Annotated in this window: 212 protein-coding genes and 2 pseudogenes (2 of these 214 cut by a window edge); 104 read left to right on the top strand and 110 right to left on the bottom strand. The window is 73.6% G+C overall.

What is annotated here, in order from left to right:
- Window positions 1–637: the 5' portion of a serine hydrolase domain-containing protein gene (locus ACQEVU_RS26805; protein ID WP_433328142.1), read on the bottom strand. 428 nt of this gene lie to the left of the window's left edge; 637 of the gene's 1,065 nt are visible here — the first part of the coding sequence; it begins with the start codon at window positions 635–637; its stop codon lies off the left edge, out of view.
- 94 nt (window positions 638–731) lie between these two features.
- Between ACQEVU_RS26805 and ACQEVU_RS26800 the strand changes: the two genes are divergently transcribed.
- Window positions 732–1,301 (top strand): GNAT family N-acetyltransferase, encoded by a 570-nt coding sequence (locus tag ACQEVU_RS26800; protein WP_433328140.1) that lies wholly within the window; start codon window positions 732–734, stop codon window positions 1,299–1,301.
- Here ACQEVU_RS26800 and ACQEVU_RS26795 read toward each other — a convergent pair.
- From ACQEVU_RS26795 to ACQEVU_RS26770, 6 genes are all read right to left on the bottom strand, one after another.
- Complete coding sequence (locus tag ACQEVU_RS26795; protein ID WP_433328138.1) at window positions 1,291–3,132, bottom strand: protein kinase domain-containing protein; 1,842 nt, start codon at window positions 3,130–3,132, stop codon at window positions 1,291–1,293. The two genes, ACQEVU_RS26800 and ACQEVU_RS26795, sit on opposite strands and share 11 nt — an antisense overlap.
- A 6-nt stretch (window positions 3,133–3,138) precedes the next feature.
- Window positions 3,139–4,938 (bottom strand): VWA domain-containing protein, encoded by a 1,800-nt coding sequence (locus ACQEVU_RS26790; RefSeq protein WP_433328136.1) that lies wholly within the window; start codon window positions 4,936–4,938, stop codon window positions 3,139–3,141.
- Window positions 4,935–6,260 carry a hypothetical protein gene (locus tag ACQEVU_RS26785; RefSeq protein WP_433328134.1) on the bottom strand — a complete coding sequence of 442 codons (1,326 nt, stop codon included), beginning with the start codon at window positions 6,258–6,260 and terminating at the stop codon, window positions 4,935–4,937. The genes ACQEVU_RS26790 and ACQEVU_RS26785 overlap by 4 nt, the downstream gene beginning before the upstream one ends.
- A complete protein-coding gene (locus tag ACQEVU_RS26780; RefSeq protein ID WP_433328132.1) occupies window positions 6,257–7,573 on the bottom strand; it encodes a hypothetical protein in 1,317 nt (438 codons plus the stop codon). The genes ACQEVU_RS26785 and ACQEVU_RS26780 overlap by 4 nt, the downstream gene beginning before the upstream one ends.
- The gene (locus tag ACQEVU_RS26775) at window positions 7,564–8,718 is read right to left on the bottom strand and encodes a hypothetical protein (protein ID WP_433328130.1); all 1,155 of its coding nucleotides are present in this window, start codon (window positions 8,716–8,718) and stop codon (window positions 7,564–7,566) included. The genes ACQEVU_RS26780 and ACQEVU_RS26775 overlap by 10 nt, the downstream gene beginning before the upstream one ends.
- A gap of 375 nt (window positions 8,719–9,093) precedes the next feature.
- Window positions 9,094–9,420, bottom strand: a complete 327-nt coding sequence (locus ACQEVU_RS26770; RefSeq protein ID WP_433328128.1) for a hypothetical protein — start codon at window positions 9,418–9,420, stop codon at window positions 9,094–9,096.
- A gap of 113 nt (window positions 9,421–9,533) precedes the next feature.
- On the opposite strand from ACQEVU_RS26770, the gene ACQEVU_RS26765 reads away from it, so the two are divergent.
- Window positions 9,534–10,187: a response regulator transcription factor gene (locus tag ACQEVU_RS26765; protein ID WP_433328126.1), complete on the top strand. Its 654-nt coding sequence runs from the start codon at window positions 9,534–9,536 to the stop codon at window positions 10,185–10,187.
- Window positions 10,184–11,269: a sensor histidine kinase gene (locus ACQEVU_RS26760; protein WP_433328124.1), complete on the top strand. Its 1,086-nt coding sequence runs from the start codon at window positions 10,184–10,186 to the stop codon at window positions 11,267–11,269. Before ACQEVU_RS26765 ends, ACQEVU_RS26760 begins: the two co-directional genes overlap by 4 nt.
- 183 nt (window positions 11,270–11,452) lie before the next feature.
- Here the strand turns inward: ACQEVU_RS26760 and ACQEVU_RS26755 are convergent, their stop codons facing one another.
- From ACQEVU_RS26755 to ACQEVU_RS26745, 3 genes are all read right to left on the bottom strand, one after another.
- The gene (locus ACQEVU_RS26755; protein ID WP_433328122.1) at window positions 11,453–12,142 is read right to left on the bottom strand and encodes a DUF4386 domain-containing protein; all 690 of its coding nucleotides are present in this window, start codon (window positions 12,140–12,142) and stop codon (window positions 11,453–11,455) included.
- A 1-nt stretch (window position 12,143) separates the two neighbouring features.
- Window positions 12,144–12,362, bottom strand: a complete 219-nt coding sequence (locus ACQEVU_RS26750) for a hypothetical protein (RefSeq protein WP_433328120.1) — start codon at window positions 12,360–12,362, stop codon at window positions 12,144–12,146.
- A gap of 80 nt (window positions 12,363–12,442) precedes the next feature.
- Complete coding sequence (locus ACQEVU_RS26745) at window positions 12,443–15,052, bottom strand: LuxR C-terminal-related transcriptional regulator (RefSeq protein ID WP_433328118.1); 2,610 nt, start codon at window positions 15,050–15,052, stop codon at window positions 12,443–12,445.
- A 116-nt stretch (window positions 15,053–15,168) separates the two neighbouring features.
- On the opposite strand from ACQEVU_RS26745, the gene ACQEVU_RS26740 reads away from it, so the two are divergent.
- On the top strand, window positions 15,169–15,537 hold the full coding sequence (locus ACQEVU_RS26740) for a hypothetical protein (protein ID WP_433328116.1): 369 nt from the start codon (window positions 15,169–15,171) through the stop codon (window positions 15,535–15,537).
- A gap of 32 nt (window positions 15,538–15,569) precedes the next feature.
- Window positions 15,570–16,445 carry a class I SAM-dependent DNA methyltransferase gene (locus ACQEVU_RS26735; RefSeq protein ID WP_433328114.1) on the top strand — a complete coding sequence of 292 codons (876 nt, stop codon included), beginning with the start codon at window positions 15,570–15,572 and terminating at the stop codon, window positions 16,443–16,445.
- Here the strand turns inward: ACQEVU_RS26735 and ACQEVU_RS26730 are convergent.
- Genes ACQEVU_RS26730 through ACQEVU_RS26715 form a run of 4 tightly spaced genes read right to left on the bottom strand, consistent with a single transcriptional unit; the run spans window position 16,442 to window position 20,579 of the window.
- The gene (locus ACQEVU_RS26730; protein WP_433328112.1) at window positions 16,442–16,873 is read right to left on the bottom strand and encodes a hypothetical protein; all 432 of its coding nucleotides are present in this window, start codon (window positions 16,871–16,873) and stop codon (window positions 16,442–16,444) included. The two genes, ACQEVU_RS26735 and ACQEVU_RS26730, sit on opposite strands and share 4 nt — an antisense overlap.
- A 51-nt stretch (window positions 16,874–16,924) precedes the next feature.
- Window positions 16,925–19,129 (bottom strand): xanthine dehydrogenase family protein molybdopterin-binding subunit, encoded by a 2,205-nt coding sequence (locus tag ACQEVU_RS26725; RefSeq protein ID WP_433328110.1) that lies wholly within the window; start codon window positions 19,127–19,129, stop codon window positions 16,925–16,927.
- Window positions 19,126–20,127: an FAD binding domain-containing protein gene (locus ACQEVU_RS26720; RefSeq protein ID WP_433328108.1), complete on the bottom strand. Its 1,002-nt coding sequence runs from the start codon at window positions 20,125–20,127 to the stop codon at window positions 19,126–19,128. Before ACQEVU_RS26720 ends, ACQEVU_RS26725 begins: the two co-directional genes overlap by 4 nt.
- Window positions 20,124–20,579: a (2Fe-2S)-binding protein gene (locus tag ACQEVU_RS26715; protein WP_433328106.1), complete on the bottom strand. Its 456-nt coding sequence runs from the start codon at window positions 20,577–20,579 to the stop codon at window positions 20,124–20,126. Before ACQEVU_RS26715 ends, ACQEVU_RS26720 begins: the two co-directional genes overlap by 4 nt.
- Window positions 20,580–20,641: 62 nt before the next feature.
- On the opposite strand from ACQEVU_RS26715, the gene ACQEVU_RS26710 reads away from it, so the two are divergent.
- Both ACQEVU_RS26710 and ACQEVU_RS26705 read left to right on the top strand, forming a co-directional pair.
- Window positions 20,642–22,033 (top strand): AAA family ATPase, encoded by a 1,392-nt coding sequence (locus ACQEVU_RS26710; RefSeq protein ID WP_433328104.1) that lies wholly within the window; start codon window positions 20,642–20,644, stop codon window positions 22,031–22,033.
- 55 nt (window positions 22,034–22,088) lie between these two features.
- A complete protein-coding gene (locus tag ACQEVU_RS26705; RefSeq protein ID WP_433328102.1) occupies window positions 22,089–22,817 on the top strand; it encodes an EcsC family protein in 729 nt (242 codons plus the stop codon).
- A gap of 315 nt (window positions 22,818–23,132) precedes the next feature.
- Here ACQEVU_RS26705 and ACQEVU_RS26700 read toward each other — a convergent pair whose 3' ends face one another.
- Window positions 23,133–23,786, bottom strand: a complete 654-nt coding sequence (locus ACQEVU_RS26700) for a hypothetical protein (protein WP_433328100.1) — start codon at window positions 23,784–23,786, stop codon at window positions 23,133–23,135.
- 715 nt (window positions 23,787–24,501) lie between these two features.
- Here ACQEVU_RS26700 and ACQEVU_RS26695 point away from each other — a divergent pair.
- Both ACQEVU_RS26695 and ACQEVU_RS26690 read left to right on the top strand, forming a co-directional pair.
- Window positions 24,502–25,791, top strand: coding sequence for a M20/M25/M40 family metallo-hydrolase (locus ACQEVU_RS26695; RefSeq protein ID WP_433328098.1), 1,290 nt, complete (start codon window positions 24,502–24,504; stop codon window positions 25,789–25,791).
- A 57-nt stretch (window positions 25,792–25,848) separates the two neighbouring features.
- Window positions 25,849–26,001 carry a hypothetical protein gene (locus ACQEVU_RS26690; protein ID WP_433328096.1) on the top strand — a complete coding sequence of 51 codons (153 nt, stop codon included), beginning with the start codon at window positions 25,849–25,851 and terminating at the stop codon, window positions 25,999–26,001.
- Window positions 26,002–26,213: 212 nt separating this feature from the next.
- On the opposite strand, the gene ACQEVU_RS26685 is transcribed toward ACQEVU_RS26690, so the two are convergent.
- Window positions 26,214–26,885 carry an FhaA domain-containing protein gene (locus ACQEVU_RS26685; protein ID WP_433328094.1) on the bottom strand — a complete coding sequence of 224 codons (672 nt, stop codon included), beginning with the start codon at window positions 26,883–26,885 and terminating at the stop codon, window positions 26,214–26,216.
- A gap of 363 nt (window positions 26,886–27,248) precedes the next feature.
- The gene (locus tag ACQEVU_RS26680; protein ID WP_433328092.1) at window positions 27,249–28,472 is read right to left on the bottom strand and encodes an MFS transporter; all 1,224 of its coding nucleotides are present in this window, start codon (window positions 28,470–28,472) and stop codon (window positions 27,249–27,251) included.
- Window positions 28,473–28,558: 86 nt separating this feature from the next.
- Between ACQEVU_RS26680 and ACQEVU_RS26675 the strand changes: the two genes are divergently transcribed.
- From ACQEVU_RS26675 to ACQEVU_RS26655, 5 genes are all read left to right on the top strand, one after another.
- Window positions 28,559–29,566 carry an ArsR/SmtB family transcription factor gene (locus ACQEVU_RS26675; RefSeq protein ID WP_433328090.1) on the top strand — a complete coding sequence of 336 codons (1,008 nt, stop codon included), beginning with the start codon at window positions 28,559–28,561 and terminating at the stop codon, window positions 29,564–29,566.
- A 106-nt stretch (window positions 29,567–29,672) separates the two neighbouring features.
- Window positions 29,673–30,839: an LCP family protein gene (locus ACQEVU_RS26670; RefSeq protein ID WP_433328088.1), complete on the top strand. Its 1,167-nt coding sequence runs from the start codon at window positions 29,673–29,675 to the stop codon at window positions 30,837–30,839.
- 55 nt (window positions 30,840–30,894) lie between these two features.
- Window positions 30,895–31,122 carry a hypothetical protein gene (locus ACQEVU_RS26665; protein ID WP_433328086.1) on the top strand — a complete coding sequence of 76 codons (228 nt, stop codon included), beginning with the start codon at window positions 30,895–30,897 and terminating at the stop codon, window positions 31,120–31,122.
- A 19-nt stretch (window positions 31,123–31,141) separates the two neighbouring features.
- Window positions 31,142–33,544 carry a SpoIIE family protein phosphatase gene (locus ACQEVU_RS26660; RefSeq protein WP_433328084.1) on the top strand — a complete coding sequence of 801 codons (2,403 nt, stop codon included), beginning with the start codon at window positions 31,142–31,144 and terminating at the stop codon, window positions 33,542–33,544.
- Window positions 33,545–33,582: 38 nt separating this feature from the next.
- Complete coding sequence (locus tag ACQEVU_RS26655; RefSeq protein ID WP_433328082.1) at window positions 33,583–34,242, top strand: hypothetical protein; 660 nt, start codon at window positions 33,583–33,585, stop codon at window positions 34,240–34,242.
- 197 nt (window positions 34,243–34,439) lie between these two features.
- Here ACQEVU_RS26655 and ACQEVU_RS26650 read toward each other — a convergent pair whose 3' ends face one another.
- The gene (locus tag ACQEVU_RS26650; RefSeq protein ID WP_433328080.1) at window positions 34,440–35,096 is read right to left on the bottom strand and encodes a TetR/AcrR family transcriptional regulator; all 657 of its coding nucleotides are present in this window, start codon (window positions 35,094–35,096) and stop codon (window positions 34,440–34,442) included.
- Window positions 35,097–35,179: 83 nt separating this feature from the next.
- Between ACQEVU_RS26650 and ACQEVU_RS26645 the strand changes: the two genes are divergently transcribed.
- A complete protein-coding gene (locus tag ACQEVU_RS26645; RefSeq protein WP_433328078.1) occupies window positions 35,180–36,496 on the top strand; it encodes a serine hydrolase domain-containing protein in 1,317 nt (438 codons plus the stop codon).
- On the opposite strand, the gene ACQEVU_RS26640 is transcribed toward ACQEVU_RS26645, so the two are convergent.
- Window positions 36,483–36,659 carry a hypothetical protein gene (locus tag ACQEVU_RS26640; protein ID WP_433328076.1) on the bottom strand — a complete coding sequence of 59 codons (177 nt, stop codon included), beginning with the start codon at window positions 36,657–36,659 and terminating at the stop codon, window positions 36,483–36,485. The genes ACQEVU_RS26645 and ACQEVU_RS26640 overlap by 14 nt on opposite strands.
- An 87-nt stretch (window positions 36,660–36,746) precedes the next feature.
- Here ACQEVU_RS26640 and ACQEVU_RS26635 point away from each other — a divergent pair, with 87 nt between their 5' ends.
- Window positions 36,747–37,556: an SAM-dependent methyltransferase gene (locus ACQEVU_RS26635; RefSeq protein ID WP_433328074.1), complete on the top strand. Its 810-nt coding sequence runs from the start codon at window positions 36,747–36,749 to the stop codon at window positions 37,554–37,556.
- A 30-nt stretch (window positions 37,557–37,586) separates the two neighbouring features.
- On the top strand, window positions 37,587–37,838 hold the full coding sequence (locus ACQEVU_RS26630; protein ID WP_433328072.1) for a hypothetical protein: 252 nt from the start codon (window positions 37,587–37,589) through the stop codon (window positions 37,836–37,838).
- On the opposite strand, the gene ACQEVU_RS26625 is transcribed toward ACQEVU_RS26630, so the two are convergent.
- The 6 genes from ACQEVU_RS26625 to ACQEVU_RS26600 all read right to left on the bottom strand — a co-directional run bounded on the left by ACQEVU_RS26625 (window position 37,835) and on the right by ACQEVU_RS26600 (window position 45,167).
- The gene (locus ACQEVU_RS26625; protein ID WP_433328070.1) at window positions 37,835–39,325 is read right to left on the bottom strand and encodes an ankyrin repeat domain-containing protein; all 1,491 of its coding nucleotides are present in this window, start codon (window positions 39,323–39,325) and stop codon (window positions 37,835–37,837) included. The two genes, ACQEVU_RS26630 and ACQEVU_RS26625, sit on opposite strands and share 4 nt — an antisense overlap.
- Before the next feature lie 747 nt (window positions 39,326–40,072).
- Window positions 40,073–40,972 carry a Ppx/GppA phosphatase family protein gene (locus ACQEVU_RS26620; RefSeq protein WP_433335098.1) on the bottom strand — a complete coding sequence of 300 codons (900 nt, stop codon included), beginning with the start codon at window positions 40,970–40,972 and terminating at the stop codon, window positions 40,073–40,075.
- Window positions 40,973–41,129: 157 nt separating this feature from the next.
- Complete coding sequence (locus tag ACQEVU_RS26615) at window positions 41,130–43,064, bottom strand: elongation factor G (protein WP_433328069.1); 1,935 nt, start codon at window positions 43,062–43,064, stop codon at window positions 41,130–41,132.
- 258 nt (window positions 43,065–43,322) lie between these two features.
- The gene (locus ACQEVU_RS26610) at window positions 43,323–43,781 is read right to left on the bottom strand and encodes an SRPBCC family protein (RefSeq protein WP_433328068.1); all 459 of its coding nucleotides are present in this window, start codon (window positions 43,779–43,781) and stop codon (window positions 43,323–43,325) included.
- A 108-nt stretch (window positions 43,782–43,889) separates the two neighbouring features.
- Window positions 43,890–44,207: an STAS domain-containing protein gene (locus tag ACQEVU_RS26605; protein ID WP_433328067.1), complete on the bottom strand. Its 318-nt coding sequence runs from the start codon at window positions 44,205–44,207 to the stop codon at window positions 43,890–43,892.
- A 204-nt stretch (window positions 44,208–44,411) separates the two neighbouring features.
- The gene (locus tag ACQEVU_RS26600) at window positions 44,412–45,167 is read right to left on the bottom strand and encodes an AraC family transcriptional regulator (protein ID WP_433328066.1); all 756 of its coding nucleotides are present in this window, start codon (window positions 45,165–45,167) and stop codon (window positions 44,412–44,414) included.
- 55 nt (window positions 45,168–45,222) lie between these two features.
- Here ACQEVU_RS26600 and ACQEVU_RS26595 point away from each other — a divergent pair, with 55 nt between their 5' ends.
- Window positions 45,223–45,783 carry a class I SAM-dependent methyltransferase gene (locus ACQEVU_RS26595; protein ID WP_433328064.1) on the top strand — a complete coding sequence of 187 codons (561 nt, stop codon included), beginning with the start codon at window positions 45,223–45,225 and terminating at the stop codon, window positions 45,781–45,783.
- On the opposite strand, the gene ACQEVU_RS26590 is transcribed toward ACQEVU_RS26595, so the two are convergent.
- Window positions 45,758–47,059 carry an NAD(P)/FAD-dependent oxidoreductase gene (locus tag ACQEVU_RS26590; protein WP_433328063.1) on the bottom strand — a complete coding sequence of 434 codons (1,302 nt, stop codon included), beginning with the start codon at window positions 47,057–47,059 and terminating at the stop codon, window positions 45,758–45,760. The two genes, ACQEVU_RS26595 and ACQEVU_RS26590, sit on opposite strands and share 26 nt — an antisense overlap.
- Before the next feature lie 100 nt (window positions 47,060–47,159).
- Between ACQEVU_RS26590 and ACQEVU_RS26585 the strand changes: the two genes are divergently transcribed.
- Complete coding sequence (locus ACQEVU_RS26585) at window positions 47,160–49,037, top strand: ricin-type beta-trefoil lectin domain protein (protein ID WP_433328062.1); 1,878 nt, start codon at window positions 47,160–47,162, stop codon at window positions 49,035–49,037.
- A gap of 115 nt (window positions 49,038–49,152) precedes the next feature.
- Here the strand turns inward: ACQEVU_RS26585 and ACQEVU_RS26580 are convergent, their stop codons facing one another.
- Together ACQEVU_RS26580 and ACQEVU_RS26575 are read right to left on the bottom strand one after the other, a co-directional pair.
- Window positions 49,153–49,608, bottom strand: coding sequence for a flagellar basal body-associated FliL family protein (locus tag ACQEVU_RS26580; RefSeq protein ID WP_433328061.1), 456 nt, complete (start codon window positions 49,606–49,608; stop codon window positions 49,153–49,155).
- 18 nt (window positions 49,609–49,626) lie between these two features.
- The gene (locus ACQEVU_RS26575) at window positions 49,627–50,529 is read right to left on the bottom strand and encodes an OmpA/MotB family protein (RefSeq protein ID WP_433328060.1); all 903 of its coding nucleotides are present in this window, start codon (window positions 50,527–50,529) and stop codon (window positions 49,627–49,629) included.
- Window positions 50,530–50,683: 154 nt separating this feature from the next.
- Here ACQEVU_RS26575 and ACQEVU_RS26570 point away from each other — a divergent pair, with 154 nt between their 5' ends.
- On the top strand, window positions 50,684–54,454 hold the full coding sequence (locus tag ACQEVU_RS26570; RefSeq protein ID WP_433328058.1) for a tetratricopeptide repeat protein: 3,771 nt from the start codon (window positions 50,684–50,686) through the stop codon (window positions 54,452–54,454).
- A gap of 32 nt (window positions 54,455–54,486) precedes the next feature.
- On the opposite strand, the gene ACQEVU_RS26565 is transcribed toward ACQEVU_RS26570, so the two are convergent.
- Window positions 54,487–55,761: an MFS transporter gene (locus tag ACQEVU_RS26565; RefSeq protein ID WP_433328056.1), complete on the bottom strand. Its 1,275-nt coding sequence runs from the start codon at window positions 55,759–55,761 to the stop codon at window positions 54,487–54,489.
- 166 nt (window positions 55,762–55,927) lie between these two features.
- Here ACQEVU_RS26565 and ACQEVU_RS26560 point away from each other — a divergent pair, with 166 nt between their 5' ends.
- On the top strand, window positions 55,928–57,253 hold the full coding sequence (locus ACQEVU_RS26560) for a pectate lyase family protein (RefSeq protein ID WP_433328054.1): 1,326 nt from the start codon (window positions 55,928–55,930) through the stop codon (window positions 57,251–57,253).
- A 21-nt stretch (window positions 57,254–57,274) separates the two neighbouring features.
- Here the strand turns inward: ACQEVU_RS26560 and ACQEVU_RS26555 are convergent, their stop codons facing one another.
- Together ACQEVU_RS26555 and ACQEVU_RS26550 are read right to left on the bottom strand one after the other, a co-directional pair.
- Entirely contained in the window at window positions 57,275–57,832 is a 558-nt protein-coding gene (locus tag ACQEVU_RS26555; RefSeq protein ID WP_433328052.1) for a helix-turn-helix domain-containing protein, read from the bottom strand.
- Window positions 57,833–58,241: 409 nt separating this feature from the next.
- Window positions 58,242–58,982, bottom strand: a complete 741-nt coding sequence (locus ACQEVU_RS26550; RefSeq protein ID WP_433335096.1) for an SDR family oxidoreductase — start codon at window positions 58,980–58,982, stop codon at window positions 58,242–58,244.
- A 50-nt stretch (window positions 58,983–59,032) separates the two neighbouring features.
- On the opposite strand from ACQEVU_RS26550, the gene ACQEVU_RS26545 reads away from it, so the two are divergent.
- The 4 genes from ACQEVU_RS26545 (at window position 59,033) to ACQEVU_RS26530 (ending at window position 62,355) form a co-directional block, all read left to right on the top strand.
- The gene (locus ACQEVU_RS26545; RefSeq protein ID WP_433328050.1) at window positions 59,033–59,719 is read left to right on the top strand and encodes a TetR/AcrR family transcriptional regulator; all 687 of its coding nucleotides are present in this window, start codon (window positions 59,033–59,035) and stop codon (window positions 59,717–59,719) included.
- Entirely contained in the window at window positions 59,716–60,459 is a 744-nt protein-coding gene (locus tag ACQEVU_RS26540) for an aminoglycoside adenylyltransferase domain-containing protein (protein WP_433328048.1), read from the top strand. Before ACQEVU_RS26545 ends, ACQEVU_RS26540 begins: the two co-directional genes overlap by 4 nt.
- A gap of 76 nt (window positions 60,460–60,535) precedes the next feature.
- Complete coding sequence (locus ACQEVU_RS26535) at window positions 60,536–61,702, top strand: sensor histidine kinase (protein WP_433328046.1); 1,167 nt, start codon at window positions 60,536–60,538, stop codon at window positions 61,700–61,702.
- Window positions 61,699–62,355: a response regulator gene (locus ACQEVU_RS26530; protein ID WP_433328044.1), complete on the top strand. Its 657-nt coding sequence runs from the start codon at window positions 61,699–61,701 to the stop codon at window positions 62,353–62,355. Before ACQEVU_RS26535 ends, ACQEVU_RS26530 begins: the two co-directional genes overlap by 4 nt.
- A gap of 129 nt (window positions 62,356–62,484) precedes the next feature.
- On the opposite strand, the gene ACQEVU_RS26525 is transcribed toward ACQEVU_RS26530, so the two are convergent.
- Window positions 62,485–63,243: a class I SAM-dependent methyltransferase gene (locus tag ACQEVU_RS26525; protein ID WP_433328042.1), complete on the bottom strand. Its 759-nt coding sequence runs from the start codon at window positions 63,241–63,243 to the stop codon at window positions 62,485–62,487.
- 107 nt (window positions 63,244–63,350) lie between these two features.
- Between ACQEVU_RS26525 and ACQEVU_RS26520 the strand changes: the two genes are divergently transcribed.
- Genes ACQEVU_RS26520 through ACQEVU_RS26510 form a run of 3 tightly spaced genes read left to right on the top strand, consistent with a single transcriptional unit; the run spans window position 63,351 to window position 66,540 of the window.
- Window positions 63,351–64,031 (top strand): helix-turn-helix domain-containing protein, encoded by a 681-nt coding sequence (locus tag ACQEVU_RS26520; RefSeq protein ID WP_433328040.1) that lies wholly within the window; start codon window positions 63,351–63,353, stop codon window positions 64,029–64,031.
- Complete coding sequence (locus ACQEVU_RS26515; protein WP_433328038.1) at window positions 64,028–64,954, top strand: ABC transporter ATP-binding protein; 927 nt, start codon at window positions 64,028–64,030, stop codon at window positions 64,952–64,954. The genes ACQEVU_RS26520 and ACQEVU_RS26515 overlap by 4 nt, the downstream gene beginning before the upstream one ends.
- Window positions 64,951–66,540 (top strand): ABC transporter permease, encoded by a 1,590-nt coding sequence (locus ACQEVU_RS26510; protein WP_433328036.1) that lies wholly within the window; start codon window positions 64,951–64,953, stop codon window positions 66,538–66,540. The genes ACQEVU_RS26515 and ACQEVU_RS26510 overlap by 4 nt, the downstream gene beginning before the upstream one ends.
- A 20-nt stretch (window positions 66,541–66,560) precedes the next feature.
- Here the strand turns inward: ACQEVU_RS26510 and ACQEVU_RS26505 are convergent, their stop codons facing one another.
- Genes ACQEVU_RS26505 through ACQEVU_RS26495 form a run of 3 tightly spaced genes read right to left on the bottom strand, consistent with a single transcriptional unit; the run spans window position 66,561 to window position 67,855 of the window.
- The gene (locus ACQEVU_RS26505) at window positions 66,561–66,971 is read right to left on the bottom strand and encodes a VOC family protein (RefSeq protein ID WP_433328034.1); all 411 of its coding nucleotides are present in this window, start codon (window positions 66,969–66,971) and stop codon (window positions 66,561–66,563) included.
- Window positions 66,972–66,981: 10 nt separating this feature from the next.
- Entirely contained in the window at window positions 66,982–67,401 is a 420-nt protein-coding gene (locus tag ACQEVU_RS26500; RefSeq protein ID WP_433328032.1) for a helix-turn-helix transcriptional regulator, read from the bottom strand.
- Between the two features lie 52 nt (window positions 67,402–67,453).
- A complete protein-coding gene (locus tag ACQEVU_RS26495; protein WP_433328030.1) occupies window positions 67,454–67,855 on the bottom strand; it encodes a MerR family transcriptional regulator in 402 nt (133 codons plus the stop codon).
- 57 nt (window positions 67,856–67,912) lie between these two features.
- On the opposite strand from ACQEVU_RS26495, the gene ACQEVU_RS26490 reads away from it, so the two are divergent.
- Together ACQEVU_RS26490 and ACQEVU_RS26485 are read left to right on the top strand one after the other, a co-directional pair.
- Window positions 67,913–68,764, top strand: a complete 852-nt coding sequence (locus ACQEVU_RS26490; RefSeq protein ID WP_433328028.1) for an SDR family NAD(P)-dependent oxidoreductase — start codon at window positions 67,913–67,915, stop codon at window positions 68,762–68,764.
- A 60-nt stretch (window positions 68,765–68,824) separates the two neighbouring features.
- Window positions 68,825–70,048 (top strand): MFS transporter, encoded by a 1,224-nt coding sequence (locus tag ACQEVU_RS26485; RefSeq protein ID WP_433328026.1) that lies wholly within the window; start codon window positions 68,825–68,827, stop codon window positions 70,046–70,048.
- A gap of 61 nt (window positions 70,049–70,109) precedes the next feature.
- Here the strand turns inward: ACQEVU_RS26485 and ACQEVU_RS26480 are convergent, their stop codons facing one another.
- Window positions 70,110–70,646 carry a barstar family protein gene (locus ACQEVU_RS26480; RefSeq protein WP_433328024.1) on the bottom strand — a complete coding sequence of 179 codons (537 nt, stop codon included), beginning with the start codon at window positions 70,644–70,646 and terminating at the stop codon, window positions 70,110–70,112.
- A 46-nt stretch (window positions 70,647–70,692) separates the two neighbouring features.
- Here ACQEVU_RS26480 and ACQEVU_RS26475 point away from each other — a divergent pair, with 46 nt between their 5' ends.
- Window positions 70,693–71,217, top strand: coding sequence for an O-acetyl-ADP-ribose deacetylase (locus ACQEVU_RS26475; protein WP_433328022.1), 525 nt, complete (start codon window positions 70,693–70,695; stop codon window positions 71,215–71,217).
- A 39-nt stretch (window positions 71,218–71,256) separates the two neighbouring features.
- Here ACQEVU_RS26475 and ACQEVU_RS26470 read toward each other — a convergent pair whose 3' ends face one another.
- Complete coding sequence (locus ACQEVU_RS26470; protein WP_433328020.1) at window positions 71,257–72,348, bottom strand: sensor histidine kinase; 1,092 nt, start codon at window positions 72,346–72,348, stop codon at window positions 71,257–71,259.
- A complete protein-coding gene (locus ACQEVU_RS26465; RefSeq protein WP_433328018.1) occupies window positions 72,348–73,010 on the bottom strand; it encodes a response regulator transcription factor in 663 nt (220 codons plus the stop codon). Before ACQEVU_RS26465 ends, ACQEVU_RS26470 begins: the two co-directional genes overlap by 1 nt.
- Before the next feature lie 65 nt (window positions 73,011–73,075).
- On the opposite strand from ACQEVU_RS26465, the gene ACQEVU_RS26460 reads away from it, so the two are divergent.
- The 3 genes from ACQEVU_RS26460 to ACQEVU_RS26450 are packed head-to-tail and all read left to right on the top strand — an operon-like array spanning window position 73,076 to window position 76,262.
- Window positions 73,076–73,984 carry an ATP-binding cassette domain-containing protein gene (locus tag ACQEVU_RS26460; protein WP_433328016.1) on the top strand — a complete coding sequence of 303 codons (909 nt, stop codon included), beginning with the start codon at window positions 73,076–73,078 and terminating at the stop codon, window positions 73,982–73,984.
- A 26-nt stretch (window positions 73,985–74,010) separates the two neighbouring features.
- Entirely contained in the window at window positions 74,011–75,510 is a 1,500-nt protein-coding gene (locus ACQEVU_RS26455; RefSeq protein WP_433328014.1) for an ABC transporter permease subunit, read from the top strand.
- Entirely contained in the window at window positions 75,507–76,262 is a 756-nt protein-coding gene (locus ACQEVU_RS26450; protein ID WP_433328012.1) for an ABC transporter permease, read from the top strand. Before ACQEVU_RS26455 ends, ACQEVU_RS26450 begins: the two co-directional genes overlap by 4 nt.
- On the opposite strand, the gene ACQEVU_RS26445 is transcribed toward ACQEVU_RS26450, so the two are convergent.
- On the bottom strand, window positions 76,239–77,075 hold the full coding sequence (locus ACQEVU_RS26445; RefSeq protein WP_433328010.1) for an alpha/beta hydrolase: 837 nt from the start codon (window positions 77,073–77,075) through the stop codon (window positions 76,239–76,241). The genes ACQEVU_RS26450 and ACQEVU_RS26445 overlap by 24 nt on opposite strands.
- Before the next feature lie 73 nt (window positions 77,076–77,148).
- On the opposite strand from ACQEVU_RS26445, the gene ACQEVU_RS26440 reads away from it, so the two are divergent.
- Window positions 77,149–77,493: a winged helix-turn-helix transcriptional regulator gene (locus ACQEVU_RS26440; RefSeq protein ID WP_433328008.1), complete on the top strand. Its 345-nt coding sequence runs from the start codon at window positions 77,149–77,151 to the stop codon at window positions 77,491–77,493.
- A 59-nt stretch (window positions 77,494–77,552) separates the two neighbouring features.
- Complete coding sequence (locus tag ACQEVU_RS26435; RefSeq protein WP_433328006.1) at window positions 77,553–79,970, top strand: glycoside hydrolase family 3 N-terminal domain-containing protein; 2,418 nt, start codon at window positions 77,553–77,555, stop codon at window positions 79,968–79,970.
- Window positions 79,971–80,059: 89 nt separating this feature from the next.
- Here ACQEVU_RS26435 and ACQEVU_RS26430 read toward each other — a convergent pair whose 3' ends face one another.
- The 5 genes and pseudogenes from ACQEVU_RS26430 to ACQEVU_RS26410 form a co-directional block, all read right to left on the bottom strand.
- Window positions 80,060–80,278, bottom strand: coding sequence for a hypothetical protein (locus ACQEVU_RS26430; RefSeq protein WP_433328004.1), 219 nt, complete (start codon window positions 80,276–80,278; stop codon window positions 80,060–80,062).
- Window positions 80,279–80,409: 131 nt separating this feature from the next.
- Entirely contained in the window at window positions 80,410–80,634 is a 225-nt protein-coding gene (locus ACQEVU_RS26425; protein WP_433328002.1) for a hypothetical protein, read from the bottom strand.
- Window positions 80,635–80,673: 39 nt separating this feature from the next.
- Complete coding sequence (locus ACQEVU_RS26420; RefSeq protein WP_433328000.1) at window positions 80,674–81,384, bottom strand: hypothetical protein; 711 nt, start codon at window positions 81,382–81,384, stop codon at window positions 80,674–80,676.
- Between the two features lie 376 nt (window positions 81,385–81,760).
- A pseudogene (locus ACQEVU_RS26415) lies at window positions 81,761–82,015 on the bottom strand (hypothetical protein); the annotation flags it as partial.
- 540 nt (window positions 82,016–82,555) lie between these two features.
- A complete protein-coding gene (locus tag ACQEVU_RS26410; protein WP_433327998.1) occupies window positions 82,556–83,749 on the bottom strand; it encodes an ROK family protein in 1,194 nt (397 codons plus the stop codon).
- Window positions 83,750–83,843: 94 nt separating this feature from the next.
- Between ACQEVU_RS26410 and ACQEVU_RS26405 the strand changes: the two genes are divergently transcribed.
- The 8 genes from ACQEVU_RS26405 to ACQEVU_RS26370 all read left to right on the top strand — a co-directional run bounded on the left by ACQEVU_RS26405 (window position 83,844) and on the right by ACQEVU_RS26370 (window position 92,315).
- Entirely contained in the window at window positions 83,844–84,914 is a 1,071-nt protein-coding gene (locus ACQEVU_RS26405) for a sugar ABC transporter substrate-binding protein (protein ID WP_433327996.1), read from the top strand.
- On the top strand, window positions 84,914–85,633 hold the full coding sequence (locus ACQEVU_RS26400) for an ATP-binding cassette domain-containing protein (protein ID WP_433327994.1): 720 nt from the start codon (window positions 84,914–84,916) through the stop codon (window positions 85,631–85,633). Before ACQEVU_RS26405 ends, ACQEVU_RS26400 begins: the two co-directional genes overlap by 1 nt.
- Window positions 85,630–86,781 (top strand): sugar ABC transporter permease, encoded by a 1,152-nt coding sequence (locus tag ACQEVU_RS26395; protein WP_433327992.1) that lies wholly within the window; start codon window positions 85,630–85,632, stop codon window positions 86,779–86,781. The genes ACQEVU_RS26400 and ACQEVU_RS26395 overlap by 4 nt, the downstream gene beginning before the upstream one ends.
- Window positions 86,778–87,665, top strand: a complete 888-nt coding sequence (locus tag ACQEVU_RS26390) for an ROK family protein (RefSeq protein ID WP_433327990.1) — start codon at window positions 86,778–86,780, stop codon at window positions 87,663–87,665. The genes ACQEVU_RS26395 and ACQEVU_RS26390 overlap by 4 nt, the downstream gene beginning before the upstream one ends.
- Before the next feature lie 136 nt (window positions 87,666–87,801).
- Window positions 87,802–88,473 (top strand): sporangiospore maturation cell wall hydrolase GsmA, encoded by a 672-nt coding sequence (gene gsmA, locus ACQEVU_RS26385; protein WP_433327988.1) that lies wholly within the window; start codon window positions 87,802–87,804, stop codon window positions 88,471–88,473.
- A gap of 9 nt (window positions 88,474–88,482) precedes the next feature.
- Window positions 88,483–89,073 carry a hypothetical protein gene (locus tag ACQEVU_RS26380; protein ID WP_433327986.1) on the top strand — a complete coding sequence of 197 codons (591 nt, stop codon included), beginning with the start codon at window positions 88,483–88,485 and terminating at the stop codon, window positions 89,071–89,073.
- 9 nt (window positions 89,074–89,082) lie between these two features.
- Window positions 89,083–90,657, top strand: coding sequence for a sugar ABC transporter permease (locus tag ACQEVU_RS26375; protein ID WP_433327984.1), 1,575 nt, complete (start codon window positions 89,083–89,085; stop codon window positions 90,655–90,657).
- Window positions 90,658–90,707: 50 nt separating this feature from the next.
- On the top strand, window positions 90,708–92,315 hold the full coding sequence (locus tag ACQEVU_RS26370; protein WP_433327982.1) for a sugar ABC transporter permease: 1,608 nt from the start codon (window positions 90,708–90,710) through the stop codon (window positions 92,313–92,315).
- 94 nt (window positions 92,316–92,409) lie between these two features.
- Here ACQEVU_RS26370 and ACQEVU_RS26365 read toward each other — a convergent pair whose 3' ends face one another.
- Together ACQEVU_RS26365 and ACQEVU_RS26360 are read right to left on the bottom strand one after the other, a co-directional pair.
- Window positions 92,410–92,991: a dihydrofolate reductase family protein gene (locus ACQEVU_RS26365; RefSeq protein ID WP_433327980.1), complete on the bottom strand. Its 582-nt coding sequence runs from the start codon at window positions 92,989–92,991 to the stop codon at window positions 92,410–92,412.
- A gap of 66 nt (window positions 92,992–93,057) precedes the next feature.
- A complete protein-coding gene (locus tag ACQEVU_RS26360) occupies window positions 93,058–93,897 on the bottom strand; it encodes a helix-turn-helix domain-containing protein (RefSeq protein ID WP_433327978.1) in 840 nt (279 codons plus the stop codon).
- A 330-nt stretch (window positions 93,898–94,227) separates the two neighbouring features.
- Here ACQEVU_RS26360 and ACQEVU_RS26355 point away from each other — a divergent pair, with 330 nt between their 5' ends.
- Both ACQEVU_RS26355 and ACQEVU_RS26350 read left to right on the top strand, forming a co-directional pair.
- Window positions 94,228–94,995: a hypothetical protein gene (locus tag ACQEVU_RS26355; RefSeq protein WP_433327976.1), complete on the top strand. Its 768-nt coding sequence runs from the start codon at window positions 94,228–94,230 to the stop codon at window positions 94,993–94,995.
- A gap of 3 nt (window positions 94,996–94,998) precedes the next feature.
- Entirely contained in the window at window positions 94,999–96,846 is a 1,848-nt protein-coding gene (locus ACQEVU_RS26350) for a caspase family protein (protein ID WP_433327974.1), read from the top strand.
- Here the strand turns inward: ACQEVU_RS26350 and ACQEVU_RS26345 are convergent.
- Window positions 96,843–97,820 carry a sugar phosphate isomerase/epimerase family protein gene (locus ACQEVU_RS26345; protein ID WP_433327972.1) on the bottom strand — a complete coding sequence of 326 codons (978 nt, stop codon included), beginning with the start codon at window positions 97,818–97,820 and terminating at the stop codon, window positions 96,843–96,845. The genes ACQEVU_RS26350 and ACQEVU_RS26345 overlap by 4 nt on opposite strands.
- A gap of 400 nt (window positions 97,821–98,220) precedes the next feature.
- Here ACQEVU_RS26345 and ACQEVU_RS26340 point away from each other — a divergent pair, with 400 nt between their 5' ends.
- The 3 genes from ACQEVU_RS26340 (at window position 98,221) to ACQEVU_RS26330 (ending at window position 101,758) form a co-directional block, all read left to right on the top strand.
- Complete coding sequence (locus ACQEVU_RS26340; RefSeq protein WP_433327970.1) at window positions 98,221–99,996, top strand: hypothetical protein; 1,776 nt, start codon at window positions 98,221–98,223, stop codon at window positions 99,994–99,996.
- Window positions 99,997–100,133: 137 nt separating this feature from the next.
- Window positions 100,134–100,565, top strand: a complete 432-nt coding sequence (locus ACQEVU_RS26335; RefSeq protein WP_433327968.1) for a MarR family winged helix-turn-helix transcriptional regulator — start codon at window positions 100,134–100,136, stop codon at window positions 100,563–100,565.
- Window positions 100,562–101,758, top strand: coding sequence for an epoxide hydrolase family protein (locus ACQEVU_RS26330; RefSeq protein ID WP_433327966.1), 1,197 nt, complete (start codon window positions 100,562–100,564; stop codon window positions 101,756–101,758). Before ACQEVU_RS26335 ends, ACQEVU_RS26330 begins: the two co-directional genes overlap by 4 nt.
- On the opposite strand, the gene ACQEVU_RS26325 is transcribed toward ACQEVU_RS26330, so the two are convergent.
- Window positions 101,673–104,204 carry a hypothetical protein gene (locus ACQEVU_RS26325; RefSeq protein ID WP_433327964.1) on the bottom strand — a complete coding sequence of 844 codons (2,532 nt, stop codon included), beginning with the start codon at window positions 104,202–104,204 and terminating at the stop codon, window positions 101,673–101,675. The genes ACQEVU_RS26330 and ACQEVU_RS26325 overlap by 86 nt on opposite strands.
- 181 nt (window positions 104,205–104,385) lie before the next feature.
- Here ACQEVU_RS26325 and ACQEVU_RS26320 point away from each other — a divergent pair, with 181 nt between their 5' ends.
- The 4 genes from ACQEVU_RS26320 to ACQEVU_RS26305 all read left to right on the top strand — a co-directional run bounded on the left by ACQEVU_RS26320 (window position 104,386) and on the right by ACQEVU_RS26305 (window position 106,689).
- Window positions 104,386–104,682 (top strand): ArsR/SmtB family transcription factor, encoded by a 297-nt coding sequence (locus ACQEVU_RS26320; RefSeq protein ID WP_433335094.1) that lies wholly within the window; start codon window positions 104,386–104,388, stop codon window positions 104,680–104,682.
- The gene (locus ACQEVU_RS26315; RefSeq protein WP_433327962.1) at window positions 104,679–105,065 is read left to right on the top strand and encodes a VOC family protein; all 387 of its coding nucleotides are present in this window, start codon (window positions 104,679–104,681) and stop codon (window positions 105,063–105,065) included. Before ACQEVU_RS26320 ends, ACQEVU_RS26315 begins: the two co-directional genes overlap by 4 nt.
- Before the next feature lie 159 nt (window positions 105,066–105,224).
- Window positions 105,225–106,301 carry an anthranilate phosphoribosyltransferase gene (gene trpD, locus ACQEVU_RS26310; RefSeq protein ID WP_433327960.1) on the top strand — a complete coding sequence of 359 codons (1,077 nt, stop codon included), beginning with the start codon at window positions 105,225–105,227 and terminating at the stop codon, window positions 106,299–106,301.
- Entirely contained in the window at window positions 106,270–106,689 is a 420-nt protein-coding gene (locus ACQEVU_RS26305) for a hypothetical protein (RefSeq protein WP_433327958.1), read from the top strand. The genes trpD and ACQEVU_RS26305 overlap by 32 nt, the downstream gene beginning before the upstream one ends.
- Window positions 106,690–107,246: 557 nt before the next feature.
- Here ACQEVU_RS26305 and ACQEVU_RS26300 read toward each other — a convergent pair.
- Complete coding sequence (locus ACQEVU_RS26300; protein ID WP_433335092.1) at window positions 107,247–108,122, bottom strand: alpha/beta fold hydrolase; 876 nt, start codon at window positions 108,120–108,122, stop codon at window positions 107,247–107,249.
- 407 nt (window positions 108,123–108,529) lie between these two features.
- Between ACQEVU_RS26300 and ACQEVU_RS26295 the strand changes: the two genes are divergently transcribed.
- Window positions 108,530–109,252 carry a laminin G domain-containing protein gene (locus ACQEVU_RS26295; RefSeq protein WP_433327956.1) on the top strand — a complete coding sequence of 241 codons (723 nt, stop codon included), beginning with the start codon at window positions 108,530–108,532 and terminating at the stop codon, window positions 109,250–109,252.
- An 11-nt stretch (window positions 109,253–109,263) separates the two neighbouring features.
- On the opposite strand, the gene ACQEVU_RS26290 is transcribed toward ACQEVU_RS26295, so the two are convergent.
- Complete coding sequence (locus tag ACQEVU_RS26290; RefSeq protein ID WP_433327954.1) at window positions 109,264–109,941, bottom strand: response regulator; 678 nt, start codon at window positions 109,939–109,941, stop codon at window positions 109,264–109,266.
- A complete protein-coding gene (locus ACQEVU_RS26285) occupies window positions 109,938–111,236 on the bottom strand; it encodes a sensor histidine kinase (protein ID WP_433327952.1) in 1,299 nt (432 codons plus the stop codon). The genes ACQEVU_RS26290 and ACQEVU_RS26285 overlap by 4 nt, the downstream gene beginning before the upstream one ends.
- Window positions 111,237–111,389: 153 nt before the next feature.
- Here ACQEVU_RS26285 and ACQEVU_RS26280 point away from each other — a divergent pair, with 153 nt between their 5' ends.
- The 5 genes from ACQEVU_RS26280 (at window position 111,390) to ACQEVU_RS26260 (ending at window position 117,011) form a co-directional block, all read left to right on the top strand.
- A complete protein-coding gene (locus tag ACQEVU_RS26280; protein ID WP_433327950.1) occupies window positions 111,390–112,079 on the top strand; it encodes an ABC transporter ATP-binding protein in 690 nt (229 codons plus the stop codon).
- Window positions 112,076–114,469 carry an ABC transporter permease gene (locus ACQEVU_RS26275; RefSeq protein WP_433327948.1) on the top strand — a complete coding sequence of 798 codons (2,394 nt, stop codon included), beginning with the start codon at window positions 112,076–112,078 and terminating at the stop codon, window positions 114,467–114,469. The genes ACQEVU_RS26280 and ACQEVU_RS26275 overlap by 4 nt, the downstream gene beginning before the upstream one ends.
- Before the next feature lie 73 nt (window positions 114,470–114,542).
- Window positions 114,543–115,469: an NAD-dependent epimerase/dehydratase family protein gene (locus tag ACQEVU_RS26270; protein ID WP_433327946.1), complete on the top strand. Its 927-nt coding sequence runs from the start codon at window positions 114,543–114,545 to the stop codon at window positions 115,467–115,469.
- Entirely contained in the window at window positions 115,450–116,349 is a 900-nt protein-coding gene (gene sigJ, locus ACQEVU_RS26265) for an RNA polymerase sigma factor SigJ (protein ID WP_433327944.1), read from the top strand. Before ACQEVU_RS26270 ends, sigJ begins: the two co-directional genes overlap by 20 nt.
- Before the next feature lie 11 nt (window positions 116,350–116,360).
- A complete protein-coding gene (locus tag ACQEVU_RS26260) occupies window positions 116,361–117,011 on the top strand; it encodes a hypothetical protein (protein WP_433327942.1) in 651 nt (216 codons plus the stop codon).
- Between the two features lie 23 nt (window positions 117,012–117,034).
- Here the strand turns inward: ACQEVU_RS26260 and ACQEVU_RS26255 are convergent, their stop codons facing one another.
- The 4 genes from ACQEVU_RS26255 to ACQEVU_RS26240 form a co-directional block, all read right to left on the bottom strand.
- On the bottom strand, window positions 117,035–117,472 hold the full coding sequence (locus ACQEVU_RS26255) for a hypothetical protein (protein WP_433327940.1): 438 nt from the start codon (window positions 117,470–117,472) through the stop codon (window positions 117,035–117,037).
- 80 nt (window positions 117,473–117,552) lie between these two features.
- Window positions 117,553–118,089: a hypothetical protein gene (locus ACQEVU_RS26250; RefSeq protein ID WP_433327938.1), complete on the bottom strand. Its 537-nt coding sequence runs from the start codon at window positions 118,087–118,089 to the stop codon at window positions 117,553–117,555.
- 10 nt (window positions 118,090–118,099) lie between these two features.
- Window positions 118,100–118,444, bottom strand: coding sequence for a winged helix-turn-helix domain-containing protein (locus ACQEVU_RS26245; RefSeq protein WP_433327936.1), 345 nt, complete (start codon window positions 118,442–118,444; stop codon window positions 118,100–118,102).
- Complete coding sequence (locus ACQEVU_RS26240; RefSeq protein ID WP_433327934.1) at window positions 118,441–118,806, bottom strand: hypothetical protein; 366 nt, start codon at window positions 118,804–118,806, stop codon at window positions 118,441–118,443. Before ACQEVU_RS26240 ends, ACQEVU_RS26245 begins: the two co-directional genes overlap by 4 nt.
- 369 nt (window positions 118,807–119,175) lie before the next feature.
- Between ACQEVU_RS26240 and ACQEVU_RS26235 the strand changes: the two genes are divergently transcribed.
- The gene (locus tag ACQEVU_RS26235; protein WP_433327932.1) at window positions 119,176–119,559 is read left to right on the top strand and encodes a histone-like nucleoid-structuring protein Lsr2; all 384 of its coding nucleotides are present in this window, start codon (window positions 119,176–119,178) and stop codon (window positions 119,557–119,559) included.
- 102 nt (window positions 119,560–119,661) lie between these two features.
- Here the strand turns inward: ACQEVU_RS26235 and ACQEVU_RS26230 are convergent, their stop codons facing one another.
- From ACQEVU_RS26230 to ACQEVU_RS26220, 3 genes are all read right to left on the bottom strand, one after another.
- Complete coding sequence (locus tag ACQEVU_RS26230) at window positions 119,662–119,928, bottom strand: hypothetical protein (protein WP_433327930.1); 267 nt, start codon at window positions 119,926–119,928, stop codon at window positions 119,662–119,664.
- A 76-nt stretch (window positions 119,929–120,004) separates the two neighbouring features.
- Window positions 120,005–120,811 (bottom strand): hypothetical protein, encoded by an 807-nt coding sequence (locus tag ACQEVU_RS26225; protein ID WP_433327928.1) that lies wholly within the window; start codon window positions 120,809–120,811, stop codon window positions 120,005–120,007.
- A 98-nt stretch (window positions 120,812–120,909) separates the two neighbouring features.
- Entirely contained in the window at window positions 120,910–121,071 is a 162-nt protein-coding gene (locus tag ACQEVU_RS26220) for a hypothetical protein (protein WP_433327926.1), read from the bottom strand.
- 186 nt (window positions 121,072–121,257) lie between these two features.
- Here ACQEVU_RS26220 and ACQEVU_RS26215 point away from each other — a divergent pair, with 186 nt between their 5' ends.
- The 3 genes from ACQEVU_RS26215 (at window position 121,258) to ACQEVU_RS26205 (ending at window position 124,679) form a co-directional block, all read left to right on the top strand.
- Window positions 121,258–121,695: a septum formation family protein gene (locus tag ACQEVU_RS26215; protein WP_433327924.1), complete on the top strand. Its 438-nt coding sequence runs from the start codon at window positions 121,258–121,260 to the stop codon at window positions 121,693–121,695.
- A gap of 298 nt (window positions 121,696–121,993) precedes the next feature.
- Window positions 121,994–123,463, top strand: a complete 1,470-nt coding sequence (locus tag ACQEVU_RS26210) for a DUF1996 domain-containing protein (RefSeq protein ID WP_433327922.1) — start codon at window positions 121,994–121,996, stop codon at window positions 123,461–123,463.
- A 196-nt stretch (window positions 123,464–123,659) separates the two neighbouring features.
- On the top strand, window positions 123,660–124,679 hold the full coding sequence (locus tag ACQEVU_RS26205; RefSeq protein ID WP_433327920.1) for a hypothetical protein: 1,020 nt from the start codon (window positions 123,660–123,662) through the stop codon (window positions 124,677–124,679).
- Here ACQEVU_RS26205 and ACQEVU_RS26200 read toward each other — a convergent pair.
- Complete coding sequence (locus ACQEVU_RS26200) at window positions 124,657–124,971, bottom strand: hypothetical protein (protein WP_433327918.1); 315 nt, start codon at window positions 124,969–124,971, stop codon at window positions 124,657–124,659. The genes ACQEVU_RS26205 and ACQEVU_RS26200 overlap by 23 nt on opposite strands.
- Window positions 124,972–124,989: 18 nt before the next feature.
- Window positions 124,990–125,709, bottom strand: a complete 720-nt coding sequence (locus ACQEVU_RS26195) for an HD domain-containing protein (RefSeq protein WP_433327916.1) — start codon at window positions 125,707–125,709, stop codon at window positions 124,990–124,992.
- A gap of 66 nt (window positions 125,710–125,775) precedes the next feature.
- On the opposite strand from ACQEVU_RS26195, the gene ACQEVU_RS26190 reads away from it, so the two are divergent.
- Window positions 125,776–126,570, top strand: coding sequence for an expansin EXLX1 family cellulose-binding protein (locus tag ACQEVU_RS26190; RefSeq protein WP_433327914.1), 795 nt, complete (start codon window positions 125,776–125,778; stop codon window positions 126,568–126,570).
- On the opposite strand, the gene ACQEVU_RS26185 is transcribed toward ACQEVU_RS26190, so the two are convergent.
- The 4 genes from ACQEVU_RS26185 to ACQEVU_RS26170 all read right to left on the bottom strand — a co-directional run bounded on the left by ACQEVU_RS26185 (window position 126,550) and on the right by ACQEVU_RS26170 (window position 128,961).
- A complete protein-coding gene (locus ACQEVU_RS26185) occupies window positions 126,550–127,128 on the bottom strand; it encodes a suppressor of fused domain protein (RefSeq protein ID WP_433327912.1) in 579 nt (192 codons plus the stop codon). The two genes, ACQEVU_RS26190 and ACQEVU_RS26185, sit on opposite strands and share 21 nt — an antisense overlap.
- Before the next feature lie 218 nt (window positions 127,129–127,346).
- Window positions 127,347–127,706, bottom strand: coding sequence for a fluoride efflux transporter CrcB (gene crcB, locus ACQEVU_RS26180; RefSeq protein ID WP_433327910.1), 360 nt, complete (start codon window positions 127,704–127,706; stop codon window positions 127,347–127,349).
- Window positions 127,703–128,179, bottom strand: coding sequence for a fluoride efflux transporter CrcB (crcB, locus tag ACQEVU_RS26175; RefSeq protein ID WP_433335090.1), 477 nt, complete (start codon window positions 128,177–128,179; stop codon window positions 127,703–127,705). Before crcB (ACQEVU_RS26175) ends, crcB (ACQEVU_RS26180) begins: the two co-directional genes overlap by 4 nt.
- Before the next feature lie 482 nt (window positions 128,180–128,661).
- Window positions 128,662–128,961: an SCO0607 family lipoprotein gene (locus ACQEVU_RS26170; protein ID WP_433327908.1), complete on the bottom strand. Its 300-nt coding sequence runs from the start codon at window positions 128,959–128,961 to the stop codon at window positions 128,662–128,664.
- Between the two features lie 19 nt (window positions 128,962–128,980).
- On the opposite strand from ACQEVU_RS26170, the gene ACQEVU_RS26165 reads away from it, so the two are divergent.
- Window positions 128,981–130,528, top strand: a complete 1,548-nt coding sequence (locus ACQEVU_RS26165) for a HEAT repeat domain-containing protein (protein WP_433327906.1) — start codon at window positions 128,981–128,983, stop codon at window positions 130,526–130,528.
- Between the two features lie 107 nt (window positions 130,529–130,635).
- On the opposite strand, the gene ACQEVU_RS26160 is transcribed toward ACQEVU_RS26165, so the two are convergent.
- Window positions 130,636–131,199: a hypothetical protein gene (locus ACQEVU_RS26160; RefSeq protein ID WP_433327904.1), complete on the bottom strand. Its 564-nt coding sequence runs from the start codon at window positions 131,197–131,199 to the stop codon at window positions 130,636–130,638.
- A 49-nt stretch (window positions 131,200–131,248) separates the two neighbouring features.
- Between ACQEVU_RS26160 and ACQEVU_RS26155 the strand changes: the two genes are divergently transcribed.
- Window positions 131,249–131,683 (top strand): VOC family protein, encoded by a 435-nt coding sequence (locus tag ACQEVU_RS26155; RefSeq protein ID WP_433327902.1) that lies wholly within the window; start codon window positions 131,249–131,251, stop codon window positions 131,681–131,683.
- A gap of 10 nt (window positions 131,684–131,693) precedes the next feature.
- On the opposite strand, the gene ACQEVU_RS26150 is transcribed toward ACQEVU_RS26155, so the two are convergent.
- The 3 genes from ACQEVU_RS26150 to ACQEVU_RS26140 all read right to left on the bottom strand — a co-directional run bounded on the left by ACQEVU_RS26150 (window position 131,694) and on the right by ACQEVU_RS26140 (window position 135,089).
- The gene (locus ACQEVU_RS26150) at window positions 131,694–133,082 is read right to left on the bottom strand and encodes a GH1 family beta-glucosidase (RefSeq protein ID WP_433327900.1); all 1,389 of its coding nucleotides are present in this window, start codon (window positions 133,080–133,082) and stop codon (window positions 131,694–131,696) included.
- 88 nt (window positions 133,083–133,170) lie between these two features.
- Window positions 133,171–134,562 carry a DHA2 family efflux MFS transporter permease subunit gene (locus ACQEVU_RS26145; protein WP_433327898.1) on the bottom strand — a complete coding sequence of 464 codons (1,392 nt, stop codon included), beginning with the start codon at window positions 134,560–134,562 and terminating at the stop codon, window positions 133,171–133,173.
- Window positions 134,559–135,089 carry a PadR family transcriptional regulator gene (locus tag ACQEVU_RS26140; protein ID WP_433327896.1) on the bottom strand — a complete coding sequence of 177 codons (531 nt, stop codon included), beginning with the start codon at window positions 135,087–135,089 and terminating at the stop codon, window positions 134,559–134,561. The genes ACQEVU_RS26145 and ACQEVU_RS26140 overlap by 4 nt, the downstream gene beginning before the upstream one ends.
- A gap of 77 nt (window positions 135,090–135,166) precedes the next feature.
- Here ACQEVU_RS26140 and ACQEVU_RS26135 point away from each other — a divergent pair, with 77 nt between their 5' ends.
- A complete protein-coding gene (locus tag ACQEVU_RS26135; protein ID WP_433327894.1) occupies window positions 135,167–135,403 on the top strand; it encodes a hypothetical protein in 237 nt (78 codons plus the stop codon).
- On the opposite strand, the gene ACQEVU_RS26130 is transcribed toward ACQEVU_RS26135, so the two are convergent.
- The 3 genes and pseudogenes from ACQEVU_RS26130 to ACQEVU_RS26120 form a co-directional block, all read right to left on the bottom strand.
- The gene (locus ACQEVU_RS26130) at window positions 135,390–135,809 is read right to left on the bottom strand and encodes a DUF1810 domain-containing protein (RefSeq protein ID WP_433327892.1); all 420 of its coding nucleotides are present in this window, start codon (window positions 135,807–135,809) and stop codon (window positions 135,390–135,392) included. The genes ACQEVU_RS26135 and ACQEVU_RS26130 overlap by 14 nt on opposite strands.
- A gap of 95 nt (window positions 135,810–135,904) precedes the next feature.
- Window positions 135,905–136,162 (bottom strand): annotated as a pseudogene (locus ACQEVU_RS26125) (nuclear transport factor 2 family protein); the annotation flags it as partial.
- A 32-nt stretch (window positions 136,163–136,194) separates the two neighbouring features.
- On the bottom strand, window positions 136,195–136,992 hold the full coding sequence (locus tag ACQEVU_RS26120; protein WP_433327890.1) for a hypothetical protein: 798 nt from the start codon (window positions 136,990–136,992) through the stop codon (window positions 136,195–136,197).
- A gap of 57 nt (window positions 136,993–137,049) precedes the next feature.
- Between ACQEVU_RS26120 and ACQEVU_RS26115 the strand changes: the two genes are divergently transcribed.
- Window positions 137,050–137,571, top strand: coding sequence for a MarR family winged helix-turn-helix transcriptional regulator (locus tag ACQEVU_RS26115; RefSeq protein WP_433327888.1), 522 nt, complete (start codon window positions 137,050–137,052; stop codon window positions 137,569–137,571).
- Here ACQEVU_RS26115 and ACQEVU_RS26110 read toward each other — a convergent pair.
- From ACQEVU_RS26110 to ACQEVU_RS26100, 3 genes are all read right to left on the bottom strand, one after another.
- On the bottom strand, window positions 137,552–139,663 hold the full coding sequence (locus ACQEVU_RS26110; protein WP_433327886.1) for a carbohydrate-binding module family 20 domain-containing protein: 2,112 nt from the start codon (window positions 139,661–139,663) through the stop codon (window positions 137,552–137,554). The genes ACQEVU_RS26115 and ACQEVU_RS26110 overlap by 20 nt on opposite strands.
- A 133-nt stretch (window positions 139,664–139,796) precedes the next feature.
- Window positions 139,797–141,338: a glycoside hydrolase family 13 protein gene (locus ACQEVU_RS26105; protein ID WP_433327884.1), complete on the bottom strand. Its 1,542-nt coding sequence runs from the start codon at window positions 141,336–141,338 to the stop codon at window positions 139,797–139,799.
- A gap of 47 nt (window positions 141,339–141,385) precedes the next feature.
- Entirely contained in the window at window positions 141,386–142,390 is a 1,005-nt protein-coding gene (locus ACQEVU_RS26100; RefSeq protein ID WP_433335088.1) for a LacI family DNA-binding transcriptional regulator, read from the bottom strand.
- Window positions 142,391–142,549: 159 nt separating this feature from the next.
- Here ACQEVU_RS26100 and ACQEVU_RS26095 point away from each other — a divergent pair, with 159 nt between their 5' ends.
- Genes ACQEVU_RS26095 through ACQEVU_RS26080 form a run of 4 tightly spaced genes read left to right on the top strand, consistent with a single transcriptional unit; the run spans window position 142,550 to window position 147,816 of the window.
- A complete protein-coding gene (locus ACQEVU_RS26095) occupies window positions 142,550–143,791 on the top strand; it encodes a sugar ABC transporter substrate-binding protein (RefSeq protein ID WP_433335086.1) in 1,242 nt (413 codons plus the stop codon).
- Window positions 143,775–145,292 (top strand): ABC transporter permease subunit, encoded by a 1,518-nt coding sequence (locus ACQEVU_RS26090; RefSeq protein ID WP_433327882.1) that lies wholly within the window; start codon window positions 143,775–143,777, stop codon window positions 145,290–145,292. Before ACQEVU_RS26095 ends, ACQEVU_RS26090 begins: the two co-directional genes overlap by 17 nt.
- Window positions 145,292–146,134, top strand: coding sequence for a sugar ABC transporter permease (locus tag ACQEVU_RS26085; RefSeq protein WP_433335084.1), 843 nt, complete (start codon window positions 145,292–145,294; stop codon window positions 146,132–146,134). Before ACQEVU_RS26090 ends, ACQEVU_RS26085 begins: the two co-directional genes overlap by 1 nt.
- The gene (locus tag ACQEVU_RS26080) at window positions 146,131–147,816 is read left to right on the top strand and encodes a glycoside hydrolase family 13 protein (protein WP_433327880.1); all 1,686 of its coding nucleotides are present in this window, start codon (window positions 146,131–146,133) and stop codon (window positions 147,814–147,816) included. The genes ACQEVU_RS26085 and ACQEVU_RS26080 overlap by 4 nt, the downstream gene beginning before the upstream one ends.
- A 20-nt stretch (window positions 147,817–147,836) precedes the next feature.
- Here the strand turns inward: ACQEVU_RS26080 and ACQEVU_RS26075 are convergent, their stop codons facing one another.
- Window positions 147,837–149,294, bottom strand: coding sequence for an MFS transporter (locus ACQEVU_RS26075; protein ID WP_433327878.1), 1,458 nt, complete (start codon window positions 149,292–149,294; stop codon window positions 147,837–147,839).
- A gap of 915 nt (window positions 149,295–150,209) precedes the next feature.
- Here ACQEVU_RS26075 and ACQEVU_RS26070 point away from each other — a divergent pair.
- Both ACQEVU_RS26070 and ACQEVU_RS26065 read left to right on the top strand, forming a co-directional pair.
- Window positions 150,210–150,899 carry an RraA family protein gene (locus ACQEVU_RS26070; protein WP_433327876.1) on the top strand — a complete coding sequence of 230 codons (690 nt, stop codon included), beginning with the start codon at window positions 150,210–150,212 and terminating at the stop codon, window positions 150,897–150,899.
- Window positions 150,900–151,030: 131 nt separating this feature from the next.
- Window positions 151,031–152,599 carry a putative Ig domain-containing protein gene (locus ACQEVU_RS26065; protein ID WP_433327874.1) on the top strand — a complete coding sequence of 523 codons (1,569 nt, stop codon included), beginning with the start codon at window positions 151,031–151,033 and terminating at the stop codon, window positions 152,597–152,599.
- A gap of 61 nt (window positions 152,600–152,660) precedes the next feature.
- Here the strand turns inward: ACQEVU_RS26065 and ACQEVU_RS26060 are convergent, their stop codons facing one another.
- From ACQEVU_RS26060 to ACQEVU_RS26045, 4 genes are read right to left on the bottom strand one after another with little or no spacing between them, the layout of a single operon-like run.
- Window positions 152,661–153,668, bottom strand: coding sequence for an ABC transporter permease (locus ACQEVU_RS26060; RefSeq protein WP_433327872.1), 1,008 nt, complete (start codon window positions 153,666–153,668; stop codon window positions 152,661–152,663).
- Entirely contained in the window at window positions 153,665–155,137 is a 1,473-nt protein-coding gene (locus tag ACQEVU_RS26055; protein ID WP_433327870.1) for a sugar ABC transporter ATP-binding protein, read from the bottom strand. Before ACQEVU_RS26055 ends, ACQEVU_RS26060 begins: the two co-directional genes overlap by 4 nt.
- 20 nt (window positions 155,138–155,157) lie before the next feature.
- Window positions 155,158–156,192 (bottom strand): sugar ABC transporter substrate-binding protein, encoded by a 1,035-nt coding sequence (locus tag ACQEVU_RS26050; protein ID WP_433327868.1) that lies wholly within the window; start codon window positions 156,190–156,192, stop codon window positions 155,158–155,160.
- A 7-nt stretch (window positions 156,193–156,199) separates the two neighbouring features.
- Window positions 156,200–157,546, bottom strand: a complete 1,347-nt coding sequence (locus ACQEVU_RS26045; protein WP_433327866.1) for an enolase C-terminal domain-like protein — start codon at window positions 157,544–157,546, stop codon at window positions 156,200–156,202.
- Between the two features lie 344 nt (window positions 157,547–157,890).
- On the opposite strand from ACQEVU_RS26045, the gene ACQEVU_RS26040 reads away from it, so the two are divergent.
- Complete coding sequence (locus tag ACQEVU_RS26040; RefSeq protein WP_433327864.1) at window positions 157,891–158,220, top strand: hypothetical protein; 330 nt, start codon at window positions 157,891–157,893, stop codon at window positions 158,218–158,220.
- A gap of 325 nt (window positions 158,221–158,545) precedes the next feature.
- Here ACQEVU_RS26040 and ACQEVU_RS26035 read toward each other — a convergent pair whose 3' ends face one another.
- Window positions 158,546–158,908 carry a winged helix-turn-helix domain-containing protein gene (locus ACQEVU_RS26035; protein ID WP_433327862.1) on the bottom strand — a complete coding sequence of 121 codons (363 nt, stop codon included), beginning with the start codon at window positions 158,906–158,908 and terminating at the stop codon, window positions 158,546–158,548.
- On the bottom strand, window positions 158,908–159,381 hold the full coding sequence (locus tag ACQEVU_RS26030; protein ID WP_433327860.1) for a hypothetical protein: 474 nt from the start codon (window positions 159,379–159,381) through the stop codon (window positions 158,908–158,910). Before ACQEVU_RS26030 ends, ACQEVU_RS26035 begins: the two co-directional genes overlap by 1 nt.
- Window positions 159,382–159,564: 183 nt before the next feature.
- Between ACQEVU_RS26030 and ACQEVU_RS26025 the strand changes: the two genes are divergently transcribed.
- The 11 genes from ACQEVU_RS26025 (at window position 159,565) to ptsP (ending at window position 170,049) form a co-directional block, all read left to right on the top strand.
- The gene (locus ACQEVU_RS26025; protein WP_433327858.1) at window positions 159,565–159,885 is read left to right on the top strand and encodes an ArsR/SmtB family transcription factor; all 321 of its coding nucleotides are present in this window, start codon (window positions 159,565–159,567) and stop codon (window positions 159,883–159,885) included.
- Window positions 159,882–160,364 carry an SRPBCC family protein gene (locus tag ACQEVU_RS26020; RefSeq protein WP_433327857.1) on the top strand — a complete coding sequence of 161 codons (483 nt, stop codon included), beginning with the start codon at window positions 159,882–159,884 and terminating at the stop codon, window positions 160,362–160,364. The genes ACQEVU_RS26025 and ACQEVU_RS26020 overlap by 4 nt, the downstream gene beginning before the upstream one ends.
- A 30-nt stretch (window positions 160,365–160,394) precedes the next feature.
- A complete protein-coding gene (locus ACQEVU_RS26015; RefSeq protein WP_433327856.1) occupies window positions 160,395–163,112 on the top strand; it encodes a carbohydrate-binding protein in 2,718 nt (905 codons plus the stop codon).
- Between the two features lie 379 nt (window positions 163,113–163,491).
- Entirely contained in the window at window positions 163,492–164,253 is a 762-nt protein-coding gene (locus ACQEVU_RS26010; RefSeq protein ID WP_433327855.1) for a DeoR/GlpR family DNA-binding transcription regulator, read from the top strand.
- Complete coding sequence (gene pfkB / locus ACQEVU_RS26005) at window positions 164,250–165,197, top strand: 1-phosphofructokinase (RefSeq protein ID WP_433327854.1); 948 nt, start codon at window positions 164,250–164,252, stop codon at window positions 165,195–165,197. Before ACQEVU_RS26010 ends, pfkB begins: the two co-directional genes overlap by 4 nt.
- Window positions 165,194–166,333: a mannitol-specific PTS transporter subunit IIC gene (gene mtlA, locus ACQEVU_RS26000; protein ID WP_433327851.1), complete on the top strand. Its 1,140-nt coding sequence runs from the start codon at window positions 165,194–165,196 to the stop codon at window positions 166,331–166,333. The genes pfkB and mtlA overlap by 4 nt, the downstream gene beginning before the upstream one ends.
- 4 nt (window positions 166,334–166,337) lie before the next feature.
- Window positions 166,338–166,646, top strand: coding sequence for a PTS lactose transporter subunit IIB (locus tag ACQEVU_RS25995; protein WP_433327849.1), 309 nt, complete (start codon window positions 166,338–166,340; stop codon window positions 166,644–166,646).
- Window positions 166,639–167,076, top strand: coding sequence for a PTS sugar transporter subunit IIA (locus ACQEVU_RS25990; protein ID WP_433327847.1), 438 nt, complete (start codon window positions 166,639–166,641; stop codon window positions 167,074–167,076). Before ACQEVU_RS25995 ends, ACQEVU_RS25990 begins: the two co-directional genes overlap by 8 nt.
- Before the next feature lie 11 nt (window positions 167,077–167,087).
- Window positions 167,088–168,128: a zinc-dependent dehydrogenase gene (locus ACQEVU_RS25985; RefSeq protein WP_433327845.1), complete on the top strand. Its 1,041-nt coding sequence runs from the start codon at window positions 167,088–167,090 to the stop codon at window positions 168,126–168,128.
- A 9-nt stretch (window positions 168,129–168,137) separates the two neighbouring features.
- Window positions 168,138–168,416 (top strand): HPr family phosphocarrier protein, encoded by a 279-nt coding sequence (locus tag ACQEVU_RS25980; RefSeq protein ID WP_433327843.1) that lies wholly within the window; start codon window positions 168,138–168,140, stop codon window positions 168,414–168,416.
- The gene (gene ptsP, locus ACQEVU_RS25975) at window positions 168,409–170,049 is read left to right on the top strand and encodes a phosphoenolpyruvate--protein phosphotransferase (RefSeq protein WP_433327841.1); all 1,641 of its coding nucleotides are present in this window, start codon (window positions 168,409–168,411) and stop codon (window positions 170,047–170,049) included. Before ACQEVU_RS25980 ends, ptsP begins: the two co-directional genes overlap by 8 nt.
- Before the next feature lie 45 nt (window positions 170,050–170,094).
- Here the strand turns inward: ptsP and ACQEVU_RS25970 are convergent, their stop codons facing one another.
- Window positions 170,095–171,309, bottom strand: a complete 1,215-nt coding sequence (locus ACQEVU_RS25970; protein WP_433327839.1) for an RNA polymerase sigma factor — start codon at window positions 171,307–171,309, stop codon at window positions 170,095–170,097.
- Entirely contained in the window at window positions 171,306–171,662 is a 357-nt protein-coding gene (locus tag ACQEVU_RS25965) for a YciI family protein (protein ID WP_433327837.1), read from the bottom strand. The genes ACQEVU_RS25970 and ACQEVU_RS25965 overlap by 4 nt, the downstream gene beginning before the upstream one ends.
- Window positions 171,663–171,768: 106 nt before the next feature.
- On the opposite strand from ACQEVU_RS25965, the gene ACQEVU_RS25960 reads away from it, so the two are divergent.
- Window positions 171,769–172,878 carry a PQQ-binding-like beta-propeller repeat protein gene (locus ACQEVU_RS25960; RefSeq protein ID WP_433327835.1) on the top strand — a complete coding sequence of 370 codons (1,110 nt, stop codon included), beginning with the start codon at window positions 171,769–171,771 and terminating at the stop codon, window positions 172,876–172,878.
- A gap of 10 nt (window positions 172,879–172,888) precedes the next feature.
- On the opposite strand, the gene ACQEVU_RS25955 is transcribed toward ACQEVU_RS25960, so the two are convergent.
- From ACQEVU_RS25955 to ACQEVU_RS25940, 4 genes are all read right to left on the bottom strand, one after another.
- On the bottom strand, window positions 172,889–173,227 hold the full coding sequence (locus ACQEVU_RS25955; RefSeq protein WP_433327833.1) for an MmcQ/YjbR family DNA-binding protein: 339 nt from the start codon (window positions 173,225–173,227) through the stop codon (window positions 172,889–172,891).
- A gap of 11 nt (window positions 173,228–173,238) precedes the next feature.
- Complete coding sequence (locus tag ACQEVU_RS25950) at window positions 173,239–173,838, bottom strand: TIGR03086 family metal-binding protein (RefSeq protein WP_433327831.1); 600 nt, start codon at window positions 173,836–173,838, stop codon at window positions 173,239–173,241.
- A complete protein-coding gene (locus ACQEVU_RS25945; RefSeq protein ID WP_433327829.1) occupies window positions 173,828–174,154 on the bottom strand; it encodes an ArsR/SmtB family transcription factor in 327 nt (108 codons plus the stop codon). Before ACQEVU_RS25945 ends, ACQEVU_RS25950 begins: the two co-directional genes overlap by 11 nt.
- Before the next feature lie 102 nt (window positions 174,155–174,256).
- Window positions 174,257–177,196, bottom strand: coding sequence for a glycoside hydrolase family 48 protein (locus tag ACQEVU_RS25940; protein ID WP_433327827.1), 2,940 nt, complete (start codon window positions 177,194–177,196; stop codon window positions 174,257–174,259).
- Window positions 177,197–177,544: 348 nt separating this feature from the next.
- On the opposite strand from ACQEVU_RS25940, the gene ACQEVU_RS25935 reads away from it, so the two are divergent.
- Window positions 177,545–177,976: an SPW repeat protein gene (locus tag ACQEVU_RS25935; protein ID WP_433327825.1), complete on the top strand. Its 432-nt coding sequence runs from the start codon at window positions 177,545–177,547 to the stop codon at window positions 177,974–177,976.
- A 102-nt stretch (window positions 177,977–178,078) separates the two neighbouring features.
- Here ACQEVU_RS25935 and ACQEVU_RS25930 read toward each other — a convergent pair whose 3' ends face one another.
- Window positions 178,079–178,594, bottom strand: coding sequence for a DinB family protein (locus ACQEVU_RS25930; protein WP_433327823.1), 516 nt, complete (start codon window positions 178,592–178,594; stop codon window positions 178,079–178,081).
- Between the two features lie 61 nt (window positions 178,595–178,655).
- On the opposite strand from ACQEVU_RS25930, the gene pgm reads away from it, so the two are divergent.
- Window positions 178,656–180,287, top strand: coding sequence for a phosphoglucomutase (alpha-D-glucose-1,6-bisphosphate-dependent) (gene pgm / locus ACQEVU_RS25925; protein WP_433327821.1), 1,632 nt, complete (start codon window positions 178,656–178,658; stop codon window positions 180,285–180,287).
- A 12-nt stretch (window positions 180,288–180,299) separates the two neighbouring features.
- On the opposite strand, the gene ACQEVU_RS25920 is transcribed toward pgm, so the two are convergent.
- Together ACQEVU_RS25920 and ACQEVU_RS25915 are read right to left on the bottom strand one after the other, a co-directional pair.
- Window positions 180,300–180,953: an adenylate kinase gene (locus ACQEVU_RS25920; protein ID WP_433327819.1), complete on the bottom strand. Its 654-nt coding sequence runs from the start codon at window positions 180,951–180,953 to the stop codon at window positions 180,300–180,302.
- 173 nt (window positions 180,954–181,126) lie between these two features.
- A complete protein-coding gene (locus ACQEVU_RS25915) occupies window positions 181,127–181,501 on the bottom strand; it encodes an FKBP-type peptidyl-prolyl cis-trans isomerase (RefSeq protein ID WP_433327817.1) in 375 nt (124 codons plus the stop codon).
- A 64-nt stretch (window positions 181,502–181,565) separates the two neighbouring features.
- Between ACQEVU_RS25915 and ACQEVU_RS25910 the strand changes: the two genes are divergently transcribed.
- Window positions 181,566–182,120: a hypothetical protein gene (locus ACQEVU_RS25910; protein WP_433327815.1), complete on the top strand. Its 555-nt coding sequence runs from the start codon at window positions 181,566–181,568 to the stop codon at window positions 182,118–182,120.
- Between the two features lie 46 nt (window positions 182,121–182,166).
- On the top strand, window positions 182,167–183,705 hold the full coding sequence (locus ACQEVU_RS25905) for an MFS transporter (RefSeq protein ID WP_433327813.1): 1,539 nt from the start codon (window positions 182,167–182,169) through the stop codon (window positions 183,703–183,705).
- A gap of 375 nt (window positions 183,706–184,080) precedes the next feature.
- Here the strand turns inward: ACQEVU_RS25905 and ACQEVU_RS25900 are convergent, their stop codons facing one another.
- A complete protein-coding gene (locus ACQEVU_RS25900) occupies window positions 184,081–184,710 on the bottom strand; it encodes a type 1 glutamine amidotransferase domain-containing protein (protein WP_433327811.1) in 630 nt (209 codons plus the stop codon).
- A gap of 71 nt (window positions 184,711–184,781) precedes the next feature.
- Between ACQEVU_RS25900 and ACQEVU_RS25895 the strand changes: the two genes are divergently transcribed.
- The 4 genes from ACQEVU_RS25895 (at window position 184,782) to ACQEVU_RS25880 (ending at window position 189,675) form a co-directional block, all read left to right on the top strand.
- Window positions 184,782–185,633: a LysR family transcriptional regulator gene (locus tag ACQEVU_RS25895; RefSeq protein ID WP_433327809.1), complete on the top strand. Its 852-nt coding sequence runs from the start codon at window positions 184,782–184,784 to the stop codon at window positions 185,631–185,633.
- A 430-nt stretch (window positions 185,634–186,063) separates the two neighbouring features.
- Window positions 186,064–187,473 (top strand): sigma 54-interacting transcriptional regulator, encoded by a 1,410-nt coding sequence (locus ACQEVU_RS25890; protein WP_433327807.1) that lies wholly within the window; start codon window positions 186,064–186,066, stop codon window positions 187,471–187,473.
- 1 nt (window position 187,474) lies between these two features.
- Entirely contained in the window at window positions 187,475–189,445 is a 1,971-nt protein-coding gene (locus tag ACQEVU_RS25885) for a VWA domain-containing protein (RefSeq protein ID WP_433327805.1), read from the top strand.
- 74 nt (window positions 189,446–189,519) lie between these two features.
- Entirely contained in the window at window positions 189,520–189,675 is a 156-nt protein-coding gene (locus ACQEVU_RS25880; RefSeq protein ID WP_433327803.1) for a DUF6131 family protein, read from the top strand.
- 3 nt (window positions 189,676–189,678) lie between these two features.
- Here ACQEVU_RS25880 and ACQEVU_RS25875 read toward each other — a convergent pair whose 3' ends face one another.
- Window positions 189,679–191,529: a tetratricopeptide repeat protein gene (locus ACQEVU_RS25875; protein ID WP_433327801.1), complete on the bottom strand. Its 1,851-nt coding sequence runs from the start codon at window positions 191,527–191,529 to the stop codon at window positions 189,679–189,681.
- Window positions 191,530–191,627: 98 nt separating this feature from the next.
- Between ACQEVU_RS25875 and ACQEVU_RS25870 the strand changes: the two genes are divergently transcribed.
- Window positions 191,628–192,887: a hypothetical protein gene (locus ACQEVU_RS25870; RefSeq protein ID WP_433327799.1), complete on the top strand. Its 1,260-nt coding sequence runs from the start codon at window positions 191,628–191,630 to the stop codon at window positions 192,885–192,887.
- On the opposite strand, the gene ACQEVU_RS25865 is transcribed toward ACQEVU_RS25870, so the two are convergent.
- The 6 genes from ACQEVU_RS25865 to ACQEVU_RS25840 all read right to left on the bottom strand — a co-directional run bounded on the left by ACQEVU_RS25865 (window position 192,832) and on the right by ACQEVU_RS25840 (window position 198,844).
- Entirely contained in the window at window positions 192,832–193,917 is a 1,086-nt protein-coding gene (locus ACQEVU_RS25865) for an ABC transporter ATP-binding protein (RefSeq protein WP_433327797.1), read from the bottom strand. The two genes, ACQEVU_RS25870 and ACQEVU_RS25865, sit on opposite strands and share 56 nt — an antisense overlap.
- A complete protein-coding gene (locus ACQEVU_RS25860; protein ID WP_433327795.1) occupies window positions 193,914–194,777 on the bottom strand; it encodes an ABC transporter permease in 864 nt (287 codons plus the stop codon). Before ACQEVU_RS25860 ends, ACQEVU_RS25865 begins: the two co-directional genes overlap by 4 nt.
- Window positions 194,774–195,547, bottom strand: a complete 774-nt coding sequence (locus tag ACQEVU_RS25855) for an ABC transporter permease (RefSeq protein WP_433335082.1) — start codon at window positions 195,545–195,547, stop codon at window positions 194,774–194,776. The genes ACQEVU_RS25860 and ACQEVU_RS25855 overlap by 4 nt, the downstream gene beginning before the upstream one ends.
- Before the next feature lie 95 nt (window positions 195,548–195,642).
- Window positions 195,643–196,791 carry an ABC transporter substrate-binding protein gene (locus ACQEVU_RS25850; protein ID WP_433327793.1) on the bottom strand — a complete coding sequence of 383 codons (1,149 nt, stop codon included), beginning with the start codon at window positions 196,789–196,791 and terminating at the stop codon, window positions 195,643–195,645.
- Window positions 196,792–196,838: 47 nt separating this feature from the next.
- Complete coding sequence (locus tag ACQEVU_RS25845; RefSeq protein ID WP_433327791.1) at window positions 196,839–197,210, bottom strand: PPOX class F420-dependent oxidoreductase; 372 nt, start codon at window positions 197,208–197,210, stop codon at window positions 196,839–196,841.
- Complete coding sequence (locus ACQEVU_RS25840) at window positions 197,207–198,844, bottom strand: ABC-F family ATP-binding cassette domain-containing protein (RefSeq protein WP_433327789.1); 1,638 nt, start codon at window positions 198,842–198,844, stop codon at window positions 197,207–197,209. Before ACQEVU_RS25840 ends, ACQEVU_RS25845 begins: the two co-directional genes overlap by 4 nt.
- Window positions 198,845–198,960: 116 nt before the next feature.
- Between ACQEVU_RS25840 and ACQEVU_RS25835 the strand changes: the two genes are divergently transcribed.
- The gene (locus ACQEVU_RS25835) at window positions 198,961–201,108 is read left to right on the top strand and encodes an MDR family MFS transporter (RefSeq protein ID WP_433327787.1); all 2,148 of its coding nucleotides are present in this window, start codon (window positions 198,961–198,963) and stop codon (window positions 201,106–201,108) included.
- 927 nt (window positions 201,109–202,035) lie between these two features.
- Window positions 202,036–202,461, top strand: a complete 426-nt coding sequence (locus ACQEVU_RS25830) for a MarR family winged helix-turn-helix transcriptional regulator (RefSeq protein WP_433327784.1) — start codon at window positions 202,036–202,038, stop codon at window positions 202,459–202,461.
- 105 nt (window positions 202,462–202,566) lie between these two features.
- Here ACQEVU_RS25830 and ACQEVU_RS25825 read toward each other — a convergent pair whose 3' ends face one another.
- Window positions 202,567–203,043, bottom strand: a complete 477-nt coding sequence (locus ACQEVU_RS25825; protein WP_433335080.1) for a general stress protein — start codon at window positions 203,041–203,043, stop codon at window positions 202,567–202,569.
- A gap of 653 nt (window positions 203,044–203,696) precedes the next feature.
- Between ACQEVU_RS25825 and ACQEVU_RS25820 the strand changes: the two genes are divergently transcribed.
- The 3 genes from ACQEVU_RS25820 (at window position 203,697) to ACQEVU_RS25810 (ending at window position 206,231) form a co-directional block, all read left to right on the top strand.
- Complete coding sequence (locus ACQEVU_RS25820; protein ID WP_433327782.1) at window positions 203,697–203,939, top strand: PspC domain-containing protein; 243 nt, start codon at window positions 203,697–203,699, stop codon at window positions 203,937–203,939.
- The gene (locus tag ACQEVU_RS25815; protein ID WP_433327780.1) at window positions 203,940–204,611 is read left to right on the top strand and encodes an alpha/beta hydrolase; all 672 of its coding nucleotides are present in this window, start codon (window positions 203,940–203,942) and stop codon (window positions 204,609–204,611) included. It abuts the gene before it with no gap.
- A gap of 390 nt (window positions 204,612–205,001) precedes the next feature.
- On the top strand, window positions 205,002–206,231 hold the full coding sequence (locus ACQEVU_RS25810) for an ATP-grasp domain-containing protein (protein ID WP_433327778.1): 1,230 nt from the start codon (window positions 205,002–205,004) through the stop codon (window positions 206,229–206,231).
- Between the two features lies 1 nt (window position 206,232).
- Here ACQEVU_RS25810 and ACQEVU_RS25805 read toward each other — a convergent pair whose 3' ends face one another.
- From ACQEVU_RS25805 to ACQEVU_RS25790, 4 genes are all read right to left on the bottom strand, one after another.
- Window positions 206,233–207,117: a GNAT family N-acetyltransferase gene (locus ACQEVU_RS25805; protein WP_433327776.1), complete on the bottom strand. Its 885-nt coding sequence runs from the start codon at window positions 207,115–207,117 to the stop codon at window positions 206,233–206,235.
- 141 nt (window positions 207,118–207,258) lie between these two features.
- On the bottom strand, window positions 207,259–207,894 hold the full coding sequence (locus ACQEVU_RS25800; protein ID WP_433327774.1) for a nucleotidyl transferase AbiEii/AbiGii toxin family protein: 636 nt from the start codon (window positions 207,892–207,894) through the stop codon (window positions 207,259–207,261).
- 25 nt (window positions 207,895–207,919) lie between these two features.
- On the bottom strand, window positions 207,920–208,258 hold the full coding sequence (locus ACQEVU_RS25795; protein WP_433327772.1) for a hypothetical protein: 339 nt from the start codon (window positions 208,256–208,258) through the stop codon (window positions 207,920–207,922).
- A gap of 147 nt (window positions 208,259–208,405) precedes the next feature.
- Window positions 208,406–209,575, bottom strand: a complete 1,170-nt coding sequence (locus ACQEVU_RS25790; RefSeq protein WP_433327770.1) for an AI-2E family transporter — start codon at window positions 209,573–209,575, stop codon at window positions 208,406–208,408.
- A gap of 77 nt (window positions 209,576–209,652) precedes the next feature.
- Between ACQEVU_RS25790 and ACQEVU_RS25785 the strand changes: the two genes are divergently transcribed.
- From ACQEVU_RS25785 to ACQEVU_RS25775, 3 genes are all read left to right on the top strand, one after another.
- Window positions 209,653–210,378 (top strand): lysophospholipid acyltransferase family protein, encoded by a 726-nt coding sequence (locus ACQEVU_RS25785; RefSeq protein ID WP_433327768.1) that lies wholly within the window; start codon window positions 209,653–209,655, stop codon window positions 210,376–210,378.
- Window positions 210,375–211,307: an acyl-ACP desaturase gene (locus ACQEVU_RS25780; protein ID WP_433327766.1), complete on the top strand. Its 933-nt coding sequence runs from the start codon at window positions 210,375–210,377 to the stop codon at window positions 211,305–211,307. The genes ACQEVU_RS25785 and ACQEVU_RS25780 overlap by 4 nt, the downstream gene beginning before the upstream one ends.
- A gap of 913 nt (window positions 211,308–212,220) precedes the next feature.
- Window positions 212,221–212,583 (top strand): histone-like nucleoid-structuring protein Lsr2, encoded by a 363-nt coding sequence (locus ACQEVU_RS25775; RefSeq protein WP_433327764.1) that lies wholly within the window; start codon window positions 212,221–212,223, stop codon window positions 212,581–212,583.
- Window positions 212,584–213,066: 483 nt separating this feature from the next.
- Here ACQEVU_RS25775 and ACQEVU_RS25770 read toward each other — a convergent pair whose 3' ends face one another.
- From ACQEVU_RS25770 to ACQEVU_RS25740, 7 genes are all read right to left on the bottom strand, one after another.
- On the bottom strand, window positions 213,067–214,557 hold the full coding sequence (locus tag ACQEVU_RS25770; RefSeq protein WP_433327762.1) for a hypothetical protein: 1,491 nt from the start codon (window positions 214,555–214,557) through the stop codon (window positions 213,067–213,069).
- A complete protein-coding gene (locus ACQEVU_RS25765; protein WP_433327760.1) occupies window positions 214,557–216,095 on the bottom strand; it encodes a type III PLP-dependent enzyme in 1,539 nt (512 codons plus the stop codon). The genes ACQEVU_RS25770 and ACQEVU_RS25765 overlap by 1 nt, the downstream gene beginning before the upstream one ends.
- A gap of 335 nt (window positions 216,096–216,430) precedes the next feature.
- A complete protein-coding gene (locus tag ACQEVU_RS25760) occupies window positions 216,431–219,154 on the bottom strand; it encodes a putative bifunctional diguanylate cyclase/phosphodiesterase (protein WP_433327758.1) in 2,724 nt (907 codons plus the stop codon).
- Between the two features lie 453 nt (window positions 219,155–219,607).
- Window positions 219,608–220,801 carry an ROK family protein gene (locus ACQEVU_RS25755; protein ID WP_433327756.1) on the bottom strand — a complete coding sequence of 398 codons (1,194 nt, stop codon included), beginning with the start codon at window positions 220,799–220,801 and terminating at the stop codon, window positions 219,608–219,610.
- A gap of 46 nt (window positions 220,802–220,847) precedes the next feature.
- The gene (locus ACQEVU_RS25750; RefSeq protein ID WP_433335078.1) at window positions 220,848–222,002 is read right to left on the bottom strand and encodes a sugar ABC transporter permease; all 1,155 of its coding nucleotides are present in this window, start codon (window positions 222,000–222,002) and stop codon (window positions 220,848–220,850) included.
- 190 nt (window positions 222,003–222,192) lie between these two features.
- Window positions 222,193–222,966, bottom strand: coding sequence for an ATP-binding cassette domain-containing protein (locus tag ACQEVU_RS25745; protein ID WP_433327754.1), 774 nt, complete (start codon window positions 222,964–222,966; stop codon window positions 222,193–222,195).
- Between the two features lie 121 nt (window positions 222,967–223,087).
- A protein-coding gene (locus ACQEVU_RS25740; protein ID WP_433327752.1) for a sugar ABC transporter substrate-binding protein crosses the window boundary here: on the bottom strand, window positions 223,088–223,972 show its 3' portion. It continues 195 nt past the right edge of the window; the window shows 885 of its 1,080 coding nt (coding positions 196–1,080); its start codon lies beyond the right edge, outside the window — the gene reads right to left on this strand; its stop codon occupies window positions 223,088–223,090.

Here is a 223,972-nt window from a genome sequence, read left to right as displayed (position 1 = left end):
GGCGGATGATCATGCCGGCGAGGACGTAGTTGGTGTTGGAGTACGACCAGTGGGTGCCCGGCGCGAACAGCGGCTCGTGGCGCATCGCCAGGGCGACGAGGGCGGCCGGGTCGTAGTGGTCGTAGCGGTGGCGCAGGTACTCCTGCGCGGTCTGCACGGCGGCGATGTCCTGGATGTAGTTGTACAGGCCGCTGGTGTGCTGCAGCAGCTGGCGGATCGTGATGCGGCGGCCGTCGTTGCCGTTGCCGGTGACCACGCCGGGCAGCCGGCGCTCGACGGTGTCGTCGAGGGACAGCCTGCCCTCGCCGGCCAGTTGCAGTACCACCGCGGAGACGAAGGGCTTCGTGTTGCTGCCGATGCGGAACCGGCCCCCGGCCGGCATCGGCGCCGGGGCGCCCAGGCTCGCCGCGCCCGCGCGGGCCACCACGTCGCGGGGGCCGGCCGAGACCTGGCCCTGCGCGCCGACGACGCCGAGGGCGTGCATGTGCCCGAGCGTGCCCCGCAGCTCGTCGCCGAGCCGGTCGCGGGCCGGGGCCTCGCCGGCCCAGGCGCGCCCGGCCGGGGCCGTCATCGTCGCGGCGACCGCGGCCGCCCCGGCCTTCGGCAGTGTCCGGCGGTTCGAGATGCGCTCCTGCATGGGCTCCAGCCTCGGCGAACGCCGGTGCGCAGGGCATCCCGCGGGCAGGCCGGTCGGGGGTGGGGTTGTCCCCACCACCGGGCATGATGGGCCGATGCAGCAGATGACGTACCGCACCGCCGCGGCCGACGACGTGCCGGCGCTCGTCGACCTCGTCCAGTCCGCGTACCGCGGCGATCGCAGCCGGGCCGGCTGGACCACCGAGGCCGACCTGCTCGACGGGCAGCGCACCGACGCGCAGATGGTGGCCGCCGCGATCGCCGACCCGCGCGGCGCCGTCCTCGTCGCCGAGTCCGCCGGCGCCCCGATCGCCTGCTGCCAGGTCGAGCGCCGCGACGGCTACGCCTACTTCGGCATGTTCGCCGCCGACCCCGGCCGCCAGCGCGGCGGTCTCGGCGCGGGGCTGCTGGCCGAGGCGGAGCGGTACGCCCGCGCGCAGTGGGGCACCGCCGAGATGCGCATGACGGTGATCGTGCAGCGCGAGGAGCTCATCGCCTGGTATGTGCGCCGCGGCTACCGGCGCACCGGCGAGCTCAGCCCGTTCCCGTACGGCGACGAGCGCTTCGGCCGGCCCCGCCGCGCCGACCTGGCGTTCGAGACCCTGGTCAAGCCGCTGTCCGGCGAGCCGGCGGGACGGCCGTCCGAGGCGGGCGTCAGCCGCTGACCGCGACGGCCGCCTCCGGCCAGCTGCCGGCGCCGGCCTCCTCGCACAGCACCGGGTCGGGCTGCGCCACCGCGGCCACCTGGACCCGCCACCCGGGGCCGCACGCGGCGACGACGCGCTCGGTGGGCTCCGCCCAGCGCCGCGTCAGCCCGGCGACGTCGTCGGGCCGGCCGACCCACAGGCCGCTGGCCGCCGCGACCGCGAGCGTCACGCCGTTGCGGTGGCCGGTGCAGGCCACGTCGGCGGACTCCGCGGGCGCCGGCGACCACCGCGGCTCCTCCCACTCCCCGGCGATGGTCTCGGCGACCGCGATGCGGTTGTCGGCGCGGCGCAGGGCCACGCACACCAGCTCGCCCCAGTCGTTGCCGGCGATGTCGGCCGCGTCGACGCCGCACAGGCCGACGTCGAGCAGGCGGCCCGGGGTGCCGCTGACGACGTCGCCGCCGGCGGTCTCGGCGAGCACGACCGGCGCGCCGTCCGGGCCCTCGCAGGCGGCGAGCACGCGGCGCAGGCCGGCGTCGAAGCGGGCGACGGTGGCCGCGCCGGCGAGCGGGATCGTGACCGCCGCCAGCCGGTCGCGGTCGTCGACGACGAAGGCGCGCACCGAACCGTCGCCGCACCCGGCCAGCCGCACGGGTCCGGCGGCGACGATCCCGTCGACCCGCAGCCAGCAGTCGTCGGGCCGCAGCCACAGCTCGCCGCCGTCGGTGCCGGCGGCCAGGGCGACGGTGCCGTTGCCGCGGCGCGCCGCCGACACCGCGGCGACCCCCGTGGGCCCGGCGGTGTCGCGGCGCAGGGCCGGGTACATCGTCGGCGAGAGCCGCCCGGTCGCCACCGCGCCGCCGCCGGCGCCGGCCAGCACCGTGCCGCCGTAGGCGTCGGCGGCCAGCGCGAGGTCGCGGTACGTGGCCCGCTCGGCGGGCGCGTCGAGCAGCTGCGCGAACGTGCCGGCCCAGTCCGACAGCGGGGCGGGCCGGGCGGCCGGTTCGGCGTCCAGCAGCCGGGTCACGTGCTCGGCCAGCGCGGGGGAGAAGCCGCGGTCGACGAGCTGGCGCCGCGCGGATGCGGGCGCGGCCCGGCCGGCCGCGGGCGCGGCGCCGGTCAGCAGGTGGTGGACGACGGCGCCGACCGAGTACCGGTCGTTGGCGGGGTCGATGTCGAGCTCCGGGGCCGTGAAGCCCTCGGTGGCGATGCGGCGGGTGACCGCGCCGGTGGGGCGCATGAACGCGAAGTCGACGAGGTTGACGCGGCCGTCGGCGCCGACCATGACGTTGCCGGGGGAGATGTCGCGGTGTACCAGGCCCGCCGCGGCGACGTCGTCGACCAGCCGGCACAGCTGCACCACGACGTCGCGCACCTCCTGCGGGGCGCGCCGGTCGCTGCGCCGCCACTCGGCGAGGTTCTGGCCGTCGACCCAGGGCGTCACGAGGTACAGGGTCAGCGGCGAGCCCGGCGGGGCCTGCCGGAAGCGGTGCGGGACCGGCCCGATCAGGACGCGGACCACTGGCACGATCCCGGGGATCGAGCGCAGCGCGACGGTCCGCTCGATGGTCTCGTCCCAGGTGCGGTGCCAGCGCTCCAGCGACTGGCGGCGCGTCTCGTCGTCGGTGCGGTCGATGTGCTCGGCGAGCAGCACCTTGACCGCCCAGGGCCGAGACGCGCCGTCCTGGGTGCGGGTCGCCTGCCACAGCACCCCCTCGCCGCCGCTGTGCACCCGCCGGACGAGCTGGTACTGCGACACCTCGGACTCCCCGACGTACCACCCGGGCCGGCCGGCCGGGTCGAGGTCGGGCGGGTCGGGCGCCGGTTCGGTGCGCGGCGGCGGCGTCATCGCCGATCAGTCCCGCACCGTGAAGCCGACCTCGGTCGGCGCCGGCCGGCGCGGCGGCGGGGCGGCGCCGGCGCCGCCCGCCTCGCGGGCCGGCATCCGCTCCAGCTCCTCGGCCACCCGCTGCAGCAGGGCGGTGAGCGTGACGGCGACGGCGGTCACCAGCGCGCCGGGCGCGGTGCCGCGGGCGGCGCAGACCCGCGCGACGCCGTCGAGGTCGGCCGGGTCCGCGGCGAGCATGGCCTGCAGCTGCTCGAGCAGCGCCTCCAGCTCGCGGACCGCGCCGGGCTGCGGCGACTGCGCCATGGGCCGCAGCAGCCGCGGCACCCGGCGCATCCGGGTCAGGAACTCGCCCTCCGACGTCGCCGACTGCAGCTCCCGCATCGCCCGCATGCCGCTGTCGCGCCGGGTCAGCAGCGACGCGGCCAGCACCCGCGGCGCGGCCGCCTCGGCCCGGGTGAGCGCCCGGCCGAAGGCCTCGACGTGCTCGAGCACGCCGGTCGCGGGCACGCCGGCGCGGCCGCTGTCGTGCAGGATGCGCCGCGCCTGCTCGTCCAGGACCATGCGCGGCGGCGTGGACAGCGCCCGGCGCACCCGGTGGGTGATGCCGGCGCCGACGCCGGAGAAGTACTCGGCGAGCACCTCCAGGCCGCCGATCGTGGTGGGGTCCCCGCCGCCGACCTTCACCAGCTCCTCGAGCAGCTCGTGGTCGGGGGTGATGCCGGGCCGGTGGGCGTAGCGGCGCAGGAACAGCTCGCGGGTGCTCAGGCCGATCGCGTGCAGCCGGATGCCCATCTGCGTGTGCAGGTGCTCCATCATGCTGACCGGCTCGGACTCCGCGTCGATGATCTCGCCGGTGCCGAGGTCGCCGGTCGGCGCCCACTCGGCGCCGTCGCTGACCAGCACCACGAGCCGCTCGTTGCCCTGGTGCCCGTGCTGGTACAGCAGGTCGCCGGCCGCGTGCAGGGCGTTGCCGATGGCGGTGCCGCCGCGGGGCCGCAGCAGGCTGACGGCCTCGCGGAACTGGCTGATGACCTCGGGCGGCGCGCTGGCGTCGAGCTGGGCCATGCCGCCGCCGCGGGGGAAGCGGACCTCCGTCGTGTGCTCGAACGACACCAGCGCGATGCGCGAGATCCGCCCGGCGACCTGCAGCCGCACCGCGAGCAGGTCCAGCAGCGCCTCCTGCAGCGCCTCCATCCGGGTCATGTGCTGCTGCCCGCGCAGCGCCCGCATCGACTCCCGGGGCACGGGGATGTCGTCGACCTGCATCGAGCCGCTGCAGTCGGCCAGGACCACGATGTCGACGCCGGCCCGCACGCCCGGCGCGAAGAGCTCCACGACGGTGCGCGGCCCGATGCGCGCCAGGACGTTGCGCGCGGGCGCGACGTCGACCTGCAGCACCCGGTACGGCACGTCGGCGACGTCCAGCCACAGGTCGTCCTCGGCCGCCGGCACCCACAGCACGGTGCCGACCAGGCCGGCGCCGGCGATGTCGTCGGCGACGTCCTCGGGCCGGCGCTCGGTCGACAGCTCCAGCACGATTCGGCCCGCGTCGACGGCGGCCCGCGGTTCGAGCCGCCACTGCGTCCCCTCCTGCAGGTTCGCCTCGTCGCGCAGGTCCTCGCCGACGGCCAGCACCCCGGCCGGGACGTCGAGCTGCCGGTGCGCGACGACGGCCAGCGTGCGGCCGCCGGCGACGCTCAGCACGGCGGGACCGTCCGGCCCGGCCGCGGGCACGCCGACGTGCTGGCCGCGCACCAGGCCGCGGGGCGGCACGGCGACGACGCGATGGTCCTGCGAGCTCATCATCGGCGACCGCCTCGCATGTCCCCCTCGATCCGGATCATGACCCCGCCGGGCTCGTGCGCCGACAGCGACTCGGCGAACTGCCGGCTGTGCGCCTTGAACAGGCCGCGGTAGTGCTCCGGCAGCCGCACGAACAGCAGGGCCGGGCGCATCTGGCCGCGCACCTCCCGGGCCGGGTTGAAGTCCGCCAGCTCCAGCGCCGCCGCGATCGCCGGGCCGTCACGCCGCAGCGTCCAGCGCACCAGCTCGCGCAGCCGCTCGACCAGCTGCCGGCCGCGGCCCTCGCCGATCTCGATCTCGCCGAGCTCGGCGTCCCAGCCCTTGCGGGTGCGGTACCGCCCGGCGCCCTGCCGCCGCTCCTGCAGCGCCTGGGCGTAGGGGCCCGCCGCCCGCTCCAGCCCGCCGAGCGTCCGGTGGATCCACCGGAAGTTCAGCGCCAGCTCCTCGTGCCCACGCCGGCGCAGGCTGTGCGCGAAGCCGCGCAGGCTCGGCAGCGGCTCGGCGTCGCGGCGGCGGGTCGCCGCGCGGACGCACGCGCCCGCGACGATCTGTTCGATCAGCCAGTCGGGCGGGTAGCCGGGCAGCGCCTGCGCGTGCCGGCGGCACAGCCCGAGCCCGAGCCGCTCGCCCCCGAACACCTGCCAGCGCCGGATGTGCAGGCCGCACGCGCGGGCGCCGCAGGCGTTGTGCCGCTCGTCGGTGATCTCGCAGCGGGCCACGCCGACGTTCGTGCAGCCGGGCCGCTCGCAGCTGGGGAACTGCACGTCGTAGCACTCGGGGCAGTAGCTCACGTCCGGGTCGTGCGGGTGGGCGCGGCGGTGGCTGTCGCAGTGGGCCCGGCGGCGCTGGCAGCGCTGGCCGCCGCACCGGAAGGTGGCCGCCCGCCCGCATTCGGCGCAGGCGGGCGCGTGCTGCGCGCAGGTGGCGATCAGGGCGCCGTCGAGGATGCGCACGTGGTCGTCGCACAGCCGGTTGTCGCGCTCGGCCGAGCCGCAGTCGCGGCAGGTGAACGCGCCGTACTCGGTCCGGCCCGCCGCGGCGCACTCCTTGCAGCGGTACCGGATCCGGGGCCGCTCCATGAGGTTGACGATCTGGAACGTCGTGTCCGGGCCGACCACCGGGCGGCCGCCGAGGCGGCTCCACACCAGCCCGACCCGCACCGCGCCGTCGGGATGGTCGAGCGTGAGCGTGGGCCCGTCACCGAGGTCGCGGCCCCGGATCGCGTCCTCGATCATCGTCCACAGCTCGCCGATCCGCTTCGGCTCGGCGAGGTCGACCGGCCACTGCCGCGCGTCGACGACCACGTCGAGGTCCGGCATCGTCATCGCGCCGCACTCCCGTTCTGGTTCGAGGGCGCCCGGCCGGTGCGCCCGGGCCGGCTTCGGCGGTCTGGGGTTCGCTGGCTCGGGGCCCGGCTCGGCGGGTTGTCGCCGGCGCCGCGGCGGGCCGCGACGATGGCCGCCCACTCGTCCAGCAGCAGGCCGGTGCGGCCGGGCGCGACCTGCCGGGCGGCCTGCAGCAGCGGGCCGCCGGCGCCCGGGTCGAGCAGGGCCCGCGCGGCCGTGCCGGCGAACCCGGCCCGCTGCTGCGCCGCCCACGCGCGCAGCAGCGAGTCCTCGGTGGCGATGTGCGACAGGCCCAGGTCGGGCAGGTCGATCGGGGCCACGACGGGGAAGAGCTCCTCGGGCGTGGCGCCGAGGTTGTCCAGCTCGATCGAGAGCGTCTGCTCCAGGAACCGGCGCAGCTGGGTCCGGGCCGGCACCGGCTCGGGGGCGGCGGCCTCGCGCGGCGGCGCGCCGCGCTGGCCCCGCTCCCGCGGCCCGGCGGGCGGCGCGTCGACCGCGAGCCGCGCGCGCAGGCCGCGGGCGATCACGCGGACACGGTTGCGCTCCAGCAGCTCCTGGGGGACGTTGCCCAGCCGGCGCCCGTCGCGCACCAGCCGCCGGGCCCGCAGCGCCAGCGCGCCGACGAGGACGGCGTGGGCCCGCGTGGTGGCCAGGCTCGCGGCCGCGTCGACGCACCGCACGGTCACGGTCAGCGTCCCGTCCGGCTCGCGGCCCGGGAACACGTCCATCCACGCGATCTGGGCGATCCCGTCGGCGCGGCGCAGCTCGGCCTCGACCCGCGAGAGGTGCCGCGGCGACGTCGAGGCGAGGTAGCGGGCGGCGATGTGCTCGCGCGACCCGGCGAGCCGGTGCGACCCGTCGACCGCCGAGCCGCCCGGATCGGCCCGCCCGGCCAGCGCGATGAGCAGCGGGACGTGCTCCCGGACCAGGTTGCACAGCACCTCCTGCTCGCCGGTCGAGGCGACCTCGACGACGTGGACGTCGTCGCCGGTCGGCGCGACCACCCGGGCGCCGCCGATCTCGGTGGTCGTGGCCGCCGGCAGCAGCACGGCGCGGCGCGCCGCCTCGCTCAGGGCGCCCGCCAGGCTGCCGGCCCACCGGGCGCGGCTCTCCTGGCTGCCGAGCCAGGTCAGCGGCGTGCTCGCGTGCCACAGGCCGGGCGGCGCGCCGGGCCGGGTGTGCAGCGTCACGCCGTGGTGGCCGGAGGCCGGGGCGGGATCGCCCTCCACGACCGCGAAGCCCTTGTGGACCAGCTGGCGCAGCGCGCCGATCCGCGTGACGTTCAGGAGCACGGGCTGTCCTCTCCACCGGCCGCCGGGCCGATCTCGGTCACCTTGGTCGCGCCGGCCGTGGCGTGTGCCGGTGGCTCCTGCCCGGTCTCGAGCGCGCCGGTCTCGCCGGCGGCCAGGAACCGGCGGCCCGACAGGTAGACCCGCAGCACCCCGGCGAGCAGGAGATGGTCGGTGCCGCCGACGACCACCGGCCGGTCGGGGAGCAGCCGCGTGGCGTCGGCGCGCATGCGCACCAGCGTCGTGCCGTTGGTCGCGCCGAGGTCCACCGCGCTCAGCCCGCCGGAGCCGTCGAGGCTGAGCAGCAGGTGCTGCCGGCTCAGCCGGCCGATCCGCGGCGGCGGCTCCGGCATGCTCTCCAGGTCGACGCCCGGGCTGCGGCCGCGCCCGAGCAGCAGGGGAGCGTCGGCCTCGATCGGCAGCCGCAGCAGCTCCGCGCCGCCGTCGGCGGTGCCGATCACGAGCTGCCGGACCAGGGCCCGCGGGCCGAGCGGCACCAGCGTGCTCTCGCACACCGGGCAGTGCGCCCCGCCGGCCCGGTCGACCGCCGGCCACAGCAGCAGCTCGCCGAGCGGATGCTCGCCCTGCGCGCAGCCCCCGGTGGCGCAGCGCCACCGGGTCCGCAGCACGTCGCGGTGCCGGCGCGGGTCGAGCCCGGCGCACTGCAGGTGCTTGAGCTCCCGCATGCGCGACACGACCTGGCGCGCCTCGGGGCGCACGCCGGACGGCACGAAGGCCAGCCCGCCGGCCCCCCACCGCCAGCTCAGGAACCGCTCCGGATGCCGTTCGATCCACGGGTGCTCGGGGCGGTGGTCCAGGAACCGGTCGCGGCTGAGCACCGTCCAGCCGTTCGCCTCGGCCTCGCGCAGGATCAGCTCGTCGGCGACCGGCACGGAGGTGATCTCGAACTCCCGCGCGAGCCGCGGCCAGCGCCGCCGGTCGGCCGCCGACAGGTAGTGCGGCAGCGACCGGTCGGCGACCAGCCGCAGCGGCGCCGCCGCCCCGTGCGCCGCGCGCCAGGCGCGCACCACCGCGTCGAGACGGTCGAGATTCGGCCGGGCCCTCCCTGGATCGGCGGGCGGAATTTCGGCTGACCAGCAGACGTTCGAGACGTCGACTATTGCGCCGCCACCGGCGGTCGTACCCATTCGCCGACCGTATCCCGATGGCATAGCCGGAACGAATGAGACGTTCGGCGCAAGAATTTCACCGGCTGGCATCCGGCCTGGCGAAAGGCCGGAAGCTCATGCTGCGGCGATGCCGGGCGCCAATGCCGGGGTATTCCCCGCGTATTTCGTCACCGACGTGTGCACGACCCGAATGAAAGCGTCAGACAATTGCACGAGACGCTTCACGTCAATCCCGAGGTGGTGTGCGCAGCAGGATCATTGCATTGCCGGGGTAACTGCTGGTCACGGCGGTGACGAGGTCGCGCGGGCGGCGGTTGGTGCGTCGGGTGGGGCGCGGCGGGTTGCGGTTCTGAGCGCCGCCGCAGCGGCGGCGCGTTGGCGCGGGCGTCCCTGTTACGGCAGCGAAGGGGCAACCGGCGCTGCGGGCGCGCCCGGCAGCCTGGTGCCGTCGGGCAGCAGCGACTGGCACGCGTTGACCGCCGCGCCGTACTTCTCGGACCGGGCATCGACCCGCTCATTCCTGATGTCGAAATTGACCAACCCGTCGGAGGAGACGGTGACCTCGGGAAAGTCGGGCAGGCCGTGTGAGCGCATGCAGGCGACGAACGGCCGGGTGTCCTGTGTGCTCGCGTCGGCGGCGGTCTTGCACCCACCCAACCCGAGACCGGCGGCGAGCAATGCCGAGGCGAGGATGGAGTTCCTGATCGTTGAGCCGCGCATAGTGGTTTCCTCTCTGTCGGTGACTGCCGCCAGCGAATCAGAGGTCCGGTTGCGGGACGGGAACAGCGGCGGTTACCTCGCTGTAACCGGGAACCGAGCATGATGAGGGGATCATGAGGGTGCTGATCGTCGAGGACCACGAGGAACTGGCCCACACGGTAGCCGCGGGGCTGCGCCGCGAGGGCATGGCCGTCGACGTGGTGCTCGACGGTCACGCCGCGCTGCAGCGAACCTCGGTGAACCATTACGACGTCGTGATTCTCGACCGGGACCTACCCGGCCGGCACGGCGATGAGGTGTGCAGATCGCTGGTCGACCGGGGCTATCCGGCGCGGGTGCTGATGCTCACCGCGGCGGGAACGACCGACGACAAGGTGACCGGGCTGGGCATCGGCGCCGATGACTACCTGTCCAAGCCGTTCGCCTTTGCTGAACTGGTCGCTCGCATCCGGGCACTGGCAAGACGATCGCAGACGGCGGTCCCGCCGGTACTCGTCCACAGCGACCTGCGCCTGGACCCAGCGACCCGAGTGGCCACCCGCGACGGCCACCGGCTGCCGTTGACTCCCAAGGAGTTCGCCGTATTGGAGCTGCTGCTGGCCGCCGGGGGTGCCGTGATCTCCGCCGAGCAACTGCTGGAGCAGTGTTGGGACGAGTTCGCCGACCCATTCACCCAGACGGTGAAGGTGACGATCAGCCGGCTACGCCGCAAGCTCGGCGACCCCCCGCTGATCGAAACGGTCCCGCAGGCGGGGTACCGGATATGAGACAGTCGATACGGCTGCGGCTTGCGCTGATCTACGGCGGCCTGTTCCTGGCGGCCGGGGTCCTGCTGGTTGCCCTCATCTACGTCCTGGTCGCGTACTCGCCCTTCCCGACGCCACCGGCCGCTCCGGCGCCGCCCGGCGCATCCGCATCGCCGGAGGTCGCAGCGCATGGGCAGCAGGCCGAGACATTGCGTCGGCTGCTGGTCAATTCGCTGGTTGCGTTGGCGGTCATGGCGTCGGCCGCGATATGCATCGGCTGGGTGATGGCGGGGCGAGCACTGCGGCCGGTGGCTGACATGACGGCCACCGTCCGGCGGATTTCGGCCGACCGGCTCGACCGGCGTCTGGCCGTGTCCGGGCCCGACGACGAGCTCAAGAAGCTGGCCGATACCTTCGACGAGTTGCTGGATCGACTGCAGGCCGCGTTCACCGCGCAGCGGCGGTTCATCGCCAACGCTTCCCATGAGTTGCGCACGCCGTTGACGCTGCAGCACACCTTGGCGGAGGTCGCCCTCGCCGACCCGCAGGCCGACGCCCCGTCGCTGCGGGCCGTCCTGGGACGCGTGCTGGTCGCCGGCAGGCAGCAGGAGCACCTCATCGAGGCGTTGCTGACCCTGGCACGAAGTCAGCAGGGCCTGCACCAGCGGCAGCGGGTCGACTTGGCGACGGTCACCAGGCACACCCTCACCCAGGGCGGCGATCCCGGCCTCCGGATCGAATCCGCACTGCATCCGGCAGCCACGTCCGGCGACCGAGCCCTGATCGAGCGCCTCGTCGAGAACCTGCTGGACAACGCCGTGCGGCACAACGTCCCCGACGGCTGGATCAGCGTGACTACCGGCGTGCAGTCCGGCCGGCCCACCCTGAGGATCTCCAACAGCGGCCCGGTGATCCCGCCCGCCCAGGTACCAATGCTTCTGGAGCCCTTTCAACGCTTGGGCAATGACAGAAGGTCCACCAGTGACGGCCTCGGGCTCGGCCTGTCGATCGTTGCCGCGATCATCGATGCTCACCACGGCGCTCTGGACGTCCGGCCCCTCCCACAGGGCGGACTCGACGTGACCGTCACGTTCACATCGTGACGTGATACGCAGACTTCGTTGACGCATCCACGCCGCCGCGTTCGCCGGGAAGGCGGGCCTCACCGCCGCCCAGGTCGCCTGGACGACCGGCGGCGGGGACCCGTCCGACGCGTGCTGGACGGACCCGGCCGACGCCGTCCTCGCCCGCCGCCCGGCTGCCGCCGGAGGCGTGCCCGGCCGCGATCAGGCCGGGGCGAGGACCGGCGAGGAGGGGCGGAAGCCCTTGAAGGTCAGGTACACGCCGACCGACAGCTCCCACGCGGCCACCGGCAGGGTCGCGACCGCCGAGATCGGGGAGACCTGATCGAAGGCGCCGAACAGGACCGCGATTGTGGACAGCAGCAGCAGCGGCCCGCCGATCAGGCCCATTGTGGGGATGAAGCGCGGCACCAGCCGGGAGCGGTACATCAGCGACCCCAGCAGCAGCGCGTTCAGCGACGCCATGAGGCTCGGGCCGAGCAGGAACGTCCAGTTGCGCACCGTCACCAGGGCGCGGCCGGTGCCGACCAGGGCGTCGGCCTCGGCGCCGGTGGCGGTGTGCAGGTCCTGGCGCAGCGAGATGACGGCCAGCAGCGCGATGACGCCGATCATGATGGTCGCCGCCTCGAGGACGCGGGACGTGACGAAGCCGAGCGCCGTCGCCTCGTCCTGGCGGCGGACCACCGGGAACAGCGACACGGCGGTGCCGACGCAGGCCAGGGCGTTGACGATGTCGAGGACCGCGCCGAGGGTCACCCGGCCGTCGGCGCCGGCGCTCAGGATGTACCGGGGGTCGTCCAGGATCGGGCCGAGCAGGAACAGGGCCGGGAACGACGCGGCGAACGTGACGAGGTAGAAGACGCCGCCGAGCAGCGCGGTCTTTCGCGGGCTCAACTCAGGCTCCTTGCGGTTGGGAGGGATCGGCAGGCACGACGGACAGCAGGGGCAGCCCGATGTCGCGCAGCGTGTGCAGCAGGCCGTACAGCGCGGCCTGGTCCACGACGGGCCCCTCGATGGCGGTGACGCCGTCGGCGCCGGTCGTCAGGGTCATCCCGTCGAACCACGCCTGCCAGCGGGGCTCGAGCCGTCCCTTGACCCGGATCTCGTACCGCATGGCGCTCCCTTCACCGTTGGGTGGGAGCACCGTAGGAATCGAGGTGGTGAGCGGTCATCACCACATGTGGTGAGCGCGCGTCAGCGCCTGAGCAGGCGCAGCTGCGCGGCCTGCCGCACGGCGGCGCGGCGGTTGTTGACGCCGAGCTTGGCGTAGATGTGCTTCGTGTGCGTGCGCAGCGTGTTGAGCGACACGCTCAGCCGGCGGGCGATGTCCGGGCCGTCGAGGTCGGTGCCGAGCAGGCGCAGCACGTCCAGCTCCCGCTCGCTCAGCGGCTCGACCAGGGCGGCCGGTGCCGCGCCGAACCCGTCGAGGAGCCGGCGGGGGTACGCCCACGCCCCCCGCCGCCGGGTCAGGGCCCGCAGCAGGGCGGCCATCGGCTCGCCCTCGGCGGTGAACACCCGCGCGTACCCCTCGGGCTCGGCCAGGCGCAGCGCCCGCGCGAGGGGCTCCAGCGCGCCGCCGGTGTCGCCGCGGGCCTGCGCGGCGAGGGCGAGCAGCGCCAGGATCTCCACGACGCTGCCGCCGCGGCCGCCGGCCTCGGCCGCCGCGAGGAGCCGGCGCAGGAGCGGCTCGGCGTCGCCGCGCTGCGCGAGCAGGACGCGGGCGAGGGTCACGTGTTCGTACTCCCGCAGGTACGACAGCTCGTCATCGGCGCTCAGCCCCAGCTGGGCCGCCCAGCGCGCCGCCTCGCCGGGCCGGCCGGCGGCGGCGAGGACCCGCGCCCGCAGCGCCGGGATCGGGCGCACGTCGGGGGAGAAGTCGCCGGTGTACACCCGCTGGGCCTCGTCGAGCAGCCCGAGCGCGGCGTCGGTCTCGCCCCGGGCGGCGCGCAGCAGCGCGGTGGCGACCCGCCGGCGGTACGGATGCTGCGGCAGCCCGGCGTGCTCGCCGAGCTCCTCGCAGCGGCGCAGGTGCGCGTCGGCGGCCTCGAGGTCGTCGCGCTCGACGGCGAGCAGCGCCAGGCCGGCGTGCATGTCGGCGGTGCCCCGCGGCGCGGCGCCGGACGACTCGGCCAGCCGCAGCCCCTGCTCGTAGGCGCGCCGGGCCTCGCCGAGGCGGCCCTGCGTGGCGCGGATGTCGGCGAGGGTGATGGTGCAGCCGAGGACGTCCGGGACGTACCCGATGCGCCGCAGCCCGTCGATGCACACCAGGTAGGCCGCGTGCGCCGCCTCGAGGTCGCCGATCGCCCAGCGGGCCAGGCCCGACAGGCCCGCCGCGCCGGAGCGCACCAGGTCGTCGTCGGCGACCGCGCGCTCGATGGCCAGCCCGGCGCTGGCCAGGGTGGCCGGGATGTCGCCGCGGGCCAGGGCGAGCGCGGCCCGGTACATCGCGAGCGCCCCCGGCAGCCGCTGCAGCTCCGCCGGGTCGGCCGCGACCGGGTCGCCGGGCGCGTCGAGGCGCCGCTCGGCGTCGCGCAGCCGCTCCTCGACGCCGTCCAGCTCCCCGGCGGCGAGCATCGCCCCGGCCAGGCCGGCGGCGAGGACGGGCCGGTCGCGCACGACCGCGGCCGGCAGCGCGTCGGCCCAGGCGCGGATCGTCGCCTCCTGCCGGCTGCGGCGCAGCGCCGGGATGGCGAGCTCCACCAGCGTCGCGGCGTGCTCGTCGTCGCCGGCGGCGAGGGCGTGGCGGACCGCGGGGACGGGCTCGCCGTGCTTGTCGTACCACTCGGCGGCCCGGCGGTGCAGCCCGTCGACCTCGGCCGGGCGTTCGTCGAGCAGCCGGGCCCGCAGCAGGTCGGCGAACAGGTGGTGGTAGCGGTACCACTGGCGGTTGTCGTCCAGCGGTACCACGAACAGGTTCCCCCGGTCGAGGGCCTCCAGCACGGCCCGGCACCCCGGCTCGCCGGTGACGGCGTCGCACAGCGGCCCGCAGAGCCGGTCGAGCACGGAGGTGCGCAGCAGGAACGCCCGCAGGTCGTCGGGCTGGCGGCCGAGGACCTCCTCGACGAGGTAGTCGACGATGTACCGGTCGTCGCCCGCGAAGCCGGCGATGAACCCGGCGGCGTCGCTTCGCCCCTGCATCGACAGGGCGGCGAGCTGCAGGGCGGCGATCCAGCCCTCGGTACGCCCGGCCAGGGTCGCCACGTCGTCGCCGGACAGCGCCAGCCCGGCCACGTCGCCGAGGTAGGCGCCGGCCTCCTCGGGCGTGAAGCGCAGGTCGGCCGCGCGCACCTCGACGAGCTCGCCGCGGGCCCGCAGCCGCGCCAGGGGAAGCGCCGGGTCGGCGCGGGTGCTGATGACGAGGTGCACCTGGGGCGGGAGGCGCTCGAGGAGGAACGCCAGGCCGTCGCGGACGCCGCCGCCGTCGACGAGGTGGTAGTCGTCGAGGACGAGGTCGACGTCGTGCGGTACCGCCGCAAGCTCATTCACCAGGGTGGCCAGGACGGTCTCGAGGGGCCGCGCGGGGTCGACGGCGAGGTCCGGCACCACGCGTTGCAGGGCGGCGACGACGTACGCCCAGAAGACCTCCGGCCGCCCGTCGCCCTCGTCGAGCGACACCCAGGCGACGGGGCGGTCGCGCCCGGCCAGCCACGAGCTCAGCAGGGTCGTCTTGCCGAAGCCGGCCGGGGCGGACACGAGGGTCAGCTTCGCGTCGCGGGCCAGCCGCTCCCCGAGTCGCGGCCGGGCCACCAGGTCGCGGCGGGGCCGGGGCACGAACAGCTTCGTCTCCACCAGAGGGCTCGCCACGGCCGAATATTAGTCGGCCAGCCGAGTCCGGCCCCCCGGGTCGCCTGGGTGTGGGCGCTGGCATGACGACATGCTAACTTGCAAAGATCTTCAATAATGGGAGGTCGGCGGTCGGGATGCCGGCAGCACAGCGAGCGGCGTGGGACGCCTACCTCACCGTCACCCGCGGGCTGCTGCTGCCCGCCGCCGACGACGAGCCGGGCCGTACGGCGACCGGGCACGGCGACCTGCGCGGGCTCGTCCGGCGGATCGAGTGGTACGCGCCGCTGTGGGGCGAGCACGGCCCGATGCTGCTCGCCGCGGTGCGCAGCGTGCTGGCGATGCAGCTCGGCGGCGATCGAGCCGATCTCACCGATCTGCTGCGGGCCATCGCCGACCGGCTGTACCTGATCTCCGCCGGACCCCGGCCGGCGCGGGGCGACGGCCACGACCGCCGCCGCTGCCCGCGCAACGTGGGCGCGTACCGTACCGATCCACCGCACTGAACAGCAACCGGCTCGACGAAGGAACGACGAACGTGGTCCACGACCAGGATCTTGCCTCGGCCTACGAGCTCATCTACACCGTCGCCGCGGGCAAGGACTATCAGCGTGAGGCCTACGACATCACCGACCTGATCCGGCAGCGCAACCCCACGGCGGACAGCCTGCTCGACGTCGCCTGCGGCACCGGTCTGCACCTGTCCCACTTCCGCCACAGCTTCGCGCACGTCGAGGGGCTGGAGCTGGCCGAGCCGATGCGCAGGGCCGCCATCGACCGCCTCGACGGGGTCACGGTGCACGCCGGCGACATGCGTGACTTCCGGCTGGCCCGCACGTTCAGCGCCGTCACCTGCCTGTTCTCCTCCATCGGCTATGCCCGGTCGGTCGAGGAGCTCAACCAGACCGTGGACTGCCTCGCCGCGCACCTGGAACCGGGCGGCGTCCTGCTGCTCGAGCCGTGGTTCACGCCGAGCCAGTGGGTTTCCGGCCCGGTCGACACCGGCACCGCCGCCGACGGCCGCCGGCACCTCACCCGGATGTGCGTGTCCCGTCATACCGGTACGACCTCGACGCTGACCATGCACTACCTGCTCGGCGAGACGGGCACCGGCATCCGGCACTGGAGCGAGGAGCACACCCTGACGCTGTTCACCGACGAGCAGTACCGCGAGGCGATCCGCCGGGCGCGCCTGCACGACGTGCAGTGGCTTCCCGGCTGGGGCGACCGGCGGCCGCGCATCATCGCCGTCAAGCGCCGGCGGGCCCGCCTCCAGGTGGCGGGCCCGCGCCGGGCCGCCGGCCGGGACGCGGGAGAAGCCCAGGCCCCGCACCAGCGACGCGACGATCTCGACGGCCGCCGTGTCGACGGGCGCGGACGGTGGCGGGATCGGCACGAGTCCCGGTCTGATTAGGCGGCGGGCAGGGCGCGCTCCTCGGCGGACGCCACCAGCTGCTCGGAGTCCTCCGGGCCGAGCCGGCGCTCGCACAGGTACCCCAGCGTCGACCACGTTGTGTCGTTCACCGCCTGGGGCGGGAACGCCTCCAGCAGCGCCGGCTCGCCGAGCTGGGCGCGGATCAGCGCCTCGGCGACCGCCGGGTCGACCTCCACGTCCTGGCGCATCGTGGCCACGAACTCGGCGACCTGGCCGGGCTCGGTGTCCTCGTCGAAGAGGCTGCGCACCGCCAGCTCGATCGCGGCGTCGAGCACGCGCGGGTCCTGCTCGTCCGGCGGCCGCTCGGCCGCCCGTTCCGCTGCGTCCTGGTCGCCCCGCACCAGGGCGACGACCACCGCACCGACCCGGGAACGCGGCTCCCAGGTGGCCCCCTGCTCACTCCCCATCGCCCGAGCGTAGCCAGGGACCGCGCCCAACGGCACAACGTGACGCGTTCGTCACAAGAGGCGGTCGAGGGTGATCGGCAGGTCGCGGATGCGGCGGCCGGTGGCGTGGAAGACCGCGTTGGCGATCGCCGGGGCCACGCCGACCAGCCCGATCTCGCCGACGCCCTTGACGCCGACCGGGTTGAAGCGGTCCGGGCCGCCGACGAAGACGACGTCGAGGTCGGGGATGTCGGCGTTGACCGGGATCAGGTAGTCGGCGAGCGTCGCGTTGACGATCCGGCCGGTGCCGGGGTCGGTGACGGTCTCCTCGAGCAGCGCCATGCCGATGCCGCCGACGGTGCCGCCGATGATCTGGCTGCGGGCCGTCTTCTTGTTGAGGATGCGGCCGGCGTCGACGACCGACACCAGGCGGGCCACGCTGATGCGGCCCAGGTCGGCGTCGACGTGGACCTCGGCGAAGCGGGCCGCGAACGGGCCGGCCGGGGCCAGGCCGAGCTCCTCGGGCTTGGCGGGGGCCGCCTCACCGTCGGCGGTGAGGTCGGTCCGGTCGTGGCGCTCGAGCATGTCGCGGTACGACTCCCCGGAACCCGCATCGTCGCGGCGGTGCAGCCGGCCGTCGGCCGGGACCACGTCGGCGGCCCGCAGGCCGCGCAGCGGGGACGCCACGTCGTCGGCGACGAGGTCCAGGAACGCGTCGATGAGGTTGGCGGCGGCGTCGTGCACGGCGCTGCCCAGCGACGCCGTCATCCCGGACCCGCCCTGCATCGGCGCGGCCGGCAGCTCGGTGTCGCCGAGGCCCGTGCGGACCTGGTCGAGGCGCAGGCCGAGGCGGTCGGCCGCGAGCTGGGTCATCACCGTGTACGTCCCGGTGCCGATGTCGGTCGCCGCCGCCCGCACGAAGGCCCGCCCCTCGTGGTCGATCGTGATGCGGGCCCGGCACGGCTGCTGGAACCAGAAGAAGGTGACGCCGGCCAGGCCGTACCCGATGAGCGTGTCCCCGCTGCGCGTCGCGCCGGGCCGCGGGTCGCGCCGCCACCAGCCGAAGCGCTCCGCCCCGACCTCGAAGCAGCGGCGCAGCGCCTTGCTCGACCACGGCAGGCGCAGGCCGGGGTGCTCGTCGGCGTAGTTCTGCAGGCGCAGCTCGAGCGGGTCCATGCCGAGCTCGTACGACAGCTCGTCCAGGGCGGACTCGAGGGCGAAGTGGCCCTGCGCGTCGCCGGGGCCGCGCATCGACGTCGGCACGGGCACGTTGAGGCGGCGCACCCGGTCGCGGGTGGTGACGTTCGGGCAGGCGTACCCGACGGCGGACACCGCGGTGACCGCCTCGACGATGTTGTCGTCGTCGACCGCCGACGGCTGCAGCGACTCGTGCTCGATCGCCGTGAGCGTGCCGTCGCGGCGGGCGCCGAGGCGGATCCGCTGGACCGTCGCGGGGCGGTGACCGATGCCGGTGAACATCTGCGGGCGGGTCAGCACCAGCCGGACCGGCCGCTCGAGCATCCGGGCGGCCATCGCCGCGAGCACGACGTGCGGCCACACGCGCAGGCCGGCGCCGAAGCCGCCGCCGACGTACGGGGCGAGGACGCGCACATTGTCCTCCGGCACCCCGAACGCGCCGGCCAGCGCCGCCCGGGCCGAGTCCGGCCACTGCGTCGCGTCGTGCACCGTGAGCCGGTCCTCGTCCCACGCCGCGACCGTCGCGAACAGGCCCATCGGGTTGTTCGTCTCGTCCGGCGTCGTGTACCGCGCATCCAGCACCACCTCGGCCTCGGCCAGGGCGGCGGCGGTGTCGCCGCGGGTCTCGTCGGTGCCGTAGGCGTTCTCGAGGATCGGGCCGCGCGGGTCGTCGAGGCGGATCACCGGCTCGGCGGCCTCGTAGGTGACCTCGACGAGCCGGGCCGCCTCGGTGGCGCGCTCGAAGGTCTCGGCGACGACCATCGCCACGTACTGCCCGTGGTGCACGACGTCGTCGCGCTGCAGCGGCGCGGGCGGCTGCTTCCACATGCCCGTCTCGGTGCGCTCGACCCGCAGCGCGTTCTCGTGCGTGACGGTCGCCAGCACGCCGGGCACCGCCTCGGCCCGCGACGCGTCGATCGCGACGATGCGCCCGGCGGCGACGGTGCTGCGGACCAGCGCGGCGTGGACCAGGTCCGGATAGGAGACGTCGGTGGAGTACGGCGCCGCGCCCGACGCCTTCACGGGCCCGTCGACCCGGTCGACGCCGGCGCCGAGGACGCTGCGTTCGACGGTGGTCACCGCGTCGGCTCCGCGATCAGGCCGGTCGTGACGCGCAGCGCCCGCACCAGCGTGCGCCGGGCCAGCTCGACCTTGAACTCGGTGCCGGGCACCGTGAACGGCCGCTGGACGGCGGCGTCGGCCGCCGCCCGGAACGAGTCCTCGGACACGGGCGCGTCGCGCAGCACGTCCTCGGCCTCCCAGGCCCGCCAGGGGATCGTGCCGACGCCGCCGAGCGCGATGCGGGCCGAGACCACGAGCCCGGCCTCCACGACGGTGGACACGGCGGCCGAGACGAGCGCGAACTCGTAGGAGGCGCGGTCGCGCACCTTGATGTAGGTCTGCCGGGCCTGGGGCGGCGGCAGCGGTATCTCCACGTCGGTGACGAGCTCCCCGTGCCAGATGACGTTCTCGCGGTCCGGCGAGCGCCCCGGCAGCCGGTAGAACTCGGTCAGCGGCACCCGGCGCGGGCCGCCGCCCGAACGCAGGTGCACGATGGAGCCGAGGGCGGTCAGCGGTACCGCCAAATCGGACGCATGCAGCGCGATGCACGACGGTGACGCTCCCAGGATGGCGTGCATCCGCGCGCCCCCCTCGATCGCGGCGCAGCCGCTGCCGGCGGTGCGCTTGTTGCAGCGCGGCTCGGCCGGGTCGCGGAAGTACCGGCAGCGGGTGCGCTGCAGCAGGTTCCCGCCGATCGTGGCCATGTTGCGCAGCTGCGGCGACGCGCCCAGCAGCAGCGCCTCGCGCACGGACGGCAGCAGCCGCCCGACCCGCTCGTCGGCGGCCATCTGCGCCATCGTCGTCGTCGCGCCGACCCGCAGCGCGCCGCCGTCGACGGTGATGCCCGACAGCGGCAGCCGGCTGATGTCGACCAGCCGCCGCGGCGCGACCACGCCGTCCTTGAACACCAGGTCGACCTCCGTCGTGCCGCCGGCCAGGAACTGCGCGCCCGGATCGGCGCTGACCTCGGCGATGGCCGCCGCCGGGGTGGTCGCGCGGCTGTACGTCACCGTCATCGCCCGGCCACCTCCCGGATCGCGGCCACGATGTTCGGATAGGCGCCGCATCGGCACAGGTTGCCGCTCATGAACTCCCGGATCTCGGCGTCGGTGCCGCCCCGGCCTTCGTTCAGCAGCGCCACCGCCGACATGATCTGGCCGGGGGTGCAGTACCCGCACTGGAACGCGTCGTGGCGCACGAACGCCTCCTGCATCGGGTGGGTGCCGCCGAGCCCCTCGACGGTGCGCACCTCCCGCCCGTCGGCCTGCACGGCCAGGGTCAGGCAGGACAGCACCCGCCGCCCGTCGACGTGGACCGTGCACGCCCCGCAGGCGCCCTGGTCGCAGCCCTTCTTCGTCCCGGTCAGCCCGAGCCGGTCGCGCAGCGCGTCGAGCAGCGTCACGGCGGCGTCGACCCGCAGGTGCTCGGCCCGGCCGTTGACCGTCGCGTTCACGTTGATCTCGTCCATGATGGCGCTGCGGCTACCCGGCGCCCCCACGGGCAAACGCCGGTGCGGCATGATGCTTCGGTATGGACGAGCGAACGTCGCAGTTCCTGACCTCGTTCAAGACATTCCTCGACGAGGTCGTCAGCCAGCATCACGCCCGCCCCGACGACGCCGACGGCCCGGCGCTGCTGCCGATCCTGCGTGAGCACCTCGGCGCCGACCCGCGCCGGCTGCCCGTGGTCGCCGAGGAGCTCCCGGCCCACCTGTTCGTCGACCTCGACGTCGCCCTCGACGAGGTGCAGCGGCGCTGCGGGACCCACCGGACCGTGGGCGTCGGCGGCGGCGAGCAGCGCCGCCACCAGTCGCTGAGCGAGATCCTGCACCACGCCGGCCGGTTCGGGCAGTTCCCGGCGGCCGCCGTGGACTACGTGAGCATCGCCACCGGCCCCGACACCACGCGCGAGGCGGTCTCGTTCGGCCTGCGGCTGTTCACCCACGACGGCGCCCCCGTCGTCGTGCTGCAGCGCGCCGCCGACGTGCACCGCGGCCAGCTCGCGGCGAAGATGGAGGTCATCACCCCGGACGAGGGCGCCGCCGCCGGGCTCATCGCCGCCGTGCGGGAGCTGATGCTGCTCCGCTCGGTGCTGCGCGGGCAGGTGCTGTCGCTGGGCGGGTCGGCGTACGAGCGCGGCCTCGGCGAGATCACGTTCCACCGCCGCCCCGCCGTCGCCGAGTCCGACATCATCCTGCCGGCGGGCGTCCTGGAGCGCGTGCACCGCCACGTCGCCGGCATCGCCGCCCACCGCGACCGGCTGCGCGCGGCCGGCCAGCACCTCAAGCGCGGCCTGCTGCTCTACGGCCCGCCCGGCACCGGCAAGACGCACACGGTGCGGTACCTCCTCTCGGCCCTGCCCGACCTCACCGTGGTGCTGCTGGCCGGCCCCGCGATCGCCTTCGTCGCCGACGCGGCGCGCCTGGCCCGGGCCCTGCAGCCGGCGATGGTCGTGCTCGAGGACTGCGACCTGGTCGCCGACAGCCGGGTGCGCCACCAGGGCCCGCAGCCGCTGCTGTTCACCGTCCTGGAGACCCTCGACGGCCTCGGCGACGACGCCGACGTGGCGTTCCTGCTCACCACCAACCGCGTCGACGTCCTCGAGCCGGCCCTGGCCCAGCGCCCCGGCCGGGTCGACCTGGCCGTCGAGATCCCGCTGCCCGACGAGCCGGCCCGCCGCCGCCTCATGCGCCTGTATGCCCGCGACCTGCCCTTCACCGCCGCCGCCCTCGACCGCGCGGCCGAGCGCACCGCGGGCGTCACGGCGTCGTTCACGAAGGAGCTGCTGCGCCGCGCGGTGCTCATCGCCGCCGAGGCCGGCCACGCCCCCGCCGACGCCGACCTGGACACGGCCCTCGAGGAGATGCTCTCGCAGGCCGAGACGATCACCCGCTCGCTGCTCGGCGGAAATATGACGGGTTGATGGCAATCCGTCACCAGGCTTCAGTCACTGGCGCCGCTTTCGTACCGTCAATGGCGTGACCGAGCCAGTTGACCTTGCCGCCGACGCCGGGGAAGTCCGCGAGGACGGACCTCCGGCCGGGCTCTGGGCGAAGATGAAGGCCGACCCGGAGTACGCGCCGGAGCACCTCGCCATCGAGGCGGTCACGCGGCTGGGCCCCCGGATGGCCGCCGAGCTGGAGAAGCTCAAGGGCCAGAACCCGGGCGCCCCGGCCGACGCGCTCGCGAGCATGATCGTGTACCGGTACGTCAACCAGTCCCGCCTCTCCGGCGCCGTCGGCGGGGCCGTGCCGGTCGCCGGGGCGCTGCTCGACGTCGGGGTGCTCGCCTGGACGCAGGCGCGCATGGTGCTGATGCTGGCCGCCAACTTCGGCCTCGACCCCGCCCACCCCGACCGGGCCGTGGACCTGCTGGTGCTGCAGGGGATGCACAAGTACACCCAGACCGCCCGCACGGCCCTCGCGGTGGCCCGCGGCCGGGAGCACATCGAGGCGCTGCTGCCGGCGCAGCGGCCGGAGATGCGCAAGGTGCTCGTGCGGCTCGGCCTGAAGCTGGCCCAGATGGCCGGGGTGCGCGCGGTGAAGAAGATGGCCGCGAAGCTCATCCCGGGCGCCGCGATCATCCTCGGCAGCGTCACCAACGGCAACGCGACGCGGGCGCTGGGCGGCCGGGCGATCACGCTGTACCGCCGCCCGCCCATGCCCATTCCGCACCAGCTCCCGCCCGGCGCTGTGCGCAATTCCTGATCAATCGCGGCCCACCTCGGCCACGCTTGGGGTATGGGTCGCGGACCGGCCGGCCGGACGCTGCGGACGAAGCTGCTCGCCGCTCGACCGCCTTGCCTTCCTGGAGTCCGTCATCGCCGGCGGCATCCTCGTGCTGATCCGTTGAGTTCGAACGCACCCCCGGTCGGCGAGGACGCCGAGCGCTTCTACTGGACTGATCCATCGCGGACACGCGCCGCGGGAGGCTCGGGACTGGGCCTGGCCATCGCCGCGTCGATCGTGCAGCCCGCGGCGGCCGGGTCACGCCGGAGACGCCGGCGGGCGCCGGCGCCCGGTTCAGGTGGTGCGGGTCGGCTGCGGCTCGCCGGTCGGCCGCTGGCGGTTGCCGTTGCCGCCGTTGCCCTGGCGAAGCAGGGCGATGTCGGTGATCTCGGTGGCGGTGGCGGTGTCGCCGGAGACCGTACCGATCACCGTCACGCTGTCGCCGGCCTTCACGTCGGAGATCTTCGCCGCGCCGTTGCCGACCTTCGTGTCAGCCCCGACGACGAAGGTGGTGGCGTGCCCGTCCTCGCTCTTCGCGGTGATCGACGTGGCGCTGACGGCGGTGACGGTGCCCGACTGGAGACGCTCCGTGACGTACTGGCCGTTGCCGCTCTTGACGACGAAGTCCCCGTGCAGGGCTCCACCGAGCGCGTTCGCGCCGCCACCGCGGGTGAACGCGCCGCCGCCACCAGGGAATCCCTGGCCGCCCGGGCCGCCTCCGCCGGGGAAGCCCTGGCCGCCGCCCGGCATGTTCTGGCCGTTGCCGCCGCGCCCGCCGCCCGGGAAGCCCGGGGCGCCGTTGCCGCCCGGACCGCGGTTGTCGGTGGAGTTGCTGTCGCTCGCGGCCTGTGCGACGGCCACCCCGCCGCCGATCACGATGATCGCCGACACCGCCGCCACGATGCCGAGCTTGAGCCGCGACGAACGCCGGGCCGCCGCCGGGGGCATCGGCCCGCCGCTCACGGGTGCGGTCGGCGCCCCGACCGCCCAGATCGGCGTCGTCTCGGGCCCGCCGGGTGCCCCGCCGCCCGCCCGGGCGGCCGTTGCCTCGGGTCCGCTGGGCGCGCCGGCACCGGCCCAGGTCGGCGTTGCCTCCGGTCCGCTGGGTGCGCCGCCGCCCGCCCGGGTTGGCGTTGCCTCGGGCCCGCTGGGTGCGCCGCCGCCCGCCCGGGTTGGCGTTGCCTCGGGTCCGCTGGGTGCGCCGCCGCCCGCCCGGGTTGGCGTTGCCTCGGGTCCGCTGGGTGCGCCGCCGCCCGCCCGGGTTGGCGTTGCCTCGGGTCCGCTGGGGGTCGCGCCGACGGCCCAGACCGGCGTCGGGTCTGCTCCGCCGTCGCCGCCCAGCGTGGCGCCGCCACCGTTGGAAGTCGCGCCGCTACCGGACGTTGCGGTGTTTGCGGTGGGCGCCGTGGGTGTTGCCGGCGACGGATCGTTGCCGAGCGGTGACCCACTGTGCGGGCCGGCCGGTGTGGCCGGGCCGGACGTCGGCGCGGAACCCGCCGGTGCCGGATCGACGTTCGGTGCGTCCTCGTGAGCAGAGCTCATCGCGCGTACTCCATCCAGATTCAAACCTGTCCCCGACGACCGTGCCCGTCACAGCTGTGGCCGTTCTCCCGCGAACCTGCCAAGTGGCTGTGAATGATCGAAGGGCGGCTACGGTACGGCGATGAGTGAGGTCGTCAGCCTGGCGCGCGAGTTGATCCGGTTCGACACGACGAACACCGACGACGCGCGCACGGCCACGGGGGAGCGCGCGGTGGCGGAGTTCGTGGCCGAGCGGCTCGAGGACGCCGGGTACGAGCCGATCTACGTCGAGCCGGCTCCCCGGCGCGGCAACGTCGTCGTGCGGCTGCCCGGCGCCGATCCCGGCCGTGGGGCGCTGCTCGTGCACGGGCACCTCGACGTGGTGCCGGCCGACGCGTCCGACTGGTCGGTGCCGCCGTTCGAGGGCGAGATCCGGCAGGGGTACCTCTGGGGTCGCGGCGCCATCGACATGAAGCACATGGTCGCGATGTCCCTCGCCGTCGCCCGGCGGTTCAAGCGTGACGGGATCGTGCCGGAGCGTGACATCGTGTTCGCGTTCCTCGCCGACGAGGAGGCGGGCGGCGGGCTCGGCGCGGGGTGGCTGGTCGATCACCGTCCCGAGTTGTTCGAGGGCGTGACCGAGGCGATCAGCGAGGTCGGCGGCTTCTCGTACACGGTGCGCGACGACGTGCGCGCCTACCTCGTCGAGACGGCGGAGAAGGGCTCCATGTGGCTGCGGCTCAAGGTGCGCGGCGCCGCCGGGCACGGCTCGCTCGTGCATACCGACAACGCCGCGGTCAAGCTCGCGGCCGCGCTGACCCGCCTCGACAGCCACCGCTTCCCGCTCGTGCTGACCGAGCCGGTGCGGGAGTTCCTGACGGGGGTGTCGGAGCTCACGGGGGAACCGCTGGATCCGGACGACCCCGAAACCGCGGTGGCGAGGCTGGGGTCGCTGGCGCGCATGATCGGCGCCACGCTGCGTGACACGGCGAACACGACGATGCTCAGCGCCGGGTACAAGGCGAACGTCGTCCCGGCGGTGGCCGAGGCGACCGTCGACGGGCGGATGCTGCCCGGGCGGGAGGCGGCGTTCGAGCGCGAGCTGGCCGAGGTGCTCGGCCCGGGCGTCGAGATGGAGTGGGACACGCTGCCGCCGGTGCAGACCACGTTCGACGGGCGGCTGGTCGACGCGATGGCCGCCGCGATCGAGGCCGAGGACCCGGGGGCGCGCGTGCTGCCGTACATGCTGGCGGCCGGCACCGACGCGAAGTCGTTCCAGCGCCTCGGCATCCGCCACTTCGGCTTCGCCCCGCTGCGCCTGCCCCCGGACCTGGACTTCACGTCGCTCTTCCACGGCGTCGACGAGCGCGTGCCGATCGACGGCCTCGAGTTCGGCGACCGGGTCCTGGACCGGCTGCTGCGCACCTGCTGACCGCGCCGGCGTGCGCAGCGGCATTGACTGGTATTCCGGTATGAATAGCATGGATGGATGGCCGTGGCCGGGGTGCTGTTCGCCGGGGCGCTCGTCGCGCTCGTCTTCCGGTCGGAGGCGGCGTTCTGGGTGCTGTTCGGGCTCACCATCGTGTGGCAGCTGGTCGCCCTCGACGGCCGGCCCCGCCGGCGCGGGCCGGACGCGGAATGACGGTCGCGCCGTGTCGGGGCGGCCGGACGCGGAGCGACGGCAGCCGAGCCGGCGGTGGTCAGACGCGCAATGACGGAGCGCGTCCGGCCGGTAGCGGTCGGACGCGCAACGACGGACGTGCGGAGCCGGCGGTGGTCAGACGCGCAATGACGGAGCGCGTCCGGCCGGTAGCGGTCGGACGCGCAACGACGGACGTGCGGGGGCGGCGGTGGTCAGACGCGGAATGACAGGCGGGTCGTGCCGATCACGATCTCGTCGCCCGGGTTGAGGGTCACCGAGTCGACGCGGCGGCCGTTGACCATCGAGCCGTTGGCCGAGCCGAGATCGGTCAGCACCGCGCGGTTGCCGTCGTACTCGACGCGGGCGTGCTGGCGGGACGCGCCGACGTCGGCCAGGCGCAGCGAGGCCTGCTCGCCGCGGCCGATGATCGTGGCGCCGCGCGCCAGGGGGTGGTTCTGGCCGTCCTCGGTGACCAGGCGCACACCCTTGCCCTCGCCCGGGGCGATCTGGCCGCCGGTGTACACCTGCGCGGTGACGCGGAACAGGCCCGTGTCGAGGTCGTCGCCGCGCGTGATCTCCACGACGATGTCGCCGTAGACGGCCCAGCCCTGCTCGCCGACGTACTCGGCCTGGGACTGCGCCAGCTCCTGCGCCAGGGCGGCGGCGAACGGGGCCAGGCGGGAGTGGTCGGCGGGGGCCAGGGCGATGACGTACCGGTTGGGGACCAGGATGCGGCCGCCGGTCATCTGGGTCTGGTTCGCGTTCGCCTCGCCCTGCATGGCATTGAGGATCTCGACCGGGTGCACGACGCCCTTGAACACCTTCGCGAAGGTGCCCTCGACCATGCCTTCCAGCCGCTTCTCGAACCGCTGCAGAGCGCCCAACCCGTCCCCCTCAAGTACAACGCGACTAGCCCGCACCGATTGTTTATCACGCTGACCATGCGCCCGCAGTCGTGAGCGCGACGCGGACGGTGATGGTGACTTACGTCATCGCCGGCACGGCGGCGCGTGCTGGTGTCCCAGGTCGTTGCGGGGCCGGCGGCCGCGGCGGCGAGGCTGACCGTGCACCGGGCGGCGCGTGCCGGTGTCCCAGGTCGTCGCGGGGCCGGCGGCCGCGGCGGCGAGGCTGACCATGCACCGGGCGGCGCGTGCCGGTGACCCAGGTCGTCGCGGGGCCCGCGGCCGCGGCGGCGAGGCTGACCATGCGCCCGCAGTCGTGAGCGCGACGCGGACGGTGATGGTGACTTACGTCATCGCCGGGACCGGGCGGCGCGTGCCGGTGACCCAGGCCATCGCGGGGCCCGCCGCCGCGGCGCCGAGCACGAACACGGCCGCGATCGCCAGCCAGCCGAGGCCGCCGCCGTGCATGGCGAGGAACGTCAGCGACGCGGGGCCGAGCATGCTCTGCACGCCGAACGACATCCGGGCGGCGCCCACGTACTCTCCGCGCACGGCCGGGGGCGGCAGCTCCGTCGTCACGCCCCAGTACCCGGCCGACTGCCACAGCTCACCGAGCGTCACGAGCGCGGAGCCGGCGAGCAGCAGGGCGATCGTCGGCCAGCCGGTGGTCGTGCCGGACAGGTACAGCGCGGCGCAGGCGGCGGCGACCGCGAGGCCGCCGCGGCGCAGGGCGCGGGCGATGCCGGCGGGGGAGTCGACGCCGCGGCTGGCGAGGACCTGCAGGGCGACGCACATGGCGGTGTTGGCGCCGAAGAGTACGGCGAGCATCACCCTGGGTGCATCGGTGCGCGCGGTCAGCCACAGCGGGATCACCTCGGTCGTCAGTGACGCATGGCCGGCCAGCACGCTGCACAGCGCGGCCACCGCGAGGAACGGCCGGTCCCGCCACACCGCGCCCCGCCGGGCGGGCTCGGCCGGGTGCGCGGCCGGCACCGCCCGCGGCGGCGACGGCATCCGGCTCACCAGCACCGCGTTGACCAGCAGGCCCAGGGCGTTGCCGAGCACCATCGCCCGGTACGCCCATCCGGTGCCGATCGCCAGTGGGATCGCGGCCAGCGCGCCGCCGGCGAAGAAGCCGATGTTCATCGCCGAGCGCACGAACGCCAGGCTGCGCACCCGGTCCTCGCGGGCGAGCACCTCGGCCTGGTACACCGTGCGGCCGTTGCTGGCCAGGGTCTCGGCGAGCGCGGCCAGCGGCATCAGGACCAGGAACGCCGCGAAGCCGTGCAGCCAGGGGTACCACAGCAGCACCGACGCCTCCGCCAGCACGCCGGCCAGCCACACGCGGCGCCCGCCGAAGCGGTCGGCCAGGGCGCCCAGCGGCACCGACAGCAGCAGTGACACGGCGCCGGCGATCGAGAACCCGACGCCGACCTGCACCGGCGACAGGCCCGCCACGTGCAGGAAGAACACGGCGCTACCCGTGGTGAACACGCCGTTGCCGACGGCGAAGACCAGCGACTGCACGCACAGTGACCGGGCCACGCCCGGTGGTGGCAGGAGACTCATGACGGTCAGTTCAACGGCTCATGGGGTACCGCTGCCAAGGTTTTAGAATCGGCGAAAAGGTCCTCAGTGGACGGACGGGGGCGCGGGTGTCCGAGGTGCGCTTCGAGGTCTCCGACGTGGCGGAGATCCGGTTCTGCGTGTCACCACTGTGGGAGACCGTGACGAGCCTGTGGGCGCTGCAGCAGCCCGGGCGGCACGCGATCCACCTGCCCTGGATCAAGTCGGCGCGGGTGCTGGCGCGGCGGCGGGACCTCGCCGGCGCCGTCGACCTGCTCGGCGCGTTCGTCCGGCCGCACTCCTGGCTGCCCGACTTCCTGACGCCGCCGCCCGCCTCGCCGCTGTCCGACATCGGCGAAGAGCTCGCGACCGTGCTGGCCACGCCGCCGGACGAGGTGCGGCGCGACATCCTCATCACGGAGGAGTACCGGCCGCTGGCGCCGCTCGCGCAGTCGGTCGCCGACGACCCGGACGGGATGCTGCCGCGCCTGGCCGGCGCGATCCAGGTTTGGTACGACGCCGCCCTCCGGCCGCACTGGCCGCGGATGCGGGCGCTGCTGGAGGCCGACATCGCGTACCGGGCGCGGCAGCTCGCCGGCGGCGGGGCCCGGCTGTTGTTCGACACGCTGCACCCGGCGGCGCGCTGGGACGGCGACCGGCTCGTGATCGCCGACAAGTGGACGCAGTCGCTCACCGTGAGCGGGCGTGGCTTTCCGCTCATGCCGTCGGTGTTCGCGGACAAGGCGCCGCTGATCTCGTGCAGTAACGAGGCCGCGCCCAGCGCCATCTATCCGGCCCGGGCGGTCGGCACGCTGTGGGAGGGGCTCGGCCGGCCGGTCGACGACGACCGCGGCGCGGCGCTCGGCGGGGTGCTCGGCCCGGCCCGGGCGCGGCTGCTCGAGCTGCTGCGCGCGCCGGGGACGACATCGGACCTGGCGCACCGCACCGGGCTGTCCCCGGGCGCTGTCAGCCAGCAACTGGGGCTGCTCTACGACGCGCGGCTCGTGCAGCGTAACCGGCAGGGACGGGCCGTGTACTACCTGTGCACGGAGCTCGGGCTGGCCCTGCTGGAAGGCGACATTCTGAGAGGACCCTGAACTGCAACCGATACCCGTCCCAAATCCGTCTTCAGGGACGAAACGTGGCCGCACACTTCGGGGGGATATTGTGGCGCGCCGAGGGACAGTTGGTGCGGGGAGTGGTATGGCGAAGAAGCGTGGGAAGAAAGACCCGTTGTGGGCGCGGTTGTCCCTGATTTTCGGGGCGTTGCTGCTGCTCGTCAGCGGGGGCGCGCTCGTCGGTGGCAATCTGTTGCTGAATCACTACAGCGACCAGATCACCCACGAGGGCGGCCTCGGCGACGCGGCGGCGACCGGCGCGACCATCGACGGGTCGATCAACCTGCTCCTCGTCGGCATCGACGAGCGCACCAACAACGTCGAGATGGGCGCGCGCTCCGACTCGATCATCGTCGCGCACATCCCGGCGTCGCACGACGCGCTGTACCTGATGTCGATCCCCCGGGACACGCGGGTGCAGATCCCGGCGAGCAAGAGCACGAAGTACAACGGCGGCACCGCGAAGATCAATGCGGCGTTCCAGTTCGGCTACCAGAACGGCGGCGGCCGCGACAACGGCCTCAAACTCCTCGCCGAGACCGTCAGCGGGCTGGCCGGCGGCATGCTGTTCAACGGCGCCGCGATCGTCAACTTCGACGGCTTCGCCGGGCTGGTCAAGGCCCTCGGCGGCGTGCACATGTGCGTCGATGAGAAGGTGACGTCGATCCACACCGGCTGGAACTCCAAGACCGGCGCCGAGGGCGTGCCGTACAACTTCAACGCCGACGGCATCCCGACGACCCTCAAACCCAACATGCAGCCGAAGGTGTACAACGTCGGCTGCTACGACTTCGCGGCGTGGGAGGCCCTGGACTACGTCCGCCAGCGCGACAAGCTGGCGAACAACGACGGCGACTACGGCCGCCAGCGCCACCAGCAGCAGTTCATCAAGGCCATGGCGAAGAAGGCCACCAGCGCGGGCGTCGTGACCAACCCGCTGAAGGTCAACGCGGTGCTCAGCTCCGTCGGCCAGGCGGTGTCGTTCTACCGCGGCAACGTCTCCCTGGCCGACTGGATCTTCACGCTGAAGGACATCGACCCGGACCGGATGGTCACGCTGCGGACCAACAACGGCCAGTTCAAGTCCGAGGTCATCAACGGCGAGTCGTTCGAGATCCTCGACCAGACCGCGCTGGACCTGCTCAAGTCGTTCAAGGACGACAGCGTGGCCACCTTCCTCACCGCCCACCCGGACATGATCGCCAACGACGCCGGGACCCCGGTCAGCAGCCCGTCGACCGGCACCCGCTGACCCGCACGTCCTCCGCGCGGCCCCGCCCTGCCCGGGCGGGGCCGCGCTGCGCCACATGCACGAGCGGGTCGGCGAGGGCGACCGGCTCACGCTCAGCGCCCCGTTCGGCGATCTCCGACATCGCCCCGGCCGCGTCGAGCCCGGCCTCATCCCGGTCGGCCCGGACATCGAGGCGTACCTGTGCGGCCGCGTCCCGTTGATGCAGTCGGTGCGGGCGGCGCTGCGCGAACGCGGCGTGCCCGCCGAGCGCATCCACTACGACGTGTTTGGCGCCGCTGCGTAACACCGGCAATGATGTCGTGATGGACGACGTGCTGCCGTCGGCGGACGTGCTCGCCGTCTTCGATGCCGACCCGCAGGGGTGGGCGTTCGCCCGGGCCGTGCGCACGGCGGGCACCGGCGAGATCGAGGACTTCGAGCTGCTGTACCTCAACGACGCCGGCGCCCGCTACCTCGAACGGCCCCGCGCCGAGCTGATCGGCGGGCGCTACCGGCGGCTGTGGCCGGACACGGTCAACGACGCGACGATGCCGCTGTACCGCAAGGTCGTCGACGGCCGCGAACCCGTCTCCCGCACCGTGTACTACGACCGGCCGAGCGTGTCGGGCCACTTCGAGCTGTGGATCGGCCCCAGCGGCGACGGCTTCGTCGTGCGCTTCGTCGACCTGCGCTCGGTCACGCTCGGCCCGCAGTCGGCCGGCGGCACCCGCCTCTATGACGTGCTCGACGCCGCCTTCGACGGCTTCACGCTGCTGCGCGCGACGGGCGGGGACTTCACGTGCGAGTACGTCAACCGGCTCGGCGCCGCCCTGACCGGCCGCTCCGTCGAGGAGACCATCGGGCGGCGCTGGAGCGACCTGGCCGGCGCCGACGAGCACGGGCTCGGCGAGCGCTGGCGCCAGGTCCTGGAGACCGGGCGGCCCTGGCGGGGCCAGCTGCGCTACGCCGACGCCGGGCAGGTCTGGGAGGTCTCCGCCGCCCGGGCCGGCACCGACGCGGTGGCCGTCTCCTTCCGCGACGTCACCGGGCAGGCCCACCAGCAGGAGCGGATCGAGCAGAGCGGGGCCGCCGCCCGCCGCGCCGCCGCCCGCACCGCCGCGCTGCAGGCGGTCACGTCGGCGCTGGTTGCGGCCAGCACGACCGCCGACGTGTACGCCGCGATCGGCGCGGTGCTGCGCCCCTCGGCCGGCGGCCAGGGCCTCGCGCTGCTGCTGCGCCGCGGCCCGAGCCTGGCGCTGGAGTACCACGCCGGCTACGAGCCGCAGGTGGTCGCGCGGTTGCGGGAGGTACCGCTGACGCATCCATATCCGGCGACGGACGTGGCGCGCACCGGCCGGCCGCGCTACCTGTCGAGCCTGGCCGAGTTCGTGGCGGCGCAGGCCGGCGGCCCCGGCGACCCGATGCCCAGCGGCGGGCGCCAGGCGTGGGCGTTCCTGCCGCTGGCCGTCGGCGGCGACGTCCTGGGCACCCTCGTCGTCGGCTACGGCGCCCCGCGCGACTTCGACGACGACGAGCGCGCGAACCTGGCCGCGTTCGCCGGCCTGTGCGCCCAGGCGCTGCAGCGCGCGCTGCTGTTCGAGGCCCAGGCATCGATCGCCGGCGAGTTGCAGCAGGCCCTGCTCCCGGCGGCGCTGCCGGAGATCCCGGGCCTGCGCCACGCCGCCCGCTACCTGCCGTGGACGCGCGGGGCCGACGTCGGCGGCGACTGGTACGACGTGATCCCGCTGGGCCCCGGCGTCGTCGGCGTGGTCATCGGCGACGTCGTCGGCCACAACGCCACCGCGGCGGCGGTCATGGGCCAGGTCCGCAACGCCCTGCGCGCGTACGCCGCCGAGCGGCACAGCCCCGCGGTGGTCATGCAGCGCGTCAACCGCCTGCTGCTGGACCTGCAGCCCGACGCCGTCGCGACCTGCTGCTACCTGGAGCTGCACCTGACGGAGGGCACCGCGACCGCGGTCGTGGCCGGCCACCCGCCGCCGATCCTGCGCGCCGGCGGCCACGTCGAGACGCTGGCGCTGCGCACCGGCCCGCCGCTGGGCGTCACCGCCGAGGCCGGGCTGAGCTTCACCGAGACCACGTTCCTGGTGCCCGCGGGCGCCAACCTGGTGCTGTACACCGACGGGCTGGTCGAGGACCGCCGGTACCACCTGGACCGGGGCCTGGCGGAGCTGCGCTCGGCGGTGCTGGAGGCCCCGTCCGCCGACCCCGCCGACCTGCTGTCGCACGTGCTCAGCGCCGGCGTCGGCCCGCGCCCGCGCACCGACGACGTGGCGCTGGTGTGCCTGCTGGTCGAGGCGGGCGGCGGGCCCGGCCAGTGCGCCCAGCGCCGTTTCCGCGGCGACGCGGTCAGCGCGTCCGCGGCCCGCCGCTTCGCCGCCGACGTCCTCACCGCGTGGGGCGAGCGCGACCTGGTCGACGACACCCTGCTGCTGCTCGACGAGGTCGTCACCAACGCGATCCAGCACACGGTCGGCGCCGTCCACGTGCGCCTGGACCTCGGCCCGTCGCGTCTGCGCGTCTCGGTCGAGGACCGCAGCGAGCGCCTGCCCAACCCGCGCCCGGCCGGCGCCGAGGCCGAGAACGGCCGCGGCCTGCTGATCGTGTCGTCGCTGGCCGCCGCCTGGGGCACGGACGCGATCGCCGGCGGCGGCAAGGAGGTCTGGTTCGAGATCGCGCGTCTGTCGCCGGGCCCCGCGGAGGACTAGTCTGGACCGCAGGCGGATCGATCACGGGGGATGTATCGATGAGCGCGCGGGAGATCGTGGCCGCGCTGCTCGCCGCCCTGATGCGCCCGCCCCGCCCCTTGACGCCCCGCGCGCTGCTGGCCACGGACCGCGGCTGGCGCTACGCGCGCTCGACGACCGAGGCGGGTTTCGGCGCCCTCGCCGGCCGCTGGCGCGCCGCCCGGTTCCGCGGCCTCGACGACCTGGACCCGTCCGACGAGCTCACGGGCACGCTCGGGTTGCCGTTCACGGTGTTCGACGTGGCGGTGCTGGGCGCGCCGGCGCCGTCGCGGCGCACGGTCTGCGTGGTGCACCTGCCCACCGCGCTGCCGCCGGTCGCCGTCGTGCCCGATCCCGACAACGGTGAGCCGGCCGCCGAGGGCCGGGTCGGCCCGGTGCCGCCGTGGGCGCCGCTGGGCTTCCAGCGGCCGCCGGAGCTGGACGGGGCGCCGCCGGCGTCGCATCCGGCGTTCGCCGAGGAGCTGGTCACCGGCGAGGTTCTGGACCTGACGCGGCGCCACGGCCTGACGGGCTGGCGCATCGCCGGTCCCGACCTGCTGTGGGTCTCGCCGCCGCCGGACGGCCCGTTGTCCCCGGATCGCGTGGTGGAGGTGCTGGACGCGCTGCTGGCCTTGGCTCGGGCCCTGCCGTCGGCGGTGGTCGCCCGCTACGCCGGCTGAGCGAGAGCGCGTGCCGCCCGCGCGCGTTGTCGAGGTCTTCGGCACTGGCTCGGGCCTTGCCATCGGCGGTGGTTGCCGCTACGCCGGTTGAGACGACGTCGCGGGCCGCGCCGCCGACCGTTCTCCTGCACGGTATCAAGCCTCACCAAATCGGCCGCCCAACCGTTCGACGGAGCGTGAAATCCCGTCGCGCAGCGTCATCGCGGGCTCGACTCCAGGCCGTCCAGCAGGGCGTTCAGGCCCGTCGTGAAGGTGCCGTCCGGGGACGAAGCATAGTCGGCCGACGCCGTCTCCAGGCGGGCGCGCAGCCTCGGGAACCGCGACGCCACCTCGCGGGCCTGGGTCATCGCCTCGGCCAGGAGGGCCTCGGCGTCCCCGCCGTCGCGGCGCAGGCGTTTCGGCAGCGACGCTGCGGCCGCGGCGCCCAGGGCGTTGCCGAGCACGAACGTGAACACGGCCGCCGACGCCCGGTCGGCCGCCAGGCCCTCGAAGCCGGCCGCCTCGAACACCGCCAGGCTGTGGTCGTCGTGGCGGGCCTTGCCGGCGCCGAACAGCACGTATGAGCCGAAGGCCTGCACCAGCCACGGGTGCTGCGTGAGCATCGTGTGCAGCGATGTCGCCATCTCCGTCGCGGCCCGGCGCCAGCCGACCGCGGACGGATCCGGCAGGGGCAGTTCGCTCCACAGGCCGTCGGCGGCGAGCGCGATCAGGTTCTCCTTGCTGCCCACGTGCCAGTACACCGCGGTCGCGGCCGAGTTGAGGCGCTTGCCCAGGGCGCGCATGTTCAGCCCCTCCAACCCCTCGTCGTCGAGCAGGGCGACGGCGGTTTGCACGATCTGGTCGCGGGTGAGCACCGGCACATCGTACTTGCACATTGTTCAAGTCCGCGCGTACGGTCCCACTTGAACTTAGTTCAAGTGAACCGAGGAGGCGTGCGATGGATCTGCCCGAGTTCGTGCGAGGGGCCGCCGAAGAGTTCCGCGTGCCGGGCGTTGCGGCCGGCGTGCTCCTCGACGGCACCGACATCTACGCCTGCCACGGCGTGACCAGCGTCGAGAACCCGCTGCCCGTCGACCCCGACACGCTGTTCCTGCTCGGGTCCGTCACCAAGACCTACACCGCCACCGCCCTCGTGCGGCTGGCGGCGCAGCGGCGGGTCGACCTCGATGCGCCGGTGCGGGAGTACGTGACCGACGTGCCGCTGCCGGGCTTCACCGTCGCGCAGCTGCTCAACCACACCGCGGGCCTGGACTGGAACGTCATCGGCGACACCGGTGACGGCGACGACGCGCTCGCCCGGTTCGTGGCCCGGCTCGCCGCCGCGCCGCTCATCGCCGAGCCGGGCGCCCGCGCGTCGTACAGCCAGGGCGGCTACAACCTCGCCGGGCGGGTCGTCGAGCGGGTCACCGGGCAGCCGTTCGAGCGGGCCGTCGCCGAGCTGCTGCTGGAGCCGATCGGCCTGGCGCACAGCAGCTTCCGGCCCGAGGACGTCATGACCCGGCGGTTCGCCGTCGGGCACGACCTGCGCGAGGACGGCACTGCGACGCTCGCGCGGCCGTGGCGGCCCGGCGGGCGGGGCAACAACCCGGGCGGCGGGCTCGCCTCGTCCGTCGCCGACCAGCTGCGCTGGGCCCGCTTCCACCTTGGCGACGGGGGCGGGCTGCTGCCGGCCGAGGCCCTGCACGGGATGCGGCGCGCGACGGTACCGCTGCCGGGCAGCTCCCTCGGCGACGCGCTGGGCATCTGCTGGTTCCTGCGCGACATCGACGGCGCCGCGACGATCGGGCACGGCGGCTCGTCGATGGGCCAGTTCGCCGACCTGCTCATCGTGCCCGAGCGCGGCTTCGCCGTCGTCGCGCTGTCCAACGCCAACCCGACCGGGACGCCGTGCAACCGGGCGATCATCCGGTGGGCGCTGGAGCACTACCTCGGCGTCGTCGAGCGCGACCCGCAGCCCGAGCCGTACGACGCGGCGCGGGCGGGGGAGGTCGCCGCGGTGTACGGCAACAAGGCCATGACGCTCACGATCGGCGCCGACCTGATGCTGGACGTGCGCATCCGGCCGGAGATCCGCGCGGCGTCCGAGATCGAGCTGCCGGCCGACCACGAGCCCGCCCCGATCGGGCTGCTCGGCGGCGACAACTACATCGTCACCGCCGGCGGGCTGCAGGGGCAGCGCGGGTTCTTCACCCGCGACGCGGCCGGTACGGTCACCGGCATCGACCTCGCCGGCCGGCTGTTCAGGCGGGAGTGAACCCCGCGGCTGCACGCTGGCCGGGGCCGAACCAGGACGACAGCCGCTGCCGGCCGCCGGTCTCGGCCAGGTCCACGCGGTCGGCCCGGCCGACGGCGCCGGCCAGCGTCCGGGCCGTACCGAAGGGCCCGACCCCGGCACCGACTTCGACGACGGGCTGCACCCGGTGCTGACCGGCATGGCGGCGCGGCTGCCCTGATCGCCTATCATTCGGGCGGGTTCATGCGGGTCGACACGGACGGAGACTGCGGTGAGCGGCACCTCGGACTGGGCACAACGGGTCGACACGACGGTCGCGCACCCGGCCCGCCGCTACGACTACTGGCTGGGCGGCAAGGACAACTTCGCCGCCGACCGCGACTCCGGCGACGCGATCGCCGCCGCGTTCCCGGCGATCCGCACCGCCGTGGTGGAGAACCGGGCGTTCCTGCGCCGGGCCGTGCGGGTCCTCGCCGAGCAGCACGGCATCCGGCAGTACCTCGACATCGGCACCGGCATCCCCACCAGCCCGAACGTCCACGAGATCGTCCAGGGCGTGTCCCCGGACTCGCGCATCGTCTACGTCGACAACGACCCGATCGTGCTCGCCCACGCCCGCGCGCTGCTGACCAGCGATCCGCGGGGCGCCACCGCGTACGTCGACGCCGACCTGCGCCGCCCGGCCGAGATCCTCGCCGACGAGTCGCTGCGGGCCACCCTCGACCTGTCGAGGCCGACGGCGCTGATCCTGGTGGCCGTGGTGCATTTTCTGCCCGACAGCGACGGGCCGTACGACATCGTCCGGACGCTCCTCGACGCGCTCGCGCCCGGCAGCTTCCTCATCATGTCGCACGCCACGACCGACGGCCTCGCGCCGGAGCTGGCCGCGCAGATCCAGGCCGGCCGCCACGGCCCCGGCAAGCTGCGCGACCGGGCCGAGTTCGCGCGGTTCCTGGACGGCCTCGAGATGCTCGAGCCCGGCATCGTCTCCGTCGCGGAGTGGCGCGCGGAGGGCGAGCCGGGGCCGCGGCCCGCGTTCGACGAGGTCGCGGTGTGGGGCGCGGTGGCCCGCAAAGGGTGAGACGGGCCCCGGGCTGGGTATGTGCACCGTATGGATGAACACGAGGAGGAACGGCCGGACCGCACGGTCGACGAGTACGCCACGATGGGCACCACGGGCACGCCGGGGGGCGACGGGGCGTCCGTCATCGACGAGGAGGACCGGCCCAACGGCTCGGCCCGCGGCATCAGCACCCCGTACGGCCTCGGCGGCGAGGTCGACGACCCGGCGATGCCGTTCGACAAGAAGGTCGACTCCGACGACAAGATCCACCTGCCGCGCAACGCCGTGACGCGCGGTTAGCGGCCCTCGAGCAGCGCGGCCGTCGCCGGCTGCCCCAGATGCCGCGCCCAGTCCAGCGGCGTCGCACCGAAGCGGCGGTCGCGGGCCCGCGGGTCGGCGCCGAGCGCGAGCAGCCGGCGGGTCAGTTCGACGTCGCCGGCGCCCGCGCTGTGGTGCAGTGCGCTCTCCCACTCCTGCTCGACCGGCGCGTCGGCCCGCCCGAGGGCGTTGACGTCGAAGCCGAGGCCGACGAGGAGCTCGACCGCGGCGACGCCCCCGCGGGCGGCGGCCCACACGACGAGCCCCGGCCGCTGCGCGCGGGCCCGCTCGACGACGCCCGGATCGGCCGCCTCGACGGCGGCGCGGTCGCCCCGGAACGCGGCCGCGATGAGCTCGGCGACCGGGTCCGGCGGCGCGGGCGGGGCGCCGCGCGCGACGAGGCCGGCCTCGATCGCCGTGTGCCCGTACAGCCGCGCGAGCTCGACCGGCGTCCGCCCGTCGCCGGGCGCCCAGGCCGGGTTGTCGCCGCCGGTGAACGGGCTCTCGACGTCGACGCCGTGATCGGCCAGCACCCGCACGCGCTCGCGCTGGTCGTGCTCGACGGCCCACCGCAGCTGGATGCGCAGCAGCCCGGCGGGGGAGGGCAGCAGGTCACCGACCCGGTCGCGCCAGGCGTCGCGGCGGGGCCGCCCGAGCCCGTGGGCGAAGAGCAGTTCGAGGTGGTCGGTGCCGCCGCGGAACATGGTGTTGTACAGCCCCTGGGCGTCGTTCGGGTCGGCCCCCGCGGCCAGGAGCCGCTCGGCGAGCGGGCGCCAATGCGGGTGCCGCGGCTGCCGGGCCGGGCCCAGCTCCCCGTCGCCGAGGACGCCGGTGAGGGCGGTGAACGGGTACGGCAGCCCGTCGAACAGGTACCCCTCGTCCGCCGCCGCGCCCGCCGCGAGCAGCGCGTCGGCGACGTCCAGCACGTCGGCCTCGGTCGCGCCGATCCGGGAGTACGCCAAATAGCACAGCGCCCGCCACCGGAACGGCCCGCCGCGGCGTCGCGCCCGCTGTGGTTCGGCGTCCAGGAGCCGCCGCACGTCGGCGGGGCGCGCCGCGGCGGCCGCGGCCCAGAGGTGCTCGCGGGTGAGCTCGGGCCGGGCCGCGAGCATCCGTTCGGCTTCGCGCCATCGATGCGGCCCGTCATCCCGGGTGTACGTCAGGCACGCCAGCCGGCAGAACTCGTTCCCCGGGTCGGGATCGACGCGGCCGGCGCTCGCGGTGTCCCACCCGTGCTCGTCGACGGTGTCAAGGAACCGCTTGAGCCGCGGCCAGCTGGCGAACCCGTATTCGCGGGCCACTACCAGCTGCGCCGCGGACAGCGCAAAGGTCTCGGCCGCCGGCAGGTCCGGGTGGTGTTCGGCGGCGCGCGCGAGGGCGTCCTGGTCGCCGTTGCGGACGGCGCGCTGCAGTTCGCGGGCGCGGCGGCGCAGGCGTTCGGCGTCGGGGCGGTCGGGCAGGGTCGGCACGTGGGCCTCCTCTCGTCCGCCTGAGGTCCGCTTCGTCAGGCGCGAAAGGAGGTCGGTGACCGTGTCGCCGGGGTGGTGCTCCAGGTGGGCTGCGCCCATTTCCGCGGACTGGTGGCGTCCTGGCCGCCGCGTGCCACGATATCGCACCGCCTTGCGCCGCGCTGCCCGCTGAAGCCCGCACTCCCTGTTCCACCGCACCGCGGTCCGTTCGGCCGCGCGCCGCGCTGCCCGGCGAAGCCGGCGCACCCTGTTCCGGCGGACCGCGGTGCGTTTGGCCGCGCGCCTCCTCACGCCCCGGAAAGCGCTTCTCTTCGCGACCTGGGCCGCGCGGCCGAAGCGCGCGCCAATCCCGGCCGCGCGGCCGAAGTGCGTGCCAATCGCGGTCGTGCCTTCGAAGCGCGCGCAAATCCCGGCCGTGCCTTCGAAGCGCGCGCCAAATCCCGGGCGTGCCGCGCCAATCCTGGCCGTGCGGTCGAAGCGCGCTCTCGAATTCCGGCCGTGTGGCCGAAGCGCGTGCCAATCCCGGCCGTGTGGCCGAAGCGCGTGCCAATCCCGGGCGTGCGGCCGAACCGCGCGCTTACGAAATCCGGGCGAAGCGGCCGAACTGTGTGCCGACTCCAGGTCCGCGCCGGGCGATCCGAGCGCGCGCACCGTTTGCCCGGATTTACCGCCCGCCGACGTATAAATCCGACAAGTCGTGGCGCGGAGCGCCCGACTTGTCGTGCAACACAGCCGAGCGAGCAGCGATCAGCCGCGCAGCTCGCGATAGCGGCGCAGCAGCAGGCCCTCGCGCAGCGCCCACGGGCACACGTCCAGCTCGCGCAGGTCCAGGGCCTCCATCACCGTCACCGCCGTGACCGCGCCGGCCAGCAGCTGGCGGGCGCGCGACGGGGCGACGCCGGGCAGCTTCGCCCGCTGCTGCGGCGTCATCGCGGCCAGCCGGGGCAGCCACCGCCGCAGGCCGCGCCGCGTGAGGTGGTCCGACTCGCCCGTGAGCGCGGCGAGCTGCTTGAAGGTCTTGGACGTGCCGATCACGCGGTCGGGGCGTGGGCGGGCGGCGAGGTCCGCGGCGATCGGGGTGACGAGTGAGCGCACGTGGCGGCGTACGCGCTCCACGGCGTCGCGCGGGGCCGGGTGCTCGGGCAGGTGGCGGCGCGTGAGCAGGCCCGCGCCGAGGGGGAGCGACACCGCGAGGTCGGGGCGCTTGCCGGAGCCGGCGGCGATCTCCATCGACATGCCGCCGATGTCGAGCAGCAGCAGGTCGCCGGCGGCGGAGAGCCAGCGGCGCACGGCCAGGAACGTGACCCGGGCCTCGTCCTCGCCGCTCATCGACGACAGCTCCACGCCGGTGGCCTCGCGGACGCGGCGGCGGATCTCGGCGTTGTTCGTGGCGTCGCGGATCGTGGCCGTGGCCACGGGGATCAGGTCCGCGGCGCCCTGGCGGCGGTACGCCTCGACGGTGCATGCGACGGCCTCGACGACGCGGTCGACGCCGTCGGGGGAAAGGGCGCCGTCCGGCGTGACCTCCTCGGCGAGGAGGGTCGGGGCCTTGAGCCGGAAGACCGGCTGCGGTGGCTTGTGATGGCGCGCCTCGACGATCTGCAGGTGCGCGCAGTTCGAACCGACGTCGAGCACGGCCAGCAGCACAGGCATTCCTCCCCGTTGCAAAACCCCACCGTAGTGGACGTGGGCCGCCGCATACCCGGTGGTGTCGCCATCAAAACAGAAGGCGCAAAACAGCACAGTGCAGAAAGGAAAGTGGCGCGCATCCCGCGGACGGGATGCGCGCCCTTTCCCTGTGGCGCTACGCGAGGATCCCCGAAGGGGCCTGGGCGTAGCCGGCCGGGCGGGTCGTGAACGTGCCGCGGCCCTGCGTGCGGCTGCGCAGCCGGGTCGCGTAGCCGAACAGTTCGACCAGCGGCACGACCGCGGTCACGACGACCGAGCCGCCGCGCGTCGTCGAGCCGGTGACCCGGCCCCGGCGCGCGGACAGGTCGCCGAGGACGCCGCCGACCATGTCCTCGGGCACGGTCACGGTGGCGTCAACGACCGGCTCCAGCAGGACCATCTCGGACTCCCGGAAGGCCTGCTCGAGGGCCTCGCGGCCGGCCAGGCGGAACGCCAGGTCGGAGGAGTCCTTCTCGTGCATGCGGCCGTCGGTGAGCGTCACCTTCACGCCCGTGACCGGGTAGCCGCCGACCGGGCCCGTCGCCAGCGCGTCGCGGCAGCCGTCCTCGACCGCGCGGACGTACTCCCTGGCCACGTGGCCACCGACCACAGTGGACTCGAACACGAACTCCTCACCGTCCACAGGGGACACATCGAGCTGGACGTGGGCGTACAGGCCCGCGCCGCCGCGCTGGTGCACGAGGCGGTACAGCAGGCCGCTCACGCCGCGCACCAGCGTCTCGCGGTAGGCGACCTGCGGGCGGCCGACGGAGATCGGCAGGCCGTTGCCGGTCTGTCGCATCTTCTCCACCGCCACCTCCAGGTGCAGTTCGCCCATGCCGCTGAGCACCGTCTGGCCGGTCTCGGCGTCGGCGGTGACCGTCAGCGACGGGTCCTCCTCGACGAGCCGGGCCAGCGCCACCGCGAGGCGGCCGGCGTCGGCGCGGCTCCTCGCCTCGACGGCCACGGAGACGACGGGCGTCGCCGTGGACGGCGGCTCGAGCACGATGCGGTGCTGCGGGTCGCACAGCGTCTCGCCGGTGCGGGCGTGCTTGAGCCCGATGACGGCGACGATGTCGCCCGCGACGGCGGCCGGCACGTCGGTGTGCCGGTCGGCCTGCACGTGCAGGATCCGCGAGACGCGCTCGGTCTGGCCCGCGTTCGGCTCGTACACGTCCGTGCCCTTGTGCAGCGTCCCGGAGTACACCCGCAGGAAGGTGAGCCGGCCGGTCGCGGCCGCCTGCACCTTGAACACGAGCGCCGCCAGCGGCGCGCCCGGTTCGGCCGGGTGTGCCTCGTCGACGGGGGCCTTGTCCAGCGGCGAGGGCAGGTACGCCACCACCGCGTCGAGCAGGGCCTCGATGCCCTTGTCCTTGTACGCCGCGCCGCCCAGCACGACGACCGCGGTGCCGGCGAGGGTCAGCTCGCGCAGCGCCCGGCGCAGCGTTTCGCGGCTCAGGGTGCCGGTCTCGACGTACTCCTCCAATGCCCCGCCGTGCAGCTCGGCCACCTGCTCGACGAGGGACGGGTCCGGGACGGCCGTCAGGTCGGTCATCCCGGCGAAGTCCGACTCGGCCCCGATCGGCGCCTGTACCGCGATCGGCGTGACGCGCAGCCGTTCGCGGATGGATTCGATCGCGGCGGCGAAGGACGCACCGGCCCGGTCGAGCTTGTTGACGAACGCGATCCGGGGCACGCCGTAGCGGTCGGCCTGGCGCCACACCGACTCGCTCTGCGGTTCGACGCCGGCGACGCCGTCGAACACGGCGACCGCGCCGTCGAGGACGCGCAGCGAGCGCTCGACCTCGTCGGCGAAGTCGACGTGGCCGGGCGTGTCGATCAGGTTGATCCGGTGGCCGTCCCAGTCGACGCTGACCGCGGCGGCGAAGATGGTGATGCCGCGGTCGCGCTCCTGGGCGTCGAAGTCCGTGACGGTGGTGCCGTCATGGACCTCGCCCTGTTTATAGGTGGCGCCGGTCGCGAACAGGATCCGTTCGGTGATCGTCGTCTTCCCCGCGTCGACGTGGGCCAGGATGCCGATGTTACGGACGCGGTCCAGTTCGTTACGCACTGTTGCCCCTTCACGGGCTTGTCACGTGGACAGGACAGCGCGATTCGCCCCGCCGGGCCGAGTGCTGCTCAGCCGGTCGCGGGACGCCCCAGTGCCGCCGCGCGTGCGGGCACCGGGGGGAACCAGGACACGCGGATCACCTCGTGCTGCGAGCGGGGAACGATGACAGCGGTGCGGTACTGCACGGCGCGCTCCCTCCACTCGACGAGTTCTCTACGCCAACCGTAGCGCTACGGCGCAACGCTTTATCGCGTAGCGCTATTCCGGCCGAGCGGCCGGCCCGGACTCGAGCAGCGCCTTGAGCCGCGCGAGGTCCTTGGTGTTGGCCCGGCGCATCGCGGCCGCCAGCACCGGGGCGGTGAGCTTGCCGAAGCCGGCGGGCTCGCCGCGGTTGCGCAGCGTCATGCGGGTGCGGGCGGCGTCGAGGGGCTGCCAGGTGTAGGTGGTCTCCATCGGAAAGGGGCCCTGCGCCGTCCGCATGACGAGCCGCTCGCCGGGGACGAGCTCGACGACCTCGTAGGTGTAGGCGAGCGGGCGGCCGAGGAACCGGGCGACGAAGTCCATCGTCGAGCCGACCTGCAACGGCGGCGCGGTGCGCCACTCGACGGAGGTGATGTTGGCGTACCACGCCGTGGCGTTGGTGGGCTCGCCGGCGAACGCCGCGACCTGCGCGCACGGCCGGTCGATGACGATGTCCGTAACGACGTCGACGGCCATAGCCGCGATGCTACTCGCGGCGCGGCGCCGGGACGGCCACGTCGTCGCTCGGGGCCCGGTCGCCGAGCATCGCGGCCATCGCGGCTCCGGGGGCGTCGCCGGTCGGGGTCACGGTGCACCGCCCGCCAGCAGGTCCCACACGCCGGTCAGGTGCAGCACTTCCGCCACGAAGTCGTCGGCCCCGGTGACGCGGAAGGCGCGACCGGCGGCAACAGTGCGGCGGCGGCCGCGGAGGAGGGCGCTGATGCCGGCGGAGTCCAGGAACCGCACGCCGGACAGGTCCACGACGATCGGAGCGGGGGCGCCGCCGTCCAGCGCGGCGTCGAGGGCCGCCTCGAGCGCGGGCGCGGTGTCGGGGTCGACCTCGCCCTGCGGGGTGAGGGTCACCGCCGCCGGGCCGTCCCGCCGTACCACCGTCAGCGCCACAAATCCCCCAAGTCCCGCGTGTCGCTCCCGTGGCGCACCGGTTCGTCTGCGCAGCCACACTACCCGGCCGACCTCATGGCCAACCCGATCACCGCGGTGCTGCTCGGCGCGCTGCTGCTGCACGAGGAGATCCCGCACTCGCCCGGGACGCGGCCGCGTTCGCCGCGTGCCCGGCCGCGGTCGTGGCCGGCGTGGTGCTGCTGTCTACGCACCGTCCGCCGCGGCCGGCGGCGGCGTGAAGTACGCGCCGGGGGAGACGCCCAGCGCCGCGCGGAACGCGGCGATGAACGCGCTCGGGGTGCTGTAGCCGACGCGGCGGGCCACCACGGCCACCGGGGTGCGGGCGGCGAGCAGGAACAGCGCGGCCCGCAGCCGGGCGTTGGTGCGCCAGCGGCCGAAGCTCAGCCCCGTCTCGGCGGTGAACGCCCGGGCCAGGGTCCGGCCGCTGGCGCCGGTCGCGCGGCCCCAGGCGGCCAGGCCGCGGGCGTCGGCCGGGTCGGCCAGGATCGCCTCGGCGACGGCCCGGGCCCGCGGGTCGGCCGGCATCGGCACCTCCAGCGCGGCGGCGCTCACCGGGCGCAGCAGGTCGAGCAGCACGGCCTCGGCGCGGCGGCGGGCGTCGCCGGGCAGGGCGCGGTCGGTCAGGTACCCGGCCAGCTCCCGCAGCAGCGGCGTGACCGCGACGACGGTCGGGGCGGTCCATCCGTGCGGGGAGCGGTCGAGGTGCACGGTCCGGAACACGGCCCGCCCGCTGACGTCCACGGCGTGCTCGACCCCGGCGGGGATCCACAGGGCGCGGGTCGCCGGCAGCACCCAGGCCCCCGCGGCGGTGGAGATCGACACGGTACCTTCCGTGGCCCACGACAGCTGATGCACGGGGTGGCGGTGCGGCGCGAACCGCATCCCGTGCGCCATCGCGAAGTCGCCGACCATGATCGCCGGATGTCCCGATTTCGACATCACATGGCACGATAGCAGCTGGTGGCCACGGCCTGCCGTCACTAGCGTCGATGGCATGAACCTGCTGCACAACCGGCTGTGCAAGTCGGCGAAGTGGTACGAGACCGTCGAGCACCGTCTGCTGCCGTGGGCGCTCAGGGACGTGGCGCTCGACGGCCGGCTGCTCGAGATCGGGCCCGGGTTCGGGGCGACCACGCGGGTGCTGGCCCGCGGCAGCGAGGCGATGACGGCGGTGGAGGTCAACCCGAAGCTCGCCGAGCGCCTGCGCCGGCACGTGCCCGGCGGCGTCACCGTCATCGAGGGCGACGGCGCCGCGATGCCGCTGCCCGACGCGTCCTTCGACGCGGTCGTGTGCTTCACGATGCTGCACCACGTGCCGTCGGTGCAGCAGCAGGACCGGCTGCTGGCCGAGGCCCGCCGGGTCCTGGCGCCCGGCGGGGTCTTCGCCGGCAGTGACAGCCTGCCGACGCCGCGGTTCCGGCTGCTGCACATCGGCGACATCATGGTGCCGCTGGACCCGGCGACGCTGCCGGAGCGCCTCGAGCGGGCCGGCTTCACCGACGTACGGGTGTCCACCGCCGCCAATCGCGTCAAGTTCCGCGCGTCGGCGCGCTGAGCTGCGGCGTGGCGGTGTCCAGCGGCACCGCCCGGCCCGGCACCAGGCCGAGCTGCACGCCCGGGCGGCCGACGGCGGCGGCGATCAGCCAGCCGGCGGCGGTGCGCAGGCGGCCGGCCGGCAGCGCGGACAGGTGGTAGCCGCGGGTCACGGCGCGCGCGAGGAGCCCGCTCAGCGGGACGTGCAGCGGGTCGGCCACGGCCTGCCAGCCGCCGAGGTCGACGACGAAGCCGAGGTCGCGGTGGTGGTACCGCCGCTCCCGCCCGATCCCGAAGGACGCCGCGACGTTGTCGGCGGCGGTGCGGCCCTGCCGGACGGCGTGCTGGGCGGTCAGGGCGGTGTAACGGCCGGGGTGGTGCCCGTCGGGCACCGCGGCGGCGTCGCCGCAGCCGAAGATGTGCGGGTGCCCGGGCACCCGCAGGCAGGCGTCGACGCGCAGGCGGCCCTCGTCGGTCGGCAGGCCGGCCCGCTCGACCAGCGGGTCGGGGCGCACGCCGACGCACCACACGAGGGTCCGCGAGGGCACGAACCGGTCGTCGGTGAGCCGGACGCCCTCGGCGGTGGCCTCGCGCACCGACGTGCCGAGGCGCACGTCGACGCGGCGGGCGCGCAGCACCCGCTCGGCGCCGGCCGCCATGCGCGCGTCCATGCCGGGCAGCACCTGCTCCGCGGTGTCCAGCAGCAGCCAGCGCGGGGGCGTCGCCGCCAGCCGCGGATGGCGGCCGGCGACGTCGGCGGTGAGCAGCTGGCCCTGGGCGGTGACCTCGGTGCCGGTGTACCCGGCGCCGACGACCACGAAGGTCATCCGGGCCGCGCGCTCGGCCGGGTCGTCGGCGGCGTCGGCGAGCTCGATCTGGCGGATCAGGTGGTCGCGCAGGTACAGCGCCTCGGCGATGCCGCGGAAGCCGTGCGCGTTCTCGGCGACTCCCGGGATGGGCAGCAGCCGGTTGACGCTCCCGGTGGCCAGGATCAGCCGGTCGTACCGCAGGATGCCGCTGCCGCCCTCCGGCCCCGCGTAGGTGACGGTGCGCGCCTCGGGGTCGATGCCGTCGACCTCGCCGAGCACGAGCCGGACCCCGGGCAGCGTGTCCTGCAGCGGCACGCTGATCGCCCGCGGGTCGATCACCCCGCCGGCGACCTCGGGCAGCAGCGGCAGGTACAGGAAGTAGTCGGTCGGGTTGACCACGACGACGTCGGCGGCGCCATGGGAGCGCCGCAGCAGCCGGCGGGCGGCCTGAAATCCGGCGAAACCGGCTCCGACGATCACGATCCGCATCGCACCGCACTACCCGCCCTTATCTGTTAAGAACATTGACAGATATGACCCGCCGCGGCTTAATACAAGTCCCGAAGTTAACTCTCCGCCAGGAGGCGACATGGTCCCAACCCGGCCACTCGCTGCACTGCTCGTCGCGGCCACGACGGCCGCCCTCCTCACCTCCGCCCAGCTGCCGGCTTCCGCGGCGGCCACCGCCGTGCAGGTCTACTGGAGCTCGGAGTCCCGTACCGCGGGCTACGAGCCGAAGAACGGCAACTGGTACACCAGCCCCGCCACCGGCCTCGCCGGCACCCCGTACCAGCTGTCCCGCCAGGCCGACATCCCGATCGGCTCGGCGTCGGGCAGCGCCACCGTCACCGTCGACACCAACACGAAGTACCAGAGCATCCTGGGTGTCGGCTCCTCCCTCGAGGAGTCGACCATCTACAACCTGTCGCGCATGTCCGCCGCCGGGCGCGACCGGGCGCTGCGGACCCTCGTCGACCCCTCCGCCGGGGCCGGCTTCAACGTCGCCCGCATCACCTTCGGCACCAGCGACTTCACCTCGCACGACTTCTACACCTACGACGACGGCGCGGCCGACCCGTCGCTGTCGCGGTTCTCCATCCAGCGCGACATCGACTACAACATCATCGCCACGCTCAAGCAGGCCCTGGCCATCAACCCGAACCTGAAGATCTTCGCCAGCGCCTGGTCCGCCCCGCCGTGGATGAAGACCAGCAACAACATCATCGGCGGCAGCCTCAACAGCACCTACATCCCCACCCTCGCCACGTACTACCGGCGGGCCGTGCAGGCGTATGCCGCCCAGGGCATCCCGATCTACGGCCTGACGCTGCAGAACGAGCCGCTGTTCTCCCCGGCGGACTACCCCGGCATGCTGGTGAGCGCCGACCAGGAGCGGCAGCTGGCCAAGGCGCTGCGCACCGAGCTGAGCAACAACTCCCTCGGTACCGTCAAGATCTGGGCCTTCGACCACAACTTCAGCGAGGGCGCGTCCTACGCCGCGGGGGTCCTGGGCAGCGCCTCGAGCCACAGCGACGCCTACTCCTCGGTGGACGGCATCGCCTTCCACGACTACGCCGGCGACCCGTCGGCGATGGCCACGGTGAAGGCGAGCTACCCCGACAAGGACGTCCTCATGACGGAGCGTTCCGTCTGGGGTACCGCGGGAGCCGACCGCATCGTGCAGTACTTCCGCAACTCCGCCACCCTGTACGAGGGCTGGGTTAGCATGCTCGACCAGAACCGCTCGCCCGAGCGCTGGTCCGGCTCGCCCGACCCGACCATGCTCGTGCAGAGCACCACGAACCGCGACACGTACTGGGCCCTGCCCGACTACAACATGGTCGCCCAGTTCTCGAAGTTCGTGCAGGCCGGCGCCCGGCGCGTGGCGACCGGCTACGGCTCGACCGGCAGCGTCACGAACGTCGCCTTCCTCAACCCGGACGGCACCCTGGTCACGGTCGTGGTGAACCAGACCTCGGCGAGCCAGGCGTTCACCCTGCGCGTGGGCAACCAGCAGATCCAGAGCACCCTGCCCACCAAGACCGTCGGCACGTACCTCTGGGCCGGCGCCAACAGCGGCACCCCGACGACCCGCACCGGCCAGATCACCGGCTACGGCGGCAAGTGCGTGGACGTCGCCGGCGCGAGCAGCGCCAACGGGACGAAGATCCAGCTGTACACCTGCAACGGCACGACCGCCCAGCAGTGGACGGTCGGCACCGACGGCACCGTGAAGGCGCTGGGCAAGTGCCTCGACGTGGCCGGCGCGAGTTCCGCGAACGGGACGAAGGTGCAGCTGTACGACTGCAACGGCACGGCGGCCCAGCAGTGGACGGCGGGCGCCGGCGGCAGCCTGCAGTCCCTCGGCAAGTGCCTGGACGCGACCGGCCCGAGCTCCGCGGACGGCACCCAGCTGCAGATCTGGTCGTGCACGGGCGCGGCGAACCAGGCCTGGACGCTGCCCTAGCCTGCGCTCGCACACCCCCGGCCCGCGTTCTCCCACGCGGGCCGGGGGCATGCGCCTGCAGATATGTCCGGATGCTGGCGCATCCAGACATATCCGATTTTTCGCCTGACGGCGGTTATTGGATGACGAAGGTCGTGAAGTAGATGTCCATGACCTCTTTCTTCTTCTCCACCGTGTAGGCCTTGACGACCTTCGCGACGAGCTCCTTCTTGGTCCGGTCGCGCTCGGCGTTGGACATCAGCTCGTCCATCTTGCGGCCGCTGTACTCCTCGATGGCGATGTCGAGGGCCTTGCTGCCGTCGGGGGCCTCGGCGGCCTCGGTGGTGGCCTGCAGGGTCATCTTGAGCTTGAGGTAGTGCCCGTCGGCGAGGTTGATCGTGATCGCGTCCAGTACCGAGACCACGCCGGGCGTCGGGGGCGGCTCGGCGGTGGCCTTCTTGGGTGCGAAGATCATGTACCCGCCGGCGCCGCCGCCGATGAGGGCGACCAGCGCGATCGCGATGATCATGATGAGCTTCTTCTTGCCGCCCTTGGCCGGGGCGTCCTCGGTGGTCTTGTCGTCTTTGGCCATGGTGGGTTACCTCCCCGGTCAGCTGGTGGTGGTGGCCGAGGGCAGCAGCGCCCGGGTGTCGGCCGGCAGGGTGGACAGGACGATGACTTCGACGCGCCGGTTGCGGGTGGTGGCGCGGGGGTCGGTGGCGGGGTAGAGGGGTTTGGTGTCGGCGAAGCCGGTGGCTTGCAGGCGGGTTTCGGCGATGCCGGCGTCGGTGTGCAGCATGCGCAGGACGGCGGAGGCGCGGGCGGTGGACAGTTCCCAGCCGGAGGGGTAGTTGCCGGTGCTGCCGGTGAGCTGGTTGGTGTGCCCGTCGATTTCGATCTTGTTGGGCAGGCCGGCGATGGCGGGGCCGATGCTGTCGATGATGTTCCGGCCGTCGGTGAGGAGGTCGGCTTCGTTGCCGTTGAAGACGATGCTGCTGGTGACGATGGTGACGATGAGGCCGCGTTCGTCGATGGAGTACTGGACCTGGTCCTGGAGGCCCTGTTTGGTGAGGGCGTCGGTGATCTGTTGTTTGATCTTGTCGAAGTTGTGGACTTCGGCCTGGGCGGCGGCCTGGCGTCGGGAGGCTTGGGCGCGTTCTTTGGCTTGGACGGCTTCCTGGATGGCGGTGGCGTCGCTGGTGGTGCCGCCGATGCCGGAGGAGAGGTCCATGGGGGAGTTGGAGTCGGAGGATTCCAGGAGGTTGGCTTCGCCGCCGTTGAAGGCGACGGAGGGGTTGCCGAACCCGACGGCGAGGCCGTTCTTGAGTTCGTTGAACTTTTTCTGGTCGACCTGGGAGATGGCGAACAGCACGATGAACAGGACCATGAGCAGGGTCATCATGTCGGCGTAGGAGACCAGCCACCGCTCGTGGTTCTCGTGCTCTTCCTCTTCGTGGCCGCCCTTCTTGTGCTTGGCGTGCGCGCCGGCCTTCGCCGCGTGTCCACCACTCACGGCGGCCCCCTCCCGATGTCTGTACTCCGACGGTGCTGACATCGGCCCATTCACCCGACTGAACAGTTGCGGCCCGGTGCATCGTGGTAGCGGCTGTGTTCCCGGCTCGCTCAAACCAGCCACCGCGGGCCCGTGCTGTCCGTCAGTGGAAGGCATGGGGATCGGTGAGTCCGCCGCCGCGGCGCCGCGGGGTGCGGCGCTGGACGTGTCGTTGTCGGTCGCTGATGGTGTGGTGCGGTTGTACGGCGCCGATGTGGACGTGTCGGCGCCGCATGGTGGGGTGCTGCCCGGGTTGTCGAACGCGTTGCATGACGTGCGGTTGGAGCGGGCGCGGTCCGGTGTGGCGGTGCGGGAGGTCGGCTCTGACCAGTCGGGGCCGGGTCTGGTGTCGTTGCGCCGGGCGGGTGAGCTGCTGGCTGAGTCGTTCCTGCCGGCGCCGGTGGCGGCCGGGTTGCGGGGTTTGGTGGAGCGTGCGGTACGTGAGCATGTGGCGTTGCGGTTGGCGGTGGACGCGCCGGGTTTGGCGTGGTTGCCGTGGGAGGCGTTGCCGGACCCGGTGACCGGCCGGCCCCTCGCCCTGCATCCCCTGGTGGTGGTTTTCCGGCGGAGTGGTGGGGATGCGGGGGTGCCGGCGGGGTTGGCGGGGCCGTTGCGGATTGTGGTGGCGATCGCGTCGCCGGTGGCTGGTGGTGGTCCGTTGCTGGATTACGAGCACGAGTTGCGGGCGGTGCTGGCGGCGGTGCGGCAGGCGCGGCGGGCGCAGGGCCGGGTGGAGGTGGTGCCGTTCGCGACGACGGCGGCGATCCGGGCCGCGTTGAACGTGCCCGGCGGAGTGCACGTGCTGCACATCTCGGCGCACGGTAAGCCGGGGGCGCTGATTCTGGAGGACGAGGAGGGTCGGGCGCGGGAGGTGACGGCGGAGCAGTTGCTGGTGGAGGCGGTGCCGGCGGGCCGGATGCCGCCGGTGATCAGCTTGGCCGCGTGTTACACCGATGCCGCCGGTGAGGCTGACGGTTCCTCGTACGCGGCGCAGTTGGCGGCTCACGGGGCGTGCGCGGTGATCGGGACGCAGACGAGCGTGACCGATCGCTACGCGACGCTGTTGTTCGCGCGGGTGTATGCGGAGCTGGCGGGGAGTCCGGGGGCGGATGTGGTGCAGGCGGTCGCTGATGCCCGGCGGATGGTGCAGCAGGAGTTGCTGAGCGCTTCGAGTCCGGTCAGCCGCCGGTTGGCGGGGATGGATGAGTGGGGTGTGGTCACTCTGCAGGCCAGCGCCGGGGCGGTCCCGGTGGTCGACGACGGGTTGCCGGCGGTGGCGGTGCCGGCGGCGCGGCCGGCGGCGTGGGGGCCGGTCGAGGCCCGCCCGGTCGGGCAGTTCGTCGGCCGCCGCGCCCTGCAACGACGCCTCCCGTCGGTGCTGGACGGCGATGAGTACGCCGGTCTGGTGTTGTACGGCATTGGTGGGGTGGGGAAGACGACCTTGGCGGCGGAGGTGCTGCGCCGGACGGTCCAGGCTGATCCGGGGTGGCGGGTGGCGAGTCTGTTCGGGGAGGTGACCGTCGACGGGGTCCTGGCCGAGGTGGCGGCGGTCGCTCGGCGGGAGCTGCTGGTGCGCGGGCAGGTGGCCGGGTTGGCGGCGCAGGCGGTGGCGGTTGCCGGGCGGGTGGATGTGCCGTGGCGGGACCGGTTTGAGGTGCTGCGCGAGCATGTCCTGCACGAGGTGCGCATCCTGGTGGTGCTGGACAACTTCGAGGACAACCTCACCGCCGACGGCACGGCCATCGCCGATGCGGGCCTGGCCGGGCTGTTGGCTGCGTGGGCGGGGGCGCCGGCCGGGAGTCGGCTACTGGTCACGTCGCGGCATCCGGTGCCGTTACCGGGTGGGCGGTTGCTGGCGCAGCCGGTGGGTCCGCTGTCGGCGGCGGAGACGGGGAAACTGTTGTGGTCGTTGCCGCACATTGACCGGCACGCCACCGATGACCCGGCGGTGGAGCAGATCTGGCGGGTCGTCGGCGGCCACCCGCGGTCGCTGGAATACCTGGACGCACTGCTCGGCCATGGCCACGCCCGCTTCGAGGACATCACCGCCCGGCTCGCCGACGCGGCGCAGACCCGCCTCGGACCCGACCAGGCCGGGACCTGGCTGGTGCAGGACCGCACCCTGGATGCGGCGCTGGCCGACACGGTCACCCTCGCCGCCGACGACGTCCTGCTCACCGAACACCTCAACCGGCTCACCACCATCCCCGGCGCCATCGACCTGCTCATGGCCATCAGCGTCTACCGCGAACCGATCCCCACGGTTGCGCTCACCTTCCACACCGGCACCCCCAGACCCGCCGAACAGATCACCGCCGGCCAAAAGCGGCGACAAGCCGCCGTCGAGCAGATCACCGCCCTGCTCACCGCGCACGACCTCACCAACGACCAGATGGACGCCGCCCTGGATGAAGGCGGGCCGCTCACCCCGGCCGACCGCAACACGCTGCGGGACCTGCTCGCCGAAGCCACGCAGCCGCCCCGGTCGCCGTACACGGAACCGGCCGGCCTCCCCGAGCTGCTGGACGTCCTGCGGGACAGCAGCCTCATCCACCACGACCCGGCCGACGGGGTGGTGTACATGCACCGATGGACCGCCACCGAACTGCACCACCGCTGGCAGCGCACCACCACCCTCGACCCGAGCAAAGACCCCATCCGCCGGAGCCAGCGCACGGCAGCTGCGTACTGGCAGTGGCGGTGGCATGCGTGGCCGCAGCACCCGGTCGGGGTCATCCACGACCTGGAAGAGGCCCGCCACCACCTGATCGCCGCCGGAGACCTGGACACCGCCAGCGCCGTCACCGAACACATCTGCCTCCAGCTCGAATCGTGGGGCGCGTGGGACCGTGCGGTCAGCCTCATCATCGACACCCTGCGTTGGCTGCCGGCCGGGTCCCCCCGCCGCCCCGCCTATCTCGGCCAGCTCGGTGTCCTCGCCCAGCGGCGCGGCGACTACGCCGAAGCCGAACGTCGCTACCTGCAGTGCCTGCCCATGTTCGAGCAGCTCGGCGACCAGGCCGGCCTCGCCGCCAGCTACGGACAGCTCGGCATCCTCGCCCAGCGGCGCGGGGACTACGTCGAGGCCGAACGTCGGTACCTGCAGTGCCTGCCCATGTTCGAGCAGCTCGGCGACCAGGGCGGCATCGCCAGCAGTTACGGCCAGCTCGGAAACCTCGCCCAAGAGCGCGGGGACAACGTCGAGGCCGAGCGTCGCTACCTGCAGTGTCTGCCCATGTTCGAGCAGCTCGGCGACGAGGGCGGCCTCGCCACCACCTACCACCAGCTCGGCATTGCCGCCCAGCTGCGCGGGGACTACGTCGAGGCGGAGCGCCGCTACCAGCAATCGCACCGGATAACGGACCGGCTCGGCGACCGGGCCGGCCTCGCCATCAGCCACCACCAGCTCGGCAACCTCGCCTACCTTCGCGGCGACTACACGGAGGCCGAGCGTCGCTACCGGCAGTCCCTCACCATCAAGCAGGAGCTCGGCGACGAGGCCGGGCTCGCCAGCAGCTATCACCAGCTCGGCATCCTCGCCCAGGAGCGTGCGGACTACGCCGAGGCCGAACGCCGCTACCAACAATCGCGCGCGATCAGGGAGCGCCTCGGCGACCAGGCCGGCCTGGCCAGCAACCTGAGCCAGCTCGCCAACCTGCGTGTCGTCACCGGCGACAGCATTGCGGCGATACCTCTGCACATCGAAGCCCTCGCCATCAGGCTCGCCATCGGAGTGCCGCAAGCTGGCAACTCCCTCGGACAACTCGCGCGGATCCGCGGTCAGATCAGCGGGAGCATGTTCTCGGAAGCGGCCCGCCGTGTTCTGGACGACACGTCATATGACCACCTCATCGCGATGCTCGACGACGATCCGTCCGCCGATTGATCGCCCGGGACCGGCTCGGCGCCGGGAGCGGGCTACTCCGCCTCCGCCGGGTGCGTCTCGATGGAAGGCGTGGGCTTCCGCTCGCCGCTGTGAGTGTACAAAGCGGCGGCGCCGGTGCCCAGGCACAGGGCGGCGGAGCTCAGGGCCAGGGACCAGTGCACGCCGATCGCCTGGCCGAGCACGCCGACCGTGACGCCGCTGCCGGCGCGCAGGCCGCTCGCCGAGACGTTGTAGACGCCGATCACGCGGCCGCGCTCCGCGGGAGGCGCCAGGAGCTGGGTCACCGTCTGGCCGATCGACATCGACGCCAGGCTGGCCACGCCGCCGATGAAGAGGACGACGATCGCGAACGCGTAGCTCGTGGTCACGGCGAACAGCAGGCTCGTCACGCCGTACAGCAGCGTCGTCACCAGGGTCGCGCGGACCGTCGGGCGTATCCGGCCGGTCGCCTCCAGCAGGATGCCGCCGATCACGCCGCCGGCGCCGGTGGCGAAGAGCAGGACGCCGTAGATGGACGTGGCGTCCGTGCCGAGGTCGTCGGCGAACGACGGCATCGTGGCCTGCAGGGAGGTACCGACGAAGAACGACGCCAGGCCGGCGAGGATGATCATGCTGATCAGCGTGTGGTCGCCCGCGACCCGGCGCAGCACGCGCACGGTGTCGAAGAGGCCGACGCGGGCCGGGCGGGGGCCGGCGTGGCGGCTGTGGCCGGTGAAGCGCGTGCGGAACAGGAACAGCGTCAGCGGCAGGTAGAACGCGATGTTCACGAGGATGCCGGCCTTCGGGCCCAGCTGCAGCAGCAGCGCGGAGCCGACGGCGGGGCCGAAGAGGACGCCCAGGCTGCGGAAGGTCGCGTTCAGGCGGACGGCCGAGGCGAGCTCCTCGTCGCCGACGAAGTCGTGCAGCATGAGCTGCTCGCCCGGGCCCCACAGCGAGCCCGCCATGCCGTGCAGGACGAGCAGCAGGCAGGCCTGCCAGATCTGCAGGGAGTCGGTGATGAACAGGATGCCCCAGATCAGCGAGACCGCCATGAACAGCACCTGGGCGGCCTGGATCACGCGGCGGCAGTCGTAGCGGTCGGCGAGGCCGCCGAACCACACCGACAGCAGCAGGAACGGCACCCAGTGGCTGATCACCTGGAAGCCGGCCAGGGCCTCGGAGTGGAACTTCTGCCACAGCACCCAGTACGTGATGACGTGCTCGACGTTGTCGGCCATCATCGACAGCGCCGCGCCGAAGAGGTACGGCCGGCAGTCACGGTTGCGCAACGCGGCGAAACGGCGGGCGGCCGGGGCGGCGACGGTCATGGGCATAGCCTGCGCCGCCCCTTACCCGCCGGTCGAGGGGCGGCCGGGCGGAGTGATCGATGCAACAAACCTGCAAACGCCACGCGTTGACTCCCGTGCCGCCGGGTGCCAACGTGTTCGTCAGGAATGCGCTTTCCTCAACGTTCCCGCGACGCAGGAGGAATGCATGCACGCAGCTTTGTCGTATCGGGGGCTCTGCCGGGCCGGGCTCATCGCCGCCACGGTGGCCGGTCTGGCCGCGGCCGGGGTGGCGGTGGCCGCCGCGGCCACCGCCGGCTCGCCGCCCGTGCCGGCCGCGGCCCGTCAAGCCCTCGCCGCCAACGACGGCTGGGCGTCGGCCGGCGCCGGCACCACCGGCGGCTCGGCCGCCGACGACGCGCACGTGTTCGTCGTGCGCACCCGCGACGAGCTGGCCGCCGCCGTGGCCGGGAACACCCCCAAGATCGTGCTGCTGTCCGGCACGATCGACGCCAACGAGGGGCGCGGCTGCGACGCGTACGCCGACCCGGCGTACAACCTCCAGGACTATCTCGCCGCCTATGACCCGGCGGTGTGGGGCCGGGTCGCGCCCAGCGGCCCGCTCGAGGACGCCCGGGTGCGCTCGGCGAAGAACCAGAGCCTCAAGGTCAAGATCGACGTGGGCGCCAACACGACGATCTACGGCGTTCGCAACGCGCGGCTCATCGGCGGCAACCTCCTGCTCACCAACGTCAGCAACGTCATCATCCGCAACGTGACGTTCGTGGACGCGCACGACTGCTTCCCGGCGTGGACCCCGACCGACGGCGACACCGGCAACTGGAACTCGCTCTACGACAACGTCACGCTGAGCGGCAGCACGAACGTGTGGCTCGACCACAACTCGTTCACCGACGGCGACAACCAGGACTCGGGCCAGCCGCTGTACCTCGGCCGCCCCTACCAGGTCCACGACGGCCTCGCCGACATCATCAAGGGCTCGGACTACGTCACCGTGTCGTACAACAACATGTTCGAGCACGACAAGTCCATGCTCATCGGCTCGACCAACACCCCGGGCGTCGACGTCGGCAAGCTGCGCGTCACGCTGCACCACAACCGCCTCGCCAACCTCGGGCAGCGCATGCCGCGCGTGCGGTTCGGCCAGGTCGACGTGTACAACAACTACTACTACGCCACCGACGAGGACACGTTCGTCTACGCCCTCGGCGTCGGCGTGCAGTCGGCGATCTACGCGGAGAACAACTTCGTGCTGCGTAGCGCCGACACGCCGCTGAGCGCGTTCGTGTACAACTGGGGCGGCACGGCGATGACGGAGAAGGGCACCCTGGCCCGGGTCGGCACCGGCCCGGTCGTCGCGGTGAACCTTCTGGCCGAGTACAACGCGGCCTACGACCCCGACATCGCCACCGACGCGGGCTGGACCCCGAGCCGGCGGGCGTCGCTGGACCCGGCGGCCGACGTGCCGCGGATCGTCACCGCCAACGCGGGCGCGAACAAGCTGCCCGCCTGACCGAGGCGTGCGGGACGGTCCTCACCCGCCGGTGAGGACCGTCCCGATCAGCTGCTCGAGGCGCTCGCGGACCTTGGCCCGGCTCCAGCCGCGCTCGTCGACCAGCAGGGCGACGGTGTGCCAGGTGAGCAGCGCCCACAGCATGTCGGTGGCCCGCCCGACGGGCAGCCCGGGCCGCAGCTGTCCGGCCTCGGCCCGGTCGCGCACCAGCCGCTTCAGCTCCGCCCGCCGCCGGCGCTCGTGGCCGCGCCACTGCTCGCGCACCGCCGGCTCGGCCGCGGCGGCCTCCTCGAACGCCCGCAGCAGCGGGTACAGGCGCAGCAGCAGGTCGACGAGGTCGCCGCCGCCGGGCTCGGCCCGCTCCAGCGCGAGCAGCAGCAGCCCCGGCTTGTCGGCCACCGCGTACACCGACTTCGGCGTGACCCCGGCCTCCTCGGCGATGGCCGCCACGGTGGTCGCCGCGTAGCCGTGCCGGGCGAACAGCCGACCGGCCGCCGTCTCGATCGCCGCCCGCGTGGCCGCCGCCTGCGCGACGCGCCGCGGGGCGTGATATTCGCGACTCCGCTTCGATGCAGTCATCGTCACCTCATTTCATGGCCACTGTACCGAACCATCGAGCGCAGGCCGCAACGGCATTCGGGGTGGTGTCGATCGCCGCGCGCGTGGCGCGATCATCCACAGTGGATGATAGTCGGGTGCGGGCGGCTTTATTGAAATCTCGCCGAAACCCTTTGTTTACCCGCCATTTGGCCGTACTGTCTGGTGAGTGCCTGACCCCAGGGAGGTGATTTCGATGGCGAAGAAGTCGAAGAAGGACAAGAAGAAGAACAAGAAGAAGAAGTAAGTTTCGACTGTCTCAATCGCCCGCGTGGGATGCCACGCGGGCGATGAGGCGTCTGCGGGCCGCAGACGACGGTGCCGTGCCCTGACCCGTCGGCGCCGGGAGTGCGCCCGACGGCGCGGCCGCGGCGAGGAAGCCCGGGTCCTGTCAGGCGGCGCCGCCGTTCACGTACACCGTCTGGCCGTTGACCCAGCGCGCCGGCCCGGCGAGGGCCGAGACGACCTCGGCGATGTCGTCCGGGGTGCCGATCCGCCCCATCGGGTTGAGGCCCGCGATGCGCTCGACCGTCGCCGCGTCCTTGCCGTCCAGGAACAGGTCGGTGGCCGTCGGGCCCGGCGCCACCGCGTTCACCGTGACGTCCCGGCCGCGCAGCTCCTTCGCCAGGATCGGGGTGAGCGCCTCGACCGCCGCCTTGCTCGCCACGTACGCCGCGTAGGACGGCGACAGCAGCCGCGTCTGCGAGCTCGAGAAGCTCACCAGCGCACCGCCCGGGCGCAGGCGGCGGGCCGCCTCCCGGGCCACCACGAACGCGCCGCGCACGTTGATGCGGTGGATGCGGTCGAAGGCGTCGAGGTCCAGGTCGGCGACCGGCGAGAGCGCCATGACGCCGGCCGCGTTGACGACGACGTCCACGCCGCCGAAGTCGCGCTCGACCGTGTCGAACAGTCCCGCGACGGCGGCCTCGTCGGCGACGTCGGCCCGCACCGCGGCGGCCCGGACCCCGGCGGCCTCGATCGCGGCGACGGCGGCGTTCGCCTCGGTGTCGTTGCTGGCGTACACCACCACGACGTCCTGCCCGTCCCGCGCCAGGCGTTCGGCCACGGCGCGCCCGATCCCGCGTGATCCACCGGTGACGACGGCGACTCTGCTCACGGTACCACTCCCGATTCCATCGCTAACGCATGACTGTTAGCGATGATAGCGATATCGTTGCGGGCATGCCGCCGACGACCCGGGACCGGATCATCGCGGCCGCCGACGCGCTGTTGCGCGAGGGCGGGCGCGACGCGGTGTCCACGCGCGCCGTCAGTGCCGCGGCCGGGGTGCAGGCGCCGGCCATCTACCGGATCTTCGGCGACAAGCAGGGCCTGCTCGACGCGGTCGCCGACCACGGCTTCGCGACCTACCTGGCCGGCAAGACCGCACTGCCGCAGTCCGGCGACCCGGTCGACGACCTGCGGGCCGGCTGGGACCTGCACGTCGGCTTCGGCGTGGCCAACCCGGCCTGCTACGCCCTCATCTACGGCGAGCCCCGCCCGGGCGCCGACCCGCCGGCCGCCGTCGCCGCCGCCGAGATCCTCGCCGGGCAGGTGCGCCGCATCGCCGAGGCGGGCCGGCTGCGGGTGAGCGAGGAGCGGGCCGCGCACCTCATCCACGCCGCCGGCTGCGGCCTGACGCTGACCCTCATCGCGCTGCCGCCGCAGCGGCGCGACCCCGAGCTGTCGGTGCTCGCCCGCGAGGCGGTCATCGCCGCCGTCACCACCGAGCCCGGCCCCGACCGCGCCGGCGGGCCGGTGGCGGGCGCGATCGCGCTGCGCGCGGCCCTGCCCGGCGCCACCGTGCTCTCACCAGGCGAGAAGGCGTTGATGACGGAGTGGCTCGACCGGTTTACAACTGAGCGGTGAACAACCTCGACGGGTATCTCGGCGCGGTCGTCGACCGCCTGCAGGTGATCTTCCGCGGCCGGCTGGTCGGCGTGTACCCGGCCGGCTCCCTGGCCTTCGACGCCTACCAGCCCGGCCGCTCCGACATCGACCTCGTCGCCGTGGCCGACGAGCCCACGCCCGGCGAGGTCGGGGCGGTGACGGCGGCGCTCGACCACGGCGCGCTGCCGTGCCCGGCGGCCGGCCTCGAGTTCGTCCTCTACGACCGGGCGACCCTCGCGACGCTGTCCACCGAGGCGGGGTTCGCGCTCAACCTCAACACGGGGGCGCAGCTGCCGTACAAGGCCGAGACCGACCCCGGCGACGGGCTCACGTTCTGGTATCCGATCGACCGGGACATGGTGCGCCAGCAGCGCCGCGCCCTGATCGGCCCGCCGTTCGCCGGCCTGGTGACCAGGGTGCGCTCGCGCCGGCTGTTACCGGTCGTCGCCGAGTCGGTCGCCGCCCAGCTGGACGGGCTGGGCGAGCACGGCGACAACGCGGTCCTCAACGGCTGCCGGGCGCTGCGGTACCACGCCACGCACACCTGGTCGCCCAAGCGCGAGGCCGCGGCCTGGGCGGTGGAGGTCCTGCCCCAGGAGTCCGAGCTGATCGAGGCGGCGCTGGCCAGCCACGCGTCAGGCCGCGACGCGGGCCGGACGCTCGACCGGGCCGCCGCGACCGAGTTCCTCACCCGGGTCCACGCCACCCTCACGGCCTGAGCATCGCCGCCGGCGCCCCGCGGCCGCGTCTGGCTGCGGTACCGGATTCGGGCGGCCCGCCTCCGTCCCGAGACCGATGCGCCGGGCGGCCGCGTCCGCCTACAGTCCGGCCAGGACCCGCCGAGCGCCTGTTCGCGCCTGGGATCTCGCCCTGGCCGCGGTCCTGCTCGCGGCCGCGGTGCTCGTGCACGCCACCGCGTACGACGCCGTGGCCGCCAACCGCGCGCCCGACCCCCTGTCGTATGCGCTGACCGCGGCCGCGGTCGCCCCGGTGGCGCTGCGCCGCGTGCGCCCCCTGGCCGTCCTCGTCGCCTGCTTCCCGGGGCTGCTCGCGCTGATGGCGCTGCACTACTCGGTCGGCACGGCCGTGCTCGGCGTCGGGGTCGCCTTCTACACCGTGGCCGCGTGGGACACCCCGCGCAACGGCCGCCTGGGCGTGGCCGTGCTCGTCACCGGGCTCGCCGCGACCGCGGTCCTCGACCCGATCGACCTGTCCGCCGAGGGCATCGCCGTCAACGGCGCCGTCCTGCTCGGCGGCTGGATCCTCGGCAGCGGCACCCGCGAGCGCCGCGAACGCCACGCGGCCGAGATGCTGCGCGCGCAGGCCGAGGCGGCGCGGGCGAGCGCCGAGGAGCGGCTGCGGATCACCCGCGAGCTGCACGACGTCCTCGGCCACGCCCTCAGCGTGATGGTCGTGCAGGCCGGCGTCGCCGAGCACCTCATGGACAGCCGGCCCGAGCAGGCCCGCCGGGCGGTGGCGGCCATCGCGGAGACCGGCCGCGGCTCCCTCGAGGAGATGCGCCGGATGCTCACCGTGCTGCGCGACGAGACCTCGCCGCCGCAGGAGCCGGCCCCGCGGCTGGCAACGCCGCCGCGGCTCGTCGAGCGGGTCGAGCGCGCCGGGCTGGCCGTCACCCTGACCCTCGACGTCGGCGGCGCGCAGCTGTCCGAGGGGGTGGAGCTGGCGGTGTACCGCATCATCCAGGAGGCCCTCACCAACTGCTTCAAGCACGCCCGCGCCGCCCGGGCCGAGGTGCGGGTCACGCACGCCGGCGGCGCGGTGGAGGTCGAGGTCACCGACGACGGGGCGGGGCCGGCGGCCGGGCCGGGCGGCGGGCAGGGGCTGGCCGGCATGCGCGAGCGCGTCGCGGTGTACCGCGGCGAGCTCGACACCGGCCCGGGGGAGCGCGGCGGGTTCCGCGTGCGGGCCCGCCTGCCCGTGGCCGCCCGGGTGCCCGCGTGATCCGCGTCCTCGTCGCCGACGACCAGGCCCTCGTGCGCGGCGGGTTCGCGATGATCCTCGACTCCTACGACGACATCGCCGTCGTCGGCGAGGCCGCCGACGGCGTGCAGGCCCTCGCCGCCGCCCGCCGGCTGCGCCCCGACGTGGTGCTCATGGACATCCGGATGCCCGAGATGAACGGCATCGAGGCGGCCCGGCACCTCACGAGCGGCCCGGACACGACCGGCGTGCGGGTCGTGGTCCTCACGACGTTCGACACCGACGAGCACGTCTACGAGGCGCTGCGGGCCGGGGCGAGCGGCTTCCTGCTCAAGGACATCGCCCCGGCCGAGCTGGCCGCCGCGGTCCGCGTGGTCGCCGGCGGCGACGCCCTGCTCGCCCCGTCGGTGACGCGGCGGCTCATCGACCGGTTCGCGCGCCAGGCCGAGCCGCCGGCCCGCCCCGCCCCGGTCCTGGCGACGCTGACGCAGCGCGAGACGGACGTGCTCGGCGCGGTGGCCCGGGGCCTGTCCAACCACGAGATCGCCGCCGAGATGTTCGTGAGCTACTCGACGGTGAAGACGCACGTGAGCAGCCTGCTGTTCAAGCTCGGCGCCCGCGACCGGGCCCAGCTGGTGATGATCGCCTACCGCTGCGGCCTGGCCCGCGGGTAGCGGGGGCGCACGGATGACGACGCCGGCCGACCTGTTCAGCGCCCGGTCACGCCGCCCCGCCGGCCATCGCCACCAGCGCCCCGCTCGCGGGCGCCCCGGAACGCGCCCAGCTCGTCGTGCGCGCCCGCGTCAGGTTCCACGGGTACCGGGTTCCGTGAGCGGTTTGCGGTACACCGAGACGTGGTCGCGGCTATCGGGGCCGAACGGCTCGCGGCGCCAGCCGGCGTAGCGGGCCTCCAGGCGCAGGCCCGCCGCCGCGGCCAGCTCGTCGATCTGCTCCGGCCACCGGTAGTGCATGCCGAACGGCTTCAGCCGGACCCCGCCGTCGGTGAACGTGATCGTCTGCCGGACGAACGTCTGCGCCTCGCGGTCGTACTGGTGCACGCGGACCGTCACGGCATCCTCCGTCACCGAGCGCACGACGACCTGCTCGTCGCGGTCGAAGTCGGCCGGGTCGGGCACGAACGCCTCGATGACGAACGCCCCGCCCGGCGCCAGGACCCGGGCCACGTTGCGGAAGCAGTCCTCCTGCCGGCCGGCCCCGGTGAGGTTGAACAGCGTGTTGAAGACCAGGTACGCGAGGGGGTAGGGGCCCTCGACGCCGACGTCGGCCATGTCGGCGACGAGCACCGGGACGTCCGCGCCGCCGGGCTTGGCCCGCATGAGGGCCACCATCTCCGGTGCGGCCTCGATGCCCTCGACGGCCACGCCGCGCGCGGCGAGGGGGAGCGCGACGCGGCCGCTGCCGATCGCCAGCTCCAGCGCCGGGCCGCCGCCGGCCAGGCCGGCCAGGAACTCGACGGCGTCGGCCGGGTCGGGGTTGTCGGTGCGGTCGTAGGACGCCGCCCACTGGCGGCCGAAAAGTCCGGGATCGTCCAGGATCGCCATGTGAACCACGGAACACGAAGGACCCCCTCGCCGCAACCGCTATACAGGCGTACAGTCAGCTGCATCGGCGTGTAGTTTGCGATACGCCCGTCTAGGAGGTGGGATCGATGAGCAACCCGGCGTTCGAGGACCTGACGGCCCGGGCACGGATCCGGGACGCCGCGATCCGCCTGTTCACCGAGCGCGGGATGGACGGCACGACGGTGCGCGACATCGCCCAGGCGGCCGGGGTGTCGCCGGGCCTGCTGCGCCACCACTTCGGCTCGAAGGAGGCCCTGCGCGAGGCGTGCGACGCCTACGTGCTGGAGCAGGCCATCAAGCTCAAGGAGCAGGTCATGTTCGACGGGCAGATGGCCAACCCGGCCTTCCTGCCCAACGTGCACCCGACGATCCTGCTCACGTACCGGTACGTGACCCGCGCCCTGCTCGACGGCTCCACCACCGCGGCCGCGATGTTCGACGACCTGGTGGCCCGCACGGAAGAGTGGATGGCCAAGCATGCGCCGGACATCACCGACGACCACCGGGCGCTCGCCGCGGTCCTCGTCGGCATGCAGTCCGGCCTGGCCGTGATGCACGAGCACGTCTCGCGCGCGCTCGGCATCGACGTGTTCAGCCTTGAGGGCCACCTGCGCATGGCGGCCGCACTGGGCGACCTGTACTCCCACCCCCTGCTCGACCCGGAGTTCGTCGCCCAGACCCACGGGGCGCTGGACCGGGTGCGGGCATCGAATCCATCGACCGCCCCGGCCACGGACGCCGGGGCCGAAGGAGCATCAGGATCATGACCGAGGCGATCCGCGCAGACGCACTGGTCAAGACGTTCGGGCGCACCCGCGCGCTCGACGGCCTGGACCTGGTTGTGCAGGCCGGGGAGGTGCACGGCTTCCTCGGGCCCAACGGGGCGGGGAAGTCGACCACCATCCGCGTCCTGCTGGGTCTGCTGCGCGCCGACGCCGGCACCGCCCGGCTGCTCGGCGGCGACCCCTGGACCGACGCCGCCACCCTGCACCGCCGCCTCGCCTACGTGCCCGGCGACGTCACGCTCTGGCCCAACCTCACCGGCGGCGAGGTCATCGACCTGCTGGCCCGCCTGCGCGGCGGCCTCAACCCCACCCGCCGGGCCGAGCTGCTCGAGCGCTTCGACCTCGACCCGCGCAAGAAGGCCCGCACCTACTCCAAGGGCAACCGGCAGAAGGTCGCCCTCGTCGCCGCCCTGGCCTCCGACGTCGAGCTGCTCATCCTCGACGAGCCCACCTCCGGCCTCGACCCGCTCATGGAGGAGGTGTTCCGGCAGGTGGTGCGCGAGGAGCAGCAGCGCGCCGGGCGCACCGTGCTGCTGTCCAGCCACATCCTCAGCGAGGTCGAGTCGCTGTGCGACCGGGTCACCATCATCCGCGACGGCCGGGCCGTGGAGACCGGCACGCTCGCCGGCCTGCGGCACCTGACCCGCACCTCGATCCAGGTCGAGCTGGCCGCCCCGGTCGACGGCCTGGCGGCGATGCCCGGCGTGCACGACCTGCAGACCCACAACGGCACCGTGCGCTTCAACGTCGACAACTCGGCCCTGGATGCCGTACTGCGCCAGCTCACCACGGCCGGCGTCAAGAGCCTGACGAGCCAGCCGCCGACGCTGGAGGAGCTGTTCCTGCGCCACTACGACCGCGTGTCCGGCAACGGCGCGCCGGCCAAGCAGGAGGCGGCCCGATGAGCTCGCTCACCGGCACGCGGGCGCTGACCCGCCTCGCCCTGCGGCTCGACCGCGTCCGGCTCACCGCGTGGGTGGTCGGCCTCGCGGTGATGCCGATGGGGACCGCGGCCAACTACTTCAAGCTGTACCCCACGGACGCCGACCTGCAGGCGGTCAAGGGCGTGCTCAGCAACCCGTCGCTGGTCGCGCTCAGCGGCCCGCTGTTCGGGGTGTCGATCGGCGGCCTGACCGCGTGGAAGATCGGCGCGACCGAGCTCATCCTCATCGGCCTCATGAACCTGCTCACCGTGGTGCGCCACACCCGCACCGAGGAGGAGACCGGGCGCCTGGAGCTGCTGCGGGCGACCGTCATCGGCCGGCACGCCCCGCTCACCGCGGCCCTGATCACCGCCGGCCTCGCCGACCTGGCCATCGCGGTGCTCGCCGCGCTCGGGCTCATGGCCACCGGCCTGCCGGTCGCCGGCTCGCTCGCGTTCGGCCTCGCCACCGGCCTCATGGGGCTGCTGTTCGCCGCGATCGCGGCGGCCGCGGCGCAGCTCACCCAGAGCGCCCGGGCGGCCAACGGCATCGCCGCGGCGGTCCTCGGCGGCGCCTACCTGCTGCGCGCCCTCGGCGACAGCGGCCCGACCGCCCTGTCGTGGATCTCGCCGATCGGCTGGGCGCTGCACTGGCGCTCGTACGCCGGCGAGCGCTGGTGGGTCGCCGCGCTCTTCATCGGCTTCGCGGTCGTGTTCGCCGCCGTCGGCTACGCCCTGCAGGGCCGCCGCGACGTCGGCGCCGGCCTCATCGCCGAGCGGCCCGGCCCGGCCCAGGCCGCGCCCGGGCTGAGCAGCCCGTTCGGCCTTGCGTGGCGGCTGCACCGCGGGCTGCTGCTCGGCTGGACCATCGCCCTGGCCGTGTCCGGCGCGGTGCTCGGCGGCGCCGCCAACGGCCTCAACAGCCTCGAGTCGCCCAACCAGCAGCTCGCCGACGTGCTGGCCCGCATGGGCGGCAAGGCGGGGCTCACCGACGCGTTCCTCGCCGCGATCTTCGGCATCGTCGGCATGGTCGCCGCCGCCTACACCATCCAGGCGACGCTGCGGCTGCGCCAGGAGGAGAGCAGCGGCCGGGTCGAGGCGATCCTCGCCACCCGGGTCGGCCGGCTGCGGTGGGCGGCCAGCCATCTCGTGTTCGCGGTCGCCGGCACGGCGCTGCTGCTGGCCGTGGCCGGGCTCGCCGGCGGCCTCGTCTACGGCGCCGAGGTCCACGACGTCGGCGGCCAGCTCGGCCGGGTCTTCGGCGCCGCGATGGTGCAGCTGCCCGCCGCCTGGGTCCTGGCCGGCTTCGGCATGGCGCTCATCGGCCTGCTGCCGCGGCTGAGCACCCTCGCGTGGGCCGCGCTCATCCTGTCGGTGCTGCTGGTGGAGCTGGGCGCGCTGTTCGGGCTCAACCAGCGGGTGATGGACATCGTGCCGTTCGCGCACGTGCCGAAGCTGCCCGGCGCCGCGTTCACGCTGACGCCGATGCTATGGCTCACCGGGGTCGCCGTGGCCCTCGGCGCGGCCGGCCTGGCCGGGCTGCGCCGCCGGGACATGCCGGTCGGCTGACCGGCGGCCCGGCCGGACGCTCAGGCCTTGAGCTGCTGGTTGAACCGCATCAGGTTGCCGGCGGGGTCGCGGAAGCCGCAGTCGCGCACCCCGTACGGCTGATCCATCGGCTCCTGCAGCACCTCGGCGCCGCTGGCCTGGACCCGCTCGAACAGCGCGTCGACGTCGTCGACCTCGAACACGAGGCCGGACAGCGAGCCCTTGGCCAGCAGCGCCCGCAGCGTGTCGGCGTCCTCCGGCGAGCGGGCCACCCCGACGGACTGCAGGACGATGCCGACGTCGGGCTGGCCCTTCGGGCCGACGGTCAGCCAGCGCGCGTTCTCCATGGCGACGTCCTGGCGCACCTCGAGGCCGAGCGTGTCGCGGTAGAACGCGAGCGCCGCCTCGTGGTCGTCGACCTCCAGGAACGTGTAGCGCAGGTTCAGCTCCATGCCCCAGACGTTACTGGGCGGGGTTGACCTGCGCCGCACGGTCCCGGGTCGGGCGGGTGACGAGCTTGGCCCAGCAGGCCGGGATCGGCGCCAGGTCGCTGTGGTTGCGGGCGCGGTACGCGCTGGGGCTCTCCCCGACGAGCTCGGTGAACCGGGTGCTGAACGAGCCGAGCGAGGTGGCCCCGACGGCCAGGCAGACCTCGGTGACGGACAGGTCGCCGCGGCGCAGCAGCGCCTTGGCCCGCTCGATGCGGCGGGTCATGAGGTACGAATACGGGGTCTCGCCGTAGACGGCCCGGAACTGGCGGGCGAAGTGGGCCGGTGACATCAGCGCGGTGCGGGCCATCGCCGGCACGTCGAGCGGGCTCGCATACTCACGGTCGATCAGGTCGCGAGCCCGGCGCAGGTGCTTGAGGTCCTCCGGCGTCACCCTGCCAGCATGGCACAGCGGCGTTGGGGCCGCGTCGGCCACACCGGCGACGTCACCCTCCGTCGCCGGTCCAGAGCGCGGCGGCGGTACCCCGGGACAGGTGCTCCTCATAGGTGGCGACCTTGCCCTCGATGAGCACCAGGCAGTCGTGCAGCTCCTTGATGCGCCCCTCGACGAGGTCGCGGTGGGCCCGCAGCAGCTCGAGGCGCTCGGCCTCGTTGCCCGCACCCTGCCGGACCAGTTCGGCGAAGCGCCGGATGGCCGACAGCGGCATGCCGGAGGCGCGGAACTTCGTGCAGACGTCGAGCCAGTCGAGGTCCGGCTGGCCGTACAGCCGCCGCCCGGCCGCGTCCCGGCGGACCTCGGTGTACAGGAGCCCCTCGCGCTCATACAGCCGCAGGGTGTGCACGCTCAGGCCGGTCCGGGCCGCGACCTGCCCGATGGTGAGGTCCATGCGGGCAGCGTACGCCGCTTGACCTAGACCGCGGTCGAGGTCATAGCGTCCGTCCGCATGACACAGTTCGATGCCGCGAGCACCGCCGACGAGGTGCTCGCCGGAGTGGACCTGCGCGGCCGCGTGGCCGTCGTGACGGGGGCCGGGTCCGGTATCGGTGTGCCGACGGCGCTGGCCCTTGCCCGGGCCGGCGCCACCGTCGTGGCCGGCGTGCGCGACCCCGCCACCGTCGCGCTGGACGGGGTGCGGGCGCGCCGGCTCGACCTCGCCGACCTGGCGCAGGTCGCGCGGTTCGCCGCCTCCTTGCGTACCGTCGACATCCTGATCGCCAATGCGGGCGTCATGGCCTGCCCGGAGACGCGCGTCGGGCCGGGCCGGGAGCTGCAGTTCGCGGTCAACCACCTCGGGCACTTCGCGCTCGTGCACCACCTGTGGCCGGCCCTGGTGCGCGGCGGCGGCGCCCGGGTCGTGGTGGTGTCCTCCAACGTGCGCCCGGACGCGCCGATCCGCTGGGACGACCCGTTCTTTGCCGCCGAGCCGTACGACCGGTGGGCCGCCTACGGACAGTCGAAGGCCGCCAATGCCCTGTTCGCCGCCCACCTCGACGTCCTCGGCCGCCCGCACGGCGTGCGCGCCTGCTCGGTGCACCCAGGTGAGATCCTCACGCCGCTGCAGCGGCACCTCACCCGCGAGGAGATGGTCGCGGCAGGCTGGATCGACGAGCAGTGCCGGCCCGCGGAGTACTTCAAGACGGCCGAGCAGGGCGCGGCCACACAGGTGTGGGCGGCGGTCCAGCCCGACCTCGGCGGCGTGCACTGCGCCGACTGCGCCGTCACCCCGTTCCGCCCCGACCCGGCCGACGCGGCCCGGCTGTGGTCGCTGTCCGAGGAGCTGATCGGCGGCCATTGAGGTTGCGCCCCGCCCCCGCTATGGTCGCGAGCAACTTTCGCGTTCTCTTGGGGGCCATCGATGCCGCGGTCGCCGTTCGACGAGCCCATCGAGCGGGTCGGCGGCCGCTGGGTCGCCCTGCTCGTGCTCGCCCAGCTCGCCGTGTGGATGGGCTTCTTCACCCCGATCCAGGTGCTGCTGCCCAACCAGATCCAGCAGATCAGCCCGGCCGACAAGGAGAGCATGCTCGGCGTCGTGACCGCGCTCGGCGCGGCCGCCGCCGTCGTGGTCAACCCCCTCGCGGGCGCCCTGTCGGACCGCACGACGTCCCGCTTCGGCCGCCGCCACATCTGGACGGCCGGCGGGGCGGTCCTGGCCGGCGTGGCCCTGGTCCTGCTCGCCACCCAGCACACGATCGCCGGCGTCGCGGTCGGCTGGGTCGCCGCCCAGACCTGCCTCAACGCGATGCTGGCGACGCTGACCGCGGCCGTGCCCGACCGCGTCCCGGTCGGGCAGCGCGGCGCCGTCTCCGCCTGGGTCGGCATCCCGCAGGTCCTCGGCGTGGTGCTGGGCGTCGTGCTGGTCACCGCGATCGTCACCGGCACCGGGCCCGGCTACGCGGCCCTCGCCGTGCTCGTGGTGCTGCTGCCGGTGCCGTTCGTGCTGCTCACCCCCGACGACGCGATCCAGCGCGCGCAGCGCCCGCGGTTCTCCCTGGCCGGCTTCTGGATCAGCCCCCGCCGCCACCCCGACTTCGCCTGGGCGTGGATCACCCGCTTCCTGGTCCAGCTCGGCAACGCCCTGGGCACGCTGTACCTGCTGTACTTCCTCCAGGACCGCGTGCACGTCGCCGACCCGGACACGGGCGTGCTGGTACTCATCCTGGTGTACACCCTGGCGCTCATGGCCACGACGGTCTTCGCCGGCCGCCGCTCCGACCGCACCGGCCGCCGCCGCGTCTTCGTCATCTGGTCCGGCGTCGTGATGGCCGTCGCCGCGCTGCTGCTCGCGTTCTGGCCGACCTGGCCGGTGGCGGTCGCCGCCGCCGCGATCCTGGGCGCCGGCTACGGCGTGTACCAGGCGGTCGACGCCGCCCTGATCACCCAGGTCCTGCCGGCGGCGACGGACCGCGCGAAGGACCTCGGCGTCATCAACATCGCCAACTCGGCCCCGCAGGTGCTGGGCCCGGCGCTGTCCGCCCCGATCGTCGTGCACCTGGGCGGCTACCCGGTCCTGTACGTTTTGACGGCGGTCGTGACGCTGCTCGGTAGCGTCTTCGTGCTGCGCATCCGCACCGTGCCGTAGCGCGCCGCGGCTTCATCCGCGGCGGGCCGTCCACGGCCGGTGGATCTCGGTCGTCCGGTAGTCAGCTCGGGCGGCGCGCGGCGTCGAGCCACTCGGCGTCGTTCCACGCGACGGGTGTGGCGCCGACGGGCTCGAAGCGGAGGTCCGGATCGTCGCTCTGGACCAGGCACATCAGGCGGCGGCCGATGAGCGCGGCGCCGCGCGAGTGGCCGGCCATGATGTCGAGCACGACCTGCGCCGCCCGGGGGCAGTGGCCCGCGAAGGTGTCGTAGCCGACGAAGACCAGGACGAGACCGGCAGCGTCCGGCTGCCACCCGTAGGCCTGGCTCACCACGTCGCGCATGCAGTCGTTGAGGGCGTCGAGGTTGTGCCCGTAGTAGTCCGGGAACTCGAGTGCCGCGGCGACCTCGCGGTGCAGGTCGCGCTCGGTGGACCAACTGGCGGCGTTCAGGCGGGTGATCTGGTAGCCGTGGGCGCCGAGCCAGCCGATCGTCTCGTCCAGCACCTCCGGGCGCCGGAACAGCGTGACCGGCGTGTTGGCCAGCAAGCGGAACGCGTGATCCTGGGCGAGGTCCGTTTCGGGGTCGAAGGCCGCCACGATCGGCCAGTGTAACCAGCGTGGCCGGTGGGCGATGATGGCGATCGTGCAGATCGAGCTTGTCACCGGTGACATCACCGCCGAGCGGGTGGACGCGATCGTCAACGCCGCGAACTCGTCGCTGCTGGGCGGGGGAGGGGTGGACGGCGCGATTCACCGCAAGGGCGGGCCCGCGATCCTCGACGAGTGCCGCGCGCTGCGGGCCAGCCGGTACGGGCGGGGGCTGCCGGTCGGGCAGGCCGTGGCGACGACCGCCGGGCGGCTCCCGGCGCGCTGGGTCATTCACACCGTCGGGCCGGTGTGGAGCGAAACCGAGGACCGCTCGCCGCTGCTGCGCCGCTGCTACCAGAGCTCGCTCGCCGTCGCCGGCGAGCTCGGCGCGGCGTCGGTCGCCTTCCCGCTGATCTCGTCCGGCGTGTACCGCTGGCCGAAAGAGGACGCCGTGATGCAGGCGCTGACGGCCATCGGCGCGCCGCCGCCCGGCGTCGAGCTTCTGCGGCTCGTGCTGTTCGACGACGACACCCGGCAGGCGGCCGAGCGGGTCCGGCAGGCGCTGCACGACCGCCAGTAGACAGCAGCCGCGGCTGAGCGAGCCCGGCAGCTGAAAGGCTTACCGAGGCCCGCGGGTCGGCAGGCTGACCCGCACGACGAGGCCGCCGCCGGGGCGGGGGCGGGCCGTCACCTCGCCGCCGTGGGCCGCGGCGACCGCGCGCACGATCGCCAGGCCCAGGCCGTGGCCGTCCGCGGCGGAGCGCACCCGCTGGGCGCCGAGCCGCTGGAAGGGCTGGAACAGGCGTTCGAGGTCCTCCGGGGGTACCGCCGGACCGGTGTTCGCCACCGTCAACGCCGCACCCTCCGTGGCGACCTCGACCCGCCCGCCGGGGCCGGTGTTGTGCCGGATCGCGTTGTCGACCAGGTTGGCGACGAGGATCTCGGCCAGGCGCTCGTCGCCGAGCGCGGGGGCGGGGGAGAGGGCGGCGGTGACCGTGAGGCCGGCCGCCTCGGCCGCGCCGGCGCGGGCGTCGAGAACGGTGCGGGCCACGGCGGCCAGGTCGAACGGCTCCGGGCGCTCGATGCCCTGCTCGCCGGTGGCCAGGGTGAGCAGCGCGTCGATGAGCCGGGCCTGGGCCTCGCCGAGGGCGAGCACCTCCCGGCCGGCCGCGCGCAGGCTGCCGGCCGACGCGTCCGGGTCGGCGAGGGCCACCTGCAGCAGGGTCCGCTGCGCGGTCAGCGGGGTGCGCAGCTCGTGGGAGGCGTTGGCGACGAAGCGGCGCTGGGCGGCGAAGGACGCCTCGAGCCGGCCGAACAGGTCGTCGAGGGTGCCGGCCAGCTCCGCGAACTCGCCGCGGCGGCCGGCCGGGCCGAGGCGGCGGTGCAGGTTGGTCGCCGAGATGTCCCGCGCGGTGTCGATGATGAGGCGCAGCGGGCGCAGGTAGCGGCCGGCGATGAACCAGCCGGCGGCGATCGCCACGATCACCATCAGCGCGAACGAGACCGCCGACAGCCCCAGCAGCTGGTTGCGCAGCGCACCGCCCCCGCCGGACGGGTGCGGCACCACCGGGCCCGGCCCGCCGCCCTGGCCGGGCACCGGCGCGGTCTCGCTGACGCCGAGCAGCGGGATGAGCAGCAGGGCGGCGCCCGAGACGAGGAACGGGCCGGCGTACAGCAGGGTCAGCTGCCGCCGCAGCGTCCACCGGGCCATCAGGCCTCCCCGACGCGGTAGCCGGCCTCGCGGACCGTGTGGATGACCGGCGGGTCGCCGAGGCGGGCCCGCAGCCGGCGTACCGTCGTCTTCACCGTGGTCGTGAACGGGTCGGCGGCCTCGTCCCACACCCGCTCGAGCAGCTCCTCGGCCGGCACCGGCCGCCCGCCCGCCGCCATGAGGCACTCCAGCACGCCGAACTCCTTCGGCGTGAGCTCCAGCCGGCGCCCGGCCCGGGTCGCGACGCGCTGCGCCGGGTCGAGGGTGAGCTCGCCGGCGGTGAGCACCGGCGGCAGCGCCGTCGACGGGCGCCGGCCCAGCGCCCGGATGCGGGCCACGAGCTCGTCGAAGTCGAACGGCTTGGGCAGGTAGTCGTCGGCGCCGAGGCCGAGTCCCTCGACCCGGTCGCGGACCGTGCCCGACGCGGTCAGCATCAGCACGCGGCTGGCCGGGTGGGCCGCGACGATGTGCCGGCACACGTCGTCGCCGCCGACGCCGGGCAGGTCGCGGTCGAGGACCACCACGTCGTACCGCGTGACGGCCAGCCGCTCCAGCGCGTCGCCGCCGTCCAGGACGACGTCCACGGCGAGGCCCTCGCGGCGCAGGCCGGTGCCGATGGTCCGGGCCAGGATCTCGAAGTCCTCAACGACCAGCACTCGCATGGGTCCACCTTGCCAAATCCGCGGTGTCACCGGGGTGTCACCGGCGGCGGCGTACACCGGACGCCATGATTACCATTGAGGGCCTGCGCAAGCGGTTCGGGCCCACCCTCGCGCTGGACGGGATGACGTTCACCGTCCGTCCCGGGCACGTCACCGGGTTCGTCGGCCCGAACGGCGCCGGCAAGTCCACCACCATGCGGGTGATCCTCGGCCTCGACGCCCCCGACGAGGGCGCCGCGCTGGTCGGCGGCCGCGCCTACCGCAGCCTGGACCGGCCCCTGTGCCACCTCGGCTCGCTGCTGGACGCGGCCGCGCTGCAGCCGGGCCGCACCGCCCGCAACCACCTGCTGTGGCTGGCCCACTCGCAGGGCCTGCCGGCCCGCCGGGTCGACGAGGTCCTCGAGCTCGCCGGCCTCGGCGGGGCCGGGCGGCGCAAGGCCGGCGGCTACTCGCTCGGCATGCGCCAGCGGCTCGGCATCGCCGCCGCGCTGCTCGGCGACCCGCCCGCGCTGATGCTCGACGAGCCGTTCAACGGCATGGACCCCGAGGGCATCATCTGGATGCGTACCTTTCTACGGCAGCTGGCCGAGGATGACGGACGGGCGGTGCTCGTCTCCAGCCATCTCATGAGCGAGCTGCAGGGCACCGCCGAGCACGTCGTCGTGGTCGGCCGCGGCCGGGTCATCGCCGACGCGAGCGTGGCCGAGCTGCTCGCGGGCGCCGCCAACGGACGCATCACGCTGCGGTCCTCCGCGGTCGTGGAGGCTTCGGCGGTACTGCGGGAAGCCGGCGCCACCGTCACGCGCAACGGCGACGGCAGCCTGACCGTCGCCGGGCCGGCCGCGGAGGACGTCGTCGGGGTCCTCAACCGGGCCGGGGTGCCGTTCTCCGAGGTGTCGGCGCACCGGGCCACCCTCGAGGACGCCTACCTCGAGCTCACCCGCGACGCCGTCGAGTTCCGGGCGGCGTCATGACGGGTCCGCAGCGAAGCGGAGGGCGCATGACCGCGTTCGCGCGGCTGCTGCGCGCCGAGTGGACGAAGCTGCGCACGGTGCGCGGCTGGGTGCTGGGGCTGGCCGCCGCGGCCGCCGTGATCGTCGCCCTCGGCCTGGCGCCGGGCCGGCAGGGCTCCTGCGGCCGCAACGGCTCCGACTGCACCCCACTGCTCGGCCCGCAGGGCCAGGAGGTCGCCGACAGCTTCACGCTCGTGCACCGCACCCTCGACGGCGACGGCTCCGTCACCGCCCGGGTCGCGGACCTGCAGGGCTGGATCGAGGACGGGCCGGACCACCGGCGCGACCGGCTCGTGCCGTGGGCGAAGGCCGGCCTCATCATCAAGGCCGGCACCGGCCAGGGCACCGCGTACGCGGCGGTGATGCTCACCGGCGAGCACGGGGTGCGGCTGCAGTACGACTACGACCACGACGAGGGCCGTCCGGCCGGCGCGAAGATCGCGCCGCAGCCGGTGTACCTGCGCCTGACCCGCACCGGCGACGTCGTGAAGGCCGAGTCCTCGAGCGACGGCGCCGCGTGGGCCACCGTCGGCACCGCCCGGCTGCCCGGCCTGCCGGCCGGCGTGACCGCCGGGCTGTTCGTCACCTCGCCGGAGTACGCCGAGCGGGTCAGCCAGGCCGTCGTGCTCACCGGCATCCAGGGCGGCCCCAGCCGGGCCACGGCCGCGTTCGACCACCTGGCCACGGCCGGCTCCTGGTCGCCGGACTGGCGCTCCACGGTCGTCGGCGCCCCGTCCGGCCCGGCCGCCCACCCCGAGGACCTCGGCGCGGAGGCGACCGGAGGCGGCTGGCGGCTCACCGGCAGCGGCGACATCGCCCCGTCGGTGGCGGCCGGCGGCGGGGCCACCGTCACCCAGACCCTCGCCGGCACGTTCGTCGGGCTCATCTTCGTGGTCGTCGTCGGCGCCGTGTTCGTCACCGCCGAGTTCCGCCGCGGCCTGCTGCGCACCACGTTCGCCGCCGCGCCCCGCCGCGGCCGGGTCCTCGCGGCCAAGGCGCTCGTCGTCGGGGCGGTGACCTTCGCCGGCGGGCTCGCCGCCGCATGGCTCGTCGTCGCGTTCGGCATCGACGTGCTGCGGGACAACGGGGTGTACATCCACCCGACCGCGACCGCCGTGCAGGTCCGCGTCGTCGTCGGCACCGCGGTCCTGCTGGCCGGGTGCGCGGCGCTCGGCGTCGGGCTCGGCGCGCTGCTGCGCCGGGGCGTCACCGCGGTCACCGCCGCGATCGTCGTGGTCGTGCTGCCGTACCTGCTGTCGGTCACCGTCCTGCCGCTGCGCGCGGCCGACTGGCTGCTGAGCGTCAGCCCCGCCGCGGCGTTCGCGCTGCAACAGAGCCAGCCACGGTACGCCCAGGTCGACAGCGTCTACTCCCCGGCCGACGGCTACTTCCCGCTCGGCGCGTGCAGCGGCCTGGCGGTGCTCGCCGTGTGGGTCGCGGCGGTGCTCGCGGCGGCGGCGTACCGGCTGCGGCGGAGGGACGCATGAGGACGGCGCTGCACGCGCGAGGCATGGGCACTGCGCTGCACGCGGAATGGACGAAGCTGCGCACGGCGCCGGGCACCTGGTGGCTGCTGCTCGGCGCCGTCGCGGCCACCGCCGGGCTCAGCGCCCTGGCCGCGGCGGCGGTGCGGTGCGGTACCGACTGCGAGGCCGACCTCACCAAGGTCAGCCTCACCGGCGTCCAGCTCGGCCAGGCCGTGGTCGCGATCCTGGCGGCGCTGGTGATCGGCAACGAGTACAGCACCGGCATGGTCCGGGTCAGCCTCGCCGCCGTGCCGCGCCGGACCCGGATGCTCGCCGCGAAGGCGGTCGTCGTCGTGGCCGTCACCGGCGCCGCCGCGGCCGCCGGCGTGGCCGGGTCGCTGCTGGCCGGGCGGCTGCTGCTGCCCGACCACGCGTTCACGTGGCGGCCGGCGGTCGGCTCGGTGGCGTACCTGGTGCTGGTCGGCCTGCTGAGCCTGGGCCTGGCCACGGCGGCGCGCAGCCCGGCCGCGGCCGTCGGGATCGTGCTCGGGCTGCTGTACGCGTGGCCGATCGTGGCCCGCGTCGTGACCGACCCGGCGTGGTCGCGGCGCCTGCAGCAGGCCGGGCCGATGAACGCCGGCACCGCGGTCCAGGCGACCCGCGACCTGGCGTCGCTGCCGATCTCGCCGTGGGCCGGCCTCGGCGTGCTGGGGCTGTGGGCGCTCGGCGCGATGCTCGCCGGGTGGCTGCTACTGGTACGCCGCGACGCCTAGGAACTCGGCGGTCGCGTCGACCGCCTGCGTGACGTAGGGCTCCTGGTCGTACAGGTCGACGTGCCGGTCGGAGTCGAGCCATTCGATGCGCTTGCGGCCCGGCGCCGCCTCGTACACCTGCTCGGCCAGCTCGGGGGCGCAGTACGCGTCCGTGCGGCCGTGCACGACGAGCAGCGGCGTGCGCGCCAGCAGTGGTGCGGCGCCCAGCGCGTCGAACGTCATGAGGGCGTGCAGCGAGCCCTTCGTGACCATCGTGTCGCTCGTGCGGTAGTACGAGTACGGCTCCTCGCCGGGCATGGCGGCCTCGCCGCCGTCCGGCGCCACGGCCGGGATGTACTCGTCGTAGTGCTGGAGGAACTCCGCGAGGGCGGCGCGGTAGGCGTCGGGGTCGCGGGCGAAGTGGGCGGGGCTGTTGTACCCGCCGGCGATGCCCGCGACCGCGCGCACCCGCGGGTCCTGGGCCGCCGCCCGCAGCGCGTAGCCGCCGCCCAGGCACACGCCGAGCACCGCGATGCGCTCCGGGTCGACGGCCGGGTGCGCGGCCAGGACGCCGACGGCGGCGCGCAGGTCGGCGAGCTTGCCCTGCACGTCCTCGTGGCCGCGGCGGCCGCCGCTGCCACCCCAGCCGCGGTGATCGAACGCGAGCGTGACGAACCCCTTGGCCGCGAGCCGCTCCGCGTACAGGCCGGCGACCTGCTCCTTCACCCCGGTGAAGGGCCCGGTGAGCGCCAGGGCCGGGCGCCGGCCCGCCGCCGTGCCGCGCAGGTGGCCCCGCAGCGTGATGCCGTCGCTGACAAATGCGATCTCGTCCATGGGGCGAAGCTAAGCTGCACGTGCGGTACCGAACAGAAGGCACTTCGAGGTGCCCATGCCCGGGGGAGGCGCGATGGCGATTGTGGTGCCCGACGTGCTCGACGAGTCGTGCGCGACCCGGCAGGCGCTGGAGCGGCTGGCGTCCAAGTGGCGGGTGCTGCTCGTCTATGCGCTCGCGGCCGGCCCGCAGCGGCACGCCGAGCTGCGCCGGCGGCTGCCCGGGATCACGCAGAAGGTGCTCACCGAGACGCTGCGCGGGATGGAGGCCGACGGGCTGATCGAGCGGCGGGTGCTCAAACAGGAGGCGCCGCAGCATGTGGAGTACTCCCTGAGCGCCCTCGGCAAGACCCTGGAGGCGCCGCTGCAGGCCGTCTGCGACTGGGCATCCCTGAATGTTTCACCCACGGCGCCGGCCTGACCTGGAAGCTTTCCCGGGCCGGTGGGAAACTGTCGTACCCCCCGCCTAGTGTCCCTGGCATGCGCCGCTCGGTCGTCATCAGTGCCCTGGTTGGTTTGGTCGTGGCGTCGCTGACCGGCGTGCTGCCGGCGGCGGCCGCCGAGCCCTATCTCGACCCCAGCCTGCCCGTCCCGCAGCGGGTCGCCGACCTCATGTCGCGCATGACCCTGGACGAGAAGCTCGGCCAGATGACGCAGGCCGAGCGCGGCTCGGCGAGCGCCGCCGACGTCACGCAGTATCGCCTGGGCTCGGTGCTGTCCGGCGGCGGCTCCGCCCCGTCGCCCAACACCGCGGCGAGCTGGGCCGACATGACCGACAACCTGCAGCGCGGCGCCCTCGCCACCCCGCTGAAGATCCCGCTGCTCTACGGCTCCGACGCCGTGCACGGCCACAACAACGTCGTCGGCGCCACGATCTTCCCGCACAACATCGGCCTCGGCGCCACCCGCGACCCCGCGCTGGCCCAGCAGGTCGGCCGGGTCACCGCCGACGAGGTCCGCGGCACCGGCGTGCAGTGGACGTTCTCGCCGTGCGTGTGCGTGGCCCGCAACGACCGCTGGGGCCGCACCTACGAGTCGTTCGGCGAGAAGCCCGAGCTGCCGGTGTCGATGGCCACCATCATCGACGGCTACCAGTCCGGCGGCGTGCTGGCCACGGCCAAGCACTACGTCGGCGACGGCGGCACCACCGGCGGCGTCGACCAGGGCGACACCCAGCTGTCCGAGGCCGACCTGCGCGCCATCCACCTGCCGCCGTTCCAGGAGGCCGTCCGCCGCAACGTGGCCTCGGTGATGGTCTCGTTCTCCTCGTGGAACGGCCAGAAGATGCACGGCAACGACTACCTCATCAACGGCGTCCTCAAGGGCGAGCTGGGCTTCAACGGCTTCGTCGTGTCGGACTGGAACGGCATCGACCAGATCGAGGGCGGCGAGGGCTTCACCGCCTCCGAGGTCCGCCGCGCCGTCAACGCCGGCATCGACATGGTCATGGTCCCCACGGAGTGGAAGTCGTTCATCACCACGCTGCGCGGCGAGGTCCAGGCCGGCCGCGTCACCACGGCCCGCATCGACGACGCGGTGCGCCGCATCCTGACGAAGAAGTTCGAATACGGGCTGTTCGAGCACCCGTTCGCCGACCGCAACCTGACCGGCACCGTCGGCAGCGCCGCGCACCGCCAGGTCGCCCGCCAGGCCGTGCGCGAGTCCCAGGTCCTGCTCAAGAACACCGGCAACATCCTGCCGCTGCCGAAGTCCGGCAAGCTGTTCGTGGCCGGCAAGAGCGCCGACAACATCGGCCTGCAGAGCGGCGGCTGGACCGTGAGCTGGCAGGGCGCGTCCGGCAGCACGACCCCCGGGACCACGATCCTGCAGGGCATCCGCGCCGCGGCCGGATCGTCGGCCACGGTGACGTACAACGCCTCGGGCGCCGGCATCGACCGCTCCTACGCGGCCGCGGTCGCGGTCATCGGCGAAACCCCGTATGCCGAGGGCCAGGGCGACCGCCCCGGCTCGATGTCCCTGGACGCCACCGACCTGCAGACGCTGTCCACGCTGAAGGCGGCCGGCGTCCCGGTCGTCGTGGTCCTGGTCTCCGGCCGCCCGCTGGACATCGCCGCCCAGCTGCCGGACTGGAGCGCCCTGCTCGCGTCCTGGCTCCCGGGCACCGAGGGCGCCGGCGTCGCCGACGTGCTGTTCGGCGACTACGCCCCGACGGGCAAGCTCCCGGTGACGTGGATGCAGAGCGCGTCGCAGGAGCCCATCAACGACGGCGACGGCAAGCCCGCCCTGTTCCCGTACGGCTTCGGCCTCACCTACACTACGACCCCGCCGCCGGGCGCCCCCGGCCAGCCCGGCACCCCGGCGGTCTCGGCCGTGACCCAGACCTCGGCCACCCTGACGTGGGCCGCCCCGACCACCGGCACCACCGCCACGTCGTACCGCGTCCTGCGCTCCGGCACCCTGCTGGCCACGGTCCCGTCGACGTCCTACCAGCTGACCGGCCTGACCCCGAACTCGACGACGTCGTACACGGTCGTGGCGGTGGACGCCGCCGGCAACGCCGGCCCCGCCTCCAACCCGGCGACCGTGACCACGCTGCCGAACACCACGACGCCACCCCCGTCGGCGTGCTCGGTGACGTACTCGGTCAACGACTGGGGCGGCGCCTTCACCGGCTCGGTGACGCTGAAGAACACCGGCACGTCCACCCTGAACGGCTGGACCCTGGCCTTCACCTTCCCCGGCACCCAGAAGCTCTCCCAGGGCTGGTCCGCGGTCTGGTCCCAGTCCGGCGCCGCGGTCACGGCCCGCAACGAGTCGTGGAACCCGTCGCTGGCTCCGGGCGCCACCGTCTCGCTCGGCTTCAACGCCACCTACACCGGCTCCAACCCCCGCCCGACGTCATTCACCCTGAACGGCGCCCCCTGCGCGGTCTCCTGACCCCGCCCCGTCCACCCGGCTCAGCGGCTCGCTGAGCCGCCGAGCGACCTCGGCCGCGCCGATCTTGGTTGCGGCCTGGAGGCTCGTCGTCAGCACGCGCCGGGCCTCGTCGGTCCGCCCCGCGCCAGCAGGACCCGGCCGTGCTGCTCGCCGACGAGGGCCACGCCGCCGGCCCGTTGCAGCCAGGCGAGGATGTCCAAGGCGGTGGCCAGCCTGGGCGCGGCGGCCGCGTCGTCGTGACGGACGATGTCGATTTCGCCAGGTCCAGTTGGCCACGGCGACGCTGTCGAGGTCGCCGAGCTGCTCACTCGCCGCACTGGTAGGCGACGTCGGCGATGTGGCCCCACGTGGTTGCGATGTGCAGGGCGTCGCGTTCCTCAGCGCCGACCGGGTCAGCTCGGCCTCCACGGTCAGGTCCCAGCTATCTTGGCCGCCCGACCTACCCCAGGCGGCGAACAGCGGTCCGGTCACTGCCGCGGCCAACGCCGCCGGCTCGGTGTGCCGCCGACGGTGCGAGCCGGCCGGCGCTCAACGCGTTGATCGGCACCGCCGCTCGATTCGCATCGACCGGATCCGGGAACTCGTCCAGCAGCCCGAACCCGTTCAGCCGCGTGACGGAGCCACCCGCCGTCCCGGCGAGCACGTCGAGGACGGCCTCGGGCACCGGCAGGTCGAACAGGGTCGCCGCCCGCAGGAGCGGCAGCTACGCCGCGCCGGCCTGGTCGGTGGGGGCGTCCAGCGCGAGCCGCTCCAGGAACGCCTGCACCTCGCCGTCGTCCGGCAGGTTGCCTTGCGCGAGGTAGGTCTCCATGCCGGCCACGACGGCCTCGGCGCGCTCGGGGTCGACTCCCTCGCCAGAGATCAGGCGGAGCCCGATGAGGTCCTGCAGGCCCGGATTGCCGCGGCTCACGACGACCGCCCGGTCGGCCGGGCCGGCTCGCTCGGCCACCCGTTCCGGGGTGGACCGGCCCTTCTGGCGGCGCTGCAGCTTGGACTCTGCGACCGGTGAGAACGGCGGCAGCTGGATCGGCTCGAGGCGGCGCTCCAGCCCGTCGAGCCGGAACGTGAACCGGGTGGTCAGCACGACGCGGCTGTCGGTCTCGGCCGGGTGGAACGCGCGCAGGACCGCCGCCAGCACCGGCGCGTGCTCCGGGGCGACGCGGTGCGGGCCGTCGGGGTCGGCGGCGAGGATCTGTTCGAGGTCGTCGATGATCAGCAGCAGCGGGCGCTCCTGCGGGCCGGCGAGCTGCGCGCACGGGCCGGTGAGCAGGTCGCTCAGGACCGTCTCGATCGACTCCGGGCGGCGGCGCACCTCGTCGCGGCCCCGTTCGATCACGGCGCGGGCCGCGGGGTTCGGGCGGAGCGCGGTCTCGATCGCGTCGAGGAACGCGAGTGCCGTGTAGTCGCCGAACACGACCGCGGTCGCGAAGTCGGGGCGCCGGTCGGCGATCCGGGCGGCCAGGCTCGACTTGCCCAGGCGGCCCTGGCCGTGCAGGACGACCCCCGGCCCGGTCGCCGGAGCGCAGGGCCCGCAGGGCGCGCTGCAGCTCGGGCCGGCGGCCGACGAACATCGACGCCGCCGCGACCGGCACGTGCTGCTTGCGGTCCAGGAACGTCTTCGTCGCGTGGTTCGCCGGGACCAGGCTGCGCCGGCGTACGCCCTTGACGAGGGATTCGCCGCCCGCCGGGCCGAGCCACAGCCGGGAGAGGTGCCAGTCCTGCCGCACGACCGGGTCGTCGGAGTCCAGGAGCGTCCGGCGGGCGTCGGCGACGGCGACCGCGAGATCGGACCGGTCCGCCAGGCGCCGGTACAGCCGGCCCGCGAACAGCGTCGCGGCGCGGTCGTCGACGGAGCCGTCCCAGCCCAGGACGGCCGGTACGCCGGCCGACACGAGGGCCGTGGCCATCGAGTGGGCCACCGCCACCTCGCCGGCCGCCGCCGCGTCGTCCGGTTCGTGCGGGACGGCATCGCGTTGGCCGGGGCCGGGCGGGAGGTGGCCGGCCGAGCCGCCGGCGGTCGCGGTCAGGCAGGCCGAGACGAACACCAGGTGCGGTACCGAGGCGGCGGGCGACCCCGAAGCGCAGCAGGGCGTCCTGCGCCAGGAAGCCGCCGCCGGGCGGGGCCAGCAGCTCCAGCGGCGCCCGCAGCAGCGCCCACGCCCGCTCCGACGGGTTCGCGGGCGCCCGCACCTCGAACACGAGCGGCGCGGGCGGGGCGGCGAGCAGCTCGGTCAGCTGGGCGAGGTCGCCGTCCAGCCACCGGTACAGCTCCCGGCCCACCTCGACGAACGCCTCGGGCTCGGCGCGGGCGTGGACGGCGCGCACGTACCGGGTCGTGAGCGACCGCAGCCGCTCGGCGTCGCCGTCCTCGAGGCGCCGCCGCGGTCCGATCCGCCGGCCGCGGACCAGCACCTCGAAGCCGGTGTCGTCCAGCCACACCCCGGTCATCGTCACGTCCTCATCTGACGGACGGGGCTCGGGGGCGGGTCCCGGCGGCGGCGTCGGGGATGCGCCGGCCGCCGGGACGCGACAGAAGTGACCCGCGAGGGGCGGCGGGAGATACAGGCTGTCGGTGACGCGACAGGTCAGCCGGCGGCGGCCTGCAGGACCAGGTCGCGGGCGTCCTGCAGGCCGACCGCGAGGGCACCGAGGAGCACCGCGTCGGTGCCGAGGGTCGAGACCTCGATGCGCGGGGGCCGCAGCGCGACCAGGTCGCGCAGGCGCTCGGCGATCGGGGTGGTCAGCAGCTCGCCGGGCTGGCCGCCGACGCCGCCGCCGAGCACCACGAGCTCCGGGTCGAGCACGGCGGTGACGCCGGCCAGGGCGTGGCTCAGGTGGTCGACCTCGCGGGCCACGACCGCGCGGGCCGTCGCGTCGCCGGCGCGGGCCGCGTCGAAGACGTCCTTGGCGGTCTCGACGCCGGTCAGGCCGAGCCGGCGGGCCATCGCGACGACGCCGTCGGCCGAGGCGACCGACTCGAACAGGCCCCGTCGGCGGGCCGACGGCGCCTCGGCGAGGGGGTCGTCCTCGCCGACCGGGATGTAGCCGATCTCGCCGGCCGCGCCGCGGAAGCCGCGGTACAGCTTGCCGTCGATGATGATGCCCATGCCGGTGCCCGTGCCGATCGACACGTACACGAAGTGCCGCACGCCCCGGCCGAGGCCGTAGGTGGCCTCGCCGACCGCGGCGAGGTCGATGTCGTTCTCCACCGCGTAGGTGCGGCCCGCGACGCCGGCCAGGCGTTCGACGCTGCCCCGGCGGTTCCAGCCGGGCAGGTTCGGCGCCAGGTGCAGGGCGCCGGTGGCCTTGTCGTGGATTCCCGGGGTACCGAAGACGGACAGGGTGATCTCGTCGCGCCGGATGCCGGCCTCGGACGCCAGCTCGTCGGCCAGGCCCGTCAGCTGCGCGACGAGGTCCCGGGCGCGCAGGCTGCGCGACGGGGAGTCCTTGCGGGCGACGATGCGCCCGACCAGGTCGGCCAGCGCCACGCGCACGTAGGAGCGGCCGACGTCCACCGCGTACACCCAGCCCGCCTCGGGGCGCACCTCGTAGAGCACCGCCGAGCGGCCGGCCGCCCCGGCCCGCAGCCCGACCTGGCGCAGCAGGCCGGCGCGCTCCAGGTTGGCCAGGGCGCCGGCCACGGTCGGCTTGGACAGGCCCGTGTGCTGGGCGAGCTCGGGGCGGGAGACGGTGCCGCGCCGGAAGGTCTCGGCGAACACGGCGCGCTCGTTCATGACCCGCAGCATGCTCGTCGTGCTCGCGGTGGCAATGCTCTGCACGGGGTACAGCCTGCCACATGCCTTCAGAAAGGTCCTTTATCAATTTCGTAAAGGTCCTTGCCAAGGTGGCGAGTGAGGGCCGACGATCCCTGCCATGAGAGCTGGATGGTTCGTCGCAGTGCTGACCGCCGCGGCGGTCCTGGCCGCCGGGTGTGGCAACAACGCCGGCGACAAGCAGTCCGGGTCGGACGCGCCGACGATCGCGCTGTTCCTGCCCGAGTCGAAGACGACCCGCTACGAGGCGTTCGACCGGCCGCTGTTCGAGGCCAAGGTCCGGGCCCTCTGCGCGCAGTGCAAGGTGTTGTACGCCAACGCCGACCAGGACGCCGCCAAGCAACAGCAGCAGGTCGAGGCGGCGCTGGCCCAGGGCGCGGACGTGCTGGTGCTCGACGCCGTCGACGCCGGCGCCGTCGCCTCGCTGGTCAACCAGGCCAAGCAGAAGAAGGTCCCGGTCGTCGCCTACGACCGGCTCATCTCCGGGATCAGCTACGAGTACTACGTCTCCTTCGACAACGTCCGGGTTGGGCAGATGCAGGGCCAGGCGCTGCTGGACGCGATGAGCAAGACCGGCAAGACCGGCCAGATCGTCATGCTCAACGGCTCGCCGACCGACCCGAGCTCGGCCGACTACAAGAAGGGCGCGCACTCCGTCCTCGACGGCAAGGTGCAGATCGGCCGCGAGTACGACACCCCCGACTGGAGCCCGGACAAGGCCCAGCAGGAGATGGAGCAGGCCATCACCGCGCTCGGCCGCGACACCGTCGTCGGGGTGCTGTCGGCCAACGACGGCATGGCCGGCGGCGCCATCGCGGCGATGAAGCGGGCCGGGTACGCCACCCTGCCGCCCATCACCGGCCAGGACGCCGAGCTCGCGGCGGTCCAGCGGATCCTCACCGGCGAGCAGTACATGACCATCTACCTCGACATCCGCACGGAGGCCGAGAAGTCCGCGGAGCTGGCCGTCGCGCTCGGCCGCGGCGAGAAGCCGGCCGCCCCGACGAAGGTGAACAACGGCACCGCCGACATCCCGACGTTCCTGCTCGACCCGACGGCTGTCACCGCCGACAAGATCAAGGACACGATCGTCAAGGACGGCTTCTACAAGCCCGCCGAGATCTGCACCGGCGCCGTCGCCGCCGCGTGCACCAAGGCGGGAATCCAGTAGTGCTCGCCGCCACCGATGTCAGCAAGCGCTACGGCGCGGTCCAGGCTCTCGACGGCGTGAGCCTGGACCTGCCGGCCGGGCGGGTCGTCGCGCTCGTCGGCGACAACGGCGCCGGCAAGTCGACGCTCGTCAAGGTGCTGTCCGGGGTGGTCGCCCCGGACGGCGGCACCATCGAGCTCGACGGGCACCCGGCCCGCATCGCCAACCCGCACGACGCCCAGCGCCTCGGCGTGTCCACCGTGCACCAGGACCTCGCGCTGTGCGAGAACCTCGACGTCGTCGGCAACCTGTTCCTCGGCGCCGAGCGCAACCGCTTCAGCGTGCTGTCCCACATCCGCATGGAGCGGGCCGCGCGCGACCTGCTGGCCTCCCTCGACGTGCGCATCCGCGACATCCGGGTGCCGGTCGCCAACCTCTCCGGCGGCCAGCGCCAGTCGGTGGCGATCGCCCGCGCCCTCATCGGGGAGCCGCGGGTCGTCATCCTCGACGAGCCGACCGCCGCGCTCGGCGTCGAGCAGACCGCGCAGGTCCTCGACCTCATCCGCCGGCTGCGCGAGCGCGGCCTGGCCGTGCTCGTCATCTCCCACAACCTCGCCGACGTCCGCGCCGTCAGCGACCGCATCGCGGTGCTGCGCCTGGGCCGCAACGCCGGCGACTTCGACACCGCCTCGACCACGCCCGAGACCGTGGTCGCCGCCATCACGGGGAGCGCCGCATGAACCGGCTGTTCGGTCACGAGCGCCGGGCCGACCTCGGCGCGTGGCCCGTCGCCGGCGGCCTCGCGCTCATCGCGATCGTCTTCGGCACGCTCAACGACCACTTCCTGTCCGCGGAGAACCTCACCAACCTGGCCCTGCAGATGGCCGCCACCGGCACCATCTCCCTCGGCGTCATCATGGTGATCCTGCTGGGCGAGATCGACCTGTCGGCCGGCTCGGTCAGCGGCCTGTGCGCGGTCGTCATGACGATCCTGTCGGTCCGCCACGGCTGGAACCCGGGCGCCGCCATCGGCCTCGCGCTGGGCGTGGCCGCCCTGATCGGCCTGCTGCACGGGTGGATGTTCACCCGGCTGCGGATGCCGTCGTTCGTCGTCACCCTCGCCGGGCTGATCGGGTGGCAGGGGCTCATGTTGTACCTCCTGGGCCGCGGCGGCACCATCAACCTGCCCTTCGACGGGTTCATCGCCTCGCTCAGCGACACCTGGCTGCCCCCGTGGGCCGGGTGGCTGCTCGCCGCCCTCATCGTCGCGGCGTGGACGGCCGGCTCGCTGCTGCAGCGCCGGGCGCGCCGGGCCGAGGACCTGCCGGTCGGCGCCGCCGTCTGGCTCGCGCTGCGGCTGGGCGGGCTCGCGGTCGCGCTCGCCGTGGCGGTGGCGGTGATGTCGGCCGACCGTGGCGTACCGCTGCTGCTGGTGATCTTCGGCGCGCTCGTCGTCGCGCTCGACCTGATGCTGCGCCACACCGTCTTCGGCCGCCACATGTACGCCGTCGGCGGCAACGCCGAGGCGGCCCGCCGCGCCGGCATCGGCGTCGTGCGCATCCGGGTGCTCGCGTTCACCGCGTCGGCGGTCCTGGCGGCGGCCGGCGGCATCCTCGCGGCCAGCCGGCTCGCCGCGGTCAACCAGAGCTCCGGCGGCAGCGACACCCTGCTCATGGCGATCGCCGCGGCGGTCATCGGCGGCACGTCGCTGTTCGGCGGGCGCGGGCGCGCCTACGCGGCGCTGCTGGGCATCCTCGTCATCCAGTCGATCACCAACGGCATGCTGCTGCTCAGCGTCGACTCCTCGGTGCGCTACATGGTGACCGCCGGGGTCCTCGCCGTCGCCGTCGCGATCGACTCGCTCGCCCGGCCGGGCCGGCCCCGGTGACGCGGCAGGTCCTGGCGATCGACTTCGGCGGCACCAAGGTCGCGCTCGGCGCGGCCCCGGTCGGCGCCACCGAGATCCGCCCCGGCGCGCTCGTCCGGCTCGACACCCGCGGCGACGAGGGGGCGCTGCAGGTGCTCGAGCGGGCGGTGGCGGCCGCCCGGCGGCTCGTCGCCGAGCCGGCCGCGGTCGGCGTGGCCACGTTCGGCGTGGTGCGCGACGGGGTGATCCGGCTGGCCCCGAACGTGCCCGGCTGGGACGGGCTGCCGCTGCCGCGGCTGCTCGCCGACGCGTTCGGCGGCGTGCCCCTGGCGATCGACAACGACGTCAACGCCGGGGCCGCCGCCGAGCTGCGCTGGGGCGCGCTGCGCGGGGCCGACACCGCCCTGTACGTCAACATCGGCACCGGCCTGGCCGCCGCCCTCGTCGCCGGCGGCCGGGTGCTGCCCGGCGCGAACGGCGCGGCCGGCGAGATCGGCTACCTGCGGGACCGGGCCGGCGCGCCCGGGTTCGCCGACGACCGGGCCCCGCTGGAGGAGGCGGTCTCCGGCGGGGCCCTCGCCCGGCGCGGCTCGGCCCTGCTCGGCCGGCCGGTGACCGCCGAGGAGCTGTTCGCGATGTACCCCGACCCGCCCGTCGCCGCCCTGCTCGACGACGCCCTGGAGCTGCTCGCCCGGACCGTGGCCAACCTCAGCGTCGTGCTCGACCCGCAGCACGTCGTGCTCGCCGGCGGCCTCATGGGCGCCGCCGGCCACATCCTGCCCCGCGTCGCGGCCGAACTGGCCGGCGCGGTGCCCTTCCCGCCGCGCCTGGCCGCCGCCCGCTTCGTCGACGACGCGCCCCTGCTCGGTGCCCTGTCGGCGGCCCTCGCGCTGGCCGGGGGCTGATGCCCCGGTCGTCCGGTTGCCGTCCACCGGGACTACGGCGGCAACCGTTGCGCAACCGGCCGGGCAACCGGCCCGCTCCGCCCGGGCCGGATCTTGGTGCGTGCCGAACTCGCACGCCCCGACAGGAGACCGACCCATGCCGCAGCCCACCCGGACGCACCGCATCCGGCGTACCCTCGTCGCCGCCTTCGCCGCGCTGACCGGGACCGTCGCGCCGCTCGCCGCCGCGCCCGGCGCCGCGTCGGCCGCCGACGAACCGGGGCTGCTGTTCTCCTGCCGGGCCCGCGGCGCGGCCTGCGACACGCCGGTGTCGTACACCCTGCCCGAGCCCAGCGGCACCATGACCAACGCCGAGTTCATCGCCGCCGCGGCCCCGGGCGCGCGGCTGAGCCAGCGCGAGCACGGCGTGCCGGCGTCGGTGACGATCGCCCAGGCGATCCTCGAGTCCGGCTGGGGCCGCAGCGCGCTGTCGACGTACGACAGGAACTTCTTCGGCATGAAGTGCTTCGACAAGGGCCCGTACGCGACCGGGTGCAGCACCCACAACACCAGCGAGTGCACCCCGGCCGGGCAGTGCTACCCGACGAGCGCCTCGTTCCGCACGTACGCCACCGCCGCCGACTCCTTCCGCGACCACGGCAACCTGCTCGCCACCAACGCGCGCTACGCCAACGCGTTCGTGTACCGCAGCGACCCGGACCGCTTCGTCGCCGAGGTGGCCGCCGCCGGCTACGCCACCGACCCGCAGTACACGCAGAAGCTGACCGGCATCATGGCGAAGTACAACCTCTACAGCTACGACGCCTAGACTCTGCGGATGCCCGATCGCTTCCTCACCCACCTGCCGGTCGGCGGGCCGGCCCAGCCCTTCGAGGGCGGCATGCCCGGCTGGGAGATCTTCCCGTTCGAGGGCGACCTGCGGGTCAAGCCGCTCGAGGCGCCGGTGCTGCCCGAGCCGCCCCGCGACGGCGAGGACGGCCCGGACACGTGCTCGACGTGCCGGGACCCCATGCGCAACGTCGTGTGGAGCGACGAGCACTGGCGGCTGCGGCACCTCGGGGGGCCCTCCGCCGTACCGCTGACGCTCCTGCTGTGGCCGGCCGGGCACTACGACTCCGACGACCTGCCGGCCGAGCGGGCCGCCGAGCTGTTCCCCCTCGCGCAGCGCATCGAGCGGGCCATCATGGGCCTCGGCGGGATCGGCCGGGTGCACATGATGAAGGTCGGCGACGGCGCCTCGCACCTGCACCTGTGGTTCATGGCCCGCCCCGCCGGACTGACCCAGCTGCGCGGCAGCTGCCTGGCCCTGTGGGACGACCTGCTGCCCAAGCAGGACGACGCCGGATGGCGCGCCGCCCTGGCCGAGGTCGGCGCCGCGCTCGCGGCCGAAAGCGGCACCGCCCACTAGAGTGGCTGCATGGATGCTCCCGTCGCAGCGCAGCAACGGCCGGCCTGGCGGGTCGTCCTCGGTCTCGCCCTCGCCCTCCCGGCCTTCATCCTGCTGCTGACATCCTACGTCGAACCCCTCGTCTGGACGGTCCGCTCCAGCTTCCAGCGGCTCACCGTGATCCGCAGCGCCGCCGGGCCGGACGTGGGCTTCGACAACTACGGCGACGTGTTCAAGGCCGGCCTCGGCGGCGCGTTCGGCCGGGCGCTGCTCCTCGCCGTCGTGCCGCTGCTCGTGGTGCTGCTGCTCGCCCCGGTGCTGGCGTGGCTGGCCCACCGCGGCGGCCCCGCCGGGCGCTGGGCCGCCCGCGGGCTGCTCGCCCTGCCCCTGGCCGCATACGCGCCGACCGCCGCGGCCGCCGGGCCGGTCGCCGCCGCCGCGGACGAGCCCGGCGGCGGCGTGCCGTCGGTGCTCGGCGTGTACTGGCTCACCGGCTTCGGCCTGGCCGCCGCGCTCGGCGTGACGCTCTACCTCGCCGCCCTGCGCCGCCGCTCGCTCACCGGGCCGCTCGTCGCCGCCGCGATCGGCGGACTCGCCGTCGTGGCGGTCGCGCTGCAGAGCTTCACGGTGCCCTTCATCGTCGGCGACGACCGGCAGGGCCAGACCCCGGCGACGGTGATGTACCAGCAGGCGTTCGTCTACGGCAGGTTCGGCACCGCCGCCGCCGTCTCCACCGTCCTGCTGCTCGCCCTGCTCGTGTTCGGGCTGGCCGCCACGCTGCTGCTGATCCTGACGCGGACCCGCCTCGAGTACGACGACGAGCGTCCCGCCCCCTCGCCGCCGAACTACGTCTTCCTCGCCGCCGTCGGCGGGCTGACGATCGCCGTCCTCGTCGTCAGCTGGCTCGGCCTCGGCGACTGGCTCACCCGCATCACCGACAGCCGCGAGCCGTCCGCCGACATCGCCGGCGTCAGTGTCGGCGTCAACACCTGGCTGCCGCCCGTCATCTCCGCCGGCGTCGGCGTCACCGTCGCCGCCCTGGCCGCGGCCGGCATCAGCGGCCTGCGCCCGCTCGGCCGGCACAGCGAGTGGCTGCTGCTGCCGTTCGGGCTGTTCCTGTTCGTCGGCGTCACCCCGCTCGCCGTGCGGGCGTTCGCGGCCGGGCAGACCGCCGGCCGGCTCGACTCGTTCATCGGGCTCATCCCGCCGACCCGGGTCGCGATTCCCGCGCTGGTCGTCCTGGCGCTGCTGGTGCGCGGGCAGGTGCGCCGCCGCGAGGAGGCCGCCGCGCGCGGGCAGGCGGTGTCCTGGGCGCGCACGATCCTGCCCGCGGCGCCGATGCTGCTGCTGGCGTACCTCGTGACGTGGTTCGTCGAGTCCCAGGACCTCGTGTGGGGCCTGCTGAGCGGGTACGGCGAGCACGCCGACGCCCAGACCTACCTCGCCCAGGCGCTGCGAGACATGCAGTACCGCACCTTCGGCAGGCTGCCGTTCGACACCGTCCTGCCGCTGTGGGCGCTCATCCTGCTGATCCTCCTCGCCGGCGCGGCCCAGCTGCTCTACCTCGACCGGGTCGCGCTGAAGGCCGGCCGCCGCGACGAATAGATACGTGCACGTCCGTCGATTTGTCACACCCGTGCTCTAAGGTGACGACCATGACCGACCCGTACGCGCTGCCGCAGGCACTCCCGGCGCCGGCCGAGCCACAGCGGCCGGCGTGGCGGACGGCCGTCGGACTTCTGCTCGCCCTGCCCGCGTTCGTGCTGCTGCTCACCTCCTACGTCGAGCCGCTCATCTGGACGGTCCGCTCGAGCTTCCGCAACGCGACCCTGCTCGACGGCAAGGCCGAGTCCGTCGGCTTCGACAACTACGGCGCCGTCGCCGACGCCGGCCTCGGCGGCGCGTTCGGCCGGGCCCTGCTGCTCGCCCTCGTCCCGCTGCTCATCGTGCTGCTGCTCGCGCCGGTCCTCGCGTGGCTGGCCCACCGCGGCGGCGTCCCCGGGCGCTGGGCCGCCCGCGCCCTGCTCGCCCTGCCCCTGGCCGCCTACGCGCCGACCGCCGCGGCCGCCGGCCCGATCGCGTCGGCCGCCGAGGGACGCACCGAGCCGCCGTCGGCCCTCGCCGTCTACTGGCTCACCGCCTTCGGCCTCGCCGCCGCGCTGAGCGTCACGCTCTACCTCGCCGCGCTGCGCCGCCGCGGCGTGCCGGCGCTGCTCGTCGCCGGCGGCATCGCCGCGCTCACCGTCGTCGCGCTGGCGCTGCAGAGCTTCACCGTGCCGGCCGTCGTGCGCGGCGCGAGCCGCGACGACAACGTCCCGGCCACGCTGATGTACCAGCAGGGCTTCCTGGCGGCCCGGGTCGGCACCGCCGCCGCCGTGTCGACCGTGCTGCTCATCGTGCTGCTGGTGCTCGGCGCCGCCGCGACCCTGCTGCTGATCCTGTCCCGGACGCGGCTCGAGTTCGACGACGAGCGCCCGGCCGGCGGCGCCTTTCCCGCCGGGGTCTCGCCGATGTACGCATTCGCCGCCATCGCCGGCGTCCTGGCCCTCATCGTGCTCGTCGTGAGCGTGCTCGGCCTCGGCGGCTGGCTCACCCGCAGCACCGAGAGCTTCGAGTCGGGCGGCCAGGAGGGCAACGTCGGCGTCAACACCTGGCTGCCGCCGCTCGTCGGCGCCCTCATCGGCGTCACCGTCGCCGCCCTCGCCGCGGTCGGCATCAGCGGCCTGCGCCCGCTCGGCCGGCACAGCGAGTGGCTCCTGGCCCCGTTCGGCCTCTTCCTGTTCGTCGGCATCACCCCGCTCGCCCTGCGCGCGTTCGAGTCCACGCGCAGCGGCGACCGCCTCGGCACCTTCATCGGCCTGATCCCGCCCGGCAGCAGCGTCGCCATCCCCGCCCTGTTCGTCCTCGCCCTGCTGGTCCGCGGCCAGCTCGAGCGCCGCGCGACGGCCGCCGCCCGCGGCGAGCCGCTCCCGTGGCTGCGCACCGTGCTGGGCGCGGCCCCGATGCTGCTGCTGGCCTACCTCGTGACGTGGATCGTCGCCGCCCAGGACCTCATGTGGGGCCTGCTCGCCGGCGGGCACCACTTCGACGCCCAGGTGCTCATGCTGCAGGCATTGGGCGCCCGCGCCTTCGCCGGCCGCGACCTGCCGTTCAGCTCGGTGCTGCCCCTGTGGGCACTGATCCTGCTGTTCCTGCTGACCCTGGCAGCACAGCTGGTCTACCTCGACCGCGTGGCCCTGCGCACCGGCCGCCGCCCGGACTAGCCCGCTCCCCACGCCCGCCACCCTCGCGGCGGGGTGCTTCGCGCTCGCCGGGCCCGCTGCGCTCGTGGACTTCCTGCGTACCCGCTCAGACCGGTCAACGGCGGACCCGATAGCGCAGGTGAAGCACCCGGTTGCCCTGCATCACCACGTCGGGTCCCTCCAGCAGGTGCTGCGCGCCGACCGGCCCGAAGTAGCGCTTGCCGGACCCGAACACGACGGGTACGACGTCCATGCGCACCTCGTCGACCAGGCCCGCGGCAAGCACCTGGCCGCCGACGTCGCCGGCGGCGACCTCGACCAAGCGGTCACCCGCAAGCTCCTGCGCCTTGGCCACGGCCGCCTCGACGCCGTCGACGAAGTGAAACGGCGCCTCGGAATCCCAGCCCTCGGGCTGCGGCCGGTGCGTCACGACGACCACGTGGTCGACCCCGGCCGGCGGCTTGCCGTCCCAGCCGTCCGTCATGTCGAAGACGTGGCGGCCGACGATCGTGACTCCGATCTGGTCCCAGTACGGCCGGGTGTAGTCGTAGGACGTCTGCGACACCTTCACCTCGCCGCTGTCGTCCAACGGGACGTCACCGCTGGACAGCCAGTCGAATAGCGGCCCGGGCTGGTCATGCTCGTCCGCGATGAAGCCGTCCACCGACACCGAGCTGTACATGACGACCTTGCCCACGGGGCTCTCCTCTGCTTCGGGATGCCCTCAACGTAGCGTCTCGTGAGCCGTCGCTCTTGTAAGAAATCAATCGGCCGGCAGCGGCCAGCCGTCGAACACGTGGCCGGGATGCTCGCGCAGGAACCGCCGCCGGACCTCGACGTACCGGGTCGGCGTGAGCCCGGTGAACGCCCGGAACTCGTGGCCGAAGTGGGCCTGGTCGAAGTAGCCTGCGCCACCGGCGAGCTCGCCCCAGTCGATCGGCCCGGCGGGGTCGATCGCGAACACGGCGGCGGCGAAGCGGTAGGTGCGGGCCAGCCGCTTCGGCGTGACGCCGATGAGCTCCTTGAACCGCTGTGCCAGATGCGTGCCGCTGACACCGGCCGCCACGCTCAGGTCGCCGATCGCCGCCGCCCCGCCGGTCGCCGCGATGACGCCGCTCGTATGGCGGACCAGCCCCAGTCCGGCGGTCTCGCACAGCCGTCGCATCAGCTCCTCCTCGAGCAGCGTCAGCATCTCGTGCGGCCCGTCCGCCGTGGCCAGCCGGTCCCGCAGCTCGGCAACGGCGGCCCGGCCCCACACCTGCTCCACCGTCACCGGCCGGTCACACAGCTCGGCCGCGGGCATCGGCAGGAACGGCGCCAGCCCCCACGGCTTGACGTGCACGCCGACGGAGCTGGTCCCGGGCGGGTAGCCGAACTCCAACGCGCGGGTGGGCGTGGTGACCACGCAGCCGTCGGCGTACTCGGCCGCCTCGAGGTCGGTGCCGCCGCGGATGCGCAACGGCGCCCCGAGGTTGACGATGAGCAACGCCGCCGGCATCGGCGGCAGCATCAGCCGGGCGTACGGCGGCGCCCCCGCCAGGTAGTAGAGGTCGTCGATCAGCCCGTCCAGCGGCGGTCGCGGCACTCTGGACACGTACTCCATGCCCCAGCATCCCCGACGCCACGCCGGAATGGTGCAGCCGCGCTCCCGCGAGTGAACCTGCGCTCGTGCCACGACGGCCCACCACGTCGTCGGCGCGGACGGCGAGTGATATGCGTGCGCCGTGCGGGCCTCCTGATGCCCATCGGCGTGCGAAGTGCCGGAACAGCCCGGCCGCGTCGCCGACCGGGTGCTGCCCGTTCGGTCACATCCGCCCCACCTGTCGCGCAAACGACATCCCATCGCGATCCGGGCGCGGGTCCGATGCGGCACGATGGGCGGGCCGGCGTACCGACGGTGCGTGCTTGGACCACGAAGAGTGCTGGGGGCGCAATGGGGCTGTTCGGCCCGTCCACGGAACCGTTCCTGCCCGACCGCGACTATCTGCCGGTTGCGATGCCGACGACGGACGTCCACGTCCTGCAGGTCCTCACCCGCGACGGGCGGGCCCTGCGCCGCTACAGCGACCTCGAGCGGATCGTCCTGGGACCGGCCGCGCCGCCCGTCGTCGCGCGCGACCAGGCGGTGGTCGACGCCAGCGGCAAGGCGACGAGCCGGGCGAAGCTCGACGTCGGGCTCAACGTGGTGTCGTCGCTGATCCGGGCCCTCGGCGGCGACGCCGGCCTCGACGTCACCGTCGAGCGGGCGGCGACGGTCGAGTACGGCTACTCCGGCGTCGTCGCCGACCGGGTCGACCTCGCCAGCCTCGACCAGTGGCTGGCGGCCGGCGCCCTCGCCCCCGACCTGCGCAACGCCGCCGACCTGATCGGGGCCCGGGATGTGTACGTCGTCGTCGGCGCGCTGAAGGCCCGCGCGGTCGAGGTGCGGCTGCTCGACGAGGCCTCCAACGGCGTCGAGGTCGACGTCCCGGCCATCCAGGCCGCGGTCGGCGGCAAGGTGTCGGTCAGCGGCGGCTCGACCCGCTCGTCCCGGATGACGTTCCAGGGCGAGAACCCGCTCACCGTGGCGGCGAAGGCGGCCCAGCTGCGCCTCGGCGCCGGCGGCCTGTGGATCAACGAGCGGTTCCGCACCGACGGCGAGGTCCGCACCATCGACGAGCCGTACCAGTTCCTCGGCGGCGCCGAGCTCGAGCTGGACTGAGCGGTGCCGGACCACGCGCTGGTCGTCGGCTGCGACGCGTACCCGAACGCGCCCGGGGCCGACCTGCGTGGCGCCGTCGCCGACGCGGTCGCCGTGCGCGACTGGCTGACCGGGCCGGGCGGCGTCCCGGCCGAGCACGTCACCTGCCTGCTGTCGCCGAGCGCCGCCGGGCTGCAGCCGGGCGACGGGGTGGCCACCGGGCCGGCGACGTTCGCCGAGTTCGGGTACGCGATCGACCGCCTCCTGCAGCTGCGCGCCGGGCCGTCCGATCGCCTGTTCGTGTACTTCGCCGGCCACGGCATGCGCACCGACCCGGTCAACCCCGTCGTCGCCCACGACGCCCTGCTGCTGCGCGACTTCGACCGCCGGCTGCCGCAGCTGGGCTGCGTCGGCGTGCAGGACCTCGTGAGCCGGCTCGAACAGACCGGCTTCGGCGCCGTCGTCGTCATCCTCGACGCCTGCCGCGACTTCCCGTTCCGCTGGTCGGTCACGCTCGGCGGCATCGGGTTCAACGGCCCCGCCACGAGCGGCCCGCCGGCCCGGATCTTCCTGCTCCAGGCGACCCTGCCGGGCCGGACCGCGCACGCCGGCGACGTCGGGGGCGTCATCCGCGGCGACTTCACCGTCGCCGTCCTCGACGCCCTGGCCGGCGCCGGCGCCGCCAAGCGCTTCGACGACACCGCCGCCCGCCCGTACATCGTCGACTGGACCGGCCTGACCGCCTACGTCGAGGCGGCCGTGCCGGAGCAGGGCCCCCGCCCGCGCGGCGACGGCAACCTCGTGCTCGCCACGTTCCCCGACGGCGCGTTCGACCCGGTCAAGCTCACCGTCGAGGTCGGCCCCGACGCCGTGCGGGCCGACCCGGCGCTGCGCGTGCGTGTGAGCTACGACGATCCCGGCCGGGCCGAGGACGTACCGCTCATCGGCAACGGCCCGGCCCCCGTCCACCTCGACGTCCCGCCGCGCCGCCACCGCGTCGTGGCCCGCCTCGGCGAGCAGTGGAACCGCCGCGCCGTCGACGTCTACACCGACACGACCGTCACGCTGAGCGTCGACGGCCCCGGCCCGTCGACGCAGCGCACGTACACCCCGGAGGTGTCCCGCCGGGAGGTCACGGGCCCCGAGGGCCTGGTCACCCTCGTCGCCTCCGACCCGCTCGCGCCGATCGAGCTGCGGACGCTGTCGGGCCGGGTGGTGGCGTCCGGGGTCGGCGAGCTGCCGGCGGAGGTGCCCGCCGGGCAGTACACGGCGGCGGCCCTCGACCACGCGGCCCGCGAGCACCTCGAGGCGGTGGAGGTGCTGCCGTTCGTCGCCACCGACATGGCGATGCGGCTGCCGGACCCGGCCTACGTCGCGGTCGAGCACGCCCGCCGCCACGCCGGCACCGACCCGCGCCGGGCCGTGGTGTGTATCGCCGGCGGCTCCGACCCCGACCTGGTCCTCGACGCGCCGCCGCCGTGGCTGACGGTGCCGCTCGCCGGTCACCCGGTCACCGTCCCGCTCGCGCCCGGCGTGATCGCGGTGCTGTCGCTGCTGGACGCGCCGGTGTCGGTGACGCTGTACGACATCGCCGCGCTCGACGACGAACGCGCCCTGCTCGCCCTGGACCGGGCGCAGCGCCTCTATGCGGCCGGCCGGCGCACCCCGGCCGCCCGGGTCTTCGCCCGCGCCGGCGTGGTGGCGCAACCGGCGCCCGTGTTCCGTGCGTTCGGCGAGGCCCTCGGCGGCGCGGCGGGCGAGGCGCTGGGGCACGGGCTGGCGGCCCGCGTCGACCCGGCCGACCGCGGGTTCCTGCTGCCGGCCGCGCCCTGGGCGGTCTTCCTCGACCGCCCGGAGCGCGGCGGCGGCTAGAAGCGCAGCGCGTCGAGGTACTGGAAGCCGTTGCGCGCCGTGGTGAGCGCGTCGGCCGGCGTGCGCGGCGGCGTGCCCGCGTCGTCGCGCTCGATGATGAACTCGGCGATCCCGGCCTCGCGGGCGTGGGCGAAGATACGGCCGAAATCGATCAGCCCGGAGCCGGCGTCCTCGAAGCTGCGGGCGGTGTTGAGGTCCTTGACGTGGACCTGGCGGATGCGGCCCCGGTGCTTGGCGATGAGGTCGACCGGGTCGGCCGCGCCGACCCACGCCCAGAACAGGTCGACCTCGAGGTGGACCAGGCCCGGGTCGGTCTCCGCGGTGAGGATGTCGTAGCCGGTGCGCGGCCCGCCGTCCTGGCGGGTGAACTCCAGGTTGTGGTTGTGGTAGCCGAAGTCGATCCCGGCCTTGCGGGCCAGCGCGCCGGCGCGGTTGAGGTCGCGGGCCATCGCACGGTACTTCGAGCCGTCCCGGATCGGCTGCCCGGTGCTCGGGTCGATGCCGAAGAACGGGTGCACGATGTACCGGTTGCCCACGATGTTGGCGTCCTCGAGGGCCCGCTGCCACGCGGAGGCGTCGAACGGCTGCGGGATGCCGACGTGCCCGGACGTGGCGCGGATGCCGGCGTTGTCCAGCGCGGCCCGGAACTGCGCGGCGGTGCGCCCGACGAACCCGGCGTGCTCGATGCGGGTGTAGCCGATGCGGCGCAGCTCGGCCAGGCTGCCGTCGAGGTCGACGTTGAGCTGGTCGCGCAGGGTGTACAGCTGCACGCTGATCTGCTCGCGCGGCACCCGCTGCGGGCGCCCGCCCTGGTCGCCCTGGTCGCCGGCGCCGGCCGCGGCGGCCGGGCCGGCGCCGAGCGTGACGCCGGTGGCGAGGGCGGCCGCCCCGGCGGTTGCGCCGAGGATGCGGCGGCGGGTGAGGGGCGTGGTGGCGGGGTGTGGCATGGCGGCATCGCCTCCCAGGCGTTCCATGATCGAGCTTCATCAATTGCTTGAGTCACCGTAATCAATTGCTGAAGCAAACGGAACTTTTGATTGCTTCGATGAAAGTTTGCCCGCCGCTCGGCGTGTCGGATGCCCGTCGTATCGGCTCCGCACGGCGCGCGGTCCTCCGAGTCGACCGCGGCGCGATGGCGCCGCGGCAGTCGAGAAGGGGGGATCGAGGCATGACGCTCGTCGTCAACGTCATCACCGACCTAGCGCCTGTTTCATTACTGAGGCGGGGCTGCGGCCGGCCCAGATTCCGCCTGGCGGCGTCCCGCGAAAGCCGGGTTACAACACCGGTAGCCAGGCTTCCGCGGGCCACCGCCAGACGAAATCTGGACTCGGCCTCGCTCCCACCCCAGTAATGAAACAGGCGCTAGGCGGCACCGTGACCGGTATCGACATGGCCGGCCGCCCGGCGCACGCGTTCGGGACGCGGGAGGGCCTGCACACGACGGCCTGGGCGGTGCTCGGCGACGCGGTACGCCGCCGCCTGATCGGCCGCAGCGTGACCGCCGCGGCCACCGCGCTCGGCACGCTGAGCGGCCTGGTCCGGGAGCGGGCCACGTTCAGCGGGACGGTGGCCCTGCCCACCGGCGGCCGCCGGGAGGCGTTCGTGGCGGCGCTGGACGCCGCGGACGATGCCGTCGCCGGCGTCGGCACCGCGGGCGGCGCGGACGCCCGCCGGCTGAGCCTGCAGGAGGCGATCGTGCAGTACCTCACCGCCCGCAACCTGGCCCCGATGGCCGGCGCCGACCTCGGCCAGGCCCAGGCGACCGGCGACGGCAAGGGCACCGCCCGCCGCCTGGCCTCGACCGAGGAGACGTCGGCGGAGCGGATCTACGACGCCGAGGACCTGCAGGCCGCGCTGTGGGGCCTGCTCGACCCGCGCACCATCGCGTACGCCGCCGGCACCGCCTGCACCGACGCCACCATGCCCGGCCAGCGCGGCAACGCGCAGGCCCGCGTCGCCGACCTGATCCGCCGGCATCTGGCCGAGGTCGCGGTCGCGTACCCGCTGGCGTACCGGCGGGCCGAGCTCGCCGACGGCGACGTCGTGGCCGACCTGTACGCCCAGACCCGCCTCGAGTTCGACACCGTGACCCTGCCCGACCTGCCGGGCGGTCTGCGCGGACCCGCGAGCCCCGAGCAGGTGGAGGCGCCGGCCCCCGCGGGCTGGGCCGGCGCCGGCGCGGGCACCGGCACCATGGTCGGCCTGTTCGTGCAGACCGTCGGCGGCACGCCCACCATCTCCTCGGTCCTGGTGGCCGGCCGCGGCCCGACGCTGCTCGGCAGCGGCCGGCAGGGTCACCACCTGACCGCGCACATCGCGGTGGTGCACGCGGTCCGGCGGGCCCTGGCCGGCAAGAGCCTCCCGGACGCCCGCACGAGCCTGCTGTCGCTGGCCAACCACGTGAGCGACCTGCAGACGTACCCGCGGCAGGATCTGGGCCTGGAGGACCCGACCGACACGTTCGCCGACGCCCGCGAGCGGCTGGTCACCGCGATCGGCACGCTGTCCGAGGCGCAGCCCGACGCGCTCGTCACCGCGCTGCAGGCCTGCGCCGCCGCGTACCTGGCGCTGCGCAACGCGATGCCGCTGGCCGGCGTCGACCGCGGCGCGATGGCGAACTCCCGCAACGAGGCCCGCCACGCGCTGCTGCTGTCCCGGGCCCAGCAGGGCACGCCGGCCTCGCCGGCCGCGGTGCGCACCGCGATGTGGGGCCTGCTGGACTCGGCGGCGCTGAAGTTCATCTACGACGGCATCGACCGCTACCAGGCCCCCGGCTCCAACCGCAGCGCCCTCGGCCGCGTGGCCGACGCGCTCAGCGTGCACCTGGACACCCTGGAGCAGGCCTGGCCGGTGCCGTTCGCGGAGGTGAACATGCGCTCGTACGCCTCGATCCAGGGCTTCGTCGGCGCCCTGAACATGGTCATCTCGATCCCGGACCTGCTCGGGCTCATCCACGGGGTGTCGCGGGCGGACGTCGCGGAGGCGGAGGAGGAGGCGAGCAAGGCGCAGCGCAAGCGGCGCCGCGACGCGGAGACCGGCGACCCGGCACGGGAGAGCAACCGGCCGCGCCGGACTTCGGCGTCGATCGCCATCGAGAAGAACCGCAAGCTGCTCAGCGAGGACGGCGTGGAGATGGCGGACGAGGTCTGAAGGAAGTCCCTCACATGTCGCCTGTCAGGGGATAAATCCGACAAGTCGTGGCGCGCCAGCGCCCGACTTGTCGGGTCCGCCATCGGGCGAGCGCGAATTGCATTAGAAACTGTATTAGTTGCTGTTAGAGTCCGGGGGTGTCCGAGGAGGAGCTTGACGTCGTTGAGCTGACCGCCGTGCTCGAGAGCTTCGTGCGCATGTTCATCCGGCTGCCGGCGATCCAGCGGCTGAGCTTCACGACCCTGTCGGTGCTGCACACGCTCGCGCGCGTCGGGCCGATGCGGCTCACCGAGCTCACCGCCAGCGAGCAGGTCACGCAGTCGGCGGTGACGCAGATCGTGACGAAGCTCGAGCGCGACGGCCTCGTGCAACGCCGGCCCGATCCCAGCGACGGGCGGGCCGTGCTCGTCAGCGTCACCGCCGCCGGGGCCGCCGTCGTCGAGGGGCGCCGGGCCGACCGCATCGGGCACCTCCGCACGCTCGTCGCCGCGCTCGGCGACGAGGAGCGCGCGGCGATCGCGGGGGCGCTGCCCGCGCTCATGCGCCTGACCGACCTGGAGGCCCGATGACGTTTCCCCTCACACCGGCCCCGATCCGCGTCGACGACGACGTCCTGGACGACCTGCACCGCCGGCTCGAGCTGACCCGCTGGCCCGAGGGCGAGGGCTACGACGACCCGCACTACGGCGTGCCGCGATCCGTGCTGCGCGGGCTCGTCGACTACTGGCGCGATACCTTCGACTGGCGCGCGGCCGAGCGGGCCATCAACGCGTACGAGCACTACACCGCCGACGTCGACGGCGTGCCGATCCACTTCATGCGCCGGCCGGGCGAGCGGGCCGGCGCGACGCCGCTGATCCTCAGCCACGGCTGGCCGTGGACGTTCTGGCACTGGTCGCGGGTCGTCGACGACCTCGCGCGGGACTTCGACGTCATCGTCCCGTCGCTGCCGGGGTTCGGCTTCTCCGGGACGCGGCCGGGCATGAACTTCTCCGCGATCGCCGAGCTGTGGCACGAGCTCATGACCGGCGTGCTCGGCTTCCCGCGCTACGCGGCGGCCGGCTGCGACGTCGGCGCCCTCGTCACCGGGCAGCTCGGGCACAAGTACGCCGGCGAGCTGCTCGGCATCCACATCGGCTCCGGGCAGAAGCTCACCCTGTTCAACGGCGACCGCGGCTGGGACCTCAGCGGCGGGCAGCCGATCCCGGCGGGGCTGCCACCGGAGGTACACCGGCAGCTCCTGGCCTTCGAAAAGCGCTTCGCCGTGCATCTCGCCGCGCACGTGCTGGCGCCGCACACCCTCGCCTACGGGCTGACCGACTCGCCGGCCGGCATGCTCGCGTGGATCCTGGAGCGCTGGGCGGCGTGGAGCGACAGCCGCGGCGACATCGAGACGGTGTTCACCAAGGACGAGCTGCTGACCCACGCCACCATCTACTGGGCGACCGGGACGATCGGCACCTCCATGCGCACGTACGCCAACAACAACCGCTACCCGTGGACCCCGGCCCACGAGCGCACCCCGCCGGTCGAGGCGCCGACCGGGCTCACGTTCGTCGGCTACGAGAACCCGCCGGGCGTGAGCACGGACCGGCGGGTCGAGCACTTTCTCGGCACCGACCGCGCCGGGTGGTACAACCTGGTGCACCTGACGGCCCACGACCGCGGCGGCCACTTCATCCCGTGGGAGGCGCCGGGGGAGTGGGTCGAGGATCTGCGCCGGACGTTTGGCGTCGGCGAGCCGCCTCGTCCAGGGCGATGAGGTCCTTCAGCCCGGGGCGTCGCGGGCCGGCCAGCAGCGGCGCCAGCGCGGCCGCCGTCACCTGAGCCACCGCGCGGTGGGCGCCGCCGCGCATCGCCTCGGTCAGCGGCGCCACGACCCGGCCGAGCTTCAGCCGCCCGGACCCGGCCAGGGTGGCGATCTCCGCGCCCGTCGCGGCGCCGTCGAAGCCGGGCCGGGCGGCGAGGGCCAGCAGCGCGTCCGCGGCCGCGAGCCGCACGTCCGGGCGGTGGTTTCCCAGGGTGTACGCCAGGACGAGCGCCATCGCCGGCCCGTGCGGACCGTCGGCGGCGGCCAGGCCGGCGAGCATGGCCGTGCCGAGGTTGGACCGGTCGCGGACGGCGACGTGCGGGGTCAGGTGGGCGGCGGCGATCTCGCGGTGCGAGGGCGTCACGAGCGGCCACAGGGCGATGTCGTGGGCGGCCCAGCTGTACTGGATGCGGGCGTGGGCGGTGCGCGGCTCGGCGACGTCCCCGGGCAGGTCCGCGCCGAGCTCGAGGCAGGCGAGCCGCTCGGTCGCGCCCCTGGAGTCCGCCGTCGGCTCCTCGATCCAGACCGCCGGGTCGCAGGGCTCCCGCCGCACCCACTCGGCGAACGTGCGGCCGGCGGTCGAGGCGAGGCGCTCGGCGCCGGCGCGCACGGCGGGGCCGATCTCGCGGGGCAGGCGCAGCAGCGCCTGGGTCAGGTCGCGGTGCCCGGGCGCCCAGCCGTCGCGCTCGGCCGCCGCGAGCAGCGCCAGGACCCGCTCGGGGTCGACGTGCCCGGCGGTCGTGGCCGGGAACGCCAGCAGCGCGCCCGGCGGGTCGGCGGCGAGGCGCTCGGCGAGCTCCGCGCAGCGGGCGTCGATGAACCGCGACAGCGGCTCCCGGCTGCGGCTGTCGAGGTGGCGCGGGTCGGTCACGGGCCGGCCGGCGGCCGCGGCGAGCAGCTCGGACCACAGGCCCGGCCACTGCGGCTGGACGGTCGCCAGGGCCCTGGCGGTGGCGTCGCGGTCGCCGCGGGCGGCGCGGACGAGGCCGTCGAGGACCAGCTCGTGCTGCACGGGGTCGGGCTCGCCGGCGTTGCGCAGCCACGCGGCGGCCTCCATGACGAGATCGTCGAGGTCCAGCGGCGCCGGCATCGCCGCGGGCGGGTCGGCGACGAGCAGGGCAGCGGGCTGCGGCCCGGCGGGGTCGACGCCGAGCAGCTCGGCGAGGCGTTCGCCGAACGGGCCCTCGATCCCCGGTACCTCCGCCACCAGCCGCTCCCGGGTCGCCGCCGGCAGCCGGTCCAGGCGCGGCTCGACGAGGGTGAGGACGAGCTCGGCCAGGTCCGGGGCCGGGTGCTGCAGGCCGTCGGCGAGGGCCTCGGCGAGGTCGGGGAACAGCTCGTCGAGCGGCCGCCGGCGCAGCCACGCCACGTGGGCGCGGACCAGCTTCTTCTCCGGGCGGGTCAGCATGGCCCGGGTGAGCTCGGCGGTCTCGGCGGCGTCGAGGGGCTCCAGCGCGTCGAGCGCGACGAGGCCGTCGCGGGCGAACCCGGCGACCGTCGAGCCGGGCGCGGCGAGCAGGCCGAGCAGCTCGCCGCGGTGCGCGGCCAGCTCCGCCGGCGCCGGGGCCAGCTCGCCCAGCAGTGACAGGAACGGCGCGAGCAGGCCGGGGCGGCCGCCGGTGCGCAGCCGGCGCAGGCAGCCGGCGATGAGCGTCTCGCGGGGCAGGCGCTTGCCCGCCGTCAGCTCGATGAGCGCCAGCGGCCAGTCGCGGCCGGCGTACCCGGTGCCGAACGCCTCGCCGACCCGGTCGTCGTCGAAGATGTACGGCAGCGCCGATGCGAACCACGGGTCGTCCGCCAGGACGTCGGCGAGCCGGTTGCCGCGCCACATCGTCACGTACTGGGCGACGGCGGCCGGCTCCTGCGGCAGCCCCTCGCCGGCCGCGCGCAGCAGCGCCTCGGTGAACGCCCACGGCGCGACCGCCGTGCGGGCCCGGCGGGCCAGGTTGCGCCCGACGGTCGCGCACCACGCCGCGCCCCGGATGCGCAGCAGCGGCCCGGCGGCCTCGGCGGTCAGCGGCAGCGGCGGCTCGGGCCAGCGCCGGTTGGCCGCCCTGACGACGTCGGCGGCGCGGGGCAGCCCGGCGGCGACGGCGAGCGCCCGCGCCGCCCGCCGGCCCTCGTTGACCTGGCGGGCCCGCTGCTGCGCGACCCGCGTCAGGTGCCAGCGCTCCCGCCCGGACCCCGGCTCCCACCTCGCCGCCTGCGGGTCGCCGGCGAGGTACTCCCGCATCGCCTCGAGCCCGTCCGGCACCGTCTCGACGGGCGGCTCGTACGCCTCCAGGGCCGGCAGCAGCGCGGCCCGCCCGGCCGGCGTGGCCGCGGCGAGCAGGTCGGTGAGCCCGTCGAAGTCGCCGTCGTCGATCCGCGCGCGCACCCGGCCCCAGAGCTCGTCCATGCCGAGGCATGATGCCAAAGCCGCCGCCGGGGTGCTGTCCCCCCGGTCCGCTCAGACGACGCAGAGCTCGTTGCCCTCGGGGTCGGCGAGCACGACGTGATCGGGGCGCCCGTCGAGGTCGACCTCGGCCAGCTCATGCCCGCGAGTGTGGCGGGCTTGATAGGCAAGTCGCCACTTGCGTATGCTGGCCGGCGTGGCGGACGGCGACCTCTTCCGGGCGATCGCCGACCCGACGCGGCGCATCATCCTCGACGAGCTGAGCGAGCGCGACGGGCAGACGCTGTTCGAGCTGTGCGGCCGGCTGGCCATGCAGCACGGCATCGCCTCGTCCCGGCAGGCGATCTCCCAGCACCTGGACGTCCTCGAGTCGGCCGGGCTGGTGCGGACCCGCCGCGAGGGGCGGTACAAGTTCCACCACATCGACCCCGCCCCGCTCGAGGCGATCGTCAACCGTTGGCGTCCGAAGGAGAACCCATGAAGATCAATCTGGCCAGCGTGCTGGTCGACGACCAGGCCAAGGCCCTGCGCTTCTACACCGAGGTCCTCGGCTTCGAGAAGAAGCACGACATCCCGCTGGGCCCCGGCGTCAGCTGGCTCACCGTCGTCTCGCCCGAGCTGCCCGACGGCGTCGAGCTCGTCCTCGAGCCCGACTCGCACCCGGCGGTCAAGCCGTTCAAGGACGCCCTCGTCGCCGACGGCATCCCGTGGACGTCGTTCGCCGTCGACGACGTGCAGAAGGAGTACGACCGGCTCGTCGCCGCCGGCGTCGTCTTCACCCAGCCGCCGACCCAGATGGGCCCGGTCACCACCGCCGTCTTCGACGACACCTGCGGCAACCTCATCCAGATCGCCGCCCAGTAGCGGACCGGCGCTAGAGTGTCCGCGTGACCCCGTGCATGACCGGTTGGTGGCGCGCCCCGTAGGGCGGCCCACCCTCCTCATGCACCCACGGCCGCCCTGACCGGGCGGCCGTTTCCGTGTCCACGGTGCCGGGCCGCCCCCGACCGGAAGGACACCCCGTTGCACAACGCTTGGCCGACGCTGCTGGACCGGCTGCTCGCCGGGCACGACCTCACCGCCGGCGCCGCTGCCTGGGCCATGGGCGAGGTGGTCCGCGGCGACGCCACCCCCGCCCAGCTGGCCGCGCTCCTCGTCGCGCTGCGGGCCAAGGGCGAGACCGCGGACGAGCTCGGCGGGTTCGCCGACGCCCTGCTGGACGCCGCGCCCGCCGTGCCCATCCCCGGCCCCACCCTCGACATCGCCGGCACCGGCGGCGACGGCACCAACGCCGTGAACATCTCCACGATGGCCGCGATCGTCGCCGCCGCCGCCGGCGCGCGGGTCGTCAAGCACGGTGGCCGGGCGGCGTCCGCGACGAGCGCCGGGTCCGCCGATGTCGTGGAGCGGCTGGGTGTACCGCTGGATCTCACGCCGGCAGCGCACGCCGCCGTCGCCGTGGACGCCGGGATCACGTTCCTCTTCGCGGCGCAGGTCCACCCCGGCATGCGCCACGCGTCCCCGGTGCGCCGCGAGCTGGGCGTGCCGACCGTGTTCAACGCCCTCGGCCCGCTCATCAACCCGGCCGCACCCACCCACCGCCTCGTCGGCGTCGCCTTCGCCGCGATGCTGCCGCTGCTCGCCGAGGTACTGCGCGCCCGCGGCGCCCGTGCCCTCGTCGTGCGCGGCGACGACGGCCTCGACAAGCTCAGCACCGCGACGACGTCACAGGTCTGGACCGTCCGCGACGGCGCCGCCCACCGCGAGGTCCTCGACCCGGCCGCCCTCGGCATCCCGCACCCGGCCCCCGGGGCGCTGCGCGGCGGCGACGCCGAGGCCAACGCCCGGGTCGTCCACGACCTGCTGGCCGGCCGCCCCGGCGCGGTCCGCGACGCCGTGCTGCTCAACGCCGCCGCCGCGCTCGCCACCTTCGACGACGGCCCGCTCCTGCAGCGCCTCCGGCACCAGCTGGAGCGCTGCGCGGCCGCCGTCGACTCCGGCGCCGCGGCCACCACCCTGGCCCGGTGGGTGACCACGGCGCAGGCGCACGCCGGGTACGCTGCGGCCGGTGCCGTGGGAAGCGGTCCGGGCCCGCATTGACGCCGCCGACCTCGACGGGCTCGCCGAAGCGCTCGCGGCCGCGACCCCGTCCGAGCGCCCGCAGCTGCGGGCGACGCTGGACTCGTTCGACCCGCACATGGACGAGCTCACGTGGCGGGCCCGGTTCGGCGGCGGGCACACGGCCGCCGAGGCGCCCGCGTTCCGGCGCGGCCTCGCGGAGTACCTCGCGCGCCGCGGGGTACGCGGCGCCGCGATCCTGGCCTGCACTGAGCGCGCCGCCGACGCGGTCCGGGCCGCGCACGAGCCGTGGGTCGCCGACACCCCTCGCGACGTGCTCGCCGGCGCCGCCGCCGTGCTGCTGCGGGTCCGCGGTGCGGCGTGGCGCACGACGGTGGCGCGGGGCCTCGTGCGCTGGGCCGCTCGCTGATCTCGCCGTGGCCGTTGACGGAGGCGTTGCTGGGCGCGCACGTGGACCGAGGACATCCCGTGGGGCCCGACCCGCCTGGCCATGCTCGACGCCCCCGGCTTTCCCGCCGTCGTGACGACCCGCGCGAGCCCCCCGCCCGCCTCGCGAACGGCCGCTACCCATGGTCACCCCGTCCCACCGCGAGCTGGCCGCCGCCCACATCCAGCCGTTCGCTGTGTTACTGCACGACAGGGGCGACTTCGGCACGGCCGTGCTCGCCGCGGTGTCGGTCGCCGGCGGCCCGCCGGGCCCGGCGATGGCGCTGACGCTGGCGTACACCTTGGCCAACGATCGCCTCCCGGTCCGCCTGGCCGCCGCGGACGCCCTGCTCGCGCTCTCGTCCCGCCCCGGCTGGACGGCGACGGCGGTCGCCGAACTGGCCACCGCCGCCCTGCCTCTCCTGCGCGCCGCCGCCCCCGCCCAGGCGCCGGGGAACTGGCAGAATTGCTCAGCGTGTCGGCGCGGTGATGGCGGGTCACATCGCAAGATCCAGTTTTTTGGGGTCCTGTACCGTGGATTTATCGGCCCGCCACGGACGCGGCGTCCAGGAATCCCGCAAGCAGTTCGACCCACGCAACGGGGGCATCGAGGTGGACGTCGTGCCCGGCGTCAGCAACGAGCACGCACCGCACACGCCCGCGCGCGTCACGCATCCGCGCATGCTCGCGCGCGTCACGCATCCGCGCATGCTCGCGCGCGTCACGCATCCGCGCATGCTCCGCGCCCGAGGTGGTCCCACGCTCGCCCCGCACCAGCAGCGTCGGCACGCCGATCGAGCCCCACTCGCCCCACCGTGCCTCGCCCGCCACGCCCTCGATCGCGCGCTCCATGACGTCGGCGTCGAACCGGGCCCGAAACCCGTCGGCGTGCTCCTCGAGGTCGGCGGCGAACGCCCGCGCGATCGGCGTCCCGCCGAGGTACTCGACCGCCGCCTCCCGATCGCGAAACGGCACCGGCCACCCGGCGAACCACCGCCCGAGCCGCGCCGGGTAGTCCTCGTCCCCGGGCTCGGTCCCCCCGACGCCGGCCTCGAGCATGACGAGCCGGCTCACCAGCCCCGGGTACCACGCGGCCGTCAGCATCGCCGTGTGCCCGCCCATCGACTGCCCGACGACCGCCACCGGCCGCCCGCCGAAGAGCCGCTCGATCACGGCGGCGACGTCGTCGACGTACGCCCGCCGCGACACGTCCTCGGGGCGCCGCGTGCTGTGGCCGTGGCCGCGCTGGTCGATCGCGACGACCCGGTATCGGGGCGCCAGCGCTTCGGCGGTCGGGCGCATCTCCTCGGCCGCGCCGCCCAGGCCGTGCAGCAGCACCACCGGCTCCCCGCCGGCCGCGCCGCCGGTGAGACAGGAGAGCGTGACGTCGCCGCGCCGGACCTCGACTCGTCGCAGCGGCCGCACCGGCCCGGGGGTGGCGGCCTGGAGGTCGTCGTCGCTCAGCAGGTCGTCCGGGCCGCAGGAGAAGATGCGCCGGGGCTGGGTGGGCTGCACGCATCGATCATCGCAGCCGTCGGCGATCCGGGTCCGTTCCGGCCACCGGCGCGCTCCTAGAACCCCACTGCGGCCGCGGTGCCGTGACTCGCGGCGGCGGGCGGCGGCGCGATCGGTGGTCGACGCGCCGGGCGGGGCGGGACAGGCCGGGAGCGGCCATCGGGCGTGAGCCAAGGCGGGGGCCGAAGACGCGGGCGGGCGTCGTCTGTGGAAAGGCGAAAAAAGCAACCAAAACGGCGTGCCCGGCATATCCGAAATATCCGGGCAATTAGGATGGGGCCACGGGGCGTTGGAGCGGGGGAGACAACATGCGCAGTCGTGGGCGGTTTGCCGTCGTCGTCGGGGTCACCACCGTGGCGGTGCTCGCCGGGACCGCCGGGGCGGCGGGGGCCAGCGATGAAGCGGGCGGGTCGACGGTCGCCCGGTACGACATGAACGAGCGGCCCGGGGCGCGGACCATGGTCGACAGCTCCGGCCACGGCCTCAACGGCGTCGTCGGCTCCGAGGTGATCACCGGCGTGAGCACGAGCAACGCCACCGGGTACCGGTTCACGCGGCTCGAGCCCGACACCCCGCCGACGCATCCGCGGCATCTCGCGACCGTCGGCAGTGCGCCGGCGCTCAACCCCGGCGGGCGGGACTTCGCGGTGACCGTGCGGCTGCGCACGCAGTACCACTTCGGCAACATCGTGCAGAAGGGGCAGGCCACCGTCGACGGCGGGAACTTCAAGCTGCAGATTCCCAACGGGATCGTGCAGTGCCTGTTCCGCGGGGACCGCGGGTCGCTCATCGTGTCGTCGCGCAGCCGGCTCAACGACGGGAACTGGCACACCGTGCGGTGCGAGCGGATCGCGGACGGGCTCACGCTCGCCGTCGACGGGCGGGTCGAGGCGAAGCGGCTGGGGCGCACCGGGTACATCGCCAACTCCTGGCCCCTGTCCATCGGCGGCAAGACGGCCTGCGACCAGGTCGGCGTCGGCTGCGACTACTACGCCGGCGACCTCGACTACGTGCAGCTCGAAGCCCGCTGAGAACACGGGGCCTACCGGGCAGAACCGGGCGTGACCAGGCCCGTCTCGTAGGCGACGACGATCGCCTGGGCCCGGTCGCGCAGCCGCAGCTTGGAGAGGATCCGCGCCACGTGGGTCTTCACCGTCGCGTCGCTGAGGTGCAGCCGCGTCGCCAGTTCGGCGTTGGACAGGCCGCGGGCCAGCAGCGCCAGGACCTCCACCTCCCGCGGGGTCAGCGTCGACAGGTCGCGATGCAGGGTTGCGGTGCGCTCGTCGCGCGAGGCGTAGCGCTCGATGAGCCGCCGCGTGATCGTGGGGGCCAGCAGGGCGTCGCCGGCGCGGACCAGGCGTACCGCCGCGACGAGCTGCTCCGGGCTGACGTCCTTGAGCAGGAAGCCGCTCGCCCCGGCCGACAGCGCCGCGTACACGTACCGGTCCAGGTCGAACGTCGTGAGGATGACGACCCGGGGCGCGGCCGCCGCGTCGGCGGACAGGATGCGCCGGGTCGCCTCGAGCCCGTCCATCTCCGGCATCCGTACGTCCATGAGCACCACGTCCGGCACCATGCGCCGCACCGCCTCGACGGCCTCGACGCCGTTGGCCGCCTCCGCGACGACCTCGATCCCGTCGGCGGTGAGGATCATCCGGAAGCCGGTGCGCACCAGCGCCTGGTCGTCGGCGATCACCACGCGCAGCGCCCCGGTGCTCAAACGCTCTCCTCGGTCAGTGGGATCTCGGCCACGACGCGGTACCCGCCGGTGGGGCGCGGGCCCGCGCTCAGCGTCCCGCCGTAGACCGCGAGCCGCTCGCGCAGCCCGGTCAGGCCGCGGCCGCTGCCGTGCGCGCCGGGCTCGGGGGTGCCGCCGTCGTCGACGACCTCGACCCGCAGTACCGTATCCGAGGCCGTGACGCCGACGTGCACCCTCGCCCCGGAGGCGTGCTTGACCGCGTTGGTGAGCGCCTCCTGGACGACCCGGTAGGCGGCCAGCCCGACGCCCGGCGACACGTCCGGGGTCTCCAGCGACACGGTGACCGGCACGCCGGTCTCCCGGACGCGGGCGGCCAGGCCGGCGATCTGCGCCAGGCCGGGCTGCGGCGCCAGGTCGGTGCCGTCGTTGTCGACGGTGAGCAGCCCGATCACCTGGCGCAGCTCCGTCATCGCGGCCCGCCCGCCGGCCTCGACCGCGAGCAGCGCCTCCTTCGCCATCTCCGGCGCGGTGTCCATGACCTTGCGGGCCGCGCCGGCCTGCACCACCATGACGCTCACGTTGTGGGTCACGACGTCGTGCAGCTCGCGGGCCAGCCGGGCCCGCTCCCGGTCGACGGCCAGGCGGGTCGCCGCCTCATGCTCCCGTTCGAGGGTCCGGGCCCGCTGCCGCCACGTGTGGATGGCGTTCGCGGCCAGCCCGACCGACGACAGCAGCACGAACGTCACCAGGCCCGACGGCAGGCCGGGCAGGTTGTCGTGGTTGTACCCGATGACGAGCGCGGCGGCGGCCACGACGCTGGCGACCGCGAGGTTGCGGTACCGGCTGTACATCGGGGCGCTGTAGGCGGCGATCACGGAGGCGACGACGGTCCACGTCGGGTCGGCGTTCATGTGGTACACCCGGAACGCGCACGCCGCGATGACCAGGAACGACGCCAGGGGATAGCGCCGGCGGGCGGCGAGCGGCAGCGCGGTCAGCGCGGCGACGACGAGCAGCCCGCCGCGAGCGTCGTCCGGCCGGTCGGGCGGCGGCAGCGGGCGGAAGACGGGGTACGGTGCGGGCGGGGCGTCCGGCGGCTCCCACCTGAGGTCGACCTCGGCCTGCATCGCCCTGTCCGGGTTGCCGTGCAGCGGCTCGGCGGCCCCGTTGACCGCGCCGGCGCCCAGCAGGACGGCCAGGATGATGTCCGCGGCCCACGCCCATCCGCTCAGCCGGGGCGGCTGGCCCGGGGTCACCACCCGCAGCCACGCCACCGCGGCGGCCCACCACCGCCGTACGCGCTCCCGCCAACTCACCCGCCCAGTCTCGCCGACGGGCGGGCGGCGGCGCGTCCGGACCGGTGCGTACATCGCAATGATGACGCCGCGCGGCATCCGCACCGCGGGCGACGCGAAACCGCCACCGCGGCCGACGTGCCCGGCCAGGGCGCGGCAATAGCGTCCGCAACCATGACCGAAGCAGGCGTACTCATCGAATTCGACGACGTGACCAAGCAGTACGACGGCGGGACCGCGGCGCTGTCCGGGCTCACCCTGCGGGTGCGCGCCGGCGAGGCCCTCGCCGTCCTCGGGCCGTCCGGCAGCGGCAAGTCGACGCTGCTCAACCTCATCGCCGGGCTCGACAAGCCGTCCAGCGGCACCGTGACCGTCGACGGGGTGCGGGTGGACCGGCTCGGGGAGGCGGCCTCCGCGCAGTACCGGCGCCGCCGCATCGGCATGATCTTCCAGTTCTTCAACCTGCTCGACGACCTGACGGTGCTCGACAACGTGCTGCTGCCGGCGCAGCTGTCCGGGGTAGCGCGGCAGCAGGCGCTGGCGCGGGCCGACGAGCTGCTGACGTACCTCGGCGTCGCCCGCCACGCCAAGGCGTTCCCGGGGCGGCTGTCCGGCGGCGAGCGCCAGCGCGTCGCCGTCGCCCGGGCGCTCATGAACCGCCCGCCGCTGCTGCTGGCCGACGAGCCGACCGGTGCCCTGGACACCGCGTCCGGCCAGGAGGTACGCCAGCTGCTCACCGAGCTCAACCGCGACGGCCAGACGCTGCTGCTGGTGACCCACGACCTGGCCCTGGCCGAGGCGTGCGCGACCCGCACCATCTCCCTCGTCGACGGCCGGCTCGCCGCCGGGGCGGTGACGGGATGAGCGGCGGGCTCGGGCGGGTCGTGCGCTCCGGGGTCGGGCGGCGACGCGTCCAGACGGTCGTCATGACCCTCACGACGCTGCTCGCCGTCACCGCCTCCGTCCTGGCCGTCGGGCTGCTCGTCGCCTCGTCGGAGCCGTTCGCGCGGGCGTTCGCCCGCCAGCAGGGCGCGCACCTCGCCGCCCAGTTCGACGCGGCCAAGGCCACCGCCGCGCAGCTGTCGGCCACCGCGCACGCGCCCGGGGTGACGGCCGCCGCCGGGCCGTTCCCGACCGTCGACCTGCAGCCGCGCACCGTCACCCGGCGCGAGTTCGCGCCGCCGCCCGGCGTCGACCTGCCGGCGATGACGATCGTCGGGCGGCCCGACGCGGGCGCCGACGTCGACCGCCTCGAGCTCAGCGACGGCCGCTGGGCCGCCGGCCCCGGCGAGATCGTCATCGCCGGCGCCGGCGACGGCCGCAAGGGCCCGTTCGCGGTCGGCGACGAACTGCAGTTCCCGTCGGCGCCCGGCGCGCCGACGCTGAAGGTCGTCGGCCTGGCCCGCTCGGTGGGCCGCACCGCCCAGGCATGGGCGACCCCGGCCACGGTGACGGCCCTGACCGGATCGAACCCGGCCGGCTACCAGATGCTCTACCGGTTCGCCAGCCACGACACCGACGCCGACCTGACGGCCGACCGGGACGTCATCTCCGCCGCGGTACCGCCGGGAGCGCTGCTGGGCACCGCCTCCTACCTGCGGGTCAAGACCGACGCCGAGAAGGTGGCGGCCACGTTCGCGCCGTTCGTCGTCGCGTTCGGCGTCCTCGGCCTGGTCATGTCGGTGCTCATCATCGGCATCGTCGTCAGCGGCGCGGTCAGCTCCGCCACCCGGCGCATCGGCATCCTCAAGGCCCTCGGCTACACCCCGGCGCAGGTCGCCCGCGCCTACGTCGGCCAGGCGCTGCTGCCGGCGGCGCGCGGCGCGGTGCTGGGCGTCCCGCTGGGCAACCTCGCCGCGATCCCGGTGCTGGCCGAGGAGGGCGACGCGTTCGGGACCGGCGCGGCCGCCCTCGACTGGTGGGTTTCCGTGGTGGTACCGCTGGCCGCCCTCGCCGCCGTCGTGGCGACCGCGTTCGTGCCGGCGCTGCGGGCCGGGCGGCTGCGCACCGTCGACGCCCTCGCCGTCGGGCGCACCCCGTCGCTCGGCCGCGGCCGGCGCGCCCGGCACCTGCTCGGCCGCCTGCCGCTGCCCCGGCCGATGAGCCTCGGCCTGGCCACGCCGTTCACGCGGCCCGGCCGCTCGGCGACGATCGCGGCCGCGGTCGCCCTCGGCGCGCTCGGCGTCACGTTCGGCGTCGGCCTGGCCCTGTCCGTCGGCGGCGTGCAGACGGCGCTGAACCGCCGCGACGCCGGCGACGTCATCGTGAACATGACGGGACGGATGGAGATCGGCCCGGGCGGGCCCGGCGCGCAGCCGCCGCCGCCACCGGACCGGGCCGCGATCGAGGCGGCGATCAAGGCGGAGCCGGGCACGGTGCGGTACTTCGGCCGCAACATGGGCGAGCTCAACGTCGCCGGGATCACCGGCTCCACCCAGGTCGTGATGTTCGACGGCGACGCGAGCTGGGGGACGTACGAAATCATCTCCGGCCGCTGGTTCGACGGACCGGGGGAGGCGGTCGTGCCCACCGCGTTGCTCGACTCGGCCGGGGTGAAGATCGGCGACACGCTCACGCTGAGCAACGCCGGCCACACCGCCACCGTCCGCATCGTCGGCGAGGTCATGGACCTCAGCGACGACGGCCGCCGGATCGTCACCGACGCCCGCTCGGTGTCCGGCCTCGACCTCAGGGACACGTTCGGGCCCGAGGAGCTCCACGTCGACGTGGCCGACGGCACCGACGTGCGGGCGTGGATCGACGACGTCAACCAGAAGATCCAGAACAAGGGCGGCGAGGCCGACCTCAACGTCGGCGAGATCAGCAGCACGGTCGTGGCCATGGACACCCTGGCCGGCACGCTCACGCTGCTGCTCGTCGCCGTGGCCGGCCTCGGCGTGCTCAACACCGTGGTGCTGGAGACCCGCGAGCGCGTCCACGAGCTCGGCGTGTTCAAGGCGCTCGGGATGGCCCCGCGCCAGACCGTGGCGATGGTCCTCACGTCGGTCGCCGGCATCGGGCTGCTGGCCGGCCTGGTCGGGGTGCCGGCCGGGATCGCCGTGCACGACTGGATCCTGCCCCGGATGGGCCACGCCGCCGGGACGCGCTTCCCGCCGCATATCCTGCAGGTGTACTCCCCGCTGCTGCTGTCCGGCCTCTTCCTCGGCGGCCTGGTGATCGCCCTGGCCGGGGCCCTGCTGCCGGCGGGCTGGGCGGCCCGTACGAGCACCGCCCGGGCCCTGCGCACCGAATAGCCGGCCCGGATCTGTCACGGTTCCGCGTGGTGCTTTGTCTTCAAGGGAAAGCACCACGCGGAAGGGGCATGTCATGCGAGTCTTCGTCACGGGCGCGACGGGGGTGCTGGGCCGGCACCTGGTGCCCGGCCTGGTCGCCGCCGGCCACGAGGTCACGGCCACCACCCGCTCGCCCGGCAACGTGGCCGGCCTGCGGGCGACGGGCGCCGCCGCGGTCGTCGTCGACGGCCTGGACCGCGACGCCGTCGTCGCGGCCGTGCTGGCGGCCCGCCCGGAGGTGATCGTGCACCAGATGACCGCCCTGGCCGCGATGCGCAGCCTGCGCCGGGTCGACCGGGTGTTCGCCGCCACCAACGAGCTGCGCACCCGGGGCACCGACAACCTGCTCGAGGCGGCCGCGCGGGCCGGCACGCGGCGGGTCGTCGCGCAGGGTCACAACTTCGTGTACGAGCAGTCGGGCGGCCCGGTCAAGACCGAGGACGACCCGGTGGAGCAGCACCCGGTCCCGTCGGCGGCGCGCACCATCGCGGCGATCCGCTACGTGGACCGCGTCGTGCCGGAGCGGGCGACGGAGGGGATCGTGCTGCGGTACGGCACCTTCTACGGCCCCGGCGCCTCCGAGCCGATGCTGGACGGCGTGCGCAAGCGGCAGGTCCCGATCGTCGGCGCCGGGACCGGCGTCTGGTCGTTCATCGAGGCCGCCGACGCCGCGTCGGCGACCCTGGCCGCCGTCGAGCGGGGCGCCCCCGGGGCGTACAACATCGTCGACGACGACCCGGCCCCGGTCAGCGAATGGCTGCCGTACCTGGCCGAGGTCGCCGGCGCCAAGCCCCCGCTGCGCCTGCCGGCGTGGCTGGCCCGGCCCCTCGCGGGCGACTTCGTGCTCGCCCAGATGACCACGGCCCGCGGCGCGTCCAACGCCAAGGCCCGTAAGGAGCTCGGCTGGGAGCCGCGCTACCCGAGCTGGCGGGAGGGGTTCCGTGCCTGGGCCCGCGGATGAGGCGGCGTACCGACCGCTGCTGTTCTCCATCGCCTACGGCATGACGGGCGCCGTCGGCGACGCCGAGGACATCGTCCAGGACGCGTACCTGGGCCTGACCCGGGCGCGCCGGGCCGGCACGGTGGTCGCCGACCTGAAGGCGTACCTGACCACGGCCGTGACGCGCCTGGCCATCAACCACCTGCGCTCGGCGCGGGTGCGCCGCGAGACGTACGTGGGGGAGTGGCTCCCGGAACCGGTCGTCGTCGCCTCCGGCGGCCCCGCGGAGCACGCCGAGCTGGCCGACGCCCTGTCGATGGCGTTCCTGGTCATGCTGGAGCACCTGTCGCCGGTCGAGCGGGCCGTCTTCATGCTGCGCGAGGTCTTCGGCTACGCCTACCCGGACGTGGCCCGCCTGACCGGCAAGTCGGAGGTCAACTGCCGCCAGATCTTCGCCCGCGCCCGGCACCGCATCTCGGCCGCCCCGCCGGCGGAACCGGAGCGGCGCGGCGAGGCCGAGGAGCTGTCCCGCCGCTTCTTCGCGGCGGCCGCCGGCGGCGACCTGGACTCCCTGCTGAGCATGCTGGCCCCCGACGTCGTCATGCAGGGCGACGGCGGCGGCAAGGCCCAGGTCGCCCCCCACCCGACGTCGGGTCGCGGGCCGGTGGCCCGCCTGCTCGCCGGCCTGTTCCGCCGCGGCGGCCGGCTCGGCGTGACGCTGCGCCCGGCGTGGGTCAACGCCCGCCCCGGCGCGGTGTGCTACGACGCCCAGTCGCGCGTGGTCGCGGTCTTCGACCTGTCGATCGCCGGCGGCACGGTCGAAACCGTCCGCTGCGTGGTCAACCCGGACAAGCTCGCCCACCTGGGCCCGGTGTCGGACCTGGCCCGCACCCCCGACTAGGGTGTCGACGCATGGAGCTGCACCGCCGCCGGCGGTCGACGGGCCTGGCCGTCCTCGTGATCGTCTTCGGCCTCGTCGCGGTCGTCTGCGCCTGGGGCGCCGCCAACACCGCGACGACGGTCGTCTACGCGCTGTGCGGCGCCCTGGCCCTGGCGATCGGCGGCGTGCTGCTGCGCGACGAGTTCCGCCCGTTCCGGTTCGTCATCGCCGAGGACGGCCTGACCCTGCGCGACGGCGGCACGGTCGCGTGGACCGACCTGGACCACATCGTGCTCGACGAGCCGACCCCGCCGGCCATGTCCGGCCCCCACCTGCTCCTGGAGCCCGGCGACCGCGTCGTGCTGAAGCTGGACGAGGTCAAGGAGTCCCAGGACGAGATCATCGAGGCCCTGCGCCGGTACGCCGGCCCGCGCTTCGACAACCGCATAGCCCGCCGCGGCGACCACGTGAACTTCCTGACGGTCCTGCGCGGCTACGAGCCCGGCCGCGTCGACAACCTCCTGCGCCGCGCCGGCGACGCCCTGCTCTCGGGCGACCCGGCCCAGCGCGCCGAGCTGCGGCAGGAGCTGGAGAACCCCGACCTGGTCGTCGTGCTGCGCGGGTACGACCGCGCCCAGGTCGACGCCCACCTCCGCAAGCTGTACGCCCGCCTCGGCGATTAGCTCGACCCGTGTCACGCGGCCCATCAGATCTCCTCGTCCTGCGCCAGGTCGTCCCACCGCACGTCGCGCAGCCCGGCGGGAAGGTCCGAGCCGCTCGGGACGACGGCATCATCCTGGAACCAGACGACGACCAGCTTGGAGTAGTGCAGCACCGGGTCCAGCGCGGCGACCGGCGTGGAGTCGAACCGGCCCATGCAGGTGACCGCCGGCAGGTACTCCGGCGGCCCGAAGGCCCGCGGCCACGACCCGTCGTCCTCGGCCCGCCTCCGCACCGCCTCGACCACGTGGACCGGCGCGCGGGGGAGCAGGCGCCCGGCCCGCTCGGCCAGCCCGGCGACGAGCCGGTCGTTCAGGCGCGCCATCGGGTACCCCTCGATGAGCCCGCCGTAGGTCGACTTCAGGTGCAGCTCGGACAGCCGGATCTGCCGACCCGAGCCGAGCTCCATTCGCGCCAGTGTCACGATCAGCCAGCGTCGAGCCGATCGCGTGCCGCGTCAAGCCGATTCGCCCGCCGGCGGCGCGTGGTGCCGCGCCGTCGGCGTCAGACCCAGAACGGCGCGGCGTGCTGCGCCGCGCCGACGACGGCGTGTCCATCGACGGTGGCGGAGGCCTGCCCGATGCCGACGTTGCGCCACTCGACGACGAGCTCGAAGGCAACCGGCGGCGGGAGGGGCCAGAGCCAGAGCCGCTGATGGCAGCGATAGTTCCGCTCGTCGCTGGAAGACTCGCTGCCGGCCTCGACGAGCATGGGACGTTCGGGCTTGTCGGTGGGGCGGGCCCAGCCCGGAAACGGATGCTCGACGGTCGTGGCTGCCGAGCCGTCGGGAAAGCGGACGCCGAACTTCAGGCCGCCCTCGGGCTCGGCCCCGTAGTGGCTGCCAACCACGCCTTCCCAGGCCGAGTCGTCCAGCGCTTCCCGGCGGACGGCCAGGTGCAGCGCGAGGACGCAGCCCTCGCGGAACGCCACCGCGTGCTCCAACGCGACGACCGCCCGCCCGGTCTGTGCGACGAACTGCTGGATCGGCACCGTCCGGCCGAGGACATCCATGGGTGGTGCCTGCCAGGCAGCGGCGTCCATGCACGAGACTCTAGACCGCACCCGGATGCCGGGCGCCGTCAAGCGGCGTGTCCTGGGTGCCGGCGGAGAATGTCTCCTGCAGCTGAGCCAGCCAGGCCAGATGCCCCTCCACCGCCCGGCGGCCTTCCGCGGTGAGCCGAAACCACGTGCGCGGCCGCCGGCCGATCGCGCCCTTGCGGACCTCGATGTACCCGGCGTCTTCGAGCGCGCGGGACTGTTTCGACAGTACCGAGTCGCTGATCCCGGCGGCGTCACGCAGCGCGGCGAACTCGACCCAGTCCGCGCCGGCCGCCAGCAGCCCGCAGATCGACAACCGGGTGATCGGGTGGATGAGCGGGTCCGGCTTTGCGGTCACGGCGCCCCTCCGCCGGTGCGCAACGATTCGCGGATCCCTCGAAGTGCGGCCTGCATGCTGACCACCCCCGCCACGACCGCGAGGGCGGCGACGGCGACCGCGGCCACGAGCTGACCGCGATCGATCAGGACGTGTTCGGCCACGAGCGCGACGAGGCTCACGACGAGCATCGCGATCCGTGCGGGGCGGCCCGGCCGATAGGTGAGGTCCGGGAACCCTACGGATATGCCGGTGGCCCGGGCCAGGCCCCATTGCAGCAGCCAGGCCACCACCAGCGCGGCGACCAGCAGGGGCCAGAGGCGAACCCCGGGCGGGAGGTACCGCGACATGAACGGGAACGCGAAGGCCAGTGCGAACAGCATGGCGCCACCGGTCAGGTACCACCACGGCGGCCGCAGGCGGTCCGCCAGCCGGCTCCTCTGCTCCCTCAGCCGCCGCAGCGCTTCCGGACCTTGTGCCGCATCCCGCATGACGCTCCCCCTGTCACGTACTTTCTCTTTGGAAAGTACATGACGGAAACGCGAGACGGAAGCCTCATGCCACTGGCGGTGGACGTCGGTTCGCGTGCGGGAGGCCGATCATGGCCCGCAAGCGAAACCCGAACCGGGAGTCGCTGCGCTGCGGCGACCGATCGCATGCGTTAGGGTCCGAACGATCTGGCGCCCGTCGCGAATGCTCCGCGCCGGCATCACACATCACCGTCCAGCCGATTGCGGAGAGGGCAGGTTCAGATGGCGAAGCGGATCGTTCACGAACACGTCGACGACCTCGACGGCACCCCGGCCGCCGAGACCGTGCGGTTCGGCCTTGACCGAGTCCAGTACGAGATCGACCTGTCCGCGCGCCATGCCGAGCAGCTGCGCGACGCGCTGGCGCCGTTCATCGGTGCGGGGCGCCGGGTACGCAGTGGGCCACGGCCGCTGTTCCAGCCCAACGCGGCCCGCACCCACGCAGCCCGGGCCGCCGGCCGCGAGGAGAACCGCACGATCCGGGAGTGGGCGGCCGGTCAGGGCATCGAGGTGCCGCGGCTGGGCCGGCTCAAACGCGAGATCGTCGAGCAGTACCGCGCGGCCCACGCCGCTGACAACCGCCCGGCCGGCGCCGGGACGACCTGATCCGGTCGCGTCTCCCAGCCGACCCGACTTCGCCGACAACAGCCCGGGCGTCCGTCACGGTCACGGTCGCGGCGGACGGGACCTGGGTCACCACCTGAGACGTCACCCGAAGCGACGGCCCGCGGAACCGGCCGGCGCCTCCAGCGGGGACGGCTCGGACGGCCGGGGCCGGCGGCGCGGGCCGAGCACCTTCACCATCGGCTTCTCGACGAACTGGAACAGCGGCCAGGAGCAGAACAGGCACCCGGCGAAGAAGCCGGCGATGACCAACGCGGCCTGCGCCGGCGGCCAGCCGCCGCCGTCGGGGTGTACCAGCCGCAGCACGTTCGTGATCACCAGGATCTGCACCAGGTAGAAGGCGAACGACACCTCGCCCAGCCAGACGAGCGCCGGCCGGCGCCACGGTGAGGAACCGCCGCGCAGGTCGGTCTTCGCGGCCGCCTGATCAGCTGAAACGCCGAACCGACCGGTGCTGCGAGACCGCGCCGGACTGGGTGAGCAGGCTGGTGTACCAGCTGTCCGAGGGGTGGTTCGTCGCCGGGTAGTTGGCCAGCGGGTTCGTCGCGTAGCCCGCGCTGTCGAAGTCCCAGCCGCGAACGATGTGGCCGCCCTGGCGGGCCGCGGTGATGAAGGCGCTGTTGGTCGCGGTCGAGGCGTAGAACAGCGCACCTTCCTGGAGGACGGCGGCGTCCCCGGCCTGGTACTCGTCGAACGCGGTCGGGACGTAGCGGATCCGCTCCGAGCTGGTCAGGCCGGTCGAGTACAGCAGCGTCTGGGCGGGTGCGGCGCCGTCGGTGCCGGTGCGCACCGAGACCCGCGCGCTCCCGGCCGCCGAGGTCGCCGTGTCGAACAGGGCGTCCGAGGTCTTGCCGTTCGCGCTCCACGACACCGTCGTCGCGCCGGCGTTGAGGGTGCCGGTCCAGTTCCAGTTCTGGTTGTTCGACTGGCTGTGGTGGACCTCCCGCAGCGTGGTGCCGCCGCTGGTGAACCGGATCGTGGGCAGGACCCCCGAGTCGTACTGGTGGCTGGGCGACCAGGCGATCTCGCCGTCGGCGCCGATCGTGCCGACGTGGTACCACAGCGTGTCCGCGGTCTGTGACTTGTGCACCTCGACCAGCTGACCGCTGTCGTTCAGCGCGACCGCTGGGGTGGTCCCCGAGTCGTAGCGGCCGTGGCGCAGCCACGTGATCCGGCTGTCGGCGCCGTAGGTGCCGGTCCAGTACCACAGCGCGCCGGCCCCCGAGTCGTGCACCTCCACGACCTGGCCGCGCGCGTTGACCGCGACCGCGGGGTGGTACCCGACGTCGCGCCGGTACTCGGTACGGGTGCCGGCGTCGCCGGAGAGCAGGGTCAGGACCCGGCCGCGCAGCGAGCCGACGCGAACGGCAGACTGTCGCCCGGTGTGGCGGCCAGGCCCGCGGCCGGCAGGGCCAGCGCCCCGGCGCAGGCGGTGCCCAGCGCAACCATCGCCGCGGACGACCGCCGCGCGCGCGTCGGACGTAGTGCTGTCATGAAGGCCTCCAGCTCGGGAGCGCGCCACCCGGCACGTCGGCCTTCATCTATGTCACGCGCTCGGCGTCGAGCTCAATGCGCGCGCGGTGAACGTTCGGCGGTCTGTTCATGGACGGCGCCGGAGCTCGGGCGGCCCTCGAACCGGCGCGGGTGGCAGAATGCCGCCCGGGCGGAAGGAGATCACGGGTGACCGGGCGGCAGTGGCCGATGGCGGCGAAGACCGGATGCGGGCGGGCCGCCGACGGCTACCTCGGCGCGGACTGGCGCGCCCTGCACACGTCGCTGGTGCTGTTCGTCCCCACGGCCGAGCAGTGGGGGACCGGGGCGCGGTGGTACCGCTGCGACGTCATGGAGTTCGCCGGGGTGGCCGAGTCGGCGGCGCCCGGGTTCCCGGAGACGGCAGCGGCGCTGGATGCGGCGTTCGGCGACGGGTGCCGGGACCGGGCCCGCGTGTACACGGCCATGTCCGCGGACCTGATGAGCCGGCGCGACGTCACCGCCGGCGCCGTGCCGACCGGCGAGCCGTCGACCTGGGCCGGCGGGGATCGCAGCGCCCGGTGCTGGGTGTTGCTCCACCACAGGGTGACCGGCTCCGTCCGCGGCCTCGGCGACGTGCCCGACTGACGCGCCTCACGCCGAGGGGGTCCGCGCCCGGGCCGCCGCAGCGAGACGAACCGCGACCCCGCGTCACGACGCGGTCACGGGAAGTCCGCCGATGCGTTAAGCCAAACTTAAGCCAGGAATTTTGGAAAAAGCGTAATCGACCGTGAACCCGCACGCCCCGCCGCGATCGCCGTGGCGACCATTTCTAATTCTTCCTTTGTCACTTGAATTAAGGGTCTGAGCTGCACATACTTCAGTTCGCAACGAACCTGGAAGCGCATGCCGGCCGATGTGGGCGGCAGCAAGACAAAGGATCGAAATGCGAACTGACTCAGGGCGCGTCGGCCCAGACCGGCCCGCAAGGCGCCGGGCGACGCGCGTACTGCTCGGGGCCGCGGTCGTCGTGGCGCTCGGCGCCACCGGCGGCATCTACCTCGCCAACGCCAGCGCCGACGAGGTCGGGGCGGCCGGCAGGATCGAGGCCGAGAACTTCTCGGCGCAGTCCGGCGCCCAGACGGAGAACACGGCCGACACCGGCGGCGGCAAGAACGTCGGCTGGCTGGCGTCGGGGGACTGGCTGCGGTACGACAACGTCACCATCGGCGGTGCGGACCTCTCCGCCCGCATCGCGGCCAACAACAAGGCCGGCGGGTCGATCGAGCTGCACCTCGGCTCGCCCGCCGGCGAGCTGCTCGCGACGTTCCCGGTCGCGTACACCGGCGGCTGGCAGAAGTGGACCACCGTCACGGCGAAGGCCGCGCGGGTCCCGTCCGGCCCGCAGTCCCTGGTCGCGGTCATGAAGAGCGCGCAGGGCAGCGACTTCGTCAACGTCAACTGGTTCGCCCTCGGCGCCGGCACCCGGCCGCCGGCGACGGCGACGGTGGCCCCGCCGACGAGCGCCGCGCCGACCGCGACCGGCACCACCGGGGCGCCCCCGGCCGCCGGCTGGGTCGACGTCGACCAGGCCGCGTGGCAGCGGGAGCTCGACGCGTTCCACGCCATCCAGCCGGTCCCGGTGCCGGCCGGCACGACCCGGGTCGCCGAGTTCCACACCGACTGTGCGGTGTCGAACGAGGCCAAGGACGACCCGATCGTGTTCCCGGGCCTGCCGGGCGCCTCGCACATGCACACGTTCTTCGGGCCCACGGTCGACGCCGCGACCAAGCCGGCCGACATCGCGGCCCGCAGTACCAACTGCAACGCCAAGGGCGACAACAGCGCCTACTGGGTGCCGCAGCTGACGCTGAACGGCCAGCCGGTGAAGATCAAGAGCTTCCGCGTGTACTACGGATCGCGCCTCGCCGACCCGTCGGTCGTGGTGCCGTTCCCGCCCGGCCTCGTGATGGTGCAGGGCGACGCGAAGCGGCAGGTGGCCACGCCGAAGGGCGCGAGCGGCCAGTTCTGGTGCGCGGGCAGCGCCGAGACCGGGCGCAGCGCCGACGGCAACTGGCCGGTCTGCGCGCCGGGCGGCAACCTGATCTTCCAGCTGACGTTCCAGGACTGCTGGGACGGCAAGCACATCGACTCGCCGGACCACAAGTCGCACATGGGCGGCATGCAGAACGGCAAGTGCCAGGGCGACTACCCGGTCGCCGTCCCGAACCTGTCGTTCATGGTCAACTACGAGTCCCTCGGCGGCGACGGCCTGGCGCTGTCCTCGGGCATGGCCTCGTCGATGCACGGCGACTTCATGAACGCCTGGAAGCCGGAGAACCTCGGCCCGCTGGTGCGCATCTGCCTGGACCAGAAGGCCAAGTGCGGCACGACCCCGAGCTTCACCGGCGGCTGACCGGCCGCAGAGCAACGGGGGTGGCGCCCGCCAGCGCCACCCCCGTTCTTGTCGATCCAGACATGAGCTACCGCGACGCCCGCCGTGGGCGCGGTCCGTGACTCCCGGGCCTGCGGCGTCCGCGCGCAGTCACCGCGGCGGGCCGGACGGTCGCCGTTTCAGGCCGCCGTCAGCCCGTGGTGGCACGCTGCCGGCCATGACAGTCGTGGACCCCGCGGCCCTGGCGGGTCTGGCGGGCGGCCCCGGCCCGCGGCGGCTCACCGTCGTCGGCGGCGAGGTCGCGACGATGCCCCGCCTGCCGGCCCTGGAGCACGTCCGCTTCGTCGCCTGCCGCCTGGGCGACCTGGGCGCGCTGCTGGACTGCCCGGCGCTGCGCCGCCGCGACCTGCTCTTCAGCGCGCTGCCGACGCTGGCCGCGAACGACGACGAGGTCCTGCTCGCCGCGGCCGGCGGCACGGTCGCCGGCGTACCCCACTCCTCAGCCGTGGCCGCGTACCGGGCCGAGCGCGGCGATCCGACGTCGGAGTACGAACGGATCCAGTGTGTCCGTCTCTGGGAGCGCACCGGGGCGGTCTTCGGCGCCGGTCTGCTGGTCCGCCCCGGCCCGTTCGACGCGGTCCGCATCGCCGCCACCGAGCTGGAACGCGAGCTGGCCCGGCCCGGCTTCTCCCTGGAGGCCGTCTTCGCCCGCTACCCGCCGCTGCCGCACCCGGACCCGGCCGCGCTCCTGTCCGCCGCGGCCGACCCGCCGGGCGCCGCGCTGCTGCGCTGGTCCGCCGCCGAGCTGTGGCCGCCGGAGCGCGCCGGCGCCGACCGCTTCGCGCAGCGCTTCCCGCACGCCCGCCTGCGCACCGACCCGCCGGCGTTCCTCGACGCCGTGGCCGGCCACTACGCGCGGCGGCTGCCCGCCGCGTACCTGCTGCGCTCGCGCATCGCGAAGTGGCTGCTGCTGCGTGACGCCCCCGAGCTGCACCTGGCCCGGTTCCCCGGCCACGCCTGGCGCCTGGGCCTGGCCCCGACCGGCGAGCCGGCCCCCGGCGGCCACCTGGGGGTCGGCCGCAGCGGCGAGGGCTGGACCCTGGCCGCGACGACCGGCGAGACCGAGCGGGTCCTGCGCCTCGACCGGGACGGGCGGGCCGAGCGGGCCTACGGGTCGTTCCGCGACCTGCTCGACGACGTGACGGAAGTGGGCGTCAGTCGACCGGCTGGGGCATGACCGGCTGCAGCCGCTCCACGGTCGCGGCGAGGGCCTCGCCGAAGGTCGGGTCGGTCCAGACGGCGTCCTCGAGGGCCTGCACGACGCGGCGGCGGGTGCCGGCGCTCGGGGTCGGCGAGCCCGCCGCCTCCCGCTCGAGCGTGGCCAGCGCCGGATCGTCCTCAAGCTTGGCCCGCACCAGCCCGGCCAGCCCGCGCAGCTGCTGCTCGATCGCGGGCTCGGCGGGCTCCGCCCGGCCGCGGCTCCACAGATGCGAGGCGAGCCAGCCGACCGCGAGTTCGACCATTGTCACGTGGATACCTTCGCATATTCACCGCCCGTCAAGAATGGCCGCGAACCGCTCCTCGGCGAGGTCGAGCTGGCGGAAGATGTGCTGCTTCACGAGCCGCGAGAGGGGCGTGTCCGGCCGCGCGACGAGTTCACGCAGCACGGGGACCATGGGGCGGTACTTCGTGGCCGAACGTTCCACCTTCGGCCCCGTGGTGTGGATCACACCGACGCCGTTGTCGGTGAAGTCGGAGACCTTGATCACGCGCGCCCACGGCTCGCGCTCGAGGCTCTCCCGGACGTGCTCGCGGTACTGCTCGTAGCGGTCGAACGACGGGTCGTACACGGGATTGGTGACCGCCGCGACGAGCCGCGCGGTGCGCTCCCCGAACCGCTCGGCGAGCACGGCCAGGGCGTCCTCGGTGCCGGTCCCGGCCGCCTCGCCGAGCGCCGCCAGCTCGTCGGGATGATCCTCCACGGCGTCGTGCAGGACGGCGGCCGCGATGACGTCCACATCGGACACGTCGTAGTGATGCATGATGCGGATCGCGACGCGCAGCAGGTGGTTGAGGTACGGCTCCCGCACCCGCCGGTCCTCCCGGTGCAGCTCGGCGGCGAGGGCCAGGGCCGCGGCGAGCCGCTCCCGGTCGTGCGGGCCGAAACGCTCGATTTCGAGGCGGTACCGCTCCCTCAGCCCCGATTCGCCATAGATTTCCGTAATCGCGTGCATCGGCATGGTTCCGAGGTACGACGGGAATTCCATGCGTATGGATTACCAGACGCCACCGAATTTTCGGAGGCCGATGACCGGGGCGCTACGATGCCCGCCATGAACCGCCGTCACCTGCGCTGGGTCCTGCCCGCCGCCACCGTCGTCGTCGCGTCGGTCGTGGCCGTGGTCCTGGCGACGCAGGTCGGCGGCAGCGCCGCGTGCGCGGCCGGCGGCCAGGCGTCGTACTACTCGGCCGGCAAGAACGGCATGTGCAACCTCGGCACGCCCCCGGACGGCGCCTACGCCGCGGTCGGCCGGGCGGAGTACGCCGGCGGCAAGGGCTGCGGCACCTACCTCGACGTCACCGGCCCCAACGGCACGACCCGGGTCCAGGTCGTGGACCTGTGCCCGAGCTGCCCCGCGGGCAAGGTCGACCTCGGCAAGGGCGCGTTCTCGCGGATCGGTGCGCTGAGCGCCGGCATCATCCCGGTGACGTACGCGACGGTCCGCGACCCGCAGGTCGGCCCGCTGTCGGTGAAGCTGAAGGGCGGCACCGCGTACTCGTCGCTGACCGCGATCGTGAACAACCACGGCAATCCGCTGTCCACAGTGGAGCTGCAGACGCCGTCGGGCTGGGCCGCCCTGCGCCACGGCGAGGACAACACGTGGACGGCCCCGCCGGGCGCGGTGGCGGCCCCGGTGACGCTGCGCATCTCCGACGCCTACGGCCACCAGGCCGAGGTCACCGGCCTGGCGCTGGGCCGTAACGACTTCCAGGCGACGCAGACGCTGCTGTACGGCGGCCCGTCCCCCTCGCCCTCCGCGTCCCCGTCCCCCCCTCCGTCCACAGTGGAGTCGTCGGCCCCCGCGGTGCCCTCGTCCCCGCCGTCCTCACTCGCCGCCCACTGCTAGCGACTCCCGCTCCAGGTCGTCCGGATCGGCCCCGGCCTCCCGGAACAGGTCGAACAGTGCCGGCGCCCCCTCCTCCCGCACGAACGCCGCCTCGTCGCCGGTGATCGGCACCAGCCACGTCATCATGATCTCGGTGTCGCCCTCGGCCGCGGTGATGAACGACTCCGGCATCATCAGCGGCTCGTAGATCACCAGCGCCGTGAGATCCCCCCGCCCGAACACGGGCCCGTCTCCCGGCCCGAACACGGTCCCGCGCGGCGGCGCCACCCCGTCCTCGATGATCATCTCCGCGATCTGGAACAGCACCCCCGCGGCGTTGTCCGGCAGGTCCTCGCTCGGCAGGTGCACGACCAGCTCGATGCGCATCCCCGGCCGCCCGTCGTCCTGGCGCAGGTGATGCTTCGACAGCCCCGCGGTGGCCAGCGTCGTCATCCCCGGCCAGGGCCGGTCCGGCGCGAACTGCGCCACGAGCACCCCCGCGGGCGTGGTGTCGTCGCCGCGGTACCCGCTGACGATCTCGCCGAGGTGCGACTCCAGGTGCTCGATCAGCCCGCTCATGGGAGCCGATCATGCCGTACCGGCGCGGGCCGCCCGCCGGGGCCCGCCCCGCCGGTCTCAGCCCCGTTTCAGCGCCACGTCAGCGCCCTCTGCCACCGTGTACCCAGGCACCGCGATACGCCCCGGCCGGGACCGGCCAGCTGCCCAAACTTCACGGGAGCGGCCGGGTCGTATCGCGGTGCCTTCCGCTGCGGCGGCAGTGCGGTGCCCGGCACGGGCTACTGGAAGGCCTGGGCCAGGACGAAGCCGATGGCGGCCGCGCCGAGGCCGGCGACGACCGAGGCGACCACGTTCATCAGCGCGTAGAAGCGGGCGCCCTCCTGGGTCAGGCGCAGCGTCTCGTAGCTGAACGTCGAGTACGTGGTCAGGGCGCCGCAGAAGCCGGTGCCGAGCAGCGCCGTCACCGGTGCGGCCGCCGGCAGGCCGGTGAGCAGGCCCAGCAGCAGCGAGCCGGCGACGTTCACCGTGAGGGTGCCCCACGGGAACACCGAGTCGTGGCGGGACTGCACGGCGCGGTCGGTGAGGTACCGCAGCGGCGCCCCGACGGCCGCGCCGAGCGCGATGAGCAGCAGCGTCATCGGCCCGCACCCCGCCGCACGAGCGCGCGGGCCAGCGCCGAGCCGGCCCACACCGCCGGGAGGGCGCCGGCCAGCGTGCCGGCCAGGTAGGCCAGGGCCGTCCAGGGCGCGCCGGCCGACGCCGTCTGGTGGATCTCGACGGCGTAGGTGGAGAAGGTGGTGTACCCCCCGAGGAATCCGACCCCCAGGAACGGGCGCAGCAGGCGGCGGTGCGGCAGGACCTCGGTGACGACGACCATGAGGACGCCGATGAGCAGGCAGCCGGTGACGTTGATCACGAACGTCGCCCAGGGGAAGCCGCCGGGGTCGGGCGGCCAGGCGTGCGCCACCGCGTAGCGGGCCAGGGCGCCGCAGACGCCGCCGGCCGAGATGGCGGCGAGCACCGGCACGGGGCTGGGGCGCAGCTCCGCGCGTTCTTCCGGGACATGCAGATCGACGTCGGCGTCGATCGGGGCCGGCTCACGCTCCACGATGTGCACACCTCTCCCCACCAGTGACCCTGGCAGGGACCGTTGGCATCGTTGCGGTTCATCCCGGCTCGCCGGAATCGGCGGGCCCCACCGCCGCGGCCAGCTTACCCGATGCGGGCGCGGAGCCGGTCGCGCGTGGCCGGCCCTCCTCGCCGGAGGCCCACGACCGGGACCGGTTGCGCAGGATGCCCTCGAAGACGGCCCCGGTCGCGGCGATCGCGGCGCGGGAGCGCTCGTCACACCGGCATGACATCAGGACGAGGGCCCCACAGCGCCCGGCGCAGCACTGCGCCCAGTTCGGCGTTGTGGCGCTGCGGCCGGCCCGCCGCCGATGTAGCCGGCCCACGCCTGCGCGACCACGAACCGGTCCATCCGCGGCGTGCCGGTGAAGGTGCGCTGCGACCAGGTGTCCTGCCGGTCGTCGAGGGCCGGCTGGTGAGCACCGGCAGGCGGATCGGCGGGCTCTGGCCCTGACCGCGTGGCGGCTACTGGGAGCCTGACGGCTCGGGCACGACGCTGCCGTGCTCGTCGACGACGACCGTGTGCCAGTAGCGGTCCCACTCGTCGCCGACGTACGTCGGCTCCTTGCCCGCCGGGTAGCGCACGTAGCCGGCCGGCGGCTCGGCGCCGTCCGGCACGCAGGTCGCGCCGGTGCGGTTGCCGACGGCCTTCACCGGGTACTGCCCGCCGGCGCACACCCGCTCCCGCGCGGCGCAGCCGGCGGTCGCGAGCCCGGCGGCGAGCAGCAGGGCCGCCGAAATCGATCGGATCCGAACGGCGTCCATCCGTCTATGGTGTACCACGATGGCGCTGTATGACCGGCTCCGCGACGCCCTGCGGGACCCCGACCCCGCGATCCGCCTCGACGCCGCGCGCCGGGCCGCCGGCACCGGCGACCACCGCCTGGCCGGCCCCCTGCTCGACCTCGCCCTGCGCGACACCGCCGAGGTCCGCGTCCCCGGCGGCCTGGGCGAGACGTTCGAGCACGTCGGCGACGCCGCCGCGGTGGCACTCGGCGAGATCCTCGGCGGCCGCGGCGGCCCCGACCCGCTCGTCGCCGCCGCCGTCACCGACCTCGACCACGACGACGACCGCGTCGCCACCCTGCTGTACTACCTGGGCCAGCGCTACGAGCCGCTGCGCCAGCGCCTCGAGTCACACCCCGAGCCGCGGGTCCGCCTGCGCGCCGCGAGGGCGGTCCTGTCGATCCACCGCACCGCGGCGTTCGCGACCCGGCTGCTGTCCGACCGGTCGCCGCTGCTGCGCCTGGAGGGCCTGCAGGTCCCGGCGAGCGTGCGCGACGACGACGTGTGCCGCCGGCTGATGATCGCCGACCCGGCCCCCGAGGTCCGCGCCGCGGCCGCGCTGCTGCTGCGCTTCACCGGCGTCGGCGTCGGGCCGTTCGCCGAGGCGGCCGCCCGCGAACGCGACCCCGGCGTCCGCGCCGCCCTGCTGGCCTGCCTGGCCCACCGCCGCCGCGACCCGGACGCGGTGCGTGCCATCGCCGGCCTGCTCGGCGACCGCGAGCCGGCCGTGCGCCGCGCCGCCGCCGAGGCCCTGCGCGACGCCACCGACCCGTCCACCGCCGCCCTCGCGGGCCCGGCGATCGCGCTGCGCGTCCTGGCCGAGCCCGACGAGACGGTGCTGGCGGCCCTGCTGCGGTACCGCCCGCTGCTGCACGAGGCGCCCGAGCTGCGCCCGCTGATCGAGCGCCTGCACCGGTACGCCAACTTCGACGGCGACCGCCACGCCCTCGGCGCGCTGCTGTCCGTCCCGCCGGTGGCCGCCCGCCCCGCCGCCTACGACGAGCGCCTGCTGCACGAGGTCGCCCGCCAGGCCGCCGACGCCGCCGTCACCCCCGACGCCGAGGCGGCCGACATGACCGAGATGGCCGAGGCGGTCGCCGCCCACGACCTCGAGCGCGCGATGACCGCCGGGGAGATGGTGGCGTACCGGGTGGCGCACGAGGATGTGGCGAACCGCGCCGCCGACCCGGTGCGCGGCCCGGCCACGGCGGCGCGGCGCGCCCTGATGCTGACGCGCGCCGCGCACACCCTGGCCGCCCGGCTGCTGCTCGCGGGCGTGCAGCCGCCGCCGGCCGCCCCGATCCTGCGCCTGCTGCTGCCCGGCGAGAACCCGGTCGAGGCCCTGCGCTCGGTCCTCACGGTCGAGGAGTGCCGCCGCACCCGCAACGTGACCTGGCTGCGGCTGCTGATGCGGCCGGCGGACGAGGAGTGGTACCTCTCGGCGCTGCACGCCGCCAGCCCCGCGTCACCGCCGTCGGAGATCGACGTCGCCGACTGGCACCTGGACCTGGCGGTCACCGCGGCCGAGGGCCGCCGCTACCACTGACCGTCGATCACCAGGTTGCCGGCCGGGTTGCAGGAGGCGAAGCGGGGCCCGGCCGCCTCCGCGCCGATCGGCGAGCTCACGCGGATGCCGGCGTTGGCGGCCGGCGCTTAGCGGGCGACGTTGAGGTGATAGACGGCGCTGGCGGTGAAGCCGTGGCCGTCGCCGCCGGAGAACTCCAGCACGTGGTCGCCCGGCGGCAGCGGCTCGAGCCGCTTCCACAGCCCCCAGACCGTCATGCGGACCGGCCCCCTGGTTCCCGTCACCGGATTCAGCCTGGCGCCGGCGACGACGAACGGCACCGGCGTCGCGATCGTGTCCAGCTCGACCGGCACCGCGTTGACGGTGAGCGCGCCGAAGGCCCTCGCCACGGCGGGCGGCGGGCCCTGGGCGTTGCCGTGCCACATGTTGAACGCCGGGAAGAACAGCGGCCGCCCGGCCCGGACGGTGCAACGCCGCTCCACCCGCCCGCCGAAGGTGCCGGCCAGGAACCACACGTCGTCCGGCTGGTTGATGCCCGCGTGCGCGCCCGTGCGGTCGCGGACCGGGTTCCTGGAGTTCTCGACGCCGGCGACCCAGCGCACCCAGCGGGCCGCAAGTCCTGGCGGCGCACCGGGAGGATAGGGCAGCGGCGCACCCCGGCGGGCGCCGAGCAGGCGGGAGAAGATCGACATGGCGGCACCTTAGTGCAGCCGGCGAAGCCCGCGCCTCTATGGTGGAGCGATGGCAACGGTCAGGCAGGTCCAGGTCACCTTCGACTGCGCGGAACCGGAGCGCGTCGCGCGGTTCTGGTGCGAGGTGCTGGGGTACGTCGTGCCGCCGCCACCGCGGGGCCATGCCTCCTGGGACGAGTACGAGCGGGCGCAGCCGCCCGAGCGTCAGGGTTCGGGCTTCGCCTGCGCCGACCCCACCGGTGCCGGCCCGCGGCTGTACTTCCAGCGCGTCCCCGAGGGCAAGGTCGTCAAGAACCGCGTGCATCTCGACGTACGCGTCGGGACCGGGCTCGTCGGCGAGGAGCGCGTGGCCGCGCTGGAGGCCGAATGCGCGCGCCTGGTCGCGCTCGGCGCGGCCCGCGTGCAACTCCTGCGCGCCGATGAGTACAACGAGTCGTGCCTGGTGATGCAGGACATCGAGGGCAACGAGTTCTGCCTCGACTGAGCCGCCCGCGTCACAGGCCGTTGCGGGCGATCACCGACCTGTACCAGTCCGCGCTCGCCTTGCGGGTGCGCCGCTGCGTGGTGAAGTCGACGTTGACGATGCCCCATCGCTGCGTGTAGCCCTCGGCCCACTCGAAGTTGTCCATCAGCGACCACAGGTGGTAGCTCTCCAGCCGCACGCCCGCCTGGATCGTGCGGTGCGCGGCGGCCAGGTGCTCGCGCAGGAACGCGATGCGGTCCTCGTCGCGCAGCGCGTTGGTGGTGGCCATGCCGTTCTCGGTGATGCTCAGCGGGATGTCGCCGTAGTCGCGCTTGATCCGGGTCAGCAGGTCGAACAGGCCGTCCGGGTAGATCTCCTGCCACGTCGCCTGGGACGTCGGGTGCTTCATGACGCGGCGGCCCGTGCCGGTGACCGTCGTCGCGCCGTAGTAGTTGACGCCCATGATGTCGTTGCGCGCGGCGATGACGGCCAGGTCGCCGTCCTTGATGGCGGCGCGGACCGGGGCGTCGGCGGGCTGGGCGGCCAGCCAGTCGGCCGGGTAGCGGCCGAGCAGGAGCGGGTCGAGCCAGCGGCGGTTCTCCTCGCCGTCGGCGGTGGCGGCCTGGCGGCGGGCCGCGCCGGTGTCGTTGGCCGGGTAGGTGGGGGAGAGGCTCAGCGCCGGGCCGATGCGGGACCGGGCGCCGGTGGCGCGCAGGGCCTGGACCGCCAGGCCGTGACCGAGCAGCAGGTGGTGGCCGACGACGTTGGCCAGGCGGCGGTCGCGCTTGCCGGGGGCGTGGCTGCCCGAGGTGTACCCGTTGTCGACGACGGTCTTCGGCTCGTTGAGGGTCAGCCAGATCGGCACCGCGTCGCCGAACGCGCTGAACATCGTGTGGGCGTAGTCGGCGAACCACTTCGCGCAGTCGCGGTTCTCCCAGCCGCCCAGGTCCTGCAGCGCCTGCGGGGTGTCCCAGTGGAACAGCGTCACCACCGGGCGGATGTTGCGGGCGAGCAGGCCGTCGACCAGGCGGTGGTAGAAGTCCAGGCCCTTCGGGTTCACCGTGCCGCGGCCGGTGGGCAGGACCCGCGACCAGGAGACCGAGAAGCGGTACGACGTCAGGCCCAGGTCCCGCATGAGGTCCAGGTCGTCGCGGTAGCGGTGGTAGTGGTCGGCGGCGACGTCGCCGGTGTCCCCGTTGCGGATGCGGCCCGGCTCGTGGGCGAACACGTCCCACACCGACGGCCCCCGGCCATCCTCCTTGACCGCGCCCTCGATCTGGTACGCCGACGTCGCCGCGCCCCAGCCGAACCCGGCCGGGAACGTGAGGCCGGCCGCCGGGCCCGCCTCGGCCCGGGAGCGCAGGAGGGGACCGGCCACGGCGCCGGCGGCCGCCAGGGTGAGAAGATCTCGCCGTCGCATCCGGCGAACCTAGCTCGACCCCGCCCATACCCACCAAAAACCGCCGCACATTCGACGCGACCTGGCAGATAGCCGCCAGGGCCGTCGATCACACGGCGGCGCGGCCCGGCAGCAGGGCCGCCAGGGCGGCCGCGGCCAGGGCCAGCGCCGACAGGATCGCGCCGATCTCGTGGAAGCCGGCGATCGCGCCGACGTGCGCCGCGCGGGCGGCCAGCAGCGAGCCGAGCACGCCCACGCCGATCGACCCGCCGAGGCGCTGGGCGATGTTGAACAGCGCGCTCCCGTCGGCCATCTGCGCGTCGCCGAGCGGTCCCAGCATGACCGACAGCAGCGGGGTGAGGCCGAACCCGATCGCCGCCGCCCGCCCCGACAGGATCGCCGCGGTGGCCCACAGCGGCGTCCGCTCGTCGATGAACAGCAGCCCGCCCCCGGCGACGGCGAGCAGCACGAAGCCCGCCATGACGAGCGGCCGCACGCCGAGGCGGTCGGCGAGGCGCTGGCCGGCGGCGGCGCCGAGGCCGGTGATGAGGCCCTGCGGCAGCAGCGCGAGGCCGGTGGCGAACGCGGTGTGGTGCTGCACCGCCTGCGTGAACACGGGCAGCAGGAACACCGCGGCGAACGCGACCACCGACGACATGACGCTCAGCGCGAGCGCCAGGGCCGAGCGTCCGTGGCGCAGCAGCGTGAGGTCGACGGCGGGCTGCGAGGTGCGAAGGGCCCAGATGGTGTACCCCATGAGCAGCGCCCCGCCGCCGAGCAGCGGGCCGAGGGCGAGGGGCCGCGACCACCCGTCGACGGTGGCGCGGCTGGCCCCGTAGAGCGCGGCGACCAGGCCGGTGCTGAGCAGGGCGAGGCCGAACGGGTCGAGGCGGGCGCGGCCGTCGGCCGGCGGGGCGACGCCGGCCGGCAGGCGCCGCACGCCCAGCAGGGCGAGCAGCCCGATGGGCAGGTTGGCCAGGAAGATCCAGCGCCAGCCGCCGGCCGCGATGAGCAGCCCGCCGAACGACGGGCCGATCGCCGGGGCGAGGAAGAACAGCAGCCCGGCGGCGAACGGGATCCGGCGCGCTGCGCCCTGGCGGCCCAGCAGCACGCTCATCGCCAGGGGCACCAGCGGCGCGCCGGCCAGGCCCTGCAGCGCGCGGGCGGCGATGAGGACCCCGATGCCGGGCGCCGCCGAGCACAGCGCGGAGGCGAGGACGAACGCGGCGAGGGCGGCGCCGTAGACGCGCATGGTGCCGAAGCGGCGGGCCAGGTACGACGTCGTGGTGAGCCCGGCGGCGAGGGCCAGCAGGTAGCCGCTGACCACCCACTGGGTCGTCGGCAGGCCGGCGCCGAGCTCCTCGGCGATGTCGGGCGTGGCCACGTTGACGATCGACGAGTCGATCATCGACAGCAGCGGGCCGGCGAGCAGCCCGAGCTGCATGAGGCCGCCAAGCCGGGGCGCCTCGGCCGTCCCGGCCGCCGCGGCGGTCGCGGTCATTGCGGCTCGTCCGAGCCGGCGAGGGCGTCCAGCGAGTCGATCCAGGCCAGCTCGCGCTCGATCCGGGCGGCCAGCTCGGCGACGACGAGGCCGCCCCAGCGGTGGTTGCGCGGGCTGGCCGCGGTCCGCCCGGCCAGCTCGGCCATGTGCCGCGCCTGCGCTCGCAGCGCGTCGGCCCGCGCGCCCAGGACGCGCCGCCGCTCCTCGGGCGTGAGGTGCTCGAACTGCCCGAGGCGGGTGAGGAACTCGTGCTCGTCGCCGGCCTGTTCGGCCGGCAGATCGGCGAGCATGTCGTGCAGCAGCTCGCGGCCGACGTCGGTCAGCTCGTACACGTGCCGGGGCGGTTTGCCTTCCTGCTGCTCGGCGCTCTTGGTGACCGCGCCGGCCTCCTCGAAGCGGCGCAGGGCCGGATAGAGCGTGTTGTTGTGCAGCGCGTACGCGGTGGTCGCCGACACCCGCCGCTTGAGCTCGTAGCCGTGGACCGGCCCCCGCTGCAGGTGGCTGAGGATCACGATGTCCATGTACATGTCGTCCAGCCTGACATAGGTACAACTGGACGAGCAAGGCCCGCGCCTCCCTCGCCTTCGCGCGGGCCGAGCGGGGGATGCTCGAGCTGATGTTCCGCCACGACCTGCTGCGCTCCGACCGGCTCGGGCTGCGCGAGACCAGCCTGCCGCTCTTCGAGGCCCTCGCCGCGCTGCTCGCCGAGGCCCGCCCCGGCTCGCCCGTGCCCCCGTCGGTCGCCGCCGGGGGCGCTGTGGGCCGGCGTGCACGGCCTCGCGCAGCTGTGGATCTGGGGCAGGAGTACGTGCCGCGGTACGCCCCGATCAGAGCCGCCTGAGCGTCTCGGCGTCCTCGACCCCGTCGAAGTAGCGGCCGAGGACCCGCGGGAACCGGTTCTCGGCCGGCTCGGCGTGCGCGAACAGCGTCATCGACGAGCGCAGCTTCATCGCGTCGACCGCCCCGAGGATCGCCTCGGCCGTGTGCGTCTCGTCGGCGAGCAGCGCGTCGGCACACTCCAGCAGCCGCGGCCCGAGCACCGGATGCTGCAGGTAGGCGCGGGCCTCGTCGAGCGACGCGATGGCGTACCGCTGGGCCGTCGCGCTGCGCCCGAGCCCCGCGACCTGCGGGAAGACGAACCACATCCAGTGACTCGTCTTGCGCCCGCGCCGCAACTCGTCGAGCGCGTCGGCGTAGGCGTGCTCCTGCGCCTCGACGAACCGGGACAGCTGGTACGGATCCTCCATACCGCCCACGGTACCGATAGTCCCCTACGGCACCGCGTCGAACTCCGCGGCGAGCTCGGTGATCCGCCCCGCCGACCAGTGCCCCGCAGCGTGCCGCCGCCGCCCGCGTCCCACTCGACCCGGGCGATGTCGGCGTCGCCGTCGGACTCGACGGAGGTCACGGTGAGCGTGTCGTCCGGCGGCTGCTGCGCGTACGCCGCGGCGATCGCGTCGAGACCAACGTAGGGGCTGCCGGGATCCCCCTCGATGCGCAGCGTGGCCCCGTCGGCGAACCGGGTCAGGTACGGCCCCCAGTCCCCGGTCCGCACCCCGTCGTTGAAGAGCCGGCACTGCTCCAGCACTCGCTCAGCCATGCCGCTTGTCTATCACTCCACATCGATCGCTGTCACTCATCCTCGGGCGGCGGAGGGGGCTGGGTGGGGTCGACGCCGGTGAGGAAGGCCTCGGCCTGGGCGGCGGTGCGGGCGGAGCCGATCGCCCGGGCCCAGCGGGCGATCTCGGTGGCCAGGGCCGTCGCCCCGGCCTCGTCGCCGGCGTCGCGGGCCAGGACCGCCAGGAGCATCTGCTGGGACAGGGTGCCGGGGACGAAGCCGGCCCGGGCGCCCGCCTCCGTCGCCTCCTGCCAGCGGGCCCGGGCCCGGTCGTGGTCGCCGGCCTCGTGGTCGTGGTCGCCGAGGTGGCGCAGGGCCTCGCGGCGCAGCAGCAGGTCGTCGCCGGCGTCGGCCAGGGCGGTCTCGTAGTGGGCGGGCGCCTCGGACCGCTCGTCGAACAGGTTGTCGGCGATCAGGCCGAGGTAGTGGTGGGCCCAGCCGCGCCGGACCGGGTCCGGGGCGCTGCCGGCGAGGCGCTCGGCCTGGCGGCGGACGTTGCGGTCGGGCCGGCCCAGGTGCTGGCGGTACTCGTAGCGCACCCACGCGAAGTCCAGGTCCCAGCGCTGCACGGGATCCAGCGCGTACTCGTCCACCTTGGACAGCCGGGCGCCCTCGTCGGCGCCGCCGGTGAACCAGCCCGCGTCGACCGACACCTGGGCGGCGGCCAGGGCCAGGCGCGCCGCCGGGGCCCGGGCCTCGGCGCCGGGCGGCAGGTCGGCGTGCGCGGCGTCGAGCAGGGCGGTGGCGCGGTCCCAGCGGCCGGCGTTGGCCAGGTCGCGGGCCGCCTCGATGAGGAGTTCCACGGCAATCATGCCCAGCACGGTAGTAATCGAAAAAACTATCCACAAGAAAACTAGTACGCTGGCGGCATGACGCAGCCGGAGGACACGGTCGACGCGCACGTCGGGGTCTGGGAGAAGGAGCTCGACACGCTCGACCCGGTCGCCGAGGCCATTTTCGCGCGGCTGGCGGTGCTCGCGCGGCACCAGACGCAGCGGCGCCGGGACGTGCTGAGCGCCGGCGGGATGCAGCACTGGCAGTTCAAGGTGCTCATGATGCTGCGAAGGGCCGGGTCGCCGTACACGCAAAGTCCTTCGCGCCTGGCCGACCTGCTCGGGCTGACCCGCGGCGCGCTGTCGGCCCGCCTCGCCGCGATGGAGGAGGCCGGCTGGATCGCCCGCGAGGCCGACACGGGCGACCGGCGGCGGGTGCACGTGCGGCTCACCGAGGCCGGCAACGCGGTCTTCGAACGGCAGATCGGCCGGGAGGAGCGCGGCGAGCAGGCCCTGCTCGCCGTGCTCTCGCCGGCCGAACGGCAGACCCTCGCGGACCTGCTGCGCAAGATGGTGATCGTCGCCGAGGGCGGGGCCGCTACTTCCAGGTCGTGTTGACCGTCTGCGCCGACGTGCCGGTGTTCAGGGTGCGGTTGGCGCCGCTCTCCCAGATGACCGAGCCGTCGGGGTTCTTCTTGATGAACTTGTACTCCACCGCGGTGTTCGCCGGCAGGGTCACCGTCGCCGACCAGACCGGGTAGCCCGCCGAGGACAGGGCGATCGCGCTGCCGGTGTTCCACGAGCCGAGCGCCGGGATCGAGCCGACGAGGAACACGTTCTGGCCGAACGTGGTCGTTGCGTTCTCGTTGAACGTGACCGCCGGGTTGGTCGTCGACGAGCCGTTCCACGTCGTGTTGATGGTGCCGGTGCCGGAGGCCGGGACCGTGTACGTGTGGTTGCTCCCGGGTTCCCAGGTGACGTTGCCCGCGGCGTCCTTGGCGATGAACTTGTACTCGATGGCGGTGTTCGCCGGCAGCGACACCGTCCTGGTCCAGGACGAGCCGCTGGCCGTCATCGGGATGGCGGACGCGGTGTTCCACGAGCCCAGCTGCGAGACCGAGCCGACCAGGTAGATGGGGTTGCCGGTCGGGGCGCCGGTGACCGTGAAGGAGACGCCCGAGGACGTCGGGGTGGCGGTCGGCGTGGTGCCGCCGCCGACGCGGGCGTTGGCGTGGATGGCGACGGCGTCCTTGGCCGCGACGCCGAGCGTGGCCTGGCCGCTGCCGTTCACCGTGACCGTCGGCCCGGAGCAGGTCTGCGCGGTCGCGTTGTAGTCGCCGTGGATCACGTCGCAGTAGACGCCGGCCGGCAGCCCGGTGCTGAACGTGCGGGACCCGACGGCGCCGGAGCCGTTGTTGACGGCGATCCAGCCGTTGGTACCCCGGGAGAAGGCGATCGCGTTCGACCCGTCCGACCACCAGTTGCCCACGGTCGTGTCGGCCCGGGTCGCGTTGTGGAAGCCGACCATGTTCTTGATCGCCCGCTGCCGGTGCTGGCACTCCCACCCGCTGCCACACGTGACCGCGGTGACGTAGCCGTTGCCGTCGGCGGGCGGGGAGGCGTCGTTGTTGCTGAACGAGAAGGAGCTCATGATGTTGGGCGTGCCGAAGTTCCAGGCCAGCATGAACACGTTGGCCAGGGTGTCGGTCGCGCCGGCCTTGTAGTTCAGGGTCGAGCCGTTGCGCTCGGTGTCGTGGTTGGACACGAACACCGTGGACTTCGCGCTGGGCTCCAGGCCCCAGCTCGGCCCGAACGTCTGCAGGTTGGCGATGCTGCCGTTGAACTGGTTCTTGAGGTTGGTGGCGTAGTTGAACTCCAGCACGCCGCCGATGCCCTCGTATGCGGCCGGGGCCAGGTTGCCGGAGCCGCCCGGCATGACCTCCTGCGCGATGTACACGCTCTGGTTCGTCAGCTTGCCCTTGATGGCCGACAGGTCGGCCGGCGGCATGTGCTTGGCCGCGTCGACCCGGAAGCCGTCGACGCCGACGGAGATGAGGTCGTTGAGGTAGCCGGCGATCTTCGTGCGCACGTAGTCGGTGCCCGTCTTGAGGTCCGACAGGCCGACCAGCTGGCAGTTCCAGACCTCGTTCTGGTTGTTGTAGTCGTGGATCTGGTTGTCCGGCTGGGGACAGTCGGCCGGGTAGAAGTGGAAGTCCGAGGAGCTGTAGCCGGCGCTGGGGTAGCTGTAGTTGTTCGTGAAGCTCGCCCCGCCGTACGCGGTCGTGCTGGACTGGTTGGCGCCGGTCATGTGGTTGATGACGGCGTCGACGTACACCTTGACCCCGGCCGCGTGGCAGGCGCTCACCATGCTCGTGAACTGCGCGCGGGTGCCCATGCGGCTGTTGAGGTCGTAGGCGGCGGGCTGGTAGATGTCCCACCACGGGTGGCCGGCGACGCTGATCGAGTCCTCCGGCGGGGCGACCTGCACCGCGCCGTAGCCGGCCGGGCCCAGGACGTTGGTGCACTCGGTGGCGATCGAGGTGAACGGCCACAGCCACAGGTTGGCGATGACGTCGTTGCTGCCGGTGGCGGCCTCGGCCCGGCGGCCGCCGGACAGCAGCGGCACGGCGAGGGCGGCGGCGACGAGGGCCAGGCCGCCGGCCGCGGCGACGGCTCGGGACACGGATCTGGACAGGCGGGGGATGCGCACAAGGGCCTCCGGAATGGCGGTAGCGGAGGAGCGATTGACGCAGAGCCTGTCCCCGGCTGAAACCCAATGTCAAGGACCTTGCAGGAATTGCCCGGACGGCAGTTCTTGCAAGGTCCCTGAGCAGCGGAAATGATCAGGAAGATCTGGCAGTTTTTGCAAAGATCCACACCGCGGCGTCGGCCGGCAGCTCGCCGCCGGACACGTCGGCGCTGGCGAGGACGACCTCCGCGCCCGGCTCGACGACCAGCGGCACCGGCGCCGGTGCCAGGTTCACGACGCAGCGCAGCTCGCCGCGGCTGAAGTCCAGCACGCCGGGGGCGCTGTCGTTCCAGCGCAGCGGCCCGCGCAGCTCACGGCGCCGGCGCAGCGCCCGGCGGTACAGCTCCAGCGTGGAGCCGGGATCCGCGGCCTGGACGTCGGCGGCCAGGGCCGACCAGTCCGGCTGCGGCAGCCACGCCGCCCCGGTGGCCGAGAAGCCGAACGCCGGCGCGGCAGCGGCCCACGGCAGCGGCACGCGGCAGCCGTCGCGGCCGGGGTCGGTGCCGCCGGAGCGGAACCACACCGGGTCCTGCCGCGCGTCGTCGGGCAGGTCGAGGACCTCGGGCAGGCCGAGCTCGTCGCCCTGGTACACGTACGCCGACCCGGGCAGTGCCAGCATGAGCAGCGCCGCGGCGTTGGCCCGGGCGAGGGAGCCCAGGCGGGTCGCGTGCCGGTGCACGTCGTGGTTGGACAGCACCCACGTGGTCGGCGCGCCGACGGACTCGGCGGCGTGGATGCACGAGTCGATGCTCGCCCGCACGGCCGCCGGGTCGGCCCAGTCGGCCTGTAGGAACTCGAAGTTGAACGCCTGGTGCAGCTCGTCCGGGGCGGTGTAGCGGGCCAGGCGCTGCGGCGTGGACGCCCACGCCTCGGCCACCGCGATGCGGTCCCCGGGGTACGAGTCGAGGATCTTGCGCCAGGCGCGGTGGATCTCGTGCACGCCGTCCTGGTCGAAGTACGGCAGGACGCGCCGGCCGAGCAGCCCGATCTGGCCGGTGACGCCGGCGGGCGGGTAGCCGGCGGCCTTCACCATGCCGTGGGCGACGTCGATGCGGAAGCCGTCCACGCCGCGGTCGAGCCAGAACCGCAGTACCGACTCGAACTCGAGCCGGACGTCGGCGTTGTCCCAGTTCAGGTCCGGCTGGGCGGGGTCGAACAGGTGCAGGTACCACTCGCCGTCCTCGACCTGCGTCCACGCGGGGCCGCCGAAGACCGACTCCCAGTCGTTCGGGGCGGTGCCGCCCGTGCGGAAGTGGTAGCGGGGCCGTTGCGAAACGTCTTGCAGGGCTTGCTGGAACCACGGGTGGGCGCTGGAGGTGTGGTTGGGCACCACGTCGATGATGACGCGCAGGCCCAGGTCGTGGGCGGCGGCCAGCATCGCGTCGAAGTCGGCGAGGGTGCCGAACGACGGGTCGACGTCGCGGTGGTCGGCCACGTCGTAGCCGCCGTCGACCATGGGGGAGCGGAAGAACGGGGTCAGCCAGATCGCGTCGACGCCGAGGGCGGCCAGGTGCGGCAGGCGCTCGCGCAGGCCGATGAGGTCGCCGACCCCGTCGCCGTTGCCGTCGGCGAAGCTCCTGACGTACACCTCATACATGACGGCGTTACGCCACCATTTGTCCGGTGTTTCGGGCATAGTGGTCCCTTCGAATGACCGTTGTACGGTGTTTGCCGCGGGGGTTCTTAGCGGGGTGCGATGCCCGTCGAGGCCCGCACGACGAGCTCGGGGGCGAACATGAACTCCGAGTGCGGGCTGGGCTGGCCGTTGATCGCGTCGATGAGCGACTGCGCGGCCGCGTTGGACATGGCCCGCACCGGCTGGCGCAGCGTGGTCAGCGGCGGGTCGGTGAACGCGATGAGCGGCGAGTCGTCGTAGCCGACCACCGACACGTCCCGCGGCACCGACAGGCCCCGGCCCCGGGCGGCCCGCACGGCTCCCAGCGCCATGAGGTCCGAGCCGCAGACCAGGCCGGTGACGCCCTGCTCGAGCAGCCGGCCGGCGGCGGCGTGGCCGCCCTCGACGCCGAACAGCGACAGCTCGATGCGCTCCTGCAGGCCGTGGCGGCGCATCGCCTCGCGGTAGCCGTTGATCTTGCGCTGGACCGGCAGGAACCGCTCGGGGCCGGAGATGAGCCCGATGTCGGTGTGGCCCATGGAGGCCAGGTGGTCCACGGCGATCGCGCTGGCCCGCGCGTCGTCGCAGGAGAAGCACGGCGCCTCGAGCCCGCCCATCCCGGTCAGCATGACGATCGGCAGCGGCCGGTCGATGAGCTTGCGGTAGCGGTCGTGGTCGGCGGTGGTGTCGGCGTGCAGGCCGGAGACGAAGATGATGCCGGCGACCGCGCGGTCCAGCAGCATCTCGACGTACTCGTCCTCGGTCACGCCGCCGGGCGTCTGCGTGCACAGCACCGGCGTGTAGCCGTAGCGGGCCAGGGCGGACTCGATGACCTGCGCGAAGAGCGGGAAGATCGGGTTCTCCAGCTCCGGCGTCACCAGGCCGACGAGGCCGGCGCTGCGCTTGCGGAGCCGTTCGGGGCGTTCGTAACCGAGCACGTCGAGCGCGGTGAGCACCGCGTGCCGGGTGTCGGCGCTGACCCCGGGCCGGTCGTTGAGCACCCGCGAGACGGTGGCCTCGCTGACCTCCGCCTGCCGGGCGATGTCAGCGAGGCGAGCTCGTGGAGCGTCCATGGCCATGGGTCGAGAGTAAGCGGCCGCGCGGCCAAAATGAAAGTCGACTGGAAGGGCTTTCATTCGCTGCAAGTCCTTGCTACGGTCTGCGCCACCGGCAATCGATCGACACCCCTTATGACCTTGCCGGCCCACATTCCCCTGGAGTTCTCCATGCGCATTCCCCTGCGCGTCGTCGGCGTGTCCGCCCTCGCCGCGTTGACCCTGACCGCCTGCGGCGGCGAGAAAACGCCCGCAAGCTCTTCCACCGGCAACGCCCCCGCGGCGACGCTCACGATCTGGGCCGACGACCAGCGCTCGGCCGCCCTCAAGCCGTTCGCCGAGGCGTTCGGCAAGGCCAACCACGTCGACGTGCAGGTCCAGGCCGTCTCCAAGGACCTGCAGACCGTGTACGTGACCGCCGCCCAGTCCGGCAAGGGCCCGGACATCGTCGTCGGCGCCCACGACTGGATCGGCAACCTGGTCCAGAACGGCACCATCGACCCGATCCAGCTGCCGGACTCGCAGAAGTCCGGGTTCGCCGACGTGGCGATGAAGGCCGTGACCTTCAACGGGCAGGTTTACGGGGTGCCGTACGCCATCGAGAACCTGGCCCTCATCCGCAACACCGACCTCGCCCCGAACGCGCCGGCGAGCATCGAGGACCTCGTCGCCGCCGGCAAGGCGCTCAAGGACGCCGGCAAGGTCAGCAACATCATGTCGCTGCAGGTCGGCACGAACGGCGACGCGTACCACATCTACCCGCTGTTCGCCTCGGCCGGCGGCTACCTGTTCGGCACCAAGGCCAACGGCGACTACGACCCGGCCGACCTCGGCGTCGGCAAGCCCGCCTCCGTCGAGGCGTTCAAGAAGATCGCGGCGCTGGGCGAGAAGGGCTCGGGCGCGCTGACCCGCTCGGTCAACAGCGACAACGCCATCCCCACGTTCACCGGCGGCAAGACGCCGTTCCTCATCTCCGGGCCGTGGGCCGTCGCCGACATCAAGAAGGCCGGCATCAAGTACGACATCACGCCGATCCCGGCCTTCGCCGGCGGCAAGCCCGCGCAGCCGTTCGTCGGCGTGCAGGCGTTCTACGTGGCCAGCAAGGGTCGTAGCAAGGCCCTGGCCAACGAGTTCATCACGAACTACCTCACCAAGCCCGAGTTGCAGGTGGCGCTGTACCAGGCCAACCCGCGCCCGCCGGCGCTGAACGCGGCCATGGAACAGGTCAAGGGCAGCGACCCCGACATCGAGAAGTGGCTCGCCGCGGGCAAGGGCGGCGCCGTGCTGCCGGCCATCCCGGCGATGGCCGCGGTGTGGGACCCGTTCGGCAAGGCGGAGTCGGCCATCGTCGGCGGCGCCGACGTGAACACCACGCTCACCGGTGCGTCCAAGACCATCACCGATGCGATCAACAAGTAGCAGCGCACTGATCGGGAAGGTGGCGGTGCTCGGCCTCGCCCTGGCGCTGGCCGTGTACGCCGCCTTCCCGCTCGCCGACGCCCACGCGTGGGGATGGCTCGCCGTCCTCGTCGTCGTCACCGGCCTGATCTTCGCGGTGTACCTGTTGCCGCGGCCGGTCCCGGCGAAGTACCTCGTCCCCGGGGTGCTGTTCCTGCTGGCCTTCCAGGTCGTGCCCGTGCTGCTCACGGTGTCCACCGCGTTCACCAACTACGGCGACGGGCACCGCGGCGGCAAGCAGGACGCGATCACCGCCATCCAGTCCGCGTCGGTACAGCAGGTGCCCGGCTCGACGGAGTACGCGCTCTCGGTCGCCCTCGCCGACGGCGGCGTGCGCTTCCTGCTGCTGTCCGCCGACGGCAGGGCCTACGTCGGCGACGCCGACGGGCTGCACGACCTGCCCGGCGCCACCGTCACCGGCGGGCGCATCACGGCCGCCGACGGCTTCGAGATCCTGGACCTGGGCCAGGCCACGCAGCGCAACGACGAGATCCTCGCCTTCACGGTGCCGACCGAGGGCGGCGCGATCCGCGCGTCCGGCCTCACCCGGGCGTACAACGGCCAGGCGACCCGCTTCTACGACGCCGGCTGCGACTGCATCACCGACCGTTCGACGGGCGCGAAGTGGTTCGCCGATCCCGATGCCGGCGAGTTCGTCGGCGCCGGCGGCGAGTACCTGGCCCAGGGCTGGAAGGTCGGCGTCGGCTTCGCCAACTTCACCCGCGTCGTGTCCGACCCGCGCATCGCCGGGCCGTTCGTCAAGACGCTGGTGTGGAACGTCGCGTTCGCCGTGTCGTCGGTGCTGGTGACGTTCGCCCTCGGGCTGGCCTGCGCGCTCGCCCTGCACTCCGACCGGCTGCGCTTCCGCGGGCTCTACCGGGTGCTGCTCGTGCTGCCGTACAGCATGCCGGGCTTCGCCATGCTGCTGGTCTGGCGGGACCTGTTCAACCAGGACTTCGGCCTCGTCAACCGCATCACCGGGCTGCACGTGGACTGGTTCGGCGCGCCGTGGACGGCCCGCCTGGCCGTGATCCTGGTGCAGCTGTGGATGGGGTACCCGTACATGTTCCTGGTCGCCACCGGCGCCCTGCAGGCGATCCCGAAGGAGATGACGGAGGCCGCCGCGATCGACGGCGCCACCGCGGGCCAGCGCTTCCGGCGGGTCACGCTGCCGCTGCTGCTGGTCGCGCTGACGCCGCTGCTCATCTCGTCGTTCGCGTTCAACTTCAACAACTTCAACGCCATCTACCTCACCACCGAGGGCGCGCCGTTCCCGCCGGGCGACTCGCGGGCCGGGGCCACGGACCTGCTCATCACGTACACGTACCGGCTCGCGTTCGGCGGCTCCGGCGCCGAGTTCGGCTTCGCGGCGGCGATCACCGTCTACATCTTCGCGATCGTCGCGCTCATCTCGGTCGTCGGCTTCCGCCGCAGCCGCAAGCACGAGGAGGTGTACGCGTGATCGCCTGGCTGCGCACCGTCGGCTGGCGCCACGCGGCCGGTCTGGCCGCCGTCGTGTTCTCGCTGTTCCCGATCCTGTTCGTGGTGTCGGCGGCGCTCAACCCGCTGGGCACGCTCAGCTCGACCGGCCTGGTGCCCGCCTCGGTCGGCCTGGGCAACTTCGCCGACCTGTTCCAGCGGACCGAGTTCACGCGGTGGTACCTCAACTCGATCCTCGTCGCCGGCCTGGCCTCGGCGGCGGGGGTGTTCCTGTCGATCCTGGCCGCCTACGCGTTCTCTCGCATGCGGTTCCGCGGCCGGCGGGTCGGCCTCATCACGCTGCTGCTCATCCAGACGTTCCCGCAGTTCCTGTCGATCGTGACGATCTACCTCATCTTCGCCGGGGTCGGCGACTACTACCCGGCGTTCGGGCTGGACAGCCCGTGGGGGCTCATGCTGCTGTACCTCGGCGGCGCCCTGGGCGTGAACACCTGGCTCATGAAGGGCTTCCTCGACACCGTGCCGAAGGAGCTCGACGAGTCCGCGGTCATCGACGGCGCCGGCCACGCGCAGATCTTCTTCCGCGTGACGCTGCCGCTGGTCGCGCCGATCCTGGCGGTGACCGCGCTGCTCGGGTTCATCGGCACCATCAACGAGGTTCTCATGGCCAACATCTTCCTGCGCAGCGACGACGCCAAGACGCTGGCCGTGGGCCTGTACGGGCTCGTCGCCGAGAAGCGCAACGCCAACTTCGGCATGTTCTGCGCCGGCTCGCTGCTCACCGCGATCCCGACGGTGGTGGTGTTCCAGGCACTGCAGCGCTACATCGTGTCCGGTTTGACGAGCGGGGCGGTGAAGGGATGATCCATCACGACGGGTCGGCGCTCTACGTGCCCGACCAGAACCCACGGCTGGGCTCCAACGTGGACGTGTTCCTGCGTTGCGAGACTCCGGTCTCCTCCGTGTACGTCCGCTCCGTCGAGGACGGTGAGCCACGCTTCACGCGGGCCTCGCCCGACCGCCGGGGCTGGTGGCGGGCATCCGTCCTCGTGCGCAACCCCGTCACGCGGTACCGCTTCCTCGTCGACGGCGACTGGTACAACGTGCTCGGCCGCTTCGCCCACGACGTGCCCGACGACGCCGACTTCCGGCTCGTTGCGCACCCCGGTCCGGCGCCGTGGGCGCGCGAGGCGATCGTCTACGAGATCTTCCCCGACCGCTTCGCCCGTTCGGCCACGGCGCCCGCCGCCCCCGACTGGGCGGTGCGCTGCGACTGGGAGGACCCCGTCGACGGCGGCTCCCGCCAGTTCTACGGCGGCGACCTCGACGGCGTCGCCCGCCGCCTCGACCACATCCAGGACCTCGGCGCCGACACCGTCTACCTGACCCCGTTCTTCCCGGCCCGCTCCAACCACCGCTACGACGCCGTCGCCTTCGACCGCGTCGACCCGCTGCTCGGCGGCGACCGCGCCCTGCGCCGGCTGTCCGACGCGCTGCACACCCGCGGCATGCGGCTGGTCGGCGACCTCACCACGAACCACACCGGGGTCGAGCACCCGTGGTTCGACCAGCCCGACCTGTACTACATGAGCGCGGACGGCGGCTACGAGTCCTGGCTGGGCCACGCCTCGCTGCCGAAGCTGAACTGGCACTCGGCCCGGCTGCGCGAGCGCTTCGTCACCGACCCGGACTCGATCGTGCGGCGGTGGCTGCGGTACCTCGACGGCTGGCGCATCGACGTGGCGAACATGACGGGCCGCCGCGCCGGCGACGACCTCACCCACGAGGTGTCCCGCCTGCTCGCCGCATCGGTGCGCGCGGCCCGCCCGGACGCGCTGCTCGTCGCCGAGCACGCCCACGGCGCCGGCGGCGACCTCGACGCGGACGGCTGGCAGGGCACCATGAACTACGCCGGGTTCACGCGTCCACTGTGGACCTGGCTGCGCGCACCGGACCTGGCGCTGCCGGACTTCCTGGGCGTGCCCGGCGGCGTACCGCACCGCGACGGCCCCGCGATGGTGGCCACCATGCGCGCGATGATGGCCACGATGAGCTGGCGGTCGTGGAGCCACTCCTGGAACCTGCTCGGCAGCCACGACACCGCCCGCATCCGCACGGTCGTCGGGGATCTGGGCCGCATGGAGGTCGCGGTCGGCCTGCTCGCCACCCTGCCCGGCGTGCCGATGGTGTTCGCCGGCGACGAGTTCGGCCTGACCGGGTCGACGGGGGAGCAGTCGCGCACCCCGATGCCGTGGCGCAAGGGCATCCAGACCCTGCCGTGGTACTCCCGGTTGCTCGCGCTGCGCCGCAAGCACCCGTCCCTGCGCGGCGGCGGCCTGCGCTTCGCCCACGTGAGCGCCGACGCCGTGGCGTTCTGGCGCGAGACCCACGACGAGCGCCTGCTGGTCCTGGCCCGCCGCGCCCCCGGTGCCCCCGTGCCGTTCGCCGCGGTGACCGAGGCGACCAACCTGTACGGCGGCGCCGAACTGCGCGGCGAGCTGCCGGGCGACGGCCCGACGCTGCAGATCTGGTCCTGTCCGTCCTGATGGTTGCCGTCCGTGATTGATCAGGTGGTACGGGCCGTCGCCAGGCCCGGCACGGGTGCGGCCTCCTCGGCCGGGACCGGTGCCGGCTCCGGCGCCGCGTGCCGGGGCCGCGGGATGAGCAGCGCCACGGCGACCGAGAGCGCCGCGGCCACGCCCAGGGCGACGAACGCCGTCGTGAACGCGTGCTCCGTCGGCAGCCCGTCGGCGCGCAGGTCGCTGGTGACGACGGAGCTGACCACCGCCGTGCCGATGGAGGCGCCGATGGTCCGGATGTTGGCGTTCATGCCGCTCGCCGCGCCGGTCTGGGCCCTCGGGACCGAGTGCACGATGAGGCTCGTCATCGACGCGTAGGCCAGCCCGATGCCGACGCCGAACACCGCCGCGGCGGCCGCGACCTCCCACGGGTGCGCGTGCGCGAAGGCGAACGCGGCGCTGGCCAGGGTGGTGAGCAGCGCGCCGGCGACGACCTGGACCCGGCTGGGGAACCAGGTCGCCATCGGCCCGCTGAGCATGCCCGTGACGGCCATCGTGGCCAGCATCGGGACCATCAGCAGGCCGGCCTCGCCGGCGGAGGAGCCGAAGCCGTAGCCGGTGGACGTGGGGATCTGCATGAACTGGGGCAGGAAGGCGTACACGCCGAACATGCCCGCGCCGAACAGCAGCGCCACGATGTTGGTGGTCCAGACGGCGGGCAGGCGCATCATGCGCATGTCGATCAGCGGGGTGCGCGAGCGGACCTCGACCGCCACCCACGCCGCCGCCAGCAGCGCGGCCAGCGCGAACAGCCCGATCGTGCGCGGCGCCGCCCACCCCCACGCGTTACCCTTGCTCAGCGGTAGCAGCAGCGCGACCAGCCACCCCGACAGCAGCGCGGCCGCCGGCCAGTTCACCCGGCCGGCCGAGCGCACCGGCGACGGCGGCACGAACCGCCACGCCAGCAGCCCGGTGACCGTGACGACGAACAGCGGGATCCAGAACAGCCAGCGCCAGTTCAGCGCCGACACGACCGGCCCGGCCAGCACGATGCCGGTCCCGCCGCCCAGCGCGATCACCGCGGACATCGCCCCGACGGCCGACACGACCCGCCCGGGCGGGAACTCGTCGCGGATGATGCCGAACGACAGCGGGAACAGCGCGCCCCCGAGCCCCTGGATGACCCGGGCGACGATGAGCACGGCGATGTTGGGCGCGAGCGCGGCGAGCAGGCAGCCGACGGCGATCGCGGCGAGCGCGGCCAGCAGGGTGCGCTCCTTGCCGGCCAGGTCGCCGATGCGCCCCATGAGCGGCGTGGCGACGGACGCGGCGAGCAGCCACGCGGTCAGCACCCACGTCACCGTGCCGGCCGAGGTGTGCAGGTCCCGCTGGATCACCGGCAGCACCGGGCTGACGAGCGACTGCAGCATCGAGAACGCCGCCGTCGAGGCCGCCAGCACCGCGAACGTCAGCCGGTGCGAGGCCCTCTGGTTAACTTGAGGCATGCCTCCACAATACCGGAGGCTTGCCTCCGGTCCAGCCTTTTTCCACGCATCGTATGCGTCGCGGGTCACATCCACCCGCCGGCGCCTCCCTCGGGAGGACACTAGGCACCGAGCCGGATGCCTGAAATTGAGGCGCACCCTGCTCTGCGTCCTCGGCGACGACGGCATCCCCGGTGCGAGACCGCTCCGCTTTGCCGTCGCCCTGCTCGGCCACCTCGTGATGCCGCTCCACCCGCACAGGGATTATTGAATTACTGACCCCCGCTCCGCTCCGCCTCGCAGTCGCCTGCGCAGGCAGCTCGCGGCGGCAGTTCGCGCAGCACAGGGATTACCGAATTACTGGATCCGGTAATCCAGTAATTCGGTAATCCGGCCGCGGCCGCGCGTCGAGCCGCGGCCGTTCGTGGCTCCGGGGCGCTGCGGCGTGGATTGAGCCTCCCTTGGTCGAGAGGGGGCGCGACGCCGTTGAGCCGCGGGCGTTTGCGGCTAACGGGCCGTGCGGCGCGGATTGAGCCGCGATTGCCCGGGCGGCGCGGGCGTGGGGCCGGCGGGCCGGGCGGTCGGGGGCGGGCCGGGCGGCGCGGGCGTGGGGCCGGTGGGCCGGGCGGTCGGGGGCGGGCCGGGCGGCGCGGGCGTGGGGCCGGTGGGCCGGGCGGTCGGGGGCGGGCCGGGCGGCGCGGGCGTGGGGTCGGCGGGCCGGGCGGTCGGGGGCGGGCCGGGCGGCGCGGGCGTGGGGTCGGCGGGCCGGGCGGTCGGGGGCGGGCCGGGCGGCGCGGGCGTGGGGCCGGTGGGCCGGGCGGTCGGCGGCGGGCCGGGCGGCGCGGGCGTGGGGCCGGCGGGCCGGGCGGTCGGCGGCAGGCCGCGCGGCGCGGATTGGACCGTGGCCGGTGGCGGCGGTGGCGGCATGATGGCGCCGTGACCGATTTTGCGGATCTCTCAACCCCGCTGATCGCCGACGCCTGCGTGCGTCTCGGCGTGCCGCTGCGGATCGCGCCGGCCGGGGTGCGGGCGGTGACCGCCGGGGCGCGGCTCGCCGGAAGGGTATTGCCGGCCCGGCATTACGGCAGCGTCGACGTGTTCCTCGAGGCGTACACAGGTGCCCGCGCCGGCGACGTGCTCGTCGTCGACAACGGCGGGCGCACCGACGAAGCCTGCGTCGGGGACCTCACCGTGCTCGAGGCGGCCGCCGCCGGCGTCGCCGGGCTGGTCGTGTGGGGGTTGCACCGCGACACCGCCGAGCTCGTCGAGATCGGCGTGCCGGTGTTCAGCTACGGCGCGCTGCCGGCGGGGCCGGTGCGGGTCGACCCGCGCGAAGGCGAGGCGCTGACCAGTGCGCGGTTCGGGGCGCACCTCGTGACGAGCGACGACGTGGTGTTCGCCGACGATGACGGGGTGCTGTTCGTCGGCGGGGAGCGGGTCGAGGAAGTGCTCGACGTCGCCCGCGGCATCCGGGGGACCGAGCGTGACCAGGCCCGGCGCATCGTCGCGGGGGAGACGCTGCGCGAGCAGACGAGCTTCGCCGAGTACCTGGCCCGCCGCGGCGAGGATCCGGAGTACACCTTCCGCCACCACCTGCGGCGGATCCGCAAGGCGATCGAGGAGTAAACCGCAGGGCAGGACATAGGGTCGACCGCCGTTGACGGGCACGTTCGTCGATGTGAAGGTGCCAATCACATTGACGGGCGGCTACGCGTCAGCCCACGAGGCACGCGTAACCCCAACGAAAGGGAACCCCCATGCGCAAGAGACGGACCCTCGCAGTCGGGGCGGCGATCCTTGCCGTCGCCGCGGGCGTCGTCGTCGGGCCCGCGCCCGCCCAGGCGCTCGCGGTCACCGGACTGGGCGCGACGATCGCGCTGAACAACTGCTCGGGCTCGCTGGTGCGCTGGCCGCAGTCGGTCGACGCCGACCGGGCCATGATGCTCACCAACGGCCACTGCTACGAGAACGGGTTCATCAACGCCGGCGTCGTGCTGCAGAACCGCAGCAGCACGCGCTCCGGCACGCTGCTGAGCGACAGCGGGGCGTCGCTGGGCACGGTGCGCTCCGACAAGCTCATCTACGGCACGATGACGAACACGGACGTGGCGCTGTACCAGCTCACCGACACGTTCGCGTCGATCAAGACCAAGTACAACACCACCGCGCTGACCGTGGCCGCCGCCCGTCCGGCCGACGGCACCGCGATGACGATTCCGTCCAGCTACTGGAAGCAGGTCTGGACCTGCACCATCAACGGGTTCGTGCCGACGCTGCGCGAGGACCAGTGGACGTGGCACGACTCGATCCGGTACAACACCGGCTGCCAGACCACCCACGGCACCTCCGGCTCGCCGATCATCCGCTCGTCCGACCGGCAGATCATCGGTATCAACAACACCGGCAACGACGACGGGGCGAGCTGCACGCTCAACAACCCGTGCGAGGTCGACGCCAACGGCAACGTCACCGTCCACCAGGGGCAGTCCTACGGTGAGGAGACGTACTGGTTCACCACCTGCCTCAACTCGTCGCGGGCCGTCGACCTCACCGTCGCCGGCTGCATGCTCACCGGCGCCAGCTCGCCCGGCAACACGGTCACCGTGAGCAACCCGGGCGCGCAGACGGCGACCGTCGGCACCGCGGTGTCGCTGCAGATCACCGCGACTGACTCCGCGTCCGGCCAGACGCTGACGTACTCCGCGACCGGCCTGCCCGCCGGCCTGAGCATCAACGCGAGCACGGGCCTCATCAGCGGTACGCCCACGACCGCCCAGACGACGTCCACCACCGTGACGGCCAGGGACACCACCGGCGCGAGCGGCAGCACGACGTTCAGCTGGACGGTCAGCGGCGGTGGCGGCGGCACCTGCAGCGGCCAGAAGGTCACCAACCCCGGCTTCGAGTCGGGCGCGACCGGCTGGAGCGGCACCACCGGCGCCATCGGCCAGTGGGCGTCGTCGGGCCAGGCGGCCCACGGCGGCACGTACAGCGCGTGGCTGCTCGGCTACGGCTCGACGCACACCGAGAGCGTCTCGCAGGCGGTCACCATCCCGGCCGGCTGCAGCGCCACGCTCACGTTCTGGGTGCACATCGACACCGCCGAGACCACCACGACGACGCAGTACGACAAGCTGACCGTCACGGCCGGCTCGACGACCCTCGCCACGCTGTCGAACCTGAACAAGGGCACCGGGTACGTCCAGAAGTCCTACAGCCTGAACGCGTTCGCCGGGCAGACGGTGACGCTGAAGTGGAACGGCACCGAGGACTCCTCGCTGCAGACGTCGTTCGTCCTCGACGACGTCGCGGTGACCCTGTCCTGAACGCGCGGCGGGCGGGGACCCACCACCCGGTCCCCGCCCGCCCCCTCCTCACCCAGGAGCCTCAGGAGTCCTGCGACCGGCCCGTCGTCAGCCGGGCCACGACCAGCGCGACCAGGATCACCAGGCCGTACACCGCCTGGATCCACTGCGCGGACACGCCGGCCAGGGTCAGGATGTTGCTGACCAGGCCGAGGACGAGCACCCCGCACAGGGCGCCGAACAGCGTGCCCTTGCCGCCGTTCATGCTCACGCCGCCGATGACCGCCGCCGCGAACACCCTGAAGATCATCTGATCGCCCTGGTTGGACGCGATCGAGCCCAGCCGGCCGGCCATGAGCAGCCCGGCGAGCGCGGCCAGCAGCCCCGCGATCATGAAGACCGCGTACATGACCCGGTCGGTGCGCACGCCGGCCGCCCGCGCCGCGTCGACGTTGCCGCCGATGGCGTAGACGGAGCGGCCGTGGCGGAACCAGCCCAGCGCGACGATGCCGGCGGCGAACACGACCGCGCACAGCCACACCGACAGCGGTACACCCGCCCAGACCGTGCTGCCGAGGTACATCACCGACGGCGGCAGGTCGAACAGGCTCTGCCCGCTGGTGATGCCGATCTGCACGCCCCGCAGCGTGATGAGCATGCCCAGCGTCACGATGAACGCCGACAGGCCGAAGCGCAGGATCAGCACCCCGTTGAGCGCCCCGACGAGAACCCCGACCAGCAGGCAGATCGGCACCGCCAGGGCGGTGGCCCACTCGGTGCCGATGCCGTGGCTCGCGGCCGGGATGACCAGCGCCACCCCGAGCGCCGGCGCGAGCCCGACGGTCGACTCCAGGGACAGGTCGAAGCGGCCGCCGATGAGGATCAGCGTCTCGCCGAGCACCAGCAGCGACAGCTCGGTCTGCTGCTGCAGCACGTTGACGAGGTTGTTGGTGGACAGGAACACCGGGTCGATGAGCGCGCCGACGACGAGCAGCGCGACGATCGCCGGCACCAGCGCCAGGTCGCGCAGGCGGGCCAGCCGGGGCACGGGCCGGCGCACCGCCGTCGGCGTGGTCACAGAGGTGCTCATGCGGAGACTCCTTCGACGGCGGCGACCACCTCGGTGTCGCTCCAGCCGGCCGGCAGTTCGGTGATGACGCGCCCGTGGAACATCACGAGCACGCGGTCGCAGTGGCGCAGGTCGTCGAGCTCGTCGGAGACCATGAGCACGCCGGTGCCGTCGTCCGCGGCGGCGCGCACCGCGCCGAGCAGCGACTCCTTGGAGCGCACGTCGACGCCGGCCGTCGGGTTGATGAGCACGAGAAAACTCGGGCCGGTGGACAGCGCCCGGGCCAGCACGACCTTCTGCGCGTTGCCGCCCGACAGGCTGGACACGGGCGCGTCCGGGCCCTCGGTGCGGATGTCGTACCGCTCGATGAACGCGTGCGCCGCCGCCCGCCGCCGCGCCGGCACGACGACCCCGGCCGGGCCGAGCCGGTCGGCGATCGGCAGGGTGGCGTTCTCGGCGACGGAGAGCAGCGGCACGAGGCCCTCGCGGTGACGGTCCAGCGGCACCAGGCCGATGCCGGCCTTCAGCGCGGCGGGCACACCCGGGGCGACGCGGCGCTCGCCCACGGTGACGGTGCCGGCGGTGGCCCGGCGCAGCCCGCCGACGGTCTCGGCCAGCGACACCTTGCCGCTGCTGCCGGAGCCGGTCACGCCGACGATCTCGCCGGTCTTGACCTCCAGCGTCAGCGGCTCGTACGCCCCGTCGAGGGCGAGCCCGTCCAGGCGCAGCGCGGCCGGGGCGTCCGGCGCCACCGGCGGCCGCGGCGCGACATCGGTCAGCCCGACCGCCTCGCCGGTCATCGCGGCCACGAGCTCGTCGTGCCCGATCCCGGCGACCGGCCGGGTGAGGATCCACCGCGCGTCGCGCAGGACGGTGACGGTGTCGCACACGGTGTACACCTCCTGCAAATGGTGTGAAATGAACAGCATCGTCACGCCGCCGGCCGCGAGGGCGCGCAGCCGGGTGAAGAGCCGCTCGATGCCCGTGGCGTCCAGGCGCGCCGTCGGCTCGTCGAGGATGATGAACCGCGCACCCTGCGACAGGGCCCGCGCGATCTCGACCAGCTGCCGCTGCTCCACGTCGAGGTCGCCGGCGAGGGAGCCCGGGTCGACGCCGACCGCGTACTCGTCCAGCAGCTCCCCGGCCCGCCGGCGCAGCGCCCCCCAGCGGATCGGGCCGCGCTCGCTCTGCCGGTTGAGGAACAGGTTCTCGGCCACCGTCAGCGTCGGGATGATCGTGGGGCGCTGGAACACGCAGGCGACCCGCCGCCGCCACGCGCCGCGGTCGGCGACCGGCGGCGCGGGCTCGCCGCCGAAGCGGATCTCGCCGGCGTCGGGCCGGTGCAGGCCGGTGAGCAGCGACACGAGCGTCGACTTGCCGGCGCCGTTGCGCCCGACGAGCGCGTGGGTCTCGCCGGGCGCGATACGCAGGGTGACGTCCGACAGTGCCGTGGTGGCGCCGAAGTGCTTGCTCACCCCGACGGCCGCCACGGCATTTTCCGTTACCGACATCATGTACCGATCTGGTTTCCCCACAACGCCGTGTCCTCGACGTTGTCCTTGGTGACGAGCGGCGCCGGCAGCTGGTCCTCCAGCACGCCGTCGCGGACCTGCACGATCGTGCTGTCGTGGTCGGTCTTGCCGGGCTGGAAGGTCTTGCCCTCGGTCGCCGCCTTGGCGTAGGCGAGCGCGTACTTCGCGTAGAGGTCGGCCGGCTGGGACACGGTCGCGTCGATCTCGCCCTTGCGGATCGCGTCGAACTCCTGCGGGATGCCGTCGTTGGACACGATGAAGATGTGCTTGGGGTCGCTCGGCGGCACGATGAGGTTCTTGGAGCGCAGCAGCTGCAGCGTCGGGGCCAGGAACACGCCGCCGGCCTGCATGTAGATGCCGTTGATGTCCGGGTGCTGCGTGAGGCGGGTCTGCAGCGCCGCGGACGCCTTGGCACCTTCCCAGTCCGTCGGCTCGGCGAACACGGTGATCCCGGGGTACTTCTGCTGCATGCACTCGGCGAAGGCCTCCGAGCGGTCGCGGCCGTTCACCGAGGACAGCGAGCCCTGGAACTCCACGACCTTGCCCTTGCCGCCGAGCTTCTGGCCGAGGAACTCGCACGCCTTCTGCCCGTACGCCCGGTTGTCGGCGCGCACCACCATGTACACGTTGCCCTTGTCGGGCCGGGTGTCGACGGTGACCACGGGTATCTTCTTCTGCTCCAGCGTGTTCAGGGTGGTGGCGATGGCCCCCGTGTCCTGGGGTGCCATCACGATCGCCTTTGCGCCCTGGCTCGTCAACGCCTGCGTGTTGGCCACCAGCTTGGCGATGTCGTTCTGCGAGTTGGTCGGCGTCATCAGGTTGATGCCGCTCTCCTTGGCGTACTGCGGGATGTACTTCGCGTAGGAGTTCCAGAAGTCGGAGTCGGCGCGCGGCAGGTCGACGGCGATCGGCGCGCCGCCGGTGGCGGAGCCGCCCGGCTTGTCGGTCGTGGAGTTGCAGGCCGCGAGGGTGACGACCAGCGCGGCGGCGACGAGCGGTGCCAGCTTTCTCATGGCTGTCCTAAGGGGTGTACGGGCCGCGGGGCGGCGCGGGGTTCCAGATGGGGCCGTCCGGAAACGCGTAGCGGGCGATGCTCTCCGCCCGCATGGTGGAGCTGAAACCCGGTGCGAGCGGCGCGAGGTAGCGGCCCCCGCGTACCCGGACCGGGTCGGCGAAGTGTTCGTGCAGGTGGTCCACGTACTCGATGACGCGGTTGCGCATGCTGCGCGAGACCGCCACGTAGTCGAACATCGACAGGTGCTGCACCAGCTCGCACAGCCCGACGCCGCCGGCGTGCGGGCACACGGGGACGCCGAACTTGGCCGCCAGCAGCAGGATGGCCACGTTCTCGTTCACCCCCGCGACCCGCGCGGCGTCAAGCTGGAGGAACGACACGGCGTGCAGCTGCAGCAGCTGCTTGAACACCACCCGGTTCTGCACGTGCTCGCCGGTGGCCACCGGCACGGGCGCGATGCGGCGGGCGATCTCGGCGTGCCCGACCACGTCGTCGGGCGAGGTGGGCTCCTCGACCCACCAGGGGTGGAACGGGGCCAGGGCGTGCACCCACTCCACGGCGGTGTCGACGTCCCAGCGCTGGTTGGCGTCGACGGCGATGCGCACGTGCGGCCCGCACACGTCGCGGGCGATGCGCATCCGCCGCAGGTCGTCGTCGAGGTCGGCGCCGACCTTGAGCTTGATCTGCGTGAACCCGGCCGCGACGGCCTCCCGGCACAGCCGCGCGAGCTTGTCGTCGTCGTAGCCGAGCCAGCCCGGCGACGTCGCGTACGCCGGGTAGCCCTCCGACAGCAGCGCGTCGATGCGCTCCTCGCGCCCCTCCGCGCCCGGCCGCAGCAGGTCCATCGCCTCGGCCGGGGTGAGGGCGTCGGTGAGGTACCGGAAATCGACCAGGTCGACGAGCTCCTCCGGCGGCATCGAGGCCAGCAGCTGCCACAGCGGCAGTCCGGCCCGCTTCGCCTTGAGGTCCCACAGGGCGTTGACCACGGCGGAGATCGCCATGTGCATGACGCCCTTCTCGGGCCCGAGCCAGCGCAGCTGGGAGTCGTGCACGAGCTCCCGCCACAGCCCGCCCAGGTCGTCGAGGACCTCCTGCACCGGACGCCCGACGATATACGGCTTCAGAGCCAGAATTGCCGCCGTCTGTACCTCGTTGCCGCGCCCGATCGTGAAGGCGAACCCGTGCCCTTCGTGGCCGGCGGGGTCCTCGGTGCTGTGGCGGCCGTCCGTGCGCAGCACGACGTACGCGGCGGAGTAGTCGGGGTCGGGGTTCATGGCGTCGGATCCGTCCAGCTGCCGCGAGGTTGGAAACCGCACGTCGTAGGTGGAAAGCTCCACGAACCGGTTGCTCATCGCCCCGCCCCACCCGCCTCGCGTGCGTAGGTCGTTGATCCGCACAAATACATCCGATGTTTAGCAGGCGAGGTCTTCGAAGGCAAGGCTTTTGTGTCGACGAACAGAAGTGCGCCGACAACTTGACTCAGCCATACCTCGGATGTTCACTACTGACTCGAGGGTTGCCCATGGTTCGATGGCCGGAGCCACCGCCGCGAGCACGGGCGACGCCCTTTTGCCGTGACGCCGACGCGGCAACAGGGCCAAGTGCCGGCTGCGGGGCCCCGCAGCCGGCACAGTGTTTTGCCCGCCTCTGGTGTACTGATGTCGATCGGTACGCGCCATTGACGGGGAGTGAAGTCATGAAGCTCAAGGTGATCCTGCCGGCCCTGGCCGCGCTGCTCGCACTGGCCGCGTGCAGCAGCGACGACGCGAACTCCCACGACATCAAGGGTGTTGCGTGGAAGAACCCGGACAAGATCGAGGTGTACGCCAACGTCGACGGCCACCCGAACATCACGCGCGTGTGCATCGACGGCGTGGCGTTCGCGACGACGAGCCGCGACGCGGGCAACAACTTCATGCGCGTGCCGGAGTGGGACGTGTCGTTCTGCGGCGGCAAGCCGTCGCCGTACGTGCCGCGCACCGCCGCTCCCGAAACCGACCCGTCCCCGACGCCGAAGGCCAACTGAGCACCGCCGCGACGTCCGAGCTGTTCGACGGACCTCGACCGGATCCTGCCCGCGCCGCGGTTCGCGGCGGCCGCCGCCAGCTCCTCCGTCCACCGCCATGCGGCGCTTGCCCCGTTGTCGGCGCCACCGCTCAGGTGCTCGGGGTGTGCCGGACGGTGGCCTGGGGGCCGGCGATGCGGGTGCCGCCGTTGCCGCCGCGGCTGTTTGCAGGGCCACCGATGGCCCGGACGGGGCTCCTCGACGACACACGGCGAAAACGTCGACGGCGAGCCGGGCGTGCTCCGGGCTTCGGCATTCGCCCGTTGGCTGATGTCGGACAGGTGGGCTAGGAAGGCTCGCGGATCGTGTCGCCTGCCGGGGCGACCGGTGCGACGTGATCGTCCGGGTCCGGTGGCTGCGCAGCGGCCGCCGCGACGATGTGCTCCAGCGCGGCCGCGTGCCGCTGGAACGCCTGCCGTCCCTGCGGGGTGAGCTGCACGGAGGTACGCCGCGCCCGGCTTTGCTGGTCCTTGCGAACCGCGACGTATCCGGCCTCGGCCAGTGCCGAGACATGCTTGGACAGGGCCGAGTCGCTGGTGCCGATCGCGTCCCGCAGGAAGCCGAAGTCCACCCAGGCCGCCGGTGCCAGCAGGGCGACGATCGACAACCGCGCTGGGACGTGCAGGAACTCGTCGAAGCGGGGGTCCATCAGGCGCGTCCGCCGTCGCGCAGCACGATCTCCTTGAAGGTCCGGCGGATCAGGGGCGTCAGGGCGACGTAGGTGACAGCGGTGGCGGCCGCGGCGAGCATGCCCTGCGACGCCAGGCCCTGCGCCGGAAGACCGAACAGCACCCAGGCGGCGATCCGGGAGACGCCGAACAGCAGCATCAGGCCGGCCGACAGGCCCACCCAGAACAGCAGCTCCAGGGCGGTGGGCTTTCGCTGCACGAGGGCCCGGCGCTGGTGCACGATCCCCACCGCGACGAAGAGGCCGAAGCCGACCAGGACCACGGCGGTGCGCCAAGGGTTCTGCAGGTCGATGGACGCCAGCCCGACGAAGAGCCCGAGGGCTGCGAGCACGACGTAGGGGAGGGCGAAGCTCTGGCGGACGACCTGCTCCCGGGTCCGGTCCTGGAGGCGTCGGATGTCGTCGAGCGAAGACTGGGCGTCGTGCGGGTGCATGGAGCCATCCTTGGTCGTCGGACTGTTTTCCTTTGAGGAAAGTATCATGCATTTTCCTCGGGGGAAAGCAGTCGAGGGCTGCCGGGCGGATCCTCGCCAAGCTCGGGCTGCAGAGGCGGATGCGGGCGGCGCTCGCGGGGCGGGTGCTTGACATGTGACCCGTTGGTCACCTAACTTCGGGTAGTGGACGACGACGATCGCGTCTTCAAGGCACTCAGCGATCCCACGCGACGGTTTCTGCTCGACCTGCTGTTCGTGCGCGACGGGCGGACGCTCACCGAGCTCGAGTCCGAGCTGTCGATGACGCGGTTCGGCGTCATGAAGCATCTGCGGGTGCTCGAGGAGGCCGGCCTTGTGGTGACCCGGCGCAGCGGGCGGGAGAAGCTGCACTTTCTCAATCCGGTGCCGATCCGGCAGATCCACGACCGGTGGATCGACAAGTACACCAGCGACCGCGCCGGGCAGTTGCTGGATCTGAAGCGACAACTCGAGGAGGAGCCGTGAGCGGCACGCAGGTCTACAAGGTGTACATCCGCGCCACCCCGCAACGCATCTGGGACGCGATCACGTCGCCGGAGTGGAACGGGCGGTACGGCTACCGCGGTACCACCGAGATGGAGCTGCGGCCCGGCGGCGCCGTCGCCGGTCGGTCCAACCCGGGGATGATCGCGGCCGGCGCGCCCGAGATCGGCGTGGACGGCGAGATCCTCGAGGTCGACCCGCCGCACCGGCTCGTGCAGACGTTCCGGATGCTCATGGACCCGGGGACGGCGGCCGAGGGGTTCACGCGGCTGACGTACGAGATCAAGGAGGGCAAGGACGGCGTCTGTGCGCTCACCGTCGTGCACGAGCTCGCCGGCGCGCCCAACCTCGGGCGGCTCATGGGCGGCGAGTTCGAGGAGATGGGGGCCGGCGGCGGGTGGGCCTGGGTGCTCAGCGACCTCAAGTCGCTGCTGGAGACGGGTTCCGCGTTCGGCGACTGAACCGCTGCCCGTTTTGTCAGACTTGGACGCATGTTCAAGATCGGCCGGGCCGCCGCGGCAACAGTCCTGCTGATACCGGCCCCGGCGGCCCTGGCCGAACCGGCGCAAGCGAACTCGGCACAATCCGAAGCGGCCCACGCCAACGCGGCGCGAGCCGAAGCGGCGCAAGAAAATCCGGCGAGCACCGAAGCGTTCAACCCCGGGACCGGCGTGCTCGACGTCGACTACGCCGGATACCTGGCGCAGCACGACGTCGTGTACAACAGCCCGCAGACCGACCCGCTGCGCGGCCTGCCCGTCGGCAACGGCCGGACCGGCGCGATGGTGTGGAGCGGCGACGGCCTCACGATGCAGGTGTCCGGCGTCGACCTGTCCGGCCAGTCCGCGTACGCCGCCGGGCTCGTCAGTCTCGGCCTCGACGAGGGCAGCGGCTCCTACCAGCAGCGCCTGTCGCTGTACGACGGCACCCTCGTCACCAAGGAGGACCAGCGCACCGTCACCGTCCTCGGCGTGCCCGGCTCCGAGGCGATGGGCATCCACGTGGAGGACCCGCGGCCCGGGTCCGCCACCACGGCGCTCGAGCTGAGCCTGTGGCCGCCGGGCCCGGGCGGCGACTCGTGGCAGCGGCCGCAGGCGTACGCCGACGCCGCCGGCGCGGGGCTCAGCCGCGGGCAGGACGACCCGGCCGGCTTCGGCTACACGCTCGCCGCGACCGTCGACGGCGCCGCGTTCACCACGCAGGTCGTCGACGACACCCGGGTGCGGCTGACGATCACGCCGACGCCGAGCTACACGGTCTGGTTCACCGCCGCCGCGCGCATCGACGCGCCGGACAGGGACTCCGGGGCCCGGGCCCGGGGGCAGCTCGCCGCCGCCGGCGGCGCCGGCTACCTGACGACGCTGGGCCGGTACCGCGACTTCTGGCACGACTTCTGGCGGCGCTCCTTCGTGCAGTACCGCGACGGCGGCGACTACCTCGAGAACCTGTACTACCTCGGGACGTACGTGATCGCCGCCGGCGCCTACGGCACGTACCCGGTACACGCCGCCAACGGCGTCTTCCGGGCGGCGCAGGACACCACGAGCGAGAGCGCCGGATATCGGTACCGCGACGAGCGCGCCGTCTACGCGCCGCTCCTGGCCGGCAACCACGCCGACCTGTTCGCCACGCTCAACGGCCTCTACGCCCGCAACGCGGCCACGCTCAACCGCTCCGACGGCCTGTGGGTGCCCGCCACCATGTCGTGGGACGGCCGGCCCGGCGACTCGCGCGCCGGCCTGCTGTCGACGGGCGCCGAGGTCGCGTACGGCATGTACCTGCAGTACCGCTACACCGGCGACGCCGCCTACCTGCGTGACACCGCGTACCCGTTCGTCCGCGACGTCCTGCGCCTGTACCTCAGCCGGGTGCGCGAGCAGGACGGCGAGTGGATCCTCCCGTCCTCCGACGCCCTCGACACGTACCGGGACGTGCGCGACGCCGCCACCGACCTCGCCGCGATCCGGCTGCTCGCCCCGATCGGCGTCATGCTCTCCGCCGCCCTCGGCGTCGACGCCGGCCTGCGCGGGCAGTGGCTGGACCTGCTCGGGCGGCTGCACCCGTACCAGGTCCGGGACGGCGCCTGGCGGCCGCACGACCCGCCGGCCGTCACGGCGCGCGGCACCGACAACGTCGCCGCCGAGCTCATCTGGCCCTTCGACGCCACCGGCCTCGGCGCGAGCGACTACGGCACCGCCCTGGCCACGTGGAAGGCGCGGCCCTACCCGGACGCCGGCGACGCCGCGGTGCAGGCCGCTCGGCTGGGCCTCGGCGACGAGGCGCAGGCGCTCATGAAGGCCATGCTGCAGCGGTACCAGACCTACCCCAACGGCCTGGGCACGGGCCTGGCGTACCTCGGCAACCACCTCAGCGCCGTGCACGAGTCGTTGCTGCAGTCCTACGACGGGCGGATCCGCGTGTTCCCGGCCGTTCCGGGCGGCGCGGGCTTCGCCGGCCGGTTCACGCTGCTGGCGCAGGACGGCTTCCTGGTCAGCTCCGAGCGGCAGGACGGCGACACGGCGTACATCGGCCTGAAAAGCCTCGAAGGGCGACCGGCGACGGTGGTGAACCCGTGGCCCGGCGAGCAGGTCCGGGTCCGCCGGGCCGCCGACGGCGCGATCCTGGCCACCACGACGGCGGACGAGGCCGGCTTCGCCACGCAGGCGGGCGGGGTGTACATCGTGGAGCGCGCCGCCCGCCCGCTCGGCTCGGCGGCCCGCACGACGCTCACCGGCGCCCGCAACGACGGCGCCAAGACGCTGCCCGGCACCACCGCGACGCTGGGCGGCGCGGCGACGCTGCGGCCCCGCCCGACCGGCGGCTCGGCGCTGCGGGCCCGGGCGAATTCGCGGTACGTCACCGCCTCCTACGGCGGCACCGCGCCGCTCGTCGCCGGCCGGAGCACCGTCGGTACCGCGGAGACCTTCGACATCATCGACCTGCCCGGCGGCGACGTCGCCCTGCGCGCCCGGGTCAACGGCCGCTACGTGTGCGCGGAGCACGCGGGCGCCAACCCGCTCATCGCCAACCGCGCCGAGGCCGGCGCCTGGGAGCGCTTCGAACTCGTCCACAACCCCGACGGCAGCGTCAGCCTGAAGGCGGCCGTCAACGGCCGATACGTGACCGCGGAGGGCGCCGGCGCCGGCCCGCTCATCGCCAACCGTGACGCCATCGGCCCGTGGGAGCGGTACGACCTCGTCCCGCAGTAGGGCGTACGACGAACGAGGTAGTCCCGCCGCCGCGCAGGTCCGCCCCGGCGACGTAGCGGGCGAGCAGCCCGGCGGCGAGCAGCATGCCTTCAGGCTCGCCGGGCACGTCGCTGGTGCGGTGGGCCGACGTGCGGTTCGCGCACCGGTTCGCCGGCGGGCCGCCGCCCCGGGTCCTGCCGATGCGCGGGCCCGAACGGGTCAGGTACGAGTATCCGCAGCGTACGGCGGCCCTGCAGGGACGACCGGGTTCGTCGGGGTCGTGGTGGCCGTGTGGCTGGTGGGCTGGCCGGTGTGGGTTCCTGTGGTTCAACTCTTGACTGCCCACACAATCGGGCGTAAACAAAACACAAGCAAAATGAAACGGCGGTGAAACCACATCATGTACGCCGAGGAGCGGCAGCAGGCCATCGTGCGCATCGCCCGTGAGCAGGGGCGGGTCGAGGTGGCCGGGCTGGCCGACGAGCTCAACGTCACGTCGGAGACGATCCGCCGCGACCTCACCACGCTCGAGCGGGCCGGGGTGCTGCGCCGGGTGCACGGCGGGGCCATCCCCGTCGAGCGCATCGGCTTCGAGCCCGCCCTCGCGGCCCGCGACGCCGTGCTCGTGGACGAGAAGGAGCGCATCGCCAAGCTCGCGCTCGCCGAGGTGCCCGAGGAGGGCGCCGTCATCCTCGACGCCGGCACCACCACCATCAAGCTGGCCCACCTGCTGCCCACGGACCGGGAGCTGACCGTCGTGGTCAACTCCCCGGTCATCGCCACCGCGCTCGGCACCCGCACCAACCTCAACGTGCTGCTGCTCGGCGGCCGGGTGCGGGGCAAGACCCTCGCCACCGTCGACGACTGGTCCCTGCGCCCCCTCGCCGACCTCTACGTCGACGTGGCGTTCCTCGGCACCAACGGCATCTCCGTCGAGCGCGGCCTCACCACCCCCGACCCGGCCGAGGCGGCGGTCAAGCGGGCGATGATCCGCGCCGCCCGCCGCACCGTCCTGCTCGCCGACCACACGAAGCTCGGCAACGACTACCTCGCCCGCTTCGGCGAGCTGGCCGACCTCGACCTGTTCATCACCGACACCGGCGCCGACAGCGACCTGGTCGGCGACATCGAGGGCGCCGGCGTACGAGTGGTGCGAGCATGATCGTCACCGTCACGCTCAACCCGAGCCTGGACCGCGCGATGGACGTCGGGCGGCTCGTCCGGGGCGAGGTCATCCGGGCCCGCGAGGCCCACCTCGACCCCGGCGGCAAGGGCGTCAACGTGTCCCGGGCCCTGCTGGCCAACGGCGTGCCGTCCGTCGCCGTGCTGCCCTGCGGCGGCGACGAGGGCGGCCAGCTGGTACGGCTGCTCAAGGCCGAGGGCGTCGAGGTCCTCGCCGTCCCGATCGCCGGGCGCACCCGCTCCAACATCACCCTCGCCGAGCCCGACGGCACCGTCACCAAGGTCAACGAGCCCGGGCCGGCGCTCGTGCGGGCCGAGTTCGACGAGGTCACCGACCAGGTGCTGGCTCGCGCCGGCTCCGCGGACTGGGTCGTGCTGTGCGGCAGCGTCCCGCCCGGGCTGCCCGCCGACGCCTACGCCCAGCTGTGCCGGCGGCTGCGCGCGGCCGGCATCCGGGTCGCCGTCGACACCAGCGGCCCCGCCCTGCGCGAGGCCGCCATGGCCGGCGCGAACCTGCTCAAGCCCAACCGCGACGAGCTGGCCGAGGTCGTCGGCGCGCCCAGGGAAGGCTTCGTCGATCTCGGATCCGTCGTCGCGGCCGCGCAGCAGCTGCGCGCCTGGGGCGCCGGCGCCGTGCTGGCCAGCCTCGGGGCCGACGGGGCCGTCCTCGTCGACCACGACGGCGTCATCACCGGCACCTGCCCGGTGGCCCGGCCGCGCAGCACCGTCGGCGCGGGCGACGCGCTGCTCGCCGGCTTCCTCGCCGGCGGCGCGCACGGCCCGGCGGCGCTGGCCGAGGGCCTCGCGTGGGGCGCGGCCGCGGTGAGCCTGCCCGGCAGCCGCATGCCCGGCCCCGCCGACCTGATCCGCCACAACGTCACCATCAACCCCCGGTCCGCCCTCCTGAAGGAGACACCCCCGTGACCACTTACACCCCTGAGGTCACCGGCTCGGGCTTCCGAGCCTCCGTGCAGCGCGTCGGCGGCTACCTCGCCTCGATGGTCATGCCGAACATCGGCGCGTTCATCGCGTGGGGCCTCATCACCGCGCTGTTCATCCCGACCGGCTGGATTCCCAACGCGCACATCGCGCAGCTCGTCGGCCCGATGATCACGGTGCTGCTGCCGCTGCTCATCGGGTACACCGGCGGCCGGCTCGTGCACGGCCAGCGCGGCGCCGTCGTCGGCGCGGTCGCCACGATGGGCATCGTCGTCGGCGCCGACGTGCCGATGTTCCTCGGCGCGATGATCATCGGCCCGCTCGCCGCCTACGTGCTGAAGCTGTGGGACGGCCTGGTCGAGAACCGCATCCGCCCCGGCTTCGAGATGCTCGTCGACAACTTCAGCGCCGGCATCATCGGCGGCGCGATGGCGGTCGGCGGCCTCTACGGCATCGGCCCCGTCGTCGAGTGGCTCACCAAGACCGCCGGCAAGGGCGCGGACTGGCTCGTCGCGCACGACCTGCTGCCGCTCACCTCCGTCGTCGTGGAGCCGGCCAAGGTGCTGTTCCTGAACAACGCCATCAACCACGGCGTGTTCGGGCCCCTGGGCGTCGCCGAGGCGGCCGAGAAGGGCAAGTCGATCCTGTTCATGATCGAGTCGAACCCCGGCCCCGGCCTCGGCCTGCTGCTGGCGTTCTTCCTCTTCGGCCCCCGCTCGCTGCGCCCCACCGTCCCGGCCGCGATCATCGTGCAGTTCCTCGGCGGCATCCACGAGATCTACTTCCCGTACGTGCTCATGAAGCCGAAGCTGATCCTCGCCATGATCTGCGGCGGGGCCTCGGGCGTCGGCACGTTCATGCTCACCGGCGCCGGCCTGGTCGCCACCCCGTCACCGGGCAGCATCTTCGCCTACATGGCGGTCACCCCGAAGGGCGGCTACTTCGGCGTCCTGCTCGGCATCGTCATCTCGGCCGCGGTCACCTTCGCCGTCGCCTCGCTGCTCATGGGATTCGGCCGCGGCGAGCCGAAGGAGGAGGCGCTCGGCCCGGACGAGGAGACCGTCGTCAACCCCGACGAGGCCGAGAACGCCGCGGCCAAGCTGACCCGCCAGGAGGCGTAGGCGCATGCCGACCATCAGCGGTACCGACATCAAGAAGGTCGTCGTGGCGTGCGACGCGGGCATGGGCAGCAGCGTGATGCTGGCCAGCCAGCTCAAGCGGCAGCTCGCCAAGAACGCGGTGACCGTCGAGCACACCCCGGTCAACTCGATCCCGGCCGACGCCGACGTGGTCCTGTGCCACAAGGGCCTCGCCGCCCGGGCCCGGGTCAGCGCGCCCGACAAGGTGATCATCCCGTTCCAGGTGTTCATCGGCGACCCCGCGGTCACCAAGGTCGTCAACGCCGTCCAGCGCGGCGGTGAGCTCAGTGGGTGAGCTGCTCGCCCGCGACGCGATCCGGCTCGGCGAGCGGGCCGGATCGCGGGAGGAGGCGGTCCGCCGCTGCGGCGCCGTGCTCGTCGAGATCGGCGCGGTCGGCCCCCAGTACGTCGACGCGATGCTCGAGCGGGAAGGGAGCATCTCCACCTACATCGGCGAGGGCGTGGCCATCCCGCACGGCACGCTGCACAGCAAGGGCGCGGTGCGGCGCGACGCGCTCGCCGTCGTCGGGTTCCCCGGCGGCGTCGACTGGGGCGGCGAGGACGTGCGGGTCTGCGTGGCGATCGCCGCCGCCGGCGACGGCCACGTCGGCATCCTCGCCCAGCTCGCCGAGATCCTCATGGACCCCGACCAGGCGGCCCGCCTGCGCGCGGCCACCGAACCCGACGAGGTCCTGGACCTGCTGGTCCTCGAAGCGAACAGGTAATTGGAGCGATCGTGAACGTAGTGCGGTTCCATGCCCCCGGCGACGTGCGCATCGAGGAGGCACCCGAGCCGGCGACCGGCCCCGGCGACGTGAAGATCCGGGTGCGGGCCTGCTCGACCTGCGGTACCGACGTCAAGATCTTGAACTTCGGGCACCACCACATCGTGCCGCCGCGCGTCATGGGGCACGAGATCGCGGGCGAGGTCGAGGAGGTCGGCGTCGACGTCGAGGGCTGGGCGCCCGGCGACCGGGTGCAGGTCATCGCGGCCATCCCGTGCGGGCGCTGCGCCGAGTGCCGCCGCGGCCGGATGACCGTGTGCCCCAACCAGGTGTCGATGGGGTACCACTTCGACGGCGGCTTCGCCGAGCACATGATCGTGCCGCCGAACGTGCTGCGGGTCGACGGCCTCAACCGCATCCCCGACGGCGTCTCCTACGCCGAGGCCTCGGTCGCCGAGCCCCTCGCCTGCGTGCTCAACGGCCAGAACCTCGCCGGCGTCGGCGAGGGCGACGACGTGGTCGTGATGGGCTCCGGCCCGATCGGCTGCCTGCACGTGCGCCTGGCCCGGGCCCGCGGCGCCGCCCGCGTGTTCCTCGTCGACCTCAACCGCGAGCGCCTCGACCTCGCCGCCGACCTGGTCCGGCCCGACGCCGCCGTCTGCGGCGCGCAGATCGACGTCGTCGACGCGGTGCTCAAGCTCACCGAGGGGCGCGGCGCCGACGTGGTCATCACCGCCGCCGCGGCCGGCGCGGCGCAGGAGCAGGCGGTGCAGATGGCCGCCCGGCAGGGCCGGATCAGCTTCTTCGGCGGCCTGCCCAAGGACAAGCCGGTCATCTCGCTGGACTCCAACCTCGTGCACTACCGCGAGCTGACCATCGTCGGCGCCAACGGCTCCAGCCCCGCGCACAACAAGGAGGCGCTGCGTCTCATCGCCGAGGGCGCGGTGCCCGTCGCCGACCTCATCACCCACCGGCTGCCCCTCGACCGCGCGCTCGACGCCTTCGGCATCGTCGCCCGCGGCGAGGCGATCAAGGTCACCGTCGAACCCTAGGAGGCCCCCGTGCCCGAACGGACCGTCGTCGTCGGCTCGGCGAGCGGCCTGCACGCCCGCCCCGCCGCCCTGTTCGTCGCCGCGGCCGCCCGCCAGAGCGTGGCCGTGACCATCCGCACGGATAGCGGCAAGAAGGCCGTCCCGGCCCGTAGCATGCTTGGCGTGCTGTCCCTCGGCGCCAAGCAGGGCACGCCGGTGACCCTCGAGGCCACCGGCGACGGGGCGGACGCCGCCCTCGACGAGCTCGCCGACCTACTCGCCCGCGACCTGGACGCCCCCGATGCGTGAGCTCTCCGGCATCGGCGTGAGCCCGGGCCGGGCCGCCGGCCCGGTGCTGCGCCTGGCCCCGCCGCCGTCCCTGCCGTCACCGTCCGCGGTGGCCGATGCCGCGGCCGAGCATGCGGCGGTACGCCGAGCCGTCGCCGTCGTCGCGGCCGACCTCACCCGGCGGGCCGACGCGGCCGCCGACCCGACGGCCGCGGAGGTGCTGCGCGCGCAGGTCCTCATGGCCACCGACGAGATGCTCACCTCGGCCGCCGACGACGCCGTCGACGGCGGCCTGCCCGCCCCGCACGCCCTGGCCGCGGCCCTGGCCGAGCACCGGGCCGCGTTCGAGGCCGCGGGGGGCTACCTCGCCGAGCGGATCAGCGACCTGGACGACCTGCGCGACCGGCTCATCGCGGCCTGCCTGGGCGTGCCCATGCCCGGCGTGCCGTCGCCCGGTCATCCGTACATCCTGGTGGCGCGCGACCTCGCCCCGGCCGACACCGCCGGGCTCGACCCCGCCGTGGTGCTCGGCCTGGTCACGGCCGAGGGCGGCCCGACCAGCCACACGGCGATCCTGGCCCGGACGCTGGGGATCCCGGCGGTCGTGCGCTGCGCCGACGTCCTCGAGGTCCCGGACCTGTCCGTGGTGGCCGTCGACGGCGCGACCGGCGTCGTGACGGCCGGGCTGACCGATGCCGAGGCGGCGGACGTGAACGACGCCGCGGCCGAGGCGCGGGCCCGGCGGGCGCAGTCGCACGGGCCGGGGCGTACCGCCGACGGGCACCCGGTCGCGCTGCTGGCCAACATCGGCTCCGCCAGGGACCTCATCGGCGACGTCGAGGGCGTCGGGCTGTTCCGGACCGAGCTGCTGTACCTCGACCACACCGACCCGCCCGGCGAGCGCGAGCAGATCGCGGCGTACACGGCCGTGTTCGAGGCCCTGCCCGGCCGCAAGGTCGTGGTCCGCACGCTCGACGCCGGCGCCGACAAGCCCCTGCCGTTCCTGCGCCTGGCCGACGAGCCCAACCCCGCGCTCGGCGTCCGCGGCCTGCGGGTCGCCCGCCGGGCCCCCGAGGTCCTCGACACCCAGCTGGCCGCGATCGCCGCCGCGGCGGCCGCGACGGAGGCCGACGTGTGGGTCATGGCCCCGATGGTCGCCACCGCGGGGGAGGCCGCCGGGTTCGCCGCCGCCTGCCGCGCCCACGGCCTGCGCACGGCCGGCGTCATGATCGAGATCCCGGCGGCCGCGCTGCGGGCCCCGTCGATCCTGCGCGACGTCGACTTCTTGAGCCTCGGCACCAACGACCTCAGCCAGTACACGTTCGCCGCCGACCGCATGTGCGGCGACCTCGCCGACCTGCTCGACCCGTGGCAGCCGGCCCTCATCGCGCTCATCGCCGCCTGCGCCGCCGCGGGCGCCGAGGCCGGCAAGCCGGTCGGGGTGTGCGGCGAGTCGGCCGCCGACCCCGGCTTCGCCCTGGTGCTGACCGGGCTGGGCATCTCCAGCCTGTCGATGGCCCCCCGCAGCATCCCCGCGGTGCGCGAGGCCCTGGCCGCGCACACCCTCGAGGACTGCCGGCGCATCGCCAAGGCCGCCCTGGCCGCCGACACCCCGGAGGCCGCCCGGGCCGCCGCACAGTCCTCGTCGCATTGATGGTGTAAGGCGGCGCGCCCGCGCCCCGCTCGTCCGAGGTGGCCCCTAGCCGCGGACGGCGTCGAGGCGGGTGGATAGGAACGCGCGCTCGACCTCGTTCGCGGTCAGGGCCAGGGCCTCCTCGTAGGCGAGGGCGGCCTCGCCGCGGCGGCCCAGGCGGCGCAGGAAGTCGGCCCGGGCCGCGCTCAGATAGCCGTAGCCGGCCAGGGCCGGCTCGTCCAGCAGCGGGTCGAGCGCGGCCAGCCCGGCCGCCGGGCCGTCGCGCAGGCCGAGCGCGACGGCCCGGTTGAGCCGCACGACCGGCGAGGGCCACAGGCGCAGCAGCACGTCGTACAGCCCGGTGATCTCGTCCCAGTCGGTCGCCTCCCAGGCGGGCGCCTCGGCGTGCACGGCCGCGATCGCCGCCTGCACCGCCCACCGCGTCGGCGCCCGGCGCAGCGCCTCGCCGAGCAGCGCCGCGCCCTCGGCGACCAGGGCCGCGTCCCACAGGGTGCGGTCCTGTTCGGCGAGCAGCCGCAGCCGCCCGTCGGGGCCGACGCGGGCCGCGCGCCGGGCGTCGACGAGCAGCAGCAGCGCGAGCAGGCCGGCGACCTCCGCGTCGCGGGGCAGCAGCAGCCGCAGCAGCCGGGCCACCGTCACCGCGCCGTCCACGAGGTCGTACCGCACCAGCCGCGGCCCGTCCGGCGCCGTGTGCCCGGTCGTGAAGACCAGGTGCACCACCTCGCACACCGCGCTGACGCGGGGCGGCAGCTCGTCGGGGCCGGGGACCCGGTACGGGATCCGGGCCGTCGCGATCTTGCGTTTTGCGCGGGTGATCCGGGCCGCCATGGCCGGCTCCGACACCAGGTACGCCCGCGCCACCTCGGCCGTCGACAGCCCGCACACGAGCCGCAGCGTGAGCGCCACCTGCGCGTCGCGGGACAGGGCCGGGTGGCAGCAGGTGAACAGCAGCCGCAGCCGGTCGTCGTCGAGGCCCTCGTCGGCGGCGGGCGCCTGCGGCTCGGTCACCAGCAGCGGCAGCTTCTGGTGCAGCACCCGCTCCCGGCGCAGCCGGTCCAGGGCGCGGTTGCGGGCCACCGTGGTCAGCCACGCCCCGGGCCGCTGCGGCACGCCGCCGGTCCACGAGGTCAGCGCCTGGGCGAAGGCGTCCTGGACGCACTCCTCGGCGAGGTCGAGGTCGCGGGTGAGCCGGACCGTGGCGGCCAGGACGCGGGCCCACTGCTCACGGTGTACCGCGGCCAGGGTCTGCGCGAGGCTCACGAGTGGTCCACGATCGGGCGCACCTCCACGCCCCCGTGCCCGGAGGCGAGCTCCGGCAGCCGGGCGGCGAGGGCCAGGGCGGCGTCGAGGTCGGGCGCCTCGAGCACGTAGAAGCCGCCGATGGCCTCCTTGGTCTCCAGGAACGGCCCGTCGGTCGGGGTCGGCGCCGCGCCCGCGGCCGAGCGCAGCGTCGTGGCCGTCGACGCGGCCTCCAGCTCGTGGCCGCCGAGCAGGCCCGCCCCGGCGGCGTCGCGGAACGCGCCGTGGGCGGCGTCCTTCGCGGCGCGCTCGGCCTCGGTCTCGGCGTCCCAGCGCTGCTCGTCGCCGTAGATGAGGATGAGGTACTTCGCCATGTCCGTCGCTCCTTTGTCGTGGCTCTCATACAGGCGACGAACGGACCGGCCCCCCGATCGACAGCTCACGCCAGGGTCTTTCACGGGATTTGTACCATCGGTCGCCATGGGCGAGCGAAGGTTGAGCCGGCGGGCGCTGCTGCTGGGCGGCGCGGGCGCGGGCGCGCTCGCGGTCGGCGGCGGGGCCTGGTACGCGTCCCGGCTCGGCGGCCCGGCCGAGCTGCTGTGGCGCCATGCCCTGACCACCCCGGCCGACGCGCTGGACCTGGCCGGCGACACGCTGCTCGTCGCCGGGCGCGGCCTCACCGGCTACGCCGCCGCCGACGGCGCGGTGCGCTGGCGGCAGGACGCCGGGCGCAACGTGATCTCGCCGGGCCGCAGCGGCACCGCCCCGTTCACCGGCGACCGCGACGCGTTCGCGTTCCGCACGGAGAGCGACGGCGTCGCGACGATCCGGGTCGCGGGCCTGGGCGACGGCCGGGAGCGGTGGCGGCGGCCGTTCGAGGGGTACCTCGGCTCGACCCTCATCACCGCCGCCGGCACGGTCGTCGCATCGGCCGACGCCTCCGGCGGGCGGGGTGTCGGCTGCTACGACGCCACCGGCCTGCGCTGGTGGACGCCGGTGCCGGCCGCCGACGAGGGCCCGTACGACCTCGCCGCCGACGGCGCCACCCTGCTCGTCGCGGCCCGGGAGCTGGCCGCCTGCGACCCCGCGGACGGCACCCGCCGCTGGTCGGTCGCGGGGGAGGACGGCCGGGTCTTCGGCCGCCCGGTGCTGCGCGGCGGCGTGGCCGTGGCGCTGGGCATGCGCTACATCGACGACGACTTCGGCTACCGCAACCTGGGCGTGTACGCCGTCGACACCGCCGCCGGCGCGGTGCGCTGGTCCTACGAGGCCCCCGGCGGCTTCCTCCTGGACGGCCCGCCGCCGCTGGCCGGCGGCACCGTCGTCGCCGTGCACGAGAGCGGGCTGCTCACCGGCCTGGACCTCGGCAGCGGCCGGGAACGCTGGAGCAGCGACCGGCAGCCGACGGACCTCGCCGCGCTCGGTGCCCGGCTGTGGCTGGCGCTGCCCGAGGGCGTGGTCGCGCTGGACGCGGCGACGGGCGAGGCCGGCGCGGTGCTGCCCGAGCGCAACGCCTACCGCCTGGCCGCCGCGGGCGACCGGCTGGCCGTGGCCGCGGACGGCACCCTGTCGATGTACCGCATCCGCTGAGCCGGCGCCGTCAGGCCGGGCGGTCCTTCTTGGGCAGCTTGGAGACGACCCAGCGGTAGGACTCCTCGAGCGCCTCGAGGATCTCCTCGTCGGGGATCGCGCCGCCGATGCGCAGCGTGTTCCAGCCGCTGCGGCCGATGTACGCCATCGCGGCGGCGTCATCGGGGTAGCGGTGCAGCCACTCGTCGGCCGCCTCGCGGGTCGGCGCGCACTTCACGCCGAGCGAGCCGGCGCCGACGAAGGCGAAGATCTTCGGGCCGACCTTCGCCACCATGTCGCCCTCCCACGGCTGGTCCGGCCACGCGCCGGGCTTGGCGAGGCAGTGGGCGAGCAGCTCATCCCTGGTCACGCTGCCCGACGCTACCGCAGCCGGCGCCCGGCCAGGCACAGCAGGCGGGTCTGCGGGTCCGCGCCGGGCGGGGGCGCCACCGGCGGGTCGAAGGCGCCGGTGGCGAGCAGGCCGGCGGCGTGCGGCTCGGCGGCGCGCAGCGTGCCGGCGACCTGGTGCGGGTCGAGGGTCTCGTCGCCGCCGGTGGCGCGGGCGAGGTCCCAGGTGTGCACGAGCACCTCGAGGCGGCCGATCACGGCGACGGCGTCGAGGACCGCGACGGCGCCCATCGGGCCGCCGGGCATCCGGATCGCGCGGCGGGCCGGGTCGGCGAGCATCGCCAGCATGTCGTCGCGGACGCGGGTGAACGCGGCGGCCAGGTCGGCGCCGGGCTCGACCGGCGGCGCGCCGGCCATCGGCCCGGTGCCGACGCCGTCGGCGGGCGCCGGGGGCGGCCCGCCGGCCAGGAACAGGATGCCGCGGTGGCCGTTGATCAGGTGCGCGACGACGTCGCGGGCGTTCCAGCCGGGGCACGGGCTGGGCGCGTCCCACCGCTGCGGCGGCACGGCCCGCACGCGGGCCAGGAACCCGTCCGACACGGCCCGGTAGCCGTCGGCGACGTCAGAGTGCATCGAGGATCTCCTCGTCCAGGACCTCGCCGAGCGCGGCGGGCCGCTCGGACCAGAAGGACTCGAACGGGGCGAGCCAGTCGCGGACCTCGCGCAGCGGGTCGGGCTCCAGGCGGTACACCCGCTGCCGCCCCGACCGCGTCTCGCCGGCCAGGCCGGCGTCGCGCAGCACCTTGAGGTGCTCGGAGAAGCTCGGGCGGGCCAGGTCGAAGCGGGTGGCCAGGGCGGCGACGGGCTGCGGGCCCTCCTCGCGCAGGACCTGCAGCACGGCGCGGCGCACCGGGTTGGCCAGCGCGGCGAAGACGGCGGTCTCGGACACGTCAGCGACTGTAGGTCGGAAAAACCCGACGTGTCAAAAGGGGCCGGGCACCCCGCCGCGAAGCGGGGTGCCCGGTTTGTTACCACCCGGCCTTGGGGAAGGTCAGGAGCCGATCAGCAGGCCGTAGTCGGCCATCGCCATGGCGATGTCGGACTGGGCCCAGAACCGGTGGAACGTGAAGGTCGGGGCCGGGCCGGTGCCGTTGAGGTACGCCTGCACCTGCGGCCAGTTCGGGTCGTTCTTGTAGAAGGAGCGGATGTCCAGGAACGACTTGCCGGGGGCGATCACGTCGCCGTTGGGCATGACGCCGCTGTAGCCCGACGGGATGTAGAGACCCTGCTGGTTGCTGGAGCTCCACACGTCGTCGAAGCGGTTGTAGTCGGTCCGGGTCTCGGGGATGCCGACGCCCTGGGCGTCGGTGTGCAGCCAGATGCCGTCGAGCAGCTTCTTCGCCGTGGTCTTGGCCGACGTGTTGTTGGCCTTGGCGCCGTAGTACGTGAGCAGGCGGGCGTAGGCCGCCGCCACGCCGACGTCGGTGCCGGAGCTGACGACCGACACGTGCAGGTTGGTGTTGGCCGCCGGGCTGGACGGGTTCCAGGTGGCCGGCGCGCCGGTCCACGCCAGGGTGTCCGGGATCTTGAAGTCGCCGTTCGCGGTGAACGACGTGTTCGCGATCGCCCAGCTGACCCACTTGTCGAGCAGGGCCTTGGCCTTGGCGTCGCCGGTCGCGTAGTAGTACTCGGCGACCCGCTCCACCGACCACGCCTGGAAGCCGAACCACTGGTTCGACGGCGGGTCGTGGTACACCGGCTGCACGTCGTAGGCCATGCCGTAGAACGTCGGCGTGCCGGCCGGCGGGACGGAGTAGCTGCCGCCCCAGCTGTTCGTCGCGCCGCCGGCGAAGGCGCCCTCGGACGACTGCAGCCACTGGTAGAACTCGAGCTGGCGGCCGAGGCTGGTCTGCCAGTCCGCCTTCGCGGTCGGCGACTTCGGGGTCAGCGCCGACACGTTGGCCAGCGCGTAGGCCGCGAGGGGGTTCTGGTAGCCCTGGTGGTTGTGGCTGGAACCGATGCGCCACGACCACTGGCCGCCCGCGTCGCCGCCCCAGGCGAAGTACCACGACAGCAGGTACGCCGCCGAGTCCTTGCCCGTGCCGGCGGCGCAGGAGGTCGAGGTGCAGCCCGGCTTCTTGAAGTACTTGTCGTACATCGCGTAGCGCAGGTAGTCACCCATCTTCGCGGCCTTGGCCAGCGTCGCGGCCACGTCGGCCTGCTTGCCCTGGGCCGTCGACCACTGCAGCGCCCAGTACGCCGCCTCGACCGCGCGCGCGTCGGCGTCGGGGGCGTCGGTGTAGCGCCACTGCTTCGCCGGGGTGCCGTCGATGAACAGCGGCAGGTAGCCGCCGTTCTGCTTGGCGCCGTAGGTGAAGTCCTCGCAGGACGGGTGGGCGACGGTCTCCCACACCGACTCCTGCGGGCCGCGCTGGTAGGTGTTGATGAACGACACCTTGGAGCCGGCGACCGGGGTGCAGGAGCTGTAGCCGTAGACGTTGTCCACGTCCTCGATCCAGTGCATGGCGTACACGTCGGTGTTGCCGTAGGTCGAGGTCAGCTCGCTGTAGAGCGGGTCGGCGCCGACCTTCACCGACGAGTCGAGGTGGCCGCCCTGCTGCGGGTACAGGCTGGGCTGGTCGGCCTCGGGGGCGTAGTCGGCGGGGTCGCTGGCGTTGTAGCCGTTGCTGGTCTGGTGGGCGTGGCTGGGGATGATGTACGTCTCCATGGTGGTCCAGGCCTTGTTGAACGGGGCCCAGTCACCCTTCACCCGGCCGTACTGCGCCTCCAGCCACAGCCAGAAGCTGAACGCCTCCGACGTGGTCTCGTGGCCCCAGTCCGGCGCCTCGACGACGAGCGTCTCGATCGCGTGGTAGGGCACGCCCTCGGAGGAGAAGTACCCGTTGCTGTGGATCTTGTTGTACTGCTCCAGGAACCGCTGCACGTAGACGCCGCCGGCCACGTCGTCATCGCTCTCGTTCGCGGTGATCGTCGCGGTGGCCCAGCCGGTGGCGGTCAGGGTGAGCGTCGCGGTGCCGTTGGTGGAGTCGGCGTCCTGGGCGTCGGACACGGTCACCGTCTGCGCCGTGTTCCAGTTGGCGGTGGTGAACGTGAGCGTCGCCGGCGTGAACGTGATGTCGGTGTCGCCGGTGCGGGCGATGCTCACGGTCACGTTGGACGTGGGCGCCTGGTTGAGCTTGACCGACAGCGGGGTGGAGCCGCCCTCGGGCACGGTCAGCGGGTTGGGCGTGGCGACGATCTGCGGCCCGACGACCGGGTCGACGAAGACCGGCACGGCGGTGGAGGTGCCCACCGCGCCACGGCTGTCGTAGGCCTTGGCCTGCAGGCTGTACGCCGCCGTCTGGGCCGGCACGCCGGTCCAGTTGTAGGTGAAGGGCGCGCTCGTGTCCGTGCCCAGCAGCAGCCCGTCGTGGTAGAACTCGACCTTCGCGATCGTGTCGCCCGTGTCCGGGTCGGTCGCGCTCGCGGCCATCGAGATCGTCGCCGGGGCGGTGAAGCGGGCGTTGGCCGCCGGGGCGGTCAGCGTCACCGTCGGCGCCTGGTTCGGGCCCGTGCACGGCGTGCCGTTGAGCGCGAACGACGTCGGGTCGACGTTGGTACCGCTGTAGCCCGCATTGAAGCCCGGGTTCACGGTGCCGCCCGAGGGCAGGCTGCCGTTCCAGGGCGCGTTGCGGATGGTGACCTGGTTGCCGCTCTGGGTGAAGTCGCCGTTCCAGCTCTGCTGCAGCTGCTGGTTGCCGGCGAACTGCCAGGTGACGTTCCAGCTGCTCAGTGCGTCGCCGAGGTTCTTGACGACCAGGTCGGCGGTGAACCCGGTCGGCCACTGGCTGCGCACGGTGTATGTCACCTGGCAGCCGGCGGCGGCATGGGCGGTGCCGGCCGGCAGCGCGGCGAACGTGCCGGCGATCAGCAGACCGGCGGCCAACGCGCGGATCCGCTTGAGCGGCCCGCGGCGTCTGGGAATGGACATGTCGCTCCTCGTGAAAGTTTCGTACCGGGGAACGGGCATTCGGCACCGCAATGGCGTTGATGCGTAAGGCCATTGCAGGCAGTGCCCCGGCGGCTCCCAGACGCGAGGTGGCGCTGATTCTGGCATGGGAGCGCTCCCGGGACAAGCGCGCTAGATTCACCGCCACCCATCGATGCCCCGGAGGTGATGCCGAACCCCCGCAATCGCGGCTCCCACGCGAAAGCCGGGCGCGGCGGCCCGGCGTCTGCAGCGCCATCCGCCGTGCCCGGTCCATCCATAAGACCCGTGTCGGGTTAGTTCCGCCGGATACGGGTTAGTGCACGCTCATCCGACCGGAAGGGGGTCGTCATGGTCCGACCCGTCTCAGACCTCGAGGGGCACCCGGACGTCGTCGAGTTGCGCGCGCGGTACGACCAGGTGGCGGAGACGCCCACCGCCCGCATCACCGACGGGGCCCTGGTCCTCGCCGGGCTCTACCTGACCGTGAGCCCGTGGGTGGTGGGCTTCCCGCCGTTCGAGGCGAACCTGTCCGTCAACAACTTCATCTGCGGCGTGGCGGTGGCCTTCCTGGCCGCCGGATTCGCGGTCGCCTACGGCCGCACGCACAACCTGACGTGGGTGACGTTGGTGATCGGCCTGTGGACGATCTTCGCACCACTGATCATCCAGCGCGGTTTCGTCACGACCGGCGCGATCGCGAACAACATCGTGGTGGGACTGATCATCATTGCGCTCGGGATCATCGCGATGCGGCCCGGCCTGCTGGCCCGCAAACGGTGAGACGGGGCCGGCTGAGCCCCCGCCCCACAAGTGGGCTCAGCCGGCACACCCGTTCCGTCCGGCAGGCCGGTCAGCCGGGACACCCGTTCCGGCCGCAGGCCGTCAGCCGGTTTCCCCGTCGATCCGCTGGCGCAGCAGGTCGGCGTGGCCGTTGTGCCGCGCGTACTCCTGGATCAGATGGAGGTACACAGCCCGCAGTGACATCGGCCCCCGCAGGTCGTCCTCGAAGGCGTCGTCCAGTGCGTTGCCGGCGACGGCGTCGCGGGACGACTGCCACTGGGCGATCAGCCGCTCGTAGTCCCGCTCCGCGTACGCCGGGTCGGCCTCGTCGAATGCGGCGTCCCTGGCGTCCGGCCGGCGGTAGAACGACTCCACGACGCGCCCGTGGAAGCGCCGGTGGAACCACTCGAGCTCGACGTCCGTGAGGTGGCGGACCAGGCCCAGCAGCGACAGCGTCGAGGGCGGGCACGCCGCCTCGGCCAGCTCCGCGCCGGTCAGCCCGGTGCACTTGCCGGCGAGCACGGCGCGCTGCCAGTCGAGGAAGCCTTCCAGCAGTGTGCGCTCGTCGGCCACGAGCGAGCCGCCGAACGGCGGCGGCGGGGGAGCGACCCAGGTCATGAGAGTGATCGTCCCACGACTCCGCCGGGCGTGACGGACAGCGACGTGGCAACGTATGGGTATGTCCGTCCATCCCCGCGCAGGGCAGCCCGCGCAGCCCGCCGACCTCGTCGACGTGCCGCGGCTCATCACCAGCTACTACGCCGTGCATCCCGACCCGGCCGACCCCGCCCAGCAGGTCGCCTTCGGCACCTCCGGTCACCGCGGTTCGAGCCTGCGCGGCTCGTTCAACGAGGACCACATCGTCGCCACCAGCCAGGCGATCTGCGACTACCGCGCGGCGCAGGGCACCACCGGCCCGCTGTTCCTGGGCCGTGACACCCACGCCCTGTCGGAGCCGGCGACGGTCAGCGCCCTGGAGGTGTTCGCCGCCAACGACGTGACCGTGCTCATCGACAGCCGCGACGGCTACACCCCGACCCCGGCGGTGTCGCACGCGATTCTCACCAACCGCCACCGCGGCGCCGACGGCGTGGTCGTCACCCCGTCGCACAACCCGCCGGAGGACGGCGGGTTCAAGTACAACCCGCCCAACGGCGGCCCGGCCGACACCGACGTGACGAAGTGGATCCAGGACCGGGCCAACGAGCTGCTGCGCGGCGGGCTCAAGGACGTGCGCCGGGTGACGTTCGCCCGGGCGATGGCCGCCGGCACCACCCAGCGGTACGACTTCCTGGCCGGCTACGCCGACGACCTGCCGGCCGCCATCGACCTGGCCGCGATCGCCGGGGCCGGGGTGCGCATCGGCGCCGACCCGCTCGGCGGGGCGAGCGTCGACTACTGGGCGTACATCGGCGACCGGCACGGCCTGGACCTCACCGTGGTGAACCCGCGCGTCGACCCGGCGTTCGCGTTCATGACGCTGGACTGGGACGGCAAGATCCGCATGGACTGCTCGTCGCCGAACGCGATGGCCTCGCTCATCGGCCGCCGGGCCGAGTACCAGGTGGCGACCGGCAACGACGCCGACGCGGACCGTCACGGCATCGTCACCCCCGACGCCGGGCTCATGAACCCCAACCACTTCCTCGCGGTGGCGATCGACTACCTGTACCGCAACCGCGACGGCTGGCCGGCCGGCACCGCGATCGGCAAGACCCTCGTGTCGTCCTCGATGATCGACCGGGTCGCCGCCGACCTCGGCCGCACCCTGCTCGAGGTCCCCGTCGGCTTCAAATGGTTCGTCCCCGGGCTGCTCGACGGCTCGATCGGCTTCGGCGGCGAGGAGAGCGCGGGGGCGTCGTTCCTGCGCCGCGACGGCGGGGTGTGGACGACCGACAAGGACGGCATCCTGCTGTGCCTGCTCGCCTCGGAGATCCTGGCCCGCACCGGCCGGACCCCGAGCGAGCACTACCGCGACCTCGTCGCCCGCCACGGCGAGCCGGCCTACGCGCGCCTCGACGTCGCCTGCACCCGCGAGGAGAAGGCGGTGCTGGGCAAGCTCTCGCCCGAGCAGGTGAGCGCGACGAGCCTGGCCGGCGAGCCGATCACGGCGAAGCTGACCGCGGCACCGGGCAACGGCGCCGCGATCGGCGGGCTCAAGGTCACGACCGGGTCGGGCTGGTTCGCCGCCCGCCCGTCCGGGACCGAGGACGTCTACAAGGTGTACGCGGAGTCGTTCCAGGGCCCGGAGCACCTGGCCCGGATCCAGGACGAGGCCCGCGGGGTGGTGTCGGCCGCGCTGCGCGGCTGAGCACCGGTGCGGTCAGGCCACCGCCCGGTCCGCGGCGGTGGCCGGCCGGGCGGCGGTGCCGTGCGCGGTGGAGCGCTTGAACGCCCGCTGCAGCTGCACGACGATCGACCAGGTCACCTCGGCCACCGGGCGGGCGCCGTTGACCTGGATGAGCAGCTCGCGCTGGGCGTAGTACTCCAGCAGGGGTCGCGTCTTGTCCTCGTAGACCTTGATCCGGTGGCGGATGACGTCCTCGGTGTCGTCGGCGCCGCGGGCCCGGGCGAGCAGCCGGCGGATCAGCTCCTCCTCGGGCACGTCGAGGTGGACGGCGATCTGGACGCCGACGCCGAGGTTGCCGGCGGTGCGGTACGCCGCCTCGGCCTGCTCGACCGTGCGCGGGAACCCGTCGAGCACGTAGCCGCCGGTGTCGGCGGCGGCCAGGACCGGCTTGCGCAGCATGTCCATGATCATGGCGTCGGGCACGAGCTCGCCCTTGTTGACGATGTCCTCGACGGTGCGCCCGATGGTCGTGCCCTGGGAGATGTGCCGGCGCAGAATGTCGCCGCTGGCGATGTGGGTGATCCCGAACTGCTTCGCGATCGCATCGGCCTGAGTGCCCTTGCCGGCGCCCGGAGCGCCCACCATCAGAATCCGCTTCGCCCGCGCGGCCGCCGACTGCACCGTCATCTGCACACCCCTTCGTATGCCCCGCCTCATCGGCCCGCCGCCGATGGTCCAGCATCGCATCCGAATATGACGAAGCGGCTGAAGGAAGGCTGTGAATTTCTCCATTCCCGGCTGAGGGTTGTGATCCCACCAACCGGGAATGGAGCGACGCGCGACGGCGTTGGATTCCCTGGTCAGTTGGTCCCGAGCAGGTCGACGACGAACACCAGGGTCTCGCCCGGCTTGATCACCCCGGCCGCGCCGCGGTCGCCGTAGCCCAGGTGCGGCGGGATGACGAGCTTGCGGCGGCCGCCGACGCGCATGCCGGCCACGCCCTGGTCCCAGCCGGCGATGACCTGGCCACGGCCCAGATTGAAGTCGAAGCTGCCGCCCCGGTTCCACGACGCGTCGAACTCGCGCCCCGTCGACAGCGAGACTCCCACATAGTGGACGCTCACCTGCTGTCCGGGGACCGCCTCCGGGCCGTCGCCGACGGTGATGTCCTCGATGACCAGGTCGGCGGGCGGCGGGCCGTCGGGCAGGGTGACTTCGGGCTTGCTCAGCGCCATGCGTTGACTCCTTCGTTACGAAACCTCGCCTCCATCCTGCCTCATGGCGTCGTACGGTCAGCGTGTGCATCCCGTCCGGGTGGCGTTCTGGCTGGTGACGGCGTGCGCCGGACTGCAGGCGGGCCAGGCCGTCGCGGCCGGCTGGCTGCTGCTGCGCTACGCCGGCCTGGTCGCACGCCTCGGGCCCTGGACGCGCAACGAGGCGACGCTCATCGAGACCGTCTACGTGCACCTCATCGGCGCGTTCGTGCTCGCCCTGGGCCTGGCCACGCTGCTGGCCGGCGCCGCGATGGCCGTGCCGCGGCGCCGGCCGCAGACCCGCGGCCTGGTCGGCTGGGCGCTGCTGGTGGTCATCCTGTCGCTGCTGCTCAGCGTCGTGTACAGCCCCGACTCGGCGCTGCTGACCGCCGACCAGGCCCAGCTCGACCATCTCCAGCCGCTGCTGCCGCTGTGGTACACCGCAGTGCAGGCCTGCGCCGTCACCGCCGCCATCGGCTGCGTCGTCCTGGCCGTGCTGCGGCTGGGCCGCCCGGACGCCGCCGAGTACTACCTGCGCCACGACCCGACCGCCACCTGGCACGGCTTCACCTCGTGGCTCGACCTGCGCTTCCAGGATTGACCGCCGCCGGATGTCGAGACCGGCCGGGCCGCTCCGACCGGTAGGCATGACGAAGCGTTCACCGTGGCTGGGCCTCGCGGTCCTGGCCCTGCCCGCCCTGCTGGTCTCCATCGACGTGTTCGTGCTCCTGCTCGCCCTGCCGCGCATCGGCGCCGACCTGCACGCGAGCAGCACCGAGCAGCTGTGGATCCTCGACGTGTACGGCTTCCTGCTCTCCGGCTTCATGATCACGATGGGGACGCTCGGCGACCGGATCGGCCGCCGCCGGCTGCTGCTGCTCGGCGCGGCCGCGTTCGGCGCCGCCTCCGCCGTGGCCGCCTACAGCACCGGCCCGGTCATGCTCATCGCCGCCCGCGCCGCCCTCGGCATCGCCGGCGCCACCCTCGCCCCGTCCTCGCTCGCCCTCATCAGCGGCCTGTTCCCCGACCCCCGCCGCCGCGGCCTGGCGATCGGGGTGTGGATGGTGTGCTTCATGAGCGGCGCGATCATCGGCCCGGTCGTCGGCGGCCTGCTGCTGCAGCACTTCTGGTGGGGCTCGGCGTTCCTGCTCGGCGTGCCGGCCATGGTGCTGCTGCTCATCCTGGGCCCGATCCTGCTGCCCGAGCAGCGCCATCCGGGCGCCCGCCGGTTCGACCTGCCCAGCGTCGGGCTGTCCCTGGCCGCGATCCTTCCCATGGTGTACGCCGTGAAGGAGCTCGCCCGCGACGGCGCCCGCCCCCTGCCCGTCGCCGCGCTCGCCCTCGGCCTGACCGTCGCGGTCGTCTTCGTCCGCCGCCAGCGCCGCCTCGCCGACCCCCTGCTCGACCTGCGCCTCTTCGGCGACCGCGCATTCGCGACCGCGCTGGGCGGGATGTTCGCCGGCACGATGGTCACCGGCGCGATGATGGTCTTCATCACCCAGCACCTGCAGCTCGTCGACGCCCTGTCCCCGCGCGACGCCGGCCTGTGGATCCTGCCGGCGGCGATCGCCAGCGCCGCGAGCTTCCAGGTCTCGCCGCTGCTGGCCCGCCGCTTCCGCCCCGGCCGGCTCATCGGCGGCGGCCTGCTGCTGTCCGCCCTCGGCGCCGCCCTGGTGGTGCTGATCCCGGCGACGGCGGGCCCGCTGCCGATCATCGTCGCGTTCGTGATCTCCAACATCGGCATGGGCCCGATGGTCACCCTGGCCACCGGGATCGTGCTCGGCTCGGCCCCGCCGGAGCGCGCCGGCAGCGCGGGCGCCCTGAACGAGGTGAGCGGCGAGTTCGGGTACGCGCTCGGCATCGCGCTGCTCGGCAGCCTCGGCACGGCCGTGTACCGCGCGGTCGTCGACCTCCCGCCGGGCCTGCCGGCACCGGCCGCCGCGGGCGCGCGCGACACGGTGACGGCGGCGACGGCCGCGGCGGGCGGCCTGCCCGCGGACACCGCGGAGCCGCTGCTCGCCGCGGCCCGGGCCGCCGCCACGACCGGCCTGCACGTGACCGCCGCCGTCTGCGCCGTCGTGCTCGTCGCCCTGGCGGCGCTCACGCTGCGTCTGCTGCGGCACGTGCCCGCCCTGACCGCCCCGGCCCCCGCCGCCCCCGAGCCGGAGGAGCTCAGCGTTCCCTGAGCGCCCACCGCACGCAATCGATCACGTTGCGTGACGCTGCGCCATGTGTCCGCGCCGACCGTCCGCAGCACGCCTCGGTGACCGCGTGACCGCCGCCATCTGCACCGTCGTTCGTGAGCGCCCGCAGCACGCCTCGGTGACGGCGTGACCGCCGCCGTGCCCGTCGGCGTGGCGGCGGGCACGCTGCGGATGCTGCACCGGTTCCCCCGCTGACCGCCCCGGCTCCCGCCGCCGGGCCCCGGAGGAGCTCCCGCCGCCGGGCCCCGGAGGTGCTCCCGCCGCCGGGCCCCGAAGGAGCTCTCCCGCCGTCGGGCCCCGGAGGAGCTCCCGCCGTCGGGCCCCGGAGGAGCTCCCGCCGTCGGGCCCCGGAGGTGCTCAGCGTTCGCTGAGCGCCTGCAGGACGCCCTCGGCGACGCCGGCGGCGCTGGCCGGGTTCTGGCCGGTGACGAGGCGGCCGTCGCGGACCGCCTGCGCCTGGAAGGCGGGCGCCGTGCGCACCACGGCGCCGCGCTGCGTCAGGCGCTGCTGCAGCGAGAACGGCACGACGCCGGTGAGCCCGACGGCCTGCTCCTCCTCGTCCGTGAACCCGGCGACCTCCCGCCCGGCGAGCACGGAGGCGGGCAGGCCGGCCGGCCCGTGGCAGACGGCGCCGACGACGCCGCCGCGCTCGTGTACGGCCTCGACGAGGGCCGCGAGCTCCGCCGAGCCGGGAAAGTCCCACATGGTGCCGTGGCCGCCGGCCAGGAACACCGCGTCGTAGCGGGCCGGGTCGGCGGCGCCGACCGGGATCGTGCCGGCCGCCACGACCGGGCGGAAGTCTTCGAATCCGGCCCAGTCGCCGTCGGCGGCGGGCACGCCGCCGGCGATCGAGGCGAGCTCGACCGTGTGGCCGGCGGCGGTGAACGCGCGCCACGGCTCGGCCGCCTCCGAGACGTAGTAGCCGGTCGGCCGGCCGGTGTCGCCGAGGGTCGCGTGGCTGGTCAGGACGATGAGGATCGTGGACATGCGGCCAAGGTTGGCCCACCGGGTGCCATCACGACCAATGTGCTAGCCGGGGCCGTACCATCGCAATTCTTATGGCAGTTTCGTTGGACCTGCTGAGAACCTTCCTGGCCGTGCACCGCGAGGGGTCGGTGACCTCGGCGGCGCGGCGCCTGTCGCTGTCGCAGCCGGCCGTCACCGGGCAGATCCGGGCCCTGGAGGCGGCGCTGGGCCGGCAGCTGTTCGTGCGCCTGCCGCGCGGCGTCGCGCCCACGCCCGTCGCGGACCTGCTGGCCCGCCAGGTGGCCGGGGCCCTCGACGAGCTCGAGGCCGTCGTCGCCCCGCAGCCGGACGCGGCGACGGGCACCGTGCACCTCGGTGGGGCCGCCGAGTTCCTCACCGAGCTGGTGCTGCCGGCCCTCGCGCCGCTGTCCGGGACGGGCCTGCGGCTGCGGGTCACCCTCGGGCTCTCCGACGACCTCGTGCGCGGCCTCGAGTCCGGCGCCCTCGACCTCGCCGTGCTCACCGCGCGGCCCCGGCAGCGGCGCCTCGTCGCCGAGCCGCTCTACGACGAGGAGTTCGTGCTGGTCGCCGCGCCCGGCTGCGACCCCGACCCGCAGCGGGCGCCGCTCGTCGCGTACGCCGAGGAGCTGCCCATCGTGCGGCGGTACTGGCGCAGCGTCTTCGACACCCGCGCCACCCGCACCGCCGACGTGGTCGTGCCCAACCTGCACGCCGTGCTCGCCGCGGTGCGGGCCGGCGCCGGGTTCAGCGTGCTGCCGGAGTACCTGTGCCGGGCCGACCTCGCCGCGGGCCGTCTCGTGGCGCTGCACACGCCCGAGGTACCGCCGCTGAACACGCTGTTCCTCGCCCATCGGACCGGGCTGGCGAACCCCGCGGTCGCCCATGTGCGAGCACGTCTGCTGGAGGCCGCGAAGACCTTCTGAGCCGCCCACATGCGTGCGCGTCTACTGGAGGCGGCGGAAGCTCCTGAGTGGCTCATGTGCGTGCGCATCCGCCGGGTCCCGCGAACGCCTCCGAGCCGTCGATGCGTGTCCGCGTCCGCCGGGTCCCGCGAAACGCCTCCGAGCCGTCGATGTGCGTGCGCATCCGCCGGGTCCCGCGAAACGCCGCTGAGCCGTCGATGCACGTGCGCGTCCGCCGGGTCCCGCGAAACGCTTCTGAGCCGTGCAATGTGCATGCACGCTGGCTGGAGGCCGCGAAACGGCTCTGAGCCGTCCATGTGGACGCGCGTCTGCTGGAGGCCGCGAAAAGCCGCTGCGTCGACGTGGGTCGTCAATGTTGACGCAAAGTGTCAATGTCGACGGTCGGCGTCAATGTCGACACCGGGCTTCGGTCGCGCGCTAGGTTCAAACGGTGACTGTGACGCCAGACCAGCCTCTGGACCTTCCCCGCACGGCAGGCGAGCTCCGCGCGGCCGGCCACCGGTTCCGCACCGTCAAGGAGGAGCTGCGCGAGAACCTCCTGGCCCGGCTGCGCACCGGCGAACCCCGATTCCCCGGCATCGTAGGCTACGACGACACCGTACTGCCCGAGCTCGAGCGGGCCATCCTCGCCGGCCACGACCTCGTCCTGCTCGGCGAGCGCGGCCAGGGCAAGACCCGCGTCATCCGCGGCCTGATCTCCCTGCTCGACGAGTGGACGCCGGTCATCGCCGGCTCCGAGCTCAACGAGCACCCGTTCGAGCCGATCACGCCGGCCAGCCGGCGCCTCGCCGCCGAGGCCGGCGACGCCCTGCCGGTCGAGTGGATCCACCGGTCGGTGCGCTACGGCGAGAAGCTCGCCACCCCCGACACCAGCGTCGGCGACCTCATCGGCGACGTCGACCCCATCCGCGTCGCGCAGGGCCGCACCCTCGGTGACCCCGAGACCATCCACTTCGGGCTCGTCCCGCGCACCAACCGCGGCATCTTCGCCGTCAACGAGCTGCCCGACCTCGCCGAGCGCATCCAGGTGTCGCTGCTCAACGTGCTGGAGGAGCGCGACATCCAGGTCCGCGGCTACAACCTGCGGCTGCCGCTGGACCTGCTGCTCGTGGCCAGCGCCAACCCCGAGGACTACACCAACCGCGGCCGCATCATCACGCCGCTCAAGGACCGCTTCGGCGCCGAGATCCGCACCCACTACCCGCTGGACCTGGATCTGGAGATGGATCTGGTACGGCAGGAGGCCCGCCTCGTCGCCCCGGTCCCCGACCACGTCGTCGAGGTCATCGCCCGCTTCACGCGCGCCGTGCGCGAGTCGCCGGCCGTCGACGCCCGCTCCGGCGTGTCGGCCCGCTTCGCCATCGCCGCCGCCGAGACCGTCGCCGCGTCCGCGCTGCGCCGGGCCGGCATGCTCGGCGAGGACCGGCCCGTCGCCCGCATCGGCGACACCGTGTCGGTCACCAGCACCCTGCGCGGCAAGGTCGAGTTCGACAGCGGCGAGGAGGGCCGCGAGATCGAGATCCTCGCCCACCTGCTGCGCACCGCGACGGCCGACACGTTCCGGGCCCGCCTCGCCGGGCTCGACCTGTCCGGCTTCACCGACCTCGTCGCCGAGGGCCAGGTCGTCGAGACCGGCGAGCTGGCCGGCGCCGACGAGATCCTGCGCCAGGTCGGCACCGTCCCCGGGCTGGCCAAGGTCCTCGAGCGGCTCGGCCTCGGCGACGCGCCCAGCCGCGGCGAGGCCGCCGCCGGCGTCGAGTTCGCCCTCGAGGGCCTGCACCTGACCCGGCGGCTGTCCAAGGACCTCACCGACGACGGCCGCACCGTGTACGGAGGCTGAATTGCGGCACAACCGGTTCCGCTACGGGGCGTGGCGCGGCGGGCCCGACCCGCTCGCCCCGCCCTACGACGTGCGCGCCGCCGTCGACCAGGTCGGCGCGGAGGTCCTCGAGGGCGGCAGCCTCCGCGAGGCGCTGCGCAACCTGCTGCGCCGCGGCCCGCAGGGCGGCCGCGGCCTCGACGACCTCCTCGCCCGGGCGCGCCGGCTGCGCCGCGACGCCATGCGCCGCGGCCAGCTGGACGGCGCCGTCACCCGCGCCTCGCAGCTGCTCGACCAGGCCCTGGCCACCGAGCGGGACGCGCTGGCCCAGCTGGACACCGACGACGCTCGCTTCGCCGAGGCCCAGCTGGACGCGCTGCCGCGCTCGACCGCGCGGGCGGTCTCGGAACTGTCCGACTACCGGTGGACGTCTGCGCAGGCCCGGGCCCTGTACGACCAGATCCTCGACCAGCTCCGCCAGGAGGTCGTCGAGCAGCGCTTCCAGGGCATGCAGCGCGCGCTGCGCGACCCGGAGGCGCAGGCCGCGATGCGCGAGATGCTGCGCGACCTCAACGCCCTGCTCGAGCGCCACGCCCGCGGCGAGAACACCGACGACCAGTTCGCCGAGTTCATGAACCGCCACGGCGACTTCTTCCCGGAGAAGCCGGCGAACGTCGACGAGCTCATCGACGCCCTCGCCCGCCGGGCGGCGGCGGGGGAGCGTATGATGCGCTCCCTGTCGCCGCAGCAGCGCGCCGAGCTCGAGGAGCTCATGGCCCAGTCCCTCGGCGACCTCGCCGGCGAGATGGCCGCCCTCACCGACAACCTGCGCGCGCTGCGGCCCAACCTCAACTGGGGCCGCGGCGAGCGGGTCCGCGGCGAGCGCGACCTCGGCTACGGCGAGGCGGCCGGGGCACTGGAGGAGATCGGCGACCTCGACGACCTGCTCGACCAGCTCGGCCAGGAGCACCCGGGCGCGACCCTCGACGACGTCGACGTGGAGGCGGTCGAGCGGCAGCTGGGCCGCTCCGCCGCCGACGACGTGCGCCGCCTGCGGGAGCTGGAGCAGCAGCTGCGCCGGCAGGGCTGGGTGACCCGCGGCCCGGAGGGGCTGACGCTGAGCCCGAAGGCGCTGCGCCGGCTCGGCGGCACCGCGCTGCGCACGGTGTTCGGCCAGCTGCACGCGGGCCGGCAGGGCCAGCACGACCTGCGCGACGCCGGCGCCGCCGGTGAGCTCACGGGCGCCTCCCGTCAATGGCGGTACGGCGACGAGCAGGCCCTCGACGTGGTACGCACCATCGGCAACGCGGTCCGCCGCCGAGCCGCCGCTCATGACCTGTCGGGCGACGGCACCACGACCATGCCCATCGCCCTGGACGTCGAGGACTTCGAGATCGCCGAGACCGAGCGGCGGGTCTCCGCGGCCGTCGCGCTCTGCGTCGACCTGTCGTTCTCGATGATGGCCGACGGCCGCTGGGGCCCGATGAAGCAGGCCGCGCTCGCCCTGTCGCACCTGGTCGAGACCCGCTTCCCGCAGGACGCGCTGCAGATCATCGGCTTCGGCCGCTACGCGATGACCCTGTCGCAGGAGCAGCTCGCCGCCGTCGAGCCCGACATGGTGCAGGGCACCAACCTGCAGCACGCGCTGAAGCTCGCCGCCCGGCACCTGCGCCGGCACCCGTCCTCCGACCCGGTGATCCTCGTCGTCACCGACGGCGAGCCGACCGCGCACCTGCTCGACGACGGCTCGTCGTACTTCATGTGGCCCTCGACCCGCGAGACGGTCACCGCGACCGTCCACGAGGTCGACCAGCTGACCCGCTACGGCGCCGTACTCAACTTCTTCATGCTCGGCGAGGACCCGGGCCTGCGCCGCTTCGTCGACGCGGTCGCCCGCCGCAACGGCGGCCGGGTCTTCACCCCCGACCCCGACGACCTCGGCCGGTACGTGGTCGCCGACTACATCCGCGCCCGCCGGGGCCGCCGCGGGTGATCAGTGTTTGCGGACCGGGGGGCCCGGGGTAATCAGATCTACGTAGATCGGTACCTCGTCCCCCGGGAGCACACATGATCATCCTAGGCCTGATCCTCTTCCTTGTCGGCCTGTTCCTGCACGTCGGCATCATCGAGACAATCGGCATCGTCCTGCTCATCGTGGGCGCCGTGCTGTGGATCATGGGTGCGGCGGGCCGCCCGCTGGCCGGTCGCCGTCACTATTGGTGACGCCTAACGCTTTCCGAACCAGCGACGTTTCCTGGCCGGCCCGCCCGAATGCTCGGGCGGGCCGGCCGGTTCGTGCTGCCCGGCCGGCTCGTCGTCACGGCGGCTGAGCAGCTCGCGGGCCAGCGCCGCCACCTGCGGCACCATCTGCGGCGTGAGCAGGGCCAGCTCGCCGAGCGACTCGCGGATCGTCACCACCCGGTGGCGCGACTGCTGCATCGCGTCGAGGAAGCGCCGCCCGACGACGCCGCGGACCTCCTCCCGGCAGCCCGGGTCCAGCCACGCCGCCACCACCAGCGCGAACAGCGCCGCCTCGGTCGTCCAGTCCTCGACCCCGAACGCGATCGCGGTCAGCAGCTCCCGCGAGCGGGCCGTGTCGCCCGGCTCCGCGCCGGCCCGCAGTTCCTCGCAGTGCAGCAGACCCAGGCAGGCGTACACCTGACCGGCCCGCTCCCACACACCGTCGGGCAGCTTCGGGTCGGTGCCCGCGGGCGGGTGCACCAGCAGCGAGACGAGCTCCTCGGCGCCGAGCTGGCCCAGCGGCAGCGCCCGGTCATACGCGGCGACGGGGTCCGGCCACAGCGGCCACACCAGGCGATCGAGCAGCTCCCGGGCCCGCTGCGGCGGCGGGGGCACCGCGGGGGTGGCGTGCAGCCCGTCGTACCGCCACAGCACCCGGCCCTCGGGGCGCTGCGGCCCGACCATGTCCGCCGGCGGGGCGCCCTCGATCGTGAGGTCCAGGCCCGGCAGCTCGCGCCGCACGACGGCCAGGGCGCTGGGCACCTCCAGCGCCGACACGGTCGCGGTGCCCTCCAGGCCGGGCCGGCGCTCCCGCTCGACCTGGTGCAGCAGGTTGATGACGGACTCCGACGGGCCGCCGACCATCCCCAGCCACGGCCGGCCGTGGCACGCCCCGGCCAGGTCGGTGTGCTCGTGGCTGGTCAGCGGGTGCTCGCGCATGAAGTCGACGAGGCCGACGAGGTGGGCGGCGTCGCCGTCGCGCTGGAAGCGCAGCCGGGCCGCGGTGTGCACGGCGCAGTCGTAGCCGGGCTCCTGGCGCATCGCCGTGTCGAGCAGCTCGAGGGCCTCGTCGGCGCGGCCGGCGTCGGCGAGCCAGTTGGCCATGTCGGCGCACAGGTCGACCTCGCCGGGCTCGGCCTGCCACGCCTGCCGCATCACCTGCAGCGCGGCGTCGAGGCGGCCGTCGGCCTTCAGCGCGTACGCGTACCAGACCGAGGTCAGCTTGTCAGGGCGCAGCCGGTGGCCGTGCGCGCCCCAGCGGACCGCGTCGGCCAGCGCCGCCGGGGCCAGGGCGGTGAACCGGCGGGCCAGGCCGGCCGCGGCGCCGTGCAGCAGCGCGCTGCCCGGATGGGCGGCGGTGGCCCGGCGGGCCAGGTCCAGGTACACCTCGTTGGCCGCCGCCACCGGCGCCTCGGCCGGGTCGCCGAGGCTCGACATCACGGCCACGAACAGCCGGGCCAGCTCGTTGGGGTCCAGCCGGCGCGGCTCCAGGTGCCGCACCCAGCTCACGTCGGCCCACGGCTGCGCGGAGTCGAACTGGGTCGCCTGGGCGAGCATCCGCAGCCCGCCGATCGGGTCGTGGCGGCCCTGCAGGTGGGCGCGGGCCACGACGGTGCCGATGAACGCCGGCTGCTCGAGCGGGAACAGCTCCAGCGCCCCCTCGTCGCCGGCCCGCGCGGTCAGGGCGGCGAGCAGCTCATGCACCTCCGGCAGGCCGGGCGCCGAGGCGATCGCCCCGGCGACGTGCCCGGCCGCGTGGGCCAGGTCGCCGCCGTCGAGGGCGGCGCGGGCCAGGTCCAGCTCGCCGTGCGCCCGGGCGGTGCGTTCGTCGGTCACGGCGTGAGGGTAGTGCGAACCGGGCGGTTTCGGTGTCCCTGGGCGGGTCGGGCGTGCACTGACAGCGACGTTTGCCGATCGGCGGTATGTTGCGCGACATGACCGACGTCTCCGCCGCACCGCCGCCCCGGCCGCTGCGCGAACTGTTGCCGAACCTGATCTGGGAAGCCGTCCTGCTGCTCATCGCGATCGGCGTCACGATCGCGCTGTACACCGTGAACGACAACGTCTTCGGGCGCGGCGCGGCGTGGTCGACGCTGTCGTGGATGGGCTTCGCCGCGGTCGGGCTCGCCCTGTCGTTTCGCACCGGCACCCCCAACCTCGCCGTGGGGCAGCTCGTCTCGCTGACCGGGTGGGTGTACGCCAGCTCGGGCAGCATGCTGCTGGCGGTGCTCGCCGCGCTCGGCTTCGGCCTGGTGGCGGGCCTGCTGGCCGGCCTGACCGGGCTGCCGGCGTGGGCGGTGACGTTCGCCGGCGGCATGGTCGTCCAGGCTCTCCTGGTCAGTCAGGCGCGCAACGGCACCGTGCGGGTCGAGGACTACTCCCGGCCGGAGAGCTACTGGATCTGGGCGATCGCGTTCGCGCTGGTCTCCATCGCCGGCGCGGTGGTCTTCGCGATCCCGGCGGTGCGCCGCTTCCTGTCGGCCAACCGCGCCGACGGCGGCGAGGCGGGCGCGTTCAGCGGGGCGAAGCTCGTCGGCGCGCTGGTCGGCATCACCGGCTCGTCGCTGCTGGCGGCGGTCGCCGGGCTGCTGCAGACGCGGTACCTCGGCGCGGCGGTGCCGTACGACACGGGCCTGCTCGTCTTCGCCTTCGGCGCGGTGCTGCTCGGCGCGGTGAGCCCGTTCGGCCGCCGGGCCGGGATCCTCGGCGTCGTGCTCGGCACCGTGGTGGTCGACTTCCTGTACCAGATCGTGCAGCTCAAGGGCGGCGGCGCGTGGGTGCCGGTGCTGATCGCCGGGATCTGCGCCCTCGTCGGCCTGCTGGTCATCTGGCTGATCGAGCTGATCGGCCGCCGCGTGTCGCCGTTCGTCGTCGCGCCCGCGCCGGCCGCTGCCGTGGCGCCGGCGGCGTTCGCCCCGCCCGCCGCGCCGGTCGCCCCGTTCGGTGGCTACGCACCGCCGGTGCCGGTCGGCCAGCCGTATGCGCCGCCGCCCATTCCCGGCCAGCCGGCCCCGCCGCCGGCGTTCGGTCAGCCGTTCGCACAGCCGGTTTCGGGGGCGCCGCTGCCGCCGCCGGGTCCCGGGATGCCGCCGCTTGCGCCGCCTGCACCCGGGACGCCGCCGGTGTCGGGGCCGCCGGTCAGCCCGCCGCCACCTGGCGGGCCGGCGTGGCCTCCGGCTCCTGCGCCGCAGTGACCAGGACGGGTCCCTCGCCGACGCCGACCGTGACCGTGTCGCCGGGCCTGATGCCCGCGGCGGCGGGGCTGGGCAGGTCGACGAGGGCCTCGTCGCCGTCGCCGAGCCGGACCGACAGCCGGGTCAGGGCCCCGTGGAACGTGCGGACCACCACGAGGGCGGTGCCGCTGCCCGACGCGGTCAGCGTCATCGCCTCGGGCCGCACCAGCACCACCACGTCGCCGGGCGCGGCCGCGCTGCCCTCGGCCACCGGCCGGTCGGCGCCCAGGACGCGCACGGTGCCGTCCGCGCCGAGCACCCCCGGCAGCCGGTTCATCGTGCCGACGAACTCGCCGACGAACGGCGTGGCCGGGCGGTGGTACAGCGTGTCGGGGTCGGCGAGCTGCTCCAGCCGGCCGGCCTTCATGACCCCGACCCGGTCGGCGACGCTGAGCGCCTCGCCCTGATCGTGGGTGACGAACAGCGTGGTGATGCCGAGACGCTGCTGGATGCGGCGGATCTCGTCGCGCAGCTGCACCCGCACCTGGGCGTCCAGCGCCGACAGCGGCTCGTCGAGCAGCAGCACCCGCGGCTCGATGGCCAGCGCCCTCGCCAGCGCGACGCGCTGCTGCTGGCCGCCGGAGAGCTGGTGCGGGTACCGCCTGCCGACGTGCGCGAGCCCGACGAGCTCGAGCAGGTCCGCGGCCCGCTTGCGGCGGCTCGCGCCGTCCACGCCCCGCACGCGCAGCCCGAAGGCGACGTTGTCGGCGGCGGTGAGGTTGGGGAACAGGCTGAACGCCTGGAACACCATGCCCATGTCGCGCTTGTTCGGCGGGGTGCCGGTGATGTCCTTGTCGCCGACCCAGACGGTGCCGGCGTCGGCGGTCTCGAACCCGGCCAGGACCCGCAGGGCCGTGGTCTTGCCGCAGCCGGACGGGCCGAGCAGGGCGATGAACTCGCCCGGCTCGATGACCAGGTCGAGCCCGTCCAGCGCGTGCACCGCCCCGAAGCTGCGGCGCATGCCGAGCATGCGCACACCCACAGCGGTCATGATTCTCTCCGGGATGTCTTGGGCCGGTCCGCGAGGGACACGACGAGCAGCAGGAGCCAGGTGAACAGCAGGCTGGCGGTGCTGACGGAGACGGACAGCTGCCCGTTCTCGCCGGAGATCTTCACCAGCCACGTGGGCAGCGTCTCGAACAGCAGGATGCTGGCGATGGTGTACTCGCCGAGGACCAGGCCCAGCGTGAGGAACGCGGCGCCGAGGACCGCGCCGCGCAGGTTGGGCAGCAGCACCCGCCACACCACGTCGAACCACGACGAGCCGAGCCCGCGGGCCGCGTCCACCAGCGTGCGGGCGTCGACGGCCCGGATGCCCGCGTCCAGGGAACGGTAGGCGAACGGGGTGGCCAGCACGATGTACACGACGATGAGGATGATCGGCAGCTCGGGGTCCTGCGAGGAGACCAGCGCGTCGCCGAACGGGGTGCCGGCCAGCTGGTTGGGGCCCAGCGCCAGCATGTCGCGGACGCCGGCGACCAGCGCGATCGGCGGGATGACCAGCGGCAGCAGCGACAGGCCCTCGACGATCGGGCGCAGCCGGGGCAGGCGCAGGGTCACAGCCAGCATCGCCGGGACGGTGACGAGCAGCACGCCGAGGACGGTGAGCACGGCGAGGCTGAGCGAGCGGCGCAGCGCGTCGGCGAAGCCCTCGGCCTGCGGGATGCTGGTGTAGTACTCGCCGGTGACCCCACCGTGCACCTTGTCCTGGATGGTGAACCAGATCGCCGCGGCCAGCGGCACGAGGAAGTAGACGCCGGCGACGATCAGGGTCGTCACCCGGGCGGCGCTGCCCCGCTTGCGGCGCTTGACGACGGGCGCCTCGGCGGGCCGGGTCAGCACGGCGGTCACCGCAGCCACCTCGCCGTGCGGCGCTCGATCGCCCAGTAGACCGCCATGACGATCGAGACGAGGATGATCATCTCGATGGCCAGGGCCGCCCCGACGCCGGCGTTGTCGGCGGAGACGTTGCCCGACAGGGCGTTGGCGATCTGGAGGGTGACCAGGGGTACCGTGGCGCCGACCATCGCCTGGGCGGTCGCGAACGCCGAGAGCGAGCCGCAGAACAGCAGCAGCGCGCCGGCCATGACGGGCGGGGCGAGCAGCGGGCCGGCGACGTGGCGCCAGTACTGCCAGCGGCTCGCGCCGAGGTTCTCGGCCGCCTCGGACCATTCGGCGCGCACCCCGTCGAGGGCGGGCGCGATGACGATGACCATGAGCGGTACCAGGAAGTAGAGGTACACGACGGCGAGGCCGCCGAACTGGTACAGGCTGAACGGCGAGTTCGCCAGGTCGAGGCCGGTCCAGTCGTGCAGCGCGGTGGTGACGATGCCGGCGTTGCCGATGGTGGCGATGAACATGAACGCCAGCGGTACGCCGCCGAAGTTCGCCAGCACGCCGGAGGCGGTCAGCACCAGCCGGCGCAGCACGGCGCCGCCGGCGAGCACGGCGCGGGCCACCAGCAGCCCGAACACCGCGCCGAGGACGGCGCAGACGAGCGAGAGCTTGACCGAGCCCCACAGCGCGTGGCGGTAGCCGCTGCCGACGGAGCTGGCCAGCGAGTCGCCCTCGAATGCGCCGGTCGCGAGCGCGATCACCGGCAGCACGAGGCCGACGAGCATCACGAGGAGGAAGGGTGCGACCGCCAGCCAGGGGCCGCACCGCCGGGCACGGTCCGCGAAGGACCGTGCCCGGACGGGAGTTGCGGCGGGGGTGGTCACCCGTTCAGCGCCTTGGTCCAGCCGTCGGTGAGGACCTTCTTGGCCGCGTCGACCTGCTCCGGGGAGGGCAGCTGCGCCTTGGCGGCGTCGACCTGGGGCAGGGCGGCGACGAGCGTGGCGTCGGCCTTGCCGGAGGCGGTCATCTTCGGCAGCCGGACCGGCCGGGCCGAGCCCTTGAGGAACAGGTTCTGGCCCTCGTCGGAGTACAGGTACTCCTGCCACAGCCGCGCGGCGGCCGGGTGCGGAGCGGTCTTGTTGATCGCCTGGCAGTAGAAGTTGCCGTAGATGCCGTCGGCCGGGACCGCGACCTTCCAGTCGATGCCCTTGGCGGCCAGCTCCTTGGTGTAGCCGGCGTTGAGGTAGTCCCAGTCGATCGAGATCGGGGTCTCGCCCTTCTCGATGGTCGCCGGGGTCGACTCGACCGGGATGTAGTTGCCGGACTTCTTCAGCGCGGCGAAGTAGTCGATGCCGGGCTGGATGTTGGTGAAGCTGCCGCCGCCCGCGAGGGCCGCGGCGAACACGCCGGCGAACGCCGAGCCGGACTTGGTCGGGTCGCCGTTGAGCGCGACCTTGCCCTTGTACTCCGGCTTCTTGAGGTCGGCGAACGTCTGCGGGCAGACCGCGATCTTCTTGGCGTCGCAGCCGATGGAGATGTAGCCGCCGTAGTCGTTGTACCAGGCGCCGTCGGCGTCCTTCTGGTTGGCCGGGATGTCGGCCCAGGTCTGCACCTTGTACGGCGCGAACAGGCCCTCCTTCGCGCCGGACTGGGCGAACGCGCCGCCGAGGTCGAGCACGTCGGGCGCGCGGTCCTGGCCCTTGAGTGACTTGACGGCGTTGATCTCGTCCTGGCTCGAGCCGTCGGGGTTGTCGTCGTTGACCTTGATGCCGTACTTCTTGCTGAAGGTGTCCATGATCTCGCCGTAGTTCGCCCAGTCGCGCGGCAGCGTGATCACGTTGAGCGTGCCCTCGGCCTTGGCCGCGGCCACGAGGGCGTCGAGGCCGCCCAGGTCCTGCGCCGACGTCGCGGAGGCGGCGCCGGTCTTATTGTTCTGAGCGTCCGCGGCCTTCTGAGAGGAGCCGCACCCGGCCAGGGCGGCCACGACGGCCACCGCGACGAGTCCGCTTCGGAGAATGTTGCGCTGCATGGTGGCAGCGTCAGGTCAGGTGTTTTCCTGTTGTTGAACGCTGAATGTCAGGTGGGCCGATACGTTCCCAACACCCTCGTGACGGTGACCATGATCACCACGCGTTCGGGATTGATTCTGGGCCGTTTGTACCTGCGCGCATACCGTTCTTCGGCGTCTTTGACGCTCTCGGCATCCGTCTGGATCGTTGCGTGCCCCTCGAGGGTGCTCCAGCGTCGGCCGTCGATCTGGCATATTGCGATCTGCGCGTTATGTTCGATATTTCGGACTTTTTGGGATTTACCGGACGTGATGATGCGCGCCGTGCCGGTCGCCGGGTCGTAGGTCGCGCCGACCGGGACCGTATGGACCGTGCCGTCGCGGCGGATCGTCGACACCGTGCACAGGTGCCGCTCGGCCCAGAACTCCTCGAGGCTCACGCGGCGGTGACCTTGCCGTCGACGACCTCGATGTGCCGGTTGGTGTGCACGGCCTCGAGCATCTGCCGGTCGTGCGTCACCAGCAGCAACGTCCCCGGGTAGCTGTCCAGGGCCGATTCGAGCTGCTCGATCGCCGGCAGGTCGAGGTGGTTGGACGGCTCGTCGAGGACCAGCAGGTTGACGCCCTTGCCCTGCAGCAGTGCGAGGGCGGCGCGGGTGCGCTCGCCGGGGGAGAGGCTGGCCGCCGGCCGCATGACGTGCCCCGACTTGAGCCCGAACTTGGCCAGCAGGGTGCGCACGTCGGCGGGATTCTGCTCCGGTACGGCGAGCCGGAACGCGTCGAGCAGCGAGTGCTCGCCCTCGAACATCCGCCGGGCCTGGTCCACCTCGCCGACGACGACGCCCGGGCCGAGGTGGGCTCGCCCCTCGTCGAGCGGCAGGCGGCCCAGCAGGGCGGCCAGCAGCGTGGTCTTGCCCGAGCCGTTGGCGCCGGTGATGGCGACCCGGTCGGCCCAGTCGATCTGCAGGTCGACGGGGCCGAGGGTGAAGGAACCCCGGTGTACCACGGCGGAACCGAGCGTGGCGACGACCGCGCCCGCCCGTGGCGCCGCGACGATCTCCATCCGCAGCTGCCACTCCTTGCGCGGCTCCTCGACGGCCTCGAGCCGCTCGATGAGCCGCTCCGTCTGGCGGGCCTTCGCCGCCTGCTTCTCCGTCGACTCGATCTTCTTCGACTTGCCGATCTTGTCGTTGTCGGACTGCTTGCGGCGGGCGTTCTTCACGCCCTTCTCCATCCAGGCGCGCTGCATCCGGGCGCGGGCCTCGAGGTCGGACTTCGTGTCGGCGTACTCCTCGTAGCGCTCCCGGGCGTGGCGGCGCGCGACGGCGCGCTCCTCGAGGTAGGCCGCGTACCCGCCGCCGTAGAAGTGCACCTGCTGCTGGTGCAGGTCGAGCTCGAGGATGCCGGTGGCGGTGCGGGCCAGGAACTCCCGGTCGTGGCTGACCACGATGACGGTCTTCGTGCGCTGCCCGTTGACGAACGCCTCGATCTTCTCCAGGCCGTCGAGGTCCAGGTCGTTGGTCGGCTCGTCGAGCAGCAGCACGTCGTAGCGCGACAGCAGCAGGCTGGCCAGGCCGGCCCGGGCCGCCTGGCCGCCGGACAGCGCGGTCATCTCGAGGTCGAGGTCGACGGCCAGGCCGAGGTCGGCGGCGACCTCGCCGGCCCGCTCGTCGAGGTCGGCGCCGCCGAGGGCGAGCCAGCGCTCCAGCGCCGCGCTGTACTCGTCCGCCGCGTCCTGCTGCTGCGTCAGTGCCTCGGCCGCGGCGTCCATGCGCCGCTGGGCCTGCTCGACGCCGGTGCGGCGGGCCAGGAACGCCCGCAGCGTCTCGCCAGGGCGGCGGTCCGGCTCCTGCGGCAGGTAACCCACGGTCGCCGACGGCGGGCTGAGCGCGACGCTGCCGGCCTCGATCGGCAGCAGCCCGGCCAGGGTGCGCAGCAGCGTGGACTTGCCGGCCCCGTTCACCCCGACCAGGCCGATCACGTCGCCGGGCGCCGCGACCAGGTCCAGGCCGGTGAACAGGGCTTTGTCCCCGTGCCCGGCGGCGAGTTGCTTGACCACCAGTGTTGCTGCCACGCGTTGACGCCTCCGTTTTCTGTCGTACCCACCGACTAGTGTCACCGATCGAGGAGTAGCGTGAATTCTGAAACGCGATCGGATCGAAACGGCTTGCTCTCACTTGGAGAACCGCCTTGACCACAACGGCACCCGCCGCGGAGGACAGCACCGTCCTGACCCACCGGCAGATCATCACGATTCTGACCGGTCTCATGATGGCGATGTTCCTCGCCGCGCTCGACCAGACCATCGTCTCGACGGCCATGCGGACCATCGCCGACGACCTCGGCGGGTTCTCGCTGCAGGCGTGGGCGACGACGGCGTTCCTCATCACGTCGACGATCTCCACCCCGCTCTACGGCAAGCTGTCGGACATCTACGGGCGCAAGCCGTTCATCCTGTTCTCGATCGCCATCTTCATCATCGGCTCGGTGCTGTGCGGCGTGGCCGGCAACATCTACCAGCTCGCGGCGTTCCGCGCGGTGCAGGGCATCGGCGCCGGCGGCCTGTTCTCCCTCGCCTTCGCGATCATCGGCGACGTGGTGCCGCCCCGCGAGCGGGCGAAGTACCAGGGCTACTTCCTCGCCGTCTTCGGCACCTCGAGCGTCCTCGGCCCGGTGCTCGGCGGCTTCTTCGCCGGCTCCAGCGACCTGCTCGGCATCACCGGCTGGCGCTGGATCTTCTACATCAACGTCCCGATCGCCGCCGCCGCGTTCATCGTGGTCATGCGCGTGCTGCACATCCCGCACCGCCGCCAGGACCACCGCATCGACTGGCCCGGCGCCCTGGCGCTCATCGTGACGCTGGTGCCGCTGCTGACCGTCGCCGAGCAGGGCCGCGAGTGGGGCTGGGGCTCCGGCCGCTCCCTGCTGTGCTACGGCATCGGCGCCGTCGGCCTGGTGCTGTTCCTCATCGCGGAGTTCGGTTACAAGGACGAGGCCCTGCTGCCGATGCGCCTGTTCCGGGGCCGCACGTTCTCGGTCGCCTCGATCTCGAGCTTCATCCTGGGCATGGCGATGTTCGGCGGCCTGCTGACGCTGCCGCTCTACCTGCAGATCGTCAAGGGCGCGACCCCGACCAAGGCCGGCCTCATGCTGCTGCCGCTGGTGCTCGGCATCATGAGCGGCTCGATCATCTCCGGCCAGGTCATCGCCCGCACCGGCCGCTACCGCATCTTCCCGATCGTCGGCGCCGCCCTCATGCTCGCCGCGCTCGTGCTGTTCTCCCGCATCGGCGCCGACACCCCGCTGTGGCGCACCATGCTCATCATGGCGCTCATGGGCCTCGGCCTGGGCGGCAACATGCAGCCGGTGATCACCGCGGTGCAGAACGCGGCCAACCCCCGCGAGATCGGCGTGGCCACCTCGACGGTCACGTTCTTCCGCTCGATGGGCGGCACGCTCGGCGCCGCCGTCTTCCTGTCCGTCCTGTTCAGCCTCCTGCCCAACAAGATCAAGTCGGCCTTCACCGCCGCCCAGTCGACGCCGTCGTTCCAGTCGGCCGGCCGCGCCCACCCGGAGCAGCTGCAGGCCCTGCAGGCCGCCCAGCAGTCCGGCTCCGGCTCCCTGAACGACACGTCGTTCCTGGAGAAGCTCGACGCCGCGATCGCCCACCCGTTCAAGGTCGGCTTCTCCGACTCGATGAGCGTCGTGTTCCTGGTCGCGTCATGCATCATGGTCGCCGGCCTCATCACCATTCTGTTCCTGCCGGAGATCCCGCTCCGCTCGATGTCCGCCGCCCAGGCCCGCGCCGCCGAGGACGCCGCCTCCGGCTCCACTTCCGCCTCCGCGTCCGGCGCCGGCACACCTTCGCCCACCGGCTCCCTGTCGGCCTCGCCTTCCGCCTCGCCTGCGGCCTCCGGCGTCGGCGCCGCTTCGGGCTCCCTTTCGGCCTCCGAAGCCTCCGCCTCGCCTTCGGCCTCCGGCGCTGGCGCCCCCTCGGGTTCCGTGTCGGCCTCCGCCGCCTCCGGCTCCCCTTCGGCGTCCGGCGCTGGCGCGCCTTCAGGCATCGCGTCGTCGAGCGCCGGTGTGTCCGCTTCGACCGCTCCATCTCCCAACGGCGCCGGCTCCTCGCCCGGCGCTGCGGCCTCCACCTCCCCGAACGGTTCGTCGTCGACTTCGCAGACGACCGATCGGGAGTCGGCAGGCGGCGCCCACGAGGCGACCGGCGTCGCCGGCCCGGCCAGCGACACCCACACCCCGGCCCACGCGCTGCAGGTCGGCGCCCATGAGGCCGACGGCGAGGCCCCTCTGACGGACACCCCGCCCCGCCACTCGCTCTAAACGCCCGCCCACACCCACCGACGCCCGTCTAGCCAGCCGTCCGCCGCGTCCAGCCGTTCACCCCGGCTGTGCCGCGTCGGCCTGCGGCCGTGTGCCGCGTCGGCGTGTGGCCGTGTGCCGCGTCGGCGTGTGGCCGTGTGCCGCGTCGGCGTGTGGCCGTGTGCCGCGTCGGCGTGTGGCCGTGTGCCGCGTCGGCGTGTGGCCGTGTGCCGCGTCGGCGTGTGGCCGTGTGCCGCGTCGGCGTGTGGCCGTGTGCCGCGTCGGCGTGTGGCCGTGTGCCGCGTCGGCGTGTGGCCGTGTGCCGCGTCGGCGTGTGGCCGTGTGCCGCGTCGGCGTGTGGCCGTGTGCCGCGTCGGCGTGTGGCCGTGTGCCGCGTCGGCCTGCGGCCTCGGTGAGCGACTCTCGCGGTCCACGTGCCCTCTGCTGTCCGCGCCCGACGGCACCTGCGAGCCTGCCGTCTGGGCCCCGAAACGAACGCTTCGCCCGCCGCTATACCCGGCCCCGCAACGCCCGCGCCGTGCACGCCACCCACTGAAAGCCCAAGCCGGCGCGCCCACGGGCGGCTGTCCTCCTCCGCGACCGCTCTGGTGGGTGGCACCGCTACCTGATCACGCCCCCTATCCCGGGACCACGAACCAAGCGTCCTAACCTAGCTTCCTAGGATGGCTGAGCGCGCGTGGCGCTCGCCTCTCGTAGCCGGATTCGAGCCACGAGCGGCGAGCGGCGACGGCTTGGTGCTAGTGGCGTCGATTCGGTCCGTGTGCGTGATGCGGACAGGGCGTCGGCTCCTGCGTCGAGCAGTGCGCGGGTGGTGTGGCTGCCGATGAAGCCCGGCCGCCGGTGACGAGGATCAAGCGATGGTCCCGAGAGTGTCGGGATCGATTGCAGGCTGGCGAAAGGTGGCCGGCAGCTCGTTAGCATGCAAACGTGACTGACGTGATTCGCCTGATGGCGCGGGCTCAGAAGCTGTTGCGAGCGGCCGCCGATGAGGCGATGAGCGTGCACGGTGTGCGCATCGGGCAGAACCTTGTGCTCGAAGTGTTGTGGGAGCATGACGGGCTGTCACCGGGGGAGTTGGCGGGCCGGCTGCAGATGGCCACGCCCACCGTGGTGAACACGGCGACACGGATGGTGAAGGACGGGCTGATCGAGCGGCGGCCCGATCCGGGGGACCGGCGTCTGGTGCGCCTGTACCTCACGGACAAGGGGCGCTCGGCCCGGGCGCCGATCGAGGACGCCCAGCGGCGACTGGCCGCTCACGCGCTGGCGACGCTTACGGTGCAGGAGCGCGAGACGCTGGCGAGTGCGTTGCAGAAGATCATTGAGCAGATGCAGTACCCGCCGAACGCCTGAAAGTCCGGGACCGTCGTGCGCCGCGCGGCTCGGATGGCCGCGCGGCGGCTCGGGGTCGGTGCTTCCGGGTTGTCCCGGCGTCTGCCGGTGCGGTGGGGGAGCGGTTCAGGCGTTGGCGGCGCGCCAATTCTGGCGGGTGATGAGGACGCGGGCCTCGTCGGCGTACCCGGCCTCGACGGTCACGGCGTACTGGCCGGCCTGCAGCGAGCTACGCGACGTGAAGTCCCGGCGACCGCCCGTGAGCGCGTGGGCGATGGCGCCGAAGACGCCGCCCCACAGCGCGCCGACGAGGATCGTCGTGACGAGGATGCCCAGCCAGTTCGAGTTGCTGAACAGCGTGAACAGGATGCCCACGAACAGACCGAACCAGGCGCCGCTGGCGACGCCGGCCAGGGCGGCGCGGCCGACGGTGAGGCGGCCGAGGACGTTCTCGACCAGGCGCAGGTCGGTGCCGATGATCGCGGTCCGCTCGACCGGGAAGCCGTTGTCGGACAGGTAATCGACGGCCTGCTGCGCGCCGGCGTAGTCGGCGAAACGGGCGACCGTGACGGTACTGCGGTCAAGCTCCACGAGCTCGTCGATGTTCGGGTTCGGGGCGAGGTCACCGTCGGCCACGGCCTGGGACGCGTCGCTCGCCGATACCGAGGTCGGTTCCGCGACCGGCGCAGGCTGAGCGGCTTCGGCGACGGGCGCGGCCTGAGCAGCTTTGGCGGCCGGCGCGTGGTGATCGGCGTCGGCGATCGCCTCGGGCTGGGCGGCTTCAGCGTCTGGCGCGGGCTGGGGATCGGCGATCGGCTCGGGCTGGGCGGCTTCAGCGTCTGGCGCGGGCTGAGGATCGGCGATCGGCTCAGGCTGGGCGGCCTCAGCGAGCGGCGCGGCGTCGGAGACGTCGGTGGCCGGGGCGGGCTCGGCGGCCGGCGAGGTCCCGGGAGAGTCAGCGGCGCCCGCCGGCTTGGGGGAGCCGGTGGGCGGTTCTTCCAGCGGAGGGGTCGTCATGCGCGTCAGGGTAGAGATGTCCGGCGTGTCCCGCCCGTTTTGCAGCTGGCTTTGCGAGGCGTCGCGGGATGGACCCTGCTGTCGCTGCATTCCGTCAGCGCGGGTGGTGCAATGCTGATCCGCCGAGGCGGTCACGTAGCCGGGCGTGTGCGATCGGTAGGCATCCGGGGCCGGTCTCAGGGGTCGTTCAGGGCGTTACCCGAGGTCGCCGGGGCGCTTCAGCGGGCAACCTTGCAGTCATGACCGACATCAAGCGTCTTCGCCGCTCGCAGACCGACCGCACCGTGGCCGGCGTGCTGGGTGGTATCGCCGAATACCTGAACACCGACCCGACCATGATCCGCGCGGTGTTCCTGTTGTCCATCCTGCTGACCGGCGGCCTGGCCGTGCTGGCGTACCCGATGCTGTGGATCGTCATGCCGGAGGCCCCGCCGGCGCCCGTGAGCCCTGCGCCGAACGATCATCTGACCTATGGTGCGTGAGTGGGCCGCGATCCCGGTGTGACGATCCAGGCACGTACCGTGCCGCCGGCGTCGCGGCCGGTTGCGTCGGCGGTGCTGCTGGCCCACGACGGGCCGGAGTACGAGCGCGTCGCCGGTCTGTCGCGGCTCTTCCCGCACCACAACGTCGTACTGCTGTCACCCGGCAGTCGCAGCGAGTGGTACTCGGCCAACCCCGCCTACGCCGCCGCCCTCGTGCACGACGTGTTACCGAGCCTGCCGCCCGGGCCCGTAGTGGGGCTCGGGGCCAGCCTCGGCGGGCTCGCCCTGCTGCACGCCGAGACCACCTATCCCGGCTGCTTCGCCGGGTTGTTCCTGCAGTCGGGGAGCTTCTTCACCGCTGAGCTCGACCCGCAGGAGTCCGGCTTTCCGTGGTTCCGCCGGATCATCGCCTTCGTCCAGACCGTCCGTCCGGTTGCGGCGCGGGTGGTCTTGACGTGCGGGCGCGACGAGGAGAACCTGCTGAACAACCGTGCAATGGCGGGCCGGCTCGGCGCGCCGCTGCTTGAGGTGCCGGGTGGCCACTCGATGGTCACGTGGCGTGATGCGCTCGACCCTCACCTGCACCGCCTTCTGCAGGAGGTCACGGATGACCGAGATGGAACCGTACGTGACAAGGCCGGCGCGCCCGGCGCACCGGCCGCCCGGGACTGAGCCGAGCGATCGGTGGCCCACGCCGGACGGCCTGTCCCCGGCTGCGCCGGACAACCGCTGGTCAATCATGGAGTGGCCGCCCACGGGCGATCGCTGCTCCGCTTCCGACCATCCGGTTGCGGGTGCCGTGAGCGATCGGTGGTCGAGTACGGACTGGTCGCCCGCGAGGCGGCAGGGCGAGGACCGACCGGTTACGAGCCGAGGACTTGGCGTCGTGGTCAGCGGACCCGGCGGGATGGAGGCCGCGGTGAGGCAATGCCGAGCGAGCGGTAACGCAATCAGCAGCCCACGGTCCGGCTCTCACCGCGCGGCTGCCGCGATGGTGCGATGCCGACTGTCCGATTCCGAGTGCAGCAACCCTCGCGTGATCGATCCGATGGTGGTGCGGTCATGACAGAACATCTCGTCGGGCTGTTGCTCGGCACGGAGCAGGACTGGCCGCGCGCGTACGAGACGCTCGTCGCGCGGCTCGGGACCGTCACCGACCGCAACGGTGGCGGGCATCGGCTGCGGACCGTGCGGGTGACCATCGAACCGTTCAGCCTGCGTGACCGTCCGTCACATGACCTGGTGATCGATCGGCTTGCGTACTGGTACTACCACCCTCGCGAGTGGCTCAAGAAGATCGCGCTCATGGACGACGTGTACCTGCTCAACAGCCCGTTCACGTTCCAGTCCATGGAGAAGCACGCGGCGTACTGCGCGATGATGCGGCTCGGGCTCCACGTGCCGGAGACCGTGCTCGTGCCGTACAAGAACCCGGTCGACCACGCCAAGTGGGCGTACACGGCGGAGCAGTACAACCGTCCGTTCGACCTCGACGCCGTTGCGGAGCGGCTCGGCTACCCGCTGTTCATGAAGCCGTACGACGGGGGCGCCTGGGTCGGGGTGTCACGCATCGCGAACAGTGCGCAGCTCCATGCGGCGTACGACGAGTCCGGCGAGCGGCTCATGCACCTGCAGCAGTCGGTCGAGGGCTACGACGTGTTCGCGCGGTCGCTGTCGATCGGGCCGGAGACGATGGTCATGAAGTTCCGGCCGTCGCTGCCGATGCACGAACGGTACGAGGTGGCGCACGGCTTCCTGACCGACGCCGTCGGCGACGAGGTCGTCACCATCTCGCGGCTGGTCAACGCGTTCTTCCGGTGGGAGTTCAACTCCTGTGAGTGCCTGATCCGTGACGGTGTGGTGTATCCGATCGACTACGCCAACGCCTGCCCGGACGTCGCGCTGACGAGCCTGCACTACTACTTTCCGTGGGCGATGACGGCGCTGCTGCGCTGGACCGCGTTCTGCGTGATCACCGGCCGCCGGGCCCGCCTCGACATGGACACCGCGAACTACTTCGCGGTCGCCGACACCACCGCCGACTACGGCGAGAAACTGCGGCGGTACCGCGAGCTCGCCGACGGCTACTTCGACATCGACGAGTACCGCGAGTTCTGCGACACCACCCTGCGTCACGTGCCGGAACTCGTCGCCGAGTGGGTCCACTCGCCGGGCTTCGACGAGCTGCTGGTGAGCACGGTCCGCAGCACGTACCCGGCACACGAGCACGACCGCTTCATCGGCCACTTCCGTGGCCTGCTCGACCTGTGGCGAAACGACAACGCCCTGTAGGTCAACGGTTGGCGGGGCGGAGGTCGATGCTGAGTTGGGAGCCCAGCTCGCGGAAGCCGAGCGCCCGCGCGACCCGGCGGGACGCCTCGGGCCGGGCCCGCCATTGGGGGAACAGGCCGGCGTCGAGTGCGTGGGCGACGGCAGCGCCGGCGACTATGCGCGCGAGGCCGCGACCACGCACGGCCGGAGTGAGGAGCACGCTGACGTGGGCGGTATCCCTGGGCCACGCCCGGTAACCGGCGGCCGCGACGACGTCCCCGCCGGCACGCAACACGAAGGCCGCGGACGTGATGTCGGAGAGGGCGGCTTCGTCGGCGTCGTCGGCCGGGACCCGGGCGAGCAGCGCCGACATGTCCGCGTGGTCCGCCGGAATCGCCTCGACCTTTCCGGGGTCGAGCGCCACACCGTCGACTGCCGGGCCGTTGAGCGCCGGGCTGCCGACTTCAGCGGTGCCGGCCTCAAGGAGACGGAAGGCGGCAGCATCGCAGTAGGCCAGCGTCGCCGGGCCCAGCTCATCCTGAACGGGCAGCCGGCCGCGCACGGCGGCCGCGTCAATCATGGCGCTGGCGGGGAGATCGCTGAGGGCTTGGCGTACGAGTTCGGCGGTCTCGTCGTCCGGCGCGGTGGCGATGACGGCCTGGCCCAGAGCGACGATGCCCACCCAGCCCGGCGGGCACAGCCACGACTGCGGGGAGGTCGCCACGGTTATGGCCGTTTCCATGAATGTGACCGGCGCCCCGGCCAGGTCCGCCCAGAGCTGCCGGGCGCGTTCGAGCAGCGGATCCGTGGTCACATTCGCATCATCGCAATCGGGTCGATGGGCCGCTACGGACCGCACGGTAGCGCGCAACCGATCGTCACGCGCGCAGAGCGTGCGCGGCGGCACGGTTCGCGACGTACGGGGTGCGCGAACTGAGCGCGAGCGATGCAGACCGTGCGGGACGGCACGTGTGCGGCGCGGGGCTTGCGTGACGCGGGGCTTGCGTGACGCGGGGCTTACGTGACGCTGGGCGGGGTGACGCCGGGATCAGCGGGGCCAGGTGGCGAGGCGCGTGCGTAGCGCCGCGATCCGCGTTGCGTCCAGGCCGTAGAAGGCGAAGCGGCCGTCGTCCAGGCGGTCCAGGTAGCGGCCGGCGGCGACGATGTCGTCGTCCTCCAGCGCCGGGTCCTGGCGGCGGGCCAGGTCGAGCAGCTCGTCGACGGTGTAGCGCTCGAGGGCGGCGGCGACGTCGATGTAGTCGCGTACCTCGCGGCGGTTGACCAGCGCGGCGACCTTCGTGGCGATGAGGTCGTCCAGGTGCATGACCGGGCCGACGTCCATCATCACCGGGCTCTGGTGCCGGTCCAGGCGGGAGAGGGTGAGACGTACCGTGCGGGTGCCGTCGCCGACCGTGAACTCCCGCTGGTCGAAGCCGGCGAAGAGCTCGAGGAGGTCGTCGGCCTCCTCCTCGTGGACGGTGTACCCGGCCTCGCGCAGCGCGGCGCAGACGGCGTCGGCCGCGGCTCCGGCGGCGCCGTCGGTGTCGGTGAACAGGTCGACGTCCTCCGTCGGGCGTTCGACGAGGCCGTTCATGAGCCAGGCGAAGCCACCGCCGAGCACGAAGCCGTGACGCTCCGCCACCGCCAGCGCCACGCGGGCGACGTCGGTGTAGAAGGGGATCACCGGGTGCGCTCGGTATAAGGGGCGGTCACCGGGCGCGCAGGGCGGCGTGGCGGGCCTCCCACGCGCGGCGCACGCCGTGGGGGAGGTTCAGCTCCGGCCACACCTGCAGCAGCAGGCGCTTGTTGAGGAAACGGCGCAGCTCGTCGTGGCGGATTGCTTCGCGGAGCACGTTTTCGTACATCCACAACAGCAGGTCGTGGTTGTCGAGATCGAAGCGGCGCTGCGGATTCCACATCAGCCGCTGCGGCAGTTCGACGACGCCGTGCACCGGGCCGCGCAGTTCCTCGAGGGTGCGCGAAACGAGGGCAGGGCGATGCGGACGGGCCAGAAAGGCCACCGGTCCGCGAGACGACTCGTCCTGCATGGCCCGAAGTGTACAGGTCGCCCGGTTCGCAAACACCATCTCGCCGCCGGCGACGCGCCCGCGGGGGATTGCCGGCGCCATTGAGGACAACGGCGCCGGCGGCTCGTGCGCGTACCGCCGCGGAATCGTGCGAACGGCGAACCTTGGCTAGCGGTTGTTCTGGCGCGGAATGACGACCTCGCGGACGAGCAGTTGCACGGCGGCCACCACCGGGATCGCGATCAGCGCGCCGACGACGCCGAGCAGGGCGACGCCGAGCAGTACCGACAGAATGGCCGCCAGATCGCTGACCTTCACGGCGCGGCGCATCACTGTCGGATAGATGGCGTAGTTTTCGACCTGCTGGTAGAGGACGAAGAACACGACGCACGCGATGCCGGCCTGAATCGACGTGGCGAAACCGACGATGCTCACCACGACCGCGCCGAGCGTGGCGCCGATCTGCGGGATGAGATCGGTGATGGCGACGAGGACCGCCAATGCGTATGGGTACGCGACGCCGATGATGAGCAGGAACACGAACGAGCTGAGCCCGGCGACGACCGCGATGGCCAGGGCGCCGCCGAGGTAGGCGCCGACCTTCGCCAGGATCTCGTCGCCGAGCAGCCGGACGCGCTCGCGGCGGGTCGCCGGGACGAGCCGGTAGCCGCCCTCCTTGAGCCGGTCGAACGCGGCCATGAAGTACACCGTGAGAATGATGACGGTCAAGATGTTGAACAGCGCCGAGAACGCGACCTGGACGCCGCCCCAGACGCCGCCGAGGGCCTTCGTGACGTTTCCCGGCGTCGCGACGTTCTTGAGCTGGTCGAGCAGGTGGTATTGCTCGTTGAGATGATTCAGCTGGTCGTTTCGGCGCAGGTTGTCGATGTACTGCGGGAGATTGTCGACCAGTTCGTTGCTCTGCTGCACCAGCGGCGGAATGAGCGCGACGATGCCGCCGCAGAGCACCAGCATCGCGCCGAGCCCGACGCCGGCGACCGCGAGCCCGCGCGGCAGGCCCCACTTCGTCAGGCGCACGACCGCGGGGTTGAGTCCGATCGCGAGGAACATCGCGATGAAGATGAGAATGAGAATCGAACGCACGTTCTGCACCGCCAGATACGTGCTGTAGGCGAGCAGCAACCCCAGCCCGGCGGTGAACCCGATGATGAGCGGCGAACGGCGCATCGGCGGCCCGGGTTTGCCGAATCGCGACTCCGGCTCGACCACGACCACGTCGACCTCGATGCCGACCGTCTCCGGTGCAACCGCGGGCGAGATGTCGGTCGTTTCCGGTGCATCCGCGGGCGACGGGGCGTCCTGCACCTCATCCTGCACTGTGAACTCCCTGCGAGTCATGTGGTCTTGAGGCAGGGTACCGGGTGCGTCCCAGCTGGGGCCGCTAGCGTATTGTCATGGCAGATCTGGTGTACCCGCCGGTCATCGCGTTCGCGAGGACCCTGTTCGCGCTGCTCGACATGAAGATCAGGATCGAGGGCGAGGAGCACGTGCCGGCCGACGGGGGCGCGGTGATCGCCTGCAATCATGTGTCGTACCTCGACTTCATCTTCTGCGGGCTCGGTGCACGCCGCTCGAAGCGCCTGGTGCGTTTCATGGCCAAGGACTCGATTTTCCGTAACCGCATCGGCGGCCCGCTCATGCGTGGCATGCACCACATTCCCGTCGACCGCGACGCCGGCATGGCCTCGTACAAGGCGGCGCTCACCGCGCTGAAGGCCGGCGAGGTTGTCGGCGTGTTTCCCGAGGCCACGATCAGCCAGTCGTTCATGATCAAGGACATGAAGAGCGGCGCCGCGCGGCTTGCTGCCGCAACCGGTACGCCGCTGATACCCATGGTGCTGTGGGGGACCCAGCGGTTCTGGACGAAGGGACACCCGCGCGATCTCACGCAGCGTGGTGTCGCAGTCACGATTTCTATTGGGGAGCCGCTGCACCCCGAGCGGCGCGACAGCCAGGACGCGGTCACCGCCGAGCTGCGCGCCCGTATGACGACCATGCTCGACCGGGCCCAGCGGGACTACCCGCAGCAACCGAAGGGTACGGACGACGCATGGTGGCTGCCGGCCCACCTGGGCGGTAGCGCACCGTCACCCGCTGTGTACGAACCGGAGGCCAAGTGAGCCCAGCCGAACCGACCGAGCTGCTCGCGCTGCTGCGCGAGCTCGAACCCGTAGTCGAGGAGAACCTCAACCGACACCTGGCCACGGCCAAGGAGTGGTTCCCGCACGAGTACGTGCCGTGGAGCGAGGGCCGCGACTTCGACGGCATCCTCGGCGGGGAGGCTTGGGAGCCGGGGCAGTCGCGGCTGTCCGAGGTCGCCCGGGTCTCCCTCGTCGTCAACCTGCTGACCGAGGACAACCTGCCCAGCTACCACCACGAGATCGCCACGGTGTTCGGCCGTGATGGAGCGTGGGGGACGTGGGTGCACCGGTGGACGGCCGAGGAGGGCCGGCACGGGATCGCAATCCGTGACTACCTGCTCGCTACCCGTGCCGTCGATCCGGTCGCGCTGGAGCGGGCCCGGATGGCGCACATGGAGGGCGGCTTCCAGAACTCCTACGACGGGCTCGTGGAGTCCGTCGCCTACGTGTCGTTCCAGGAGCTCGCGACCCGCGTGTCGCACCGCAACACCGGCACGATGTCCGGCGACCCCGTCTGTGAGCAGCTCCTCACGCGCGTGGCCGCCGACGAGAACCTCCACATGATCTTCTACCGCAACCTGCTCGGCGCCGCGTTCGACCTCGCGCCGAACGCGGCGATGCGGGCCGTGGCCAAGGTCGCGACCACGTTCCAGATGCCCGGGCACTCCATCGAGGGCTTCGGCCGCAAGTCCGTGCAGATCGCCAAGGCCGGCATCTACGACCTGCGGCTGCACCACGACGACGTGCTCGTCCCGGTGCTGCGGCAGGTGCGGGCGTTCGAGCGCTCATTTTCCGGCGACGGCGAGGCGGCGCGCGACGAGCTGGCGACGTTCATGGCGGACCTCGACGCCCAGGCGTCACGCTTCGTCGAGCGCCGCGAGGCGCAGCGTGCTCGCGCCGCCGTCTGATTTCGCATCGGTACCGCGGGAAGCCCACCGTCACGCACCGGTCTCGCGGCGGCCTCGTACCGTCGCTTCGGTATCGCAGAACGTGCTTGCAGGCACCCGGCAGCCCCTCGCTGCCGGGTGCCCGGCTGTTCGCCGCCTCGCGTCGGGCTGTTCGCCGCCTCGCGTCGGGCTGTTCGCCGCCTCGCGTCGGGCTGTTCGCCGCCTCGCGTCGGGCTGTTCGCCGCCTCGCGTCGGGCTGTTCGCCGCCTCGCGTCGGGCTGTTCGCCGCCTCGCGTCGGGCTGTTCGCCGCCTCGCGTCGGGCTGTTCGCCGCCTCGCGTCGGGCTGTTCGCCGCCTCGCGTCGGGCTGTTCGCCGCCTCGCGTCCGGCAGCTCGAGCGTGCCCCGATGCCGGGCACGTGTTGTTCGGTGATGCCGGCGGCCGTCCATCTGTCGCTGATGGACGGCCGGGCGCCGGGCGCCGGAGCCGCCGCGGCACGGGTAGTTCGGTCGTAGCGGGCGCGTGGAGCGGCTCGGGTGTTCGCACGTTGACGCGTTAACGCCTGCTGGACCGCCGGACTGTCGTCGTGGTCTGCTCGCACTCTGTTACAAATCGTGGCCCTCGTCGGTTGTGAATAGTCGACGCCAAAATCGTTGCGTTCGGTGTTCGATTGGCTGCGATGAGTATCGACCCGGGATGCGCGCGTTGCGGTCCGTGAGAGCGCGGTCGGTTGTGCCCGGGCCTGCCGTCGACCACGCGTTCGACGTCGGGAGTTCGGTTTCCGTTCAGGGCGCCGGTTGCCTTCCGTGAGCGTTGCAGTAGGCTGCGACGACCGTTCCGTGCCCGTCACTGCCCGTCTGACCGTTTTCGGCGTGTCCGGCGGGCGTTGCTGGGCTGCGGAATTTCACTCCCCGTATCGGAAGGCAGCATCGCCAATGGCCAGACGCGTGATCCATGAGCTGATCGACGACCTCGACGGCGGGCTCGCCGACGAGAGCCTCAGCTTCGGCCTCGACGGCGTGCAGTACACCATCGATCTGTCCACGAAGAACGCCGCCGACCTGCGCGACGTCCTGGCGCCGTACGTCGCGGCCGCGACCAAGATCGGCCGGACGGCCGTGCCCGTGCCGCCGGCGCGGGGCGGCGTCCGTGGCCGCCCGGTCCTGTCCGCCCGCGCCGAGCGGGAGCAGAACCGGGCGATCCGCGAATGGGCGCAGGGACAGGGTCTCGAGGTGTCCGACCGTGGCCGGATCCGATCCGACATCGTCGAGCGGTTCCACGCCGAATCGGGAAGCTGAACAGAGGGCGCCCGAGCCGCGGGCGCCCTCTTCGCTCTGGATCAACCCGTGATCGTTGTGTTTACGTAACCCGGCGGCGTTCGTCCCCTGGACTGGCGCTTCCAGTTCCATGCTCGCTGCGGCTCCGGTCCCTCTCGCTTGCTCTCCGCGGCGTAACGTCGCGCACCAGTCACTGGCAGAGTCGGTGCCGCCGAAGCATCTGCGCGGGATCGACGGAGCCGGTCCGTGATGGCGTCGACGCGCACCGCTTCCGCGTGACCGCTGCGGGGCGCAGCCTTCGTCGGCCCTGCCAGAAGCGCCTTCATCCGCGATGGCGTCGACGCGCACCGCTTCCGCGTGACCGCTGTGGGGCGCAGCCTTCGTCGGCCCTGTCAGACGCGCCTTCATCCGCCGCTGCAACGCGGTGCCGAGCGACGTCGTGTGCGGGTGGGCGACGACCCCGCGACCATGGCAGAGCGCCGCGGGGCCGTCACGCTCGGGTGATCAGGTCGTGCCGCTGCCTGAAATCGCCCGGGCTCGCTGCATCCGTGACCGGACCATCGCGGAGAGCGACGCGATGCTCAGCAGCGCGGCGGCGGCACCGGCGACCGTGCCGACGGCCGGCGCCGCGACGAGCGCCGGCAGGGTCCGCACCGCGACCGCGCTGCCCAGCGCCCGCGTCGACGCGCTCCAAGCAAGGACGGTCGTCACGGTCCCGGGCCGGGCCTCCTGCGCCAGGCGCGCGTCCATGCCGCCCTCGAACGCCGTCATGCTCAGGCCCGACAGGAACTGCGCCACGAACAGCCCGGTCACGTGCGCCGGGGCGACCAGCCAGCCGATCACCATGCCGACGCCCCACAGTGGCCAGGTGACCGCGGCGGGTAGCCGCAGCCGGCCGACGCGGTCGACCGCCCATGACGACAGCAGGCAGCCGGCGCTGAACGCCGCCGCCGCGCCGGCGACCGCGTGCTGGCCATGCAGCTCGGTGGCGAGCGCGACCGACAGCAGCGTCGGGCCGGCGGACAGCAGCATGACGCCGCCGCCGGCCGCGAGGACGGGCAGTGGAAGGTGCACCCCGGCGGCGGCGCGGGTCGCCGCCTCCGCCCGGCGCCGTTCGACGCGCGTCGGCCGGGAGCCGGACGGTGCGCGGTCGGTTGCCAGGTGCGACGCGCCGCCGGGCCGCCCGTCCACGGCATCGATGGGCCAGTCGGCGGTGCCGGGCCGCCGGTCCATGGCAGCGATGAACCCATTGGCGGTGCCGGGCCGTCCGTCGGCGGCACCGAACCGAGCATCGTCGGCGCCGACCGCCGTGTCGTTGGCAGACGTCGATGGTGCCCGCCGGCGGTCGATCGGCAGCGCGCGCGGCGCGTTGCGGGGCGACGAGAACACCCGCGCCCGGCGAGCGGTGAGGATCGTGGGGGCGAGGCTCAGGCCGTACACGGCGAAGACCACGGCCAGCGCCGCATGATGCAGCGGCAGCAGCGCCGCGACGCCGGCGCCGGCCGCCTCGACCGCGGCGATCGACAGTGCGTAACGGGTCATGGCCCGTGGGCGAGCATCGACGGCGGCGACCTCGGCCCGCATCGCGGCGAACCCTGCGTAGGCGGCGACGTGCATCAGCGTCACGCCGGCCGCGACCAGGCGGCCGTCGACGCCCGACAACAGCGCCGCGAGGGTTGCCACCCGCAGCACCGCCTCCGTGGCGGCGGCGAGCAGCAGCAGGGTGCGGCCGTGCAGGTGGCGGGCCAGCCAGCCGGTGACCGGCGCGGACAGCACGACGCCGAGCAGCATCGCGGCGTTGAACAGCGCTGCCATGGACAGGCCGCCGTGTGCGGTGGCGACCAGGTTGAACAGGGTCCAGCCCAGCGACAGGCCGAACGAGTCGACCAGGCCGGACACCAGCAGCTCGCGCAGGCGGCCGGCGCGCCGCCGGCCGCCCGTCACAGCGGTGCGGTGACGCGACCGGTGCGGCGCGGCCGCATCGGTCGCGGCCATCAGGCGGCGTCCCCCAGCCGGGCGTACGGCACCGCCGCCGACTGCACCGAAACCTCCCCGACCGGCGCGCGGGAGACCGAAAGCTCCGCCGGAAGCCGCTCGGCCGACGAGTGGGCAACCGAGGGCCCGACGGAAACGTGCGCGGACTGCGTGTGAGCAGCCGCAGGCTTGGGCGGCACGTCCCCGATGTGCGCATGCCCAGCCGCGGGCCTGGCGGACGTGTCCGTAACCCGCGCATGCCCAGCCGCCGCGCGAGTGACGTGTCCGTGGCCGGCATGCGCGTGCGAAGCCATGCCGGTGACGGCGTGGGGGAGCGGACCCGGCGTCGCAGCGGGCGCGGCCGGCGTACCCACCGGGCCACCGACGAACACCGGCTCCGGCGGTGCGAAGCCGTTGAAGTGCGAAGCGTAGCTGAGCGTGTACGCACCGGCGGAGCCGATGTAGAGGCGGTCGCCGACGTCGATCGTCGACGGAAGGTTCACGCCGTAGAACATGGTGTCGGAGCTGTCGCACGACGGGCCGGTGACGGTGAACGGCAGGTGCGGCACCAGGGCGTGGTCGGGGCGGGACGTCCACAGCGGGAACCGCCACTGCTGGACGCTCTGCTGGGTCTCCATCATGCCGTTGTAGGCGCCGACGTCGACGTACAGCCAGTTCTCGCCGGCCCGGACCTCGCGGCCCAGGATCGAGGTGACCATCACGGCACTCTCCGCGACCAGGTGGCGGCCGGGCTCCGCGGCCAGCAGCCGGGGACGGTACGGCAGCAGCTCCTCCAGCGCCGGGTTGATCGTGTCCGCGATCTGGGCCAGCGAGGGGACCCGCTCGACGTACCGGGACGGGAAGCCGCCGCCGAGGTCCAGCATCTCCAGGCGCACGCCGTCCTCGGCGAGCTGGGCCATGAGCCGGCCCGCGGCGGCGATGGCCTGGCGCCACGCGCTCGTCGTGCCGCACTGGGAGCCGACGTGGAAGGTCACGCCGTACGGGTGCAGGCCGAGCTCGCGGGCGAGCAGCAGCAGCGCGCGGGCCTCGTGCGCCTCCGCGCCGAACTTGCGCGACAGCGGGAACAGGCTCGTGGAGTCATCGACCCGCAACCGGATGTACACGGCGGCGCCCGGCGCGTGCTGCGCCAGTTTGCGCAGCTCCCCCTCCGAATCGAAGCCGAACCGCCACAGTCCGGCGCGGCGGGCCTCGGCGATCGCGGCCGGCGGCTTGATCGGGTTGCTGTACAGCACCTCCGACGGGTCCACGCCGATTTCCTGCAGCATGCGCAGCTCACCGATCGAGGCGACCTCGAAGCTCGAGCCCAGCGCCGCCAGGGTGCCGAGCACGTCCTCCGCGGAGTTGCACTTCATCGCGTAGAACGTCGACACGCCCGGGATCGCCGCAGTGAAGGCGGCGTAACGGTCGGCGACCGTCGACAGGTCCACCGCGAGGAACGGCGTCGGCGCGTCGAGCCCGGCGAGCGCGCGGGGGCCGAGCGCGGACGGCCAGTGCCCGGGCAGGTCGAGGCGGGCCTGGTCGGCGATGGCAGCCGTCATCGAGCGAGCTCCTAACTGCGGCGGGTGCTGGCGGGACCGAACATCGGCCGGGTTCCAGGCTGGACACGCTGGGGAGCCAACCGGCTACGGAGACGGTTGCCGAACGGTCACGCGAGCCGCCTCACAGTCCCGCGGGCGGTCACGGCAGGCGAGATCGTGGGCACGAAGAGCGGGTGCAGCGGTGGCGCGCGAAGGCAGGACCGCCCCCGAACCGCCCGGCGGGCCGGCGACCAGGCGAGCGACGCGGCAACGTCGATGACCGGCACCAGCCACCCGGCACGGACGAACACCCGCACCAACCGTCGCGGCGCGATCACCACACCAGGGCAGGCGCGTCACACCGGCAGAGCGGCGCGATCGCGCAGCAGCTCCCCGGCCTCCGCCGCCGGCAACGGCCGCGAGAAGTAGTACCCCTGCGCCAGATCGCACCCCATCCGCCGCAGCGCCCGGAACTGCGCGTACTGCTCAATCCCCTCCGCCACCGTGGCCATCCCGAGACTCTGCCCGAGCTGCACGATCGTCCGGGCCAGGGCCGAGTCCGGCGCCGCGCCGCTCAGCCGCTCGACGAACGAGCGGTCGATCTTCAGCGTGTCGACGGGGAAGCGGCGCAGGTAGGCCAGCGAGGAGTACCCGGTGCCGAAATCGTCGATCGCGAGCTTCACGCCGATGTCCTTGAGGCTCAGCAGTACGGCCAGGTTCTCCTCCGTGTCCGTCATCAGCACGCTCTCGGTCATCTCCAGGCACAGCCGCTCCGCGGGCAGGCCGGTGCCGGCCAGGACCGATCCGACGATCTCCGGCAGGTCCGGCTGGTCGAACTGGCGGCCGGAGACGTTGACGGCCATCGTCATGGCGCGCTGCGGGTCGTCCATGCCCCACGCGACCGCCTGGCGGCAGGCCTCGGCGAGGACCCACCGGCCCAGCGGGCGGATGAGGCCGGTGGACTCGGCGAGCGGGATGAAGTCGGCCGGGCTGATCATGCCGCGGACCGGGTGCCGCCAGCGTACGAGCGCCTCGAACCCGACGATGTTGCCCGAGCGCAGCTCGATCGTCGGCTGGTAGTGCAGCTCGAGCTCGTCGGCGTTCTCCAGGGCCCGGCGCAGGTCCGCGGCCAGCTGGAGGCGCTCGACGAGGCCGGAGTGCATCTGCGGGTCGTAGCGGGCGAACCGGCCCGAGCCGGCGGACTTCGCGCGGTACATCGCCAGGTCCGCATTGCGCATCAGCTGGTCGGCGTCGCGGGCGTCGGGGCCGGTCAGGGCGATGCCGATGCTGCCCTGGACGTGCATCTCCTGGTTCTCGATGTGGAACTGCTCGTCGAGCGCGGCGACGATGCGGGTGGCCAGCTCGTCGGCGTCGCCGGGCCCGGCGACGCTGTCGATGAGCACGGCGAACTCGTCGCCGCCGAAGCGGGCCACGGTGTCGCCGTCGCGCACGGCCTCGGTGAGGCGGGTCGCGACCTGGATGAGCAGATGGTCGCCGGCGGCGTGGCCGAGGCTGTCGTTGACCTCCTTGAACCCGTCGAGGTCCAGGAACAGGATCGCGACCTCGTCGCGGCGGCGCAGCGCCACCTCGAGGCGGTCCTTGAACAGCGCCCGGTTGGCCAGCTTCGTCAGCCCGTCGTGGAACGCCTCGTGCACGAGCTGGTCCTCGAGCTCCTTGCGCTCGCTGATGTCGCGCGAGTTGAGCACGATGCCGCGCACGCTCTCGTCGTGCAGCAGGTTGGTGAGCGTGACCTCGGCCACGCAGCGGTGCCCGTCGGCGTGCAGCATCGGCACCTCGACGACGCGGCTGCCGTACGCGGTGGCCGAGATCGCCTCGATCGCCGCCACCAGCACCTGCGCGGCCTCGGGCATCATGAGGTCGGTGAGCGGGATCCCGTGGAAGCGCGCCGGTTCGTAGCCGAAGACCCGCTGCAGGGACTCGCTCTGGTACGTCACGACGCCCCCCTCGTCGATCACCGTCACGACGTCGGAGCTGTGCTGGACCAGCGCCTGGAAGCGCTGCTCGCTGGCGCGCAGCTCGGCGGTGCGCGCCTCGACCCGGGCCTCCAGGTCCCGGGTCAGCGACCGGTTCTCCAGCAGCGTGAGCAGCTGCCGCCCGACGATGAGCAGGATGATGGACGACCGGCTCCAGGACACGAGCGGGTCGTGGGCGCCGTGGCGCAGCACCTCGGCCGTGCTCGTGGCGAGGGCCCCGAGCACGGCGATGTACGGCAGCATGACCCCGAGCGGCCGCGTGAGCGCGTGCGCGTCCTCGCCCGCGCGGGTCCGCTCCGGCCGCCGCGCGGCGAGCAGCAGCAGCATGAACCCGGTGAACCAGCCGAGGTCCAGCACGTTGCCGGAGCCGTAGCTGTCCAGCAGGGTGAGGTACGCGTACCCCGAGTCCGACACCGTGAACGCGACCAGCCCGGCCCCGACCAGCGGCAGCGACATGGGCCGCCGCCCGCCGCGGCGCAGCCGGGCGACCAGGAACAGCATGATGGTGAGCACGACCACGTCGCCGCCGGGGTACCACAGCGTGATCAGCAGCCCGAGCGCGCTGTCGGCACCCTGGCGCACCAGCGGCCCGAGGATCAGCACCCACGTGATGAGCAGTAGCGACGCCGCGATCATGAGCCCGTCGAGGATGCTGCGCACCTGCTGGGCGATGCTCTGCCGGCTGACCGTGAGCAGCAGCAGCCCGGCCGCCGTGAACGGCATCATCCAGAAGTAGCCGGCGTCGGCCAGCGACGGGAACGGTACCTCCCGGTTCAGCACTGTTTCGTACCAGATGCAGAACCCCTGCCCGATGCCCCACGACAGCGACCCGAGCCCGGTCAGCGCCCACGCCCACCGCACCCGCGCGCGCTCCCGCACCGCCTTGGCCAGGCCCGCCCAGGCCGCCGCGGCGGCGCCGAGGCACAGCGCGACGTTCGACACGTTCTGCGTCACCAGCGCGCCGCCGGGCGCGGTGACGAAGACGACGAACAGGGCGGCCGTCACCAGCGTGACGCCGCCGCAGAGCACGGCATAGCCGCGCGTGGGCGCGGCGGCCCTGAGCAGCCTGCGCGGCCAGCTCGCCATCGTGCCCCCCGATCCGTCTCCGAGCGTCGCGTGACGCCCTGATCGGGCGGGGGACCCCGGAACTGAGCGGCGCGGCCACCAGGCAACCGTGCCGCACCCGTCCGCTGCCTGAAAGAACAGGATTCGAGCTACCGCGACGCCCGCCGTGGGCGCGGTCCGTGACTCCCGGGCCTGCGGCGTCCGCCGCCAGTCACGGAAAAAAACCGAGCGGTCCGTGCCTCCCCGGCCCGTGGCGTCCGCCGTCAGTCACGGAGAACGCCCAGCGGTGCGTAAGCCCCGGGTCTGCAGCGTCCGCCGCCGGTCACGGAGCAGGCCTGGCGGAACGTGACTCCCCGGCCTGCGGCATCCGGGGCCAGTCGGCGAGGAACCCAATCGCCCGGATTTAGGAGGCGGCGGGGTATAAATCCGACAAGTCGTGGCGCGCCAGCGCCCGACTTGTCCGGAGAACAGCCGTCAGCGGGCGACGGGGTCCAGCGGGTCGGCGAAGAGCGGCTCGAAGGCGAGCTCCGCCGCGCCGAGCAGCGCCGCGTCCTGGCCCAGCTGCGGCGTGCGCAGGCGGACGTGCTCGCGGCACGCCGGCAGGCCGTTGCGGTTGAGGCGGCTGCGCACCTGCGCCGCCGAGGCCAGGTACACCTCGCGCAGCGTGCCGCCGAAGATGACCATCTCCGGGTTGAAGATGTTCACCAGGTTGGCCACGCCGAAGCCGAGCCAGTCGCCGACCTGGCGCATCGCGGCCTGCGCCGTGTTGTCGCCGCGGGAGGCGGCGTCGACCACCGCCAGGATGCCGTCGCGGCCCGCGGTCGGGTTGCGCCCGGCCGCGGAGAGCAGCGCGTGCTCGCCGATCTCCGTCTCCCAGCAGCCCCGGGAGCCGCAGCTGCACGCCTTGCCGTTCGGGTTCACCACCATGTGGCCGACCTCGCCGCCGTAGCCGCCGTGGCCCGTGACCGGGCGGCCCGCGGCGATGATGCCGCCGCCGACGCCCGCGTCGCCGTAGAGGTACACCAGGTTGTCGCAGCCGGCGGCGGCGCCGCGGGTGTGCTCGGCCAGCGCCGCCAGGTCGGCGTTGTTGCGCACCGCGACCGCGCCGCCGTCGCCGATGAGGTCGCGCAGCGCCTCGCCCAGGGGCTGGTCGGCCCAGCCGAGCTGGGGGCCGAGGCGGACGAACCCGTCGTCGCGGCGCGCCATGGCCGAAACCGCCGCGCCGCTGCCGATGAGGCGGGCGCCGGCGGCGGCGGTCAGCTGCATCTTGCGCACGAAGTCGGCGATGGGGGCGACGACGGTGGCGGCGTCGTGCTCGCCGCGCGGGCGGGCGGCCTCGAAGCGGTCCAGCAGCACCCCGCCGAGGCCGACCCGGGCGGCGACGATGCGGTCGACCTCGACCGCGAACGCGTAGACGTACACCTTCTCGGACTCCGGGCGGACCACGAGCGACGGGCGGCCGGCCCGGCCCCGCTGCTCGCGCGGCGCGCCCTCGCTCACGAGGCCGGCCGCGGCGAGGTCGGCCGTCAGCGCGCCGATCGTGCTGCGGTTGAGTCCCAGGCTCGTCGTGAGGTCGGCGCGGGACATGGCGCCGTGGAGGTGCACGGAACGCAGGAGCGCTCCGAGGTTGCTCCGGCGGATCTCCTCCTGGCTTGGGCCAACGCGCATGCTCGGCTTTCTTGTGGGGTGCTGACGTGAGACTAGTCGTTGCGCGTCATCGCAGTCCCGCCGCGGCCGCCCGGCGGCGCGTGAGCGCGTCGATGCCGGCGGCCAGCAGCAGCACGACGCCGGTGACGACGTACTTCGTGCCGGGGCTGTAGTCCATCAGGCCCATGCCGTTCTCGATGACGGCCACCACCGCGCCGCCGAGGACCGCGTTGAGCACCCGGCCCTTGCCGCCGAAGAGGCTGGTGCCGCCGATGACGGCGGCGCCGACGGCGTACAGCAGGACGTTGCTGCCGCCGGTGTTGGGGTTGACCGAGGCGTCCCGGGACGCGGCCACGATGCCGCCGACGGCCGCCATCGTCGAGCAGATCACGAACACCGAGATGCGGATGGCGTCCACGTGGATGCCGGCGCGGCGGGCCGCCTCGCGGTTGCCGCCGACGGCGTAGACGTGCCGGCCGAACGCGGTGCGGTTGAGCACGAACGTGCACAGGGCGAGCAGGACGCCGACGATGAGCACGATCATCGGCACGCCGCGCTGGGAGGTCATGTCGCTCTTGGACCGCTCGAGGTTGAGCGCCCAGACGGCGCCGCCGAGCAGCACGGCGACGGTGCCGACCCGCAGCGCGATGACGGCGAGGGGCTCGGCGGACAGGCCGTGGCGGACCCGGCTGTAGCGCTTCCACAGGTGCAGCGCGAGCATGCCGGCGACGGTGACGCCGTAGAGCACCCAGCCCTGCTCGGGCGTGAACCGGCCGTCAAAGTTGATCTTCTTGATCGTCGGGTCGTCGACCGCGACGATCGTGCCGCCCTTCATGAGCAGCAGCACCGCGCCCTGGAAGGCCAGGAACGCGGCCAGGGTCACCACGAACGACGGTATGCCGAGCTTGGCCACGAGCAGGCCGATGAGCAGCCCGATCGCGGCGCCGGTGAGGATGGCCCCGAGCACGGCGACGTACCACGGCAGGCCGAAGTTCGTCAGCAGCACCGCCAGGACCGACGCGCAGACCCCGGAGGCGAACCCGGCGGACAGGTCGATCTCGCCCAGCAGGAGCACGAAGACGAGCCCCATCGCGATGACGGTGACGGCCGCGCCCTGGTTGAGCAGGTTCGCGAGGTTGCCGGCGGTGACGAACCGGGGCCGGGCCACGGAGAACGCGATCGTCAGGGTCAGCAGCCCGAGGACGGCCGGCAGGGCACCCATGTCGCCGCCGCGGACGCGGGCGAGGTAGTCGCGGGCGTACGCCCCGAAGCCCCCCTGCGGCCGCCGGCCGGACTGCTCCTGGGAGGACAGCAGCGAGACGCTCATGCCGTCACCTCCGCTTCGCTGCGGCGCCGGCCCGAGCCGAGACTGTGTGCATTGTTCGCGGCCCCTCCGCTGCGCTCCGGACCGCTCATGCGGCCGCTCCGTTCTGGCGCAGCCCGAGATCGCCGCTGCGGCCGGTGGTGATGAGCTCGACGACCTGGGAGTGGGTCACGTCCGTGGCCCGCACCTCGGCCGCCATCTGCCCCAGGTACAGCGCGGCGATGCGGTCGGCGACCGCGAACACGTCGTTCATGTTGTGGGAGATGAGCACGACCGCCAGCCCGTTGTCGGCCAGGCGGCGCACCAGCTCGAGCACCTGGGCCGTCTGCGCGACGCCGAGCGCGGCGTTGGGCTCGTCGAGGATGACGATGCGGTTGTTCCACAGCACCGCCTTGGCGATCGCCACCGTCTGCCGCTGGCCGCCGGACAGGCTCGAGACCGGCTGGCGGACCGACGCCACCGTGCGCACCGACAGGCTGGCCAGGGTCTCGGCGGCCCGCTGCTCCATGGTGATGTCGTCCAGGACCAGGCCGCGGCGGATCTCCCGGCCCAGGAACATGTTCTGCACGATGTCGAGGTTGTCGCACAGCGCCAGGTCCTGGTACACGATCTCCACGCCGAGCGCGGCGGCGTCGCGCGGCCCGTGCACGGAGACCGGCCGGCCGTCGAAGAAGTAGTCGCCGGAGTCGATCGTGTAGATCCCGCCGACGCATTTGACCAGCGTGGACTTGCCGGCGCCGTTGTCGCCGACGAGGGCGGTGACCTGTCCGGCGTACACCGAGAAGTCCACGTCACGCAGCACCTGGACCGGGCCGAAGCTCTTGCTGAGCCCGCGGATCTCCAGCAGGGGTGTGTCGGTCACGATGCTCCTTCTGCCGGCCCGCGGGCGGCGGGCGCGGCGTCGCCCCGGCGCGGGTGCGCCCGGCACCGCTGCCGCCGCGCGCCCTGCCGGGCTGACAGATCCCCGGGTGAGATCCGGTACCTTACTTGATACCTGCTGCTAGGCATTTCGCGGCGAACTCGCCGGTGCACACGTCCTGCTGCGCGACGTACCCGTCGTCGATGACGTCTTTGACGTTGTCCCTGGTGATCGCCTTGGGCCCGAGCAGGATCGAGTCGATGTAGCGCTTGCCGAGCGGGTCGTAGACCTTGTTGTCGGTGACGCCCGTCTCATGCTTGGCCAGGTTGATGGCGAGCTTCGCCGCGGCCGCCGCCTCGCGCCGCACGTCCTTGTACACCGTCATGCACTGGTCGCCGTTGAGGATGTTCTGCAGCCCCTGCGCGGTGGCGTCCTGGCCGGTGACCGGGATCCGCCCGTTGAGGCCCTGCTTCTTGAGCACGTTGATGGCGGCGTTGGCCAGGCCGTCGTTGGCGGCGATGACCCCGCCGATGTTGGGCTGGGCGGTCAGCATCTGCTCGAACGTGGTCCCGGCGCGGGTGTTGTCCCACTCCTCGATCCACTGGTCGGGTCCCTTGACGTACTCCCCGGACTCGAACCGCGGCTTGAGCACCCCGTCGTAGCCGTCCTTGAACAGCGTCGAGTTGTTGTCCGTCTGCGAGCCGTTGAGCTCCGCGATGACCGGCTTGGTGATCTTCGCGTCGGCGAGGCAGCGGACCAGGCCCTGGCCCTGCAGGGTGCCGACCTGCATGTTGTCGAACGACACGTAGTACCGCGCCGACCCGCCCAGCGTCAGCCGGTCGTAGTCGATGGTGGCGACGCCGGCGTTGCGCGCCTTGTCGAGGACCGCCTTGCCGGTGCCGGAGTCCAGGTTGACGATCATGAGGACGTCGACGCCCTGGGTGATCATCTGCTCGGCGAGGGTCGTGAACGCGCTCTTGTCGTTCTGCGCGTTCTGGATCTCGTAGTC

Source organism: Dactylosporangium sp. CA-139066, from assembly GCF_050936175.1.
In the GTDB taxonomy this organism is placed as follows: Bacteria; Actinomycetota; Actinomycetes; order Mycobacteriales; family Micromonosporaceae; genus Dactylosporangium.
Note: the sequence above shows the minus strand (reverse complement) of the source record. Positions and strands in the feature narration are given on the sequence as shown.

Bases quoted from the DNA above. Each gene is read 5' to 3' on its own strand.
- ACQEVU_RS26800 (WP_433328140.1), top strand. From the start codon at position 732: ATGCAGCAGATGACGTACCGCACCGCCGCGGCCGACGACGTGCCGGCG.
- ACQEVU_RS26795 (WP_433328138.1), bottom strand. From the start codon at position 3,132: ATGACGCCGCCGCCGCGCACCGAACCGGCGCCCGACCCGCCCGACCTC.
- ACQEVU_RS26790 (WP_433328136.1), bottom strand. From the start codon at position 4,938: ATGATGAGCTCGCAGGACCATCGCGTCGTCGCCGTGCCGCCCCGCGGC.
- ACQEVU_RS26785 (WP_433328134.1), bottom strand. From the start codon at position 6,260: ATGACGATGCCGGACCTCGACGTGGTCGTCGACGCGCGGCAGTGGCCG.
- ACQEVU_RS26775 (WP_433328130.1), bottom strand. From the start codon at position 8,718: ATGGGTACGACCGCCGGTGGCGGCGCAATAGTCGACGTCTCGAACGTC.
- ACQEVU_RS26770 (WP_433328128.1), bottom strand. From the start codon at position 9,420: ATGCGCGGCTCAACGATCAGGAACTCCATCCTCGCCTCGGCATTGCTC.
- ACQEVU_RS26765 (WP_433328126.1), top strand. From the start codon at position 9,534: ATGAGGGTGCTGATCGTCGAGGACCACGAGGAACTGGCCCACACGGTA.
- ACQEVU_RS26760 (WP_433328124.1), top strand. From the start codon at position 10,184: ATGAGACAGTCGATACGGCTGCGGCTTGCGCTGATCTACGGCGGCCTG.
- ACQEVU_RS26750 (WP_433328120.1), bottom strand. From the start codon at position 12,362: ATGCGGTACGAGATCCGGGTCAAGGGACGGCTCGAGCCCCGCTGGCAG.
- ACQEVU_RS26740 (WP_433328116.1), top strand. From the start codon at position 15,169: ATGCCGGCAGCACAGCGAGCGGCGTGGGACGCCTACCTCACCGTCACC.
- ACQEVU_RS26730 (WP_433328112.1), bottom strand. From the start codon at position 16,873: ATGGGGAGTGAGCAGGGGGCCACCTGGGAGCCGCGTTCCCGGGTCGGT.
- ACQEVU_RS26720 (WP_433328108.1), bottom strand. From the start codon at position 20,127: ATGACGGTGACGTACAGCCGCGCGACCACCCCGGCGGCGGCCATCGCC.
- ACQEVU_RS26715 (WP_433328106.1), bottom strand. From the start codon at position 20,579: ATGGACGAGATCAACGTGAACGCGACGGTCAACGGCCGGGCCGAGCAC.
- ACQEVU_RS26710 (WP_433328104.1), top strand. From the start codon at position 20,642: ATGGACGAGCGAACGTCGCAGTTCCTGACCTCGTTCAAGACATTCCTC.
- ACQEVU_RS26700 (WP_433328100.1), bottom strand. From the start codon at position 23,786: ATGCCCCCGGCGGCGGCCCGGCGTTCGTCGCGGCTCAAGCTCGGCATC.
- ACQEVU_RS26695 (WP_433328098.1), top strand. From the start codon at position 24,502: ATGAGTGAGGTCGTCAGCCTGGCGCGCGAGTTGATCCGGTTCGACACG.
- ACQEVU_RS26690 (WP_433328096.1), top strand. From the start codon at position 25,849: ATGGCCGTGGCCGGGGTGCTGTTCGCCGGGGCGCTCGTCGCGCTCGTC.
- ACQEVU_RS26680 (WP_433328092.1), bottom strand. From the start codon at position 28,472: ATGAGTCTCCTGCCACCACCGGGCGTGGCCCGGTCACTGTGCGTGCAG.
- ACQEVU_RS26670 (WP_433328088.1), top strand. From the start codon at position 29,673: ATGGCGAAGAAGCGTGGGAAGAAAGACCCGTTGTGGGCGCGGTTGTCC.
- ACQEVU_RS26665 (WP_433328086.1), top strand. From the start codon at position 30,895: ATGCACGAGCGGGTCGGCGAGGGCGACCGGCTCACGCTCAGCGCCCCG.
- ACQEVU_RS26660 (WP_433328084.1), top strand. From the start codon at position 31,142: ATGGACGACGTGCTGCCGTCGGCGGACGTGCTCGCCGTCTTCGATGCC.
- ACQEVU_RS26655 (WP_433328082.1), top strand. From the start codon at position 33,583: ATGAGCGCGCGGGAGATCGTGGCCGCGCTGCTCGCCGCCCTGATGCGC.
- ACQEVU_RS26645 (WP_433328078.1), top strand. From the start codon at position 35,180: ATGGATCTGCCCGAGTTCGTGCGAGGGGCCGCCGAAGAGTTCCGCGTG.
- ACQEVU_RS26630 (WP_433328072.1), top strand. From the start codon at position 37,587: ATGGATGAACACGAGGAGGAACGGCCGGACCGCACGGTCGACGAGTAC.
- ACQEVU_RS26610 (WP_433328068.1), bottom strand. From the start codon at position 43,781: ATGGCCGTCGACGTCGTTACGGACATCGTCATCGACCGGCCGTGCGCG.
- ACQEVU_RS26600 (WP_433328066.1), bottom strand. From the start codon at position 45,167: ATGTCGAAATCGGGACATCCGGCGATCATGGTCGGCGACTTCGCGATG.
- ACQEVU_RS26595 (WP_433328064.1), top strand. From the start codon at position 45,223: ATGAACCTGCTGCACAACCGGCTGTGCAAGTCGGCGAAGTGGTACGAG.
- ACQEVU_RS26590 (WP_433328063.1), bottom strand. From the start codon at position 47,059: ATGCGGATCGTGATCGTCGGAGCCGGTTTCGCCGGATTTCAGGCCGCC.
- ACQEVU_RS26585 (WP_433328062.1), top strand. From the start codon at position 47,160: ATGGTCCCAACCCGGCCACTCGCTGCACTGCTCGTCGCGGCCACGACG.
- ACQEVU_RS26580 (WP_433328061.1), bottom strand. From the start codon at position 49,608: ATGGCCAAAGACGACAAGACCACCGAGGACGCCCCGGCCAAGGGCGGC.
- ACQEVU_RS26570 (WP_433328058.1), top strand. From the start codon at position 50,684: ATGGGGATCGGTGAGTCCGCCGCCGCGGCGCCGCGGGGTGCGGCGCTG.
- ACQEVU_RS26565 (WP_433328056.1), bottom strand. From the start codon at position 55,761: ATGACCGTCGCCGCCCCGGCCGCCCGCCGTTTCGCCGCGTTGCGCAAC.
- ACQEVU_RS26560 (WP_433328054.1), top strand. From the start codon at position 55,928: ATGCACGCAGCTTTGTCGTATCGGGGGCTCTGCCGGGCCGGGCTCATC.
- ACQEVU_RS26555 (WP_433328052.1), bottom strand. From the start codon at position 57,832: ATGACTGCATCGAAGCGGAGTCGCGAATATCACGCCCCGCGGCGCGTC.
- ACQEVU_RS26545 (WP_433328050.1), top strand. From the start codon at position 59,033: ATGCCGCCGACGACCCGGGACCGGATCATCGCGGCCGCCGACGCGCTG.
- ACQEVU_RS26535 (WP_433328046.1), top strand. From the start codon at position 60,536: ATGCGCCGGGCGGCCGCGTCCGCCTACAGTCCGGCCAGGACCCGCCGA.
- ACQEVU_RS26525 (WP_433328042.1), bottom strand. From the start codon at position 63,243: ATGGCGATCCTGGACGATCCCGGACTTTTCGGCCGCCAGTGGGCGGCG.
- ACQEVU_RS26520 (WP_433328040.1), top strand. From the start codon at position 63,351: ATGAGCAACCCGGCGTTCGAGGACCTGACGGCCCGGGCACGGATCCGG.
- ACQEVU_RS26515 (WP_433328038.1), top strand. From the start codon at position 64,028: ATGACCGAGGCGATCCGCGCAGACGCACTGGTCAAGACGTTCGGGCGC.
- ACQEVU_RS26510 (WP_433328036.1), top strand. From the start codon at position 64,951: ATGAGCTCGCTCACCGGCACGCGGGCGCTGACCCGCCTCGCCCTGCGG.
- ACQEVU_RS26505 (WP_433328034.1), bottom strand. From the start codon at position 66,971: ATGGAGCTGAACCTGCGCTACACGTTCCTGGAGGTCGACGACCACGAG.
- ACQEVU_RS26495 (WP_433328030.1), bottom strand. From the start codon at position 67,855: ATGGACCTCACCATCGGGCAGGTCGCGGCCCGGACCGGCCTGAGCGTG.
- ACQEVU_RS26490 (WP_433328028.1), top strand. From the start codon at position 67,913: ATGACACAGTTCGATGCCGCGAGCACCGCCGACGAGGTGCTCGCCGGA.
- ACQEVU_RS26485 (WP_433328026.1), top strand. From the start codon at position 68,825: ATGCCGCGGTCGCCGTTCGACGAGCCCATCGAGCGGGTCGGCGGCCGC.
- ACQEVU_RS26470 (WP_433328020.1), bottom strand. From the start codon at position 72,348: ATGGCCCGGTGGACGCTGCGGCGGCAGCTGACCCTGCTGTACGCCGGC.
- ACQEVU_RS26465 (WP_433328018.1), bottom strand. From the start codon at position 73,010: ATGCGAGTGCTGGTCGTTGAGGACTTCGAGATCCTGGCCCGGACCATC.
- ACQEVU_RS26460 (WP_433328016.1), top strand. From the start codon at position 73,076: ATGATTACCATTGAGGGCCTGCGCAAGCGGTTCGGGCCCACCCTCGCG.
- ACQEVU_RS26455 (WP_433328014.1), top strand. From the start codon at position 74,011: ATGACCGCGTTCGCGCGGCTGCTGCGCGCCGAGTGGACGAAGCTGCGC.
- ACQEVU_RS26450 (WP_433328012.1), top strand. From the start codon at position 75,507: ATGAGGACGGCGCTGCACGCGCGAGGCATGGGCACTGCGCTGCACGCG.
- ACQEVU_RS26445 (WP_433328010.1), bottom strand. From the start codon at position 77,075: ATGGACGAGATCGCATTTGTCAGCGACGGCATCACGCTGCGGGGCCAC.
- ACQEVU_RS26440 (WP_433328008.1), top strand. From the start codon at position 77,149: ATGGCGATTGTGGTGCCCGACGTGCTCGACGAGTCGTGCGCGACCCGG.
- ACQEVU_RS26435 (WP_433328006.1), top strand. From the start codon at position 77,553: ATGCGCCGCTCGGTCGTCATCAGTGCCCTGGTTGGTTTGGTCGTGGCG.
- ACQEVU_RS26405 (WP_433327996.1), top strand. From the start codon at position 83,844: ATGAGAGCTGGATGGTTCGTCGCAGTGCTGACCGCCGCGGCGGTCCTG.
- ACQEVU_RS26395 (WP_433327992.1), top strand. From the start codon at position 85,630: ATGAACCGGCTGTTCGGTCACGAGCGCCGGGCCGACCTCGGCGCGTGG.
- gsmA (WP_433327988.1), top strand. From the start codon at position 87,802: ATGCCGCAGCCCACCCGGACGCACCGCATCCGGCGTACCCTCGTCGCC.
- ACQEVU_RS26380 (WP_433327986.1), top strand. From the start codon at position 88,483: ATGCCCGATCGCTTCCTCACCCACCTGCCGGTCGGCGGGCCGGCCCAG.
- ACQEVU_RS26375 (WP_433327984.1), top strand. From the start codon at position 89,083: ATGGATGCTCCCGTCGCAGCGCAGCAACGGCCGGCCTGGCGGGTCGTC.
- ACQEVU_RS26370 (WP_433327982.1), top strand. From the start codon at position 90,708: ATGACCGACCCGTACGCGCTGCCGCAGGCACTCCCGGCGCCGGCCGAG.
- ACQEVU_RS26360 (WP_433327978.1), bottom strand. From the start codon at position 93,897: ATGGAGTACGTGTCCAGAGTGCCGCGACCGCCGCTGGACGGGCTGATC.
- ACQEVU_RS26355 (WP_433327976.1), top strand. From the start codon at position 94,228: ATGGGGCTGTTCGGCCCGTCCACGGAACCGTTCCTGCCCGACCGCGAC.
- ACQEVU_RS26345 (WP_433327972.1), bottom strand. From the start codon at position 97,820: ATGGAACGCCTGGGAGGCGATGCCGCCATGCCACACCCCGCCACCACG.
- ACQEVU_RS26330 (WP_433327966.1), top strand. From the start codon at position 100,562: ATGACGTTTCCCCTCACACCGGCCCCGATCCGCGTCGACGACGACGTC.
- ACQEVU_RS26325 (WP_433327964.1), bottom strand. From the start codon at position 104,204: ATGGACGAGCTCTGGGGCCGGGTGCGCGCGCGGATCGACGACGGCGAC.
- ACQEVU_RS26320 (WP_433335094.1), top strand. From the start codon at position 104,386: ATGCTGGCCGGCGTGGCGGACGGCGACCTCTTCCGGGCGATCGCCGAC.
- ACQEVU_RS26315 (WP_433327962.1), top strand. From the start codon at position 104,679: ATGAAGATCAATCTGGCCAGCGTGCTGGTCGACGACCAGGCCAAGGCC.
- ACQEVU_RS26295 (WP_433327956.1), top strand. From the start codon at position 108,530: ATGCGCAGTCGTGGGCGGTTTGCCGTCGTCGTCGGGGTCACCACCGTG.
- ACQEVU_RS26280 (WP_433327950.1), top strand. From the start codon at position 111,390: ATGACCGAAGCAGGCGTACTCATCGAATTCGACGACGTGACCAAGCAG.
- ACQEVU_RS26275 (WP_433327948.1), top strand. From the start codon at position 112,076: ATGAGCGGCGGGCTCGGGCGGGTCGTGCGCTCCGGGGTCGGGCGGCGA.
- ACQEVU_RS26270 (WP_433327946.1), top strand. From the start codon at position 114,543: ATGCGAGTCTTCGTCACGGGCGCGACGGGGGTGCTGGGCCGGCACCTG.
- ACQEVU_RS26260 (WP_433327942.1), top strand. From the start codon at position 116,361: ATGGAGCTGCACCGCCGCCGGCGGTCGACGGGCCTGGCCGTCCTCGTG.
- ACQEVU_RS26250 (WP_433327938.1), bottom strand. From the start codon at position 118,089: ATGGACGCCGCTGCCTGGCAGGCACCACCCATGGATGTCCTCGGCCGG.
- ACQEVU_RS26240 (WP_433327934.1), bottom strand. From the start codon at position 118,806: ATGCTGTTCGCACTGGCCTTCGCGTTCCCGTTCATGTCGCGGTACCTC.
- ACQEVU_RS26235 (WP_433327932.1), top strand. From the start codon at position 119,176: ATGGCGAAGCGGATCGTTCACGAACACGTCGACGACCTCGACGGCACC.
- ACQEVU_RS26220 (WP_433327926.1), bottom strand. From the start codon at position 121,071: ATGACAGCACTACGTCCGACGCGCGCGCGGCGGTCGTCCGCGGCGATG.
- ACQEVU_RS26210 (WP_433327922.1), top strand. From the start codon at position 121,994: ATGCGAACTGACTCAGGGCGCGTCGGCCCAGACCGGCCCGCAAGGCGC.
- ACQEVU_RS26205 (WP_433327920.1), top strand. From the start codon at position 123,660: ATGACAGTCGTGGACCCCGCGGCCCTGGCGGGTCTGGCGGGCGGCCCC.
- ACQEVU_RS26195 (WP_433327916.1), bottom strand. From the start codon at position 125,709: ATGGAATTCCCGTCGTACCTCGGAACCATGCCGATGCACGCGATTACG.
- ACQEVU_RS26190 (WP_433327914.1), top strand. From the start codon at position 125,776: ATGAACCGCCGTCACCTGCGCTGGGTCCTGCCCGCCGCCACCGTCGTC.
- ACQEVU_RS26185 (WP_433327912.1), bottom strand. From the start codon at position 127,128: ATGAGCGGGCTGATCGAGCACCTGGAGTCGCACCTCGGCGAGATCGTC.
- crcB (WP_433327910.1), bottom strand. From the start codon at position 127,706: ATGACGCTGCTGCTCATCGCGCTCGGCGCGGCCGTCGGGGCGCCGCTG.
- ACQEVU_RS26170 (WP_433327908.1), bottom strand. From the start codon at position 128,961: ATGGACGCCGTTCGGATCCGATCGATTTCGGCGGCCCTGCTGCTCGCC.
- ACQEVU_RS26165 (WP_433327906.1), top strand. From the start codon at position 128,981: ATGGCGCTGTATGACCGGCTCCGCGACGCCCTGCGGGACCCCGACCCC.
- ACQEVU_RS26160 (WP_433327904.1), bottom strand. From the start codon at position 131,199: ATGTCGATCTTCTCCCGCCTGCTCGGCGCCCGCCGGGGTGCGCCGCTG.
- ACQEVU_RS26155 (WP_433327902.1), top strand. From the start codon at position 131,249: ATGGCAACGGTCAGGCAGGTCCAGGTCACCTTCGACTGCGCGGAACCG.
- ACQEVU_RS26150 (WP_433327900.1), bottom strand. From the start codon at position 133,082: ATGCGACGGCGAGATCTTCTCACCCTGGCGGCCGCCGGCGCCGTGGCC.
- ACQEVU_RS26145 (WP_433327898.1), bottom strand. From the start codon at position 134,562: ATGACCGCGACCGCCGCGGCGGCCGGGACGGCCGAGGCGCCCCGGCTT.
- ACQEVU_RS26140 (WP_433327896.1), bottom strand. From the start codon at position 135,089: ATGTACATGGACATCGTGATCCTCAGCCACCTGCAGCGGGGGCCGGTC.
- ACQEVU_RS26135 (WP_433327894.1), top strand. From the start codon at position 135,167: ATGCTCGAGCTGATGTTCCGCCACGACCTGCTGCGCTCCGACCGGCTC.
- ACQEVU_RS26130 (WP_433327892.1), bottom strand. From the start codon at position 135,809: ATGGAGGATCCGTACCAGCTGTCCCGGTTCGTCGAGGCGCAGGAGCAC.
- ACQEVU_RS26120 (WP_433327890.1), bottom strand. From the start codon at position 136,992: ATGATTGCCGTGGAACTCCTCATCGAGGCGGCCCGCGACCTGGCCAAC.
- ACQEVU_RS26115 (WP_433327888.1), top strand. From the start codon at position 137,050: ATGACGCAGCCGGAGGACACGGTCGACGCGCACGTCGGGGTCTGGGAG.
- ACQEVU_RS26105 (WP_433327884.1), bottom strand. From the start codon at position 141,338: ATGCCCGAAACACCGGACAAATGGTGGCGTAACGCCGTCATGTATGAG.
- ACQEVU_RS26100 (WP_433335088.1), bottom strand. From the start codon at position 142,390: ATGGACGCTCCACGAGCTCGCCTCGCTGACATCGCCCGGCAGGCGGAG.
- ACQEVU_RS26090 (WP_433327882.1), top strand. From the start codon at position 143,775: ATGCGATCAACAAGTAGCAGCGCACTGATCGGGAAGGTGGCGGTGCTC.
- ACQEVU_RS26080 (WP_433327880.1), top strand. From the start codon at position 146,131: ATGATCCATCACGACGGGTCGGCGCTCTACGTGCCCGACCAGAACCCA.
- ACQEVU_RS26075 (WP_433327878.1), bottom strand. From the start codon at position 149,294: ATGCCTCAAGTTAACCAGAGGGCCTCGCACCGGCTGACGTTCGCGGTG.
- ACQEVU_RS26065 (WP_433327874.1), top strand. From the start codon at position 151,031: ATGCGCAAGAGACGGACCCTCGCAGTCGGGGCGGCGATCCTTGCCGTC.
- ACQEVU_RS26060 (WP_433327872.1), bottom strand. From the start codon at position 153,668: ATGAGCACCTCTGTGACCACGCCGACGGCGGTGCGCCGGCCCGTGCCC.
- ACQEVU_RS26050 (WP_433327868.1), bottom strand. From the start codon at position 156,192: ATGAGAAAGCTGGCACCGCTCGTCGCCGCCGCGCTGGTCGTCACCCTC.
- ACQEVU_RS26045 (WP_433327866.1), bottom strand. From the start codon at position 157,546: ATGAGCAACCGGTTCGTGGAGCTTTCCACCTACGACGTGCGGTTTCCA.
- ACQEVU_RS26040 (WP_433327864.1), top strand. From the start codon at position 157,891: ATGAAGCTCAAGGTGATCCTGCCGGCCCTGGCCGCGCTGCTCGCACTG.
- ACQEVU_RS26035 (WP_433327862.1), bottom strand. From the start codon at position 158,908: ATGGACCCCCGCTTCGACGAGTTCCTGCACGTCCCAGCGCGGTTGTCG.
- ACQEVU_RS26030 (WP_433327860.1), bottom strand. From the start codon at position 159,381: ATGCACCCGCACGACGCCCAGTCTTCGCTCGACGACATCCGACGCCTC.
- ACQEVU_RS26015 (WP_433327856.1), top strand. From the start codon at position 160,395: ATGTTCAAGATCGGCCGGGCCGCCGCGGCAACAGTCCTGCTGATACCG.
- ACQEVU_RS26010 (WP_433327855.1), top strand. From the start codon at position 163,492: ATGTACGCCGAGGAGCGGCAGCAGGCCATCGTGCGCATCGCCCGTGAG.
- pfkB (WP_433327854.1), top strand. From the start codon at position 164,250: ATGATCGTCACCGTCACGCTCAACCCGAGCCTGGACCGCGCGATGGAC.
- ACQEVU_RS25995 (WP_433327849.1), top strand. From the start codon at position 166,338: ATGCCGACCATCAGCGGTACCGACATCAAGAAGGTCGTCGTGGCGTGC.
- ptsP (WP_433327841.1), top strand. From the start codon at position 168,409: ATGCGTGAGCTCTCCGGCATCGGCGTGAGCCCGGGCCGGGCCGCCGGC.
- ACQEVU_RS25965 (WP_433327837.1), bottom strand. From the start codon at position 171,662: ATGGCGAAGTACCTCATCCTCATCTACGGCGACGAGCAGCGCTGGGAC.
- ACQEVU_RS25960 (WP_433327835.1), top strand. From the start codon at position 171,769: ATGGGCGAGCGAAGGTTGAGCCGGCGGGCGCTGCTGCTGGGCGGCGCG.
- ACQEVU_RS25950 (WP_433327831.1), bottom strand. From the start codon at position 173,838: ATGCACTCTGACGTCGCCGACGGCTACCGGGCCGTGTCGGACGGGTTC.
- ACQEVU_RS25940 (WP_433327827.1), bottom strand. From the start codon at position 177,196: ATGTCCATTCCCAGACGCCGCGGGCCGCTCAAGCGGATCCGCGCGTTG.
- ACQEVU_RS25935 (WP_433327825.1), top strand. From the start codon at position 177,545: ATGGTCCGACCCGTCTCAGACCTCGAGGGGCACCCGGACGTCGTCGAG.
- ACQEVU_RS25930 (WP_433327823.1), bottom strand. From the start codon at position 178,594: ATGACCTGGGTCGCTCCCCCGCCGCCGCCGTTCGGCGGCTCGCTCGTG.
- pgm (WP_433327821.1), top strand. From the start codon at position 178,656: ATGTCCGTCCATCCCCGCGCAGGGCAGCCCGCGCAGCCCGCCGACCTC.
- ACQEVU_RS25920 (WP_433327819.1), bottom strand. From the start codon at position 180,953: ATGACGGTGCAGTCGGCGGCCGCGCGGGCGAAGCGGATTCTGATGGTG.
- ACQEVU_RS25915 (WP_433327817.1), bottom strand. From the start codon at position 181,501: ATGGCGCTGAGCAAGCCCGAAGTCACCCTGCCCGACGGCCCGCCGCCC.
- ACQEVU_RS25905 (WP_433327813.1), top strand. From the start codon at position 182,167: ATGACGAAGCGTTCACCGTGGCTGGGCCTCGCGGTCCTGGCCCTGCCC.
- ACQEVU_RS25900 (WP_433327811.1), bottom strand. From the start codon at position 184,710: ATGTCCACGATCCTCATCGTCCTGACCAGCCACGCGACCCTCGGCGAC.
- ACQEVU_RS25895 (WP_433327809.1), top strand. From the start codon at position 184,782: ATGGCAGTTTCGTTGGACCTGCTGAGAACCTTCCTGGCCGTGCACCGC.
- ACQEVU_RS25880 (WP_433327803.1), top strand. From the start codon at position 189,520: ATGATCATCCTAGGCCTGATCCTCTTCCTTGTCGGCCTGTTCCTGCAC.
- ACQEVU_RS25870 (WP_433327799.1), top strand. From the start codon at position 191,628: ATGACCGACGTCTCCGCCGCACCGCCGCCCCGGCCGCTGCGCGAACTG.
- ACQEVU_RS25865 (WP_433327797.1), bottom strand. From the start codon at position 193,917: ATGACCGCTGTGGGTGTGCGCATGCTCGGCATGCGCCGCAGCTTCGGG.
- ACQEVU_RS25855 (WP_433335082.1), bottom strand. From the start codon at position 195,547: ATGCTCGTCGGCCTCGTGCTGCCGGTGATCGCGCTCGCGACCGGCGCA.
- ACQEVU_RS25850 (WP_433327793.1), bottom strand. From the start codon at position 196,791: ATGCAGCGCAACATTCTCCGAAGCGGACTCGTCGCGGTGGCCGTCGTG.
- ACQEVU_RS25820 (WP_433327782.1), top strand. From the start codon at position 203,697: ATGACCGACATCAAGCGTCTTCGCCGCTCGCAGACCGACCGCACCGTG.
- ACQEVU_RS25810 (WP_433327778.1), top strand. From the start codon at position 205,002: ATGACAGAACATCTCGTCGGGCTGTTGCTCGGCACGGAGCAGGACTGG.
- ACQEVU_RS25795 (WP_433327772.1), bottom strand. From the start codon at position 208,258: ATGCAGGACGAGTCGTCTCGCGGACCGGTGGCCTTTCTGGCCCGTCCG.
- ACQEVU_RS25785 (WP_433327768.1), top strand. From the start codon at position 209,653: ATGGCAGATCTGGTGTACCCGCCGGTCATCGCGTTCGCGAGGACCCTG.
- ACQEVU_RS25775 (WP_433327764.1), top strand. From the start codon at position 212,221: ATGGCCAGACGCGTGATCCATGAGCTGATCGACGACCTCGACGGCGGG.
- ACQEVU_RS25770 (WP_433327762.1), bottom strand. From the start codon at position 214,557: ATGGCCGCGACCGATGCGGCCGCGCCGCACCGGTCGCGTCACCGCACC.
- ACQEVU_RS25765 (WP_433327760.1), bottom strand. From the start codon at position 216,095: ATGACGGCTGCCATCGCCGACCAGGCCCGCCTCGACCTGCCCGGGCAC.
- ACQEVU_RS25760 (WP_433327758.1), bottom strand. From the start codon at position 219,154: ATGGCGAGCTGGCCGCGCAGGCTGCTCAGGGCCGCCGCGCCCACGCGC.
- ACQEVU_RS25755 (WP_433327756.1), bottom strand. From the start codon at position 220,801: ATGCGCGTTGGCCCAAGCCAGGAGGAGATCCGCCGGAGCAACCTCGGA.
- ACQEVU_RS25750 (WP_433335078.1), bottom strand. From the start codon at position 222,002: ATGGGTGCCCTGCCGGCCGTCCTCGGGCTGCTGACCCTGACGATCGCG.